Consider the following 230,686-nt stretch of genomic DNA (forward strand, 5'->3'; position numbering starts at 1 on the left):
AACGCCCGGTTACATTCCGAACCCGGAAGCTAAGCCTTTCAGCGCCGATGGTACTGCAGGGGGGACCCTGTGGGAGAGTAGGACGCCGCCGAACACCCGCCCTTTTAGCTCAGTCGGTAGAGCGTCTCCATGGTAAGGAGAAGGTCAACGGTTCGATTCCGTTAAAGGGCTCAGAGCAAGAAGGCCCCCGCCTTATGGCGGGGGCCTTCTTGCGTTTCCGGGGACGGATGGACGGACGGTCGGCGATCCCCGCAGGGGGATCGCCGGCATCGTCAGCGGTCGTCCGGTTCGCGGAGGCGCATGGCCAGGATGGCCATGTCGTCCGAGGCAGGGGCCTGGGCGAAGCGTTCCACCGCCCGCAGCACTCGGGAGGCGACCGCGCCGGCCGTCAGGCCCGTACACGTCTTGAGGACTTCGGCGAGGCCGTCGTCGCCCAGCATGCGGGTGCCCTCGCGGCGTTCCGTCACGCCGTCCGTGACGCAGAGGAGGACGTCGCCCGGGTCGAGCGTGATGGTCTCCTCGTACAGTTCGAGGTCTTCCATCACGCCCAGGAGGGGCTGGGGCTCGGCCGCGGAGGTCACCGTGCCGTCCGGGCGGAGGCGCAGGGGGAGCGGATGGCCGGCGCACACGACCTTGAGGATCGCGGAGCCGTCCTCCTGGGGGCGCATCTCGCCGTACAGGAGGGTGAGGAAGCGGCTGCGGGCGCCCTCGTCGAGGATCGCCGCGTTCAGTCGTTCCAGGACGGCCGGGCCGCCGAAGCCCTCGCGGGCCAGCAGGCGCAGCGCGTGGCGGGCCAGGCCGGTGACGGCGGCCGCCTCGGGGCCCGTACCGCAGACGTCGCCGATGGCGAAGCCGTAGGCGCCGTCGCGGATCGGGAAGAGGTCGTAGAAGTCGCCTCCGACCTCGTTGCCCTCGCCGGCCGCGCGGTAGATGACGTCGACCTCGACACCCGGGATGTGGGGGAGGCCGGGCGGGAGGAGGCTGCGCTGGAGGGACTGGCTGATCGCCACGCGCTCCGAGTACAGCCGTGCGTTGTCCAGGGCCAGGGCGGCCCGGCGTGAGAGGTCCTCGGCGAGCTCCAGGATCTCCTGGCGGAAGTGGTCCTCCGAGGGCCGGCCCAGTGTCAGCATGCCGATGACCCGGTTCCGGGCGACCAGCGGCAGGACGACCGTCTCTCCGGCGACCGCGCTCGCGGTGGCCAGGGTGGTGTCGATGCCGGAGGAGAGCGGGCTCGTGGGGTGGTCGAGGGCGCGGACCGAGGCGCTGAGGGCCGCGCGGTGGGCGGCGTCGCCCGGTGCGGTCCAGACACGGGCGCCGGGGGTCGGCACCGGGTCGGGCGGGGAGATGGAGGAGAGCAGTTCCTTGAGGCCGTCGATGCGGTCCTCGTCCTCGTGGAGCACGTACGAGAGGTACGGGTCGGAGGACTGGTCGGCGATCGTGTAGACCGCGCACCAGGTGGCGAGGGTCGGGACCGTCATCTGGGCCATCAGGGCCAGGGTCTGGTCGCGGTCGAGCGTGCCCGCGAGCAGGTCGGAGGCCTCGACCAGGAAGCTGAGAGAGCCGCGGCGGAGGCGTTCCAGCTCGCCGAGGCGGGCGGATTCGACGGCCAGGGCGATGCGGTCGGCGGCGAACTGGAGGCGGAGGGCCTCTTCGTTGGAGTAGCGGTTCGCGGACTCGGCGGCCACGCCGAGCGAGCCGGTGAGCCGGCCCTCGACCTTGAGGGGGACGGTGACCACCGAGCGCATGCCGGTGCCTTCGAGGAGGGGGACGGCGCCGGGGACGGCGGCCAGGTCCTCGTGCACGGCGGGCATGCGGGCGGAGCCGTAGCGGCTGGCGCCGGTCTCGACGGGGACGCGGGCGAAGCGCTGGCGGGCGGCCGGGAGGCCGGTGGTCGCCCGTACCTCCAGTTCCGTCTCGTCGTCGGTGGCGAGGAGCAGGAAGGCGGCGTCGCCGTCGAGCATGTCGCGGGCGCGTTCGACCGTGCGCTGGAGCAGGCCGTCGAGGTCGTCGGGGGCCGGGGAGCCGATGAAGACCTCGAAGGGGTCCGCGGCGCGGTTCTCGGAGCCCGGCTCGGAGGCGGGGCGCTGCGGGGTCTGGAGGATCGCCCGCTCGTGCTCGCGCACCAGGAGGCAGACGGTGGAGGGCTCGCCCTGGGCGTCGCGGACGCGGAGGTGGGCGGCGTAGACGGGGATGACGCGGCCGTCGGCGCAGCGGACGCCGTAGCTGCCCTCCCAGCGGGAGAGGCGGAGCGCCTCGGCGAGGCCGGTGCCGATGCCGGGGGTGTGGGGCCAGGCCGCGAGGTCGCCCAGGGGTTTGCCGGTGACCTGTTCGGAGGCGTAACCGAAGAGTTCCTCTGCGTCCTCGTTCCAGGCGGAGATGGCTCCGCCGCGGTCGATCTGGACGACGGCGACGCGGACGCGGCTGTCGGTGACCGGGAGGAGCGCGTCGGGGAGGACGGGGCCCGCGGAGCGGGTGCCGACCGGGCGCTGGGCGAGGTCGAGGTGGAACCAGACGTGCTTGCGGGTGGGGGTGTAGTCGACGCCCCAGCGGTGGGCGAGTGCGGCGCAGAGCAGCAGGCCGCGGCCGTTCTCACGGTCGGGGCTGCCGAGGGTGCGGCCGCCCTGGACGGGGATCTCGCGCTCGGGGTAGCGGTCGGCGACCTCGACGCGGATGCTGTCGTCGGAGCGGAGGCAGAGGACTTCGGCCGAGGTGCCGGCGTGGATGACGGCGTTGGTGACGAGCTCGCTGGTGAGGACGACGGCGTCGTCGACGAGTTCGGGGTGTCCCCAGCCCTGGAGGGTGTCCCGGACGAAGGCGCGGGCGGCCGCGACGGACCGCCCGACGGGCTCGAAGCTGGCAGTCGCCCGCGCGGTGATCACAGAACTCCTCGTACGCGTCTCGACGCCCGGCTCTGCCATGCTCGGTCTGTCCCTCCCGCTGCCCGGTGGTCGAATGCGCACCACACCGCCCCTGCCGGGCGGACCGGGGCGGTTGGACAGTCGGAAGCCAGGTTACTTACCTTCACTGTCCGAGCGGATGCCGGTCATCGCTGAATCCGTCCCCAGGGGGTAGGGACGCTGTGCGAAGCTGCCGAACTGTTATCGCCTGGTTCGGTGGCGGTGAAACACTGGGCAGGCTACCGGCGAAAGCCGGAGCGGTACGGTCGACCCCTTTCGGGAGGGACACGGTGGAACCTGGCACGGCGGCGCGGCGCGGCGGAGGCAGCGGTACGCGCGCGAGGGGCGGGCGTTCCCGTGGGGGGACGGTGCAGGTCGACGCGGCGGCGCTGGAGCGGCTGCTGGCCGCACTGGTGTCCATGCGGGACGGCAACCTCCGCAGGCGGCTCACGGTGTCCGGCGACGGGGTCATGGCGGAGATCTCCGCCGTGTTCAACGAGGTCGCGGACCGGCAGATGCATGTGACGGGAGAGCTTTCGCGGGTCCGCCGGGTGGTGGGCCGCGAGGGCAAGCTGTCCGAGCGTCTGGAGGCGGGGGCCGGTGAGGGGGCGTGGGCGGCGGCGATCGAGGCGGCGAACGCGCTCGTCGACGATCTGGCGCGGCCGGTGTCCGAGGTGGGACGGGTGCTCTCGGCGGTGGCCGAAGGTGATCTCGACCAGCGGATGGACCTGCGTTCGGAGGGTGCCGACGGGGCGGTCAGGCCGCTGCGCGGGGAGTTCCTGAAGGTCGCCCGTACCGCGAACAACCTCGTCGACCAGCTGTCGGTGTTCGCCTCCGAGGTGACGAGGGTCGCCGTCGAGGTGGGTACGGACGGCAAGCTGGGCGGTCAGGCGCAGGTGCGTGGGGTGTCCGGTTCGTGGAAGGACCTCACGGACTCGGTCAACACGATGGCGAACCGGCTGACGGCCCAGGTGCGGGACATCGCGCTGGTGACGACGGCGGTCGCGGACGGTGATCTGTCGCAGAAGGTCACGGCGAACGTGGCCGGCGAGATGCTGGAGCTGAAGAACACGGTCAACCGGATGGTGGACCAGCTGTCGTCGTTCTCCTCCGAGGTGACCCGGGTCGCCCGTGAGGTGGGTACGGAGGGCGAGCTCGGCGGTCAGGCCGAGGTGGCCGGGGTCGCCGGTGTGTGGAAGGACCTCACGGACTCCGTCAACACGATGGCGGGCAACCTGACCAACCAGGTGCGGGGCATCGCCGAGGTCACGACGGCGGTCGCCAACGGTGACCTGTCGCAGAAGGTGCGGGTGTCCGCGCGCGGTGAGATCGCGCAGCTGGCGGACACCATCAACCAGATGACGAAGACCCTGCGGATCTTCGCCGACGAGGTGACCCGGGTGTCGGGCGAGGTCGGCGCCGAGGGTCTGCTCGGTGGGCAGGCCCAGGTACCGGGGGCGGCGGGTACGTGGAAGGACCTCACGGACTCGGTCAACACCGTCTTCCGGAACATCACCACGCAGGTGCGTGACATCGCGCAGGTGACGACGGCGGTGGCGAACGGCGACCTGTCGCAGAAGGTCACCGTGGATGTGGCCGGCGAGATGCTGGAGCTGAAGAACACCGTCAACACGATGGTGGACCAGCTGTCGGCCTTCGGTTCCGAGGTGACCCGGGTGGCCCGGGAGGTCGGTGTCGAGGGTCTGCTCGGCGGCCAGGCCGAGGTGAAGGGCGCGGCGGGCACGTGGAAGGACCTCACCGACTCGGTGAACACGGCCTTCCGGAACCTGACCGGTCAGGTGCGTGACATCGCGCAGGTGACGACGGCGGTGGCGAACGGCGACCTGTCGCAGAAGGTCACCGTGGATGTGGCCGGCGAGATGCTGGAGCTGAAGAACACCGTCAACACGATGGTGTCGCAGCTGTCGTCGTTCGCGGACCAGGTGACGCGGATGGCGCGGGACGTGGGCACCGAGGGCCGGCTGGGCGGTCAGGCGCGGGTGGACGGCGTGTCGGGGCGCTGGCGTGAGCTCACCGACTCGGTGAACTTCATGGCCGGGAACCTGACGTCTCAGGTGCGGCAGATCGCGCAGGTGACGACGGCGGTGGCGCGTGGTGACCTGTCGCAGAAGATCGACGTGGACGCGCGCGGTGAGATCCTTGAGCTGAAGAACACCATCAACACGATGGTCGACCAGCTCTCCGCGTTCGCCGAGCAGGTGACCCGGGTGGCCCGTGAGGTGGGCACCGACGGGCGCCTCGGCGGGCAGGCGCAGGTGCCGGGTGTGGCAGGCGTGTGGCGCGACCTGACGGATTCGGTGAACGGCATGGCCGGGAACCTGACGACTCAGGTCCGCAACATCGCGCAGGTCGCCACGGCGGTGGCGCGTGGTGACCTGTCGCAGAAGATCGACGTGGACGCGCGCGGCGAGATCCTGGAGCTGAAGAACACCCTCAACACGATGGTGGACCAGCTGTCGAACTTCGCCGAGCAGGTGACGCGGGTGGCCCGCGAGGTGGGCACCGAGGGCATCCTGGGCGGCCAGGCCGAGGTGCAGGGGGTCTCCGGCACCTGGAAGGACCTCACCCAGTCCGTGAACTTCATGGCGAACAACCTCACCATCCAGGTGCGGAACATCGCCGAGGTCACGACGGCGGTCGCCAAGGGCGACCTGTCGAAGAAGATCACCGTCGACGCCCGGGGCGAGATCCTGGAGCTGGTGACGACCGTCAACACGATGGTCGACCAGCTGTCGAACTTCGCGGACGAGGTCACGCGGGTGGCCCGCGAGGTGGGTACGGAGGGCATCCTCGGCGGTCAGGCGCGGGTCCGGGGCGTCACCGGTACCTGGAAGGACCTGAGCGACAACGTCAACCTGATGGCCAACAACCTGACGAGTCAGGTGCGGAACATCTCGCGGGTCTCGGCGGCCGTCGCGAACGGCGATCTGACGAAGAAGGTGACGGTCGAGGCGCGCGGCGAGGTCGCCGAGCTCGCCGACACCGTCAACACCATGGTGACGACCCTGTCGTCGTTCGCCGACGAGGTCACGCGGGTGGCCCGTGAGGTGGGTACGGAGGGCGAGCTGGGCGGCCAGGCCCGGGTGCCGGGGGTCTCGGGCACCTGGAAGGACCTGACCGAGTCGGTGAACTCGATGGCCTCCAACCTGACCGGTCAGGTGCGTCAGATCGCGGCCGTCACCACGGCCATCGCCAAGGGCGATCTCACCAAGAAGATCGACATCGACGCGCGCGGCGAGATCCAGGAGCTGAAGAGCACCATCAACACGATGGTCGACCAGCTGTCGAACTTCGCCGAGGAGGTCACACGGGTGGCCCGCGAGGTGGGTACGGACGGGCAGCTGGGCGGTCAGGCCCGGGTGCGTGACGTGGACGGCACCTGGCGGGACCTGACGGAGTCCGTGAACGAGATGGCCGGGAACCTGACCCGGCAGGTGCGGGCGATCGCCGCCGTCGCCACGGCGGTGACCAGGGGCGATCTGAACCTGAAGATCGACGGTGTCGACGCGGCGGGCGAGATCCAGGCCCTCCAGGAGAACATCAACACCATGATCGCCAACCTGCGTGACACCACCCTCGCCAACGAGGAGCAGGACTGGCTGAAGGGCAACCTGGCCCGTATCTCCGGCCTCATGCAGGGCCGGCGGGACCTGGACGACGTGGCCTCGCTCATCATGAGCGAGCTGACGCCGGTGGTCTCGGCCCAGCACGGTGCCTTCTTCGTGGCGATGCCGACCGGCTCCGCCCACAGCGACGCCGAACTCGGCGGTGAGGGAGAGGGCTCGTACGAGCTGCGGATGCGCGGGAGTTACGGCTACTCCGCCGGGTCCATGCCGACCTCCTTCCGGCCCGGCGAGACACTCATCGGGACGGCGGCCGAGGAGAAGCGGACCATCCAGGTCAACGTTCCGCCCGGCTATCTGAAGATCTCCTCCGGGCTCGGGGAGGCCGCTCCGGCGCATGTGATCGTGCTTCCGGTGCTCTTCGAGGGCAAGGTCCTCGGGGTGATCGAGCTGGCCTCCTTCCAGCCGTTCACGCAGATCCAGCGGGACTTCCTCAACCAGCTCGCCGAGCTGATCGCCACCACGGTCAACACGATCAGCGTCAACACCAAGACGGAGGTGCTGCTCCAGCAGTCGCAGGAGCTCACCGAGCAGCTCAAGGAGCGTTCGGCGGAGCTGGAGCACCGGCAGAAGGAACTCCAGGGTTCCAACGCCGAACTGGAGGAGAAGGCCGAGCTGCTCGCCCGGCAGAACCGCGACATCGAGGTGAAGAACACCGAGATCGAGGAGGCCAGGCAGGTCCTGGAGGAGCGGGCCGAGCAGCTCGCCGTCTCCATGCGCTACAAGTCCGAGTTCCTGGCGAACATGTCGCACGAGCTGCGCACCCCGCTCAACTCGCTGCTGATCCTTGCCAAGTTGCTCGCGGACAACGCCGAGACCAATCTGACGCCGAAGCAGGTCGAGTTCGCGGAGACCATCCACGGCGCCGGCTCGGACCTGCTCCAGCTGATCAACGACATCCTCGACCTGTCGAAGGTCGAGGCGGGCAAGATGGACGTCTCGCCGACCCGGATCGCGCTCGTCCAGCTGGTCGACTACGTGGAGGCGACCTTCCGGCCGCTCACGGCGGAGAAGGGCCTCGACTTCTCGGTGCGTGTCTCGCCCGAGCTGCCGGCCACCCTCCACACCGACGAGCAGCGGCTGCTCCAGGTGCTCCGCAACCTCCTCTCCAACGCGGTGAAGTTCACCGACACGGGGGCGGTGGAGCTGGTGATCCGGCCGGCCGGGACCGATGTGCCGCAGTCGATCCGCGAGCAGCTCCTGGAGGCCGGTTCGCTGCGTGATCCGGAGGCCGACCTGATCGCCTTCTCGGTCACGGACACCGGGATCGGGATCGCCGCGAGCAAGATGCGGGTCATCTTCGAGGCGTTCAAGCAGGCCGACGGCACGACCAGCCGGAAGTACGGCGGTACGGGTCTGGGGCTCTCGATCAGCCGGGAGATCGCGCGGCTGCTCGGCGGCGAGATCTTCGCGGCGAGCGAGCCGGGCCGTGGTTCGACGTTCACGCTCTATCTGCCGCTGAGCCCGACTGAGCTGCCGGCCGGCCTGGGGCAGGGGGCGGCCGACGACCCGCAGCAGGGCGCCGAGGAGGGGGCTGCCGGGGCCGTCCACCCGTTCCCGCACTTCCCGCCGCCGCCCGTGCGGACGGAGGCGCGGTCCGGGGCCGGTGCGCTGTTCCGGCACCGGCGGAAGGCGGCCGCGGAGGCGACCGGGGCGCGGACGGCAGTGCCGGGGCAGTCCGGGCAGCAGATCGCCGCGGACCGGTCGGAGCAGGAGGTGGAGGCCGAGCCGCGCCGTACCTTCGGCTTCTCCGGCGAGAAGGTGCTCATCGTCGACGACGACATCCGCAACGTCTTCGCACTGACCAGCGTCCTCGAGCAGCACGGACTCGCGGTGCTGTACGCCGAGAACGGGCGGGAGGGCATCGAAGTCCTGGAGCAGCACGACGATGTGACGATCGTCCTGATGGACATCATGATGCCGGAGATGGACGGATACGCGACGACGACCGCGATCCGGCGCATGCCGCAGTTCGCGGGGCTGCCGATCATCGCGCTGACGGCGAAGGCGATGAAGGGCGACCGGGAGAAGGCGATCGAGTCCGGTGCCTCGGACTATGTGACCAAGCCGGTCGACCCCGATCACCTGCTGTCCGTGATGGAGCAGTGGATGCGGGGGAAGTGACTCCGGGCGGGGCCCGTGGTGCGGGGGAGCCCCTTCGCGCCACGGGTCCGGCGCCGGGCGCGGCCCGGCTTCCGGCCTTCGGCGACGGGCTGTCGCCAGGGGGTGTGAGACGCCCGGATACGGGGAACCTTCTGGTCTCCCACCGCGTTTCAGGTACGTGCACAGTGACATCGCGGTGACAGGGTGTGGCGACGGGCGGGGTGCGGCTACGATGACCGGCACAAGGACGGACGGCGTCAGGGAGTCGTCTTCTGGGGCGGCGCCCGGTGCTTCCCCCGGTTCGGGGAGCCGGGGAGAGACGTTGCCGGGGCGAGGAGGACGGGGCATGGTGCAGAAGGCCAAGATCCTCCTGGTCGATGACCGGCCGGAGAATCTGCTGGCGCTGGAGGCCATTCTCTCCGCGCTCGATCAGACGCTGGTGCGGGCATCGTCCGGGGAGGAAGCGCTCAAGGCGCTGTTGACGGACGACTTCGCGGTCATCCTGCTCGACGTCCAGATGCCGGGTATGGACGGCTTCGAGACCGCCGCGCACATCAAGCGGCGGGAGCGGACCCGGGACATCCCGATCATCTTCCTCACCGCCATCAACCACGGCCCCCACCACACGTTCCGTGGGTACGCCGCCGGGGCGGTCGACTACATCTCGAAGCCGTTCGACCCGTGGGTGCTGCGCGCCAAGGTCTCGGTCTTCGTCGAGCTGTACATGAAGAACTGCAAGCTGCGCGAGCAGGCCGCGCTGCTGCGGCTCCAGTTGGAGGGCGGCGGCGAGGGCGGTCACGGCAAGGAGGCCGCGGGGCTGCTCGCCGAGCTGTCGGCCCGTCTCGCGGCCGTCGAGGAGCAGGCGGAGGCGCTGTCCAAGCAGCTCGACGACGACTCCGCCGACGCGGCGGCCGTCGCCACGGCCGCGCATCTAGAGCGCAAGCTCACCGGGTTGCGCCGCGCCCTGGACGCGCTGGAGCCGGGCACCGGAGCCGCGCCGACGCTGCCGGCCCAGAGCTGACGCACCGTCACCAAGGTGTCGGGTGCCCGACGTCCCGCGTGAGTCGGCGTCAGCTTCGGGCCACCGCGGGAGCGACACGAACGGGTGAGGCGGACAGCAGGTCTTCACACCGGTAACCTCGGCATCATGGCTTCACGTACGTCCGGCAAGGGTTCCCAGGGCACGGCGGGCACCGCAAAGCCGCGCGCCGGCCGTACGACGGGCGCCGCGAAGAAAGCGGCACCCGCGAAGTCCCCCGCCAAACCGCCCGCGAAGAAGGCGGCGGCCAAGAAGGCCGCGCCCGCCAAGCGGGCGCCCGCGCGGAAGACCGCTGCGAAGAGGGCGGCCCCCCGGCCCGCTCCGTCCCCCACCGGGGGCGTCTACCGGCTCGCACGCGGCGCCTGGCTGGGCCTGGCGCACGCCGTGGGGGCGATGTTCCGGGGGATAGGGCGCGGTGCCAAGGGCCTCGACCCGGCCCACCGCAAGGACGGGCTCGCGCTGCTGCTGCTCGGCCTCGCCCTGATCGTCGCCGCGGGCACCTGGTCCAACCTCCGCGGCCCCGTCGGCGACCTCGTCGAGATGCTGGTCACCGGTTCCTTCGGCCGGCTCGACCTGCTCGTTCCGCTGCTGCTCGGCGCGATCGGCGTACGCCTCATCCTCTTCCCGGAGAGGCCCGAGGCCAACGGCCGGATCAGCATCGGCCTCTCCGCCCTCGTCATCGGCATCCTCGGCCAGGTCCACATCGCCTGCGGCTCACCCGGCCGCGGCGACGGCAGCGAGGCCATGCAGGACGCCGGCGGCCTCGTCGGCTGGGCCGCGTCCCAGCCGCTCGTCTTCATGATGGGCGAGGTCCTCGCCGTCCCCATGCTGGTCCTGCTCACGCTCTTCGGACTGCTCGTCGTCACCGCCACCCCGGTCAACGCGATCCCGCAGCGGCTGCGCGCCCTCGGCGCCAGGCTCGGCATCGTCGAGCCCGCCTACGACCCCGCGGAGGACCACCCCGAGGGCCGCGGAAGCCCCTCGGGGGATTACGACGAGTACGACGAGGAGTGGCGGGAGGCCCGGCCGCAGCCCCGCACCCGGCCCGCGCGGCGCCGCGGCCCGGCGGATCCCTACGACGTGGAGCGGGCCGAGGCCGAGATGCTCGACCGGCGCAGCCGGCCGGCCCGCCGCCCCTCCCCGGAGCCCGCCTTCGACCACGGGCTCGACCCGGTGGACGTCGCGGCGGCCGCGGCCGCGGCGCTCGACGGCGCGGTGCTCAACGGCATGCCGCCCTCCCCGATCGTCGCCGACCTCACCAGGGACGTCACCGCCGACCGCAAGGCCGCCGTGGACGCCGCCGCGAAGGCAGCGGCCGAGGCCGCGGAGACGGCGGCTCCGGCCGCTCCCGTACCGCCGGCCCGTGGCGGGGACCAGCGGCCCGGCGGAGGCGTACCGGATCTGACCAAGCCGGCGCCCGAGCCGACCGATCTGCCGCCCCGGGCCGAACAGCTCCAGCTGTCCGGCGACATCACGTACTCGCTGCCGTCGCTCGACCTCCTGGAGCGGGGCGGGCCCGGCAAGACGCGCAGCGCCGCCAACGACGCCGTCGTGGACTCGCTCTCCAACGTCTTCACCGAGTTCAAGGTCGACGCCGCCGTCACCGGCTTCACCCGGGGACCGACGGTCACGCGGTACGAGGTCGAGCTCGGGCCCGCCGTGAAGGTCGAGAAGATCACGGCCCTGACCAAGAACATCGCGTACGCCGTGGCCTCCCCGGACGTGCGGATCATCTCGCCGATCCCCGGCAAGTCCGCGGTCGGCATCGAGATCCCCAACAGCGACCGGGAGATGGTCAACCTCGGCGACGTCCTGCGGCTCGCCGCCGCGGCGGAGGACGACCACCCGATGCTGGTGGCGCTCGGCAAGAACGTCGAGGGCGGCTACGAGATGGCCAACCTGGCGAAGATGCCGCACGTCCTGGTCGCCGGTGCCACTGGCTCCGGAAAGTCCTCCTGCATCAACTGCCTGATCACTTCGATCATGATAAGGGCGACCCCCGAGGACGTCCGGATGGTCCTCGTCGACCCCAAGCGGGTCGAGCTCACCGCCTACGAGGGCATCCCGCACCTCATCACCCCGATCATCACCAACCCCAAGCGGGCCGCCGAGGCCCTCCAGTGGGTGGTGAAGGAGATGGACCTCCGGTACGACGACCTGGCGGCCTTCGGCTACCGGCACATCGACGACTTCAACCAGGCGATCCGGGACGGCAAGATCAAGCTGCCCGAGGGCAGCGAGCGGGAGCTCAACCCGTACCCGTACCTGCTCGTCATCGTCGACGAGCTCGCCGACCTGATGATGGTGGCGCCCCGGGACGTCGAGGACTCGATCGTCCGCATCACGCAGCTCGCGCGCGCCGCCGGCATCCACCTCGTCCTCGCCACCCAGCGGCCGTCCGTCGACGTGGTCACCGGCCTCATCAAGGCCAACGTGCCCTCCCGGCTCGCCTTCGCGACCTCCTCGCTCGCCGACAGCCGGGTCATCCTCGACCAGCCGGGCGCGGAGAAGCTCATCGGAAAGGGTGACGGACTGTTCCTGCCGATGGGTGCCAACAAGCCCGTCCGCATGCAGGGCGCCTTCGTCACCGAGCACGAGGTCGCGGCCGTCGTGCAGCACTGCAAGGACCAGATGACCCCGGTCTTCCGGGAGGACGTCACCGTCGGGACCCGGCAGAAGAAGGAGATCGACGAGGACATCGGCGATGACCTCGATCTGCTGTGCCAGGCCGCCGAACTGGTCGTCTCCACGCAGTTCGGCTCCACGTCGATGCTCCAGCGGAAGCTGCGCGTCGGCTTCGCGAAGGCCGGGCGGCTGATGGACCTCATGGAGTCGCGGAACATCGTCGGGCCGAGCGAGGGCTCCAAGGCGCGCGACGTGCTGGTCAAGCCCGACGAGTTGGACGCGGTACTGGACGTCATCCGCGGGCAGTCGGGGGAGTAGGCCGGAGCGCAGCGCCCGAACGGAGCAGCGCATGGGCCCGAACGGAGCAGGGCGGGGCCCGGCCGGAGTACGCGGGCGGGGAGCGGGTACGCGATCGAGACCGGGCCGAGACTCACTCGTAAGGGAATGGAGGGCAACCGTTTCCCCTGGCCGTACGTCAAGTTGAGCGGAGGGACAGAAGGATGTCCCAGCCTCATGGCGTACAAACAGCACCCGCCCGGTTGCCCCACCCTTTCGTACCACCCATAGACTGAACGTCCAGCAGGTGGCTACACGCTCGAAAGGCGCTCTCGTGTCCATCGGCAACTCCCCCGAAGACGACCGGATCTTCCCGGCAGACGACCGGGACTCGATCGGTCGCGCTCTCCAGCAGACCCGCATCGCCGCCGGTCTCACCGTCGAAGAGGTCAGTGCCTCCACCCGTGTCCGGATTCCGATCGTGCAGGCGATCGAGGAGGACGACTTCTCCCGCTGCGGCGGCGACGTCTACGCCCGCGGCCACATCCGCACGCTCGCGCGTGCCGTCGGCCTCGATCCGGCCCCGCTGATCGAGCAGTACGACGCCGAGCACGGCGGTCGCCCCGCGCCCACCCCCGCCGCCCCGCTGTTCGAGGCGGAACGCATCCGCCCCGAGCCGCGCCGGCCCAACTGGACCGCCGCGATGGTCGCGGCCATCGTCGCCGTCGTCGGTTTCGTCGGCTTCACGATGTTCAACGGCAACGAGGCGCCCCAGGGCACCACCGCCGCGGACGGCGGCCCGGCGCCCGCGCCGGAGAAGGCCACGTCCGCCGGGAAGCCGAAGCCGGTCAAGCCCACGCCGCCGAAGCCCACCGAGAGCGCGATCGCCGCGGTCCCGCAGGACAAGGTGACGGTGAAGATGACCGCCACCGACGGCAAGAGCTGGATCTCGGCCAAGGCCGCCGACGGCAAGCTCCTCTTCGACGGGCTGCTCCTCGACGGCGAGTCCAAGACCTTCCAGGACGACGAGCGCATCGACCTGGTCCTCGGCAACGCCGGAGCGATCGAGCTCTACGTGAACGGCAAGAAGATCGACGACAAGTTCGAATCCGGCCAGGTCGAGCGCCTGACGTACACCAAGGGCGACCCCGAGGCCGGCTGAGCCGCCCCTCCGGGCCCCTGATGTGACCCCTGTCGCGCAGGTGAACCCTGCGCGACAGGGGAACGGCCGGGACGAAGTAGTCTTGAGCCCATGCCCGAACGCCGTACCGTCGCCCTTGTCACTCTTGGCTGCGCCCGTAACGAGGTGGACTCGGAGGAGCTCGCAGGCCGCTTGGCAGCGGACGGCTGGGAGCTCGTCGAGAACGCCGAGGACGCGGATGTCGCCGTCGTCAACACCTGTGGATTCGTCGAGGCCGCCAAGAAGGACTCCGTCGACGCCCTCCTCGAAGCCAATGATCTGAAGGACCACGGCCGCACCCAGGCCGTGGTCGCCGTCGGCTGTATGGCCGAGCGGTACGGCAAGGAACTCGCCGAGGCCCTCCCGGAGGCCGACGGCGTCCTGGGCTTCGACGACTACTCCGACATCTCCAACCGTCTCCAGACCATCCTCAGCGGTGGCAGTGTCGAGGCCCACACCCCGCGTGACCGGCGCAAGCTGCTGCCGCTCTCGCCGGTGGAGCGCCAGGCGGCCGCCGCCGCGGTCGCCCTCCCCGGCCACGGCGTCGTGGACGCTCCCGCCGTCGCCCCCGCCTCCGCGCCCGAGGACGTGCCGAGCGACCTGCCGGACGGCCTCGCGCCCGCCTCCGGGCCGCGCGCGCCGCTCCGCCGGCGTCTGGACAGCAGCCCCGTCGCCTCCGTGAAGCTGGCCTCCGGCTGCGACCGCCGCTGCTCCTTCTGCGCCATCCCCTCCTTCCGCGGCTCCTTCGTCTCGCGCCGTCCCTCGGACGTGCTGAACGAGACGCGCTGGCTCGCCGAGCAGGGTGTGAAGGAGGTCATGCTGGTCTCCGAGAACAACACCTCGTACGGCAAGGACCTCGGCGACATCCGGCTCCTGGAGAGCCTGCTGCCCGAGCTCGCCGCGGTCGACGGCATCGAGCGCGTCCGCGTCAGCTACCTCCAGCCCGCCGAGATGCGCCCCGGGCTGATCGACGTCCTCACGTCGACCGACAAGGTCGTGCCGTACTTCGACCTTTCCTTCCAGCACAGCGCCCCCGACGTGCTGCGGGCCATGCGCCGCTTCGGCGACACCGACCGGTTCCTCGAGCTCCTGGAGACCATCCGGACCAAGGCCCCGACCGCCGGTGCCCGCTCCAACTTCATCGTCGGCTTCCCCGGCGAGACCGAGGCCGACTTCGCCGAGCTGGAACGCTTCGTCACCCACGCCCGGCTCGACGCCATCGGCGTCTTCGGCTACTCCGACGAGGACGGCACCGAGGCCGCCACGTACGAGCACAAGCTCGACCAGGACGTCGTGGACGCCCGCCTCGCGCACCTCTCCCGGCTTGCCGAGGAGCTCACCGCACAGCGCGCGGAGGAGCGGATCGGAGAGACCCTTGAAGTACTGGTCGAGTCCGTGGACGACGAGGACGGCGTGATCGGCCGCGCCGCTCACCAGGCGCCCGAGACCGACGGGCAGGTGGTCCTCACCACGGCCGGCGGCACGAGCCCCGACGTGGCCCCGGGCCGTATGGTCGTGGCGAAGGTCGTCGGCACGGAGGGCGTCGACCTGGTGGCCGAGTGTCTTTTCGAGGAGGCAGGCAGATGACCGGAGTCCCGGCATCCGCGACGGGCGGGACCGGTAGGCCGGCGCCCCGCGGCAAGCTGGGCACGGCGGCCGTCAACCAGGCCAGCCTGTGGAACATCGCCAACATCCTGACCATGATCCGGCTCGTGCTCGTGCCGGCCTTCGTGCTGCTGCTCTTCCAGGACGGCGGTCACGACCCCGCATGGCGGGCGTGGGCCTGGGCGGCGTTCGCCGTCGCCATGATCACGGACGTCTTCGACGGGCACCTCGCCCGTGCGTACAACCTGGTCACGGACTTCGGGAAGATCGCCGACCCGATCGCCGACAAGGCGATCATGGCGGCCGGACTCGTCTCGCTGTCCTCGCTCGGGGACCTGCCCTGGTGGGTGACCGGCGTCATCCTGGCCCGCGAACTGGGGATCACCCTCATGCGGTTCTGGGTGATCCGCCACGGGGTCATCCCGGCCAGCCGCGGCGGCAAGATGAAGACGCTCGCCCAGGGCACGGCGGTCGGCATGTACGTGCTGATGCTCACCGGGCCGCTCGCCACCCTGCGCTTCTGGGTGATGGCGGTGGCCGTCGTGCTGACGGTCGTCACCGGTCTCGACTACGTCCGTCAGGCGGTCGTGCTGCGCCGCAGGGGGCTCGCCGCCGAGCGGGCCGCCGCGCGGCCGGAGGCGGCGGCCCGATGACCGGGGCCGCCCGGGTGCTGGCGCTGCTCGCGGAGCGTGGTCACACGCTCGCCGCGGCGGAGTCGCTCACGGGCGGGCTGGTGGCCGCGGAGCTCACCGGGGTGCCCGGCGCCTCGGTCTCCTTCCGGGGGTCCGTCACGGCCTACGCCACGGACCTCAAGCAGGAGCTGCTCGGCGTCGACGCGGGCCTGCTCGCCGAGTGCGGAGCGGTGGATCCCGAGGTCGCACTGCAGATGGCGGCCGGTGTACGGGCCCGGCTCGGCGCCGACTGGGGAATCTCGACGACCGGGGTGGCCGGCCCCGATCCGCAGGACGGACAGCCGGTCGGAACCGTCTACGTGGCGGTGGCGGGACCCGCCGCGACAGGCGCCCGGGCCGGGAAAGTGGTCTCGTTGAGGTTGAACGGCGACCGCGCGGACATCCGTAGAGAGAGTGTGCGGAGCGTGCTGGAACTGCTCCACGAGGAACTCTCGGGAAATGCGCGGGCACAGGATACGGAACACAACGGGGGGAATTGATGTTTGCAGCCCTGAGTGAACACGACATCGCTCCCCGCACGGCCGCAGCGCGAGGCGGTACGGTGGGGCGTGAAGGATGCGGCTACGCGGTCCGAGGAGGGAGCCACCGATGATTCTGCTCCGTCGCCTGTTGGGTGACGTGCTGCGTCGGCAGCGCCAGCGCCAAGGCCGTACTCTGCGCGAAGTCTCCTCGTCCGCCCGAGTCTCGCTCGGCTATCTCTCCGAGGTGGAGCGGGGGCAGAAGGAGGCTTCCTCCGAGCTGCTCTCCGCGATCTGCGACGCGCTGGACGTACGGATGTCCGAGCTCATGCGTGAAGTGAGCGACGAGCTGTCACTGGCCGAACTGGCCGAGTCGGCAGCGGCGAGCGAACCGGTGCCGACGCCGGTACGCCCGATGCTCAATTCGGTGTCGGTGACGTCGGTGGGCCGTGTGCCCACCGAGCGGGTGACCATCAAGGCGCCCGCGGAAGCGGTGGACGTCGTCGCCGCCTAGTCATCGCCGTACGAAGCGATACGGGGTCGAGCCCTGGTCGGTGCCTTTGAGGGCGCCGGCCGGGGCTTTTCTCTTGCCTCCGCGACGTGGGGGCGAATTGTCTGAGATGCCGGGTTCCGGTGCCTCGTGCCATGGTGGGGGGAACGCAGGACTGGGCCGTGTGCGCCGGGTTTGCCTCCGGTGCGCCCTCCCGCAGGGTGATCCTGCCGGTCTAGCGTCGACGGCAGGAGGCGGCCATGGTACGGCGACGGGTGCCGCCGGCGACGCTCGCGCTGGTCGCGATCGGGCTGGTGGCCGGGGGGCTCTGGTGGTGGGCGGTGCTGCGCCTGCTCCTGGTGCCGGGGGAGGTCGGCACGGTCGAGGGCGCGGTGGCGGCGGGTGGCTGGGGGCTGAGTCTGTTGCCGGTGCACGTGGCCGCCTCGTCGGGACGGCCGGGGGTCCTCGTCCGGCGGATCACCAGGGCATCGCGACGCCGCCGTTGGGGCGCAGGATCTGGCCTGTCGTGAACGAGGATGCGTCGGAGGCGAGGTGCAGGACGGCGTGCGCGATGTCCTCGGCCTCCCCGACCCGGCCCAGCGGTGAATGACGGATCATCGCCGCCTCCGCCTGCTCCTGGGCGGCCGGCTCGTGCCGGTCCGTCATGGGGGTGCGGATCCAGCCCGGGGCGACCGCGTTGACCCGTATGCCGTGCCGGCCCGCCTCCGTCGCCAGTGTCTTCGTCAGCTGGACGACGGCCGCCTTGGTGACGCTGTAGCAGAGCAGTCCTGGGCTGGCGGTGTCCATCGCGCCCGAGGCCATCGTGACGATCGAGCCGGGGACGCCGGCCGCGATCATCGAGCGGGCCGCCTCCTGGCAGGCGTAGAGCACGCCTTTGAAATTGACGGCGAGGACGCGGTCCAGGTCCTCGTCGCGGGTCTCCAGGACCGAGCTCGTGTGCATGATCCCGGCGACGGCGGCCATGACGTGGAGGGGGCCCGCCGTGCGGACGGCGGCGGCGAGGGCGGCGCGGTCGGTGACGTCCAGGGCGTGCGCGTGCGCGGTGCCGCCCGCGCGTGCGATGAGGGCGACCGTCTCCTTGAGGCCGGGCTCGTCGAGGTCCGCGCAGTGCACGGTGGCTCCGGCCTGGGCGAGGAGGACGGCGGTGGCGCGGCCGATGCCGCCGGCTGCGCCGGTGACGAAGGCTGTGCGGTGGGTGAGGTCGTAGGCCGGGAGGGGTGACCTGTCCGGCGTGCGCGTCGTGCCCGCCGTGCTTGTCGTCGCGGGGGCGGTGGTCGCGGTGGTCGCGGTCGTCGTGTTCGCCTTGTCCGTCATGGTCGGACCGTACGACTGGATCTGACGGGTCGTCAATTATTGGGCCGCGGCTCGTTCCCGGGGCCGCGTTGGCAGCCGGGGCACCAGTAAGTGACCCGGTCGCCGAGTTCCGCCTTGCGGATCGGGGTGCCGCAGCGGAGGCAGGGGTGTCCGGCGCGGCCGTAGACGTGCAGCGGGGTGCCCGGGCGGCGTGTGGTCGTCGTACGGCGGTCGGGGCGGTCCTTGTTCGCGTCCAGCAGGCGGTGGGCGGTCGCGACCAGGCGGGCGGGGACGTCGGGGGCGAGGTCGCCGACCGGGAGCCATGGCGTCACACCGGCCAGGAAGGCCAGCTCCGACTTGTACACGTTGCCGATGCCGGCCAGGTTCCGCTGGTCGAGCAGGGCCTCGCCGAGGGTGCGGGTGGGGTCCGCCGTCAGCCGGCGGGTCGCCTCCTCGGAGGCCGTCGCGCCCCAGTCGGGGCCCAGCAGGTCCGGGCCCAGGTGGCCCACCACGTCCGGCTCGTCCGTGGTGCGGATGAGTTCCAGGACCGGGAGACGGTAGCCGTACGCGGTGCGGTCGACGTTTCCGAGGATCGCGCGGATCTGGTGCTCCGGGCCGCCGTGCGGACGCGCCCCGGTGGCGTACACGCGCCAGGAGCCGTCCATCCGCAGGTGGGAGTGGAGAGTGAGGCCGCCCTCGATGCGGGCGAGGAGGTGCTTGCCGCGGGGGGTGACGTCGAGGACTGTGCGGCCGGTCAGGTCGGCGGTGGCGAAGCGGGGGACCCGGAGGTCCGCACGGGTCAGGGACCGGCCTGCCAGGGCGGTGTGGAGGCGGTGGGCGGTCTGCCAGACGGTGTCTCCTTCGGGCACGGTTCCATGATGCCGGGTGGGCGGGGTCTTGTGGGCGTCCGGGATGGTCGCGCCTAGGCGCGGAGGCGGAGGCCTCTCGGGGTGGCGACGAAGCCGGCTTTCTCCAGGGGGCCTGCCAGGGGGGACGTCAGGGACGTCGCTCCGTTGATGCGTTCCACCGTGACCGTGCCCAGAGTGCCCGCCTTCGCGGAGGTCGCCAGGGCTTCCGCCGCGGCCTTGAGGGACGGGTCGTCCGGGTCCGTCGGCCAGGACAGCAGAGTCTTGCCGCCGCGCTCCATGTAGAGCGCGAGCTCGCCGTCGACCAGGACCACCAGGGCGCCCGCCTTGCGCCCCGGCTTGTGGCCGGCGCCCGTCGGGGGCTCGGGCCAGGACAGGGCCGCCCCGTAGGCGTTCGCCGGGTCGGCCGCCGCGAGGACCAGCGCGCGCGGGCCCGCCGCGGCCTCCGCGCCGCGGTCGCGGGCCGTCGACGCGGCCCGGAGGCGGTCCACCGCCCCGTCCATCGCGAACTGGGCCGCGCCGAGCCCTTCGACGACATAGCCGCGCCTGGCCTGCCCGCTGTCCTCGAAGGCCGCAAGGATCCGGTACGTGGCGGAGAATCCGCCCTCCACGCCCTCGGCCGCCACCGCGCCCCGGGTGACGACGCCGTGCCGGTCGAGGAGGGTGCGGGCGAGGGCGTGCGCCCGGTGGGTCGGCTCCGGCTCCGGAGGGGGGAGCAGGGACCAGCGGCCGGAGACCGTGGGCGGGCCGGTGCGGGACGCGGTGCGGGCGGCCGCGGTCAGCGTCCCGTAACGGCCCCGCGGGACCGTCCGGCGCGCGCGGTGGGCGGTGGAGCCGGCCGTACGGCCCGAGCCGAGGAGCGCGCGCAGCGGGGCCAGCGTGTCGTTGGTCAGACGGCCGGACCAGGCCAGGTCCCAGAGGGCGTCCGCCAGCTGCGGGTCGGTGGCGTCCGGGTGGGTGGTGGCCCGGATCTGGTCGGCGATCTGCCGGAAGAACAGTCCGTACCCGCCGGAGAGGGCCGTGAGCACCGACTCGTGCAGCGCGGACAGCTCCAGGGGGTGCGGCTGCGGGAGGAGCAGCGGTGCAGCGTCCGCCAGGTACAGCGAGACCCAGCCGTCCTTGCCGGGCAGCGCGCCGGCGCCCGCCCAGACGACCTCGCCCGTGGTCGTCAGCTCGTCGAGAAGTGCCGGGGAGTAGTCGCGGACCCGGGACGGCAGGATCAGCTTCTCCAGGGCCGAGGCGGGCACGGGCGCGCCCTGGAGCTGCTCGATCGCGCGCGCGAGGCCGTCGATGCCGCGCAGACTGTTGCTCCCCAGGTGCTGCCACTGCGGCAGGAAGGTGGCGAGCGCCGCCGGAGGCACCGGCTCCAGTTCGTGACGCAGGGCGGCGAGGGAGCGGCGGCGCAGCCGGCGCAGGACGGTGGCGTCGCACCATTCCTGGCCGATGCCGGAGGGGTGGAACTCGCCCTGGACGACGCGGCCCGAGGCGGCGAGCCGCTGGAGGGCGCCGTCGGTGACGGCCGCGCCGAGACCGAAGCGGGCGGCCGCCTGGGAGGAGGTGAACGGGCCGTGCGTCCGCGCGTACCGCGCGAGGAGGTCGCCCAGCGGGTCCTTCACCGGCTCCGTGAAGGCCTCCGGTACGCCGACGGGCAGGGCCGTTCCCAGAGCGTCCCGCAGCCTGCCGGCGTCCTCGACGGCCGCCCAGTGCTCCCGGCCCCCGATCCGCACCCGGATCGCCCGGCGCGCCGCCGCGAGCTCGGGTGCCCAGCCCGGCTCGGCGCCGCGCTCGGCCAGCTCGGCGTCGGTCAGCGGGCCCAGCACCCGCAGCAGGTCGGCGACCCCCTCCCCGTCCTTCACGCGGCGGTCGTCCGTCAGCCACTGGAGCTCCCGCTCCAGCTCCGTCAGGACGTCGGCGTCGAGCAGCTCGCGCAGCTCCGCCTGACCGAGCAGCTCGGCGAGCAGCCGGGAGTCCAGGGAGAGCGCGGCCGCCCGCCGCTCGGCGAGCGGGGAGTCGCCCTCGTACAGGAACTGCGCCACGTACCCGAAGAGCAGCGAGCGGGCGAACGGCGACGGTTCGGCGGTGGTGACCTCGACCAGGCGGACCCGGCGGGCCTCGATGTCCCCCATCAGCTCCGTCAGACCGGGTAGGTCGAAGACGTCCTGGAGGCACTCGCGGACGGCCTCCAGGACGATCGGGAACGAGCCGAACTCGCTCGCCACCTGGAGGAGCTGCGCGGCGCGCTGGCGCTGCTGCCAGAGCGGGGTGCGCTTGCCCGGGTTGCGCTTGGGCAGCAGCAGGGCGCGCGCGGCGCACTCGCGGAACCGGGACGCGAACAGCGCGGAGCCGCCCACCTGGTCGGTGACGATCTGACCGATCTCGCCCTTGTCGAAGAGGGCGTCGGCCGCGCCGACGGGCGCCTTGTCCGCGTCGAACGTCGTGTCGAGGTGCCGTCCGGGGTCGACCGGTTCGTGGTCGAGCAGGTCCAGGCCCATGTCCAGACCCATCAGGTCGGCGTCCGGGAGGCGCAGCACGATGCCGTCGTCCGCGTGCATCACCTGCGCGTCCATGCCGTACCGCTCGGCGAGCCGCGCGCCGAGCGCCAGCGCCCACGGGGCGTGCACCTGGGCGCCGAACGGCGAGTGGATGACGACCCGCCAGTCACCGAGCTCGTCCCGGAAGCGCTCGACCAGGATCGTGCGGTCGTCGGGCACGTGGCCGCAGGCCTCGCGCTGCTCCTTGAGGTACGCCAGGACGTTCTCCGCGGCCCAGGCGTCCAGGCCGGCGGCGAGCAGCCGCAGCCGCCCGTCCTCGTCCGAGAGGGCGCCGACCTCGCGGAGGAACGCGCCCACCGCCCGGCCCAGTTCGAGCGGCCGGCCCAGCTGGTCGCCCTTCCAGAACGGCAGCCTGCCCGGCACCCCGGGCGCCGGTGTGACGAGCACCCGGTCCCGGGTGATGTCCTGGATCCGCCACGAGGTGGTGCCGAGGGTGAACACATCGCCGACCCGGGACTCGTACACCATCTCCTCGTCGAGCTCGCCGACCCTGCCCCCGCCCTTCTTGGGGTCCGAGCCGACGAGGAACACGCCGAAGAGGCCCCGGTCGGGGATCGTGCCGCCCGAGGTGACGGCGAGCCGCTGCGCGCCCGGCCGTCCCGTGACCGTGCCGGCGACCCGGTCCCAGACCACGCGCGGGCGCAGCTCGGCGAAGGCGTCCGACGGGTAGCGGCCGGCGAGCATGTCGAGCACGCCCGTGAACGCCGATTCCGGCAGCGAGGCGAACGGCGCCGCCCGGCGCACCAGGGCGAGCAGGTCGTCCACCTGCCAGGTGTCGAGCGCGACGATGGCCACCAGCTGCTGGGCCAGGACGTCCAGCGGGTTGGCGGGGATCCGCATGGACTCGATCGCGCCCGTGCGCATCCGCTCGGTGACCACGGCCGCCTGCACGAGGTCGCCCCGGTACTTGGGGAAGACCACGCCCGTCGACACCGCGCCGACCTGGTGCCCGGCGCGGCCCACGCGCTGGAGCCCGGAGGCCACCGAGGGCGGCGACTCGACCTGCACGACCAGGTCGACCGCGCCCATGTCGATGCCCAGCTCCAGGCTGGAGGTGGCCACCACGGCGGGCAGCCGGCCCGCCTTCAGGTCCTCCTCCACCTGCGCCCGCTGCTCCTTCGACACCGAGCCGTGGTGGGCGCGGGCGAGCAGCGGCGGGGCGCCCTGGGCCGCGCCGGACTGGGCCATGATCTCCGCCGGGGGAGCCCCCTCGGGGAGGGGTTCGCCGGTCGCCCGCTCGTACGCGATCTCGTTGAGCCGGTTGCACAGGCGCTCGGCGAGCCGGCGGGAGTTGGCGAACACGATCGTGGACCGGTGGGCCTGGACGAGGTCGGCGATCCGCTCCTCGACATGCGGCCAGATCGACGGCTTGTCGCCGCCGTCCTTGCCCTCGGAGGCGGGCGAGCCCCCCAGCTCGCCCATGTCCTCGACGGGGACGACGACCGAGAGGTCGAACTCCTTTCCCGAAGGCGGCTGCACGATCTCCACGGCGCGCCCCGGCGACAGATACCGGGCCACCTCGTCCACCGGGCGGACCGTGGCCGACAGGCCGATCCTGCGCGCGGGGCGGGGCAGCAGCTCGTCGAGCCGCTCCAGGGAGAGGGCCAGGTGCGCGCCCCGCTTGGTGCCCGCGACCGCGTGGACCTCGTCCAGGATGACCGTCTCCACGCCCGCGAGGGCCTCGCGGGCGGCGGAGGTCAGCATCAGGAACAGCGACTCGGGCGTGGTGATCAGGATGTCCGGCGGGCGGGTCGCGAGCGACCGGCGCTCGGCCGGCGGGGTGTCGCCGGAGCGGATGCCGACCCGGATGTCCGGCTCGGGAAGCCCGAGCCGCACCGACTCCTGCCGGATTCCGGTCAGCGGCGAGCGCAGGTTCCGCTCGACGTCCACGGCGAGGGCCTTCAGCGGCGACACGTACAGCACGCGGCAGCGCTTCTTCGGCTCGGCGGGCGGCGGTGCGGAGGCGAGGCGGTCCAGGGAGGCGAGGAAGGCGGCCAGGGTCTTGCCCGAGCCGGTCGGAGCGACGACGAGCACGTCGGAGCCCGCCCCGATGGCGGTCCAGGCGCCCTCCTGCGCCGCCGTGGGCGCGGTGAAGGCCCCGGTGAACCAGCTGCGGGTCGCGGGGGAGAACGAGTCGAGCGCGGACCTGACCATGTCCTCCATCGTGCACCCCGGCACTGACAACCGCCCGGACCTGGGGATATCCGGGCCGGGATGTCCGCACGCACGGCGGCGGGCCCCTCGGCCCTGCCGCAGAATGGAGACATGGCGAGCGGGGAGCGGGCACGGTACTGGCAGTACTCCGAGCTGCCAGGGGTCGACCTGCTGCACGCCCACTACATCCACAAGGCCTTCGCCCGGCACACCCACGAGACCTTCGTCTTCGCCGCGATCACCGAGGGCGTCGAGGCCTTCCACTACCGCGACGACCTCGTCCACGCGGGCCCCGGACAGATCGCCCTGGTGAACCCCGACACCCCGCACACCGGGCACGCGGGCGTGCCCGAGGGCTGGACCTACCGGACGATCTACCCCGACGCGGAGATCGTGCGGGCCATCGCCGCCGACACCCTCGCCCTGCGCGGCTCCGTCGGCTTCACCTCACCCGTCGTGGACGACCCGTACGCCGCCCGGCTCGTCGTCGGCGTCCACCGGGCCGCCGAGGAGGGCAACGCGCTCGCGGCCGACAGCCTGCTCCGGCTGGTCACCGCCCGGATGCTGCGCAGCCACGGCGGGATCGTCACCCCGCTCCCGCCCCGCTCGGCGGGCGCCCGGAACGCCGCACGCGCGCGTGCCCTCCTGGAGGACCGCATGATCGAGCCGCCGACCCTGGAGCGGCTCGCCACGGACCTCGGCACCAGCCCCTTCGCCCTCCTGCGGGCCTTCCGGGACGCGTACGGGATGCCGCCGCACACCTGGCTGACGGACGCGCGCGTACGCCGGGCCAGGCAGCTGCTCGACACGGGGACGCCGCCGGCGGAGGCGGCCGCGGCCGTCGGCTTCACCGACCAGTCGCACCTCAACCGGCATTTCACCCGCAGCGTCGGGGTCCCGCCGGGGGCGTACCAGCGCGCAAGAACGTACAAGACCGGGCCGCCTGGGCTGCCGTAACGTCCCTGACGTGGCAGAACAGACAGCACCTCCCGTCATACGCGACGGCACACCGACCAAACCCGACGCGGCCGTCGTCCGCGACGCACTCGGGGTCGGCGTCGCCGTCGGGCTCTCCGGCTTCGCCTTCGGCGTGACCTCGGCCGGCTCCGGACTCAGCGTCCTGCAGACCTGTGTCCTCAGCCTGCTCGTCTTCACCGGCGCCTCGCAGTTCGCCCTGGTCGGAGCGCTCGCCGCCGGCGGCAACCCCTTCACGGCCGCCGCCGGGGCGTTCTTCCTCGGCACCAGGAACGCCTTCTACGGGCTGCGGCTCTCCCAGCTCCTCGCCGTGCCGAAGGCCGTCAGGCCGTTCGCCGCGCACTGGGTGATCGACGAGACCACGGCCGTCTCCCTCGCGCAGCCGACCCGCCGGGCCGCCCGCATCGGCTTCACCGTCACCGGGCTCACGCTGTACGTCCTGTGGAACGCCACCACCCTCCTCGGGGCGCTCGGCGCCGAGGCGATCGGCGACACCGCGGCCTGGGGGCTCGACGCGGCCGGACCCGCCGTCTTCCTGGCCCTGCTCGCCCCCATGCTGAAGTCCGCGACCGAACGGGCCACCGCCGGGATCGCCGTCCTGCTGGGCCTCGGGCTGCTGCCCGTGCTGCCCGCCGGCGTCCCGGTCCTCGCGGCGGCCCTCGCCGCGCCCCTGGTGCTCTGGTTCCAGGGCCGCCGGATGGGCCCCGCCGGACGAGAGAAGGACTCCCGATGAACGTCTGGATCGCGATCGCCCTGACCGCGGCCGGGTGCTACCTGGTCAAGCTGGCAGGCCTGCTCGTACCCGCCGGAGCCCTGGAGCGCCCGCTCGTCCAGCGGCTCGCCGCCCTGCTCCCCGTGGCGCTGCTCGCCGCGCTCACCGCGCAGCAGACCTTCAGCACGGGCGGAACCGTCGTCCTGGACGCCCGCGCCGCCGGCCTCGCCGCGGCGGCGGTCGCCCTCGTCCTGCGCGCACCGTTCCTGGTCGTGGTGGGCGCGGCCGTCGCCGTGACGGCGGGGGTACGGGCGCTGGGCTGGTGACCTCCGGCGGAGGGCGCTCCGATCGAGGGCCGTGCTTGCCCGGCGCCTCCGAGGCTCGTGCTTGCCCGGCCTCCGAGGTCCCTGCTCGCCCGGCCTCCGAGGCTGGTGCTTGCGGGCGGTCCGGAGGTCATTCGATCGGGCGGCCGTGGGCGCGGAGCGTGCGGAGGGCCTCGACCGTGATCATCGGGCGGCACTCCAGAGCCGTGCCGGGGGCCCAGGTGCGCCAGCGGATCGGCCAGCCCCCGTCCTCCTGCTGGTCGGCCGCGAGCCGGTCGAGCGAGCGGGTCATCTCCTCCTCGGTGAACCAGCGGGTCGCCAGGGAGTCCGGCACGCGCGCGTAGTCGTGCGGGAAGTGCAGCTCCCCCGGCGCGTACCCGTCCGACACCGGGTAGTCCTCCTCCTGGTCCGGGTCCAGTACGGCGAGCCGCTGCTCCCGGACCATGCGGCCGAGGCGATCGGCGGCGGCCTCCGCACGCGCGCGGTCAGGGGCCCCGTCGAGGAAGGCGACGGCCGCCTGCACCTCGTACGGATGGGACTTCTCCAGGGACTCCACCGCCGACCAGCAGAACTCGGTCGCCCGGAAGAGCCACGCGTGCCAGACCTGGTTGCGATGCAGCACCCCGACCACCGGCCCGGTCGTGAGCAGCGCGCTCGGCGGGGAGTCGACGACCGGGACGAACGGCGCGGACGGATAGGCGCGCTGCGACGGGTGGATCGCCGGCAGCGCGCCCTCGTGGGTGGACACGTCCGTGAGGTAGCGGCAGATCCGCTCCACGCGCAGCCCGCCGCAGCGGCCGATGGAGTCCAGCACCCGCAGCCCGTGCGCGGTGTGCAGGGGCTGGCTGACCGGCCCGCGGAGATCGGGTTCGAGTGCGTGGCCGTAGCCGCCGTCCTCGTTGAGGTACGCCGAGAGGGCCGTCTCCACCTGATCCGCGCCACCGCGCAGGAAGTGGTAGGCGAACCGGCGCTGTTCCAGGACGCGGGCCGTCAGCCAGATGAAGCGCTCGGCACGGGCCAGGGGGCTCGCTGACGGGGAGGAGAGTGGTTTTTCGGCCATGCTCCGACCGTAGGGCGGAAAGTCGCGGTGACAAGGGCTACGGAGCGGGCTGCACTCTTGGGAGCGTGATACTGGGGTCATGCGGTTGACGATTTTCTGGGAACGGATGGCGGACCACTTCGGTGCGTCGTACGCCGAGTCCTTCGCGCGTGACCACGTGATGGCCGAGCTCGGAGGCCGGACGGTGCACGAGGCGCTGGATTCCGGCTGGGAGACGAAGGACGTGTGGCGGGCCGTCTGCGCGGCCGTCGACGTACCCGCCGACAAACAGTGACCCCCTCGGTCGCGGCCGGTGACCGAAGGGGATGTGGGGGGTCCGGGGTGGAATGTCCGTGCGGTGCGCGAGACTGGCGGGGTGGCTCCTCCGACTGACGACATCGACGGCCCCTCCGACTCCGACGGCACCGACGGCTCCGACCTGACCGCATCGACGGATCCGACCGTCCCGAACGGGTCGGCCCGACCGGCTGGACCGGCCGGACCGGCTGGGTCGACTGGAGCGGCCGGGCCGGTCGCCTCGGCCGGATCGGCCGGGGCGACCGGATCGGCCGGCTCCGTCGTCCCCGCGACGGCGACCGGTGGCAGAGGCGACGACGGCGGCCGCGCGGCCGTGCCCGCCGCCGAGGCGGCCCGGATGCCGCGGTGGCTGCCGCGCGCGATCATCCTGGCCCTCGCGCTCTACTCCGTCTTCCTCCTCGGCAGCTGGGCCTTCCACCAGCTGGTCGGCCTCCTCGTCAACATCCTGCTCGCCTTCTTCCTCGCCCTCGCCATCGAACCGGCGGTCGGGCGCATGGCGGCGCGCGGGATGCGCCGGGGGCTCGCCACCTTCCTCGTCTCCCTCGCCGTCCTGATCTTCAGCGTCGGCTTCGTCGTCCTCCTGGGGTCGATGCTCGCCGGCCAGATCGTGGACATGGTCGAGAACTTCCCCAAGTACCTCGACTCGCTGATCAACTGGATCAACCAGACCTTCCACACGGACCTGTCGCGGGTCGAGGTCCAGGACAGCGTCCTGAGCTCCGACTGGCTGCAGAAGTACGTCCAGAACAGCGCGTCCGGCGTTCTCGACGTCTCCGCCACTGTCCTCGGCGGCCTGTTCCGGCTGCTGACGATCTTCCTGTTCGCGTTCTACTTCGCGGCCGACGGGCCCAGGCTGCGGCGCGCGCTCTGCTCCGTCCTGCCGCCCGCCCGGCAGACGGAGGTGCTGCGGGCCTGGGAGATCGCGGTCGACAAGACCGGCGGCTATCTGTACTCGCGCGGGCTGATGGCCCTCATCTCCGGTGTCGCGCACTTCGTGCTCTTCGAGATCCTCGGGGTGCCGTACGCGCCCGCGCTCGCGGTGTGGGTCGGTCTGGTCTCGCAGTTCATCCCGACCATCGGCACGTACCTGGCCGGCGCGCTGCCGATGCTGATCGCCTTCACCGTGAACCCCTGGTACGCGCTGTGGGTGCTCGGCTTCGTCGTGATCTACCAGCAGTTCGAGAACTACCTGCTCCAGCCGAAGCTCACCTCGAAGACGGTGGACATCCACCCGGCGGTGGCCTTCGGCTCGGTCATCGCGGGGACGGCGCTGCTCGGCGTCGTCGGCGCGCTGATCGCCATCCCGGCCGTCGCCACCCTCCAGGCCTTCCTGGGCGCCTATGTGAAGCGGTACGACGTGACGGACGACCCGCGCGTGCACGGTCACCGGCGGTACGGGGAGGCCGTGGTGGCGCGGCTGCAGAAGGCCCTTCACCACAAGAAGGAGAAGGAGAGGGAGGCCGCGCAGGACCGTCCGGCCGAGGAACCCGGGCCCGGGCGGTCCCGGCCCGAGGACTCCTGAGCCCACGCCTCGGGTGACTCCTGGGCCCGCGCCTCAGAGGTACGACGGTCCGGTGACCCGGTGCCGGAAGGTGTGCCAGATCCACGCCTGGACGGCCACGAGCAGCGGCGTGACGACCAGCAGGGTGGGGACGAGCAGGGCGAGCGTGGCGGCGGACGCCGCCCGTTCGGTCAGCGGCAGCGCGGTGCCCGCCCAGAGCGGCAGCCCTCCCATCAGGACCGCGGTGAGAGCGAAGGACTGCCAGGGGCGCCCGGCACGTCCGACCAGCCTGCGGGCGCGCTCGTACGGCAGTCCCGTGAGCCGGAGTGTGGCGAAACCGAGCCCGTGCGCGGCGAACAGCGCGGCCACGGCGAGCGCGGTGAGGAGGGCCGTCGCGCCGGTCGCGGGCGTGTACGGCCGTCCGGTCAGCAGGGCCGCGAGCAGCCACCCCCAGGACAGGGCGACGGTCCAGCTCCCGCAGGTCACCCCCGCGTCGCAGGCCGCGCGCCAGCGCGGACCCGGACCGCGGACGCGGGACCAGAGTCCGGCGTCGCGGGCGATCCAGCCGGCCAGCAGCGCCACGAGGACCGGGAACTGGCCGCTCAGGAGCTCGCCTTCGAGGGCGGGAAAACAGCCGACGAGGACGCCGACGGTGGCCACGAGCCAGACCTCGTTGCCCAGGAAGAACGGGGCGAACGAGGCGAGGACCAGCCGCCGCTCGTGGTCGTTCCGGCCGAGCCAGGGCGTGAGCATGCCGGTGCCGACGTCCGCGCCCGCGAGGACGAACCAGCCCGCCGCGAAGAAGGCGAGAAGGGCGATGGCCAGGGTCTCCACAGGGACTCCGAGGGCAGGGGGCAGGGGGGAGGGGGAGGAGGGGGCCGACGGTTCAGTAGCGGGGGGCCGGGAGGGCGTCGGCCGGGTCGGGGGTTCCGCCCTCGCCGTCGTGGCCGTCCCCGTCCCCGCCCCGGTCGCGATCACGGTCGCGGTCGCCGTCACGGTCCCCGCCCCCGCCCTCGGCGGGACGTTCGTCGTGGCCGAGTCCGGCGTCGACCGGGCCACGGCGGGCGTGGCGGGTGAGGAGCCAGGCGTTGAGGACGGCGAGCAGGGCGAAGACCGTGGTGAAGACGGTGAGGGAGAGGCGCATCGTGCCGGGGGAGAGATCCGAGACCGCGTCCTCCGTCTTGAGCAGTCCGTAGACCACCCAGGGCTGCCGTCCGGACTCCCGGAACACCCAGCCGCTGATCATCGCGATGTACGGCAGCGGGACGGCCGCCATCAGAACGATGTGCCACAGGCGGAACCGGAAGACGACCTTCCTGAAGGCGGCCAGGATCACCCCGGCGAAGCACAGGTACATCATCAGCGCGAAGCAGATCAGCATCACCAGGGCGCCGCCCCGGGTCCACGCCTCCGAAGGCACGTGGTCACCAGGCCCGAATCGTTCCGTCAGCTCTGCCTGGACCCGCGCGATCTCCGCGGTCTTCCCACTGAACACGGCCGACTTCATCGGCTGGAAGGCGTCGATGACGGCGAACTGCACCCCGCCGAAGACGGCGGTCACCATCAGCGCGGGCGCCGAGAGGAAAACCCCGATCCGCAGGCTGCGACCGAAGAACTCCCACTCCGGGCTGCGCCGGAACAGGTGGTACGCGCTCACCCCGGCCATGAAGAACCCCGCTGTGAGCAGCGCGCCCGCCACGATGTGACCGAAGGCGAGCAGCGCGGAGGGGTTGGTCAGCACCGCGACCGGGTCGTCGAGGACGAGCTCGCCGTTCTCGGAGCCGTACCCCACGGGGTGGTTGAGGAAGCCGTTGGAGACGAGGATCCAGTACGCCGAGACGTAGGCGGTCAGGACGACGATCCAGATCGCCGCCAGGTGGGCCCAGCGGTTGAGCCGGTTCCAGCCGAAGATCCACAGGCCGAGGAAGGTCGACTCGACGAAGAACGCCACGATCGTCTCGACGGCGAGCGAGGCCCCGAGGATGTTGCCCGCCTCGTGGGTGAGTCCGCTCCACGCCATGCCGAACTGGAACTCCATCACCAGACCGGTGACGATGCCGACCGCGTAGTTGATCACGTACAGCTGGCCCCAGAACCGCACCATGCGCGCGTGGAGCGGCTTCCGGCTGAACGTCGCCCGTGTCTGGAGCACGGCGACGACGGTCGCGAGCCCCAGGGTGAGGGCGACGAAGAGGAAGTGGCCGCCCGCAGTGAGAGCGAACTGCAGCCGCGCGAGATCGAGTACGTCCTGGTTCACCCGATCAGCGTCGGCGTACGGTCAGGCGGCAGGCGTCACCCCCGGGTGGACAGTGGCCGTACCCCGGCGGTTGTGCCCGCCCACGCGCGCGTACCCCGTGAGTTGTGCGGAGCGGTTCCCGCCCCCTAGGGGGCGGGGCGCCGCTGCCGAGCCGGCCGGCCCCGGGTCAGGCGAGCCAGCCCGGCGTGATCATCCCCGACTCGTACGCCAGGATCACCAGCTGCGCCCGGTCCCGGACGGCCAGCTTGGTCATGATCCTGCTGACATGGGTCTTCGCGGTCGCGGGGGACAGGACGAGGCGGCCGGCGATCTCGTCGTTCGAGAGCCCGGCGCCCACGAGGCCGAGGACCTCGCGCTCCCGCTCGGTGAGGGCGTTGAGCCGGGGGCTCGGGTCCGGCTGCCGGTCGGCCCGGCCCGCGAACTCGGCGATCAGGCGGCGCGTCACGGCCGGGGCGATCAGCGCGTCGCCGCGCGCCACGACCCGTACCGCGTGCAGCAGTTCCATCGGCTCGGTGTCCTTCACCAGGAAGCCCGACGCGCCCGCGCGGAGCGCCCCGTACACGTGGTCGTCCGCGTCGAAGGTGGTCAGGATGACCACCCGCACCCCTTCGAGCCGCTCGTCGGAGGTGATGCGGCGGGTGGCCTCAAGGCCGTCGAGGACCGGCATGCGGATGTCCATCAGGACCACGTCCGGGCGCAGTTCGCGGGCGAGCGCGATCGCCTGCTCCCCGTCCCCGGCCTCTCCGACGACCTGGAGGTCGTCCTCGCCGGAGAGGATCGACCGGAAGCCGGCCCGGACCAGGGTCTGGTCGTCGGCGAGCACGACACGGATCATCGCGGGTCCCTCTCGGACTTGGCGCTGTCGGAGGCAGTGGGTTCGGACGTGGTCGGTTCGGGCGTGGTCGGTTCGGACGTTGTCGGTCCGGGCGTGGTCGGTTCGGACGTGGTCGGTTCGGAAGCGGTGGGTTCGGGTGCGCCGGGTCGTGGGACCGGCAGTCGGGCGTCCACCAGGAAACCTCCGCCGTCCCCATTCCGGGCGGTCAGTTCGCCGCCGAACGCCCGGGCCCGCTCGGCCATGCCCCGGATACCGCTGCCGAGGGCACGACCCTCCGGCGCGCCCTCGCCGTCGTCCGCAATCCGCAACCGCACCGCGTCCGTGCCCCAGTCGAGGGTGATGCGGACGGTCCTCGCGCCCGCGTGGCGGGTGACGTTCGTCAGCGACTCCTGCACGATCCGGTACGCGGCAAGGTCGACGGGCGGCGGAAGGGGCACGGGCGTGCCCGTGACGTCCGTACGGACATCGAGGCCGGCACTACGCGCGCGTGACGCGAGATCGCCGAGGAGCGCGAGACCCGAGGACGACGGGGCCGTGGGCGTCGGCTCGTCGGTGCTGCGCAGGACCCCGAGGGTGGCCCGCAGCTCGCGCAGCGCGTCCTTGCTGGTGGCCTTCACCGCCTCCAGGGCCTCGGTGGCGGTGGCGAGCCCGGCCTCCGGCGCGGGCCCCTTGCCGAGGCGGTGGAGCGCGGCACCCGACTGGACGTTGATCAGCGAGATGCTGTGGCCGAGCACGTCGTGCACCTCCCGGGCGATCCGCAGCCGCTCCTCGGTGGCGCTCTGCCGCGCCCGGGCCTCCTGCTCCCGCTCGGCGGCCAGCGCCCGCTGCTCCGCCTCGTGCAGATAGGCGATCCGGGTGCGCTGGGCCCGGCCCACCGCGACGAGGCTGATCAGCCAGCCGGCCAGCATGACGAGCGAGGTGTCGTCGATCTGCCGGTGGCCCGGCCGCTGCCGGATCTCGCCGAGCCCGACCGCGAGGAGGGTGACGGCGGCCAGGGCGACGGCGGCGGCGAAGCGGCCCTCCGCGGCGGTCGTGTACAGCGCGAGCGCGAACGCGATCATCAGCGGGCCGTCCTGGGCGGACAGCGGGTAGTAGGCGACGCAGGCGAGCAGCGTGACGACGGAGACGGCGACCGGGTGCCGCCGCCGGAAGTACAGGGCTCCGCACCCGATCAGGATGAGCACCCACCCGAGCACCGTACGGATGGCGGGCTCGCTCGCGTACCGCGCGGAGACGAGCGTCCAGACGGCGACGACGAGGAGGACGACACCCGCCACGACCGCATCGGCGGCCTGTGGCGAAAGACGCCCGCCGCCCGGGGAACGGAGGGGGAGGAGCATGCGTCGAAGGATAGGCGGGCGATGGTTCGCGGGGGCGACAGCGTGCGGGCCGGGGGGCTTGGCGGGCTTGGGGGGCTTCGATGATGTTCGGGTACTCGGACGAGTGGTGGGCGTTGTTGTTCGTGCCCGTGGTGCTGTGGGTGCCGTTCGGGCCGTTCCTCATGGGGGGAATGGGGGTGTGGTGCGCCCGGCGGCCCGGGTGGTGGCCGCGGGTGTGGTCGGTGCTGCTGCCGCTGGTGCCGGTCGCGGTCTCGGCGGCCGTGATCATCCTGCCCATGGACGGGTGGGACGACCCCAAGCGCGGTGAGGACGTGCTCGGTTACGTCCTCGTGTACGTCCTGGGGATCACCGTGCTGCCCTGGCTGCTGGGGTACGGGATCACGCGGGTGGTGCGGGGGGTACGGGCGCGTCGGGAGCGGCGGCGGGGACGGGAGTCAAGGTCGGAGCCGGAATCGACTCCGGAGCCGGAGCCGATGATGGCCAAGGACCAGGACCAGGACCCGGACCAGGACTTTGGGTAGGAGCAGACCCAGGACCTGGACCTGGGGCAGGGCCGGGGCCGGGGCGGTACGGAGTCCTAGGCGGTCATCAGGGGGTTGGGCACCGGGAAAGGTAGTGCGGCGCGGTGCCTTCCGCGCGGAGCCGGCGGGAGAGCAGATTGGTCATGCCGCCGTACGGAGCGTCTCGGGAATCGGCTTGGCGGCCTCCGCGTCGCGGAAGACGGACTGGACGGGGTGCCGTGGGCGTCCACGGCGATCAGGGTGTTCTGCAGATGGCACTCCACGACGACGCCGAAGCGGGCGAACGCCTTCAGGACCGGTGCCACGACGCACCGGAGATACGCGGCCCACTAGGGCCGGGGACCGGCGATCCGGTCGAGGGGGCTCCCCGGGAAGCCCTCACGAGGACGGCGCAGGTCTCGAAGAGACTGTCCACCGCGCGGTAGCCCGTACTGATCCCGTGCACCGTGGCAGGGCCGTCAACTTGGTTCGCCGGGACTCCTCAGCCGACGCGCGAATCCCCGGCAGGCGCCGCCTCGATGTGCTCTGCGGCCTCGATGTGCTCTGTCGGTTCGGAGTGCTCTGCGGCCTCGGTGGCGCTGTAGGAGGAGGCGAAGGTGAACGCGCGCGGGGACGGGCCGTTCGTCCGTAGGTCCGCCAGCCGCTCCAGGGCCTCGGTGACGCTCGGGACGTGTCCGGCGGGGACCCACCACAGCACCAGGTGCGACTCGACGTGCCGTGCGAACCACTCGCGCCGCCGCCGCATCACCTCGAGGTGCCCGCTGCGGTAGGCGAAGTCCCACAGGGCCTCCTGGGTATCCCAGACAGACAGGTTGACGATGACGTCCTCGCCCGCCGGGCGCAGGGCGGTGGCGTCGGCCGCGCCGTCCTCCACCAGCCGCCACACGAAGCCGGGTGTGCCGTCGGCGGCGGCGTTGACCGGGTCGAGCAGCTCGACGAACGGCGCCAGGCGCGGGTCGTCGAGGGGGTGGAGGAGCGTGGCGACGTTGAGTTGGGCGAGGTGGGCGGCGGCGTGCGGGGATGCGGTCATGACCTCATCCCAGCACGGCGGCATTTTCTATGTCAATGATTGTTGTTTTTAGAATCCTCGACCACCACGCAGCACTCGCCCGGCCGGGCGTCCATGCGCGCGCGTACGGCGCCGTCCGCGCCCAGGAGGCCCTCCAGGAGGGCGAGGTTCATGCCGCAGACGAGCGGTGGGAAGCGTTCGGCGACGGCGTGGAAGGGGCAGTTGCGCATACGGAGGGTCGTGCCGGCGGTGTCCTCGGCGGACTCGGCGTCTGTGGGGTCCTCGGCGTGCTCGGCTGCTTCGAGGTGTGGTTCGTAGCCGCGTGCCGCCAGCGTCTTCATGGCCTCCTCCAGGCCGCCGCAGGGTGCCGCCGGGCCCCGCAGCTCCTCGCCCCGGCGGCGTGCGGCCGCGAAGAGTCCGGCGTCGAGCCCGGCCTGCTCGGCGGCCTCGGCGAGCAGCTCGGCGGCGGTGCGGTAGTCGCGGGCCGGCAGGGACACCGACCGCTCGGCCCGCGCCCGCGTGTAGACCTTGGCGGGGCGGCCGGCCCCGGGCCCCGAGCGGCCGGTCAGGCGGCGGCTGCCGCTCTCCAGGAGCCCGGCGCCGGCCAGCTTGTCCAGGTGGTGCGCGGCGAGCGTGCGCGCCACCCCGGTGGCCTCGGCGGCCTCGTTGCGCCCGACCTCGCGGCCCTGTGTCACCACGTACTCGTACAGGCGGCGCCGTACCGGGTCCTGCAGCATGGCGATCGCGTCGATGTCCTGCGTGTCCTCCATTCGGCCATTCTAGGAACAACGCCTGTTGGAGATAGAAGCCGGACAGGAGGCAGGAGGCAGGAGGCAGAAGACAGAAGGCGGTGGAAGTCGAGGGTCGAGGGGGAGGGCCGCGCCTTCCGTGACTGCCTGGCTGGCGTCGGTGCCCTGCTGCCGCGACCGGTACCGGCTTACGGCACCGAGGCCGGTGCCGGGGTCAGGGCATGGACCGGGACAGGGCTCAGGGTCCGCGCCAGATGTTGGCGAAGGCGGTGTTCTCGATGGTCCGCCTCTGGCGTACGGCTTCGAGTTCCATCACGGCGTCGTGGACGACGGCGACCACGGTCGTCACCGCCTCGTCGTCGAGGCCGGGTTCCTCGTCGGATCGTCCGCTGCCGATGCCCACGGCCGAGGCGAGGGCGGCCAGGACGGGTTCGTTCTCCTCCCAGCGGCCGGCGGCCCGGCGGCTCGCGGGCGTGTCGGCCGGCTCCACGCGCTCCGGCCCGAAGGGCAGCAGGCCGCTCCGCTTCCGCGTCAGCTCACCGGCGCCCTCCAGCGCGGTCCGGTACGCGGCCGAGAGGTCGCGGCCGCGGCGCCACAGCCAGTCCTCGACGAGCTCGTACGGCTCCTCGCGGGAGAGTGCCGCCGCGGCCTCGCCGAGGAGCCGGTCGTCCGGCGCCGACGGTTCGCCCGGCACGATGCGGTCCTCGTCCACGGCGACGGCCCCCGTGCCGAGGAGGTCGATCAGCTCGGCTCCCGCGAGGGCGAGCGACAGGTCGCCCTGGCCCACGGAACGGTCCGACCTCGGGTCCATGGCGATGATGAACAGGTCTTTCGCCGTGGTCATGAAGGCTCCCCTCGGAACATCGACAAAGGTGCGTTCCCACCTCGCCCGGCCCGCCCTGTCCAGGAGCGGTCGGGTGCGAGGCGACTGCCACGATCAGTATCGCCCCCGCCCGCGCGTCCGAAGCCCGGCCATGGGGAGGGGACTTCCGCCGACTGCCGCGCCCCTCCCGCCGGTCGTCGTGACCGCGGGTCGTCGACGGTGATCACGGGGTCGCCGGGCCGTCGCGACACGGCGGCGTGTCACCCGAGAGTGTGCTTGACACTGAAATCGAACATCCATTCTCATGGAAGTCCGGTCCTTGGAATCTCGGGATTCTCGCCGAGTTGTCCACAGGCTGGAGGGGACGTCGGTGCCCATTGTCAGTGGCAGGGGTTAGCGTCTTTCACATGAAGCGATCGACTCAAGCAAACCGGGTGGAACCCATGGCAGGAACCGACCGCGAGAAGGCGCTCGACGCCGCGCTCGCACAGATTGAACGCCAATTCGGCAAGGGCGCCGTGATGCGCATGGGCGACCGCACCCAGGAGCCGATCGAGGTGATCCCGACCGGATCGACCGCCCTCGACATCGCCCTCGGTGTCGGCGGCCTGCCGCGCGGCCGTGTCGTGGAGGTCTACGGCCCGGAGTCCTCCGGCAAGACGACCCTGACCCTGCACGCGGTGGCCAACGCCCAGAAGGCCGGCGGCCAGGTGGCGTTCGTGGACGCCGAGCACGCCCTCGACCCCGAGTACGCCAAGAAGCTCGGCGTCGACATCGACAACCTCATCCTGTCCCAGCCGGACAACGGCGAGCAGGCCCTCGAGATCGTCGACATGCTGGTCCGCTCCGGCGCCCTCGACCTGATCGTCATCGACTCCGTCGCCGCGCTCGTCCCGCGCGCGGAGATCGAGGGCGAGATGGGTGACTCCCACGTCGGTCTCCAGGCCCGACTGATGAGCCAGGCGCTCCGGAAGATCACCAGCGCGCTCAACCAGTCCAAGACCACCGCGATCTTCATCAACCAGCTCCGCGAGAAGATCGGCGTGATGTTCGGCTCGCCGGAGACCACGACCGGTGGCCGCGCCCTGAAGTTCTACGCCTCGGTGCGCCTCGACATCCGCCGTATCGAGACCCTCAAGGACGGCACGGACGCGGTCGGCAACCGCACCCGCGTCAAGGTCGTCAAGAACAAGGTCGCGCCTCCGTTCAAGCAGGCCGAGTTCGACATCCTCTACGGCCAGGGCATCAGCCGCGAGGGCGGTCTGATCGACATGGGCGTGGAGCACGGCTTCGTCCGCAAGGCCGGTGCCTGGTACACGTACGAGGGCGACCAGCTCGGCCAGGGCAAGGAGAACGCCCGCAACTTCCTGAAGGACAACCCCGACCTCGCCGACGAGATCGAGAAGAAGATCAAGGAGAAGCTGGGCGTCGGCGTCCGGCCCGAGGCCGCCAAGCCCGAGACGGCGACGGACGCGGCCGCCGCCGCGGACACCGCCGGCACGGACGACGCCGCCAAGAGCGTCCCGGCACCCGCGAGCAAGACCGCGAAGGCGACCAAGGCCACCGCGGTCAAGAGCTGAACCAGTGACCGGTCGCACCGAATGGCCGGGTGACAGTCCCGACTCGTCGAGGGCCGAGAAGGAGCTGTCACCCCAGGACCCGGCTGAGCGGGCGCGGGCGATCTGCCTGCGCCTGCTCACCGGGAACCCCCGCACGCGCAAGCAGCTCGCCGACGCACTGCGCAAGCGGGAGATCCCCGACGAGGTGGCCGACGAGGTCCTCTCCCGCTTCGAGGACGTCGGGCTGATCGACGACGCCGCCTTCGCGGGGGCCTGGGTGGAGTCCCGCCACCACGGCCGGGGCCTCGCCCGGCGGGCCCTCGCCCGCGAGCTGAGGACCAAGGGCGTCGAGCCGGCGCTCATCCAGGAGGCGGTGGAGCAGCTCGACTCCGACCAGGAGGAGGCCACCGCGCGGGAGCTCGTCGCCCGCAAGCTGCGCGCCACCCGCGGTCTCGACCGCGACCGGCGCCTGAGACGGCTCGCCGGGATGCTCGCCCGCAAGGGCTATCCCGAGGGCATGGCCCTTCGCGTCGTCCGCCAGGCGCTGGAGGCCGAGGGCGAGGACACGGACGGGCTCGACGAGTCCTTCTGATCCCCGGGGGAGATCAGAAGGACGCGTCCCGTCCCGTTCGGGCTCAGCCCGCGGTCGCCGGCAGCAGCACCGGAAGGCCCGCCGCCTTCCAGGCCTGGAAGCCGCCGACCAGGTCGGTCGCCCGGTGCAGGCCCAGCCGGCGCAGGGACTCGGCCGCGAGGGAGGAGGCATAGCCCTCGTTGCAGAGGACCACCACCAGCAGGTCGTGGCCGGTCGCCTCCGGCGCGCGGTGGCTGCCCTGCGGGTCCAGCCGCCATTCCAGTTCGTTGCGCTCCACCACCAGCGCGCCCGGGATCAGACCGTCCCGTTCGCGCAGGGCCGCGTAGCGGGTGTCCACCAGAAGCGCCTCACCCGCCTCGTACGCCTCGTAGGCAGTCCGCGGCTCGATCCGGTCGAGGCCGGACCTGACCTGCTCCAGGAGCTCGTCGATGCCGACGCGGTCGTTGTCGCTGTCGCTCACTGCCAGTCCTCCGGGCGTTCGACCTGCTCGAGACGGAGCACCGCGCCCGTCCGGCTGAAGCGCCGGATCAGCGGGAGCGGCGGGTAGTAGGCGTGCACCGAGACGGCGTGGGTGTCGGGGGACTCGTTGAGCACCTCGTGCACATGGTGACGGCCGAAGGCACGGCCGCCGCCCTCCCCGAGCCGGCGGGAGCGGTCGAGGCCGTCGGCCAGTTCCAGGGTCTTCCAGCCGCTGGCCGGCAGCCGGACCGCCAGCGCGTTCTCGGTCAGGGTGCCGTGCGCGGTGGCGAAGGCGCCCAGCGACTCGGCGTGGTCGTGCCAGCCCGTGCCCGTGCCGGGCGGCCAGCCGATGAGCCATGCCTCGCTGCCGCCGGGGCCTTCGAGGCGTACCCAGGTACGGCCCTCGGGGTCGAGCGGCAGGGAGTCGACCAGTTCCCGGTCCGCCGCCGTACGCCGGACGAAGTCGAGCAGATCGGTCGCTGTCGGAGCGCCGGAGGGCGGGGCGGCGGGAACGCCGCGGGAGTCGGTGGAAGCGCCCGCCGAGGCGTCCGGGGACGCGTCGGCGGAGGCGCTCAGCGGGCGGGCGGGGGCGGGTTGAGACACGGGTGACCGTCCTGGGTTCGCTGAGAGCGCGCGACGGCAGCACGGCACACGGACGTACCTGGACGTACGGCGATGGCGGGGCGCGCGCGGGGAAGGGGCGAGATCAGCAGGACGGGCGACACACGCAGCCCGCATAGCGGACGAGGTCCATATGGACCCTCCGCCACAGGCGCACATCGGTGTCGGTCACGCTCCGGAGTACACCATGCGCGCCGATGGGAATCAATGCATGTCCGCTGTGCGGTCACTCCCCGTGGACACTTCGGCGGCCCCCACCTTCGCCGCGTCCTTCGCTCCGGCCTTCGCTCCGGCCTTCGCTCCGGCCTTCGTCCCGGCCGTCGCGCCCGCCTCGGTCCCGGGCTTCGCTCCGGGGTCCGTCCCGGTCTCCGGCACGTCCTCCGGGTCGTCGGTCGGCGAGCCGCCGCGGGCCGCGTCCGCCGCCGCGTACAGCCCCTCCGGGTGGACCCCGGCGAAGGCCGCGACGAGATGCCCGTCGGGCCGTACCAGCAGGACGGCGTGGGCGGGCGCGCCCGGGTAGGCCTCCGTGACCAGGACCTCGGCCTTCGCCGGGAGGGCGGCGACCGCCTCTTCCAGCCGGGGCATCACCCCGGCGCCGCGCCAGTGCCGCCGGTCCCACACCCCGGTGCCGGGGGCGACCAGGAGGACCAGGAGACGGCCCTGACCCAGCCGGTCCCGGAGTCGTACGGTCGTGCCGTCCGGGGCGGTCACGCGGACGTCCTCGACCGGGGCGCCCTCCGGGGTGCCGACGGGGGTCCGGCCCTCGGTGTACGGAGGCGCGAGGGGGGAGTGGGGGTACGCCGGGGGCGCGCCGAGCGGGCCGCGCCCCACGTGGCCGTCGGTCAGGAGGGCGTCGTGGCCGCGTGCGGCCCCCGGGAGGTACGTCCGCAGGCCGCCGCCGCCCCGCAGGACCGGCAGTGACTGGTCGGCGCCGCGCAGTCGGTGGGCGACGGCCGCGCGCCGCTCGCTCTGGTAGCTGTCGAGCAGCCGCTCGGAGGCTCCGTGGTGCCAGGTGTGGGCGAGTTTCCAGGCGAGGTTGTCGACGTCCCTCAAGCCCTCGTCGAGGCCCTGGGTGCCGACCGCGCCGAGCAGGTGCGCCGCGTCCCCCGCGAGGAGGACACGGTCGACCCGCCAGCGCCGGGCGAGCCGGTGGTGGAGGGTGTGGACGCCGGTGTCGATGAGTTCGTACGGGGGAGTCACGCCGTCGCACCAGCCGGCCAGGGTCTCGCGGATCCGGGCGACCAGCGCGTCGGGGGTGACGAGGTCGCCCCGGGGCGGCAGCAGCCAGTCGATCCGCCACACCCCGTCGGGCAGTGGCCGGGCGGTGATCTCGTCGGCGGCGCCGCGCCACGGCGGCTGGCGGTGCAGCAGGGCCTCGCCGGGCCAGGGGAGTTCGGTGCGGAGCGCGGCGACGGCGTGCCGTTCCACGGCCGTACGGCCCGGGAAGCGGATGCCGAGCAGTTTGCGCACGGTCGAGCGGGCGCCGTCGCAGCCGACGAGGTGGCTGCCGCGCCACCAGGTGCCCGCCGGGCCCCGGGTGTGGGCGACGACGCCGTCGCGGTCCTGCTCGATGGTGTCGAGGCGTGCCTCGGTGACGACCTGGATCAGCTTCTGGTGGGTGATGGCGGCACGCAGCCCGCGGGCGAGGGCGTGCTGCGGGATGTGCAGCGGCGCGGCCGGGGCGGAGGGCGCGGCGGGGTCCTCGGACCACTCCTCCGTACCGCCGAGTCCCAGGTCGAGGGTGAGGTGGCGGACCACCTGGCGGCGGCGCATGCCGCGCCAGCCGACCCAGCGGACTCCCTCGTCACGGAGGGTGGTGCAGCCGAGCCGCTCGACCATCGCGGCCGTGTCGGCGCGCAGCACGACGCTGCGCGCGGGGCGTGGTTCGTCCTTGCCCGAGCCCTCGTCGAGGACGACGCTGGGCACGCCCTGCGCGGCGAGCGCGAGGGAGAGCGCGAGGCCGACCGGCCCCGCGCCCACGATGATCACCGGGTCCACGGCGCGGCTCCTGAAGGCCGGACGGTCATGGGGGCAGCACATCTGAGTGTGGCACGAGCCCGGTGCTTGATCACAGACCGTATGCAACCCACTGAGGGTGCTTGCGTCAAGCGACGGGGTGGGCGCGGTGCGGCTGACCTGAAGTCAGTACCGTTCCGGCCCACCCCTGTTGTCCCACGGACCCCGTCGGTCTCACCGTTCACCGCCGGTGGGACCTGTCCCGGAGTCAGGCGCCGCTGATGGCGTCGCTCTTCACCTCGGTCGCGCCGGGCTGGGCCGGGATCTTCGCCGTCGCGGACTTCTTGCCCTGGCGCAGACGCTGCTCCAGGCGGCCTGCGAAGGTGGTCAGGACGAAGTTCAGGGCGATGTAGATCAGTGCGATGACCACGAGCGTGGCGATCGTGTTGGAGCCGTAGTTGGCCGTGATCTGCCGGTTCTGGCTGAGCAGCTCGGCGAAGCCGAGCAGGGCTCCACCGAGCGCCGTGTCCTTGACGATCACGACGAGCTGGCTGACCAGTGCCGGGAGCATCATGGTCACGGCCTGCGGGAGCAGGACGTACAGCATGGTCTGGCCCTTGCGGAGACCGAGCGCCACGGCCGCGTCGCCCTGTCCCCGGGGCAGCGAGAGCACGCCGGCGCGGACGACTTCGGCGATCACCGAGGCGTTGTAGAGCACCAGGCCGGTGACGACCGCGTACAGCGGGCGGAAGTCGGAGCTCACGGTCGTGAACTCCCGGTAGGCCTGGTTGGCGAACATCATCAGGAGCAGCACCGGGATGGCGCGGAAGAACTCCACGACGGCGCCGACGGGCACCCGGACCCAGCGGTGGTCGGAGAGCCGGCCGATGCCGAGGAGCGCGCCGAGGGGCAGCGCGATCAGGATGGAGAGCGCGGCGGCCTTGAGGGTCTCGACGAGACCGGGCAGCAGATACGTCGTCCAGACCTCGGAGTCGGTGACGAACGGGCTCCACTTCTCCGCGTCCAGCTGGTTCTTGTCGGCCAGGGCGGCGAGCACCCACCAGGCCACCAGGGCGAGGACCGCCAGGAAGACGATCGTGTAGAGGACGTTGCGCCGCTTCGCGCGCGGGCCGGGGGTGTCGTACAGGACGGAGCTCATCGCTTCACCGCCAGTCGCTTGGCCGCCCAGCCCAGGATGAGGCCGGTGGGGAGTGTGAGGACGATGAAGCCGAAGGCGAAGATGGCGAAGACCGTGAAGAGTGCGTCCGCCTCGTTCTCGATCATCTCCTTCATCAGGAACGCCGCGTCCGCGGCGCCGATCGCGGCCGCCACAGTGGTGTTCTTGGTGAGGGCGATCAGGACGTTGGCGAGCGGGGTCACCGCCGCGCGGAAGGCCTGCGGGAGGACCACCAGGGTGAGCACCTGGGTGAAGCTCATCCCCAGTGCGCGGGCGGCCTCGGCCTGACCCGGCGGGACCGTGTTGATGCCCGAGCGCAGTGCCTCACAGACGAAGGTGCCGGTGTAGGCGACGAGTCCGAGGACGGCGAGCCGGAAGCCGATGCCCTCGGAGCGCTCCCCGCCGAGCGTGATGAGCAGGGTCTGGTTGAGGCCCAGCAGGCAGGCGACGAGGACGACCGTCAGCGGAGTGTTCCGGACGATGTTCACGTACGCGGTGCCGAAGGCGCGCATCAACGGGACCGGGCTGACCCGCATGGAGACCAGGGCGGTGCCCCAGATCAGCGAGCCGATGGCGGAGTAGAGGGCGAGCTGCGCCGTCACCCAGAAGGCGCCGAGCAGGTCGTACTGCCCGGAATCAAGAAAGTCGAACACGATGCCCGCGCTCTCCCCTGGTGGTCGGTCGGTGTGAAGGCCGGTGCGTGGGCAGCGGCCGGTGCCGGTGTGGCGGCCGCCCCGCGCGGGGGCGGCCGTCACGGCCGGTGCGGGTCAGGTCAGTTCTCGACCTTCGGGGCGGGCTCGTACTTGTAGCCGGACGGGCCGAAGTGCTCCTTGACGAGCTTCTCCCAGGTGCCGTCCGAGACCATCTTCTCCAGCGCCTTGTTGATCTTGCCGCGGAGGTCGTCGTCGCCCTTCTTGACGCCGATGCCGTACTTCTCGTCGCTCATCCGGAGCCCGGCGAGCTTGAACTTGCCCTGGTTGGCCTTCTGCGAGGCGTAGCCCGCGAGGATGGAGTCGTCGGTGGTCAGGGCGTCGACGGCCTTGTTCTCCAAGCCGGTGAGGCACTCGGAGTAGCCGCCGAGCTGCTGGAGGTCGGCCTTCGGGGCGAGCTTGTCCTTGACGTTCTGCGCGGAGGTCGAGCCGGTGACCGAGCAGAGCTTCTTGGCGTTGAGGTCCTCGACCTTGGTGATCGAGCTGTCGTCGGCGCGCACGAGCAGGTCCTGGTGGGCCAGGAAGTACGGACCGGCGAAGTCGACCTCCTTCTTGCGCTTGTCGTTGATCGAGTAGCTGGCGACGACGAACTTGACGTCGCCGTTCTTGATCAGGTTCTCGCGCTCGGCGCTGGGCGCCTGCTTGAAGTTGATCTTGTCCTCGGCGTAGCCGAGCTCCTTGGCGACGTAGCGGGCGACGTCGACGTCGAAACCGGCGTACGTGCCGTCCGGGGTCTTCAGGCCGAGGCCGGGCTGGTCGAACTTGATACCGACGTTGATCTTGTCACCGTTGCTGCCCGAGTCCGACCCGGAGCCACAGGCGGTGGCGGTCAGCGCGAGGACGACGGCGGCCGCGGCGGCGGCAGGGGTGCGACGAAGCTTCATCGAGGAATGTCCCTTGGTCTAGAAGTGAGTGGGGAAGAATAGGCCCGAACTCACTCAGTGGTGAAGGATCTTGGAGAGGAAGTCCTTGGCCCGGTCGCTGCGCGGGTTGCTGAAGAACTCCTCGGGCGTCGCCTGCTCGACGATGCGACCGTCCGCCATGAAGACGACCCGGTTGGCGGCGGAGCGCGCGAAGCCCATCTCGTGGGTCACGACGACCATCGTCATGCCGTCCCGCGCCAGCTGCTGCATGACCTCGAGGACCTCGTTGATCATCTCGGGGTCGAGCGCGGAGGTCGGCTCGTCGAACAGCATGACCTTCGGGCCCATCGCGAGCGCGCGGGCGATCGCCACGCGCTGCTGCTGGCCGCCGGAGAGCTGCGCCGGGTACTTGTCCGCCTGGGTACCGACCCCGACCCGGTCGAGCAGGGCGCGGGCCTTCTCCTCGGCGGCCTTCTTCTCCGTCTTCCGGACCTTGATCTGGCCCAGCATCACGTTCTCGAGCACCGTCTTGTGCGCGAAGAGGTTGAACGACTGGAAGACCATGCCGACGTCGGAACGCAGGCGCGCGAGCTCCCTGCCCTCCGCCGGCAGCGGCTTGCCGTCGATGGTGATGGTGCCGGAGTCGACGCTCTCCAGCCGGTTGATCGTGCGGCACAGCGTCGACTTGCCGGACCCGGAGGGTCCGATGACGACCACGACTTCGCCGCGGCTGATCGTCAGATCGATGTCCTGGAGGACATGCAGTGCGCCGAAGTGCTTGTTCACGCCGGACAGTACGACCAGGTCGTCCGTGGCGCGCGGGGTGTCCTCGAGTTCCTTGGACACTGACTCTCCGCTCATCGGGCTCTAGCTCCGTCCTCCTCGGTTGGGGAGGACACTAGAGACCCGACGTCATGACCGTCATCACATCTGAGCGGAAATTGAGGATAACGATCCGGCCGCAACCGGACACAGTGTGTGAACGGGACACCCGGGGCCGTACCGGCTGCATAACGGAAACGCCGCCGTCACAGGGGGACACTTGACTGTGACACCGAACATCGGTGTTCATGCCTTGGTACCACCTGGTACACAGAGAGCCGATATCAGGACCGCGACCACGGAGGAGGTACGTATGCGACTGCTGCTCGTCGAGGACGACGACCATGTCGCCGCCGCCCTCTCCGCGATCCTCGCCAAGCACGGCTTCACGGTGACCCACGCCCGCAACGGCGAGGAGGCGCTCCAGGCCGTACTGCCCACGGCCCAGGGCGAGCGCCCCTCGTACGGGGTGATCCTGCTCGACCTCGGCCTGCCCGACCAGGACGGCTACCAGGTCTGCGGCCGCATCCGGAAGCTCACCACCACCCCGGTGATCATGGTGACCGCGCGCGGCGACGTACGCTCCCGGATCCACGGGCTCAACCTCGGCGCCGACGACTACGTCGTCAAGCCCTACGACCCCGGCGAGCTCCTCGCCCGGATCCACGCCGTCAGCCGCCGCAACGCCGGCGCGGAGGAGACGGCGGGCGGCGGCGCGGCCGCCGACGGAACCCAGCTGCGGCTCGGCTCCGTCACCATCGAGCTGCCCACCCGCCGGGTCAGCGTCGACGGCGAGAGCGTGCCCCTCACCCGCAAGGAGTTCGACCTCCTCGCCCTCCTCGCGCAGCGCCCCGGGGTCGTCTTCCGCCGCGAACAGATCATCAGCGAGGTCTGGCGCACCAGTTGGGAGGGGACCGGCCGCACCCTGGAGGTGCACGTCGCCTCCCTGCGCTCCAAGCTCCGGATGCCCGCCCTGATCGAGACCGTGCGGGGCGTCGGCTACCGCCTGGTCGCCCCCGCCGCGTAACCGCCGGACGGCCCCTTCGTGCGCACCCGCCTCCTTCCGCTGCTCATCGTGCTGATGGCCGGCGTCCTGCTCGCCCTCGGCTTTCCGCTCGCCGCCAGCCTCGCCGCCTCCGAGCAGCAGCGCGTCGTCGTCGACCGGCTCGACGACGCCGCGCGGTTCGCCGCGCTCGCCCAGTTCGTCAGCGAGACCAGCCCCGGCACCGACGAGCGGCGCACCACCCTCGGCGGCGAACTCGCCAGCTACCACGACGTGTACGACATCCGGGCCGGGATCTTCTACCGCGACAACCGGTCCATGGCCGCCGCCCCCGAGGACTGGGTCGTCCCCTACGACGGGGAGGGCCGCCGCGCCTTCAACGAGGCGCTCCTCGGCCGCCGCAGCCACGACCCGCCCCAGGTGTGGCCCTGGCAGGCCGACGCCCGGCTCATCATCGCCTCACCGGTCGTCAGCGACGGCGACGTCATCGCGGTCGTCGTCACCGACTCGCCCACCGGACAGCTCCGCATGCGCATCCTGCGCGGCTGGCTGCTGATCTTCGCGGGCGAGTCCCTGGCCATGCTGGTCGCCGTCGGCGCCGCCTTCCGGCTCACCGGCTGGGTCCTGCGGCCCGTCCGCGTCCTCGACTCCGTCACCCACGACATCGCCACCGGCCGGATGAACTCCCGGGTCGCCGCGACCGGCGGACCGCCCGAACTCCGGCGCCTCGCGCTCTCGTTCAACGAGATGGCCGACAACGTCGAGGAGGCGCTCGAACAGCAGCGGGCCTTCGTCGCCGACGCCTCCCACCAGCTGCGCAACCCGCTGGCCGCGCTGCTCCTGCGGATCGAGCTCCTCGCCATGGAGCTCCCCGAGGGCAACGAGGAGATCGCCTCCGTACGGACCGAGGGCAAGCGCCTCTCCCAGGTCCTCGACGACCTCCTCGACCTGGCGCTCGCCGAACACGCGGCGGCCGAGCTGCGGCTCACCGACGTGGGCGCGCTCACCGCCGAGCGGGTCGCGTCCTGGCGGCCGGTCGCCGACGACAAGGGCGTCGTGCTCACCGGGGAGTGCGGGGCGGTCACGGCCTGGGCGGACCCGGTGGCGCTCTCCAGCGCGCTGGACGCGGTGATCGACAACGCGCTGAAGTTCACCCCGGCCGGGGAGGAGGTCACCGTGACGGCCAGGGCACAGCCCGGCGGGGAGAGCGTCGCCGTCGTCGTGGCCGACCACGGGCCGGGCCTCACGGACGAGGAGCTGGGCCGGGTCGGCGACCGCTTCTGGCGCTCGGGCCGGCACCAGAACGTCAAGGGATCGGGCCTCGGCCTCTCGATCACCCGCGTCCTGCTCACGGCGGGCGGCGGCGGCATCGCGTTCGCGCCGAACGAGCCCCACGGGCTGCGCGTGACGGTCACGGTGCCGCGGAACCAGCCGGCGGCTCGGCAGGGGGAGCGCTGGACGCCGGAGGAGCGGTAGGGCCACGCGGTGGTACGGGGCGGCCGGCGCCGGCCTCTGGCAGCGCGCTTGGGGCCGGGGCCTCCGGGAGTGCGGCTGGGGCTGCGGGGCCCTCCGGGAGCGGCGGTGAGGCCGGGGCTCTCCGGGAGCGCGGCCGGGACGGGCTCCCTCCCGGAGCGCGGTCAAGGGTGGGCCCCCTCAGGGAGCGCGGCTTACGCTTGGCCCACTCAGGGAGCGCTGCCCGGGCCGGGCCGCGCCCCCTCTGGGAGGCTCAGGGTTTCACCGAGCGGTAGTAGCGGCGGGCCCCGTCGTGGAGGGTCAGCGGCTCGGTGTAGACGGCGGTCCGCAGGTCCACCAGCTGGGCCGGGTGGACCTGGCGGCCGATCCGGTCCCGGCTTCCGATCACCGTACGGGTGAAGCCCTCGACCAGGTCGTCGTCGGCCTCCTCGGTCGTGACCAGCAGGTTCGCCACCGCGAGGGTCTCTATGGGCCGGCCGTCCTGCGCCTTGGCGTACGCGTCGGCCGGGATCACCGCGGACCGGTAGTGGCGTGTCGAGCCGCCGACGTCGTGGAGCCGGTCGACCAGGGCCGTGTCGAGCGGCAGCAGCCGGACCTGGAACCGTTCGGACAGCGCCTGCACCGGCTGGGTGGGCAGACCACCCGACCAGAAGAAGGCGTCCAGCTCGCCCCGCTCCAGGAGCCCCGGCATCGTGTCGATGCCCGCCGGGACCGGCACGATGTCCCGGTCCGGGGTGAGGCCCGCCGCCGCGAGGACCCGGTCGGCGATGAGCCGTACGCCGGACCTGTTCTGGCCGACGCCGACGCGGAGGCCGCGCAGGTCCTGCACCTTCTGCAGCGAGGAGCCCTTGCGCACCACGATCTGCACGTAGTCGTCGTAGAGCCGGGCGCAGCCGCGCAGCCGCTCCCAGCCGGGCCGGCGCTCCCGCTGGTACTGGGCGACCGCGTCCGCCGTCGCGACGGTGAAGTCGGCCTCGCCGGTGGCCACCCGCTGCACGTTCTGCTGGGAGCCCTCGCTCTCCTTCAGCGTTAACGACACCTCGGGCAGGTCCTCCGAGAGGTCCTGCTTGAGGAGGTCCCCGTACCGCTGGTAGACGCCGGTGGAGACGCCCGTACTGAAGGTGACCGAGCCGCTCGGAACGGGGGAACCGAAGGGCATCAGCCACCACACCAGCACTCCGCACACCGCGAGCAGCGCGGCCGCGCCCGCCAGGACACGACGGCGGGCGGCACGGGAGAGGGAGGCGAACATGCACGCGATCCTGCCAGGCCGCGGGCGTGTCTGGCCAGGTTCGATCGGGTGAGGGGGCGCACGGCCGTGGCCGGGGTGGCGCCCCTCACGAGGCCGGGGCGGCGCCCGTCACGTGCCCGTGCGGCGCCCGTCACGTGTCCGGTGGCCGCGCGGGCCCGACGAGCGGGTCCGCGCGGGCCCGACGAGGGGTCCGCGCGGAGCTGCGGGTCGGTGGGCCGCCCGGTTCAGTAGGCGAACGCCGACTTGCCCGTCACGGTCGTGGCGACGTGCGTGATGCCACTCCCGGGCGGCAGCGCCGTCACCGTCGAGGTCCCGGTCGTCGCGGTCGTCGTGCTGTCGCCGAGCTGGGCCGCCGCGTTGGCACCCCAGCCGATCACCGATCCGTCGTCCAGCGCGGCCACGGTGAAGTCCGCGCCGCCCGCGATGCTCTGGACGCCCTTGAGCGTGTCCAGGACGACGGGGGTGGTGCGGTTGGCGTTCGTGCCGTCGCCGAGCTGCCGGTCGGTGTTCTTGCCCCAGCCGGCCAGGCTGCCGTCGTCGAGGACGGCGAAGCCGGACGCGGAGGTGGCGAAGACCCTGGCCACGGCGTCGAGGTAGGCGACGTCCACCGGCTTGTTGCTGTCGGCGGTGGAGTCGTTGCCGAGCTGGCCCTCGGCGCCCTTGCCCCAGGCCTTGACCACGCCGTCGGCGGTGAGCGCGAGGACGTGGTCGCAGCCCACGGCGACGGACTCGACGTCGACCAGGTCGGGGACCTTCTGCGGGGTCTCGCGGGTGGTGTTGTTGCCGGTGCCCAGGCGCCCGTTGTCGCCCTTGCCCCAGGTCCAGACCGTGCCGTCCTGGCGGAGCGCCACGCTGAAGTCGCAGCCCGCGCCGACGTCCTTGACCTTGTCCAGGCTCTGCACGGGGATCGGGGCCTTGTACGGGTTGGTGGTGTCCTGGCCGGTGCCGAGCTGCTTGGAGGCGTTGCCGCCCCAGGCGAGGACCCGGCCGCCCTTGACGGCGAGAGCGTGGTTGAGGCCCGCGGAGACCTCGCTCACACCGGACAGCCCGGCGACGGTCGCGGGGAAGGACTGGGCGACGAGGGTGCCGTTGCCGAGCTGGCCGGTGGCGTTGGAGCCCCAGCTCTTCACGGTGCCGTCCTTGAGGAGGGCGACGGCGAAGGGGTTGGCGGTGGTGCCGGTGCCGCCACCGCCTCCGGAGAGTTCGCGGACGTCGTCACGGGTGATGCCGGTGACCGCGGCGGGGGTCTGCTGGGCGAGGACGCTGCCGTTGCCCAGCTGGCCCTGGGCGTTCTCGCCCCAGGAGCGGACCCAGGGGTCGGTGCCGGCGGAGGCGTGGGTGGAGAGGAAGGGGACCGCGAGGGCGGTGGCCGCCGTGACGGCGGCGAGCAGGGTGATGCGCTTGCTGTGGTGCATGGGGACCTTTCGAGTCAGTAGGCGAAGCTCGACCTGCCGGAACTGGGCGCCGAGACGCGGGTCGCGCCGCTGCCCGCGGGCAGCGCGACGACCGGGGTGGGGGAGTCGGTGGTGGTGGCGTCGCCGAGCTGGCCGGCCGTGTTCTCGCCCCAGGCGAGGACGGAGCCGTCGGAGCGGACGGCGACGCTGTGCGCGTAGCCGCCGGCGATGTCGGTGACCTCGTCCAGACCGGGTACCGGGACCGGGGTGGTGCGGGAGACGGTGGAGCCGTCGCCGAGCTGGCCGCGGCCGTTCCATCCCCAGGCGCGGACCGAGCCGTCGTCGAGCACGGCGAAGCTGTGGTAGCCGCAGCCGATGACCCGGCCGGCGCCGCTGAGATGGTGTACCTTGACCGGCGAGGACCGGGCCTCCGTGCTGTCGTTGCCGAGCTGGCCGTTGACGTTGTAGCCCCAGGCGCGCACGGTGCCGTCGGCGAGCCGGGCGAGCGTGTGGTGGCAGCCTGTCGAGATCTCGACGACGTCCGTGAGGCCGGGGACCTGTTGCGGGGTGTTCCGGTCGGTGGTGTCCCCGAGGCCGAGCTGACCGTACTGGGCGCGGCCCCAGGTCCACACGGTGCCGTCCTGCCGGAGGGCGACGGCGTGGAAGCAGCCGGCTGCGACCTCCTTCACCTTGTTCAGGCTCTGGACCCGCACGGCTCGGGTGGCCGACGCGGTGCCGCCGTCGCCGAGCTGGCCGTAGGTGTTGTCGCCCCAGGCGAGAAGGCGTTCGCCGCGGACGGCGTAGGAGGACTGGAACCCGGTGGCGACCTCGGTGACTCCGGACAGCCCGCCCACGGCGGCGGGGAACGGCCGGCTCACGAGGGTGCCGTCGCCGAGCTGGCCCGCGAGGTTCCCGCCCCAGGACTGGACCGTGCCGTCGGTGAGGAGCGCGACGGCGTAGGAGCTGGTGCCGGCGCCTCCGCCGCTCGACAGCTCGCGCACGGAGGCACGGGCGAGCCCCTGGACGCTTCCCGGGGTCTGCTGCTCGGCTGTGGTGCCGTTGCCGAGCTGGCCGCCCAGGTTGGCGCCCCAGGCCCGTACCCAGGGGTCCCGGGGTTCGGCTGCGACGGCGGTTCCGGTACGGGGCAGGGTGAGCGCCGCGAGGGCGAGGAGCGTGGCGGCGCCGCGCACGTACGCGTACGTCATGGGAGCACGCCCCCGATCAGTACGCGTACGTCGTGTTGCCGCCCAGCGACACCGCCACCGCCTTGATCGCCGAGCCCTCGTTGAGGATCTTCACCGACTCGTAGCGGGCGACGGTCGTGCCGTTGCCGAGCTGGCCCTCGCCGTTGTGGCCCCAGGTGAAGACCTCGTCCGCCGTGACGGCGACGCCGTGCCGGGCGCCGGCCGCGAGGTGCTGGACGCCTTCGAGGCGCGGGATCTCGACGGGGGCGGTGCGGTTGGTGCGGGAGACGTTGGAGTCGAAGGCCTCGTCGGACTCCAGGAGCTGGCCGTACTGGTTGTTGCCCCAGCCCCAGACGTGGCTGTCGCTCGTCTTGACGTAGTTGTGGAAGGCGCCCGCCTCGATGTCGGAGACGCCCTCGATCCAGTCCACGTCGACGGGGAGCGTGGCGGACTTGGTGGAGGAGTTGCCGAGCTGGCCGTAGAGGTTGTAGCCCCAGGACTTGACCGTGTCGTCGGAGGTCAGCGCGAGGGCGTGGTGGCAGCCCGCGTCGATCTCGACGATGTTCTCCAGACCCTGAACCTGCCGGGGTACGGAGCTGGTGGCGCGGTTGCCGGTGCCGAGCTGGCCGTGGATGCCGCGGCCCCACGCGTACACCTTGCCGTTCTCCAGGAGCGCGAGGCTGAAGTCGCAGCCTGCCGAGATCTGCTTGACCTTGGGCATGCCCTGGACGCGGTCGGGGACCGTACGGCTGTCGCCGGTGCGGTTGTTGCCGAGCTGGCCGTAGGCGTTGTCGCCCCAGGAGTAGACCTGGCCGCTCGTGTCGAGGGCGAGGCCGTGCTTCCCGCCCGCGGCGACGTCCTTGATGTGGGTGAGGCGGGGGACGGTCGTGGGCACGGCCTGGTTGGTGTTTCCGCCGTTGCCGAGCTGGCCCGAGGAGTTGTGACCCCAGGACTTCACGGTCTTGTCGGTACGGGCGAGGGCGAACGAGTCGGCGGACGAGGTGCCGCCGGTCGACATCTGGTCGACGTCGCCCCGGAAGAGGCTGGTGACCGAGGACGGGCTGAGGCTGTCGGCGAGGGTGCCGTTGCCGAGCTGGCCGGTGCGGCCGGCGCCCCAGCTCAGCACGGTCGGGTTGCCTTCGTTGGCGTGCGCCGCGGGGGCGAGGGCCGGTACGGCGGTGAGGGCTGCCGCGGCGAGGGCGGCGGCGGCGAGGCGCCGGGCGCGCGGTGTCGTGCCCGAGGTACTGCGTCGTGAACGGGACATGGCTCTGCTCTCCTTCGACGGGGACATACGGGAGCGCGGCGCCCGGACGGTGCCGTCCGCCGGGAGGCGGAGGCGTACACGGGCCGGGCGCGGGTCATGCGAACACGTCGTGCCGGGCCCTTGGGCATGGGGTGCCCACTGGCCCTGTGCGGCGGCCGGGACGGGCCGTCGGGCACACCAGCAGACTGACCGAAAACGATCACCGAGGCGCGCTGGAACCGCTGAAACACCCGTTTGTCGGACCTCCGTTCGGGGCGCCGTTCCGGGGGCGCATTCACCCCCGCCGTGAACCGGGAGACAGGCGCGGGCGGCGCCGGGGGCGGGCCGCCGAACGGCGGCGGCCGGGCGAGTGAGAGGCCCCACCGGACACGCTCGCCCGCTCTCCCGCCCCCACCCCCGAATCCCTACGAACGGGTGGACCGGCGGGCCGGGGCACGGGCACGCCGGGGCTCCGGCTCCGGCCCCTCGGGGCGGCTCCGTGTGCGCTCCGCCGAAGTGGTGAGCGGCCCCCGGGGTGCGCGCCGCGCCGTGTGTCCTGCCGGGGTGCCGAGGCGTCGACGGTTAGCGTCTGGAAGCGCTCGGTGATCTTGAGGACAGTCCCCTGTCCGCCCCTGGCGTCCCCTTCCGAGCTCACCAAATCACCCCTGTCCCAAGGGAGTTCCCATGCCCGAATGGAAGACGTCGGCACGCCGTGTGCTGACCGCGGCCTTCCTCGCCGCCGCTCTCGCCCTGCCCCTGGCCCCCACTGCGTACGCCGAGGAGTGCAAGCCCGACGACCAGGCCTGCCTGGACAAGGAGGCCAACGCCAAGGAGGCCGAGGAGATCGAGGAGCAGCAGAAGAAGACCCAGGAGGCCGCCGGTCAGGCCGACAAGGACATCAAGGACGCCGGCAAGAAGCTGGACGAATGCCCGCCCGGCTCCAGCTCCTGCATGGAGAAGCTGGCAGGCAAGGGAGGCCGCGAGGAGGGCGGCTTCAAGGACATGAGCACGACCCTCTCCACCTACCGGCCGGAGCCCGCCGACAACGCGTCCCAGGCCGTCGAGTCCACCTGTGCGGCCTTCCCCGCCTCCCTGCCGCAGGGGGCGAGCGTCCCGGGGCAGTCCCCCTTCCCGGCCACGCAGCTCTGCTCCCTGCTCGGCTCCTGAGTCCCCCTCTCCGCTCCTCCCCCGTCCCGAAGGGTTTCCTCGTCATGCCTTCGCGCCGTCCCCGCGCCGTCCTGCCCGTGCTCGCCCTGAGTCTCGGCCTCGCCGCCCCCCTCGCCCTGCTCGCCCCGCCCGCCGCCGCCGTCACCCCCGAGGAGGGGCCAGGCGAGGCGCCCGTGGCCCGCGCCGTGACCGCGTCCGGCCGGCCCGCGAAGATCGCCGACGTCCTGGAGTACTGCGGGACCAAGCGCTCCGCCTGCACCTTCCGGATCGACCCCAAGCAGGCCCGCGAGTACGCCACCGCCGTCAAGTCCCTCGGCAACGCCGTCGTCAACTGCACCACGAGCGACATGGGAGTCGACCGGACCGTCACCCTGCGGACCAGCAGCACCGACAACATCGGCGGTGAGATCTCCGGGAAGATCACCGCCGAGGGCACGGTCTCCGCCTCCGGCGAGGTCACCACCAACCTCTCCAACGACATCACGAGCGAGAACAAGACCCCCAACCTCAAGGACGGTCCGACCTCGACGAACGGGACGAAGACCTCGGTCGCCGGCGGCGCCAAGGCGGCCGGCTCGATGAGCGCCAAACTCGCCTTCGAGGCCGCCTTCAAGGCGACGTACTCCAAGTCCTGGACCATCGACAACACCGAGACCACCGTCTACAAGTCCACCGTCAAGCCGTACGACATGCTCGTCTTCGGCGCGAGCGCGGCCATGCGGCGCGTGGTCGGCGACCTCGTCACGGACACGGGCAAGAAGATCCTCAACGTGAGCGTGGACAGCCCCTCCATGGTCAACACCAGCAGCTTCGTCGCCCAGACGTACGCCGTCCCCGACCGGCTCTGCGGCCGCAAGCGCCCCGCCGGTGACACCGCGCCCGACGGCGACAACAACCCTCCCGGCGGTCTGCGGAGCGCCCCCGCGCGGGAGGTGCCCGCCGCGCGGGCCGTGCCGCCCGGCGCCGACCCGAAGCGTGAAGTCGTCCTGTCGTCCCACGCCCACTGACGCGGAGGAGTCCCCGCCATGAACCGCCCCCTCTCGGCGCTCACCGTCCTCGGGGCCGCCGGGCTGCTGCTGCCCGCCGCCCCCCTCTCCCCGCTCGCCTCGGCCGCCGCCGCCGAGCAGTCCGTCCCCGTCCTCAACGGCGACTTCGCCGACCCGGTCCTGAAGGGCGACGGCCCCACGACCGTCGGCATCGACTTCTGGACCGGCTCCAACCAGCGCTACTCGCCGACCGCTTCGGGCCGCACCGACGCCTCCCACGGTGTCGCCCTCCAGAAGGACGGCAACACCCTGCAGCAGCGACTGCGCGGAGTCCGCGCGGGCGCCAGGGTCACCGTGAGGTACGAGGACAGCCCCGCCGTCTCCAAGGAGTGCACCGGGGAACAGGTCGTCGCGGGTCAGCCCTATGCCGTCGTCGCCTCCGGCGGCCCGGTGCAGGAGCTCACCACCGCGAGCGATCCCGACCGGGTGAAGGGAACCCCGGGCAAGGGGCGTTGGACCGGTCGCGCCTACGTCTTCACCGCGAGCGAGAACGAGCCGCTGCTCACCTTCACCTCACGCGTCACCGACTCCCGCACCCACGTGACCTGTTCGCCGATGATCGCCCGCATCCGCGCGGTCGAGGTGCCGCCGGACGTCGACAAGACCGTGAGCAAGACCGCGCTCGGGACCTCGGAGGCGTACAAGGGCAACGACCGCGAGAGCACCCTCCACAACGCCGCCGCCGCCTGCAACGGCGAGAACGCCTGCGCCTTCCGGCCCGACACCCGCACTTCCTTCCGCTACTACGACCGGGCACGGGTGGTCGGCGAGGCCTTCGTCAACTGCACCCGCAACGCGCTGGAGCACTCCCGGCTCCTCTCGTACTCCGAGCGTGCGCACGACAGCATCTCCCAGACCTACGCCGACGCGGGCCTCGCGCTCAACGAGGTGGCCAGGCTGCCCACGTCGGGAGACCGGACGGAGGACGAGAAGCGGCTCAAGGAGCGGCCCACGGCCGCCCAGTTCGCCCTCGCCTACGAGAAGGTCTGGCAGCGGCCCTGGCAGTGGTTCAGCAGCGACCAGCGCACGGTCGTGGAGAAGATCCAGCCCGGCGAGGTGAGCTGGGTCGAGCTGCAGCCGAGCCGCGAGCGGGTCGAGGGCTGGTTCGTCAGCAAGAAGGACGACTACCGGCTGCACGCCGTCGTCGACGGGCCCTCGCGGGCCGTGCCCGACCGGCTGCTCCAGCGCACCGGACCCATGTCCGAGGCGGAGAAGCAGCGCTGTGCGGCCGCCCGGCCCATGACCACCACCCCGGTCGGCGCGGACGCGCCCGCGAGCTCCAGCGACAAGGGCCTCCTCAAGAGCCCGGCGTCGAGAGCCGCGGGCGTCCGGGCCGGGTTCCGGAGCGTGCCGCTGAACTGATCCCGGCCGGTACGCACGACCGGACCGACGCGGGCGTGCGCCGCCTCACCCCGCCACGGCGGTGAGGCGGCGCAGCACCTCGTCCCGGCCCAGCGCGCGGGCCACCGCGAACAGGTCGGGGCTGCGGGTGGCGCCCGTGAGCGCGACCCGGACCACGTTCGCGACTGCCCTCGGCGGGCCCGCCCAGCGCTCCGGGTCCCGGCGCCAGGAGGCCGTGTCGGGGGCGTGACCGTGCCGCTCCGCCAGCGCGCGGAGCGCGCCGTACCACTCGGCGCTGGAAGCGGTGCCGGAAGCGGTGCCGGAAGCGGTGCCGGAAGCGGCGTCTAAGCCGACGGCCGGATCGGCGGTGAGCTCGTCGGCGAACGTGGCCGCGAACTCGCCCGCGATCCGACGCACGAGATCCGGTTCCAGGCCGCCGTAGCGGTCGTCGTCGGCCGCCGGAGGCGAGCCGAAGAGCTCCGCGAAGAAGAAGCCGTAGCGATCGCGGAAGCAGGACCAGCGGTCCAGGTCCTTCCGGGCGGGCGCGCCCTCCGGCCGGCCCGCCGCCACCGCCGCGAGGGCGAGCCCCCGCTGCCGGGCGAGGACGGACCCGAGCTCCGGGTCGTACTCCTCCGCCCAGGCGAGGAGCTGGCCGTACAGCTCTTCCGGGCTGAGCGATGCGATGAACTCCCGGCTCAGGGAGTGCAGTTTGGGCAGATCGAGAAGCGGCCCCGACGGGCGCATTCCGTCGAGCCGGACGGGCGCGGCGAGCGCCTCGGCCGTGGGGACGTCCATGAGCCGGATGTTGGCGAGACCGCGCAGATAGTGCTGGACGGCGGCCGGCGGATATCCGGCGGCCAGGTAGTAGTCCACCGATGCCTCGGGGTCCTTGCGCTTGCTGAGCTTGCGCCGCGAGGGCCCCTCGGCCTTCATCAGCGGCGCCAGATGCGCGTACGCGGGCGGGTCGAAGCCGAGCGCCGCGTGGAGCTGCAGATGGACCGGCGTCGAGGACAGCCACTCCTCGCCGCGCACCACCAGCGACACCCGCATCAGGTGGTCGTCGACGACATGCGCGAAGTGGTAGGTAGGCAGCGGGAGTTCCTCCTGCGAGGACTTGAGCAGCACGATGTCGTTGCCGTTGTCCTGCATGGTGACGGCGGCGCGGATCCGGTCCGTGAACCGGACCCGGCCGGGGAACTCGTACGGGCAGCGGAACCGCACGACGTACGGTTCGCCGGACGCGATCCGACGGGCCGCCTCCTCCGGTGCCAGCGTCCGGCAGGGCGCCCACCGGCCGTAGTAGCCGATCGGCGAGCGGCCCGCGCGCTGCTCCTCCGCACTGCGGGCCAGCCGCTCCTTGTCGCAGAAGCAGGGGTACGCACGGTCCTGCCGCAGCAGTTCGCGCACATGGCTGAGGTAGACGTCCCGGCGCTCCGACTGGAGGTACGGGCCCCACTCCCCGGCACCGGTCACCCCGCCCTCGTCGGGGGCGAGCCCGAAGGCCGCGAGCAGCCGGGAGAACTCCTCCGCGGCACCGGCCACTTCGCGCGACCGGTCGGTGTCCTCGACGCGCAGCACGTGCACACCACCCGACTGGTGGGCCAGGGCGCGCGCCACGGCCGCCGTGTAGAGGCCGCCGATGTGCAGATGTCCGGTGGGGCTCGGGGCGAAACGCGTCACCTCGGCGCCCTCCGGCAGGGTGCGCGGCCGGAACCGGCGTTCCCAGTCGGCCGGTTCCGGGAGATCGGGCGGGAACATCGCGTTGATGACGGACAGGTCGAGCACGGTGGACTCCCTCCTGGGGTTCCTCGATCGATCCACCGTAGGCCGGTGACCGGCCGATTCGAGACGAGCGAGGGCGCGAGGCTGCGGGACTCCGAACCCTCTTCGGCGCTGCGGGCCCCGAGCGGCGCGCACGGTCAGTAGCGTCCTGAGGGCCGATCCGTACGACACGGGCGGACACGGAACAGAAAGGGGTGTGATGGGCGGCACGCGCGCGGTGGCCCTGCTCGCGCTCGGCTCCTTCGCCATGGGGACCGACGCCTACGCGATGGCGGGACTGCTTCCGGACATCGGCGCCGACCTGCGGGTCTCCGTCTCCCTCGCCGGGCAGTCCGTCACCGCCTTCACCCTCTGCTACGCCCTGGCCGCGCCGCTGTTCTCGGCCGTCCTCGCCCGCTGGGGGACCCGTACGGTCCTGGTGACCGCGCTCGTGGTCTTCGTCGTCGCCAACACCGGGACGGCACTGACCGGTTCGTACACCGGACTCCTCGGCACCCGGGCCCTGGCCGGTGCCGGAGCGGGCCTCTTCACCCCGGCGGCGGCCACCGCGGCCGTCGCGCTCGTACCGCCCGAGCGGCGCGGCCGGGCCCTCGGCCTGGTGCTCGGCGGAATGAGCGCGGGGACGGTCCTCGGCGTGCCGCTGGGACTGCTCGTGGCCGCCGAATCGGGCTGGCGTACCGCCCTGTGGCTGATCACCGGCCTCGGCGTGGTGGCCCTGGCCGGCGTGGGCACCGCCCTTCCGCCGGTACGCGGGGCCGCGGCGCCCTCGCTGCGGGCCCGGTTCGGCGCCCTGACCCGGCCCCGGGTCGCCGTGGTCGTCGCCGTCACCTTCACCCAGACCGTCGCCAGCCTCGGGCTCTACACCTATCTGGAACCGGTCCTTCACCGGGTCGCCGACGTCGGCAGCGCCGTGCCGTACCTCTGGGTCTGGGGCATCGGCGGGGTCTGCGGCAGCCTCCTCGCCGGAACCCTCGTCGACCGGACGGGGCGGCCCGCCCTGCTCGCGGTCGCCCTGCTCGGCACCCTCGGCGCCGCCCTGACGCTGCTGCCGTGGGCCGGAGCCGTACCCGGCCTCGTCCTGCTGCCCCTGATCCTGTGGGGCGCGGTCGGCTGGGCCTTCGTCGTACCCCAGCAGCATCGGCTGCTCGCCCGGGAGGGCGAGGGAGGAGCCGCCGCCGTCGGCCTCAACAGCTCCGCCACCTATCTGGGCGGCGCCGTCGGCTCCGCGCTCGGCGGCCTCGCCCTCGCCCACGGGCTCGACGCCCGCTGGCTTCCGCTCCCCGCCGCCGGGGTCGCGCTCGCGGGAGTCCTCTTCCACCTCATCGCGGTGCGCGCGCTCGCCGGGCGCGAGGCCGTGGCCGGACCCCGAGACACCGGAACGGAACCACGTGACACCGGCACCGACCGGCGTGACGCAGGGACGGAACCACGTGACACCGGCACCGCCCCGCGTGACGCAGGGACCGAGCCGTGTGATGCCGCGACCGACCATCGTGACAAAGACGGGACCGGAGCCGCGGGCGCGACCGCGGCCGGGGCCCTGGAAAGGAACACGCCATGAAGTTCGGCGTCAATCTGCCCAACTACGGCCCCGAGGCCACCCCCGACGCCCTCGCCGACTGGGCGCTGCGGGTCGAGTCGATGGGCTACCACTACGCGATGGTCTCCGACCACGTCGCGCTCACCCCGGACGTGCAGCACCTCTTCCCCGCCCCGTTCTACGACCCCTTCGCGACCCTCGCCTGGCTCGCGGGCGTCACCAGGACCGTCGGGCTCGGGACGACGGTGACGATCCTCCCGTACCGGCATCCCGTGCACACCGCCCGCGTCGCCGCCAACATCGACCGGTTCAGCAACGGCCGGCTCGTCTTCGGTGCCGCCGCCGGCTGGGCCGCCCGGGAGTTCGCCGTCCTCGACGTCCCGTACCGCAAGCGCGGGGCGATCAGCGACGAGTACCTCGCCGCGATCAAGGCCTGCTGGGCGACCGAGGTGGCCTCCTTCGACGGCGCCCACGTCTCCTTCCGCGAGGTGCACACCGGCCCGCTGCCGGTGCAACGGCCCGGCCCGCCCGTCTGGGTCGGCGGCCACAGCTACGGCGCGCTCCGCAGGGCCGTCCGGCTCGGCGACGCCTGGCACCCCACCTCCGTCTCCGGCGACTGGCTCCTCGGCGTCGGGCTGCCCGCGCTCCGCCAGGTCGCCGAGGAACACGAGCGGCCCGTCCCCGACCTCTGCCCCCGGATCAAACTGCGCGTCACCTCCCGGCCGCTCGGCCCCGGGCGGCTGCTCGGCGAGGGCACCCAGGCGCAGATCGCCGACGACCTCGGACTCCTCCAGGACCTGGGCGCGCGGGCCGTCGTCCTCGACCCCACCTATCCGGGCGACCGGCGCGAGGCCGGGCGCACCGCCCGTGACCTCGACGTCCTGGAGACACTGGTCAAGGAGATCATCGACGTGGACGCCGGCTGCGTACGATGATCGAACGGCGGCAGCGGGAGGGGGCGCGCGACATGACCGATCCGGACCTGCGGAAGCTGCGTGTGCTGAGGGAGCTCAGCGAGCGCGGCACCGTCAGCGCGGCCGCCCAGGCCCTCCACCTCACTCCCCAGGCCGTCTCGCAGCAGATCAGCGCCCTGGGGCGGGAGTTGGGCGTCCCGCTCACCGAGCCCTCCGGCCGCCGGCTGCGGCTCACCGGGGCCGCGCGGATCGTGCTCCGGCACGCCGAGGCCGTCTTCACCCAGGTCGAGCAGATGCGCGCGGAACTCGCCGCCCACCAGAGCGGCGAGCGGGGAGAGGTGGCCGTCGCCGGGTTCTCCACCACCCTCTCGGCGCTCATCCTGCCCGCCGTGGCCCGGCTGAGGGAGACCCGGCCGCTGCTGCGGACCTCGCTGGCCGAGGTCGATCCGCCGGAGAGCTTCTCCCTGCTCCAGCGCGGGGAGGCGGACGTCGTCATCTCCGCGGACACGACACGGCCGTCGGTGGACTCGGGGAGCTCGGGGGGCTCGGAGCGTCCCGGGGGTGAGGAGGGACGTCTCGAAGGACCGCGTGACGGCGGCCTGTCCGGCGGTCCTTCCGGAGGCCGCTCCGACAGCCGCTCCGAAGGGCGATCCGAGAGCCGCTCCGAGGGCCGCTTCGACGGGCGGTTCCACCGGGTCGTGCTCTGCGACGACCCCTTCGACATCGCTCTCCCCGCCGGTCACCGGCTCCTCGACAGCGAACGGCTGCTCCTCGCCGACCTCGCCGACGAGACCTGGATCTTCGCCACGACCGGCCTCTGTCACGACATCGGCGTCGCCGCGTGTACGGCGGCCGGGTTCACCCCGCAGGCCTCCCACGCCATCGGCGACTGGGACGCCACGCTCGCGGCGGTGCGACTCGGCCTCGGGGTCGCGCTCGTGCCGCGCCTCGCCAAGCCGGTCCCGCGACCCGAGGTGACGATCCGCCCGTTCAGCGAGCGGGCGCCCTCGCGCACGGTCTTCGCGGCCGTACGCGAGGGCAGCCAGACGTCCCCCGAGATCGCCGCCGTCCTCGACGCGCTGCGGACCGCGGCCAGGGCGGCCGTCGCCGGCTGAGCGCGCACCCCGGGCGACAGCCCGTGGGTTGCCGCTGACCTGCGGGAACGCGATTCGCCACGGCTCGTGGACGGTACCGTCCAGCAGACGTTGCTGGACCCGTCCGACCGCCGGTGCGAGGCTCGGTCCCGTACCGCGGAGAGCTCCGCGCGTCCTCTCACCTTTCCTTTCCAACTCCTTGCCGAGCCTCGTCTGCCATCGGAGAGCGGGAACACCCATGTCCAAAGCCACCTACACGCGGCTGGCCGCGCTGAGCCTCATCTGGGGCTCCGTCTTCCTGTGGATCAAGATCGCCGGGTACGGCTTCTCACCCGTGCAGATGGTGCTGATCCGGCTCGCCCTCGGGGCCGTCGTCATCCTCGCCATCGGTTACGCCAAGGGGCTGCGGCTCCCCAAGGAGGCCGCCACCTGGGGCCATCTGACCGTCGCCGCGCTGCTCGGCAACGCCATCCCCTGGACCCTCTACGCCGAGGGGGAGATCGACGGATCGAGCAGCGTCGCCGCGGTCGTCAACGGCAGCGCGCCGATCTGGACCCTGGCCGCCGCCCTGCTGCTCGGCCAGGAGAAGCGGGTCTCCGGCTTCAAGGCCGGCGGCGTGCTGCTCGGCCTCGGCGGCACCGCGCTCATCGCGTCACCGTGGAACTCGACCTCGGCCGGCACCGGGTGGAGCATCCTCTGCTTCGTCCTCGGCTCCATCAGCTTCGGCGCCAGCTTCGCCTACATGGGCAAGTACCTGGTGGGCAAGGGCATTCCGCCCCTGATGCTCGCGGGCGGACAGCTCAGCGCGGCCACCGTCCTCCTCCTGGTCGCCTTCCCCTTCCTGGGTCTCCAGACCATCACCTGGCGCACCGACTCGGTGATCTCCGTCCTCATCCTCGGCGTGGTCTGCACCGGCTTCGCCGCGCTGCTCAACTTCGAGCTGATCATCAAGGACGGGCCCACCGTGGCCTCCACGGTCACCTATCTGATGACCGCCGTGGCCGTCGTCCTGGGCGCCGTGGTCCTCGACGAGCCCCTCGGCTGGACCGTGTGGCTCGGTGCGGTCGCGGTGCTCGCGGCCACGGGTCTGCTCCGGCGCAAGCCGCGTCCGGCGCCCGAACCGGCGCCCGAGGCCGCCCCCGTACCGTCGACAGCGGCGGCCGATTAGCCGCCCCATTCCCTCAGGAAATGCCGGGCCGCCGCCCGCAACATTGTGTTCATTCATGGGGCGGGTGATGGGTGGTAGCGTCACGAGTGGAAACACCCGGCCTTTATGGGGGAGTCGCACGTGGCTTTTGTGGTCGAACTCGTTTTCCGTGGCAATGAGACGGACCGGTTGAGTTTCGGAGAGGCTCACCGGACCTATTGGAAAAGGATGGCCGCGCGCGGCATCCTGCTCGGCGGTGGGCCCTGGCGGGACGGTACCGGGGAACTCCTGGTCTGTGAGGCCAGGGACCGCGGCACCCTCTTACGGGTCCTGTACGCCGATCCCTACGCCCAGGCGCAGGTCATCGGAGAGTTACGGGTCCGTGAATGGAACGCGGTCATGGGGCACGTGGTGCTCGCCGGTCTGGAGCGTTCCACCGGTGGCGCCGGGACCCATGAGCGAATACGCGGGGGCGTCGCTGCGCCCGTCCCGCCGGCCGTCCGTGCGGTGCCCGCCGTACGCGAGGAGGTCGCCGTCCGTGAGGAACTGACCGCCCACGAGCGGCGCATCGCCACCATGATGCTCGACGGCCTGACCAACAAACAGATCGCCGAGTCGTTCACGGTCTCCACCCGGGCCGTGGAGCTGCACATCACGCGCATCTACCGCAAGCTCGACATCCGCCGGCGCGCCCAACTGGCCGCCGCCATCGACCGGTTCGAGGCGGCGCTGGCCTGCTGAACCTTCCGCTGCCCGCGCCCCGCGCTCGCCGCCCGTGCCTCGGGCCCGCGCCCGATCCCGGGTCCCTTCCGGGCACCCGTTCCTGTACCCGTACCCGTACGTATCCACTTGGGGGAGTTCGCCATGCCGCTTGTCGAGATAACCGTTCCCGAGGGCACCCTCTCCGAGGCCGCCGCGGAGGTCCTGCAGCAGCAGGTCGCCGACTCCGTGCTGACGGCCATGGAGCTGCCTCGCACCGACTTCTTCGCCGCCGCCACCTGGGTCTACGTCCGTGAGGCCGCCAAGGGGTTCGCGGCCACGGGGGCCGGCACCGCCCCGGGCATCCTCGTCGTGGTCACGCCCCTCGAGGGCTTCCTGACCCCCGAGCGCAACGAAGCGCTCTCGGCCGAGGTCACCCGGCACGTCCAGGAGGCGACCACGCCCGACACCGTCGTCTGGCTCGTGGTGAACGAGATCCCGGAGGGGAACTGGGCCGTGAACGGCGGACTGACCCGAAGGGCGAAGATCGACGAATTCGTCGCCGAGGCCGCCAGGGCCCGCTGAATTCCGTTTTCGTTTCCTCTTTCGGACGCCTCGGCGCCGCACCGTATTCACGGTGCGGCGCCGTTGTTCTGCCGGGGGTGTCGAATCCGGCCACGGGTGCGGAATCCCGTATCGATGTGCGGTCCGTTCCGCTCGTACGGTGATGTCAATGGCACCGACGGATGGGAGTGACTCGTTCATGGCTCTGCATTCGGCGCCGCGACTCGGTGTGGTGGTTCCTTCGGGAAACGCCGCAGCCGAACCCGAGATCGGCAGCCTCGTCAGCCCCGCATTCAATGTCCACACCTCACGCTTCCCTGTCCTTCCCGGAAAAGACCTCCGTGGCCGGCTCGAGAAGTACAACGACGTGCTCCCCGACGTGCTGGGGAATTTCGGTGGCCTGCGTCTCGACGCGGCCGTCGTCTCCTGCACCGGCTCGCACTACCTCCTCACGCCGGACGGCGACCGGGCCCTCTGCGCGGAGCTCTCCGAGCGCGTGGGAGCCCCCGTACGGTCGGCGGCGCTCGCCATCCTCGACACGGCGCGGGCGGTGGGCGCCGAACGGCTGGTCCTGATCTCGCCGTACGAGCCCTGGCTCACCGAACTGTCCCACGCCTACTGGCAGTCGGCCGGACTGGCCGTCGACCGGGTGGTCAAGATCCGGGCCGGCGCCCGCTTCTCCCCGTACGACGTGACCACCGAGGAGCTGGTCGCACAGGTGCGTGAGGCCGAACTGCCGCCGGACGCGGCGCTGTTGTTCACCGGTACCGGCATGTTCACCTTCGACGCGCTCGCCGAGCTCGGCCGGGACAGCGGGCACACCCTGCTCACCTCCAATCTTGCGAGCGCCTGGTGGGCCCGGGACACCCTCGGCCTGCCGGCCGAAGGCCCGGACGCGCACCCGCTGCTGCGCCGGCTCGCCGAGCGGACCGGCGCGAGGTCCGCCTTACCGGACACCGGTCACGCGGCCGTCCCGGGTGGCGCTGCCGTCCCGGATGGCGCGGCCGCCGAGCCCGGTCGTGACGCCGCCGTGGCCGTGTCGTGAGCGGCGACACCGCCTCCCACGGGCCGGTCGCCGTCGTCGGCGCCGGGCCCGTAGGTCTGACCGCCGCGCTCGTCCTCGCCCGGACCGGCGTCCGCGTCACGCTCCTGGAGTCCCGGGAGACGCTGGCCACCGAGTCCCGCGCGTCCACCTTCCACCCCTCCACCCTCGACCTCCTCGACGAGCTCGGCGTCGCCGCCGCGCTGCGCCGCCAGGGCCGTACCGTCGACCGCGTCCAGTGGCGCGACCTGGACGGCGTCGTCCATGCCGAGCTGGACTACTCCGTGCTCGCCGGGCACACCGGTCACCCGTACCGGCTGCACGTCGAACAGGCCCGGCTCACCCCGCTGCTGCTCGCCGAGCTGACGGCCACCGGTCTCGCCGACATCCGGTTCGGGACCACCGTCACCGGGGCCGAGCACGTCGGCGGCGGGGACGTCGGCGGCAGGTCAGGCGGAGGAACCGGCGGCGGAGTGCTGCTGCGCACCAAGGACGCGGCGGGGCGGGTCACCGTCACCCGTCACCCGTACGTCCTGGCGGCCGACGGCAGCCGCAGCCTGCTCCGCGAGCTCGCCGGGCTCCCCGGAACCGCCGAGGAGTACCCGGACTACGCGCTCCGCGTGGTCACCGGGACGCCGCTGGACGAACTGGTCCCCGGGCTCGCCCCGCTGTCCTACGTCCGCGACACCCGGGCCTCGTTCAGCGCCCTGGGCATGCCCGACCACTGGCGCCTGATCTTCCGGATCCCGCGCGGGACGGACCGCGACGCCGTCCTCTCGCCCGAAGCCGTACGCGCCAGGGTCGAGCACGCCCTGCCGGGCGCCGCGGGGAAGGCCGTCCGGATCGCCGACGCCCACACCTACCGGCTCGCGCGGTTCCTGCTGCCCCGCTACCGGGCCGGCCGGGTGCTGTTCGCCGGGGACGCGGCCCATCTGACGTCCACCGCCGGCGGCCTGAACATGAACTGCGGGATCCACGACGCCGTGGAGACGGGCCGGGCCCTCGCCTCCGTCCTGCGGGGCGACGCCCCCGGCGAGGCGGCGCTCGACGCGGCCCTCGATCGGCGCCGGTCGGTCGTCGAGACCGCGGTCATCCCGCGCAGCGAGGCCCGTACGGCCGGACTGGACAGCGCGGCCGAACTCCCGGCCCGGCTCGCCTCGTTGAGGCGCACCGCCGCCGACCCCGGCTCGGCCGTGGACTACCTGCTCAAAGCATCACTTCTCGACGTCGCACCACGACCACTGAAAGGTGACGCACATGCGGATCTGGTTTCACAAGCACACCGTTGAGGGACGTCTGCCGCTGCTCGACCAGTGGTACCGCGAGCACCTCGACGCGATCGCCGCACCCGGCACCACCATCGACATCAAGACCCTGCCGGCCGACACCTACCCCGACGCCACACCGTTCGGGCTGGTCGGCCACCACTCCGCCCAGGTGCTCTTCAGCCGGCACTTCTCCGAGTCCGCGCTCGTCGCGGAACGGGAGGGCTACGACGCCTGGGTGATCGCCGCCGGCCAGGACCCCGGCCTGCGCGACGCACGCCACCTCGCCTCCATCCCGACCCTCGGCTACGGCGAGACGGCCTTCTTCCTCTCGGCGCTCACCGGGCAGCGCTTCGGCGTCCTCGGCTTCATGCCGCCCCTGGAGGAGCCCATCCGGGCCAACATCCGCCAGTACCGCCTGGAGTCCTCGCTCAGCTCGTACGAGGTCGTCCCCGGCGGCTGGGACTCCGTACACCGCTCCCTGGAAGGGGACTTCGACCAGTTCGTCGAGGTGTACTCGGCGGCCGCCGAACGTGCCGCGCGGGCCGGTGCCGAGGTCATCATCCCCGCCGAGGGCATCCCCAACGAGATCCTCTGGCACCTCGGCATCCACGAACTGCACGGCCTGCCCGTCGTCGACCCGGCAGGACTCGCCGTCAAGCTCGCCGAAACCCTCGTCCAGCTCGGCGAGTTGAAGCTCTTCCAGCGCAGTGGGCACGGCTACTGGTTCAGCCGCCCGGACGAGCCCGTCGCCAAGCACCTGGAGCAGGTGTTCCTCGGCGAGGCCCTCTAGGAGATGCCGTGTCCGCCGCCTTGTGCGCCCTCCTCAGCCCGTCTCCGCCCCGCGCGCCGGCTCCGCACCACGTCCGGTCCGCGCACCGCGCCCCGTCCTCGCACGACGCTCCGTCTCCGCACGCCGCCACGCCCTCGAAGGAGTCACGCCCATGACGTACGACGCCTACGGCCGCAACACCGCGGCCACCGACCCCGCCGCCCCTTACTACCGCCCCCGCCGGCTGCGCCGCACGCCCGCGCTGCGCCGGTTCGCCGCCGAGACCCGCGTCGGCCCCGCCAACCTCGTCCAGCCCCTCTTCCTCCGCGAGGGCCTCACCGAGGCGCGGGAGATCCCCTCCATGCCCGGCGTGTTCCAGCACACCCGTGACACCCTCCGCAAGGCCGCCGCCGAAGCGGTCGCCAACGGGGTCGGCGGACTCATCCTCTTCGGCATCCCCGAGCACAAGGACCCCACCGGCACCGGCGCGGTCGACCCGGACGGCATCCTCCAGGTCGCCCTCCGCGACGTCGTCGCCGAGGTCGGCGACTCCACCGTGATCATCGGCGACATCAACCTCGACGAGTACACCGACCACGGCCACACCGGAGTCCTGGACGCGAACGGCGACGTCGACAACGACGCCAGCATCGAGCTGTACGCCCAGGCCGCCGTCGTCCAGGCCGACGCGGGCGCCCAGATCGTCGCCCCCAGCGGCATGATGGACGGCCAGGTCCGCCGCATCCGCGAGGCGCTCGACCGGGCTGGCCACCAGTCCGTGGCGATCCTCGGCTACTCCGCCAAGTACGCCTCGCACTTCTACGGCCCCTTCCGCGACGCCGTCGAGTCCACCCTGCGCGGCGACCGCAAGGGCTACCAGCAGTTCCCCGGCAACATCCGCGAGTCCCTCCTGGAGGTCTCGCTGGACGTGGCCGAGGGCGCCGACCTGGTGATGGTGAAGCCCGCGCTCGCCTACCTCGACATCGTCCGGCTCATCGCCGACCACGTGCAGGTGCCCGTCGCCGCCTACCAGGTCTCCGGCGAGTACTCCATGGTCGAGGCCGCCGCCGCCAAGGGCTGGATCGACCGCGACCAGGTCGTCCGCGAGAGCCTCGCCTCCATCCACCGCGCGGGCGCCACGCAGATCATCACCTACTGGGCCTCCGAGTTCGCCCAGACGCTGGACCGGTGACCCGGTGAGCCCGTCCTCCACCATGCTGGTCCTCGGCATCAGCCATGCCAGCGCCCCGCTCGACCTCCTGGAGAGACTCGCCGGCACCGACCGGCCCGCCGAGGACCTCGTCTCCGACGTCACCTCCGTCGACGGCATCGACGCCGCCGTCGTCGTCTCCACCTGCAACCGCCTGGAGATCTACGCCGAGACCCGGGGCGGCCCCACCGGCTTCGGGGACGCGGGCGAACCGGCAGGTGCCGGCGAACTGATCGGCCTCGGAAAGCTGTTCGCGGAGCACACCGGAGTCGACCACGACGAGATCGCCCCGCACCTCTACAGCCACCACGCCGACGGAGCCGTACGCCATCTCTTCGCCGTGGCCTCCGGACTCGAATCGGTTGTGGTCGGCGAGGACCAGATCCTCGGCCAGGTGAAGCTGGGCCTCGAACGGTCCCAGCGGCTCGACCGGACCGGCCGGGTCCTCGCCAAGGCCGTGCAGACCGCCCTGCGGGTCGGCAAGCGGGCCCGTAACGAGACCGGGCTCAACGAGGCCGGCCGCTCGCTCGCCACCGCCGGCCTCGGCTTCTTCGAGCGCCGGGTCGGCTCCCTGCACGGCAAGACCGCCCTGGTCATCGGCGCCGGCGCCTTCGCCGGGGTCGTCGTCGCCGCGCTGCGCCGCTCCGGCCTCGACCGCGTCCATGTCGCCAACCGCACCCCGGAGAAGGCGCAGCGGCTCGCCGAGACCACCGGGGGCGTCGGGTACGACCTGACGGACCTGCCCAAGCTGCTCACCGAGGTGGACGTGGTCGTCGGCGCCACCGCCGCCACCGGCCACCTCGTCTCCGCCCGGGACGTCGAGGAGGCGCTCGCCGCCCGGGACGGCCGCGAGCTGTTCCTGCTCGACCTGTCCCTGCCGCACAACATCGCGCCCGGCGCGGCCGAACTGCCCGGCGTCACCTTCGTCGACCTCCGCCGCATCGCGGAGGAGGGCCAGGAGGACGAGATCTCGGCGGCCAGCGTCCAGGCCGCGCACGAGCTGATCGACGCGGAGGTCGAGCAGTTCCGCACCGGGCTGCGGCTCGCCGGCGCCAAGCCGGTCCTCACCGCGCTCCGGACCGCCGCCACCCAGGCGGCAGAGTTCGAACTCAACCGTCTCACACGCCGGTTGGACGGCATCGACGGCATCGACGGCACGGTGCGGCGGGAGATCGACCGCAGCGTACGGCGCATCGTCGACAAGGCCCTGCACCAGCCCACCGTCCTGGTGCGGGAGCTGGCGGCCGACCCGGACGGCGCCCGGCACATCGCCGCCTTCACCCGCCTCTTCGCGGCGGCGGACGCCGAGGGCGGCGGCGCCGGAAGCACCACCCCGAACGACCCGCACGCACAGAACCCCCCGAACGCACAGAACGACCCGAACGCACAGAACGAGACGAAGATCGAGGCCATCGCATGAGTGACATCTCGGCTCTCTGGGAAGCCGAATCCATCGCCGTCATCGGCGCCAGCGAGCGCCCCGGCGCCCTGGGCCGCAAGCCGCTCGACTACCTCCTCCGGTACGGCTACAAGGGCCGCATCCTGCCGGTCAACCCGCGCTCCCCGGAGATCCTCGGAGTTCCCGCGTACCCCAGCGTGAAGGACGCCCCGGGCCCCGTCGACCTGGCCCTGATCATGGTCTCCGCCGAACGGGTCGCCGGCGCTGTCGACGACTGCGTGGCCGCCGGCGTCAAGCTCGCCGTCATCGCCTCCTCCGGCTTCGCCGAGACGGGCGAGGAGGGCGCCAGGCTCCAGGACGAGATCGTCGCCAAGGCCCGCGCCGGGGGCCTGCGGATCATCGGCCCGAACTGCATCGGCGCCGTCGGATACGAGAACCGGGTCCTCGCCACCTTCAGCCCCCTCTTCGGCGCCGAGTCCGTCCCCTTCGAGCCCGGCACCCTCGCCTTCGTCAGCCAGAGCGGCGCCCTCGGCTTCGGGGCCGCCAGCCTCGCCCTGGAGCGGGGCCTGCGCCCCGGCTGGGTCGTCAGCACCGGCAACGACGCCGACGTCACCGCCCTCGAAGTCCTCCGCGAACTCGCGGCCGTCCCCGAAGTCACCGGTCTCCTCGGCTACTTGGAGGACACCCCGGACATCGGGACCCTCCGTGAACTGGCCGGCTCCGGCAAGCCCGTGGCCCTGCTCAAGTCGGGCCGTACCGAGGCCGGCGGCCGAGCCGCCGCCTCGCACACCGGCGCCCTCGCCACCGACGACCGCGTCCTCGACGCGGCCCTGCGCGGCCTCGGCATCGTCCGTGTCGACGACATCGACGAACTCCTGGACGTGGCGCGGGTCTTCGAGTCCGAGCGGCGCCCCACCGGGAACCGCGTCGCCGTGGTCACCACCTCCGGCGGCTCCGGCATCCTCGCCGCCGACGCCGTCGAGGCCCACGGCCTGGAGCTCAGCGCCCTCGAGCCGCGCAGCAAGGAGGCGCTCGCCGAGATCGTCCCCGCCTTCGGGGCCATCGACAACCCCGTGGACATCACGGCCACGGTCCTCAGCGACCCGTCGCTCTTCGACCGCTCCCTCGACGTCCTGATCGCCGACGACACCGTCGACATCATCGTCGCCGCCTTCTGCGTGATGGCCGGACCCGATGTCGAGAAGGCCGTCAACGCCCTCTCCCGGGCAGCCGAGAAGGGCGGCAAGCCCATCCTCGTCGCCCGCACCGGCGCCGACTTCCTCGCCCCCGACGCCCCGCGCGACCTGCGCGAGGCCGGGCTCCCCGAGTACCCCACGCCGGCCCGCGCCCTGCGCGCCGCCGCCGCCCTCTGGGAGGTCAGCCGCCCCCGTACCCTGCCGGACGCCCCGCGCCCCGGGACCGTGCCCGGCCCCGGCGCCGAGGCCGGCGAGCCCGAGCTGAAGCGGCTCCTCGCCGAGGCCGGGATCGCGGTCCCGAAGGGCCGGATCGCCGAGAACGCCGAGGACGCGGTGCGCGCCGTGACCGAGGTGGGCGGTACGGCGGTGCTCAAGGCCGTCGTACCGGGCCTGCTCCACAAGACGGAGGCCGGGGGAGTGGAGATCGGCGTCACCGCCGACACCGCGCCCGAGGTCCACGCCCGCCTCGCCGCGCTCGGCGGACAGGTGCTCGTCGAGGAGCTGATCGACGAGGAGGGCGAGGGCGTCGAGCTGATCGTCGGCGTCCACACCACCGACCTGGGCCCGGTGCTCACCGCCGGCCTCGGCGGGATCTTCACCGAGGTCCTGGACGACGTCGGCCACCGGCTCCTGCCGCTCGCCCCCGGCGAGGGGGCCGAACTCCTCGCCGGGCTGCGCGGCGCGAGGATACTCGGCGGGACGCGCGGGCGGGCCGCGGTGGACATCGAGGCCGCCGCCGAACTCCTTCACAAGGTAGGTGAGTTGGTGCAGGACTGGCCCGCGGGCTTCGCCCTGGACCTCAACCCCGTCCGCGTCCTGCCGAAGGGCGCCGTCGTCCTCGACGCGGCCCTCGGCTTCGAGGCCCCCGGGGAGGCCGGGCGATGAGCGGCGCAGGGACCGCGAGCAGAGCGCTCTTCGAGCGGGCCCGCCGGGTCACCCCCGGCGGCGTCAACTCCCCGGTGCGCGCCTTCGGGGCCGTCGGCGGCACCCCGCCCTTCATGGCCTCGGCCCAGGGCCCGTACCTGACCGACGCCGACGGCAACGAGTACGTCGACCTGATCTGCTCCTGGGGTCCGATGATCCTGGGCCACCGGCACCCGGCCGTCGTCGAGGCGGTCACCCGGGCCCTGTCGCTCGGCACGTCCTTCGGCGCGCCGTCCACCGGGGAGGTCGAGCTCGCCGAGGAGATCGTCGAGCGGGTCGCCCCGGTCGAGCAGGTCCGCCTCGTCAGCTCCGGCACCGAGGCGACGATGTCGGCGATCCGCCTCGCCCGCGGCTTCACCGGGCGCGGCAAGATCGTGAAGTTCGCCGGCTGCTACCACGGCCACGTGGACGCGCTGCTCGCCTCGGCCGGCTCCGGTCTCGCGACCTTCGCGCTCCCCGACACACCGGGCGTCACCGGAGCCCAGGCGAGCGACACGATCGTCCTGCCGTACAACGACCTGGCCTCCGTCGAGAAGGTCTTCGCCGAGATCGGCGACGAGATCGCCGCCGTGATCACGGAGGCCGCCCCCGGCAACATGGGCGCCGTGCCGCCGCTGCCCGGCTTCAACGCGGGCCTGAAGGAGATCACTTCACGGCACGGGGCCCTCTTCATCTCCGACGAGGTGATGACCGGCTTCCGGGCCAGCCGCTCCGGCTGGTACGGGCGGGACGGCGTCGCCCCCGACCTGCTGACCTTCGGCAAGGTCATGGGCGGCGGCTTCCCGGCGGCGGCCTTCGGCGGCCGGGCCGACGTGATGGCCCACCTGGCCCCGGCCGGACCCGTCTACCAGGCGGGCACCCTCTCGGGGAACCCGGTCGCCACCGCCGCCGGCCTCGCCACCCTCCGGCACAGCACCTCCGAGGTGTACGAGCGGCTCGACGAGGTCTCGGCGACGCTCGGCCGCGAGGTCTCGGCGGCGCTGACCAAGGAGGGCGTGGCGCACCGCGTCCAGTACTCCGGCACGATGTTCTCGGTCTTCTTCACCGAGGACGAGGTCGTCGACTTCGACGGCGTCCGCGCCACGGAGTCGTACCGCTACACGCCGTTCTTCCACGAGCTCCTGCGCCGCGGCGTCTACCTGCCGCCCTCGCCCTTCGAGGCCTGGTTCATCTCGGCCTCGCACGACGACCGGGCGGTGAGCCGGGTGGTCGAGGCACTGCCGGCGGCGGCCGCGGCCGCCGCGGCGGCGACGCCCTGACGCCAGGGCCGCGGACGAGAGACGAGGAAGGCCCCCGTGGCAGGACCACGGGGGCCTTCCCCTTTCACCTCCGACCGTATTCCCATCGGCGCGGACTCACCTCCGCGTGGAAGGACACCGGCACGGATTCGCATCGGCACGGATTCATCTCCGTACCGTCGGGAGGCGGTTTACGAGGCGAGGTTCACCCGCACCTCGACATTCCCCCGGATCGCCTTCGAGTACGGGCACCGCCCATGCGCCGCGTCGGCCAGGCGACGGGCCTCGTCGGCGTCGAGACCGGGAAGTTCGACCGTGAGGACGACCGACAGATGGAAGCCGCTGTCCTCCTTGTGGAGCGCCACCTCGGCGACGACCGTGTCGTCCGTCAGCGTGACCTTGGACTCGCGCGCCGAGACGCGGAGCGCGCTGTGGAAGCAGGCGGCGTAGCCGGCGGCGAAGAGCTGCTCGGGGTTGCTCGCGGTGCCGGATCCTCCCACGGCCTTGGGGCTCGACAGCGGAAGGTCGAGCAGCCCGTCGGAGGAACGCACGGCGCCGTTGCGCCCGTCTCCGGTGGAGGTGACCTCTGCGGTGTAGACGACGGCCATTTCGTCATGCCTTTCGAAATCGGGAAAGGGGGAATTCCCCCAGTCTCGGGCGCCGCCGAATTCCGGACGCTACGGATCTCCGCAGTCCCTTCCCGCGTCCTGCCGAATACCGTGGAAAGCATCACAGACCTTTGGACACGAGGGAGTTGGCCATGGCGGGACCGCTGACCGGAGTGCGCGTACTGGAATTCGCGGGCTCGGCGCCGACGGCGTTCGTCGGAACCGTCCTGGCGGGGCTCGGTGCCGATGTCGTACGGGTCGACCGGGCGCCCGGAAAAGCCGCCGGCGCCGACGAGCCGCGCCCGGCGGAGAACCCGCTCTCCCGCGGGCGCCGTTCGGTCGCCCTGGACCTCAAGAGCCCCGAGGGCGTCGAGCAGGCCCTGTCGCTCGTCGAGCACGCGGACATCCTGGTCGAGGGCTTCCGCCCCGGCGTCGCCGACCGGCTCGGCATCGGGCCGGAGGCGGCCCACGCCCGCAACCCGCGCCTCGTGTACGGACGGGTCAGCGGCTGGGGCCAGCAGGGCGAGTGGGCCGGCCGCGCGGCCCACGACCTGGCGGTCCTGGCCCTGACCGGGGCCCTCGACGTCGACCCGGCCACCGGGGAGCCGGTGCTGCCGCCGACCGCGTACCTCTCCAGCTTCGCCGGCGGCGCCAACGCCCATGTGCAGGGACTGCTCGCCGCGCTCCACGAGCGGGAGCGCTCGGGCCGGGGCCAGGTCGTCGACACCGCGCTCGCGGACGGCGCCGCCCTGATCTCCACGCTGATCCACCAGTGGCGCGAGGTCCCGGGCAACCACACCGTCACCGACGCCCCGCACTACTCGCTCTACCGGGCCGCCGACGGCCACCACCTCGCGGTCGCCGCCATCGAACCCCGGCTCTACCAGAACCTCCTGGAGCAGCTGGGCCTCACCGACGCCGGCACCCTCCCCGAGGACAGCGGCCTCCCGGACCGCTCCGACCCGGCGGCCTGGCCCGCGCTGCGCGAGCTGATCGCGGCCCGTTTCGCGACCCGGGACCGCGAGCACTGGGTGAAGCTCTTCGACGCCGTCGACGCGGGGGTGGCCCCCGTGCTCACGGCGGCGGAGGCCGCCGCACACCACCAACTCGCCGCCCGCGGCGCCTTCGTGGCGGTCGGCGACAGCGCCACCCTCCAGCCCGCCCCGCCCTCCCGCTTCGACCGCACCCCCGCTGCGGCCCCGAGCCGCGCACCCCTCCCCGGCGAGCACACGGCGGAGGTCCTCGCCGAGTGGCGGGGGTGAGCGCGGCCGGGCGGTCCAGCGACGAGTCCGGATTCGCGACGAGTCCGTGCCCGCGACGAGTCCGAATTCGCGACGAGTCCGTGCCCGCGACGAATCCGTGCCCGCTACGAGTCCGGTTCCGCTAGGACTCCAGATAGCGGAGCACCGCGAGGATCCGCCGGCTGTAGCCGGTCGTACCGGTCAACTCCAGCTTGTCGAAGACGGAGTTGAGGTTCTTCTCCACCGAACTCAGCGAGATGTGAAGCTTCTGCGCGATGGCCGCGTTCGTGTGTCCCTCCGCCAGCGCCTCGAGGACCGTCCGCTCCCGCGGCGTCAGCCGCGCGAGCGGATCCCCGTGGGTGGTCCGGACGACCAGCTGCCGTACGACCTCCGGGTCGATGGCGGCCCCGCCGGCGTGGATCCGCTCCAGCGCGTCGAGGAACTCGTCGACCTGGGCCACCCGGTCCTTGAGGAGATAGCCGACCCGTTCGGCGTTGGACGCGAGGAGCTCGGCCGCGTAGTGGCGCTCGATGTGCTGCGAGAGCACGAGCACGCCCACCTCCGGCCGGCGCTCACGGATCTCGACGGCCGCCCGCAGCCCCTCGTCGGTGTGGGTCGGAGGCATCCGGATGTCGACGACGACGACGTCCGGCCGACGCTCCTCGACCTCCTTGAGCAGCGACACCGCGTCCCCGAGCGCCGCCAGGACCTCGTGGCCCTCCTCGGCGAGCAGCCTGACGAGGCCCTCACGCAGCAGGGTCGAGTCCTCGGCGAGGATTACGCGCACGGCAGCTCCGCGGTGATGGTGGTCGGTCCCCCGAGGGGGCTGTGGATGTGCAGCACGCCGTCGAGCGCGGCCACCCGGCTGCGCAGTCCGGTCAGCCCGCTGCCGGTCTCGCGCGCGCCGCCCGTGCCGTCGTCCTCGACCCGCACGGTGAGCCGCGTGCCGTCGAGGGCCACGGTCACCGCGATCGCCGAGGCCGAGGAGTGCTTGGCGGCGTTCGTCACGGACTCCGAGACCACGAAGTAGGCGGCCGTCTCGACCGGCCTGGGCAGCGGCGCCGCGACCTCGAAACGGGTCCTCAGCGGGATGCCGCTCCGCTCGGCGACTCCGCCGATCGCCTCTTCCAGCCCGAGGCTGTCGAGCGCCGACGGGTACACCCGCCAGGCCACCTCGCGCAGTTCGGTCAGCACACCCTGGGACTCCTGGTGCGCCTGGAGCAGCAGCGCCTCGGCCTGCTCGGGACGGCGGCCTCGGCGGGCCCGTCCGATCAGCACGGCGAGCGCCACCAGGCGCTGCTGCACCCCGTCGTGGAGGTCTCGCTCGATGCGCCGGCGCTCGGCGTCCACGGCCTCGACGACGGCGGCCCGGCTGGCGGCGAGTTCGTCGATACGGCGCCGGAGCAGCTCCCGCTCGGAGGGACCGAAGCACTCACGGGCGATACGGGCGTCGAGCGCGGCCAGCGAGCACAGGCCCTGGACGTCGAGGAAGAGCAGCACACCGCCGAGCAGGACCTGGGTGAGCAGTTCGTCCCAGTCGAGGGTGCCCCGTCCTACGCCGTACGCGAGGATTCCGGCCAGCACGGCGCCGAGGACGAGCAGCGCGATCACGACCGCGCAGAGCAGTCCCGTCCAGCAGCGGACCGCGAGGTAGCGCAGGACCTTCCGGTCCGAGGCCCTGTAGTGCTCGGGGAAGACATCGCCGAAGAAGGCGGAGCGGCGGACCCGTTCGACCGTGGCCAGGCGCCGTGCGCCGGCCATCAGCACCCCCCGGGCGCGGGCGCGGGTGCGCGGCCGGAGCAGGAACGGGCCCAGGGCCGTTCCTGCCACCAGGAAGGAAAGGGCGCCGAGCAGCGCGGTCGCGCAGCCGACGAGGGTCCCGAGGCCGCGGCGGGGCCAGGAGGGGACGGTCGTACGGATGGCGGGCCCGTCCCCACCCGCGGTGTTCCCGGTACTCGCCGACTCCCCGTCCCCGTGCACGGGGCCCGAGACTAGTGCGCCCGCACAACCCGGGCAAGATCGCCAGAGCTGTGCGGGAAGCGGTGCCGTACCAGTGGGGCGGCAGCAGTGGCTCACGACGCGCGCCGGTGCCGGGCGGCCCCCGAGCGGCCGCGCAGCCTGACCGCCGCATAGGCCGCCACGGCGGCGACGACCATGACGAGCACCGCCTTCGACAGGACGCCCACGTACGTCTCCACGACGTCCCAGCGGTCGCCCAGCCAGTAGCCGGCCACCACGAGGACGCTGTTCCAGACGAGGCTGCCGAGCGTGGTGAGCATGATGAAGAGCGGCATCGGCATCCGCTCGACCCCGGCGGGAACCGAGATCAGGCTCCGGAAGATCGGCACCATCCGCCCTAGCAGGACGGCCTTGGTGCCGTGCCGGGCGAACCACTCCTCGGTGCGGACCAGGTCCGAGGACTTCACCAGGGGCAGCTTCCGCCAGATCGCGTGCATCCGGTCCCGGCCGAAGAGCACCCCGATCCAGTAGAGCGCCACGGCTCCCACCACCGAGCCGAGCGTCGTCCAGAACAGCGCCGAGGCCAGGCTCAGCACCCCCTGGCCGGCGGCGAAACCGGTGAGCGGCAGGATCACCTCGCTGGGCAGCGGTGGGAAGAGGTTCTCCAGGGCGATGGCGAGGCCGGCGCCGGGGCCGCCCATCGTGTCGACGAGGCCGGCGGCCCAGCCGGCGACGCCGCCGGCGGGCTGCTGGGCGATCGCCAGGGTCGTGAGATCGAGGTGCATGACTGGACTCCAAGCCGGCCGGGAGGGTGCGGGGCGGGTGCCCGCTTTTCTCCCTCGAACCTAGGAAGCGCAGCTCAGCGCCGGTACGAGGGTTCCCTCCCACACCGGTGCGGTTTCCCGTAAGCCCCACCCTGCGGGAAACCGCAGAGTCACGGGCGCGCAGCCCGGATACCGACCAACACCCGGCGCCCTGGTCCGGCTCCCGTTCCTGCTCCGCCTCCGGCTCCGGGCCCGGAGCGTCCCCCGGCTCCCGGTCCGCCGCCGGCCTCCGCCGCCGCGTCCGCTCCCGGTCCGGCCGGAGGCTGTCCGGGGACCGCCTACCCTTGGACGCATGACGAGCAGCAGCGACCGGAGCACCGCAGTGAGCGTTGACGGCACCAAGACCTATGAGATCCGCACCTACGGGTGCCAGATGAACGTCCACGACTCCGAGCGGCTCTCCGGTCTGCTGGAAGAGGCGGGTTACGTCAAGGCCCCCAAGGGCTCCGACGGGGACGCCGACGTCGTCGTCTTCAACACCTGCGCGGTCCGCGAGAACGCCGACAACAAGCTGTACGGCAACCTCGGCCGGCTCGCCCCGATGAAGACCACGCGCCCCGGCATGCAGATCGCCGTCGGCGGCTGTCTCGCGCAGAAGGACCGCGAGACGATCGTCTCGAAGGCCCCCTGGGTCGACGTGGTCTTCGGCACGCACAACATCGGCAAGCTGCCCGTCCTCCTGGAGCGCGCCCGCGTGCAGGAGGAGGCGCAGATCGAGATCGCCGAGTCGCTCGAGGCCTTCCCCTCCACGCTGCCGACCCGCCGCGAGTCCGCGTACGCCGCCTGGGTCTCGATCTCCGTCGGCTGCAACAACACCTGCACCTTCTGCATCGTCCCGGCCCTGCGCGGCAAGGAGGAGGACCGCCGCCCCGGCGACATCCTCGCCGAGATCGAGGCGCTGGTCGCCGAGGGCGTCTGCGAGATCACCCTGCTCGGCCAGAACGTGAACGCGTACGGGTCCGACCTCGGCGACCGCGAGGCCTTCTCCAAGCTGCTGCGCGCCTGCGGCCAGATCGAGGGCCTTGAGCGGGTCCGCTTCACCTCCCCGCACCCCCGCGACTTCACCGACGACGTGATCGCGGCGATGGCCGAGACGCCGAACGTGATGCCGCAGCTCCACATGCCGATGCAGTCCGGCTCGGACTCGATCCTCCGGGCGATGCGCCGCTCGTACCGGCAGGAGCGCTTCCTCGGCATCATCGAGAAGGTCCGCGCGGCCATCCCGCACGCCGCCATCTCCACCGACATCATCGTGGGCTTCCCCGGCGAGACCGAGGAGGACTTCGAGCAGACCATGCACGCCGTGCGCGAGGCCCGTTTCGCGAACGCCTTCACCTTCCAGTACTCCAAGCGCCCCGGGACCCCGGCCGCCGACATGGAGGGCCAGATCCCCAAGGAGGTCGTGCAGGAGCGCTACATGCGTCTTGTCGCGCTCCAGGAGGAGATCTCCTGGGAGGAGAACAAGAAGCAGGTCGGCCGCACCCTGGAGGTCATGGTCGCCGAGGGCGAGGGCCGCAAGGACGGCGCCACCGACCGCCTCTCGGGCCGTGCCCCCGACAACCGGCTCGTCCACTTCACCAAGCCGGACGAGGATGTCCGCCCCGGCGACGTCGTGACCGTCGAGATCACGTACGCCGCCCCGCACCACCTGCTCGCCGAGGGCCCCGTCGCGGCGGTGCGCCGCACCCGCGCCGGCGACGCCTGGGAGAAGCGCACCACCGCGGCCGCCGCCAAGCCGGCGGGCGTGCTGCTCGGGCTGCCGAAGATCGGGGTCCCTGAGCCGCTCCCGGCGGCCGAGGTCCCGGCCTGTGGGAGCCACTGAAACCCGTCCGTACCTGTGGGGGGAACGCATGGAGAAGTGGATCGTCTACGCGCAGTACGGATCGGGTGACTCCTACTTCACCGAGGTGGTCGCCCGGGTGACCGGCACCCGGGACGACGCCCGGGAGGCGCTGCTCGCCGCCACCAGGGCGTACCGCGCGCCCATGCGGGAGAAGTGGCGCGAGGTCTACCGCATGCCGGGCGGCGACAGCTACCTGGTCATCGTCAAGGGCGCGGTGACGCTGACCGAGATCACGATGGGCATCGCCGAGCTGGTCCACGATTCGAAGGCCGGGGCGCCCGAGTAGCGGCGCGCCGGGACGGACGGCGTGTCGGGGGGCCCGGGGAACCCGGCCCCACGGGGCGGGGCGCAGTAGGCTGCCGATCATGCTTGTCGCCGCCGCCGTCTGCCCCTGCCCGCCGCTCCTCGTGCCCGAGGTCGCGACCGGCGCCGCCCCCGAGCTGGACGCCGCGCGGGCCGCCTGCACGGATGTCGTCGGGCTGCTCGCCGCGGCGCGCCCCGACCGGCTGTACGTCGTCGGGCCGGCCGCCGAGGGCGCCCACGGCGTCTTCCCGGCGGGTTCGACCGGCTCCTTCGCGGGCTTCGGCGTCGACCTCTCCGTACGGCTCGGCGACTCCGTACCTGCGGGTGGGGGATCGCCCGCCGAGGGCGGGGAGTCCGCCGCTCGGAGCGGGGGCCCTGCCGACGACGGCGGCCGGTCCGCCGCCGACCGTCCGCTGCCCGCCTCCCTCGCCGTCGGCGCCTGGCTCCTCGGCCGGGCCGCGTGGGCCGACGCGCCGATCGAGGGCGTGGGCGTCGAACCGACGGCGACGCCGGACGTCTGCGCCGGGATCGGCCGCGGCCTTGCCGACTCGGCCGAGCGGGTCGCCCTCCTGGTGATGGGCGACGGCAGTGCCTGCCGGACCGTGAAGGCCCCGGGCTACCTCGACGAGCGGGCCGCCGGCTTCGACGCCGAGGCCGCCCGCGCCCTCGGCACGGCCGACGCGGCCGCACTCCTGGCCCTGGAGCCGGAGCTCGCGTACGAGCTGAAGGCGGCCGGCCGCGCCCCCTGGCAGGTCCTCGCGGGCGCCGCGGAGGGTGCGGACCTCGACGGACGGCTGCTGTTCGAGGACGCCCCGTACGGCGTGGGGTACTTCGTGGCCGCCTGGTCCTGAGACCCCGGCACGCAGAACTGCGGAAACGGCGGACGGCCGCGGAGCGAGGTGCTCCGCGGCCGTCCGCCGTGCGGAGGGACTGCCGTGCGACGCCGGACGTCAGGCGCTCGGCGGCGGTGTCGTGCCGCCGCTGCCGGGCGTGGTCCCGCTGCCGGGCGAGGGTGCGGACCCAGGTGAGGGGGCGGTCCCGGGGAAGGGGCCGACGCCGGGCGTCGGGCCTGTCCCGGGGGTGCCGCCGCTCCCCGGCGTGCCGTCGTCCTTGTGACCGATCCGGTCCAGTGCGTCCTTGGCCTTGTCCGTACCGGAATGGATCTTGTCGCTGTACTTGCCCTTGGTCTTCTCGTCGACCAGCTTCGCGGCCTTGTCGATGCCGTGATCGATCTTGCCGCCGTGCTGCTGCGCGAGGTCGGCGACCTTGTCCTTGGCCGGGGCGAGCTTTGCCTTCAGCGAATCCAGGAGACCCATGGGGCACCTTCCCTCCGAGGACCCCCGAGGAGTCCGTCTTCCGTGTGCTGCCTACTTACGGGCGCCTTCGCCGGCCTCGTTGTCCGCGGCGGCCTCGGCGGACTGCTGCTTCGGGATCTCCACGACATCCACGACATCCACGACGTCCACGATCTCCACGACATCCACGAGCTCGGAGGCGACCGCTCCGGTCTCCACCTCGTCCGCGACGTCGCCGTCCGCCGTCGTGGCCTTCACCGCGTCCACCGCGGATACGGTCGCGGCCTCCGAGGTGTCCGCCCCGGCCTCCGTCCCGGGCTCCGTCTCCGTGTCGCCGTCCGCCGCCGGAACCACGGCCCCGGTCTCCGTCTCCTCCGACGAACCCGCGGCCGCATCCTTCTTCTTACGGCGAAACACTGCAAAAACGCCCATATTCACTCCATAGCGTACTCGGATGGGAGGGATTCCGTGATGATCGACGGCCGGAACCTCGCAACAGGCAACGAAGCCGGATGAGCCCCCGTCACGTAGCTCATTCGGGGACGGGCCGGGAGGTTTGCGAGACTGGTGCGGTGAGAAGCGCAGCTCCCGCCCCGCGGGTCATCGCCGTTGTCGGTCCCACAGCGGCCGGAAAGTCCGATCTGGGTGTATTCCTGGCCCAGCAGCTCGGGGGCGAGGTCGTCAACGCAGACTCCATGCAGCTCTACCGGGGGATGGACATCGGGACCGCCAAACTGACGCCGGAGGAACGCGGCGGCGTTCCGCACCACCTCCTCGACATCTGGGACGTGACCGAGGCCGCCAGCGTCGCCGAGTACCAGCGGCTCGCCCGCGCCGAGATCGACCGGCTGCTCGCCGCCGGCCGCACCCCCGTCCTCGTCGGCGGCTCCGGTCTGTACGTACGGGGTGCCGTCGACGCCCTCGAGTTCCCCGGCACCGACCCCGCCGTCAGGGCCCGGCTCGAGGCCGAGCTCGAGGAGCGCGGCCCCGGCGTCCTGCACGCCCGGCTCGCCGAAGCGGACCCCGAGGCGGCCCGCGCGATCCTGCCCAGCAACGGGCGCCGGATCGTCCGCGCCCTCGAGGTGATCGAGATCACCGGCAAGCCCTTCACGGCCAATCTGCCGGGTCCCGACTCCGTCTACGACACCGTCCAGATCGGTGTCGACGTGGGCCGCCCCGAGCTCGACGAGCGGATCACCACGCGCGTGGACCGGATGTGGGAGGCCGGTCTCGTCGACGAGGTGCGCACCCTGGAGGCCCAGGGCCTGCGCGAGGGGCGCACCGCGGCCCGCGCCCTCGGCTACCAGCAGGTCCTCGCCGCGCTCGCGGGCGAGTGCACCGAGGACGAGGCGCGCGCCGAGACCGTGCGCGCCACCAAGCGCTTCGCCCGCCGCCAGGACTCCTGGTTCCGCCGCGACCCGCGCGTCCACTGGCTCAGCGGAGCCGCCGATCACCGGGGGGAACTCCCGGGGCAGGCGCTCTCGTTGGTCGAACGAGCGGTTACAGCCTGATCACGTGATGGCATCGGGACGCCCTGCCCGTCATTTCGGCGGTCAGGAGCGTGCCATCATCGAGCATCGATCGACCAAGTGGAGTCCGAGTGGGGAGGGCGCGTGGCGATGGAGGCCGGCCCTCGCGACAGAGAACAGCACGAATCGGCGCTCGGTGACCCGACGGGTGATACACCGGGCCTTCCGACCGACGGCCTGCCGGTCGGTGCCCCGGGGCTGACCCCGGACGGCCCCGACGACGCGGTGGGAACCGCCGTCGAGGTGGACGCCGACGAGGTCGAGGTCGAACTGCGTCCGCAGCGCCGGCTGAGGATCTGGCAGCTCGCCCCGATCGTCGGTCTCGCGGCCGTCGGCTCGCTGATGTTCGCGTTCCCGCTCGCCTTCGGCTCGGGGGACGGCGGCGCCGTCCTCGCCATGCTGGGTCTGCTGATCAGCTTCTGCGCGGCGGGCTGGGGCATGATGGCCGCCCGCAAGGTCGGCTACACCTGGCCGGGCCTCCCGCAGCGCGGCTCGGGCGAGCGCCCGAACTGGCGTTACCTCGCGCTGTACGTGACAACGATCGCAGCGCTGGTCGCCCTCGCGGTCTGGCGCGTCGCCCGCCTGCGCTGACGGCACGACGGGACCGCCTCGTACGGAGCCGGCCGCGCGACGGGACGGCCTCGCACGGAGCCGACCACGGAACGGGACGGCCTCGTAGGGAGCCGACCACGCGACGGGACCGCCTCGTACGAAGCCGGCCACGCGACCGGCCCGCGACCTCGTGTCGACCGCCCTGTGGACGACCGGGCGGCCTGTCGGGGGCACCCCGTACAGTTGATCTCGTGACCAGCGCGCAGACCTCAGCACATCCGCCCCTCAGATTCCTCAAGGGCCACGGCACCGAGAACGACTTCGTGATCGTCCCCGACGCGGAGAACGCCGTGGACCTGCCCCCCGCCGCCGTCGCGCGCCTCTGCGACCGACGGGCCGGCATCGGTGGCGACGGACTGCTGCACGTCGTGCGCAGCGCCGCCCACCCCGAGGCCCGGCACATGGCGGACGAGGCCGAGTGGTTCATGGACTACCGGAACGCCGACGGCTCGGTCGCCGAGATGTGCGGGAACGGGGTCCGGGTCTTCGCCCGCTACCTGGAGCACGCCGGGCACGTCACCGCCGGCGAGGTCGCCGTCGCCACCCGCGGCGGGATCAAGCGCGTCCACCTCGACAAGGACGGCTCCGTCACCGTCGCCATGGGTCGCGCGGTCCTCCCCGAGGCCGGCGTCACCGTCACCGTCGACGGCCGCAGCTGGCCCGCGCGCAACGTGAACATGGGCAATCCGCACGCGGTCGCGTTCGTCGAGGACCTCGACCACGCGGGCACCCTGTTCACCGAGCCGCCGTACTCCCCGGCCGCGGTCTACCCGGACGGGGTGAACATCGAGTTCGTCGCCGACCGGGGCCCCCGCCACGTCGCCATGCGGGTCCACGAGCGCGGCGCCGCCGAGACCCGCTCCTGCGGCACGGGCGCGTGCGCCGTCGCCGTCGCCACCGCCCGCCGGGACGGCGCCGACCCCGCCGAGAGCGGCACCCCCGTCACGTACACCGTCGACGTGCTCGGCGGCACGCTGGTCATCACCGAGCACCCCGACGGGCAGATCGACATGACGGGCCCCGCCGTGATCGTCGCCGAGGGCACCGTCGACCCCGCCTGGCTCGGCTGAGGCCGGACGCCCGCAGCGGCGCGGGAACCGAAGGAAGCGACGGAATCGAAACAGTCAACGACTGATTTGTCGCTCGAATGGGTGATCCGTTTCACGCTGAGCGAGAGGGCGACTGCGCCACGTGGTGGGGTCGGTAGCATCAAGCACCGGCCCCCCGGGCACGCCTGGCCCGCCCACCGCCGGTCGACGTTGCCGGAGGTGCCCCATGAGCGCAGAGGCCACCAACCCTGTGAGCGCGGCGGAAGCCGCCGTCACAGACACGACCGCCCGCAGACGCGGACGCGCCCGAATCGACCTGCGCCGGATCGGCCGCGCCGCGCTGCTCGGCGCCACCGCAGGACCGGCCCCGCGCGACCGGCTGCCCGACGCGATCAGCCATGTCGCCGAGGCGCACCGCGCCCACCATCCCGAGGCCGACCTCTCGGTGCTGCGCCGGGCGTACGTCCTCGCGGAGTCCTCGCACCGGGGCCAGTTCCGCAAGAGCGGCGAGCCGTACATCACCCACCCGCTCGCGGTGACCCTGATCCTCGCCGAACTCGGCGCGGAGACCACCACCCTGACCGCGTCCCTCCTCCACGACACCGTCGAGGACACGGATGTGACGCTCGATCAGGTGCACCGGGAGTTCGGCGACGAGGTCGCCTACCTCGTCGACGGCGTCACCAAGGTGGAGAAGATCGACTACGGCGCCGCCGCCGAGCCGGAGACCTTCCGCAAGATGCTCGTCGCCACCGGCAACGACGTCCGGGTGATGTCGATCAAGCTCGCCGACCGGCTCCACAACATGCGCACGCTCGGGGTGATGCGGCCCGAGAAACAGGCGAGGATCGCCAAGGTCACCCGGGACGTCCTCATCCCGCTGGCCGAACGGCTCGGGGTCCAGGCCCTCAAGACCGAGCTTGAGGACCTCGTCTTCGCCATCCTCCACCCCGAGGAGTACGAGAACACCCGCGCGCTCATCGCCGGGAACCCCCACGCGGGCGACGCGCTCGGCGCCGTCGCCGAGCAGGTCTCCGCGGTCCTGCGCGAGGCGGGCATCGGCGCCGAAGTCCTCGTCCGCCCCCGGCACTTCGTCTCCGTGCACCGCGTCCGTCTGAAGCGCGGCGAACTGCGCGGCTGCGACTTCGGGCGGCTCCTCGTCCTGGTCTCCGAGGACGCCGACTGCTACGCGGTCCTGGGCGAACTCCACACCTGTTTCACCCCGGTGATCTCCGAGTTCAAGGACTTCATCGCGGCCCCCAAGTTCAACCTGTACCAGTCCCTGCACACCGCCGTCGCGGCCCCCGACGGCGCCGTGGCCGAGGTTCTCATCCGCACCCACCGGATGCACACGGTCGCCGAGGCGGGGGTCGTCGCCCTCGGCAACCCGCACGTGGGGCAGGAGACCACCGGGCAGCCGGGCGGCACCCCGGACGCAGACGGCCAGACCGCCGCGGCTCCCGCGGTGCCGCCGAACACCGGCCGCCACGGAACCGCCACCTCACGGGACACCGCCGCACACGCCACGCGCTCGGCGCAGGCCACCCACTCGGCACACGCCACACCCGCCGCGCGCACCACACCGGCCGCCGGCTCCGCGTCAGCCGCATCGGCCGTGTCCGACGCACCGGCCACCCTCGACCCCCGCGACACCCCCGACGCCCTCGACACCCCTTACGCCCCCGCAATCGCCGACAACCAGTCCGCCGAGGACGGTGAGCGCGTCGACCCCACCCGCCCCGGCTGGCTCTCCCGTCTCCTCGACTGGCAGCAGGCCGCCCCCGATCCGGACACCTTCTGGACCTCGCTCCGCGCCGACCTCGCCGAGGACGACGAGATCACCGTCTTCCGCGCCGACGGCAGCGCCCCCGGCACGATCAGCCTCCCCGCCGGAGCCAGCTGCGTCGACGCCGCCTACGCCCAGCACGGCGAAGCCGCCCACGCCTGTCTCGGCGCACGCGTCAACGGACGCCTCGCGCCCCTCAGCACCGTCCTCGGCGACGGCGACACCGTCCAGCTGCTGCTCGCCCAGGACACCGTCTCCGGGCCGTCCCCCGAGTGGCTCGACCACGCCCGTACTCCCGCGGCCAGGATCGCGATCACCCGCTGGCTCCAGGCCCATCCGGAGAGCGCCGCGCCGCCCGTCGCCACGACCGGCCCCAGGCCCCAGTCCGGCGTCACCGCCGACCACCGCTCCGGTGCGGAACTCCACGCCGACCTGGAGGGCGAGCCCCACGCCTCCGTCCGCCCGGCCGGCTGCTGCACCCCGGTACCGCCGGACAAGATCACCGGCTTCCGGGTCCGCGGCGGATCCGTCACCGTCCACCGGAACGGCTGCGCGGCCGTCGACACCATGCGCCGGCTCGGCCGCGAACCCGTCGCCGTCCGCTGGGGCGACACCACCCAGGGCCGGGTCACCCTCGTCGCGGAGTCGTTCGGACGGCCCGGTCTCCTCGCCGACCTCACCGAGGCCATCGCCGTCGCCGGGGCCGCCGTCGTCTCCGCGACCGTCGAGCCGCCCAGCGAGCAGCGGGTCCGCCACACGTACACCCTCCACCTGCCCGACGTGGCCCGGCTCGCCGCCCTCATGCGGGCCATGCGGGACGTGCCCGGGGTGTACGACGTGAGCCGCGCCCGCCACCGCTCCCCGGAGCCCCGCAGGGCCTGACCCGCCGACCCGGTGCGCCGGGGAAGTCACGGTGCGGGGACGTCACCATGCGCCGGGGACGTCACGGTGCCGCGAGGAGGGGGCCAGGCGTGGCGTGGGACCGGGTCGTGTCCCCCTTCGAGTGGCGGGCGAGCGCGCCGCCCGGGGGAGCGGGCGCGGCCCTGGTAGCCGTAGGGCCAGTCCTCCGGAAAGGCCTGGCCCATGCCGCTCGTCCGAACGCCCCTGCCCCGCGCGCGGTGGCTCCGCTCCGCCGTCCTGGTCGCCGCCTCGGCCGGACTCGTTGCCGCCGCGCTGCCCGCCCCGGCGCCGCTCGGCATCGGGGACCCGCTCTTCCCCCACCTCGGCAATCCGGGTTACGACGTCCTCTCGTACGCCGTCGACCTCACCTACCCCGGCGTCAACAGCGCGCCGCTGGCCGCCGTGACCCGGATCGACGCGCTCGCCACCGACGACCTGGAGCGGCTCAACCTCGACTTCACCCACGGCACGGTCTCCGCCGTCACCGTCGACGGTCTGGCCGCCACGTACGCCACCAGCGGCGAGGACCTGGTCGTCACCCCCGCCGTGCCGATCGACGAGGGCGAGTCGATCGAGATCACCGTCACCCACACCAGCGACCCGAGCGGTCCCGCCGACACCGGCGGCTGGGTGCGTACCAGCGACGGTCTCGCCATGGCCAACCAGGCCGACGCCGCCCACCGGGTCTTCCCTTCCAACGACCACCCGTCGGACAAGGCGTACTTCACCTTCCGCGTGACCGCCCCCAGCGAGCTCACCGCCGTCGCCAACGGCCTGCCCACCGGCCGGGTCACCCGGGGCGACGCGACGACGTGGACGTACCGCACCAGCCACCCCATGGCCACCGAGCTCGCCCAGGTGTCCATCGGCCGCTCCACCGTCGTGCACCGGGCCGGCCCCCACGGCCTGCCCGTACGGGACGTGGTGCGCACCGCCGACCGGGAGCTGATGGAGCCCTGGCTCCGCAGGACCCCCGGCCACCTGGAGTGGATGGAGCGGAAGGTCGGCCCGTACCCCTTCGAGACGTACGGGGTGCTCGTCGCGGACGCCACCACCGGCTTCGAGCTGGAGACCCAGACCCTGTCCCTCTTCGAGCGACGCCTCTTCACCGAGCCGGCCTACCCGGAGTGGTACGTCGACTCGGTCATGGTGCACGAGCTGGCCCACCAGTGGTTCGGCGACAGCGTCTCGCCGCGGACCTGGTCCGACCTCTGGCTCAACGAGGGGCACGCCAGCTGGTACGAGGCGCTGTACGCCGAGGAGACCGCGGGCAAGCCCCTGGAGCGGCGCATGAAGGCCGCCTACGCCGCCTCCGACGGGTGGCGGGCCGACGGCGGCCCGCCGGCCGCGCCCGAGCCGCCCTCGCCCGGCCACAAGATCAGCCTCTTCCGGCCCGTGGTCTACGACGGCAGCGCCCTCGTCCTGTACGCGCTCCGGCAGGAGATCGGCACCGGGGCCTTCGAGCGCCTGGAGCGGCGCTGGGTCGCCGACCACCGGGACGGCACCGCCACCACCGCCGACTTCGTCGCCCTGGCCGGCGAGATCGCCGGACGCGACCTCACCGCCTTCTTCCGGGGCTGGCTGTACGAGGCGAAGACCCCGGCCATGCCCGGCCACCCGGACTGGCGCAGCAGCCCGGCCGACGCGGCGCGGACCGCCCCGAAAGCCACCGGATGACCGCTTCGGAACCCGGGTGCCGGGCCCGCAGCGCAGGCTGGGACGACGGCCCCGAAACCCGGATGACGGGCCCGCAGCGCAGGCTGGGGCGACGCCCGAAATCCGGCGGGGAGAACGGGCCCGAAACCCGGATGACGGGCCCCACCGGGGCGTGTCACCATCTTCAGGTCGGCGACGCGGCCGACGGACCGGGAATCTTCCCGATCCCTCACGCGTTGTGACGACATAAGACTCATCGCTCCATGGCCCGCCGACACCGGTGACGCTGTGGAAGCACTCGACGTAAGGATCCAATGACCTCCTCTTCTTCCCCTTCCCAGGACGAGCAGAGCTTCGCGGAGACGAGCCGAACCGAGAGCCTTCGGGCCGATGCCCTGATGGAAGAGGACGTCGCCTGGAGCCACGAGATCGACGGAGAGCGGGACGGCGACCAGTTCGACCGCTCCGAGCGCGCGGCCCTGCGCCGTGTCGTAGGCCTCTCCACCGAGCTCGAGGACGTCACCGAGGTCGAGTACCGCCAGCTGCGCCTGGAGCGCGTCGTGCTGGTCGGTGTCTGGACCTCCGGGACCGTCCAGGACGCGGAGAACTCCCTCGCGGAACTCGCGGCCCTCGCCGAGACGGCGGGCGCCCTCGTGCTCGACGGCGTGATCCAGCGCCGTGACAAGCCGGACCCGGCGACCTTCATCGGCTCCGGCAAGGCGCGCGAACTGCGCGACATCGTGGTCGAGACCGGTGCCGACACCGTCGTCTGCGACGGCGAGCTCAGCCCCGGCCAGCTCATCGCCCTCGAAGACGTCGTCAAGGTCAAGGTGGTCGACCGGACCGCTCTGATCCTCGACATCTTCGCCCAGCACGCCAAGTCCCGAGAGGGCAAGGCGCAGGTCGCGCTCGCGCAGATGCAGTACATGCTGCCGCGCCTCCGCGGCTGGGGTCAGTCGCTCTCCCGTCAGATGGGTGGCGGCGGCGGTGGCGGCATGGCCACCCGTGGTCCCGGTGAGACCAAGATCGAGACCGACCGGCGTCGTATCCGCGAGAAGATGGCGAAGATGCGCCGGGAGATCGCGGAGATGAAGACCGGCCGTGACATCAAGCGGCAGGAGCGGCGCCGTAACAAGGTGCCGTCGGTCGCCATCGCCGGATACACGAACGCCGGAAAGTCCTCCCTGCTCAACCGCCTCACCGGCGCGGGCGTGCTCGTGGAGAACGCACTGTTCGCCACGCTGGACCCGACTGTCCGCAGGGCCGAGACGCCCACCGGCCGGGTCTACACCCTGGCCGACACCGTCGGCTTCGTCCGGCACCTGCCGCACCACCTGGTCGAGGCGTTCCGCTCCACCATGGAGGAGGTCGGCGACTCCGACCTCATCCTGCACGTGGTGGACGGCTCGCACCCGGCGCCGGAGGAGCAGCTGGCCGCCGTGCGCGAGGTCTTCCGGGACGTCGGCGCGGTGAACGTGCCGGAGATCGTCGTCATCAACAAGGCGGACGCGGCGGACCCGCTGGTGCTCCAGCGACTGCTGCGGATGGAGAAGCACTCCATCGTGGTCTCGGCCCGTTCGGGCCAGGGCATGCAGGAGTTGCTCGCGCTCATCGACTCCGAGCTGCCGCGCCCGCAGGTCGAGCTCGAAGCCCTCGTGCCGTACACGCAGGGCGGTCTCGTCTCGCGGGTGCACGCCGAGGGCGAGGTCGAGTCCGAGGAGCACACCCCGGAGGGCACCCTGCTCAAGGCCCGGGTGCACGAGGAACTGGCGGCGATGCTCGCGCCCTACGTTCCCGCGGCGCACTGACCCGACGTACGACGCAGGCGCCGGCCTGACGTACGACGGAGTGCTCGCCTGACGTACGACGAAGGCGCCGGCCCGCTCCCGCGAGGGAGGGGGCCGGCGCCTTCTGTCGTGACGGTGGTGTCGTGACCGGACGGGTCAGCGGGCGTACTTCTTGCTGACCATCTCGTGGGCCGCCTTCGCGCCCCGGCCCAGCTGCGGTCCGGCGAGCCAGCCGTTGCCGCCGGCCGGGCCGATCGAGGTGTTCGACACGAGCGCCGTCTTCCCGTTCGGCAGCACACGGAACCAGCCGCCGCCGGACGAACCCGCGGTCATCGTGCAGCCGATCCGGTACATCACCGGGGTGGCGGGCACCGTGGTCAGGCGCGTCGCCCGGTCCAGGCACTTGTGCATGATCACGCCGTTGTACGGGGCGGCCTGCGGGTATCCCCAGGCGCCGATCGTGCCGGACTGCGCGGGCGCGGGGGCGGAGAAGTCGACCGGCAGCGCGGCGCCGACGGTCTCCTCCAGGGACTTGCCGCCCCGCTGAGGCTGCACGTGCAGGACGGCGTAGTCGTACGGCCAGGCCTGGTTGGTGCCACCCGACTTGATCCACTCGCCCGAGGTCACGGCCCAGTCGGCCCAGTACTGGCCGTACGGGTAGATCTCGTGCGCCTGCGCGTTGTTGAGCGCGGAGGGGGACTTGCCCAGGTCGTTGAAGGCCGGGACGAAGGTGATGTTGCGGTACCAGCCGCCCTTCGTGCCCGCGTGGACGCAGTGGCCGGCCGTCCAGACCAGGTTGGACCTACCGGGCCGGCGCGGGTCCTTCACGATGGTGCCGGAGCAGACCATGTGGCCCTGCGGCGAGTCGAAGAAGATCTTCCCGACCGGGGCCGCGTTGCGGTGGTACGGGGTCTTCTCGCGCTGCGCCCTGACGGGGCGGGGCGTCGGGTCGGTGCCGCCGCCTCCGGCCTGCGCGGTGATCGTGGGGTCGGGGCTCTTGGCGGACTGCATCCGCGCCGGGTCCCAGAGCCCGTCGATGACGGGGTTGACGAAGTCCTCGGCCTCTCGCAGCCAGGTCTTCGTGTCCCAGTTCTTCCACTCGCCGTCCTTCCACTCGTCCAGGTCGACGCCGTGCTTCTTCAGCTTGTCGGCGAGGTCCTTGGTGAGGTCGGCGCCACCGTCTCCGGTGGCCTCGTCGTCGGTGCCCGGCGCGGAACTGCTCGCTCCGGCGGCCGGCTTGTCGGCCGCCGGGGTCTCGGTGGGGCCGCAGGCCGTGGCGGTCAGCGCGAGCGCGGCGACCAGGCCGAGAGCGGCGGGTAGGAGTCGTACGGAACGCATGTGGTGAATTCCCCCTGAGATGATTCCCGCGTCCGGGGAACGGCCGTGGTTCCGGCGCGTTCCCACTTTGACCTTGCCATGGACGCGTCACTTGCGGTGCACAGTATGCGGGTTGGGCGAACGGTCGAGCAGAGGGCGGGCCAGGGGACACCCGTGTACGGGTGCAGCCCTGGGGGCGGGCATGGAGAGAGGCGAGGCCCCGAGGGCCCCGCCTCACGCCCCGCGCCTACTGCCCGGCGTACTTCTTGCTGACCTCGTCGAACATGGCCTTGGCCTCGGGGCCGAAGCGCGGCCCCGCGAGCCAACCGGCCGTCGACGGGCCGATCGAGGTGTTCGAGACCAGCGCCGGCTTGCCGTCACTGCCCTGGGCGACCCAGCCGCCACCGGACGAACCACCGGTCATGCTGCAACCGATGCGGTACATCGTCGGCTGCTCCGCCTTCAGGGACAGCCGGCCCGGCTTGTCCTCGCACTGGAACATCCGCTGGCCGTCGAACGGCGGCGCCGCCGGGTAACCGGTCGCCTCCATGGCCGCGATCTTGGGCACCGCCGGCGCGTTGAAGTTCACGGGAAGCGCCGAACCGACGGTCTCCTCCAGGGACTTGGTCGTGCCGCCCTTCTCCGGGGTCACCTTGATGACCGCGAAGTCGTAGGGAGCCCCCGCACCGCCCGTGGACGCACCCTCGGCGATCCACTGGTCGGAGGTCTTGACCCAGTCGGCCCACCACACGCCGTACGGCGCGATCTGCTCCCGCGACGCCTTCTCGAGGTCGGCGGTCGACATCGCGGAGTCGTTGTACGAGGGCACGAAGGCGATGTTGCGGTACCAGCCGCCCTTCTTGCCCTTGTGGACGCAGTGGCCGGCCGTCCACACCATGTTGGACTTGCCGGGGTGCGCCGGGTCCTGCACGACCGTGGCCGAGCAGACCATCGAGCCCTCGGGGCCGTCGAAGAAGACCTTCCCGGACTCCGGGGCGTTGCCGTGGTACTTCGCCGCCACGGCCTTCGCCCGCACCGGGGCCGGCGTCGGGTCGGTCACGCCCTCGTCACCCGAGATGTCCTCCTCCTCGACCGGCTTGTCGGGCCGCTCGGCGTCCCGCATCCGGTCCGGGTCCCAGAGGTCCTCGATGATCGGGTTGACGAAGTCCTTGGCCTCACGCAGCCACTTGTCGCGGTCCCAGTTCCTCCACTCGCCGTCCCGCCACTTGTCGACGTCGATCCCGTGCTCCTTCAGGCGACCCTTCAGGTCCTCCGGAATCTTGATCTTGTCGACCGGGCTCTGGGCGGTAGCGGAAGCGCTGGGCTTGTCTCCCGCGTTCTCCTCGCTCGGACCGCAGGCCGTAACGGTGAGCGTCAGCGCCGCGACGGCGGAAGCCGCCGTCAGCAGCGGACGAATCGATCGCATCTCGTGATCCCCCTGGGACTACGTCAACTTGTGCATGGACAGCGGCCGCGCCCCTGCGGGCAGCGGCCGACGGCCCCCACTATGCCGGTGCCGGAGGGGACGGTACGCGGCCGGTCGGCGGTTCCGGCCATCGTTCCGTCGTTGCCGTGCCGTGATCCGGGACACGCCAAGTTCTTGCCTCCGGCCCGTGATCCTGGGCAGTTCGCGTCGTTGGTACGTACGGGGGACACAACGGTGGCGCTCAGGGCGACCCTTGCGGCGGCTCCACGACGTCCCGATGTGCAACGCAACCGTTACAGCGGGAGGACACCGAGCCGTGGCCGTGACCGAATCAGCTCCGGCCGTCCCACCGGCCGCGCGGACGCAGACCCGGACGCCCGACGGGCCCGTCGCCGGACCGCCCGACGAAGCCGGCACAGGGACGCACACCCCGACGATCCGGGACACTCCGACGGCCCGGGACACCCCGACGATCCGGGAAACCCCGGACCGAGGACTGTCGGACCGGGGACCGTCGGACCGGGCGGCTCCGGCGCAGGGGGGCTCGGACCGAGCGGCTTCCGCCCAGGGACCCGCGGAGCAGGGCGGGGCCGGCGGCTACGAAGGCATCCTGCGCCGCCAGTCCCTGCGGGAGTCCGCCGCCCGCACCTACGCCCGCTCCCTGCCGATCGTCCCCGTGCGGGCACGAGGGCTGACCATCGAGGGCGCCGACGGCCGCCGCTACCTGGACTGCCTGTCGGGCGCCGGGACGCTCGCCCTCGGCCACAACCACCCCGTGGTCCTGGAAGCCGTCAAGAAGGTCCTCGACTCCGGGGCCCCGCTCCATGTCCTCGACCTCGCCACCCCCGTCAAGGACGCCTTCACCTCCGAGCTGTTCGCCACCCTGCCGGGCGAACTCGCCGACAACGCCCGCATCCAGTTCTGCGGACCGGCCGGAACGGACGCCGTGGAAGCGGCCCTCAAACTGGTCCGCACCGCCACCGGCCGCAGCGGACTCCTCGCCTTCACCGGCGCCTACCACGGCATGACGTCCGGCGCCCTCGACGCCTCGGGCGGAGCGACCGACGTCCGCGTCACCCGGCTGCCGTACCCCCACCCGTACCGCTGCCCCTACGGCGTCGGCGGCGCCCGCGGCGCCCAACTCGCCGCCCGCTGGACCGAGAGCCTCCTCGACGACCCCAAGAGCGGTGTCACCACCCCCGCCGGAATGATCCTCGAAGCCGTCCAGGGCGAGGGCGGGGTCATTCCCGCGCCCGACGACTGGATGCGCCGGATGCGCCGCATCACCGCCGATCGCTCCATTCCGCTCGTCGTCGACGAGGTCCAGACCGGCGTCGGCCGCACCGGCGCCTTCTGGGCCGTCGAGCACAGCGGTGTCGTGCCCGACGTGATGGTCCTCTCCAAGGCCATCGGCGGCTCCCTCCCTCTCGCCGTCATCGTCTACAGGTCCGAGCTCGACGCCTGGGAACCCGGCGCCCACGCGGGCACCTTCCGCGGCAACCAGCTCGCCATGGCCGCCGGCACGGCCACCCTCGCGTACGTCCGCGAGAACAGACTCGCCGAGCGGGCCGGCATCCTCGGTACCCGCATCCTCGGCCGACTCCGGGGCCTCGCCGCCGCCCACCCCTGCGTCGGCGACGTCCGCGGCCGGGGACTCATGATCGGCGTCGAACTCGTCGACCCCGACGCGGCGGGACCGGACGACCCCGTACCGCCCGCCGCCCCCGCCCTGGCCCTCGCCGTCCAACAGGAGTGTCTCGCCCGCGGCCTCATCGTCGAACTCGGAGGCCGGCACTCCGCCGTGGTGAGGCTCCTGCCCCCGCTCACGATCACCGACGAGCAGGTCACCGCCGTCCTGGACCGCTTCGCCGACGCCCTCGCCGCGGCCGAACGGGCCCACATCCCCCAGCTGCCCGCCGCCCGCAGGCCCACGGCCCCCCGGACCGCCCCCGGGCCGTCCCACTGACCCGGGCCGCCCCCGGCCCCGCCCCCCAAGGAAGCCCCCGTGAACGCCACGCCCCCCTCCCCGGCGCCCGAGACCGAGGCCCCCCTCGCCGCCGAGCAACTCACCTCCCAGGTCCTCGCCTCCACGGCCCTCGACGCCTCCCTCCTGGCAACGAAGTCCCTCGCCACCGAGGGACTCACCCCCAGGGAACCCTCCTCCCACCTCCTCGCCACCGATCCCCACCCCGCCACGGAACCGAGCACGACGAACCTCGGCCCCACGGCCCCCGGCTCCGCTGCCCTTGGGCCCACGGCCCCCGGCCCCACGGCCCCTGGCTCTGCTGCCCTCGGCCCCACGGCCTCCTGCTCCGCTGCCCCCGGCCCCACGGCCCCCGGCACCTCTGGCCGTGGCGCCACGGAGCCCGCTGCCAGGGAACCCGCCGCCTCAGCAGCAGCCCGACCCGCCGATGCCACGGTCCCGCGCCAGCACATCGGCCCGTACGACCCCCGACCGCACCGCACGGCCGCGGGAACCGACGCGCTGAGCGACCAGGACCCCCACCCTCACCGCCCGGCCAACGCCACCACCCCGCTGCACGACCCGGTCACGAACCCGCACCACCCGGCCGGCGCCGACCCCTTGGACGACCCGGATCCGCAGCGTGCCGCCGACGCGGCCGCCGTCGAGAACCTCCTCCGTTGCTGGGTCCGCGAGAAGAACCTCCCGACCCCTGGCTCCACCACCCTGCGCATCCCCCTCGAAGCCAGCGGCACCGCCCTCCTCGTCCCCGTCCGCTACTGGTCGCCCACCGGCTGGCACCGCTTCGGCATCCCCGCCCTCGAAGGCCTCCCGGCCACCGCCCCCACCGTCGACGCCGTGACCGTGGCCGCCCTGCTCAGCCGGGAGAGCGGCCGCCCCGAGGGCACCGAACTCGTCGGCAGGGTCGCCGACTCGGCCCGCCGCACCGCCGACTTCCTCACCGAGCGCCGCCGCTCCCCCCAACCGCACCCGGACGCCGACCTCTTCCTCGCCGCCGAGCAGTCCCTGCTGCTCGGCCACCCCCTCCACCCCACACCCAAGAGTCGCGAAGGCCTCTCCGAGGCCGAGGCCCGGCTCTACTCACCCGAACTGCACGGCTCCTTCCCCCTCCACTGGCTCGCCGTCGACTCCTCCCTCCTGGCCTCCGACTCCGGCTGGACCGAACAGGGCCGCCCCGTCAGCGCCGAGCAACTCGCCATCGGCCTCGCCGAAGGGCTCGCCCTCCCCGCAGGAACCGCGCCCCTGCCCGTCCACCCCTGGCAGGCCCGAGAGCTGCTGCACCGCCCCGACATCCGCGCCCTCATCGACGCCGGCCTCCTCCACGACCTCGGTCTCCACGGCAGCCCGTGGCACCCCACCTCCTCCGTCCGTACCGTGCACCGCCCCGGCGCCCGGGCCATGCTCAAGCTCTCCCTCGGCCTGCGCATCACCAACTCGCGACGCGAGAACCTCCGCAAGGAGCTCCACCGCGGCGTCGAGGTCCACCGGCTGCTCCGTACCGGCCTCGTCGACGAATGGCAGGCCGCCCACCCGGGCTTCGACATCGTGCGCGACCCCGCGTGGCTGGCCGTCGACACCCCGGACGGCGTCCCCGTCCCCGGCCTCGACCTCATGATTCGCCACAACCCCTTCGGGCCCGGCGACGACGCCGTCTGCATCGCCTCCCTCACCGCCCCCCGGCCCTGGCCGGGAACCAGCGCCATGCGCTCCCGCCTCGCCGACGTCATCGGCCGCCTCGCCGCCCGCACCGGCCGTCCCACCACCGCCGTCGCCGCCGAGTGGTTCCTCCGCTACCTCGACCAGGTCGTCCGCCCCGTCCTCTGGCTCGACGGACACGCCGGCATCGCCCTGGAGGCCCACCAGCAGAACACCCTGGTGCTCCTCGACCCCGACGGCTGGCCGGTCGGCGGGCGCTACCGCGACAACCAGGGCTACTACTTCCGAGAGTCCCACCGGAGCGAGCTGGAGAGCCGCCTCCCCGGCATCGGGGCGGCAAGCGACACCTTCGTCTCCGACCAGGTCACCGACGAGCGCTTCGCCTACTACCTCGGCATCAACAACGTCCTCGGCCTGATCGGCGCCTTCGGCGCCCAGCACCTCGCCGACGAGCGCGTCCTGCTCGCGGCCTTCCGCAGCTTCCTCACCTCCGCGACCAGCCTCGGCTCACCCCTGCCGCACCGCCTCCTGGAAGCCGCGACCCTCCGCAGCAAGGCCAACCTCCTCACCCGCCTGCACGGCCTGGACGAACTCGTCGGCCCCGTCGACACCCAGTCCGTCTACGTCACCGTCACCAACCCCCTCCGCGCCTGAGCCCGCCTTCGGAGAACCCACGCCCCCACCGCACCGCCGAGAGGAGAGCGACACCGTGTCACCCACCCGCCCACCGGCCGACCCGCCCGGTGACGACACCCTCGACCTGAGGCTCGACGAACTCGTCACCCTCCTCGAAGGCGGTCACATCGACGCCGAACTCCTCGACGGCGATCTGCTGGACTCCGTCGCCTCCTGGAACCCGGTCCCCACCGCCGCCGGTGTCTTCCAGCTCGTCCCCGTACGCCTCGAACGAGACCTGCGGCTCGTCGCCCGATGGATGAACGACCCGGCCGTCGCCGCCTTCTGGGAACTGGCCGGACCCGAGACCGTGACCGCCGAGCACATCCGTACCCAGCTCGAAGGCGACGGCCGCAGCGTCCCCTGCCTCGGAGTGCTCGACGCCACGCCCATGAGCTACTTCGAGCTCTACCGCGCCGACCTCGACCCCCTCGCCCGGCACTACCCGGCGCGCCCCCACGACACCGGTATCCATCTGCTGATCGGAGGCGTCACCGACCGGGGCCGCGGCCTCGGCAGCACACTGCTGCGCGCCGTCGCCGATCTCGTCCTCGACCACCGTCCCCGCTGTACCCGCGTCGTCGCCGAACCCGACATCCGTAACACCCCCTCCGTCTCTGCCTTCCTCAGCGGCGGCTTCCGCTTTGCGGCGGAAGTCGACCTCCCTGACAAGCGAGCGGCGCTCATGATGCGTGACCGCGCCCTCCGTCACGCTCTGTGAACAACCCTCTGTCTTCTATACACCGCTCGACCCACAGCGGTTCCCACTCCGAGGAGTCCTCGTGTCGATGTCCCCTGCACCCCACGACTCCGCACGGCCCACCCCTTCCGCCACAGCCCCCGCCTCCGGGGCCGGACCGGCGGCGGCACCCGCGCTGCCCGCTCCCCCTGAGCTCCTAGCACCGCCCGAGCTGAACGCCGCCGCCTGGACCAGGGCCTCCTCCCGGCTCCTCGCCAAGGCCCTCGCCGAGTTCGCCTACGAGGAGATCGTCGAACCCGCACCCGCGGCGGACGAACCGGACCTCCACACCCTGCGGCTCGACGACGGCGCCACCCTCACCTTCCGTGCCCGCCGAGGCGCCTACGGCAGCTGGTACGTCGCGGCCGACTCGATCACCCACGAGGGCCGGCCCATGACCGACGCCCTCGACTTCCTGGTCCGCGCCCGCCGCCTCCTCCAGCTCGACGGCGCCACCCTCGGCCACCTCATCCGCGAGCTGTCCGCCACCCTCGCGGCCGACGCCCGCCTCGACCGCACCGCCCTCTCCGCCGCCCGGCTCGCCGACCTCTCCTACGCCGAGCTCGAAGGGCACCAGACCGGGCACCCCTGGCTCGTCCTCAACAAGGGCCGCGTCGGTTTCTCCGCCACCGACGCCGCCCGTTGGGCGCCCGAGGCCCGCCGCGCCACCCGGCTGCCGTGGATCGCCGTCAGCAACCGCCTCGCCGCCTACCGGGGCGTGTCCGGGCTCCGCACCCCCGACCGCCTCTACGCCCAGGAACTCGACCCCGAGGTCCACGCCGCGTTCCGCGCCGAACTGACCGCCCGCGGCCACGAACCCGACGGCTACCTCCTGCTGCCCGTCCACCCCTGGCAGTGGGACGAGATCCTGCTTCCGCTCTACGCCCCGGCCATCGCCGCCGGGACCGTCGTCCCGCTCTCCGCGGACGGCGACCTCCGGCTGCCGCAGCAGTCGGTCCGTACCTTCCTCAACACCAGCCGTCCCGACCGGCACACGGTCAAACTCCCGCTGTCCGTGCTCAACACCCTCGTCTGGCGGGGCCTGCCCACGGAGCGCACCCTCGCCGCCCCGGCCGTCACCGCCTGGGTCCACGGTCTCCGGGACGTCGACCCGTTCCTGCGGGACGAATGCGGGGTGATCCTCCTCGGCGAGGTCGCCTCCGTCACCGTCGAGCATCCCCTGTACGACCGGCTGCCCGAAGTCCCGTACCAGTACAAGGAACTCCTGGGCGCGATCTGGCGCGAACCGCTGCGGCTGCCCCCGGGCGAGCGGGCCCGCACTCTCGCCTCCCTGCTGCACACCGACCCCCAGGGGCGGGCCTTCGTCGCCGAACTCGTCGAGCGCTCCGGGCTGGCTCCGGCCGTCTGGCTCCAGCACCTGTTCGCCGCGCTGCTGCCCCCGCTGCTGCACTTCCTCTACCGCTACGGCACGGTCTTCTCCCCGCACGGCGAGAACGCCATCGTCGTCTACGACGGAGAGGACGTCCCCGTACGGCTGGCGATCAAGGACTTCGTCGACGACGTGAACATCAGCGCCCGGCCGCTTCCCGAGCACGACACCCTGCCGGAGGACGTGCGCGCCGTCCTGCTGACCGAGGAGCCCGACTTCCTCGTCCAGTTCATCCATTCGGGGCTCTTCGTCGGTGTCTTCCGTTATCTGGCACCGCTCTGCGAGGAGCAACTCGACGTGCCGGAGGCGGACTTCTGGTCCCTCGTCCGCGCGGAGATCCTGCGTCACCAGGCGCGCTTCCCCGAGCTGAAGGAACGGTTCGAGCTCTTCGACCTTCTCACCCCCCGGATCGAGCGGCTCTGCCTCAACCGCAACCGTCTGCACCTGGACGGCTACCGGGACCGCCCCGAGCGGCCCCACGCGGCCGTCCACGGAACCGTGCCCAACCCGCTCGCGTGACGCGCGCGCGTGCCTTCGCTGTCAGTGGCGCCCCGTAGGCTGGAAGGGCTATGACGAAGCCATCCCTCCCCGACCTCCTCCACGCCGCCGTCACCGCCGTCGGCGGTACGGAGCGGCCCGGCCAGGTCACCATGGCCGAGGCCGTGGCCGAGGCCATCGACGACAATTCCCACCTCCTCGTCCAGGCCGGCACCGGCACGGGCAAGTCGCTCGGCTACCTGGTGCCGGCGCTGGCCCAGGGCGAGCGGGTGGTGGTGGCCACGGCCACCCTGGCGCTCCAGCGCCAGCTCGTCGAGCGTGACCTTCCGCGCACGGTCGACGCGCTGCATCCGCAGCTGCGCCGCCGTCCCCAGTTCGCCATGCTCAAGGGCCGGTCGAACTACCTCTGTCTGCACCGGCTCCACGAAGGGGTCCCGCAGGACGAGGAGGAAGGCCTCTTCGACCCCTTCGAAGCGGCCGCGCCCAGCAGCAAGCTGGGCCAGGACCTGATGCGGCTCCGGGACTGGTCGGACGAGACGGAGACGGGCGACCGGGACGACCTGACGCCCGGTGTCTCCGACAAGGCCTGGGCCCAGGTCTCGGTCTCCTCCCGGGAATGCCTCGGCGCGAGCAAGTGCGCTTACGGCCCTGAGTGCTTCGCCGAGTCGGCCCGCGAGCGGGCCAAGCTCGCCGACGTCGTCGTCACCAACCACGCCCTCCTCGCCATCGACGCCATCGAGGGTGCCCCGGTGCTCCCGCAGCACGAGGTGCTGATCGTCGACGAGGCCCACGAGCTGGTCTCCCGGGTCACCGGGGTCGCCACCGGCGAGCTCACCCCCGGCCAGGTCAACCGTGCCGTGCGCCGGTCCTCGAAGCTGGTCGACGAGAAGGTCGCCGACCAGCTGCAGACCGCGGCGGAGGGCTTCGAGCGGGTCATGGAGCTGGCCCTGCCGGGTCGCCTGGAGGAGATCCCGGAGGACCTCGCGTACGCCCTGATGGCGCTGCGTGACGCCGCCCGCGCGGTGATCACGGCCCTGGGTTCCACCCGCGACCGGTCCGTGCAGGACGAGGACGCGGTGCGCAAGCAGGCCATGGCCTCCGTGGAGACCGTCCACGGTGTGGCGGAGCGGATCACCCAGGGCTCGGAGTACGACGTCGTCTGGTACGAGCGGCACGACCGTTTCGGAGCCTCGGTGCGGGTCGCGCCGCTCACCGTCTCGGGCCTGCTGCGGGAGAAGCTGTTCACGGAGCGGTCCGTGGTCCTGGCCTCGGCGACGCTCAAGCTGGGCGGCGACTTCAACGGCGTCGGTGCCTCGCTGGGGCTCGCTCCCGAGGGCACCACGGGTGACGACCTGCCCGTCTGGAAGGGGATCGACGTCGGTTCCCCGTTCGACTACCCCAGGCAGGGGATTCTCTACGTCGCCAAGCACCTCTCCCGTCCTGCGCGGGACGGGGACCGGGGCGACATGCTCGACGAGCTGACCGAGCTGATGCAGGCGGCCGGCGGACGGACCCTCGGTCTGTTCTCCTCGATGCGTGCGGCGCAGCAGGCGGCGGAGGAGCTGCGGATCCGGGTCCCGGAGCTGCCGATCCTGCTCCAGGGTGAGGACACCCTCGGTGAGCTGATCAAGAACTTCGCGGCAGACCCGAAGACCTGTCTCTTCGGCACGCTGTCGCTCTGGCAGGGCGTGGACGTCCCGGGGGCCAGCTGTCAGCTGGTGGTCATGGACAAGATTCCGTTCCCGCGCCCGGACGACCCGCTGATGAGCGCCCGGCAGAAGGCCGTCGAGGAGGCCGGGGGCAATGGCTTCATGGCGGTCGCGGCGACCCATGCCGCCCTGCTCATGGCACAGGGCGCGGGTCGGCTCGTGCGGGCCACGGGCGATCGGGGTGTGGTGGCGGTTCTCGACCCCCGGCTGGCGACGGCACGGTACGGCAGCTATCTGAAGGCCTCGCTGCCCGACTTCTGGTACACGACCGACCGCAACCAGGTACGGAAGTCGCTGGCGGCCATCGATGCCGCCTCGAAGGCGGCGAATGTCTGAGGGTCCACTCTGCCGAGCCCCGGCGCACCGGGGCTCGGCAGGACACGGCAGGGCCCCGGGACCGGCGCAGTGGGTCCCGGGGCCCGGTCAGAGCCGGCGCGGTGAGTCAGACGCGCCGAAGCACCGCCACGACCTTTCCGAGGATGGTCGCCTCGTCGCCGGGGATGGGCTGGTACGCCGCGTTGTGCGGGAGCAGCCAGACGTGGCCGTCCTCGCGCTTGAAGCGCTTGACCGTGGCCTCGCCGTCCAGCATCGCCGCGACGATGTCGCCGTTCTCCGCGACGGGCTGGCGGCGGACGGTGACCCAGTCGCCGTCACAGATGGCGGCCTCGATCATCGAGTCGCCGACGACCTTGAGGACGAACAGCTCGCCGTCACCGACCAGCTGCCGGGGGAGAGGAAAGACGTCCTCGACGGACTCCTCGGCGAGGATCGGGCCACCGGCCGCGATCCGGCCGACCAGGGGCACGTACGACGCGGCGGGCTTGCCCGTGGTGTCCGTCGGCTGGGTGCTCGGCTGGTCGGAGCCGCGCACCTCGTACGCACGGGGGCGGTGCGGGTCCCGGCGCAGGAAGCCCTTACGCTCCAGCGCCATGAGCTGGTGCGCCACCGAGGACGTGCTGGACAGGCCGACGGCCTGACCGATCTCGCGCATCGACGGCGGGTAGCCGCGCCGCTGAACCGAGTCGCGGATGACTTCGATGACCCTGCGCTGCCGGTCGGTGAGACCGGAGCTGTCGGCTCGGATGCCTGGAGGTCGCCCGGGGAGGGCGCGGGCGGGTCGCCCGGGCTCCTCACCGTTCATGCTGGTGTCATTCATGGCGTGCACCGGCTCGAGTCGGCCCTGGGAGCGGTCCTGGGCGGTGATGGTGGCACTGTCTGCGGTGGTGGTCACGTCGTCGGCCCCTCTCGAATGGTCTCCCTGGCTGGCACAACGGTAGTGGCTTTCGAAAGGTTGCGCCAAACACACGTTCGAGTGAAAATTCGCAGATTGCCTTACGCGTGTACGCATGCGGGTGTATGAGCACTCTCGCGCCGCCGTCCTGACGCGGACGTCACGGTAGCCTTCGCCGCTGGGTCGCGCGCGGTGCACCCTCTCAGTGTCGCACCCTGAGGGGCCGAATCGCGGGAGCGGACCCGTCGCGACACGCGGAACGCCCGGAATCGTCGCCAACCCAAGATCTAGTGGTTGGATGGCATCGGCCACCCAGGGGTAGTGGTCCCCGGTCTGCCGGGGGTGCCCGCATCGCCTATGCTGGGGGTCGCTTCGCAGGGCCTTGACGGTCGGGCGAGGTTCACCAGTCGTGCCGTGAGGGAGGGTCGGAACCAATGCACTGCCCCTTCTGCAGGCACCCCGACAGCCGTGTCGTCGACAGTCGCACCACCGACGACGGGACGTCGATCCGGCGTCGTCGCCAGTGCCCTGACTGCTCCCGTCGTTTCACGACGGTGGAGACGTGCTCGCTCATGGTGGTGAAGCGGTCCGGTGTCACCGAGCCCTTCAGCCGTACCAAGGTCATCTCCGGCGTACGCAAGGCGTGCCAGGGACGACCGGTCACCGAGGACGCCCTCGCCAAGCTCGGCCAGCGGGTCGAGGAGGCGGTGCGTGCCACCGGGAGCGCCGAGCTGACCACCCACGACGTGGGGCTGGCCATTCTCGGCCCGTTGCAGGAGCTCGACCTCGTCGCGTACCTGCGCTTCGCGTCCGTGTACAAGGCTTTCGACAGCCTCGAAGACTTCGAGGCCGCCATCGCGGAACTCCGCGTGCGGCCTCCCGCTGAGAACCGCGGGACCGGCGCGACCCCCGAGGTCCCCGTTCCCGCCACCGCCGCCGACTGACCGGCGGTCCGGGCCCCGTGCCCGGCGACCGGCCGCCGAGCGGCCGGCAGACGTGCCCCGAGCGACCCCCGCGGCGCTCGTGGCAGCAGTACAGAACGACGTACAGAAGACGGTGCCCTGGGACTATCTGGGCGCCAAAGTGTGTTTTGCCCGTATATGGGAGGCGGCATGACAGAGACGGCGAGCGGTCCGGCACGTGGTTCTCGTTCCAAGGGAGCGAAGGCGACGAGCAAGGGCCTGCGTATCGAGCGCATCCACACCACCCCCGGCGTGCATCCGTACGACGAGGTGGCGTGGGAGCGCCGTGACGTCGTCATGACCAATTGGCGCGACGGCTCGATCAACTTCGAGCAGCGTGGCGTCGAGTTCCCCGACTTCTGGTCGGTGAACGCGGTCAACATCGTCACCAGCAAGTACTTCCGCGGGGCCGTCGGCACCCCGCAGCGCGAGACCGGTCTCAAGCAGCTCATCGACCGGATCGTGAAGACGTACACGAAGGCCGGCGAGGAGTACGGCTACTTCTCCTCGCCCGCCGACGCCGAGATCTTCGAGCACGAGCTGGCCTACGCCCTCCTGCACCAGATCTTCAGCTTCAACTCGCCGGTCTGGTTCAATGTCGGCACGCCCCAGCCCCAGCAGGTCTCCGCCTGCTTCATCCTGTCCGTCGACGACTCCATGGAGTCCATCCTCGACTGGTACAAGGAAGAGGGCATGATCTTCAAGGGCGGCTCCGGCGCCGGCCTGAACCTCTCCCGCATCCGCTCCTCCAAGGAGCTGCTCTCCTCCGGTGGCAACGCCTCCGGCCCGGTCTCGTTCATGCGGGGCGCCGACGCCTCCGCCGGAACGATCAAGTCGGGCGGCGCGACCCGCCGCGCGGCCAAGATGGTCATCCTCGACGTCGACCACCCCGACATCGAGGACTTCATCGAGACCAAGGTCAAGGAGGAGGAGAAGATCCGCGCCCTCCGTGACGCGGGCTTCGACATGGACCTGGGCGGCGACGACATCACGTCCGTCCAGTACCAGAACGCCAACAACTCCGTCCGCGTGAACGACACGTTCATGAAGGCCGTCGAGTCCGGCGGGAAGTTCGGCCTCACCTCCCGGATGACCGGTGAGGTCATCGAGGAGGTCGACGCCAAGTCGCTCTTCCGCAAGATGGCCGAGGCCGCCTGGGCCTGCGCCGACCCGGGCATCCAGTACGACGACACGATCAACCACTGGCACACCTGCCCCGAGTCCGGCCGTATCAACGGCTCGAACCCGTGCAGCGAGTACATGCACCTGGACAACACGTCCTGCAACCTCGCCTCGCTGAACCTGATGAAGTTCCTCAAGGACGACGGCAAGGGCAACCAGGCCTTCGAGGTCGAGCGCTTCGCCAAGGTCGTCGAGCTCGTCATCACCGCGATGGACATCTCCATCTGCTTCGCCGACTTCCCCACCGAGAAGATCGGCGAGAACACCCGCGCTTATCGCCAGCTCGGCATCGGCTACGCCAACCTCGGCGCCCTGCTGATGGCGACCGGCCACGCGTACGACTCCGACGGCGGCCGCGCCCTCGCCGGTGCCATCACCTCCCTGATGACCGGCACCTCGTACAAGCGCTCCGCCGAGCTCGCCGCGGTCGTCGGCGCGTACGACGGCTACGCCCGCAACGCCGCGCCGCACCAGCGCGTCATGCAGCAGCACGCCGACGAGAACACCAAGGCCGTCCGCGTGGACGACCTGGACTCGCCGATCTGGGCCGCCGCCACGGAGGCCTGGCAGGACGTGATCCGCCTCGGCGCCAAGAACGGCTTCCGCAACGCCCAGGCCTCGGTCATCGCCCCGACCGGCACCATCGGTCTCGCGATGTCCTGCGACACCACCGGCCTCGAGCCCGACCTCGCCCTGGTCAAGTTCAAGAAGCTCGTCGGCGGCGGCTCGATGCAGATCGTCAACGGCACCGTCCCGCAGGCCCTGCGCCGCCTGGGCTACCAGGAGGAGCAGATCGAGGCGATCGTCGCCCACATCGCCGAGAACGGCAATGTGATCGACGCCCCCGGCCTGAAGACCGAGCACTACGAGGTCTTCGACTGCGCCATGGGTGAGCGCTCCATCTCCGCGATGGGCCACGTCCGCATGATGGCCGCCATCCAGCCGTGGATCTCGGGCGCCCTCTCCAAGACCGTGAACCTGCCGGAGACGGCCACGGTCGAGGACGTCGAGGAGGTCTACTTCGAGGCCTGGAAGATGGGCGTCAAGGCGCTCGCCATCTACCGCGACAACTGCAAGGTCGGCCAGCCCCTCTCCGCCAAGAAGAAGGAGGAGGAGAAGGTCGAGGTCACCGCGAAGACCGAGGCGACGATCCGCGAGGCCGTCGAGAAGGTCGTCGAGTACCGCCCGGTCCGCAAGCGTCTGCCCAAGGGCCGCCCGGGGATCACCACCTCCTTCACCGTCGGCGGCGCCGAGGGTTACATGACCGCCAACTCCTACCCGGACGACGGTCTCGGCGAGGTCTTCCTCAAGATGTCCAAGCAGGGTTCGACGCTCGCCGGCATGATGGACGCCTTCTCCATCGCCGTCTCCGTCGGTCTGCAGTACGGCGTCCCGCTGGAGACGTACGTCTCGAAGTTCACCAACATGCGCTTCGAGCCGGCCGGCATGACGGACGACCCGGACGTGCGGATGGCGCAGTCGATCGTCGACTACATCTTCCGCCGCCTGGCGCTGGACTTCCTGCCCTTCGAGACCCGCTCCGCGCTCGGCATCCACTCGGCCGAGGAGCGTCAGCGTCACCTGGACACCGGCTCGTACGAGCAGTCCGAGGAGGACGAGGTCGACGTCGAGGCGCTCGCCCAGTCCGCGCCCCGCGCCCAGGAGCTGAAGGCCGTCGCGGCCCCGGCCCCGGCCCCGAAGATCGAGGTCCCGGCCCCGAAGCAGGCGCACACCTCGGCTGAGCTCGTCGAGATGCAGCTCGGCATCAGCGCCGACGCCCCGCTCTGCTTCTCCTGCGGGACGAAGATGCAGCGCGCCGGCTCCTGCTACATCTGCGAGGGCTGCGGCTCGACCAGCGGCTGCAGCTGACATCGAGTAGGTGCTTCAGGAAGGGGACCGGCCTCGTGCCGGTCCCCTTCGCCGTGTCCGGGAGCGAGCGTCGGTTCTGGCGAGTACGGAACCTTCAGGCGCGTATGGAACCCAGCACGGTGCCGAACACCTGGGGGTCGGCGTCGAACCCGTGGCTGATCGGGCGGTACGTCCAGCCGTCGGCGCCGTCCCGGGTGAACTCCACGACCGTCGCCGCGAGAGCGTCCGGCACGTCGGCGAAGTCATGGACCAGCAGGTCCGTGTAGCCCTCGCGGACCCGTACGCCCGTGTTCGCCACGTCGCCGAAGGACCGCCGCCCGCCGCCCTGCTGTATGGCGACGCCGACCACCACGCGCGCGTACCGCGGTGCCAGGCGGTCGAGCTCCAGGGTCATGGCCTCGTCGTAGCCGAATCCCTGGCCCGTACGGCTGTCCCGGTGGAGCGTGATCGTGCCGTCGGGGGACCGACTGCCGAAGTGCACCAGCTGGACCGGAGCCCCGTGCGGATCGTCGGCGTCGAAGACACCGGCGACGATGTCCAGATCGTGGGCCGGCGCGCCGGTCGGGGCAGGGTCCCACTTGAGCGTCACCTCGACCCGGCCCACCCCTTTGTTGAGTCCGCTCATGGTGCTTCCCCTCTCCGCGTACGCCCCCGCGCACGCCTCTCGTCGAACCGCTCACCCGCTCAAAAGCCCTTGGTCGTGGGCCGATTGCTCATGGTGTCATGGGGCTACGACAGTGGACCCGGGGGTTGAGGGGGAGAACGGTTTGTGGAGTGGTGAGGAGCTGGATCTCGATGCATATCTGGCTCGAATCGGATACGAGACCGAACGGGACGGGGAGCTCGCCCCCGATCTGCGGACACTGACCGCCCTTCACCGGGCGCACGTCCGGGCGGTGCCCTTCGAGAACCTCGACGTCGCCCTGGGGCGACCTGTTCCGCTGGACCTGAAGAGCCTTCAGGCCAAGCTCGTCGAACGGCGGCGTGGGGGCTACTGCTACGAGCAGAACTCCCTGTTCGCCGCCGTGCTCGAACGGATCGGCTTCACGGTGAAGGGGCGCGGGGCGCGGAACCGCTCGCGGGGCGCGGCGCTGCCGCCCGTCACGCACGCGCTTCTCGTCGTCGCGCTCGAGGGCGAACAGTGGCTCGCCGACGTGGGGTTCGGCTGGCAGGGGCCGCTGGAGCCGGTGCCCCTGCGGGACGGCGCGCGCGTGGAGCAGAGCGGCTGGACGTTCGGTTTGGTCGAGGAGGACGAGGGAATCCATGTGCTGCGGTCCCTGCGCCCTCAGGGGTGGGCCGATCTGTACGCCTTCTCCCCGCAGACGCTCTACCCGGGCGACTTCGCCGTCATGAACCACTACAGCTCCAGCCATCCGCAGTCGCGCTTCCTCGGCCAGGTCGTGGCCCAGCGGCCCGGGGAGGACGAGCGCAGGGCGCTGGTGCGCGACACGCTGTCGACGGTACGGACGGACGGTGTCGTCGAGGAACGTGCCGTACCCGTGAGCGAGTTGATCGCGACGCTGGAGAGCCGGTTCGGGATCGAACTGGACGACGAGGAGCGCACGGGACTCGAGCGCCTGCACCCGGCGGGACCCTGACGGGGTCTGCCGGGGCGGTCTCCGGGCCCGTACGATGGCGCGGTGCTGGTCAAGTGGATTCGCTGCACCGTGATGGACCGTCGAGGGTTCGAGCGGGGACAGCGGAAATGGGCGGGGCTTCTCGGTGAGCCGGGATTCCGGGGACAGGGCGGCGGGTGGAGCCGGGCTCGGCCGGACGTCGCCCATGTCTTCGGCTTCTGGGAGAGCCGGGCCTTCTACGACTCGTTCATGGCGCGATCGCATGATCGCCTGGCGTCCGCGCAGCTGGGCACGTACAAAGACATCCAGGTCAAGCTGTTCGACCACCGCTTCGACGTGAAGACCGGATTCGAGCCGAAGTTCTCCGACGCCGACGTGGCGAGGGTGGCGCACTGCCGTGTCCACGAGGACCGTGCCGAACACTTCGCACTGATGCAGGAGAAGGTCTGGAACCCGGCGATGGCCGGGTCCCCCGGCATGCTGCGCGGACTGTTCGGCGAGGCGCCGGGCAGTGAGTTCCTGGTGCTGTCGATGTGGCAGTCCGCCGCCGAGCACGGGAAGTACCGGGTGGAGCGGATCGAGCGGCTCGGACTGCGGGCCAGGACCGCGGCCGATGTGGCGGCACTGACCGGGGACGTGGTGCAGCTCGAGCCGGCCTGGACGGTCTGAGCCGAGCGCGGGCCGGCCGTTCGAACGGTGTTGCCGGAGATTCGGGTCGGCTGTCCGCATGGCCTGAGACGGCCTGAGAGACGGCCTGAGACGGCCTGGCTGAGGACGGCCTGAGGGGGCCTGAGACGCCTGCCGCGTCGAGGCTGGAAAAGCTACGCCGGGACGTACGCGCCCGCCTCGACCCCCGCCAGAACCGCGCGTGCCGCCTGGTCGGCGAGCGCGCCGTCGATCGGTTCGCGGGTGATGAAGAGCCGCAGGAACAGGGGAGCGGAGACCGCCTGGACGACCGCGCCCGCGTCGGTGCCCCGCGGTGCCTCGCCGCGGGCGACGGCCCGGGTGACGACGACCTCGCAGCGCCGGAAGCGCTCGGTGTAGAAGGCGTGCAGGGCCTCCGCTGCCCGCGGGGACTGGAACGCGGCGCCGATGAAGGCGGTGGGGGCCGCGCCGGTGGCGGGATCGCCGAAGGCGTCGACGACCTCGTGCGCGAGTGCGCGCAGATCTCCGAAGAGGCTCCCGGTGTCCGGCGGCGTCCAGGCGTCGTCGTTCGCCAGGTCGAGCGCGTCGGCGAGGAGACCCTCGACGCTGCCCCAGCGGCGGTAAAGCGTCGTCTTGTGGACGCCCGAGTGCTCCGCAACGTACTCCACGGTCAGGGCGGGGTAGCCGTGCTCGGACAGGCCGGTGAGGACGGCGTCCCGGACGGCGGCCCGGGTGCGGGCGGTGCGGCCGCCGGGGCGCGTGCTGCCGGGCGCCGGCGCCGAGGGCTTCTCGATCGACTCATTCAATTGCCACTCCCGTTGCGTTAGTGGTTCAAGTCTGCCACACTCGGCTTAACGCAATCGAAGTTGTGTTTGACGGTCCACTCCTGGAGGCGCCCTTGCCTACTCAGATCTCACTGCACGGCGTCGCCGTGTCCCGCGGCGAACGGCTGCTCCTCGACCAGGCCTCGCTCTCCGTGCGCCCCGGGGAGCGGGTCGGGATCGTGGGGGAGAACGGCGCGGGGAAGTCGACTCTGCTGCGCCTCCTCGCCGGGGCGGAGCAGCCCGACGAGGGCAGCGTCGTCACCCTCGCCGAGGGCGGTCTGCGGATGCTCGCCCAGACGCCCGACCTCCCTCCCGGCGCCACCGTCGGTGACGCGATCGACGCCGCGCTCGCCGAGCTCCGCGCCATGGAGCGGCGGCTGCGCACACTCGAAACCCGACTCGACACGGCGGACGAGGCGCAGCTCGACGCGTACGGCGAGCTCCTCACCACCTACGAACTGCGCGGCGGATACGAGGCGGACGCCAGGGTCGACAAGGCTCTTTACGGACTCGGCCTCGCCGGTACCGGTCGCGAGCGGATACTCGGCAGCCTCTCCGGTGGGCAACTCGCCCGGCTCGGCATCGCCTGCGCGGTCGCGGCCGGCCCGGAGGTGCTCCTGCTCGACGAACCGACCAACCACCTCGACGCGCAGGCGCTCGACTGGCTGGAGGGCGCCCTCCTCGCGCACCGCGGGACCGTCGTGGCCGTCTCCCACGACCGGACCTTCCTGGAGCGCGTCGCCACCGCGATCGTCGAGGTGGACGCCGACCGGCGTGCGCTCGTGCGGTACGGAGACGGATACGCCGGCTACCGCGCGGCGCGAGCGGCCTTGCGGCAGCGCTGGGAGGAGGCCTACCAGGAGTGGCGCGAGGAGACGGCGCGGCTGGAGGCGTATGCCGCGACCACGGCGCACGGGGTCGCACCCGGGAGGGAGATGAAGGACAACAACAAGATGGCCTTCGACCGGGCGGCCGGTCGTGTCCAGGCCTCGGTCTCGGGTCGCGTCCGCAACGCCCGGGAGCGCCTGAGACGACTCCGCGACGAGCCTGTCTCTCAGCCGCCTCCGCCCCTTTCCTTCTCCGCCCGGCCCCTGGCGGGCGGAGCCGAGGGAGCGCTTGTCACCCTGACCGGGGTGCGCGTCGCGGACCGTCTCTCCGTGGACACGCTCACCGTGCGTGCGGGGGAGCGGTTGCTCGTCCACGGTGGCAACGGTGCGGGGAAGTCCACGCTGCTGCGGGTCATGGCAGGGGCGGTCGACCCGGATGCCGGGGACGTCCGGCGCGCCGGGCGGATCGGGTACCTGCCCCAGGACGTCACGGTCCGGCGCCCGGAGGAGCGGCTGCTGGCCTGTTTCGGACGCGGGCTCGCCCTCGCCGAGGACGAGCGGGCCGAACTGCTCCTGTCGTACGGACTGTTCCGCCCGGCCGACCTCACGGTGCCGGTCGGCGGTCTCTCCGCGGGCCAGCTCCGCCGGCTGGCGCTCGCCCGGCTGCTGGCCAGGCCCGCCGACCTCCTCCTGCTCGACGAGCCGGGCAACCACCTGGCCCTCGGGCTCGTGGAAGAGCTGGAAGCGGCGCTGGAGCAGTGGACCGGAGCCCTCGTGGTGGTCTCGCACGACCGTGCGCTGCGCCATCGCTTCACCGGACACATACGCCGGATGGACTCCGGACGCCTCCTCGGTTGAGCCCGCCCGGGAACGGCGATCTAGGGTCGAGGTATGGCACGACCGCGGCGCATCGTCCTCGTACGGCACGGAGAGTCCGAGGGCAATGTCGATGACACGGTGTACGAACGGGAGCCCGACCACGCCCTGCGGCTCACGGAGACCGGGTGGCGACAGGCGGAGGAGACGGGGGAGAGGCTGCGGGAACTCTTCGGGGACGAGGCGGTGAGCGTCTACGTCTCGCCGTACCGCCGCACCCACGAGACCCTGCGTGCCTTCCGGCTGCCTCGGGAGCAGGTCAGGGTGCGGGAGGAGCCCCGGCTGCGGGAGCAGGACTGGGGCAACTGGCAGGAGCGCGAGGACGTACGACTGCAGAAGGCCTATCGGGACGCGTACGGGCACTTCTTCTACCGCTTCGCGCAGGGCGAGTCGGGGGCGGACGTGTACGACAGGGTCGGGGCGTTCCTGGAGAGCCTCTACCGCAGTTTCGAGGCGCCCGACCATCCGCCCAACGTCCTGATCGTCACCCACGGGCTGACCATGCGGCTGTTCTGCATGCGCTGGTTCCACTGGACGGTCGCGGACTTCGAGTCGCTGTCGAACCCCGGCAACGCCGAGACCCGCATGCTCCTGCTCGATGCGGACGGGCGGTACCGACTGGACAGGCCGTTCGAGCGCTGGCGTACCCCGGAACCGTACGGCCCCACCGGATAGAGTGGCGGACCGATGACCGCTGACTCCTCATTCGACCGGCGCTTCGACCGCGCCCTGGCCAGCCTGCGCGGGCTGTCCGTGGGAGACGCCCTGGGCTCCCAGTTCTTCGTACCCGCCAACTATCCCCTGCTGAAGCGGCGCGAGCTGCCCGACGGCCCCTGGCAGTGGACCGACGACACCGAGATGGCCTGCTCCGTCCTGGCCGTCCTCGCCCGCCACGAACGCATCGACCAGGACGCCCTGGCGATGTCCTTCGCCCAGCACCACGACTTCGACCGGGGCTACGGCCCCGCGGTCAACCGCATGCTCCGGCTCATCCGGGAGGGCGGCGACTGGCGGGAGCTGGCCGCCGCGCTCTTCCAGGGGCAGGGCTCCTGGGGAAACGGTGCCGCGATGCGGATCGCGCCGCTCGGGGCCTGGTACGCGGACGACCCGGAGCAGGCGACGCACCAGGCCGAGATCTCCGCCTACCCGACCCACCAGCACCGTGAGGCCGTGGTGGGTGCCATGGCCGTCGCCGCCGCGGCAGCCCTGGCCGCCGACCCGGCCGGCCCGCCCACTCCGGAGGCGCTGCTCGACGGAGTCATCGCCCTGGTGCCGCGCAGTGCGGTCGGGGCGGGGCTGCGCCGGGCGCGCGACATGCTCGACTACGGCGACGCGGGCACGGTCGCCGCGGTCCTCGGCAGCGGCCGGCGGACGAGCGCACACGACACCGTTCCGTTCGCCCTCTGGTCGGCGGCCCGCGGCCTCGGTGACTTCGAGCGGGTGTTCTGGACGACCGCCCAGGTCGGAGGTGACGTCGACACGACCTGCGCCATCGCCGGAGGCGTGGTGGCCGCGGCGGCGACCGGTACGCCGCCGGCGGAGTGGCTGCGGCAGACCGAGGACCTGCCCGACTGGGTTCCTGTCGAGACGGCCTGAAACGACACGGCGGCCCCTGAACCCCGGAAGGGGTTCAGGGGCCACCGGCGCCTTCTCAGGCCACCGGCCCGGCGGCCTCCGCCCGGCCGCTGAGCGCTTCCAGGTCGCTCTTGCGGACCCGGATCACCAGGACGGCCGTCACCAGCGCGATCAGCACCATCGCGACTGCGGCCGTGAAGGCCGAGGAGATGCCCGAGGTCAGCACCTCGTGGCCCCAGGGCGGGGGCAGCTCCTTCGTCTTCATCGCCTCGGCCTGCTGCTCGGGCGTCGAGTTCGCGAGGAAGGCGGGCATCTGCTTCTCGCCCTCCTCGCGGCTCGCCGTGCCGAAGATCGTGACCAGGATGGAAAGGCCCAGCGAACCACCGACCTGCTGGGTGGCGTTGAGCAGGCCCGACGCGGCTCCCGCCTCGTGCTGGGCCACCCCGGAGACGGCCGTGAGCGTCAGCGTCACGAAGTTGAGGCCCATGCCGAAGCCGAAAAGGATCATCGGGCCGAGGACTCCGCTCGCGTAGCTGCTGTCCGAGCTGATGAACGTCAGCCAGAACAGGCCCGCACCCGTGATCGCCGCACCGCTCACCATGAACGGCTTGGGGCCGAGCACCGGCAGCAGCCGCTGGGCCAGTCCCGCGCCGGCGCCGATCGCGAAGGTCACGGGAAGGAAGGCGAGTCCCGACTGGATCGGGGAGTAGCCCAGGACGTCCTGGACCCAGAGCACGATGAAGAAGAACATGCCGAACATGGCGGCCGCCAGGCTGAGCATGATGACGTACGTGCCCGACCGGTTGCGGTCCGCGAACATCCGGAGCGGGGTGATCGGTTCCTTCGCACGGGACTCCACGACCGCGAAGGCGACGAGAAGGATGACCGCCGAGACGAAGGAACCGATGGTCAGCGCGTCCTCCCAGCCCTTCTCGGACGCGCGGATGAACCCGTAGACCAGCGCCGCCATGCCGAGGGTCGAAGTCGCGGCACCCGCGATGTCGAACCGGCCGGGGTGGCGCTCGGACTCCGCGATGTAGCGCGGGGCCAGGAAGGCGATCAGCAGGCCGATCGGCACGTTCACGAAGAGGACCCAGCGCCAGTCCAGCCACTCCGTGAGGACGCCGCCGGCGAGCAGGCCGATGGCCCCGCCACCGGCTGAGACGGCGGCGAACACGCCGAACGCCCGGTTGCGTTCCGGCCCTTCGGGGAACGTCGTGGTGATCAGTGCGAGCGAGGTGGGCGAGGCGATGGCGCCGCCGACACCCTGCAGGGCCCGGGCGGCGAGCAGCTGCCAGGGTTCCTGGGCGAAGCCGCCGAGCAGCGAGGCGAAGGTGAAGAGCAGGATGCCGGCCATGAACACCCTGCGGCGCCCCAGGATGTCCCCGGCCCGTCCGCCGAGGAGCAGCAGACCACCGAAGGTGAGCGTGTAGGCGCTGAGCACCCACGACAGATCGGTGGTCGAGAAGGAGAGCGCGTCCTGGATGTGCGGCAGGGCGATGTTCACGATGGTGGCGTCGAGGACGACCATCAGCTGGCAGGCGGCGATGACCGTCAAGGCGATACCCGGCCGTCCTCCGGCGCGAGCTGGTCCGTCCTTGGTCTGTGTGTCGACCGGAGAAGTTGTCACTATGGATCCCCCACGGAAGAATTAGTGAACGCACCCGTTCACTGTTCATCACGGTAGTGAGTCCCCCGCAGTGAACGCAACCGTTCACTGCGCACTGCCGACAACATGACACCGCCTCAACGGAGAGATCCTGATGGTTACTTCACGCTCCACGGCCGCCGCCCGGCCGGCAGGGGTGGTACTCCGGCGCCGCGGCCCCGTCCTCGAACGGGCCATCCTGGAGGCCGCGCTCGAGCAGCTGAGCAGCGTCGGCTGGAACGGTCTGACGATGGAAGGTGTCGCGGTAGGCGCGCAGACCGGCAAAGCGGCGGTGTACCGGCGATGGCCTTCGAAGGAAGACCTCGTCGCCGACGCGCTCCAGGCCGGACTTCCGGCCCTCGACGAGGCCCCGGATCTGGGAAGTGTGCGCGAGGAGCTGTACGAGCTGTGCCGCCGCGTCCGGGACGTCATGTACTCCAAGCCAGGTTTCGCCCTGCGTGCCGTTCTTCACGAATGCGACGCTGAGGCCGCCGAGAGGTTCCACAGCCTGATCGTCACCGGAGTGGTCGAGCCTTCGGCCCGACTCTTCCGGGATGTGCTGCGCCGCGGAATCGCAAGGGGCGAAGTGCGGGCCGACGCGAACAACGACCTGGTGGTCGACGTCGTACCCGCGATGATGATGTATCGCTCGAAGGTGTGCGCAAGCGAATGGCCGGACCGTGAGATCGCTGATCTGATCGACCGGATCATGGTGCCGCTCCTGCGCGCCTGACCCGGGCCGGGCGGCCTCCGAGGGGTGATGCGCACGGGTCGGGAGGTGCCCCGCGACGGCCCGTCGGGCGCCCGACGGGAAACCGGGTATCGCACCCGGCACCAAGCGGCGTAACCTGTCAGGCGCCATGCCGTACGAACCACCCACCCACACCGTCGAGCGATCGCTCCGAGCCACCACCGGCGCCAAGATCGTTGCCGGAGTCGACGAGGTCGGACGCGGGGCGTGGGCCGGACCCGTGACCGTGTGCGCCGCCGTCACCGGACTGCGCCGGGCGCCCGAAGGTCTCACCGACTCCAAACTTCTCACCCCCAAGCGCCGTACCGCGCTCGCCGCGGAGCTGGAGCGATGGGTCACGGCGTACGCGCTGGGCGACGCCTCTCCGCAGGAGATAGACGAGCTCGGCATGACCGCCGCGCTGCGGCTCGCGGCCGTCCGGGCCCTGGAAGGTCTCCCCGTGCGCCCCGACGTGGTGATCCTCGACGGCAAGCACGACTACCTCGGCAGTCCCTGGCAGGTCCGTACGGTGATCAAGGGCGACCAGTCCTGCATCGCCGTGGCGGCCGCCTCCGTGATCGCCAAGGTCCGGCGGGATGCCGCCATGGCGGAGCTGGGCATCGACGGCGAGGACTGTGCCGCGTACGCCTTCGGTGCCAACGCGGGCTACCCTTCGCCCGTCCACAAGGCGGCGCTCGAAGAGCTGGGGCCCACCCCGTACCACCGTCTCTCCTGGTCGTACCTGGACGCGATGCCCAGGTGGCGCCACCTCAAGAAGGTCCGCCTCTCCGCCGAGGCGGTCGCGCTGGAGAGCGGGGGCCAACTCGGCTTCGACTTCTGAACTTCCGGTTGCGGGACCCTGCTCAAGGGCCTCCCACGCGGCCGGGGCGCACCTGTGTGCCCACCCGCCGGTGCCTCGCGCAGCGGCGTTTGATAGACATCCACTCATGCCTCTCATCCCCGAGGAGCCTCAGATTCACGAGAGCGCCCAGGGTCCCCGCGCCACCGCGGCCGCCGGCCGCCCCGCGTCGACCCCCCGTCCCGTACCCGGCCCGCGTACCGCGGCCTCACCGCGTCCCGGACGCCCCGTTCCCGGCCCTGCCAGGCCCGCGGCGCCGCGCCCGCACCCCGTTCCCGGGCCGTCTTCGGCGACTGCCCCGGAGAATCGTTCCGATCAGCGGTCCACGCCCCAGCTTCAGCTGATCCCGGCCCCCGTCGACGGCGCACTCGACGCCGCCGAAGAGGCCCTGGACCTGCTCCTGGAGAGCGGCCGCGCGCCGGGCGAGGTCCTGGTGCTCACCACCGGCGACCCTCACCCGTGGGCCACGCACGAGCTGTCCTTCGGCGAGGCCGCCTACTGGGCCCAGCAGGACACCGGTGACGACGTGTTCTTCGCGCACGCCGCCGCCGTGGAGCGGGCGACCGCTCGCCCCGTGGTGATCGTGGCCGTCAACGGCGGTGACGAGGCGACGGCCGCCGAGGCCCTGCCGTCGGCCATGGCCCGTGCCGGCGCCCTCCTCGTCGTCTGCGGTGATCCGCAGCGCGTCACGGCGCTCCTCGGAGCGGGCGCCGGAGTCTGACCGACTGCCCTCCGCCGGACCGCGAAGGTCCGGCGGGGCCGACGTCGTCCGCGATCAGCGCGCGGCGGCCCGGCGCAGAGGCTCGGTCGCGCCGCTCGCGGTTCTCGGCGTCAGCCGGCCGAGCTCGGCCGACCCCTCGCCGAGCGGCAGAGGAAGCGAGTCGGAGCTCGGACGACGGCCGCCCCGGCCTTCACCGAGCACCTGCCAGCCCGCTCGGGTCAGCGTGATGTACGCGCCGCAGCGCAGTCCGTGCAGGGTGCAGGCGTCCCGGAGCCCCCACATCCAGGCTCCGTCCTCCTCGGTCCAGCGCTCGTCGCCCTCACGGCAGTACATGAGCACCGCGGTCCGCACGGGGGTGCGCCTGCGGAGGTCGTGCGGAATGACCCGCCGCAGATGTGCCAGCAGCGCGTTGCGGAACTCCCAGCCGTCCGCCGGGGTGGGACGACGGACGAACGAGGCGCTGGCGGCTATCCGTTCCTCGTGGTCCAGGATCGCGAGGACCGCCATCGAGGGCGTGGGCGTGTGGCGCGAGTGCAGTCCGCCGACGACCTCACGCGGACTGCGCAACAGGGGGATCCCCGCAGCGGCCCACTCGGCCGGTTCGAGTATCCGAGCGAGGCGGTTGGTGGACTCGGACGGCGATCTGAGCGAGGCGGCTGTGGGCGGAGCGAATCCGAGGGTCACGGTCCTCCCTTCGGATACGCGCCCGCTGGGCGGGCAAGGTCGGGTGAGGGCGCACCACAGCACAGCCCGTCCGGACCGCTGCCGGGGCGTGCGAGGCGGTTTCCCAATTCTTGCTGGCCCGTGGGCGAGCGGCAATGAGCAATTGAGGCCGCTGACGGGATTGCGGCGGTATGCCTTTCATATCCCTGCCCAGTTGCCCATTGTTCACTCCCTGTTCGCCCTCCCGTTTCACCCCTGGACGGCAAGTACCAGCGGATACACCCCTTCCGCTCCGGCACGTCGTAGCAGCCGGGCCGCCACCGCCAAGGTCCAACCGCTGTCGGACAGATCGTCGACGAGGAGCACCGGCCCACCCGCGGCGGCCAGCCGCTCGCCCAGTTCGGCGGAGACCGTCAGGGTGCGCTGCAAACCCACCACCCGCTGGGCGCTGTTGGTCCGGGACAGCCGGACGTCCTCCGCCTCGGGCGCGTACTCCACCGCTCCGAGCAGGGGCATTCTGCCGATCTCGGCGATCCGCTGTCCGAGTGAACCCACCAGTCGCGGCCTCCGGTGGGAGGCGACCGTGACCACACCGGCCGGCCGGGCAGGCGCGTCGGGCGCCCCGGAGGCCCAACCGCCGGGCCCCTTCGCCCAGTCGGCCAGCACATGCACCACCGCCTGCACGACATCGTCCGGAACCGTGCCGTCGGCGGCGCTGTCGGCGAGCAGCGGACGCAGCCGGTTGCCCCAGCCGATGTCCGAGAGCCGCCCCAGGGCGCGGCCGCCGAAAGCCTGCTCGCCCGCCGGGATACGACCCTTCAGATCGACCCCGACGGCCGCGAGCCCGGTCGGCCACATCTTCCGGGGCTCGACCTCCACCCCAGGGCGGCCCAGCTCGCCCTTTGCCGCGTCGAGTGCCGCGTCGGAGACCTTCGGATCGAACCGGCTCCCCGCGCAGTTGTCGCAACGACCGCACGGCGCGGCCTCCTCGTCGTCCAACTGGCGGCGCAGGAACTCCATCCGGCACCCCGACGAGGCGGCGTAGTCGCGCATCGCCTGCTGCTCGGCACACCGCTGCCGCGCCACCCAGGCGTACCGCTCGGTGTCGTACACCCAGGGACGGCCCGTGCTCTCCCACCCGCCCTTCACACGTCGCACCGCGCCGTCCACGTCGAGGACCTTGAGCATCGTCTCCAGACGGGTCCTGCGCAGCTCCACCAGCGGCTCCAGCGCGGGCAGGGACAAGGGCCTGCCCGCCTGGGCGAGCACGTCGATCGTGCGGCGCACCTGCTCCTCCGGCGGGAAGGCGACCGAGGCGAAGTAGCGCCAGATCGCCTCGTCCTCCTGGCCGGGCAGCAGCAGCACCTCGGCGTGCTCCACACCTCGCCCGGCTCGGCCGACCTGCTGGTAGTACGCGATCGGGGAGGACGGCGACCCGAGGTGCACCACGAAACCCAGGTCGGGCTTGTCGAAGCCCATGCCGAGGGCGGAGGTCGCCACGAGGGCCTTGACCCGGTTGGCCTGGAGATCGTCCTCCGCCTGCTGCCGGTCGGCGTTCTCCGTGCGGCCCGTGTACGAGGAGACCGTGTGCCCGCACTGGCGCAGATAGGCCGTGACCTCGTCCGCCGCGGCGACCGTCAGCGTGTAGATGATCCCGGAACCGGGCAGCTCGTCGAGGTGGTCGGCCAGCCAGGCCAGCCGGTGGGCCGCGTCCGGCAGCCGGACCACGCCCAGGCTCAGGCTCTCCCGGTCCAGCGCGCCGCGCAGGACCAGGGCGTCCGTGCCGGCGCCCGTACCGAGCTGCTCGGCCACGTCCGCCGTCACCCGGGCGTTCGCCGTGGCCGTGGTGGCGAGCACCGGAACCCCCGACGGCAGATCCGCCAGCATCGTCCGCAGCCGGCGGTAGTCGGGCCGGAAGTCGTGCCCCCAGTCCGAGATGCAGTGCGCCTCGTCGACCACGAGCAGCCCGGTGGCGGCAGCGAGCCGGGGGAGCACCTGGTCACGAAAGTCCGGATTGTTGAGCCGCTCGGGGCTCACCAGGAGCACGTCCACCTCACCGGCGGCCACCTCCTCCTGGACCGTGTCCCACTCCTCCGTGTTCGACGAGTTGATCGTCCGGGCGCGGATGCCCGCCCGAGCGGCCGCCTCCACCTGGTTGCGCATCAGCGCGAGCAGCGGGGAGACGATGACGGTCGGGCCGCTGCCGCGCTCACGGAGCAGCGAGGTCGCCACGAAGTACACGGCCGACTTGCCCCAGCCCGTCCGCTGCACCACCAGGGCCCGGCGCCGGTCGGCGACCAGGGCCTCGATGGCCCGCCACTGGTCCTCGCGCAGTCTCGCCGTGCCGGTCGGGTCCGAGACGAGACGGGCGAGCACGGCATCGGCGGCGGTCCGGAGCGCGGCGCGGTCTTCCAGGGGGTCTGCGTGGGTCATGACTCCATGCAACCCGATGCCTCGGACATCGCGCGAATGAGCGGCGAACCTGTGGACAACTCGACAGGTCGACGGAAGCCCCGTTCCGGGAGTTATCCACAGGGGTTTCGGATTTCGGGAGATCACGAGACCGTCCTGACCATGAACGCGAATCACCACGAATCCAGCGACCTGTCCCGTACCCGGATCACCCTGCGCGGCCCGGCGGAACTGGCCGACGCCCTGCCGTTCGTGCTGGGCTTCCACCCCACCGACTCCGTCGTCCTGGTCGCCCTCCACGGCGAGCACGGCCGCTTCGGAGGGCGCGTCAGGCTGGGCATTCCCCGCTCGCCCCGCGAATGGGCGTCCACCGCCGATCACCTCGCCGAATGCCTCGTCGAGGGAGGCGAAAGGAGCGGCACCCGACCCGACGGCATCGTCGTCTTCCTCTGCCAGGACCCCGCGGCGGGCGAGACGGGCCGCCGGGTCATGGAGCGGCTGCGCCCGTTCGCCCAGCGGCTGCGTACGGCGTGCGGCGCCCTCGACATCCCGGTCTACGAAGCCCTCTGCATCTCCGACGGTCTCTACTTCTCCTACTGCTGCCCCGACACCCGCTGCTGCCCGCCGGACGGCACCCCGCTCGCCCTCAGCGGTACGACGGTGATGGCGGCGACCGCGGCGTACGCCGGAGTCCAGGTGCGGGGGTCCCTGCGGGACATGGAGCGGCGATTCCAGCCCCCTGGCGGCCCCCAGGAGGAGGAGCAGCGCACGGCGCTCGACGCGAGCGCCGCCGAGATCGTCCCCCGGATCATCGAGGACCCCGAGGGTGAGGGGCGGGCGGAGGTGCGCGAGACGACGCTGAGCCTCGCACGGGCGGTCCTCCGCCGGTTCGTCAATCCGGCGGGGGGAGCCGGGCCGGCCGGCCGGACCGGCGGCTCGACCCCCCCGAGGGCTGCCGGCGGGGGCGTCGTGAGCACCGCCGAGAGCGACGCGGCCGACGACGCCCTGGTCGAGACCGGCGAAGCGGCCGCGCTGATCCTCGGTCTCCAGGACCGGGTCACCCGGGACCGCGCCGCCGAATGGATGGAGGGCTGGGAGGGTGCCGCCGCCCTGCGCCTCTGGCGCGTACTCGCCCGGCGCTGCGTCGCCCCCTATCAGGAGCACGCCGCCGCACCGCTCACCCTCGCGGGCTGGACGGCCTGGTCCACCGGCGACGAGCCGACCGCCCGGGTCGCCCTCGGGCTCGCCCTCGACATCGACCCCGAGTACGTCTTCGCCCGGCTGCTGCACCAGGCGTGCAACGAAGGGCTCGACCCCGAGTCGCTCCGCTCCTGTCTGCGGGCCGAGCGGGACAGCCGGATCGCCTCGGACCAGGCTGCTTCGGGCGCGTCCCCGCGGGTCCGGACGCGTGTCGCGCGCCCGCAGAGCAGCCGGCAGACCCTGAGGAAGCCGGTACGCCGGACCGGTGGAGCGGAGCGCCGTACCTCGGCCGGTGTCCGCCCGGGCGGGCCCGCCGCGGGCAAGCCGGGGAGCGGAAGTCCGAGGCGCGGCGGGCAGCGCGGCACCAGGAGCGGCCGATGACGACCGTGACCCGGCCGCCCGTCGGCGCGTTCAGCTCTCTGGCGGAGTCGTCCGAACCGTCCCGCCGACACTTCGCCGGCCGCCCGGTCCGCACAGAGAGCACCCCGTACCCGCCATGGCCCTCAGTCCTGTCCCGGCCTCCGGCCGCCCCACCGGACCCCCGATCGGCCACGTGCCCGGACGCCCCGCCGGGCGCCCCACCGGGTCCGGCGTCGGTACCGGCGCCGCGCCACCGCGTGCGGCCCGGCCGGCGGAGCTTCCCTCGGTGCACGACGCGCTTCTCTGCGTGGCCCTGCCCGCCCTCGCGGTCTGCGCCGAGCACGGCCAGCTCACCGGCGAGGGACCCGAGGGCGTGTACGCGGCGGGGCGACGGCTCCTCTCCCGCTGCGTCCTCCGTGTGGCGGGGCGCGAGCCGGTCGCTCTCCAGGGCCGTATGGCGGCCGCGGACCGGGCGTGGTTCCTCGGGGTCCTCCGCGTCCCCGGGGACATGGGGCCCGATCCCGGACTCAGCGTCGAGCGCACACGGAGCGCCGACGGCAGCGAGCGGATCACCCTGCGCAGCGCCGTCGCCCGCCCCCTCCGGCTCCCCGTGGAAATCGCTCTGGGGTCGGATCTCGCGGACCTGGGCGCGGTGGCGTCCGGCCGGCCCGGGCCCGAGCTCACCGCGAGCGTCCACGGCACCGGCCTGCGCTGGACCGGCGACGGCGGACGATCCGTCACCGTCACGGCGGACCCGCCGCCGATGGACGCCCTGGCGGCGGCGGCCGTCCTCCGCTGGGAGGCCGAGCTGGCGCCCGGGGGCACGTTCTCGGTCCGGTTGCGGGTACGCGACGGCTCGTCAGGCCGCCCCACCGGTTCCCCCGGCGGTGGCCGGCCCGGAGGCCACGTCCTCGCCGAAGCCCTCGCCGAGGGCGACGACCCGCGTCCTGGGGAGCTGCTGCGCGCCTCCGTCGAGGACCTGCGGGCCCTGCTCCAGCGAGACCCGGCGCACCCGGCGGACGTCCACCTCGCCGCAGGCGTCCCATGGCGCTGCGGACCCGTCACCGCCGAGGCGCTTTGGGCGGCCCGGATGGCCCTTCCCCTGGGCACCCGGCTCGCCGTCACCACCCTGCGCGCCCTCGGGCGCACCCAACTCTCCGGCGACGGAACCGAGTCCGGCCGCATCCCGGGACCCTTCAGGGACGCCGGCCCGCACCTGCCGCCCCGCTGCACCGGCATCGAGGCCACCCTCGCCTACCCGGTCGTGCTCGCCGAGGCCCGCCGCTGGGGGCTGCCGGCGGCGGACCTGGAAGAGCTGCTGCCCGTGGCGGAGCGCTGCCTGGACTGGCTGCGCAGGACGGCCGGCGCGAGCGGATTCGTCCCGGACCCGGGGCCCGCCGGGCCGTGGCGCGCCGAGACACAGGCACACGCGCATCGCGCGGCACTGCTCGGAGCGGACCTGCTCGACGCCTGCGGCAGGCCCGGGGGAGACGCACTGCGCGAGGCGGCGGGGAAGCTGCGCGAGCGCTTCCGGCGGGAGTTCTGGCTCGACGACCGGGCCGGCGGCCGACCCGCCGTCGCCCGTGGACCGGACGGCCGGACCTGGCCCCAGCTGGGTGGCTGGGCGGCGCATCTGCTCGACACCGGGCTGCTGGGGGGAGGCCGCCTCGCCCACGGCCTGCTGGACAGGACGGAGACCGAACAGGTGGCGAGGCTGCTCGGCACCCCTGCGCTGGACTCCGGCTGGGGGCTGCGCAGCCTGGGCGCCAAGGAGCCGGGACACAACCCCTTCGGTCACCGTGCGGGTGCGGTGCGGGTGCACGAGACGGCGGTCGCCGTGGCAGGGCTCGCCGCCCTCGGCCACGAGAAGGAGGCCGCCTCTCTGCTCCGTGGGCTGCTCGACGCGGCGGAGGCCTTCACGTACCGGCTGCCCGAGATGTACGCGGGGGAGCAGCGCACGGCGGGCGGGCGGCCGGTGCCGCACCCCGCCGCGTGCCGACCGGCGGCCGTCGCGGCCGCCGGTGCGGTCCACGCGCTGCTCGCTCTCGCCGGAATCCGGCCGGACGCGCCGGGCCGGTCCGTGTCGACGCATCCCCTGAGGTCGGCACCGCTGGGAGCGATCCGGTTCTCGGGGATCGTGGTCGCTGGTGAACCGTTCGCCGTGCGGGTCGGCAGACTCGGTCTCGGTATGGTCGAGGAGGCCGCAGAGGGCCTTCAACTGGGGGTGTGACGGGATGCCGGGCACAGACACGACGGAAGCTTCGCGACAGGGCGTGGAAGTCGGCGCGGATGCTCCCGAGGGGCGTGCTTATCGTCAGGAAGACGACTATGATCGCGGCATGCCTCCCTACGACCCGTCGGCCTTTCCTCCCTTCGCCGTGACCGTCGACCTGGTCGTGCTCACCGTGCGCCGCCATGCGCTCTGCACCCTGGTCGTACGACGGGGAGAGGAGCCGTACCGGGGGCGTTGGGCGCTGCCCGGCGGGTTCGTACGCGAGGACGAGGACCTGAGCGGTGCCGCCGCGCGTGAGTTGGTCGAGGAGACGGGCCTCTGCGCCCACGACCCGGCCGCCCCGCCGCCCGTGCCGAGTAACGGCGCACACCTGGAGCAGCTGGCGACGTACGGGGCGCCCGACCGCGACCCCCGCATGCGGGTGGTCAGCGTCGCTCATCTGGCGCTCGCCCCGGACCTTCCCGCACCGCGGGCCGGCGGCGACGCGAAGAGTGCCCGCTGGGCACCCGTCGAGGAGCTGCTCGGCGAGGACGTGCTCGCCGGGACCGCGGAGGCCGGAGCGGCCCATGGCGCAGGCCTCGCCGAGGGCTCGGGTGGCGACGGTGAGGAGAGTGGTGACGGGAAGGAGGGCGGCCCGGCGGCGCTTGCCTTCGACCACGCCCGGATCCTCGCCGACGGGGTGGAGCGCGCCCGCTCCAAGATCGAGTACTCCTCCCTGGCCACGGCCTTCTGTCCGCCGGAGTTCACGGTCGGAGAGTTGCGGCGCGTCTACGAGGCCGTGTGGGGCGTGGCCCTGGATCCGCGCAACTTCCACCGCAAGGTGACCGGCACGCCCGGCTTCCTCGTTCCGGCCGGTGGCACCACGACCCGTCAGGGCGGGCGCCCGGCCCAGCTCTTCAGGGCAGGTGGGGCCACCCTCCTCAACCCGCCCATGTTGCGCCCCGAGGTCTGACACACCGGGGTTTCCGGCACTCCTGCGTGCCAACCCTGCATCGAAAGTCCGAAATGTAGCGTTATCTTGCTGCGGTAGCGCCGCCCTGCCGCGGAGCGGTGTCACCTACCGCGAGAGAAGCGATGCTCCAGGCAATCGGACTGACCAGCACTCCCCGCCGCGATCGCCCGCCCGCCGTGGACGATCTGACCTTCGAGGCCCGGCCGGGTGCCGTGACCGCTCTCCTCGGTGCCGCGGGCTCCGGCAAGACCACCGCGCTCCGGCTCATGCTCGAACTCGAGCCGGGCCGCGGGATCACCTACTTCCGGGGCAGGCCGCTGCATCGCATCGCCCACCCCCCGCGCGAGGTCGGCGTCCTTCTCGGAGACATCCCCGGACACCCCTCCCGCACACTCCGGGGGCAGCTGCGGATGCTCTGCGCCGCCACGGGGGTTCCCGCATCGCGGGCCGGGGAACTCACCCGGGCCGTCGGTCTCGACGGCCTGGAGCGCCGGCGGATCGGCACCCTGCCGATCGGGGCAGACCGCCGACTCGGCCTCGCGTCCGCCCTGTTGGGAGACCCCCACACCCTGCTGCTCGACGAGCCGGGCGCCGGCCTCTCCGTACCCGAGAGCGCCTGGCTGTACGAGCTGCTCCGGGCGCACGCGGACGACGGGGGAACCGTGCTGTACACCACGAGGGACCCCAAGGACGCGGTCCGCAACGCCGACCGGGTCGTCACGCTCGACGGTGGGCGGCTCGTCGGCGACCAGGACGTCACCGAGTTCGCCCGGACCCGGCTGCGCCCCCGCGTCGCCGTCCGCACCCCGCAGGCCGCACGGCTCGCCGCGGTCGTGACCCAGGAGGCCAGGGCCGCCCGCCGACCGGTCGAGGTCGTCGCCGAGGACGGCAACCGGCTGTCCGTCTACGGGAGCGACTGCGCGGCCGTCGGCGACACGGCGTTCCGCCATGGCGTACCGATCCACCGGCTCGCCGCCGAGATCGGCGACACCGCCGACACCTCGCCCGTTCGGCGCCCCCCGGCGGAGGAAGGGCCTGCGGAGCCCGGCTCCGGGCGTCGGGCCGGACCCATGGGCCTCGGGCCCGGTGCCACCGTGCCTGGTGCCCCCGCGCCCGGCACTCCCGTGTCGGGCGACCCCTCCGCCAGGGAGCAGGGCGGGGCCAGGAGGCCCGCCCGCTCGCCCCTGCGGCCGTTGCGGTACGAGATCCACCGCCTCCTGGGGGTCCCGTCCACCCCGCTCGTCGTGGCGGCCGTCCTGCTCGGCTCCGTGACCCTCGCCCTGCTCCTCGGAAGGGGCGGGAGCGCCGCGCTGCCCGCGGTCCTGGCCGGCTGGCCCGCGCTCTCGCCGCTGCCGCCCGCGGCACTCGGGGCCGGGCTGCTCGGCGCGTTCTCCTTCGGTGAGGAGTACCGCTATCCCGCGCTCATCACGGGCCGGGGAGCCGTGCCGCGCAGGCCGGGCCTACTGCTGGCGAAACTGGCAGTGGCGGCGGCCGTCGGCCTGGTGCTCGGGGCGGCCGTCGCCGTGGTGGACCTTGAGGTTCTGCAATTCGTCTACGGCGGAGAGTTGATCTCCGTGCCGAGGAACTGGCCGACCCTCAGCGCGAGTTGGCTGGGGCTGATCGTCGGCTGCGCCTGGGCCGGAGTCCTCGGCGCCGGGGTGTTCCGGGCGGCGGCGGCCGGTGTGGCGGCGGTCCTCGCGGTACCGGTCGCCCTTGTCCCGCTGCTCCAGAAGGTGCTGACCGGACCCTCGGTGCGATCGGCCGCCGGACTCCCCTCGCGCCTCCGGGAGTTCGCCGGTCCGCAGTGGTCCCCGGCGGTGGAACGCTGGCTGGCGGGAGGACTGAGGGTGCTCGGGCAGCCCGCGGGGGTGGCTCTCTCGCTGACGTTGACCGGGTTGCTCTGCGCCTATGTGTTCACCGGCCTTCGCCGTAAGGCGCGTTGGTGATCACTTTCGGACAGAAAGGTTCCGGTTCACAGTCAACTCCCTTGAAAACTGCCTGTTATGTCCGATTAATCGTCAATTGTGTAGGTGGTGCCGATCACCCTTTCGTGTGCTTTTCACCAAAGACCTCAAGGGTCACGGAAGCAGCGCCGACAAAGGATGCGTGAGTACCCTTGCGCACACCATGATGACCGCCGCCCGCTCCGTCGACTCCGGCCTCGGCGCCCCGGGCGATCTCGACCGCTACCCCTACGCGGAGGCGCCCGCCGCCGGCCGTGTGGGCCCGCCCTCCTGGGAGGGGGTGGACACCGACCTGGGCCGCGTCGGCCGCCGGAGCTCCGGCAACCGGGGGCGCGGGCTGCACGGCCAGCTCGTCCAGCAGCTCGGGCAGATGATCGTCTCCGGCGATCTCGGGGCCGACCGCCCGCTCGTCCCCGAGGAGATCGGCCAGCGGTTCGAGGTCTCGCGCACCGTCGTCCGCGAGTCGCTGCGCGTACTCGAGGCCAAGGGGCTCGTCAGCGCCCGCCCGAACGTCGGCACCCGCGTCAGGCCCGTCAGCGACTGGAACCTCCTCGACCCCGACATCATCGAGTGGCGCGCCTTCGGCCCGCAGCGCGACGACCAGCGCCGTGAGCTGAACGAGCTGCGCTGGACGATCGAGCCCCTGGCCGCCCGGCTCGCCGCCGGGCACGGTCGCGAGGACGTGCAGCAGCGACTCGCCGACATGGTCGAGATCATGGGCCACGCGTTCGCCCAGGGGGACGGCATCACGTTCTCCCGCGCCGACACCGAGTTCCACTCGCTCCTCATCCAGCTCGCCGCCAACCGCATGCTGGAGCACCTCTCCGGCATCGTCGGCGCGGCGCTCCAGGTGTCCGGTGGCCCCGCCACAGGCTGCGACCGCCCGAGCGAGGCCTGCCTCGCGCACCACGCGCGGATCGTGGACGCGCTGGCCACGGGCGACGCCCTCGGCGCGGAGACGGCCATGCGGGCGCTGCTCACGGTCCACCCCGAGGTGGAGCGGGTCGTCCCCGCCCCCCGCGAACACTGACCCGCGGGCCGTGGCCGGGAGCGCGCAGGCGCGGACATCGCGCGCCGCCGGGTCCGAGCGGCGCCCGGGGAGCCCGGAAGGGCCTCCCCGGTCGGCGCCAGGATTCCGGCGGTGTGAATGTACGCTGATATATCCCTCTGCGTTGATTTGTCGCACATGAGGTGTGACTCGGGCCACGAAGATTGGGCGTAACACTCCTCCGAGCCGTGCGATGACCTAAGAGGTGACAGCCGAGGAAGGAATACAGCAGCCGATGGAGGCGCTGTGCAGTTCCCCGGTCCAGCCCGCGCCGTCGGCACATTCCCCGTCGACGGTCGTCGGCTCCAGCCCGATCCAGGGCGGGGCCGGAAGCCGTTTCCATCGTTCCGAGAGGTTGTTCGTGTCGGCCAGCACATCCCGTACGCTCCCGCCGGAGATCGCCGAGTCCGAGTCTGTGATGGCGCTCATCGAGCGGGGAAAGGCTGATGGGCAGATCGCCGGCGATGACGTGCGTCGGGCCTTCGAGGCTGACCAGATTCCGCCAACCCAGTGGAAGAATGTTCTGCGCAGCCTCAATCAGATCCTCGAGGAAGAGGGTGTGACGCTGATGGTCAGTGCAGCGGAGTCGCCGAAGCGCGCCCGCAAGAGCGTCGCCGCGAAGAGCCCGGCCAAGCGCACCGCCACCAAGACCGTCACCGCCAGGACGACCGTGACGAAGACGACCGTCACGGCCGCCACGGCCTCCGCGGCCGAGGGCGACGACCCGGCCGACGAGGCCGGATCCGCCGCCAAGAAGGCGGCCGCGAAGAAGACCGTCGCCAAGAAGACGGTGGCCAAGAAGACCGTCGCCAAGAAGACGGCGGCCAAGAAGACCACGTCCAAGAAGGACGCCGACGAAGCCGTCGAGGGCGAAGAGCTGCTCGAGGACGTCGCGCCCGGCAAGGGCGAGGAAGAAGAGACCGAGGGCGAGAGCAAGGGCTTCGTCCTGTCCGACGAGGACGAGGACGACGCTCCGGCGCAGCAGGTCGCCGTCGCCGGTGCCACCGCCGACCCGGTCAAGGACTACCTGAAGCAGATCGGCAAGGTCCCGCTCCTCAACGCCGAGCAGGAGGTCGAGCTCGCCAAGCGCATCGAGGCCGGCCTGTTCGCCGAGGACAAGCTCGCGAACTCGGACAAGCTCGCGCCGAAGCTCAAGCGCGAGCTGGAGATCATCGCCGAGGACGGCCGCCGGGCCAAGAACCACCTCCTGGAGGCCAACCTCCGTCTGGTGGTCTCGCTGGCCAAGCGCTACACCGGCCGCGGCATGCTCTTCCTGGACCTGATCCAGGAGGGCAACCTGGGTCTGATCCGCGCGGTCGAGAAGTTCGACTACACCAAGGGCTACAAGTTCTCCACGTACGCCACCTGGTGGATCCGTCAGGCGATCACCCGCGCCATGGCCGACCAGGCCCGCACCATCCGTATCCCGGTGCACATGGTCGAGGTCATCAACAAGCTCGCGCGTGTGCAGCGTCAGATGCTCCAGGACCTGGGCCGTGAGCCCACCCCGGAGGAGCTGGCCAAGGAGCTCGACATGACCCCTGAGAAGGTCATCGAGGTCCAGAAGTACGGCCGTGAGCCGATCTCCCTCCACACCCCGCTGGGTGAGGACGGCGACAGCGAGTTCGGCGACCTGATCGAGGACTCCGAGGCGGTCGTTCCGGCCGACGCGGTGAGCTTCACGCTCCTCCAGGAGCAGCTGCACTCCGTGCTCGACACGCTCTCCGAGCGTGAGGCCGGCGTCGTCTCGATGCGCTTCGGCCTCACCGACGGCCAGCCGAAGACGCTGGACGAGATCGGCAAGGTCTACGGCGTGACCCGCGAGCGGATCCGTCAGATCGAGTCGAAGACCATGTCGAAGCTGCGCCACCCGTCGCGCTCGCAGGTGCTGCGCGACTACCTCGACTGATCCGTACCTCGCCGGTCCGTGAGAGTGACGGACGCGAGGCAGGAGCGGTACGCGGAAGGGCCCGGTTCCCCGAGGGGGAGCCGGGCCCTCCGGCTGTGCGCGGGGTGCACCGCGCGGTCGTGTGCTGGACTCTGGGTGAAGCGACATCACCGGAGAGTCAGGAGGCTCCATGCGTGGTTCCCTCACCCGAGCATTGACCGGTGCTCTGGGCCTGATCGCGGCGGCGGCGGGACAGCTGGCCACCGCCGCACCCGCGGCCGCCGACAGCGTCGTGGTGGGCGGCCGGCAGGCCCAGATCACGGACGCGCCCTGGGTCGTGGCGCTGTCCAGCCGTGACCGGTTCGGGGGTACGCGCGCGGGGCAGTTCTGCGGGGGCGTGCTCGTGGCGCCGACCAAGGTGCTCACGGCGGCCCACTGCCTGGGGCGCGAGGTCCTCGGCGGCGAACCGTGGGAGGTGCGCGACTTCGTGGTCATCGCGGGCCGCGCCGCTCTGCGCGGGCAGGGAGGGCAGGAGGTGCGGATCTCGGACACCTGGATCAACCCCGACTACGACCCGACGACGAACTCGGGCGACCTCGCGGTACTGACGCTCGTGAGCGCGCTGCCGCAGTCGTACGTGATCGGCGTCGCCCGCACGGGAGACGCGGCGTACACGCCCGGCACGGAGGCGGACGTCTACGGCTGGGGCGACACGACCGGCAGCGGGACCTATGCCTCCACGCTGCGGACGGCGCCGGTCCAGGTGCTGCCGGACAGCGCGTGCGAGCGGGCGTACCCGGGGGGCTTCGGCGTCCCCTACCGCCGCGAGACGATGCTGTGCGCGGGCGACCCGGGCGGCGGCAAGGACGCGTGCCAGGGCGACAGCGGAGGCCCGCTCGTGGCGAAGGGGCTTCTCGTCGGCCTGGTGTCCTGGGGCAGCGGCTGCGGGCAGGCGGAGAATCCGGGGGTCTACACCCGGATCTCGGCGGTGCTGCCGGAGAGCTTCTGAGCCACGGCGGACAGTGGCGGTACGAGAACGGGCGGCCACCCCCCTCGGAATGCGGGGGTGGCCGCCCGTTGTCCGGTCATTGGCCGGATCTGGGCTCGTCGTGGACGCGAGGCGTCAGTGGTCGTCGCCCTGCGTGCGGGCCGGCACGTCCGTCAGGCGGTCCGTCTCGTCCTGTATCTCAACGGCGATCTTCTTGAGTTCCGGCTCGAACTTACGTCCGTGGTGGGCGCAGAAGAGCAAGTCACCTCCGCTGGTCAGGACGACACGCAGGTAAGCCTGGGCGCCGCAGCGGTCGCAACGGTCAGCGGCCGTCAGGGGGCTCGCGGGGGTCAGAACAGTAGTCACGTCGCCTCTTCTCTAGCTCGACGAGCTGTCGTACCAGGGTCAACATCCAACCAGGCCGAAAACGTTCCCGCTCGCGGCTTTTCCTTCAAACTTCTTCGCAGGTGGCTGTCTGCTGCCGGTTGGCGGCGAATGAGCCGTATTGCGTCGCTCTACGGATTTCGCGTTGCTTGTGTCGGTCGGTCCTCCCGGCGTGGTTGCCGGTTGTTCATGAGGACGTGCCCGGAGCCTAAATGGTTCATGCGCGGAAGGGAACGTGATGTTCGCGTCACCCCATCGAGGGATCGAACATCCATGCGACGCTGGACTAGCATGAGGAATCGGGGAGGGTGGCGTAACAACGGCTCTACCAGGCATCGGTACCCTCTGACGGGTGACCGACGCCGGGCCTTACCCCACTGGGCCAGATTTCAAATTCAGCGAGGAGCGAACCGCGTGACCGCCGAAACGTCCGTGCCGTCCAGTGCGCTGCTGACCGCAGACCGTGACGCTTCCAACTACACCGCGCGGCACCTGCTCGTACTCGAAGGGCTCGAAGCGGTCCGCAAGCGCCCCGGTATGTACATCGGGTCCACCGACAGCCGCGGCCTGATGCACTGCATCTGGGAGATCATCGACAACTCCGTCGACGAGGCCCTCGGGGGCTACTGCGACCACATCGAGGTCGTCCTCCACGACGACGGCTCCGTCGAGGTCCGGGACAACGGCCGGGGCATCCCGGTCGACGTGGAGCCGAAGACCGGACTCTCCGGAGTCGAGGTCGTCATGACCAAGCTGCACGCCGGCGGAAAGTTCGGCGGCGGATCGTACGCCGCCTCCGGCGGTCTGCACGGCGTCGGCGCCTCCGTGGTCAACGCCCTGTCGGCCCGCCTCGACGTCGAGGTCGACCGGAACAGCGCCACCCACACGATCAGCTTCCGCCGGGGCGTGCCGGGCATCTTCACGGAGCAGGGCCCCGACAGCCCCTTCGACCCGGGCAACGGCCTGCGCAAGGGCAAGCGGGTCCCCAAGAACCGCACCGGCACGCGCGTGCGCTACTGGGCGGACCGGCAGATCTTCCTCAAGGACGCCAAGCTCTCCCTGGAGACGCTGCACCAGCGCGCCCGGCAGACCGCCTTCCTCGTGCCCGGCCTCACCATCGTCGTCCGCGACGAGCGGGACCTGGCGGGCATCGGCAAGAGCGAGGAGACCTTCCGCTTCGACGGGGGCATCAGCGAGTTCTGCGAGTACCTCGCGCAGGACAAGGCCGTCTGCGACATCCAGCGCCTCACCGGCCAGGGCACCTTCAAGGAGACCGTCCCGGTCCTCGACGACCGTGGCCACATGACCCCGACCGAGGTCACCCGTGAACTCGCCGTCGACGTCGCCCTGCGCTGGGGCACCGGCTACGACAGCACGGTCAAGTCCTTCGTCAACATCATCGCCACGCCCAAGGGCGGCACCCACGTCTCGGGCTTCGAGCAGGCCGTCACCAAGACGGTGAACGAGGTGCTGCGCTCCTCGAAGATGCTGCGCGTCGCCGAGGACGACATCGTCAAGGACGACGCCCTGGAGGGGCTCACGGCCGTCGTGACGGTCCGCCTCGCCGAGCCGCAGTTCGAGGGGCAGACCAAGGAGGTCCTCGGTACGTCCGCGGCCCGCCGGATCGTGGCGAACGTGGTCGCCAAGGAACTCAAGGCCTTCCTCACCTCGACCAAGCGGGACGCCAAGGCGCAGGCCCGTGCCGTCCTGGACAAGGCCGTCGCCGCCGCCCGGACGCGCATCGCCGCCCGCCAGCACAAGGAGGCGCAGCGCAGGAAGACCGCGCTGGAGTCCTCCTCGCTGCCGGCGAAGCTGGCCGACTGCCGCAGCGACGACGTGGAGCGCAGCGAGCTCTTCATCGTCGAGGGGGACTCGGCCCTCGGTACGGCCAAGCTCGCCCGCAACAGTGAGTTCCAGGCCCTGCTGCCGATCCGCGGCAAGATTCTCAACGTTCAGAAGTCGTCCGTCTCGGACATGCTGAAGAACGCCGAGTGCGGGGCGATCATCCAGGTCATAGGAGCGGGCTCGGGCCGCACCTTCGACATCGACGCGGCCCGCTACGGGAAGATCGTCCTCCTGGTCGACGCCGACGTCGACGGCGCCCACATCCGCTGCCTGCTGCTCACGCTCTTCCAGCGCTACATGCGGCCGATGGTGGAGGCGGGACGGGTCTTCGCCGCCGTGCCCCCGCTGCACCGGATCGAGCTCGTCCAGCCCAAGAAGGGCCAGGACAAGTACGTCTACACGTACTCGGACAACGAGCTGCGCCAGACCCTGCTGGAGTACCAGCGCAAGGGCGTCCGCTACAAGGACTCCATCCAGCGCTACAAGGGTCTGGGCGAGATGGACGCCGACCAGCTCGCGGAGACCACGATGGACCCGCGTCACCGCACCCTGCGCCGGATCAACATCGGCGACCTGGACGCGGCGGAGCAGGTCTTCGACCTCCTCATGGGCAACGACGTGGCGCCTCGCAAGGAGTTCATCACCGGCTCCGCGGCGACCCTCGACCGCTCGCGCATCGACGCCTGAGGCGCTCCACCCGTGGGTGGAGCCACACGCTCCACCCACGGGCCGATCACACGGCCTTCGACTCTCCGTAGCATCGATGTGACGGAGGGGGACGGGCATGAACGAGAAGCGCGAGCGGGCGGACACGAGGACCGGCACGACCCAGGAAGGGTCCTGGAAGTCCTGGCCCTCGCGGGAGGCACTCACCCGGCTGGGAGTGCCCCGGGGCCGGATCGTCCTGGACTACAGCACGATCACGGCCCTCAGTGTCTGGGTGCTCGCCGGCTGCTACACCTCGGGAGGGTTCGACGGCTGGCTCGCGCCGCTGCCGCCGCTCGGTTACGGGCTCTGTGTGGCGGCGGCGCTCGGTTACCACCACACGACCCTCGACCATCGGCCTGCGGCCTCGCTGGGGCTGCTCGGGGTGATAGCCCTGGGCGGTCTCGGGGCCTACGGGGCCGGGGCGTCGACGCCTGCGACCGTCCTGTGGATAGTCGTCTGCATCATGGCGATGGAACGTCTGCCGCTGCCCCTGGGCCTGGCCACCGTGGCCGCGCTCGTCCCCGGCTTCGTGGAGGCGGACGAGACCGGGATCCTGGGAGCCGGCCTCACGACCGGGGCCGTGCTGCTCGCTGGCTACTCGCTGCGGCTGGACGCCCACGCCCGCGGGGCCGGCTTCCAGCTGCTCGCCCAAGAGCGGCTCGCCCGGGAGGCCGAGGCCGCGTCGGCCGCGCTGGCCGAGAGAGCCAGGATCGCCCGCGAGATACACGACGTGCTCGCCCACAGCCTCTCTGCGCAGATGGTGCACCTGGAGGTCGCGCGGCTCAAGATCGAGGCGGGAGCGGACCGGAGCGAGGTCCTCAAGCTCGTCACCTCGGCTCGTTCCATGGCCAGAGAGGGGCTCGCGGAGACCCGGCACGCGCTGTCGGCACTGCGCGGTGACATGGTGCCCGTCGAGGAGTACCTGCGGGAGCTGGCCCGGGAGGACCGCGCCGAGGTCGATGTCAGCGGCGAGCGTCGCAACCTGCCGGCCGAGGCCTCCCAGGCGGTGCGACGGGTCGCGCAGGAGGCTCTGACGAACGTGCGCAAGCACGCCCCCGGCGCCCGGACCAGGATCCGGCTCGCCTACGAGGCCGATGAGATCTCCCTGGAGATACGTGACTCCGGGCCACCTCATACGGCCGGAGGCGGGGGAGAGGGGTACGGGCTCGGCTCGTCCGGCTCCGGGTACGGACTGCTCGGGATGAGGGAGCGGGCCGAACTGCTCGGCGGCAGTCTGGACGCGGGGCCGGACGGGCCCGGGTTCACCGTGCGGCTGCGGGTGCCGGCATGAGCGCCGACAAGAGGGCCGTGGGTCTGCCCCGGCCGGAGGACGTCGATTCCTGGGAGGAGGCCGGGGAGGTGCGGGTGGTGGTCGCCGACGATCAGGCCGTGGTGCGTGAGGGGATCGTGATGCTGCTCGGGCTGCTTGCCGGGGTTGAGGTCGTCGGGTCCGCCCGGGACGGGGAGGAGGCGGTCGCGCTGACCGCCGAACTCGCGCCCGACGTGGTCCTCATGGACCTGCGCATGCCGCGCTGCGACGGTGTCGAGGCCACCCGCCGGATCCGGGAGCGACACCCCGGGACGGAGATCGTGGTGCTCACCACCTATGCCGACGACGACTCGCTGTTCCCGGCGCTGCGAGCCGGGGCGCGCGGGTACCTGACCAAGGATGCGAGCGGGGAGGAGATCGTGCGGGCCCTGCGGGACGTGACCGACGGGCGGGCGGGACTCTCCCCCACCGTGCAGCGGCGGTTGCTGGAGCAGCTGTTGGAGCGGGCGGAGGGGGCCGAGCGGGCGGGGTTGTCGGGTGGGACCGGACCGGGGACGGCGGACTCCGCGGATTCCGCGGCGACCGAGGCGACCGCCGGGCCCGTGGTTCCGGGGGCCGACGGCCTCACCGAGCGGGAGACGGAGGTGCTCGTGCTCGTCGCCGACGGGCTCTCCAACCAGGAGATCGCCGGGCGGCTGCGGATCTCCACGGCCACCGTGAAGACCCATATCAACAATCTCTTCGCGAAGACGGGGGTGCGTGACCGGGCGCAGGCCGTGCGGTACGCATATCAGCACGGTCTGGTCAGGGCACCCGGGCGGAGAGTCACCTGATGGGGTGAACAGCGGGGGGAGAAGAGTCCGGGATCTTCCCGCTCTGTCCATCCTTGGGCACGCGGCCGAAACGGTTCGCTTGACAAGGAGAGTTGGCCGGTGGAGCAGGTGGACAAGCAGGAGGGGCTCGACGCCTCGGCGGTGCCCTTCGACGACCCCTGGTACGACGCGACGGCCTCCGGCCGGGACGAGCGCGCGGGGGCCGGGGCTCCCGGTGACGGCCGCCCCGACGCGGTGCCGCGACAGCGGGTCCACAGCGCGGCGGAGATCTATCTGGAAGTGCAGCGGAGCCCCGCGTTCCAGGAGGTGCGCAGCCGCTACCGCCGGTTCGTCTTCCCGGCCGCCCTCGCGTTCCTCCTCTGGTACCTCGCCTACGTCGTGGCGGCGACCGCCGCTCCCGGGCTCATGGCGCGACCGGTCGCCGGGGTGGTGAACGTGGCGATGGTGGCGGGGCTCGGGCAGTTCCTCACCACCTTCCTGCTGACCTGGGCGTACGCGCGCCATGCGCGGCTGCGCAGGGACCGGGCCGCGCTCGACCTGCGCTGGGACACCCAGGAGATGACCCGAGGAGTGGCGCAGCCGTGACCGCGAACCACCAGACCCTGGCGCTCGTGCTGTTCAGCGTCTTCATCGCCGTCACCCTGGGAATCACCACCTGGGTGAGCCGCAACCGGCGTGGTTCGACCGAGGAGTTCTACGCCGGGGGCAGGCTGTTCTCGCCCTTGGAGAACGGCTTCGCCATCGCCGGCGACTACATGTCCGCCGCCTCGTTCCTCGGCATCTCCGGGCTGATCGCCCTCTACGGCTACGACGGCATGCTGTACTCCGTCGGATTCCTGGTCGCCTGGCTGGTCGTGCTGCTGCTCGTGGCCGAACTGGTCCGCAACTGCGGGCGGTTCACCCTCGCCGACGTCGTCGCCGCGCGGATGGCCGAGCGACCGGTGCGGATCGCCGCGGGCACGTCCTCGGTGGCCGTCTCCGTGCTGTACCTCGTGGCACAGATGGTGGGAGCCGGAAGCCTGGTCGCGCTGCTGCTCGGCGGCACCAGCGAGGCGGCCCGCTCCTGGACGGTGATCGGCGTCGGCGCGCTGATGGTGATCTACGTGTCGCTCGGCGGTATGCGGGCCACCACCTGGATCCAGATCGTCAAGGCGGTCCTGCTCATGGCAGGCACGATCGCGCTCACCGTCCTGGTCCTGCTGCGGTTCCACGGCGACGTGAACAGCCTGCTGTCCACTGCGGCCGAACGCAGTGGCCACGGCCTGGACTTCCTCGCTCCCGGGCTCCGCTACGGCGGCGACTGGACGGCCCGCCTCGACTTCATCAGCCTCGGCCTCGCCCTGGTGCTCGGCACGGCGGGACTGCCCCACATCCTGTCGCGCTTCTACACCGTGCCGACGGCCCGGGCCGCCCGCCGCTCGGTCGTCTGGTCCATCGGGCTCATCGGCAGCTTCTACCTGATGACCATCGTGCTGGGCTTCGGCGCGGCCGCCCTGATCGGCCCCGACGAGGTCCGCGCGTCCAACGCGTCAGGGAACACGGCCGTACCGCTGCTCGCCCTTGACCTCGGGGGTGGCGCGGGCTCGACGGGCGGCACCGTGCTCTTCGCGATCGTCGCCGCCGTCGCCTTCGCGACCATCCTCGCCGTCGTCGCGGGGATCACCCTCGCGTCCTCCGCCTCGGTCGCCCACGACCTGTACGCCTCGCTGCGCCGCCGGCACGCGAAGCAGTACAGCGAGGTGACCGTGGCCCGGATCGCCGCCGCGGGGATCGGCGCGGCCGCGATCGGCCTGGGCCTGCTCGCCCGCGACCTCAACGTGGCCTTCCTCGTCGGGCTGGCCTTCGCGGTCGCGGCCTCCGCCAACCTGCCGGTGCTGCTCTACTCGCTGTTCTGGAGGAGGTTCACCACGCGGGGTGCGGTCTGGTCGGTGTACGGCGGTCTGATCCCGGCGGTGCTGCTCGTCCTGGTCTCGCCCGTGGTCTCCGGCAGCCCCGAATCGCTGTTCCCCGGCGTCGACTTCCACCTCTTCCCGCTGCAGAACCCGGGAGCGGTCTCCATTCCGCTGGGCTTCCTGGCCGGGTGGATCGGGACCGTGACGTCGACCGAGCCGCCCGACGAGGCGCGGCACGCCGAGGCCGAGGTCCGGTCCCTGACCGGGGCCGGAGCCGCCTGACGAACCCCGGGGACCAGGTCGGTGGTCCCCAGCGGCGAGGCGATCTCAGCCGTGGGACGGCGAGGTCGCCCAGGCGTAGCGGTGCTCCGGGCGGCCCGTCTCGCCGTAACGGAGCGAGAGGCGGACCCTGCCGGTGCGTTCGAGGAGCTTGAGGTAGCGCTGTGCGGTCTGGCGACTGACGCCGGCCCGCTCGGCGATCTCCTGGGCGGACAGCGGCCCACCGGAGGCGAGCAGCACCTGGCGGACCAGTTCGGCCGTCGTGGGGGAGTGGCCCTTCGGCAGGTCCGGGGCCACGGAGCCCGCCGAGAGGACCCCGAAGATCCGGTCCACCTCGGCCTGCTCCGCCTCGCCGCCGCTCTCCAGGGTGCGGCGGAGCGTCGCGTACGCCTCCAGTTTGGCGCGCAGGCCGGCGAAGTTGAACGGCTTGACCAGGTACTGGAGGGCGCCGTGCCGCATCGCCGCCTGCACGGTGGCCACGTCACGGGCCGCCGTGACCATGATCACGTCGCACTGGTGGCCCCGTGCGCGGAGCTCCCGTACGGCAGCCAGTCCGTTCTCGTCGGGCAGGTAGTGGTCCAGGAGGATCAGGTCCACCGGCCGCTCGTCCAGGGCGGCGAGCGCCTCGGCGGTGGAGTGGGCGGTGGCGGCGACGCGGAAGCCGGGCACCTTGGCGACGTAGGCGGCGTTGATCCGGGCGACCAGCACGTCGTCGTCGACGATCAGGACGTCGATCATCGGGCCTCCTCGACGGGCCCCGGAACCGGCCTGCGGACCGCCGAGCCCGGTTCGGGCCCCGGCTTTCGGACCGCCCCGTCCCGTGCGGGCTCCGGACCCCGTACAGCGGCGTCCGGCGCGGACTCCGGCCCGCGGGCAGCCAGGTCCGGATCCGGCTCCGGCTCCGGCTCGGTCAGGGCGTCCGGGAGGACGACCGTGAACTCCGCGCCGCCGCCGAGCCCGTCGGCGACCCGCGCGGTGCCGCCCCGCCGCTCGGCGAGCCGGCGTACCAGGGCGAGGCCGAGGCCGCGCTTTCCGTGCGAAGGCAGCGCCTTCGTCGACCAGCCCTCGGTGAAGATCAGCTCGCGGCGCTCCTCGGGAACCCCCGGGCCGCTGTCCGTGACCCGCAGCACGACCGTACGTCCCTCGGTGCGGAACGAGACGTCGATGCGGGCGCCCGGGGTGCCCGCGACGGCGTCCAGGGCGTTGTCGACCAGGTTGCCGACGACGGTGACCAGCTCGCGCGGGTCGACGAGCAGGTCCGGCAGCAGGGAGTCGGGGGTGAGCCGCAGCGAGGCTCCCCGCTCGGCGGAGACGGTCGCCTTCCCGACCAGGAGCGCCGCGAGGAGCGGGTCGTGGACCTTCTCCGTGACCTGCTCGGCGGTGGCCCGGTGCACGCCGACCACCTCCGTGACGAACTCGACCGCCTCCTCGTGCATCTCCAGCTCCAGGAGCCCGAGGAGGGTGTGCATCCGGTTGGCGTGCTCGTGGTCCTGGGCACGCAGGGCGTCGATCAGCCCCCGGGTGGAGTCCAGCTCGCGCCCGAGCCGCTCCAGCTCGGTCCGGTCGCGGAGGGTCGCCACGGCGCCGCCGTCGTCCGTCGGCATCCGGTTGGCGATGAGCACCCGGTGCCCGCGGACGGTGAGCAGGTCCTCGCCCGTCACCCTGCCTGCCAGGACGTCGGCGGTGCGGCCCCGGCCGAGCACCTCGTCGAGCGGCCGGCCCGCCGCCTCGGGGCCGAGGCCCAGGAGCCGCTGCGCCTCGTCGTTCATGAGCCGGACGGAGCCGGTGCGGTCCAGGGCCACGACCCCCTCGCGGATGCCGTGCAGCATGGCCTCGCGTTCGGCGAGCAGCGCCGAGATGTCGGAGAAGGCCAGGTCGTGGGTCTGCCGCTGAAGTCGCCGGGAGATCAGGTACGCGGCCAGGGCGCCGGCCGCGAGCGCCCCGCCCGCGTAGGCGAGGAGGCCCGGGATCGCGGCGAGGAGCCGGTCGCGGACGCTGTCGTACTCGATGCCGACCGAGACCGCTCCGACGATGCGGCCGTCCGCGTCCCGCAGCGGTACCTTGCCGCGCGCCGAGCGGCCCAGAGTGCCGCTGTCGATCTCCATCACCTCGCGCCCGGCGAGGACGTCGGCCGGATCGGTGGAGACGCGCCTGCCGATCGCGGCGGGATCGGTGTGCGACCAGCGCACCCCGCGCGTGTCCATGACGACGACGTACTCGGCGCCGGTGGAGGTCCGGATCCGTTCGGCCTCCGTCTGCACCGGCCCGCGCGCCGACGGCTGCGTACGGGTGAGGTCGGCGGCCAGCCGGGGCGACGCCGTGGTCCCCGCGATGGCCAGGGCGCGCCGCATCGCCTGGTCGTCAAGCTGGGCGCTGAGCGGGGCCAGGAAGAGCCCGGTGGCGAGGACCGTGACACCGGTCGCGATGGCCAGCTGCATCAGCAGGACCTGCGAGAACACCCGCTGCGGCCAGCCGAACCGCCGACGGCGCGCACGCGGGCGCGGGGGGCTGGTCTGTGCGGGGTTCATGCCGGAAACGGTAAGGGGCCACGCCCCGGGACCGGAAATGCCGTCGGCACGGATGTCCGTGCGGAAACCTATTCTGGGGATCCCACAGCCGTGGGACCGAAGGAACCGGAGGCACGTCTTGACCACGCAGCAGATCCCCGTCGTCGTCCTGGCCGGGTTTCTCGGCGCGGGGAAGACCACGCTCCTCAACCATCTGCTGCGCAGCTCCCGGGGGACCCGTATCGGCGTCATGGTCAACGACTTCGGCGACATCGGCATCGACGCGATGAGAATCGCCGGGCAGGTCGGCTCCACCGTCTCCCTCGGCAACGGCTGCCTGTGCTGCGCCGTCGACGCGAGCGAGCTCGACGAGTACCTGGAGGTCCTCACCCGCCCCGAGTCGCGGCTCGATGTGATCGTGATCGAGGCGAGCGGTCTCGCCGAGCCGCAGGAACTGGTCCGGATGGTCCTCGCCAGCGAGAACGAGCGGATCGTGTACGGCGGGCTCGTCCAGGTCGTCGACGCGGCCGAGTTCTCCGCGACCCGGGAGCGGCACCCCGAGACCGACCGGCACCTGCCGATCGCCGATCTCGTGGTCGTGAACAAGACCGACCGGGTCTCCGGGGCCGAGCTGCTCGCCGTCCACGAGGCGGTGGGGGGTCTCGCCGGGAAGGCCGTGGTCGTCGACGCCACGCACGGGCGGATCGACCCGGAGCTGCTCTTCGACCGGGTGGTCCCCGAGGGGGAGATCGAGGGGCAGATGTCGATCGAGGACATCCTGTACGGGGCGGAGGACGGTGACGGCGACCCGCGGGCCCACACCCACACGTCGTACGAGACCGTCTCCCTGACCGCTGCCGCCCCGCTCCACCCGCGTCGGCTGATGGCCTTCCTCGACGCACGGCCCGAGGGGCTCTACCGGATCAAGGGCTTCGTCGACTTCGGCGCCGCCGATCCGGACAACCGCTACGTCGTGCACGCGGTCGGGCGTTTCCTGCGCTTCTATCCCGAGCGGTGGCCCGAGGGCGAGGAGCGGCTCACCCAGCTCGTCCTGATCGGCTCCGGCGTCGACGCGGCCGGCCTGCGCAAGGAGCTGGCCGAGTGCGAGCAGAACGGGCCGCAGGACACCCCCGACGAGACGAGCATGTGGGGTGTCCTGCGGTACGTGCAGCGGACGGAGGAGGAACCCGCCTGACCGGACCGCCGCGTGCGGCGCGCGAGGATCAGAAGACCTCCGTGAGTTCTCCTGAGTCCGCCTCGTCGTGGACGGGGCTGTCCGCGCCGTCGTCCACGATGACCTTGCCCATCTCGGAGGCCACCCGCGCGAGCAGAGCGGCCTTCCGGGCGGCGAAGAAACCGTGGAAGTCGTCGAGCGCCATGAGCTCCGGTGCGACGAGATGGGACCGGATGTGCCCGTGGACCACCTCGGGCGTCGACTCCGCGCTCTTGGCGAGCTTCACCAGGTAGTCGGAGGGTGCGTTGCCGCCGATGATCCGGTTCGTACGGGCGGTCAGGGGAGTCTTGTTGATGATGGAGTTGTAGCGGCCCGGGTCCTCCCCCGTCTCCTCGCACCACACCTTCGGGAAGATGTGATGGATGTCGATGGACTCGTCGAAGTAGCCGGTGATCTCCGCCTTCTCGCCGGTGCGCCAGTCCATGGCGCCGGCCTTGAGCAGCAGCGCGTAGATGCCCTTGTACGCGGCGCTGTTACGGGTCCGCAGCGTCAGGAGTCGGCTGGGCGCGAACTCCGCGGCCTCGATCGTGCGGGGTTCGCCTGACGTTCCCCGGATCCAGCCGACGACGTCCGGGAGGTCGTGACTGAACCGGGTCTCGGTCGAGCCGCCGTACAGCTCTCCGAAGACCCCGCACCAGTACCAGCGGGCGAGCTTGTGCTGGGCCCCGGCGCTCTGAGCGTCCTCACCCGCGAGTGCCAGGATCGCGGCGAGCGGGATGAGCTGGGTGCCGTACGGCAGGAACCGGGTGTCGAAGACGAACTGCTGGTGCAGGAACTTCGCCGCGCGCTTGAAGCCCTGGACGACCAGGGGCGCGAACCGCTCGTACTCGTCGAGCCGCAGCTCCAGCATGTCCTTTCGCTTGCAGCCGATGCGGGGAAGACGCTCCTCCGCCACCCCGCGTGCCACGGCGTCGTCACGCCGGGCGGCCGTGGCGAGCAGTCGCGGTCCCACCAGTACTCCTCGAAACCCGTCCTCCAGTCGTACGGGTCGAGGACGGCGTTCAGCGGGAAGAGCTGGGCTTCGTACTCCTTCTCGCGGGTCGAGTAGTCCTGCAGCACCTCGCTGCGGAAGTTCTTGACGATCTTGTCCTCCGGCAGGAAGCGGATCGCGTCCTCGCGGTCGATCTGCCCGTCCAGGACCGCGCGCATGTCGACGTAGAACCAGCCGGACACCCGGTGCTTGCGCAGGTCCTGGGTCACCACCGGCTTACCGAGCTTGATCGACTGGAAGAGCGAGGTGAGACGCTGCTGGCCGTCGAGGACGAGGGTCTCCGGCTGGGTGTCCGGGGGCGGAGCCGCCCCCTCGATCGGCCGGTGCTTGAACCGGACGTCCCCGCCGGACTGCAGCGTCATGACCGTGCCCACCGGGAATCCCTGCGACACGGACGCGAGCAACGCGGTGATGTTCGGATGGGGCCACACCCAGCCCCGCTGGAACTCGGGGAGCTGCGCCCTGCCGGAGCAGCCCCCCGGCCGGTCACCGGGCCGAGGCTACCCGGCAGCCGGGAAGCACGTCCGGCGGTCCCGTGAGACGAGAGGACCGAGCGAGGAGGTCCGGGGGGCAGGGCCCGCGCGGCCGGACCGTCCATGGGGGGCGGGGTTCCCGGGGCCGGACACGACGGAACCCCGTGCGACGGGCGAGCCGTCTGTCGCACGGGGTCTCCATCGTCGGTTTCAGGAGGCCGGGCCGGCCACCACGTCCACCGGGTGGGCGAGGGGGGTGCCCGAGCCGTCGCGGCGGGGGTCGGCGGCCGGGAGTTCCACCGGGGTGCCGGTCTTCTGGGCGGCGCGGGCCGGGGTGGTGCCCGCCCAGGCCAGGATCAGGACGTCCTCGCCCTTCAGGAAGCGCTGGCAGCGGACGCCGCCGGTCGCGCGGCCCTTGCGCGGGTACTGGTCGAAGGGTGTCAGCTTCGCCGACGTACCCGCCGAGGAGTCGAGCGTGCCCGTGGAACCCGCGACGGTGAAGACGACGGCGTCCGCCGCCGGGTCGACGGCCGTGAACGAGATCACGTCCGCGCCGTCCGTCAGCTTGACGCCCGCCATGCCGCCGGCCGGCCGGCCCTGGGGCCGCACCTGCGCGGCCGGGTAGCGCAGGAGCTGGGCGTCGGAGGTGATGAAGACCAGGTCCTCCTCGCCCGTGCGGAGCTCGGTCGCGCCCACGATCCGGTCGCCCTCCCTGAGGGTGATGACCTCCAGCTCGTCCTTGTTCGCCGGGTAGTCGGGGACCACGCGCTTCACCACGCCCTGCAGCGTGCCCAGGGCGAGCCCCGGCGAGGCCTCGTCGAGCGTGGTCAGGCAGACCACGGTCTCGTCCGCCTCCAGGGACAGGAACTCGGACAGCGGCGCGCCGCCCGCCAGGTTCGGCGCGGACGCGGTGTCCGGGAGCTGCGGCAGGTCGATCACCGCGATCCGGAGCAGTCGGCCGGCCGAGGTCACCGCGCCGATGTCACCGCGCTGGGTGGCGGCCACCGACGACAGGATCACGTCGTGCTTGACGCGGGTGGCGTCCGGGTCGAGCGGGGGAAGCTCCGCCGTCGCCGTACGGGCGAGCAGCCCGGTCGAGGAGAGCAGCACGCGGCACGGGTCGTCCGCGACCTCAAGGGAGACGGCCGCGACGGGCGCTCCCGCCGACTCCAGCAGGACCGTGCGCCGGTCCGTGGCGAACTTCTTCGCGACCGCGGCCAGTTCGGCCGAGACCAGCTTCCGGAGCTCCGCGTCGGAGTCGAGGATCCCGGTCAGCTCGTCGATCTCGCCGTTGAGCCGGTCCTGCTCGGTCTCCAGCTCGATCCGGTCGAACTTGGTGAGACGGCGCAGCGGGGTGTCCAGGATGTACTGCGTCTGGATCTCGCTGAGCGAGAAGCGCTCGATCAGGCGCTCCTTGGCCTGCGCCGAGTTCTCGCTCTCGCGGATCAGCCGGATGACCTCGTCGATGTCGAGCAGGGCGACGAGCAGGCCCTCCACCAGGTGGAGCCGGTCGCGCTTCTTGGTGCGACGGAACTCGGACCGGCGCCGGACGACCTCGAAGCGGTGGTCGAGGTAGACCTCCAGGAGCTCCTTGAGGCCGAGCGTCAGCGGCTGGCCGTCCACCAGCGCCACGTTGTTGATGCCGAAGGACTCCTCCATCGGCGTCAGCTTGTAGAGCTGCTCCAGGACGGCCTCGGGCACGAAGCCGTTCTTGATCTCGATGACCAGGCGCAGACCGTGGTTGCGGTCGGTCAGGTCCTTGACGTCCGCGATGCCCTGGAGCTTCTTGGAGCCGACCAGGTCCTTGATCTTGGAGATGACCTTCTCGGGGCCGACCGTGAACGGCAGCTCGGTCACGACGATGCCCTTGCGGCGCGCCGTCACCGTCTCCACGCTCGTCGTGGCGCGGATCTTGAACGAGCCGCGACCCGACTCGTACGCGTCCTTGATGCCGGAGAGGCCGACGATCCGGCCGCCGGTCGGCAGGTCGGGGCCGGGCACGAAACGCATCAGCGTCTCGAGGTCGGCGCCCGGGTGGCGGATCAGGTGGCGGGCGGCCGCGATCACCTCGCCGAGGTTGTGCGGGGGCATGTTGGTCGCCATGCCGACCGCGATGCCCGACGCGCCGTTGACCAGCAGGTTCGGGTAGGCGGCGGGCAGCGCCACCGGCTCCTGCTCCTGGCCGTCGTAGTTCGGCGAGAAGTCGACCGTGTCCTCGTCGATGGACTCGGTCATGAGCAGGGCGGCCGGTGCCATCCGGGACTCGGTGTACCGCATGGCGGCCGGCGGGTCGTCGTTGCCCAGGGAACCGAAGTTGCCGTGGCCGTCGACCAGGGGGAGGCGCATGGAGAAGGGCTGTGCCATGCGGACCATGGCGTCGTAGATCGACGCGTCGCCGTGCGGGTGGAGCTTGCCCATCACCTCGCCGACGACACGGGCGCACTTGACGAAGCCCCGGTCGGGCCGGAGCCCCATCTCGTTCATCTGGAAGACGATGCGTCGCTGGACGGGCTTCATGCCGTCACGGGCGTCCGGGAGGGCACGCGAGTAGATCACCGAGTACGCGTACTCGAGGAAGGAGCCCTGCATCTCGTCGACGACGTCGATGTCGAGGATTCGCTCCTCGAACGCGTCGTCCGGCGGCGGTGTCTTCGTGCTGCGGCGGGCCATCGCGGCTGCGGCTCCTTCACCAACATGGTTGATCTGACGCGGACCATTGTGGACCGTGCCACCGACAACGCCGACCGCGACCCGGAAGAGGGACATCTCCCGGGGGCGGGAACTTCGCCAGGTGTCGGCGCGCTTGCATACAGTGGCAGGACCTTTTCACATCGCGATCGAAGGGACGTACATGCCCATGGGTCACACGGCCACGGCCGAGGCCGGCTCCGGCGGCCTGACAGCGACCGAGCACCGGTTGGCGAACGGCCTGCGTGTGGTGCTCTCGGAGGACCACCTGACCCCGGTCGCCGCGGTCTGCCTCTGGTACGACGTCGGCTCGCGGCACGAGGTCCCGGGCCGCACGGGCCTCGCCCACCTCTTCGAGCACCTGATGTTCCAGGGCTCGAAGCAGGTCCACGGCAACGGGCACTTCGAGCTCGTGCAGGGCGCGGGCGGCTCGCTCAACGGCACGACGAGCTTCGAGCGCACCAACTACTTCGAGACCATGCCCACGCACCAGTTGGAGCTCGCGCTCTGGCTGGAGGCCGACCGCATGGGCTCGCTGCTCGCCGCCCTGGACGACGAGTCCATGGAGAACCAGCGGGACGTCGTCAAGAACGAGCGCCGCCAGCGCTACGACAACGTGCCGTACGGCACGGCCTTCGAGAAGCTGACCGCCCTTGCCTACCCGGAGGGGCACCCGTACCACCACACGCCGATCGGGTCGATGGCCGACCTGGACGCGGCCACCCTGGAGGACGCGCGGAACTTCTTCCGCACGTACTACGCCCCGAACAACGCCGTGCTGTCGGTCGTCGGCGACATCGACCCGGAGCAGACCCTCGCCTGGGTCGAGAAGTACTTCGGCTCCATCCCCGGCCACGACGGCAAGCCCGCACCGCGCTCCGGCGAGCTGCCCGAGGTCATCGGCGAGCAGCTGCGCGAGGTCGTCGAGGAGGAGGTCCCGGCCCGCGCGCTGATGGCCGCCTACCGGCTGCCGCACGACGGCACGCGCGCGTGCGACGCCGCCGACCTGGCCCTGACGGTCCTCGGCGGCGGGGAGTCCTCCCGGCTGCACAACCGCCTGGTCCGCCGCGACCGTACGGCCGTCGCCGCCGGCTTCGGCATGCTGCGGCTCGCCGGCGCGCCCTCGCTCGGCTGGCTGGACGTCAAGACCTCCGGCGGGGTCGAGGTCCCGCAGATCGAGGCGGCCGTCGACGAGGAGCTCGCCCGGTTCGCCGCCGAGGGCCCCACGCCCGAGGAGATGGAGCGCGCGCAGGCCCAGTTGGAGCGCGAGTGGCTCGACCGGCTCGGCACCGTGGCGGGCCGCGCCGACGAACTGTGCCGGTTCGCCGTGCTGTTCGGCGACCCGCAGCTCGCGCTGACCGCCGTCGACCGGGTCCTGGCGATCACCGCCGACGAGGTGCGGGACGTCGCCGCGGCCACGCTGCGCCCCGACAACCGCGCGGTGCTGGTCTACGAGCCGCTGGCGGCCGACCAGAGCGAGAACGCCGACGGCGACGACGAGGAAGAGGGAGCGGACCAGTGACCGACGCCGCCACGTCTTTGACGAGCATGGACTTCCACCCGCAGCCGACGCCCGGCACCGCCCGGCCCTGGGCCTTCCCGGCCCCGGACCGCGGCGCCCTGGACAACGGCCTGACGGTGCTCACCAGCCACCGCCCCGGCCAGCAGGTCGTGGCCGTGGAGATCTTCCTGCCGGCCCCGCTGGACGCCGAGCCCGCCGGTCTCGACGGGGTCGCCACCATCATGGCCCGCGCCCTCTTCGAGGGCACGGACCAGCAGAGCGCCGAGGAGTTCGCGGCCGAGCTGGAGCGCTGTGGCGCCACGCTCGACGCGCACGCCGACCACCCGGGCGTACGGGTCTCCCTCGAGGTTCCCGTCTCCCGGCTGCCCAAGGCGCTCGGCCTCGTCTCCGAGGCCCTGATCGCGCCGGCGTTCCTCGAGACCGAGGTCGAGCGCCTGGTGCGCAACCGCCTCGACGAGATCCCGCACGAGACGGCCAACCCGGCCCGCCGCGCCGCCAAGCAGCTCTCCAAGGAGCTGTTCCCGGCCGAGGCCCGGATGTCCCGGCCGCGCCAGGGCACCGAGGAGACCGTGGAGGCGATCGACGCCGCCGCGGTCCGCGCCTTCTACGAGGCGTACGTCCGGCCGGCCACGGCCACCGCCGTGGTCGTCGGCGACCTCACCGGTGTCGACCTGGACAAGGTCCTCGCCGAGACCCTGGGCGCCTGGACCGGCGAGCCGGCCGAGCCGCTTCCGATGCCGCCGATCACCGCCGACGACACCGGACGGGTCGTCATCGTGGACCGTCCCGGCGCCGTCCAGACCCAGTTGCTGATCGGCCGGGTCGGACCCGACCGCCACGACAGCGTCTGGCCGGCCCAGGTCCTGGGCACGTACTGCCTCGGTGGCACCCTCACCTCGCGACTCGACCGGGTCCTGCGGGAGGAGAAGGGCTACACGTACGGCGTGCGCGCCTTCGGGCAGGTGCTCCGCTCGGACGGCCGGGGGAACGGCGCCTCGATGCTCGCCATCAGCGGCTCCGTCGACACGCCCAACACCGGCCCGGCTCTTGACGACCTGTGGAAGGTGCTGCGGACGCTGGCCGCGGAGGGTCTCACCGACGCCGAGCGGGAGACGGCCGTGCAGAACCTGGTGGGGGTCGCGCCGCTCAAGTACGAGACCGCCGCCTCCGTCGCGGGGACGCTCGCCGACCAGGTCGAGCAGCACCTCCCGGACGACTACCAGGCCCAGTTGTACGCCCGGCTGGCCGAGACCGGCACGGTCGAGGCGACCGCCGCCGTGGTCAGCGCCTTCCCCGTGGACCGGCTCGTCACCGTGCTCGTGGGCGACGCGGCGCAGATCGCGGAGCCGGTGCGTGCGCTCGGGATCGGCGAAGTGACCGTCGTGACCGGCTGATTCACGCCGCCGACACGACAAAGGGGGGCCCCGACGGCATAGTTCGTCGGGGTCCTCCCCTTTGTCCGTATTCGGGGCTTGGGTGGTCGTATGCCTTGTGGCATGTCTTACAAAATGCGTGTCCGGTTGGTGATTGAAAGACGATCCGCATAGCGTCGGTCCGTCTGTTCGCCAGTTGCATGTGCCGCACCCGCGGCATCGGACAGACATCGCCGAGTCCCCGTCAGGCGCGAGCCTGGGGAGCCGGGGACCCACACGTAGTCCCTGGGGTGAATCGGGCGCCTTCGTCTCGTACGGAGGGGCTCGTAGGAGACCTTCCTGCTCCGAACCCGTCAGCTAACCCGGTAGGCGAGAGGGAAGGAAAGGATCAGCCCCTACATGGCGTTCACCCGTGCCACCGGGAAGCATCGTGCTCCGAGCCGGATGGCGCGCCGCGGCGTGGGCATCGCCGGCGCGGCGACGCTCGCCACCACCGGCGTCATCGGAACCCTCGCTTCCCCGGCGCTCGCCGCCGACACGGACACCCGCTCGGTCGAGGACACCGGTCTCATCAAGGTGATCACCGAGGACTCGCTCTCCGAGCGGATCGACGCCCAGGCCGCCGCCCAGGAGCAGGAGGCCTTCGAGGTCGCCGCCAAGGCGAAGGCCAAGGCCGAGGCGAAGCGCAAGGCCGAGGCCCGTGCCAAGGAGATCCGCGAGGCCGAGCAGCGTGCGGCCCGTGAGGCCGAGCGCCGCCGCCTGGCCTCCTTCCAGCTGCCCGTCGAGGGCACGTACGTGTCCACCGGCTACAAGACCGGCGGCTCGCTCTGGTCCTCCGGCAGCCACTCCGGCATCGACTTCCACGCCGCCTACGGCAGCAACGTCGTCTCCGTCGGCTCGGGCACCGTCGTTGAGGCCGGCTGGGGCGGCGCGTACGGCAACAACATCGTCATCCGGATGAACGACGGCACGTACACCCAGTACGGTCACCTCTCCTCCATCGGGGTCTACGTCGGCCAGACCGTCGAGCCGGGTGAGCGGATAGGCATCTCGGGCTCGACCGGGAACTCGACCGGCCCGCACCTCCACTTCGAGGCGCGGACGACGTCCGAGTACGGCTCCGACATCAACCCGGTCGCGTACCTGCGCGCCCGCGGCGTCGGCGTCTGATCCGGGACGGATCCAGGACACCCCTCGCGCAGGACCGGCGTTCCGCCCCCCTCGCATCGCAAAAGCCCCGGCTCGTACAGAGCCGGGGCTTTTCGTCGGTCGCGTGAGACCGATATTCCGTCGGGGCATCGGAAATTCCGGCGTGCTGCAATAGAGTCGCAGATCGGGCGCAGAACAGGCGCCGTCGGAATTGACTCGCGCAGACCAAAGGCGGAGGTCGGACATGCGCATTCCCGCGCACTCGGTATGCACGGCGATCCGGGACGACATCGTCTCCGGAGTCTTCGAGCGGGGCAGCCGGCTGACCGAGGACCAGCTGGCCCGCCGGTACGGGGTGTCCCGCGTCCCGGTCCGCGAGGCCCTGCGCACCCTGGAGTCCGAGGGCTTCGTCGTCTCCCGCCGCCATGCCGGGGCGCATGTCGCCGAGCCCACCGAGCAGGAGGCCGCCGATCTGCTCGACATGCGGGTGCTGCTCGAACCGCTGGGGGCGTCCCGCGCCGCCCAGCGGCGCACGGAGGCGCATCTCAAGGTCCTGCGCGGCCTGGTGAGGCTGGGGCAGGAGCGGGCCAGGCGCGGGCAGGGCGAGGATCTGCGCTCACTCGGCGGCTGGTTCCACGAGACGCTCGCACAGGCCTCCGGGAGCCCGGCCCTGACGGCGCTGCTGACCCAGCTGCGGCACAAGATCGCCTGGATGTACACCGTCGAACTGCCCGAGCGGCCGGTGGACGCCTGGGCGGAGCACGGCGCGATCGTGGACGCCGTGGCGCGCGGCGACGCCGAGCGGGCGCGGACGCTGACCGCGCTGCACGCGGAGCGCTCGCAGTCGCTGCACCGCCTCAAGAGGCCGGACCGCGGCCGTGTGAGGGTTTCGCAACATGCAGTCAACACGGCGAGTTCCCGGAATTAACGCGCGCATCGTATACATGGAATAGGAATTCGATGCCGCTGCTCCGTGCTGCCCTGAAAGGGCAGCGGCGGAAAAGCGAAAGGCCGTGACCGCCCGGAATTCCGGCGGTCACGGCCTTTCGTCGTGCAGTGGGGGTCGACCCGGATCAGACGGTCTCGGGAAGCTCGTCCAGACCCTCGGCGACCAGCTTCGCCAGACGGTCCAGAGCGGCCTCGGCGCCGTCGGCCTCGGAGGCGAGGACGATCTCCTCGCCGCCCTGCGCGCCCAGGCCGAGCACCGCGAGCATGGAGGCGGCGTTCACCGGGGTGCCGTCGGACTTGGCGATCGTCACCGGAACGCCGGAAGCCGTGGCGGCACGGACGAAGATGGACGCGGGGCGGGCGTGGAGGCCCTCGGCCCAGCCGACGTTGACGCGGCGCTCAGCCATGGTGTTGCCCTTCAAGTCTCAAGCGGGTTGTCTAGACCAGTCTCTCACGGGATGCTGCGTGCTCGCGCCGACCTTCGGCCCGGATCGGACCGCCGTTCGGCCCTCCGTCGCCGTGCGCGGCGTGCTCCCTACCTTGCACGGCGGACCCCCGCCGCGCGAGCGGTGTCGCCGCCGTGTCGCGGCCCGGGTCGTCGCCGTGTCGCGACCCGTGCCACCCCCGTGTCGCACCCCGAGCCGTCCCCGTGTCGCGGCCCGGGTCGTCGCCGTGTCGCGACCGGTGCCACCGCCGTGCGGCGGCCGTAGGCTGACCCCATGCAGAGCGCGTCGGACCAGCTGCCGGAGCACGACTACCCCGACCACTGGGAAGCGGACGTGGTGCTCCGCGACGGCGGCACCGCGCGCATCCGGCCCATCACGGCCGACGACGCCGACCGCCTCGTCAGCTTCTACGAGCAGGTCTCGGACGAGTCGAAGTACTACCGCTTCTTCGCCCCCTACCCGCGGCTGTCCGCCAAGGACGTGCACCGCTTCACCCACCACGACTTCGTGGACCGGGTCGGCCTCGCGGCGACCGTGGGCGGCGAGTTCATCGCCACCGTGCGCTACGACCGCATCAACGACCGGGGGCTGCCCGCCTCCGCCCCGGCCGACGAGGCCGAGGTCGCCTTCCTCGTCCAGGACGCCCACCAGGGACGCGGTGTCGCCTCCGCCCTGCTCGAACACATCGCGGCCGTCGCCCGCGAGCGGGACATCCGGCGCTTCGCCGCCGAGGTGCTCCCCGCCAACAACAAGATGATCAAGGTGTTCACGGACGCGGGCTACACCCAGAAGCGCAGCTTCGAGGACGGGTCCGTACGGCTCCACCTCGACCTCGAACCCACCGACCGCTCCCTCGCCGTGCAGCGCGCGCGGGAGCAGCGCGCCGAGGCCCGCTCCGTGCAGCGCCTCCTCACCCCGCGGTCCGTCGCCGTCGTCGGCGCCGGCCGCGCACCGGGCGGCGTCGGCCGGACGGTCCTGCGCAACCTCCTCGGGGCCGGGTACACCGGACGCGTGTACGCGGTCAACGCCGCGCTCGCCGGGGACGGCGGGCCCGTCGAGTTCGACGGCGTCCCCGCCCACCCCTCCGTCGCGGCCATCGGCGAGCCCGTCGACCTGGCGATCGTCGCCGTCCCCGCCGAACGGGTGCCGGAAGTCGTCGCCGACTGCGGCGAGCACGGTGTCCAGGGTCTGGTCGTCCTCTCCGCCGGATACGCCGAGAGCGGGGCCGACGGGCGCGAGCGGCAGCGCCAGCTGGTCCGGCAGGCCCGCTCGTACGGCATGAGGATCATCGGCCCGAACGCCTTCGGGATCATCAACACCGCCGCCGACACCCGGCTCAACGCCTCCCTCGCCCCGCAGATGCCGGCCGCCGGGCGGATCGGCCTCTTCACCCAGTCCGGCGCCATCGGCATCGCCCTCCTCGCCGGACTGCACCGGCGGGGCGCCGGGCTCTCCTCCTTCATCTCGGCCGGCAACCGCGCCGACGTCTCCGGCAACGACTTCCTCCAGCACTGGTACGACGACCCCGGCACCGACGTCGTCCTGCTCTACCTGGAGTCGATCGGCAACCCCCGGAAGTTCACCCGGCTGGCGCGCCGCACCGCCGCCGTCAAGCCGGTCGTCGTCGTCAAGGGCGCCCGGCACAGCGGCAGCGCGCCGCCCGGACACCGCGTGCCGGTCACCCGCATCCCGCACGCGACGGTCTCCGCGCTGCTCCGCCAGGCCGGCGTCATCCGCGTCGACACCGTCACCGAGCTGGTGGACGCCGGAGTGCTGCTCGCCGCCCAGCCGCTGCCCGCCGGGCCCCGGGTCGCGATCCTCGGCAACTCCGAGTCCCTCGGCCTCCTCACGTACGACGCCTGCCTGACGGAGGGGCTGCGCCCGCTGCGGCCGCTCGACCTCACCACGGCGGCGGAACCGGCGGACTTCCGGGACGCCCTCGTGGCGGCGCTCGCGGACGAGACCTCCGACGCGGTCGTCGTGAACGCGATCCCGTGGGTCGGGGAGAACGGCGCCACCGAGTTCGGCGACGGAGAGGTGCTCGCCGCCTCCCTCCGCGAGGCCGTCGCCTCCGCCGAGGCCCCCACGAAGCCGGTCGTCGTCGTCCATGTCGAGATGGGCGGCCTCGCGGAGGCCCTCGCCGTCGCCACGAGCACGCGCCCGACGGCACCGGGCCGGGGCGCGACCGCCGCCCCGGGACCCCGGCCGACCGGACTCCCGGCGGCACCGGGGGTCGCACCGGGGGCCGGGACCGCCGGGTCCGGGACCGTCCCCGGGGCGGGGCCCACAGGCTCCGGGCCCGAGCGCGAGTCCGGGCCCACCGGCCTCCGGCCCGAGCCCGGTGAAGCCGGTCCCGGGACGGCCGGCCCGGGGACGAGCGGCTCCGCGGTGACCGCCCCCGCCGTGTCCGCCCCCGGCGTCCCGGGAGCGACCCCGGCCGAGGCGGCACCGGCTCCCGCGTCCGGCGCCGGCTCCAGCGCCGTCTCCGCCTCCGTCTCCGCCTCCGCCTCCGCCTCCGGCGCCGGAGACCCGGCGTCCGCGCCCGTACGAGTCCCGCCCGCCACCATCCCCTCCTACCCCGCCGCCGAGCGGGCCGTGCGGGCGCTGGCCGAGGCCGTGCGGTACGGGCAGTGGCGGCGGCAGGCCGCCGAGCCCGGACGGGTGCCCGAGTACGAGGACATCGACGAGGCAGGGGCCGCCGCGCTCATCGAGCGGGTGCTCGGCGGCGACGAAGCCGACCCACGCGGTGTGACCCTCGACACCGCGCAGGCGGGGGAGCTGCTCGCCCGCTACGGCATCGCCGTGCTGCCCACGCTGCCCGCGCCCACCCCCGACGCCGCCGTCGCGGCCGCCGGCCGGCTCGGCTACCCGGTCGCCCTCAAGACGACCGCGCCCCACCTCCGCCACCGCCCCGACCTCGGGGGCGTACGGCTCGATCTGGCGTCCGAGGAACAGCTCCGTACGGCCTACGCCGAGCTGACCGAGGTCCTCGGCAAGCCCGAGGAGCTCCAGCCGGTCGTCCAGGCGATGGTGCCCCGGGGCGTCGACACCGTCGTCCGCTCCGCCATCGACCCGGCCGTCGGCGCGGTCCTCTCCTTCGGCCTCGCGGGCGCCGCGTCCGAGCTGCTCGGCGACACGGCCCACCGGCTGGTGCCGGCCACCGACCGGGACGTCGCCGAACTGGTCCGGTCCCTCCGCACCGCCCCGCTGCTGTTCGGCTGGCGCGGCTCCGCCCCCGTCGACACCCCGGCGCTGGAAGAGGTACTGCTCCGGGTCTCCCGGCTGGTCGACGACCACCCCGAGGTGGTCGCCGTCTCCCTGGAGCCGGTGGTCGTGGCACCGCGCGGACTGTCCGTCCTCGGCGCCACCGTCCGGCTGGCCCCGCCGCCGCCCCGCACCGACCTGGGCCCGCGCAGCCTGCCGAGCTACTGAAGGGCCGGAGAGGGGCCCACCGCCCCGTAGGATGGAGTCCATGGCGAAGACCGGTACGACGACCCAGGGGCTGCGCGCGGCGATCGAGCGCAGCGGCTACTACCCGGCCCTCGTGGCCGAGGCGGTGGAGGCCGCTGTCGGCGGCGAGGCCGTCGCGTCGTACGTCGTGCACCAGGAGACCACGTTCGACGCCAACGAGGTCCGGCGCCATGTCACCGTCCTCGTCCTGACGCCGCACCGCTTCATCGTCAGCCACACCGACGAGCAGGCCGCCGACACCAGCTCCCCGACGCCGTACGCCACGACGTCCACCGAGTCCGTGAAGCTCGACCGGATCTCGTCGGTCGTCGTCAGCCGTGTCGTCGCCAACCCGGAGTCGTACACTCCCGGCACGCTGCCCCGCGAGGTGGTCCTCACCATCGGCTGGGGTGCCGTCTCCCGCATCGACCTGGAGCCCGCCGCCTGCGGCGACGCCAACTGCGACGCCGACCACGGCTACACGGGCAACGCCACCGCCGACGACCTCAGCCTCCGGGTGAGCGAGGCCGGGGACGGCCCGGACACCGTCCGGCAGACCCTCGTCTTCGCCCAGGCCCTGTCCGAAGCCATCGCGGCCACCGCCGCCCCCACGCGCTGATGGTGCAGCCGACCGCCGTGACCCACGGCTGGCCCGACGACCCGGTTCCGCTCGCCCCGGACACCGCGCCGGTCCCCGAGTACACCTTCGGCTCCCTCGGCGACGTGCTGCCGACGCTCGTCGCCGGTCAGGGCGTGCCCGGGTGCGAGGCCCGGATCGCCGAGCTCTCCCCGGCCGACCGGAACTGCGTCTTCCTGATCGACGGGCTCGGCTGGGAGCAGATCAGGGCCCACCCGGACGAGGCCCCCTATCTGACCTCGCTCCTCGGCTCCTCGCGCGGCGGCACCGGCCGCCCGATCACCGCCGGCTTCCCCGCCACCACGGCGACCTCGCTCGCCTCCGTCGGCACCGGCCGCTACCCCGGTACGCACGGGCTGCCCGGCTACACCGTGCGCAATCCGGACACCGGCGAGCTGATGAACCAGCTCCGCTGGAAGCCGTGGACCTCGCCGCGCGTCTGGCAGCCGTACCCCACCGTCTTCCGGCTCGCCCACGAGGCCGGGGTCCACACCGCCCAGGTTTCCTCCCCGATCTTCGAGCAGACCCCGCTCACCAAGGTCGCGCTCAGCGGCGGCACGTTCCACGGCCGGCTCTCCGGCGAGGAGCGGATGGACTTCGCCGCCGAGCAGCTCGCCGCCGGCGACCGCTCGCTGGTCTACACGTACTACAGCGAACTCGACGGCGCGGGACACCGCTTCGGCATCGACTCCGACGCCTGGCGAGGCCAGCTGATGTTCGTCGACCGGCTCGTGCAGCGGCTCGCCGAGCAGCTCCCGCCCCGGTCGGCCCTGTACGTCACGGCCGACCACGGCATGGTCGACATCCCCTTCGACGAGCAGCACCGCATCGACTTCGACGAGGACTGGGAGCTCCGCGCGGGCGTCGCCCTCCTCGGCGGCGAGGGACGTGCCCGGCACGTCTACGCCGTGCCCGGTGCCGAGGCGGACGTGCTCACCTGCTGGCGCGAGGTGATCGGCGAGCAGTTCTGGGTCGCGAGCCGCGACGAGGCGATCTCGCTCGGCTGGTTCGGGGACGAGATCGACGAGCGCGTGTACGGGCGGATCGGCGACGTCGTCGCCGCCGCCCACGACGACGTGGCGATCACCGCCTCCGTGAACGAGCCCCACGAGTCCGCGATGGTCGGCATGCACGGGTCCATGACCCCTGCGGAGCAGCTCGTCCCGCTGCTCGAAGTCCGCTCCTGAACCCTCCGGACTCCGGCCCCCCGGACGCCCCGGACCCCCTTCCCCTCCACGACCTGAAAGGTCCCCGTCCCGTCATGCCCGAGCTGGTCTTCTTCTCCGGAACCATGGACTGCGGGAAGAGCACCCTGGCCCTCCAGATCGCCCACAACCGTGACGCGCGAGGGCTCCAGGGCGTGATCTTCACCCGTGACGACCGGGCGGGCGAGGGCAAGCTCTCCTCCCGGCTCGGCCTGGTGACGGAGGCGGTCGAGGCGCCGCAGGGCATGGACCTGTACGCGTACCTCGTCGCCCAGCTCTCCCAGGGCGGCAAGGCCGACTACGTGATCGTCGACGAGGCCCAGTTCCTCGCCCCGGAGCAGATCGACCAGCTCGCCCGGGTCGTCGACGACCTCGGTCTCGACGTGTTCGCCTTCGGCATCACCACCGACTTCAGGACGAAGCTCTTCCCCGGCTCGCAGCGGCTCATCGAGCTGGCGGACCGCATCGAGCAGCTCCAGGTCGAGGCCCTGTGCTGGTGTGGCGCCCGCGCCACGCACAACGCCCGCACCGTGGGCGGCGAGATGGTCGTCGAGGGCGCGCAGGTCGTCGTCGGCGACGTGAACCGCCCGGCCGAGGAGATCGGTTACGAGGTGCTGTGCCGGCGCCATCACCGGCGCCGGATGACCTCCGCCTCGGCCCGGGCGGGGGCCCTCTCCCCGGACGTGCTGCCGGTCAACGGCTGAGCCCTCGCGGGGCCGGGCCCGTACGGCGGGACCGGAGCGGGAGAGAAACGGTATCGGGGCGCTCGACTCTGGCGGAGTAGTTCTCTGCAGGAGGAGTCTTTCGATGAAACATCCCCCGGACCGGATCGACGTGGCCGAGGGCCTGCGCCACATCCTTCAGGAGCTGTCCGCCATCGAGCGGTCGGTCGAGGGTGAACGCGCGGGCCTGCCGGATGCCCGTACGGACGGAGAGGGGTCCTGGGACGGGCCCGAGTTCACCGTCGAGACCGTCAGCGACAACAGCATGCACACCGTGGTGGACATCAGGGCGCTGCGCGGCCCCGGCCAGCCCCCGCCCGACCGTGCCGGGCCCGACGAGGAAGAGGTCGCGGCGCTGCGCGCGACCGTGCGCGCGCTGCTCGATCTCGCGGACATCGGATCCGGGCGGGTGTGTACCACCGTGGTCCTCACCGAGCGGGGGCCGCGGGTGGTCAGTTGCCGGCTGGGCGGCGGCGCGACCGTGTTCGCGCGCGAGCCGGGGGCGGGGGCGGGGGCGCCGGGCTGAGAGGGGCCGCCGGGGGCGCCCTCGGCGGGCCGAGCGGGATTTCACAGGAGGGTTGTACCCGGGCTGACCTGGCGTTCCCGGGTGCGTTCCCGTGCCGTACCGGAAGGCGGTATCGGCTCGGGAACGGTCCGGGAACGGGTCACCGGAGAGTACGTGGTGTCGGGAAGCAGAACCGGAGAAAACCACGTAAAGGGGATATGACCATGGGACGCAAGTCGACTGGATTCGCCGGGATCGTCGTCGCCGCCGCTCTCGCCCTCGGGCTCGGGGTCACGGTGGAGGCGGGTCCCGAGCAGAGCCGGCCGGCGGGCGTCCAGGTCCAGGCCGACGACCAGGGCCCGACGGTGATCGGTAAGGGTGGAGTCGTGCAGGCCGGTGCGACGGACGACCAGGGCCCGACCGTCATCGGGTCCCGCGTCGTCCAGGCCGGTGCGACGGACGACCAGGGCCCCACCGTGATCGGCAAGGGTGGCGTCGTCCAGGCCGGTGCGACGGACGACCAGGGCCCCACCGTGATCGGCAAGGGGGGCGTCGTCCAGGCCGGTGCCACCGACGACCAGGGACCCACCGTGATCGGCAAGGGCGCGCCCGCCGCCGGCGGTCAGAGCGTCTTCGCCGCCTGAGTCCCGCCCCGTACGCCGGCTGTGTCGCCTACGGAGCCACATCAGCCGCATCGGTTTCGGCAGCCATGTCAGTCACGTCAGCCGCGTCGGATGCGTCGAGCTACATGGGCTGTGCCGGCTATGCCGGCCACGTCAGCTGCGACGGCGTTCCGCGGGGACGCCCATCTCGCCGAACAGTTCCTCCGCCGAGCGCTCGTTGCGCGCCGCCTCCTCCGAGAGGCCGAGGGCGGCCTGGGCGCGGGCCATGCCGGACAGGGCGTAGGCCATCTCGATGCGGAAGTCGAGGGAGTGCGCCACCTCGTGGGCGCTCTCGTGCAGGCCGAGCGCCGCCACGTACTCCTTGCGCTTGTAGAGATAGCGGCCGACGGTGTTCTCGACCTTGGCCCGGCGCAGAGGAGAAACGTTTGGCCCGATGGTCTCGATGGCCCGGTCCGCGTACCGGACGGCCTGCTCGTCCCGGCCGAGACGCTGGGCGACCTCCGCGAGCAGCGCGAGGGCCAGGGCCACCTGTCCCGGGTCGCTGTTCTCGGTGCACAGCGCCCGCGCCCGCGCGAGGCACGTGTCGGCGGCCTCGTTGTCACCGAGGCAGGCATGCGCGAACGCCAGGTCCGTGAAGGCCACCAACTTGTTCTCGTGCTGGCCCAGTTCGTCGCAGAGCGCGATCGCCCGACGGGCCGCCGACGCCGCCTCCTCGTGCCGCCCCCACTGCTCGTACAGGGTGCTGAGCAGGGTGAGGCTCTCCGCCTCCGCACGACTGGCGCCCAGCTCCCGCTGGTGCGCGATCGACTTCTCCAGATGGGACAGCGCCTGCGGGAACCGGCCGAGCAGACTGTTCAGCTGGCCGAGGGCGCCCTCGCTGTGGGCCAACGTCTGGACGTCACCCAGTCGTTCGGCGACGTCCCGGCCCTCCGTGGCCACCTCGATGCCCTCGGCGAACCGGCCCAGCTTCCAGCAGGCCACGCCCAGATTGGACAGGCTCACCCCCAGCAGCGGCAGCTCACCCAGCCGGCGCGCGGCGGCCACCGCCAGGAGCCCCATCGAGCGGAACTCCTCCAACTGGCCCCGCGCACTGAGCTGGAAGGCCAGATTGCGGCTCAGGAACACGGTGTGGCGATCGTGTCCGAGCCGGTCGGCCAGGCCCACCGCCCCGAGGAGCGACCCCTGCTCCCGCGCGAACCACTGCTCGGCCTGCTCGCTCTCCGGGAACCGCGGAAGCCGGGCGCGCCACTCGTCCGCGTCCTCCACCTCCGCCACCTCGGTGGGAATGCGGCGCCGGCCGGGGAACATCACCCGGCAGGCCGACTCCGTCGCCGCCAGGTAGTAGTCGAGCAGCCGGCGCGTCGACGCGGAGTCGTCCTCCTCCGTCGCCGTCGACCTGAGGCTCTGCGCGAAGCTGCGCACCAGGTCGTGGAAGGTGTACAGACCGATCTCGGGCTGCTGCAGCAGATGGACGTCCAGGAGGAGTTCGAGGATGTCCTCGGCGTCGGCCGGACCGGTCTCCAGAAGAGCGGCCGCCGCGTACACGTCGAGCTCGCCGCCGGGATGCAGCGCCAGGCTGCGGAACGCGGTCCGGCAGTCCTGCTCCAGGGCCTGGTACGACAGACGCAGGGTGGCGGCGACGCTCCGCTGCCCCGAACTCAGCTCGTCCAGCCGGCGCGTCTCGTCCCGCAGCCGGTCGGCCAGATAACGCAGCGTCCAGCGCGGCCTGTTGCGCAGCCGGGCCGTCGCGATCCGCAGTGCCAGGGGAAGATGACCGCACAGCCGGGCCAGCTCGGCCGCCGCCTCCGGTTCCGCCGCGTACCGCTGCTCGCCCAGCGTCTCCGCCATCAGCGCCGCGCACTCCGCAGGCGACATCACGTCGATCGAGATCCACTGCGCCGAGTCGAGGTCCACCAGCCGGGCCCGGCTGGTGACGAGGACCAGGCAGCCGGGCGTGGTGGGCAGCAGAGGTCGTACGCCGTCGGCGTCGGCGGCGTTGTCGAGGAGGAGCAGCAGCCGCTTCCCGGTGACGGTCGACCGCCACAGCGCGGTACGGCCCGAAAGGTCCTCCGGGATGCGCGAGCCCGGCACACCCAGCGCGCGTAACAGGATGTCGAGCGCTCCGCCCGCGGTCACCGGCTGCTCGCCGGGGGTATAGCCGCGCAGGTCGATGTAGAGCTGGCCGTCGGGGAACTCGGCGGCGAGCGAGTGCGCCGCGTGCACGGCGAGGGAGGTCTTGCCGCTGCCGCCCATGCCGTCCAGGGCCACGATCCGGGAATGCCGCGCGCAGTCCCGGCCGGCCGAGTCGAGCAGCTCCCGCAGTTCGTCGCCGCGGCCGGTGAAGTCCGCCAGGTCGTACGGCAGGGTGCACGGCGCCTCGGTGGGCGCGGCCTCCGGCACGGCGACCGGGGCCGCGACGGGCGGGGGAGCGGGGGCGGCCAGCTCCGGGCTGTCGCGCAGGATCCCCTCGTACACCTTGGTCAACCGGGGACCCGGGTCGACGCCCAGCTCCTCCACAAGCAGCTCGCGGACCCGGCTGTACTCCTCGAGCGCCTCGGCCTGCCGGCCCGCGCGGTACAGGGCGAGCATCAACTGGGCGCGCAGCGACTCGTGCAGGGGATGCGCCTGCACCAGATCCCGCAGATCGACGACGAGTTCCGCCGTCTCGCCGAGACCGAGGCGGAGATCGAAGAGCTGCTCCGCCGCGGCGAGTCTGCGCTCCTCGAGCGCGGTGGCCGCCGCCTCGATCACCGGGCCGCCCGCCCCCGACAGGATCGGTCCCCGCCAGAGGCCGAGGGCACGGCGCAGCGACTCCACCGCGTCGACCGCCCGGCCTTCGCCCGGGGCGTCCCGGGCCGATCTCACAAGACTGCCGAACTCCGTCAGGTCGAGCTGCTCCGGAGCGAGGACCGCCCGGTATCCGGGGCCGTCGGTGACGATGACCTCGCTGCCCGCGGGGATGCGCCGACGCAGATCCGCGACCGCCTTGCGGACCTGGTGCGAGGCGGTCGCCGGCGGGTCCTCGGCCCAGGCCGACTCCACGAGCCGGCCGATCGGCAGCACCCGTCCCGGCTCCAGGAGCAGCGTACCGAGCACGCGTTCCTGGATGAGGCCCCCCAGCCTCAGCCGGGAGCCGTCGGCCCAGCCCTCCAGGGGGCCCAGCACGTTGAATCTCAGCGATTGCTCCTCGGCAGCGGTCATTGCCGCGAGCACCCCCCCAGGTCTCCCGCCCACGCCCTCGGCGCCGGTGTTTGCGGATCCTAGCCCGTTCCCGTGACCCCCGGGAACGAGGCGGTACGGGATCGGTAAGCGGTTCCGCCACCGTATGACCCACGAGGCCGACTCCTTCACGGCCCTCGCCACTGAGGACCCCCATGCAGCAAGGAGACTGGTCATGACCGAACAGGCATCGCCGGACGGGCTCGCCGAGCAGCTGCGGGCGGCACGGCAGTGGGCAGGGATCACCCAGGAGCAGCTGGCCGGGCTGTCGACCGTCAGCGTGCGGGCCATCCGCGATCTGGAGCAGGGGCGGGTGCGGCACCCGCGCCGGGAGACGCTCCGGCTGCTCGCCGGCGCCATGCGGCTGAGCGACGCCCGCCGCGCCGCCCTGGAGCTGGCCGTCGAGGGGGCGGAGGCCGGCACGGTGATGCGCGAGGCGTACGGCGCCGAACTGGCACCGCCGCCCAAGCCGTTGCGCAGACTCGTCGGCCGCACCGAGGAACTCCGCGTCCTGACCGGCCTGCTGGCCACCGAGCACGAGCGACTCCTCAGCGTGGTGGGCCTGGCCGGCGTGGGCAAGACGCGACTGGCCCAGGAGGCAGCCCTGTTGCTCCACGGCCGCGACCGGACCCCCGTCGTCTGGGTCGACATGACCGAGACGGCGCCGCCGGCGGCCGGGCCCGCCGGGACCCGCAGTCCGCGGTCCGCGCTGACGGGCTGGGCCCGTTCCCTCGCCCTCGGCGGCCGTGGCCTGGACGAACTCGCCTCCGTGATACGCGGCCGGGCCACCCTGCTCGTCCTCGACGGCCACGACGCCGGCCCCCGCCTCACGCCCCCGCTCCTCGAACTGCTGCACGTCTGCGAGGGGCTCAAGGTGCTGATCACCACGCGCGAGCCGCACCGCACCCCGGGCAACCGGATGCTGCCGCTCGGCCCGCTGCCGGTACCCGACCCGGAGCCGGCGGACGCCCCGAGCGGGGCCGAGGCGCCCGGCGCCTCCCTGACCGCCGGGCAGCCCGCCGTCGAGCTCATGCTGTCGTACGTCGGTCACATGCGCCCCGACCTGATGCCCGGCGACTCGCTGGTGCGCACGGTGGCCCGGATCAGCCGGGCCCTCGACGGTGTGCCGCGGGCGATGGAGGCCGCCGCCTCCTGGCTGCTGCTGCGCTCTCCCGCGGAGCTGCTGCGGATCGCGCGGACCACGCCGCTCGACGTCGTCGACGACGTGACCGCCGGGGACGCCGGTGGCGACGCGGGCGGCGAGGGGCTCGCCGCGCTGCTCGCGGCGGCCGTGGCGCGGCTCGACGACGGACCCGCTGCGCTGCTCGGCGACCTGAGCCTCCTTCCCGACGGCTGGAGCGCCGACCAGGCCGCCGCAGGCCTGTCGGCGACACCGGCCGCCGTGGTGCGCGACGTCCACGCACTGATGCTGCGCGGCCTCGTGCGGCGCCTTCCCGGCGACGAGGACGGAGCCCCCCGGTTCGGGGTGCTCAACCTGGTGCGGCAGCTCGCCGCCGAACGCGCCGCCTCGCTCGTACCGGCGGCGGCGCTCGTCTCCACCTGAGCGGGCCCCGACTCTCCCTCCGCTCGTCTTCCCCTCCCTTCCCCTCCCTTCCTCTTCCCCTCCCCTTCCTCCTCCGAAGAAAGGCCCGTCCGCCATGCGCAACCTGATCTCGCTCGCCGACCTGAAGCCCGAGCAGCTCGCCCGTATCGTCGCCCGCGCCGTCGAGTTCGGCACCGGCGGCGTCGACGACAAGCCGCTGGCCGGACGCCAGGTCGGGGTCTACTTCCGCAAGTCGTCCACCCGGACCCGGACCTCGTTCTGGAGCGGCGCCACCCGGCTGGGCGCCGACGTCATCACCTTCGGCCCCGACGAACTCCAGCTGACCACCGGTGAGACCGTGGAGGACACCAGCCGCGTCCTCGGCCAGTACCTCGACGCGCTAGTCGTCCGCACCAACGGCGACGTGGCGGAGATGCGCCGCCTCGGCGGCAGCCCGGACCTCGCTGTGGTGAACGCCCTCAGCCTCGACGAGCACCCGACCCAGGCGATCGCCGACCTGACGACGCTCGCCGAACACTTCGGGAAGCTCGCCGGACTCCATGTGCTCGTCGTCGGCGAGGGCAACAGCTCCGGCGCGGCGCTCGCACTGGCCGGCGCGCTCACCCCCGGGCTGCGGATCACCCTGCTCAGCCCCGAGGGGTACGAGGTGCCCAAGAGCACCATGGACCTCGTCGACGAACTGAGCGGCGGCGACCACCAGGTGCGCCGGATCACCGACCCGGCCGAGGTCGAGGGCCCCGTCGACGCGGTCTACACGAGCCGCTGGCAGACCATGGGCGTACCGAAGGCGGACCCCGACTGGCTCGCGGCGTTCGAGGGCTTCGCCATCGACCGCGCGTTCTTCGAGCGGTACAGCGGCCCGGACACCGTCTTCCTGCACGACCTGCCCGCCGTGCGCGGCCAGGAGGTCACCGACGAGGTCCTCGACGGTGAGCGCAGCCTCGCGTGGCGGCAGGCCCACCACAAGATGACCGCGGCGATGGCCGTACTGGAGTGGTGCGTGGTCGGCGAGAACTGAGCGGCAGGTCCGAAACGGACGGGGGCGGCGTCGGTACGGGTTCGTGGAACCCGGTACCGACGCCGCCCCCGCGTGTGGGCGACCGTCGTCAGCCGCCCATCGCGGCGACCACCGAACGGGGCCGCAGATCCGTCCAGTTGGCCTCGATGTACTCGGCGCACTCCTGCTTGCTGCCCTCCTCGCGGACCAGCTGCCAGCCCTCCGGGCGGCGGATCCGGGCGGGCCACAGCGAGTGCTGGCCCTCGTCGTTGGCCAGGACGACGAAACGGCCGTCGGCGTCGTCGAACGGATTGGTTGCCATGGCTTCACCTCTGTGGGTTCCGTGGAACGGGGATGCGGTGCCGCACCGGTGCCCCGACGCTACGAGACGGTGCCCGCCGGTTCGGGCAGCCGGGGCGGCAGTTGGGCGGCAGACCGCCCGAGCCTCCCGCGCGACGGCCGGCCCTCACCCGGGGACCTATACGAGGACGCGGGACACCTCGTTGGCGCGTGTGACGGCGATGCCGGTGGCGACCGCGGCGGCCCGCACCGAACCGAGCGCCTCGCGCAGCAGCTCCGTGCGCAGCTGCGGCTGGTCCGCCAGCTCCGGCCGGTCGGCGTCGATCAGCTGCACCGCCGCCTCCAGCACGGCGAACGTGGCCTCGCCCAGGGGCTCGTGGCGGTCGGCATCGGTCATGACGTCGCGCAGGGCCGCGGCCAGTTCCGCGGCGGGGGCGATCTGGGACATGGGTCCACTCCTCAGGGTTCTCGGACGCGCGTGCTCCCGCGTTCCGCTCCGGCCGACAGGGCTGCGGAGCGGCGGATCTCGACTGTAGGGCGGGCCGGGAGGGCGGCGGCGACAGGCACCGGCAACTGCCGCCCGGCTGCCGCCCGGGGCGCCGGTCGGCGGGGTTCCGCGTTCCTACGATCGATGCCGAAGGGATGTTCCGAGCGATCCAGGACCTCCTTCTCCCACTTGTCATCCCACGATGTGGACGAAGAAGTGATGATGCAGACTGCGGAATGGGCGTCCCGAGAGCGATCCGGGCCGCTGGACGTCGTTGTCACCGGACTGCCGTCCGATGCACACACCTGGAACCTCGTATTCATCCAGCTGTTGATCGAGGACCTGGGACACCACGTCATCAACCTGGGCCCGTGCGTCCCCCAGGACGAGATCGTCGAATCCTGCGGCAAGTACCAGCCCGACCTGCTCGTGGTCAGCACCGTCAACGGCCACGGCTTCCAGGACGCCGACCAGCTCATCCGGGCGATCCGCTCACGCTGGGAACTGGCCGGCCTGCCCGCCGTCATCGGCGGCAAGCTGGGCGTCCTCGGCGCCGAGCAGCGGGCCGGGCACGGCCGCCGGCTCCGCGAGGCGGGCTTCGACGCGGTGTTCCAGGACGGCCCGGAGCAGGGTCAGGACGCGGGCCTCGGCGCCTTCGAGGCGTTCATCGCCCGACTGGACGCCGAGCGCGGCCCGGCAGCCCCGCTCCCGGGCGACGGCGCGCCAGCCGGCCCGCTGTCGGGCGGCGGAGCCACGCCCGCCCCGCTGTCGGGCGGCGGCTCTCCGGCTGCCGGCCGCATCCCCGCCGCCGCCCTCGCCCCGGTGGCCTCCGCCGCCTCCCTCGAAGGGGTGGCAGGGTGACGTCCTTCGGCCGGTTCGTGGCCGCGGCCCACGCGAGGGGCGCCCTCGTGGTCCAGCCCCGCATGGGCTTCTCCGAGCCCGCCCGGATGAGGACCGGGCTCGCGGCCACCAAGGCCGCCACGGACGCCGTCGCCGGCACCCTCACCATCGACAGCTACACCCGGGTCTGCGACGAGCCCTCGGCCGTCCGCGCCCTGGGCGACGGCATCCCGCTCAACGGCTACCCGATCACCTCCTACAGCCCGAGCACCTCGCACTGGGTCCTGGACGGACTCGCGGACGACACCTTCCCCGTCCAGGTCCGGCACGGCTCGGCACGGCCCCAGCGGATCGTCGCCGCGCTCGCCAGGCTCGGCCTCACCGCGACCGAGGGCGGCCCCGTCTCGTACTGCCTGCCCTACGGCCGTACCCCGCTGGAGGACTCCGTCCGCAACTGGGACGAGACCTGCCGGCAGTTGGCCGCCCTCCGCGCCGACGGCGCGGAACCCCACCTGGAGAGCTTCGGCGGCTGCATGCTCGGCCAGCTCTGCCCGCCGGGACTGCTCGTGGCCATCAGCGCCCTGGAGGGGGTCTTCTTCCACCGGGCCGGACTGCGGTCCGTCTCGCTCAGCTACGCCCAGCAGACCAACCCCGAGCAGGACCGGCAGGCGGTCCGCGCGCTGCGCCGGCTCGCGGCCGAACTCCTGCCGGACACCGACTGGCACGTCGTCGTCTACACCTACATGGGCGTCTACCCGAGGACCACCCGCGGAGCCCACGCCCTCCTGGCGGACTCCGCCGAGCTCGCGGTCCGGGCCGGCGGGCGGCGGCTCATCGTGAAGACCGCCGCCGAGGCCCACCGCATCCCGACCGTCGCCGAGAACGTCCGGGCTCTGCGCATCGCGACGGAGGCGGCCCGCCGGGCCGCCGCGACCGCGGGCGCCGAGGACACGGACGACGAGGCCGGCAACCCCGTCTACGCGGAGGCACGCGCCCTCGTGGACGCCGTACTCGACCTGCACACCGACCTCGGCAGCGCGCTCCTGAAGGCCTTCGAGCGCGGATACCTGGACGTCCCCTACTGCCTGCACCCCGACAACGCCGGCCGCTCCCGCAGCCACATCGACGCGGCGGGCCGCCTGACCTGGTCGAACATCGGGGCCATGCCCATCGGGCGGGTCGCCGGACGCAGCGGCGCCCGGCTCACCGCGACCGGACTCCACGACGCGCTGACCTTCGTACAGCGCCGATACGACCACCTCGACACCCGCACCGAGGACGTCGACCCCACCCCCGTCGACGCCCCTCTCCTCCAGGAGGTATGACCATGACCGTCACCATCGCCGAGGCCGTGGACGAGGCGCTCCTGCCGTTCCCGGCGTCGCCCGACGCACATCTGACCGATCCGCTGACCCGGGCCACCCTGCGCGTGCAGAGCCGCATGCTCGCCGCCACGCGTGCCTTCCTGACCGGCCGCGGCTTCCAGGAGCTGCTGCCGCCCATCATCGGCCCGGTCACCGACCCCGGCATCCGCGGCTCCAAGCAGGTGGACGTCGACTTCTACGGCCACAAGTACAAGATGATGACGAGCGCGATCCTCTACAAGCAGGCCTCACTCCTCGCCTTCGACAAGATCTTCTACATCGCGCCCAACGTCCGGCTGGAGCCCCTCGAGACGGCCGTCACGCACCGCCACCTCGCCGAGTTCCACCAGATCGACGTCGAGATACGCGACGCCCGCCGCGAGGACGCGATGGACCTCGCCGAGCAGCTCGTCACCCATGTCGTCGCCGAGGTCGTGTCCCACATGCCGGCCGAACTCGACGTGCTTGGCCGGGACACCGACGCCCTGCGCGAGATCTTCGCGGGTGCGTTCGGCCGCGTCGGCCACCAGCGGGCCACCGCCGAGCTGATCGGCCTCGGCCACCCCCAGGACCCGGCCGCCGAGATCGACTGGCAGGGGGAGGAGATCGTCTCGGCCCGCGCCGACCGCCCCTTCTTCATCACCGACTACCCCAAGGGCTCCCGCGGGTTCTACGACAAGGAGGACGCCGAACAGCCCGGGGTGCTGCGGAACTTCGACCTCATCGCCCCCGAGGGGTACGGCGAGCTCGCCAGCGGCAGCGAGCGGGAGCACGACTACGCCACCCTCGTCACCCGCATGCGGGAGACCGGCGAGAACCCCGCCAAGTACGGCTGGTACCTGGACCTGGCCCGCCGCGGCATCCCCGCCAGCTCCGGCTTCGGCATCGGTCTCGAGCGCTTCACCCGCTACGTCACCGGACGGCAGGCCGCCTGGCAGGCCAGCGCCTACCCGAAGCTCCCCGGGGTGGTGTCGGCGTGAGCAGCGCACTCGTCGCGGACGGCTTCCCCGAGGAGCAGGTCCGGCAGCGCGCCCGGCACGGCGCCGGGGCCGTCTTCCCCGCCGAGGCGGGCTACGGCACCGGACTGCTCGGCGCCGTTCCCGCCCCGTCCGCTGGGCGGCCCGGGTACGACCCGGACGACGTGCTGGAGCGGATCCGGATCGTGCCGCCCGTCTTCATGCCCGAGCGGCTGAAGAAGCTCATCGACCTCGCCCGCGAGCCGCTGTACAGCGATGTCGAACTCGACACCGTCATCGGCGGGTTCACCAGCCGGCTGCCGCTGTACGTGTCGGCCTTCGGGTCCACCCGGGTCGCCAGCCACGACCTCGGCGAGGCCGCCGGACGGCAGGCCGGAGCGCTCGGCATCCCGCTGGTCATCGGCGAGAACGTCGTCCCCGTCAACGGCTACCGCAGCGCGGGCGAGGCCGGCGCCTCCCCGCTGCTCGGCCGGATCGCCGCCTACGCCGAGGCGGCCGACGACGAGCACGGCGGCGTCGTCGTCCAGCAGTCCACCGAGGACGCCGACGCCGAGGTGTGGAACCTCGTCTACAGCGACCCGGTCACGGAACCCCTGCTCGCCACCGGCCGGCTCGCCTTCGAGCTCAAGGTCGGCCAGGGCGCCAAGCCCGGCCTCGGCGGGCTCACCCTCCTCGACCGGGAGACCGCGGGGCAGGTCGCCGAGCAGTACTCCCTCGACGAGGTGTTCGGCGCCGGCAGCGACCAGGTGCTCCGGGTCGCCAGCCCCGGCACCTTCACCGAGGAGATCCTGCGCCAGCAGATCCGCCTCATGCGCAACAACTTCCCCCGCGCCCGGGTGTGGGTGAAGCTGCACCCCGGCCGGGACGTGGCCCACGCCGCGGCCACCGCCTGGGCGGCCGGCGCGGACTCCGTCACCGTCGACGGCGCGGAGGGCGGCACCGCCTGGGCCCCCACCGGCTTCCTCACCCACGTCGGCCTGCCGCTCGCCGACTGCCTGCGCCGGGTCGGACCCACCGACCACTGCCTCCTCGCCAGCGGACGCATGTGGGAGGGCACCCGTGCCGTCAAGGCCCTCGCCCTCGGCGCCCGCGCCGTCGGTCTCGGCCGCGCCGCGCTGCTCGCCGTCGACGAGGACCGCGAGGCGGGCCTGATCCGGCTCGTCGAAGCCCTCGCCCTCGAACTGCGGATGCTGACCAGCGCGGTCGGCAAGTACCACGTGAACGGCCTGGACCCGGAGGACCTGCACCTGCCGGACCGGTGGGAGCGGCCCCCGGCCGCCCCCGGCGCCGCCTAGCCCGCCTCAGCACCACCTACGCGATTCCCAGTCGTGGCCGTACGGGATGTCCGGCACGCCGCGAGACCCGTACCCGCCCGAACCTTCGAGAATGGTGTCGAGAAGATGTCTCACCAGCACTCCGTCCAGGCTCCCGCCGTCGACATCGACGCGTACAACAGCACCGCCGTGCGGCTCCCCGAGGGCGCCCTGCACGAGTTGTTCGCCGCCCAGGCCGCACGGACGCCGGACGCCGTGGCGCTGGTGTGCGGGGAACGCGAACTCACCTACCGCGAACTGGACTCGGCCGCCACGGCCCTGGCCCACCGCCTGCGGGACCGGGGCGTCCGGCCCGGCGACGGCGTCGGCCTCTTCCAGGACCGCTCCCTCGCCTACGTCGTCGCGATGCTCGCCGTCCTCAAGGCGGGTGGCGCCTATGTGCCGCTGGACCCGCGTCAGCCGGAGGAGCGGCGGGCGTTCATCCTCGCCGACACTGGGGCCGTCCTCCTCCTCACCGACCGCGACGGGCCGGACGTGGCCTTCGCCGGCGACCTGCCGGTGCTGCGGCTGGCGGAGGACGTGACGGTTCCGGAGCGGGACGACGTGGCCGCCCTCGACGTGAGCGTGCGTCCGGACGAGTTGGCGTACGTGATGTACACGTCGGGTTCGAGTGGTGTGCCGAAGGGGGTGGCGAACACTCACCGGAACGTGGTGGAGCTGGCGCTCGATCCGTGGTGGGCGTCGGGTTCGGGGGAGCGGCACCGGCGGGTGCTCGCGTATTCGCCGCTTGCCTTCGACTCCTCCACGTACGAGCTGTGGGTGCCGCTCCTGAGCGGTGGGACGGCGGTGGTGTTGAGCGTGCCGAAGGTGGACATCGGTGAGCTGGCCCGGGCGATCGTGGAGCAGCGGATCTCGGCGGTGTACTTCACGACGGCGCTTTTCGACGCGATGGCGTCGGAGGCGGTGGAGTCGCTCGCCGGGCTCGCGGAGATCTGGACGGGCGGTGATGTGCTGTCGGCCCCGGCCCTTCGGCGGGTCCTGGACGCCTGCCCGGACACGTCGGTGGTGCACGCGTACGGTCCGACGGAGTCGACGGTGTTCTGCAGTTATCAGGCTTTCGAGCCGGGTGAGCGGGTGGTGGAGCGGCTGCACCTGGGGGTGCCGATGGCGAACACCCGGATGTACGTGCTCGACGAGGAGCTGCGGCATGTCCTCCCCGGGTCCGTGGGAGAGCTGTATGTCGCCGGCAGTCACCTGGCCCGGGGTTATGTGGGCCGGTCGGCGCTGAGTGCCGAGCGGTTCGTGGCGGATCCGTTCGGTCCGGCCGGTGAGCGGATGTACCGGACGGGTGACCTGGCGCGGTGGAACGAGTTCGGTGAGGTGGTCTTCGAGGGGCGTGCGGATCAGCAGGTGAAGCTGCGTGGTTTCCGCATCGAGCTCGGTGAGATCGAGACCGCGCTTCTCGCCCATGACTCGGTGGCGCAGGCCGCGGTGATCGTGCGGGAGGACCGGCCCGGCGACAAGCGCCTCGTCGCCTACGTCGTCCCCGCCCTCGACACCCGCATCGACACCGAGGCCCTCCACGGTCACAGCACCGACCGCCTCGCCGAGTACATGGTCCCCTCCGCGTTCGTCGAGCTCGCCGAACTGCCCCTGACCGCGAACGGCAAGCTCGACCGCCGCGCCCTGCCGCAGCCCGTGCTGAGCGGCGAGGGCGACGGACGGGCCCCGCGCAACCCCGTCGAGGAGGTGCTGTGCGGCCTGTTCGCCGACGCCCTCGGCGAGCCCGCCGTCTCCATCGACGACGACTTCTTCCGCCTCGGCGGACACTCCCTCCTCGCCACCCGCCTGGTCGGCCGCGTCCGCACCGCCCTCGCCACCGAACTCTCCCTCCGCGACTTTTTCCTGTACCCGACCGTCGCCGGACTCGCCCGGCTGATCACCGCCGGTGCCGGACATGCCCCGCGCCCCGCGCTCACCGCCGCCGGCCGGTCCGACGACGACCTCCCGCTCTCCGCGGCCCAGCGCCGCCTCTGGTTCCTCGACCAGATGGAGGGCCCCTCCGCCACATACAACATCCCCCTCGCCGTACACCTCACCGGCGCCCTCGACCACGAGGTGCTGCGGCAGGCCCTCGGGGACGTGATCGCCCGCCACGAGGTCCTGCGGACCAGCTACCCGGTGCACGAGGGCGAACCGCGCCAGCACATCGCCGACCCCGAGCAGGTCACCGTGCCGCTCACCGTCGCCACCGTCACCGACGACGAGCTGCCCGCCCGGCTCGCGGAGGAGACCGCGCACCTCTTCGACCTCGCCACCGAACTCCCCCTGCACGCCGCGCTCCTCGACCTGGCACCGACCCGGAGCGTGCTCGTCCTGGTCGTGCACCACATCGCCTCCGACGGCTGGTCCCACACGCCCCTCATGCGGGACCTCGGCGCCGCCTACACGGCTCGCGCCCAGGGCGCGGTGCCCGAGTGGGAGCCGCTGCCGGCCCAGTACGCCGACTACGCCCTCTGGCAGCGCGACCTGCTCGCCGACCACGAGGAGAGCCAGCTCGCCCACTGGCGGGAGGCGCTCGCCCAGCTGCCCACCGAGGTCACCCTGCCCACCAGCCGGCCCCGCCCGGTCGTGGCCTCCTACCGCGGCGCCACCCACACCGTGCACTGCCCGGCGGAGACCCACCAGGCCCTCAGCACCCTCGCAAGGGAGCACGGCGTCACCCTGTTCATGGTGGCGCAGGCGGCCACCGTGGCCCTGCTGTCCCGTTCCGGGGCGGGCACCGACATCCCCCTCGGCTCGCTCGTCGCCGGGCGGACCGACGAGGCCCTGGAGGACCTGGTCGGGTTCTTCGTCAACACCCTCGTCCTGCGCACCGACGCCTCCGGCGACCCGACCTTCCGTGAACTCCTCGACCGGGTCCGGGAGACCGACCTCGGCGCCTGGGCGCACCAGGACCTGCCCTTCGACCGGCTCGTGGAGACCCTCAACCCCGAGCGCTCCGCCGCCCGCCACCCCCTCTTCCAGGTCATGCTCACCCTCGCCGAGGCCGCCGAGGCCACGCCCGGGCTGCCGGGCGTCCGCGCCGAGACCCGGCAACTGAGCGCGGGCATCGCCAAGTTCGACCTCACCGTCAACTTCTACGAGCACCGCGACCGTGTCGGCCACCCCAACGGCCTCGACATCGTCCTCGAGTACGCCACCGACCTGTACGACCCCGACACCGTGGAGGCGGCCGGCGAACGGCTGGCCCGTGTCCTGGACGCCGTCATCGCCGACCCGGACGTCAGGGTCGCCGACATCGAACTGCTCTCCTCCGCCCAGCGCCACGCCCTGCTCGCCGACTACAACGACACCGCCGTGGCGCTTCCCGAGGGCGCGCTGCACGAGCTGTTCGCCGCCCAGGCCGCGCGGACGCCGGACGCCGTGGCGCTCGTGTGCGGAGAGCGCGAGACGACCTACCGCGACCTCGACCGTGCGTCGGACGCGTTCGCCGCCCGGCTCGCCGCGCACGGAGTCCGGCCGGGCGGCGCCGTGGGCCTCTTCCTCGACCGGTCGGCCGAGTTCGTCGTCGCGGCCCTCGCCGTGCTCAAGGCGGGTGGTGCCTTCGTGCCGCTGGACCCGCGTCAGCCGGAGGAGCGGCTCGCGTTCATCCTCGCCGACACGGGCGCGCCGCTCCTCGTCACCGATCGCCCCGCCCGGGACGTCGGGTTCGCCCGAGACGTGGACACGCTGCCGGCTCCCGACGTGCGGGCCCTTCTCGCCGAGACCGGCGTCGCCGCACCTGAACCGGCCGTCCACCCGGACCAGTCGGCGTACGTGATGTACACGTCGGGTTCGAGTGGTGTGCCGAAGGGGGTGGCGAACACTCACCGGAACGTGGTGGAGCTGGCGCTCGATCCGTGGTGGGCGTCGGGTTCGGGGGAGCGGCACCGGCGGGTGCTCGCGTATTCGCCGCTTGCCTTCGACTCCTCCACGTACGAGCTGTGGGTGCCGCTCCTGAGCGGGGGGACGGCGGTGGTGCTGAGCGCGCCGAAGGTGGACATCGGTGAGCTGGCCCGGGCGATCGTGGAGCAGCGGATCTCGGCTGTGTACTTCACGACGGCCCTCTTCGACGCGATGGCGTCGGAGGCGGTGGAGTCGCTCGCCGGGCTCGCGGAGATCTGGACGGGCGGCGACGTGCTGTCGGCCCCGGCCCTTCGGCGGGTCCTGGACGCCTGCCCGGACACGTCGGTGGTGCACGCGTACGGTCCGACGGAGTCGACGGTGTTCTGCAGTTATCAGGCTTTCGAGCCGGGTGAGCGGGTGGTGGAGCGGCTGCACCTGGGGGTGCCGATGGCGAACACCCGGATGTACGTGCTCGACGAGGGGCTGCGGCCCGTCGTGCCCGGGGTGGTCGGGGAGCTGTACGTCGCCGGCAGCCATCTGGCCCGGGGTTATGTGGGCCGGTCGGCGCTGAGTGCCGAGCGGTTCGTGGCGGATCCGTTCGGTCCGGCCGGTGAGCGGATGTACCGGACGGGTGACCTGGCGCGGTGGAACGAGTTCGGTGAGGTGGTGTTCGAGGGGCGTGCGGATCAGCAGGTGAAGCTGCGTGGTTTCCGCATCGAGCTCGGTGAGATCGAGACCGCGCTTCTCGCCCATGACTCGGTGGCGCAGGCCGCGGTGATCGTGCGGGAGGACCGGCCCGGCGACAAGCGCCTCGTCGCCTACGTCGTCCCCGCGCCGGGAATCCGTATCGACACCGACGGCCTGCGACGCCACTGCGCGCAGCGGCTCGCCGAGTACATGGTCCCCTCCGCGCTGGTCGAGCTCGACGTCCTTCCCCTGACCGCCAACGGCAAGCTCGACCGCCGTGCCCTGCCCGCGCCCAGGCTCGGCACCGGACCCGGCGGCCGGCAGGGCCGCACCCCCGTCGAGGAGGTGCTGTGCGGGCTCTTCGCCGACGCGCTCGGACTGCCCGCCGTCTCCATCGACGACGACTTCTTCCGCCTCGGCGGACACTCCCTGCTCGGGACACGGCTGGTCAGCCGCATCCGGCACACGCTGGGGGCGCAGGTGTCCGTCCGCGACCTCTTCCGCTGCCCCTCCGTCGCCGGATTCGCCGAGTTCCTCGCCGACCCCGGTGCCGACGGGCAGGGGCGGCGGCCGGCCCTCGTGGCGGGCGAGCGGCCCGAGCGGGTGCCGCTGTCCGCCGCCCAGCGGAGGCTCTGGTTCCTGACCCAGATGGAGGGCGCGTCGGCCACGTACAACATCCCCCTCGCCGTACGCCTCACCGGCGTCCTCGACGCCGACGCGCTGCGGCTCGCCCTGTCCGACGTCGTCGGGCGGCACGAGGCGCTGCGCACGGTCTTCCCCGCCGAGCAGGGCACGCCCCACCAGGTGGTCGTGCCGGCCGCGGGGGCGCAGCTCGACCTGCCGGTCATCCCGGCGACGCGCGACGCACTGCCCGCGGTCCTGCGCGACCTGTCCGCCACGACCTTCGACCTGGCCCGCGAACTGCCCGTCCGCGCCGACCTGGTGCGGATCGCGGACGACGAGCACGTGCTGCTCCTCGTGACCCACCACATCGCCTCCGACGGCTGGTCCAACACGCCCCTCATGCGGGACCTCGGCGCCGCCTACACCGCCCGCATCGGGGGCTCGGCGCCCGAGTGGGAGCCGCTGCCCGTCCAGTACGCGGACTACGCCCTCTGGCAGCAGGCCCTGCTCGCCGCCGACGAGGAGCGGCAGCTCGACCACTGGCGCAAGGCGCTCGACCGGCTCCCGGAGGAGGTGACGCTGCCCGCCGACCGGGCCCGGCCGGCCACCGCCTCGTACCGGGGCGCCTCCCTCACCGTCCAGTGCCCCGCGGACCTGCACACGGCGCTCACCCGGCTGGCCCGCGAGAACGGCACGACGCTCTTCATGGTGGCGCAGGCGGCCACCGCGGTCCTCCTGTCGCGTTCCGGCGCCGGCGCGGACATCCCGCTCGGCTCGCCGGTCGCCGGACGGACCGACGAGGCCCTCGAAGACCTGGTCGGCTTCTTCGTGAACACGCTGGTGCTGCGCACCGACGTGAGCGGCAACCCGACCTTCCGCGAGCTCCTGGAGCGGGTCCGGGCCACCGACCTGGCCGCCTGGGCGCACCAGGACGTGCCCTTCGACCGGCTCGTGGAGACCCTCAACCCCGAGCGCTCCGCCGCCCGCCACCCGCTCTTCCAGGTCATGCTCTCGGTCACCGACGCGGCCGGCCCCGTGCCCGAACTCCGCGGCCTGCGGGCCGAGTCGGAGTTCACGGCGCTCGACATCGCCAAGTTCGACCTCACGTTCACCTTCCACGAGCACCGGGCGGCCGACGGCGGCCCGGCCGGCCTGGGCATCACCGTCGAGTACGCCACCGACCTCTACGAGGCGGCCAGTGTCTCGGCCGTCACCGGGCGGCTGGTCCGGCTCCTCGAAGCGGCGGCCGGCGCCCCCGACGTCCCGATCGGAGACCTCGATGTCCTGGCGGCCGACGAACGCACCCAGCTCCTCGACACCTGGCACGGAGCCGCGCAGTCCCGCCCCGCCGCCTCGCTGCCGCAGCTGTTCGCCGCGCAGGTCGCCCGTACACCGGACGCCGTCGCCGTCACGCTCGGCGCAGAGCGGCTGACGTACGCGGACCTCGACCGGCGCGCCAACCGGCTGGCCCACCGGCTGATCGCCGAGGGCGTCCGGCCCGGATCGCGCGTGGTCCTCTTCCTGGAACGCTCCCTGGAAGCCGTCGTGGCGATCCTCGCGGTGGTGAAGGCGGGCGCGGTGTACGTACCGCTGGACACCCGCTACCCGGCGGACCGCATCGAGCTGATCGTGCGGATGTCCGGCGGGAGCCTGTTCCTCACGGACCGTGACGTCGTGGACCTCGAACTGCCCTCGGACGCACGCATGATGACGCTCGCTCAGGCGGACGCGGGAGACCTGCCCGACACCGCCCCCGAGGTCGACGTCCACCCCGAGCAGCTCGCCTACGCGATGTTCACCTCCGGCTCGACCGGCGTGCCGAAGGGCGTCGCCGTCACCCACCGCAACATCACCGAGCTGGCCGCCGACACCCGGTTCACGGGCGACGCCCACCGCCGTGTGCTGCTGCACTCGCCGCTCGCCTTCGACGCCACGACGTACGAGCTGTGGGCGCCCCTGCTGTCCGGCGGCACCCTCGTGGTGGCCCCGCCCGGCCTGCTCGACACGGCGGCGCTCGCCTCGGTCCTCGCCGCGGAGTCGATCACCGGTCTGTGGCTGACGGTGGGTCTGTTCCGGCTGGTCGCGGAGGAGGACCCGAGCGCGTTCGCGGGGCTCGGGGAGGTGTGGACGGGCGGCGACGTGGTACCGCCCGAGGCGGTGCGCCGGGTGATGGACGCCTGCCCGAACCTGACCGTGGTCAACGCGTACGGCCCGACGGAGACGACGACGTTCGCGACCTCCCACGAGATCCACCGGCCCTTCGACTACCAGGGCGCGCTGCCCATCGGCCGCCCCATCGACAACACCCGGCTCTACGTCCTCGACGAGCACCTCGGCCTGCTGCCCGCCGGCGTCCAGGGCGAGCTGTACATCGCGGGCACGGGACTCGCCCAGGGCTACCTCGACCGGCCGGCGCTCACCGCCGAACGGTTCGTCGCCGACCCGTACGGGCCGCCGGGCTCACGGATGTACCGGACCGGCGACCTGGTGCGCTGGTCGCGGCAGGGGGAGATCGAGTACCTGGGGCGGGCGGACCAGCAGGTGAAGCTGCGCGGGTTCCGCATCGAGCCGGGCGAGATCGAGTCGGCCCTCGTCAGCCACGACTCCGTGGCCCAGGCCGCCGTGATCGTCCGCGAGGACCGGCCGGGGGACAAGCGGCTCGTCGCCTACCTCGTCGGCCACGGCGGCACCGCCCCGGACCCCGACCTGCTCCGCGCCCACGCCGACGGCCTCCTGCCCGACTACATGGTCCCGTCCGCGTTCGTGGTCCTGGACGCCCTGCCGCTGACCTCGAACGGCAAGCTGGACCGCCGCGCCCTGCCCGCACCCGCCGCCACGACCGCCGGCAGCGGTCGGCAGCCGCGCAACCCGCGCGAGGAAGTCCTGTGCGGCCTCTTCGCCGACGTCCTCGGCGTCCCCGCCGTCACCATCGACGACGACTTCTTCCGCCTCGGCGGCCACTCCCTGCTCGCCACCCGGCTGATCAGCCGGATCCGCACCGCCCTCGGGGCCGAACTCCCGGTCCCCACCCTCTTCGAGAACCCGAACGTGGCCGCCCTGGCCGAGCGACTCGACCGCGCCGAGACCGCGCGACCCAAGCTGCGGCCGATGCGCCGGATGGGAGCCTCCCAGTGATTCCCCTGTCATACGCCCAGCAGCGCCTGTGGTTCCTCGCCCAGCTCGAGGGCCCGTCGGCGACCTACAACATCCCGCTGGCCCTCCGCCTCACCGGCACCCTCGACACCGAGGCGCTGACCCTGGCCCTCGGCGACGTGATCGCCCGGCACGAGAGCCTGCGCACCGTCTACCCGGAGCGCGACGGCACGCCGTACCAGGAGATACGCGAGGCCGGGGACGTACGGCTCGGCCTGCCCGTCCTCACGGCGAGCGAGGAGACCCTCGCGGACGTCCTCGCCGCCGAGTCGGCCCATGTCTTCGACCTGGCCGTCGACCTGCCGGTGGAGGCACGGCTGATCCGCCTCGCGAAGGAGGCCGGGCAGGGCGGCGCGGTCGACGAGCGCGTCCCGCCGGCCGACGCCGACACGGACGAGCACGTCCTGCTCGTCGTCATGCACCACATCGCCTCCGACGGCTGGTCCATCGCCCCGCTGCTCCGCGACCTCGCCCACGCCTACCGGGCCCGCGTCGCAGGCCGTGCCCCCGAGCAGGAACCGCTGGAGATCCAGTACGCCGACTACACCCTCTGGCAGCACGAACTGCTCGGCGAGGCCGACGCCGAGGACAGCGTCATGGCGCGGCAGATCGCCTACTGGCGCGAGCGACTGGCCGGACTCCCCGCCGAGGCCACCCTCCCGGCGGACCGGCCGCGCCCCGCCGTCGCCTCCTACCGCGGCGACACCCGCACCCTCCACTGCCCGCCGGCGACCCACGCGGCGCTCGTCGAGCTGGCCAGGGGGAGCGGCGCCACCCTCTTCATGGCGGCGCAGGCGGCGCTCGCGACCGTGCTCGCCGCCTCCGGCGCCGGGACCGACGTCCCCGTCGGCTCCCCGGTCGCGGGCCGCACCGACGAGGCGCTCGACGACCTCGTGGGCTTCTTCGTGAACACCCTGGTGCTGCGCACCGACGTCAGCGGCGACCCGACCTTCCGCGAGCTCCTGGAGCGGGTCCGGGCCACCGACCTGGCCGCCTGGGCGCACCAGGACCTGCCCTTCGACCGGCTCGTCGAGGCCCTCAACCCCGAGCGCACCGGCGACCGGCACCCCCTCTTCCAGGTGATGCTGACGCTGGTGCAGGCGGGAGCGAGCGCATCGGGGACCTCGTCCGCGGACGCCGACTTCCCCGGCCTCAGGACGCGAGCCGAGTACTCGCCCACCAGCACCGCCAAGTTCGACCTCACCGTCGGATTCGACGAGCACCTCACCGAGGACGGCCGCCCGGGCGGTCTCGACATCACCGCCGAGTACGCCACCGACCTGTACGACCCCGAGACCGTCGAGGCGCTGCTCGCCCGGCTCGGCCGACTGCTCGCCGAGGCCGTCGCCCACCCCGACACACCGCTCTCCGGACTCGACCTGCTCGACGCGGCCGAGCGCACCCTGCTCCTGGACACCTGGACGGGCCGCGCCACCCCCGTGCCGGACGCCTCCCTCGCCGCCCTCTTCACCGAGCAGGCCGTACGCACTCCGGAGGCGGTGGCCCTGACCCAGGCCGGCCGCAGCTACACGTACGCCGAGGTGGACGCCCTCACCAACCGGTTCGCGCACCGTCTCGGCTCGCTCGGCGTGGGACCCGAGACCGTCGTCGCCGTCCTCATGGAACGCTCGGTCGACCTGGTCCTGTCCCTGCTCGCCATCACCAAGGCCGGCGGCGTGTACGCCCCGCTCAACGCCGTCGACCCGGCCTCCCGGCTCTCCCGCATCCTCGCCGACACCGCCGCGCCCGTCCTGCTCGTCGACCCGGCGCTCGCCGGCCACGAGATCCTCACCGAGGCGACCGGCGTTCGGATCGTCCCGGTCGACGGGCTCGACCGGGACCAGGAGCTCGACGCCCACCCGGAGACCGCCCCCCAGGTCGCCACGCACCCCGACCAGTGGCTGTACGTGATGTTCACCTCGGGCTCGACGGGCCTGCCCAAGGGCGTCGCCATCACCCACCGCAACGTCGCCGAACTCGCCCTCGACCACCGCTGGACCCGGCCCTCCCACGGGCGGGTGCTCTTCCACTCCCCGCACACCTTCGACGCCACGACGTACGAACTGTGGGCGCCCTGGCTGACGGGCGGCACCGTGGCGGTCGCCCCGCCCGGCGTCCTCGACACGGCGGCGATGGCGGCGGTCCTCGCCCAGGAGTCCATCACCGGCCTGTGGCTGACCGCCGGTCTGTTCCGGCTGGTCGCGGAGGAGGACCCGGGCGCGTTCGCCGGGCTCGGGGAGGTGTGGACGGGCGGCGACGTGGTGCCGCCGGAGGCGGTGCGCCGGGTGATGGAGGCCTGCCCGGACCTGACCGTGGTCAACGGCTACGGCCCGACCGAGACGACGACGTTCGCGACCTCCCACCCGGTGCGCAGGCCCTTCGACTACGACGGCGCGCTGCCCATCGGCCGGCCCCTCGACAACACCCGCCTGTACGTCCTCGACGACCACCTCGGCCTGGTCGCCCCCGGAGTCCCCGGCGAGCTGTACATCGCGGGCGCCGGACTCGCCCGCGGCTACCTGGGCCGCCCGGCCCAGACCGCCGAGCGGTTCGTCGCGGACCCGTACGGCTCCGACGCCGGCTCGCGGATGTACCGGACCGGCGACCTGGTGCGCTGGTCGCGGGAGGGCGAGATCGAGTACCTGGGGCGGGCGGACCAGCAGGTGAAGCTGCGCGGCTTCCGCATCGAGCCCGGGGAGATCGAGTCGGCGCTCGTCGCCCACGACTCCGTGGCCCAGGCCGCCGTGATCGTCCGCGAGGACCGGCCGGGGGACAAGCGGCTCGTCGCCTACGTCGTCGGCAACGGCGGTAACGGCGCCGACGGCGGTGACTCCGGAACCGCGAGCGGCGAGGTCGACACCGCCGCCCTGCGCCGGCACGCCGTCGACGCCCTGCCCGAGTACATGGTGCCGTCCGCCTTCGTCGTCCTGGACGCCCTCCCGCTGACCGGCAACGGCAAGCTCGACCGCCGCGCCCTGCCGCAGCCCGTGCTGACCGGTGAGAGCGACGGACGGGCCCCGCGCAACCCCGTCGAGGAGGTGCTGTGCGGACTCTTCGCCGACGTCCTCGGCCGGACCTCCGTCACCGTCGACGACCACTTCCTGCGGCTCGGCGGGCACTCCCTGCTCGCCACCCGGCTGGTCAGCCGGATCCGCGCAGCCCTCGGCGCGCGGATCACCGTCCGCGACATCTTCCAGCACCCGACCGTGGCCCAGCTCGCCGAGCTCGTCGCGGCGGGAAGCGGCGAGCCGGCCCGCCCCGCGCTGACGGTCCAGGACCGTCCCGAACGGGTGCCGCTGTCGTCGGCGCAGCAACGCCTCTGGTTCCTCGACCAGTTGGAAGGCCCGTCGGCCACCTACAACATCCCGCTGGCCGTACGGCTCACCGGCAGCCTCGACACCGACGCCCTGCGTCTCGCGCTCCACGACGCCGTCGTGCGCCACGAGTCCCTGCGAACCGTCTTCAGGACCGCCGACGGCGAGGCCCACCAGCACATCCTCGCCGCCGACGGGATCGACGTACCCCTGGTGACGGCGAAGGCGACGGAGGAGCAACTCCCGGGACTGCTCGCCGACGAGAGCGCCGGGGTCTTCGACCTCACCGCCGAACTGCCCATCCGCGCGGCCCTGTTCGAGCTGGCCACCGAGGAGCACGTCCTGATGGTCGTCACCCACCACATCGCCTCCGACGGCTGGTCGAACGCCCCCTTCTTCGCCGATCTCGACCGCGCCTACGAGGCCCGCGGCGCGGGCGTCGCGCCCGACTGGGCGCCGCTCCCGGTCCAGTACGCCGACTACACCCTGTGGCAGCGTGATCTCCTCGGCGCCGAGCAGCTTCCCCAACTCAACCACTGGCGGGCGGCGTTGGCCGACCTCCCGGAGGAGGCCACGCTGCCGGCGGACCGGCCCCGGCCCGCCGTCGCCTCCTACCAGGGCGCCACCCTCACCGTGTCCTGCCCCGCCCCGGTCCACCGGGCGCTGACCGGGCTCGCACGGGAGACCGGCACCACCGCCTTCATGGTGGCCCAGGCCGCCGTGGCCACCGTGCTCTCGCGGTGTGGCGCCGGCACAGATGTCCCGATCGGTTCGCCGGTCGCGGGGCGGACGGATCAGGCTCTCGATGATCTCGTGGGCTTCTTCGTCAATACGTTGGTTCTGCGTACGGATGTGGGTGGTGATCCCACCTTCCGTGAGGTGTTGGGCCGGGTGCGGGAAACGGATCTTTCCGCGTGGGCTCATCAGGACCTTCCGTTCGACCGGCTCGTCGAGGTGCTCAATCCGGAGCGTTCGGCGTCTCGGCATCCGTTGTTCCAGGTGATGCTCACCGTGGGTGACACGGCGGTGGGCGCACCTGGACTCGGGGATCTGCGGGCGGAGTTCGTGGATCCGGAGTTGCGGATCGCCAAGTTCGACCTGACCTTCGCGTTCGGTGAGCGGCGTGCGGCCGACGGGAGCCCGGACGGGCTCGACATCACCGTCGAGTACGCCACCGACCTCTACGAGCGCTCCACGGCCGAGGCCGTCGCGCACCGCCTCACCCGCCTCCTGACGGACGCGGCGACCGACCCCGACCGGCCGGTCTCCCGGCTGGCACTGCTCAGCGACGAGGAGGACCGGCGTCTGACCGAGTGGTCGGGACCGGCCACCGACGCGCCCCGACTGGGCCTGGACGGTCTGTTCGTGGGGCAGGCGGCGCGGTCGCCGGAGGCGACGGCGCTGGTCTTCGAGGATCAGGTGGTCTCGTACGGGGAGTTGGACGTCTGGTCGAACCGGCTGGCTCGTCATCTGACGGGTCGGGGTGTGCGCCCGGGTGATCTGGTGGGTGTGCATGTGGAGCGTTCGCCGCAGATGGTGGCGGCGCTGCTCGCCGTGCTGAAGACAGGTGCCGGGTACACGATGCTGGACCCGCTGTTCCCGGTCGAGCGGTTGAACGGCGTCCTTGAGCAGGTTACGCCGGCTGCCCTGATCACCCAGTCGCATCTGTCGACGCTGTCCACGAGCGCGGTGGTCGTCGATCTGACGGCCGAGATCGCCGAGGTGAGCGGGCTGTCGGGCGCGGCGGTGGAGACGGGCGGGTCGCCGGAGTCGGTGGCGTGTGTGATGTTCACGTCGGGCTCGACGGGTCTGCCGAAGGGTGTGATGGCCTCGCATCGTGCGCTGGCGGCGACGTTCGTCGGTCCGGACTATCTGGCCTTCGGTCCGGAGCAGACGTTCCTGCAGTGCTCGCCGGTCTCGTGGGACGCGTTCGCCCTGGAGGTCTTCGGCCCGCTGCTGCACGGCGGCGTGTGCGTCCTCCAGCCCGGCCAGCACACCGACCCGTACCTGATCGCGGAGCTGGTGGAACAGCACCAGGTCACCACGCTCCAGATGTCCGCGAGCCTCTTCAACCACATGCTCGACGAGTACCCGTCGGTCTTCAGGGGGATCCGCGAGGCCATGACGGCGGGGGAGGCCGCCTCACCCGCGCACGTCACCCGCGCCCTCACCGACCACCCGCAGCTGCATCTGCTCAACGGCTACGGTCCGGCGGAGAGCATGGGGTTCACGACGGTGTTCGTGATCGAGCCGGGGGTGGCCGCGGGTGCGGCGAGCATTCCGGTGGGTGGTCCGCTGGCCGGCAAGCACGCGTACGTCCTGGACGCGAACCTGGAGCTGGTGGCCCCGGGCGTTCCCGGGGAGCTGTACGTGGCCGGGCACGGTCTCGCCCACGGCTACATCGGCCAGTCGGCACTCACGGCGGACCGTTTCGTCGCGAACCCCTACGGTCCTGCCGGGGCTCGCATGTATCGCACAGGCGACCTGGCCCGCTGGAACAAGCAGGGTGCCCTGGAGTACCTAGGCCGTGGTGACGAGCAGATCAAGCTCCGTGGCTTCCGTATCGAGCCCGGTGAGATCGAAGCCGCTCTGATGGCGCATGCCTCGGTGGTCCAGGCCGCCGCGGTCGTACGGGAGGACCGGCCCGGCGACAAACGTCTGGTCGCCTACGTGGTCGGTGAAGCGGCCCCGGAGGATCTGCGCCGGCACGTGGCCGCCCGCCTGCCCGAACACCTCGTGCCCTCGGCCTTCGTGGTCCTCGACGCCCTGCCTCGTACCGTCAACGGCAAACTGGACCGCCGGGCGCTCCCCGCCCCCGACGACACCACGGCCTCCGAGGGCGGACGGGCTCCCCGCAACCCGGCCGAGGAGATCCTCTGCGGACTCTTCGCCGACAACCTCGGACTCGAATCCGTCAGCATCGACGACAACTTCTTCCACCGCGGCGGACACTCCCTCCGCGCCACCAAGCTCACCTCCAGGATCCGCGACGCCTTCGGCGTGCGGCTCGGCGTGCGGGAGATCTTCCAGCACCCGACCGTCGCGCGGCTCGCCGAGCTGATCGCGGTGAGCGGCGCCGGTGACGAAGAGCGCCCCGCGCTGGTGGCGGGGGAGCGGCCCGAGCGGCTCCCGCTGTCCTCCGCCCAGCAACGCCTCTGGTTCCTCGACCAGCTGGAAGGGCCCTCACCCACGTACAACATTCCCCTGGCCGTGCGGCTCACCGGCGCCATCGACGTCGAGTCCCTGCGCCTCGCGCTCGTCGACGTCGTCGCGCGCCACGAATCCCTTCGGACCTCCTTCCCCTCAGAGGGGGGCTCGCCGCACCAGGCGATCCGCTCCCTCGCGGCGACCGACCTCGCGCTCCCGGTGATCCCGGTGACGGAGGAGTCGCTGCCCCAGGTGCTGGCCGGACTGTCCGGCACCACGTTCGACCTCTCCACGGATCTGCCCATCCGCGCGGACCTGCTGGAGCTGTCCCCCGGGAAGCACGTGCTTCTGGTGGTGATGCACCACATCGCCTCCGACGGCTGGTCGAACGGCCCGCTTCTGCGGGACCTCGCCACGGCGTACACGGCCCGCGGCGCGGGCGCCGCGCCCGACTGGGCGCCGCTCCCGGTCCAGTACGCCGACTACACCCTGTGGCAGCGGAGTCTCCTCGCCATCGATGAGGAGCGCCAAGTCGCCTTCTGGCGACAGCAGCTGGCCGAACTGCCCGAGGAGGCGACACTGCCCGCGGACCGGCCTCGGCCGGCCGTCGCCTCCTATCGCGGGGCCACCCACAAGGTGACCGCCCCCGCGCACACGCACGCTGCCCTGACCGGGCTGGCGCGTGAGACCGGAACCACCCTGTTCATGGTCGCTCAGGCCGCTGTCGCCACCCTCCTGTCACGGTGTGGTGCCGGCAGTGACGTCCCGATCGGTTCGCCGGTCGCGGGGCGGACGGATCAGGCTCTCGACGATCTCGTGGGCTTCTTCGTCAATACGTTGGTTCTGCGTACGGATGTGGGTGGTGATCCCACCTTCCGTGAGGTGTTGGGCCGGGTGCGGGAAACGGATCTTTCCGCGTGGGCTCATCAGGACCTTCCGTTCGACCGGCTCGTCGAGGTGCTCAATCCGGAGCGTTCGGCGTCTCGGCATCCGTTGTTCCAGGTGATGCTCACCGTGGGTGACACGGCGGTGGGCGCACCTGGACTCGGGGATCTGCGGGCGGAGTTCGTGGCTCCGGAGTTGCGGATCGCCAAGTTCGACCTGACCTTCGCGTTCGGTGAGCGGCGTGCGGCCGACGGGAGCCCGGACGGGCTCGACATCACCGTCGAGTACGCCACCGACCTGTACGACCCCGAAACGATCACTCGTCTGCTGGACCGCATGCTGCTGCTCCTGCAGTCCGCCGCGACCGAACCCGACGCCCGCGTCGGCGCGATGGCGCTCCTCCAGGAGGACGAGCGGGAACAGCTCGCCGCGTGGGCCGGCGCACGGACCGACGGTCCGGAACTCGGCCTGGACGGTCTGTTCGTGGGGCAGGCGGCGCGGTCGCCGGAGGCGACGGCGCTGGTCTTCGAGGATCAGGTGGTCTCGTACGGGGAGTTGGACGTCTGGTCGAACCGGTTGGCTCGTCATCTGACAGGTCGGGGTGTGCGCCCGGGTGATCTGGTGGGTGTGCATGTGGAGCGATCGCCGCAGATGGTGGCGGCGCTGCTCGCCGTGCTGAAGGCGGGTGCCGGGTACACGATGCTGGACCCGCTGTTCCCGGTCGAGCGGTTGAACGGGGTGTTGGAGCAGGTCACGCCGGCCGCTCTCGTCACCCAGTCGCATCTGTCGCGGCTCGCCACGGAGGCGGTGGTCGTCGATCTGACGGCCGAGATCGCCGAGGTGAGCGGACTGTCGGGCGCGGCGGTGGAGACGGGCGGGTCGCCGGAGTCGGTGGCGTGTGTGATGTTCACGTCGGGCTCGACGGGTCTCCCGAAGGGCGTGATGGCCTCGCATCGTGCGCTGGCGGCGACGTTCGTCGGTCCGGACTATCTGGCCTTCGGTCCGGAGCAGACGTTCCTGCAGTGCTCGCCGGTCTCGTGGGACGCGTTCGCCCTGGAGGTCTTCGGCCCGCTGCTGCACGGCGGCGTGTGCGTCCTCCAGCCCGGTCAGCACACCGACCCTCATCTGATCGCGGAGCTGGTCGAGCGGCACCAGGTCACCTCCCTGCAGATGTCGGCGAGCCTCTTCAACCACATGCTCGACGACCACCCCCAGACCTTCGCCCACGTCAAGGAGGCCATGACCGCCGGTGAAGCGGCGTCCCCGACCCACACGGCCAGGGCTCTGGCCGACCACCCGCAGCTGCATCTGCTCAACGGTTACGGGCCGGCGGAGAGCATGGGGTTCACGACGGTGTTCGTGATCGAGCCGGGGGTGGCCGCGGGTGCGGCGAGCATTCCGGTGGGTGGTCCGCTGGCCGGCAAGCACGCGTATGTGCTGGACGCGAACCTGGAGCTGGTGGCTCCGGGTGTGCCGGGGGAGCTGTACGTGGCCGGGCACGGTCTCGCGCACGGCTACATCGGCCAGTCGGCACTCACGGCGGACCGTTTCGTCGCCAACCCCTACGGCCCCGCCGGGGCTCGCATGTATCGCACAGGCGACCTGGCCCGCTGGAACAAGCAGGGTGCCCTGGAGTACCTGGGGCGTGGTGACGAGCAGATCAAGCTCCGTGGCTTCCGTATCGAGCCCGGTGAGATCGAAGCCGCTCTGATGGCGCACGATGCGGTGGTCCAGGCCGCCGCGGTCGTACGGGAGGACCGGCCCGGCGACAAGCGCCTTGTCGCCTACGTGGTCGGCGACACGGCCCCTGAAGACCTGCGCCGGCACGTCGCCGGCCGCCTGCCCGAACACCTCGTGCCCTCGGCCTTCGTGGTCCTCGACGCCCTGCCTCGTACCGTCAACGGCAAGCTCGACCGCCGTGCGCTCCCCGCCCCCGACGACACCACCGCCTCCGAGGGCGGCCGAGCACCCCGCAACCCGGCCGAGGAGATCCTCTGCGGACTCTTCGCCGACAACCTCGGACTCGAATCCGTCAGCATCGACGACAACTTCTTCCACCGCGGCGGACACTCCCTCCGCGCCACCCGCCTCATCAGCCGCATCCGTGCCGTCTGGGACACCCGCATCACCATCAGCGACCTGTTCCGCAGTCCCACGCCGGCCCTTCTCGCCGAGCAGATCGCGGCGGGCAGCGGCGACGACCCCCTCGGCACCGTGCTGCCCATCCGGGCCGTCGCCGAGACGAACGCCGGTGAACCGCCCCTGTTCTGCGTCCACGCCGTGTCCGGGGTGAGCTGGGGGTACGCCGGTCTGCTGCCCCACCTCGACCAGGACCGGCCGGTCGTCGCGCTCCAGGCCCGCAGGCTCGGCGGCCCGCACGACGCGCCGTCCTCCATCGAGGAGATGGCCGACGACTACCTCGCCGAGATCCGCAGGATCCAGCCGCACGGCCCGTACCACCTGCTCGGCTGGTCCTTCGGCGGTCTGGTCGCGCACGCCGTGGCGGCCAGGCTGGAGGCGGCGGGGGAGGACGTGGCCCTGCTGGCCCTGCTCGACTCCTATCCGCTGCCCGACGGGTTCCGTGCGCCGGAGATCGACGGCCGGCACGTGCTGACCGCCCTGCTCGGCTCCGCCGGCGAGACGGTGGAGGTGCGCTGCGCGGACACCACGCCGGACTTCGGCGAACTCGCCGACGCGCTGCGCCGGTCGGACCCGGTGCTCGGCGCCCTCGAACACGCGCAGGCGGCGGCCGTCGTGGCGGCCACCCTCGACAACCTGCGGATGCGGTACCGGTACGTGCCGGACGTCCGGTTCGGCGGCGACGCGGTGTTCTTCGACGCCACCGGCACTCCGGCTCCCTCGTCGGGTTCCGAGGCGTGGGCGCCGTATGTGACCGGACGGGTCGAGGAGTTCGCCGTCGACTGCGAGCACGCCCGGATGACCGAGGCGGAGCCGCTGCGGGAGATCGGACGGGTCCTGGCCAGGCGCCTGAGGCCCGCCCGTACCGCCCGGATCTGAACACCTGGACGGCCAGGGGCCCGTACGGCAGCACCACCGCCGTACGGGCCCCGGCGCGTCCCCCCGTCGGCCGGCCGCGCGCCGAACTGCCCGCATACTGCCGCCCGACCAGCCGGATCCGGGGCTCCGCGCTGCCTAGCGTGTGGGTGTCCGCACGATCGGCCAGGCCCTGTGAGTGGTGCGGTCCGGCCCCCAGAGGAAGTCAAGGACATGGTGGATCATTCCGGTTGGCGGGTCGGCGTCGCCTCGGCCCCCATACATCACGGCGAAATTCTCCAGGGCGTCTTTCCGCACCAGGGCCAGCTCACCCGGGGACTGGTCACCCTGCCGTGCACCGTTTACACCACCCGGGCCTCGTTCATCCCCGCGCGGGGCGAGGAGCTGACCGTCTACCCGACGTGGAAGACCAAGGCGCGACGGGCCGCCCAGCTCACCGCCGAGGCCTGCCTCCCGTCCGGGGAGGGACCGGTCGGCGGGCACCTCGAACTCACCGGCGACGTGCCGCTCTGCCGCGGCTTCGGCTCCTCCACGAGCGACGTCCTGGCCGCGGTCTGGGCCGTACAGGACGCCCTGGTGTCCCCGCTGCCCCCCGAGGAGATCGCCAGGATCGCGGTACGGGCCGAGACCGCGTCCGACTCCCTGATGTTCAACGAGAGTTCGGTGCTGTTCGCGCAGCGCGAGGGCAAGGTCATCGAGGACTTCGGGTACCGCATGCCGGCCGTGCGGGTCCTCGGCTTCGGCTCGCGGCCCGAGAACGAGGGCAAGGGCGTCGACACGCTGGCCTTCCCGCCCGCCGATTACGGCAGCGCCGAACTCGAACTCTTCGCCGAACTCCAGGTGATGCTGCGCGAGGCCATCCACACCAAGGACGTCGCCCTCGTCGGCGCCGTCGCCACCGCAAGCACCGACATCAACCAGCGGCACCTGCCCATCCCCCGCCTCGACGGCCTGCGCTCCATCGTGCGCGAGACCGGCGCCCTCGGCATCCAGGCCGCGCACAGCGGGGACATCGCCGGGCTCCTCTACGACCGCGACGACCCCGAGGTCGAGGCCCGCACCGAGCACGCCCAGCGACTGCTGCACAACATCGGCATCCACGAGCAGTGGATCTTCACGACGGGTGACTGACATGACTACGACCACGATCGCGGGCGTCGGCAGGCTGCACGACTCGGTGGTGGACGCCACCGAACTGCCCCGCATCATCCAGGTGACCGACAACCTCTACGCGGCGGCCTTCAGCCTGATGAAGCTGCTGCCCGCGCGCTTCATCATCGACCGGGCCGAGGCCGCGGGCCTGCTGCGCCCCGGCAGCCGGGTCATCGAGACCTCCTCCGGCACCTTCGCGCTCGGCCTGGCGATGGTGTGCCGGCTGCGCGGCTACGACCTGACCATCGTCGGCGACTCCGCCATCGACCGCGACCTGCGCAACCGGCTGGAGATGCTGGGCGCCACCGTCGAGATCGTCGAGTACGCCGGGCAGAGCGGCGGCATCCAGGGTGCCCGCCTCGCCCGTGTCGAGGAGCTGCGCAGGCTCCACCCCGACAGCTTCGTGCCCGGCCAGTACGACAACCCCGACAACCCCGGCGCGTACGCCGTGGTCGCCGACCTCATCGGGGAGACCGTAGGCTCCGTGGACTGCCTGGTGGGCCCGGTCGGTTCCGGCGGCTCCACCGGCGGCCTCGCCGCCGCCCTGCGCCCCGCCGACCCGGCGCTGCACCTCGTCGGGGTGGACACCCACGGCTCGATCATCTTCGGCTCGCCCGACGGACCGCGCACCCTGCGCGGCCTCGGCAGCAGCATCCACCCGGGCAACGTGCGCCACAGCGCCTACGACGAGGTGCACTGGGTCACCGCCCCCGAGGCCTTCCACGCCACCCACGAACTCTTCCGCAACCACGGCCTGTTCATGGGCCCCACCAGCGGCGCCTCCTTCCAGGTCGCCTCCTGGTGGGCCGCGCGCAACCCGGACAGCAAGGTCGTCATGGTGCTGCCCGACGAGGGCTACCGCTACCAGTCCACCGTCTACCACGCCGAATGGCTGCGCGAGCAGGGCATCGAGCCGGCGCCGGCCCCCGGCGGCCCGGTCACCGTCGACCACCCGCTGGACGCCCCGTCCTCGTGGACCCGTCTCGTGTGGGCCCGCCGGGGCTTCGACGACGTGATGGCTCCGGAGGTCCCCGACCTCGTTGACGTGATGCCCCGCGAGGTCCACGACCTCGGCGACCTGACGACGCCGGAGGTCCGGTCGTGACCACCCCGCTGCTGCTCCTCGTCGAGTCCAACACCACGGGCACGGGACGCCAGTTCGCGGCTCGGGCCCGCGACCTCGGAGTCGTGCCCGTCCTGCTGAGCGCCGATCCGGCGCGCTACCCGTACGCCGCCGAGGACGGGCTGCGCACCGTCGTCGTGGACACCGCGGACGACGACGCCCTGTGGTTCGCCGTGACCGGCCTCGCCGCCGCCGCGCCGGTCGCAGGGGTGCTCTCCAGCTCCGAGTACTACGTCGCCACCGCCGCCGGACTCGCCGCGCGACTCGGACTTCCCGGCCCGTCCGCCGACGCCGTCCGCGCCTGCCGCGACAAGGTCGCGCAGCGCCGCACCCTGGCCGAGGCCGGGGTGCCCGTGCCCCGCTTCTCGGCCGTCGGCGACGTCGCCGAGGCGATCGCCGCCGCCCAGTGGCTCGGCGGCCCGGTCGTCGTCAAGCCGGTGCAGGGGTCGGGGAGCCTGGGCGTACGCCTGTGCCGCGACCGTGACGAGGTGGCCGACCACGCGAAGGGCCTGCTGGCCGCCACCGTCAACGAACGCGGTCTCCGCACCCCGGGCGTGGTCCTCGTCGAGCAGTACCTGACCGGGCGCGAGTTCTCGGTGGAGGTCTTCGGCGAGGAGGCCGTCGTCACGGTCGCCAAACACGTCGGCGCGCCCCCGGTGTTCGTCGAGACGGGACACGACGTGCCCGCCGTCCTGCCTGCCGCGCAGGCCGATGCGCTCGTCGACACGGCCGTACGCGCCGTCGAGGCGCTCGGCCTGGGCTGGGGCGCGGCACACGTCGAGCTGCGGCTCGACGGGGACGTCGCCCGCGTCATCGAGGTCAACCCCCGGCTGGCCGGCGGCATGATCCCCGAGCTCGTGCGCCGGGCGCGCGGCGTCGACCTGGTCGGCGCCCAGGTGCGGGCGGCGCTCGGCGAGAGCGTCGACCTCACCGGTACGCCGGACGCCGCGGGCGCGGCCTCGATCCGCTTCCTGACGGCCGGCACCGACAGCGTCCTCGTGGATGTCCCCGCAGCCGAGGCGGCGGCCCGCGCCGTGCCCGGTGTCGTCGACACCGCCCTCTACCGCCCGGCCGGAACCACGGTCGTACCGGCCGAGGACTTCCGGGGACGGGTGGGCCATGTGATCGCGGCCGGTGGCGCTCCGGAGGAGTCGGCCGAGGCCGCCGAGACCGCGCTCACGCTGGGACTGGCCAGAGCGCTGACGCCGGTGACTCCCGCGACGACGGTGACTCCCGCGCCGCCGGTCACCCCTGCGCCGCCGGTGGCTCCGGTGACGGCAGAGACTCCGGTGACGGCGGGCGTGCCCGTGAGGGAGGCGGTGCCGGCATGAGCGCCGCACAGGAGGCGGGCGTCCACACCGGGCGGCTCCGCACCGGGCTCGACCCACGGGCCCACCGCATCGTCTACGACCAGTACCGCACCGACGAAGGCGACCCGGTCGGCGACGAACTGCGGCTGATCAGCGAGGTCGACCGGGCCCATCTGGTGATGCTCGCCGAACGCGGCATCGTCGACGCGAGCCGCGCCGCCGCCCTCCTCGACACCGTCGACGCCCTGCGCGCCGAGGACTTCGCCCCCGTACGGGCCCGCCCCATGCCGCGCGGTCTGTACCTGGCATACGAGGGCTGGCTCGTAGGCCGGCTCGGCCAGGAGACCGGCGGGGTGCTGCACACCGGGCGCTCCCGCAACGACCTCAACGCCACCACCGTACGACTGAAGGTGCGCGGTCCCTACGGCCGGCTCCTGGACGAGGTGGCCGAGCTGGCACGGGTCCTGCTCGACAAGGGGGAGGAGTACCGGGACGTCACCATGCCCGCGTACACCCACGGCCAGCCGGCCGTGCCCATCAGCTACGGCCACTATCTGACCGGGGTCGCGGGCGGCGTGCTGCGCTCGCTCGCCGGACTGCTCGACGCCGGGCGGGAGATCGACGTCAATCCGCTGGGCGCGGGAGCCGTCGGCGGCACCTCCGTCCCGGTGGACCCGGCCCGTACCGCGGACCTCCTCGGCTTCACCGCCGCCGTGCCCAACTCGGTCGACGCGGTCGCGTCGCGCGACTTCGCGCTGCGCATGCTCTCCGCCGCCGCCGTCCTCGGCGTCCTCATGGCCCGGGTGGCCCGCGACCTGACCTGGTGGACGACCGAGGAGTTCGGGCTGCTCCGGATGGCCGACGACCTGGTCGGCTCCAGCTCGATGATGCCGCAGAAGCGCAACCCCTTCCTGCTCGAACACATCCAGGGCCGCTCGACCGCCGCCCTCGCCGGCTTCACCGGCGCCGCGGCGGCCATGTCCACCGCCGGCTACACCAACGCCATCGCCGTCGGCACCGAGGCCGCCCGCCATCTGTGGCCCGGTCTCGCCGACACCACCCAGGCGGTGACGCTGCTCCGGCTCGTCGTCGACGGGGCGGAACCCGACCGCGACCGGATGCGCGACCGCGCCCGGGAGGGCTTCACCTCGGCGACCTACCTCGCCGAACGCCTCGTCGTCGACGGCATCCCCTTCCGCACCGCCCACCACCTGGTCGGCGAGACCGTCCTCGGCGCCCTCGACAGCGGTACACCGCTGTCCGAGGCGGCCCGCGCCCAACCCGACGTGGCCGCGGCCGCCGCCGGATACCCCGCCGACTGGCTCGACCCGGAGACCGTGGCCGCCGCCTGCGCCCACGGCGGTGGGCCCGGCGGCACCGGACCCGCCGAGGCCCTGGCCCGGGCGCGGACCGAACTCGCCGCCCTCACCGCCGAGTCGGATGCCCGCCGTGCCCGCTGGGCCGACGCCGCCGAGCGCCTGTCGGCCGAAGCCGCCAAGGTGGTGGCCGTCTCGTCCGACGGCGTGCCGCCCGACGCGGCCTCAGCCAGGGCGGTGGTCGCCCGATGAACGCGGGGCGCCGGGGCGGGCTGCTGCGGCAGCGCGACTTCCGGCTCCTGTGGGCGGGGGAGACCACCAGTCGCTTCGGAAGCAACATCACCGGTGTCGCCATGCCGCTGGTGGCCGTGGTCACCCTCGACGCGAGCACCTTCTGGGTGAGCGCCCTGGCCGCGGCCGCCTGGCTGCCCTGGCTCTTCCTCGGGCTGCCCGCGGGCGCCTGGGTGGACCGGCTGCCGCGCCGTCCGCTGATGGTGGCCTGCAACGTGGGCTCCCTGCTGCTCCTGCTCAGCGTGCCGGCCGCCGCCTGGCTCGACGTGCTGACCATGACCCAGCTGCTCGCGGTCGCCCTGCTCACCGGGGTCGCGAACGTCTTCTTCTCCATCGCCTACCGGGTGTACGTGCCGTTCGTCGTCCCCCGCGAGCACCTCACCGAGGCCAACGCCAAGCTCCAGGGCAGCGAATCGGCCGCGCAGCTCGCCGGGCTCGGCGGCGGGGGTGCCCTGGCGGGCGCGTTCGGAGCGGTCGCCGGACTCGTCGCCAACGCCGCGACCTTCCTGGTCGCCACCCTGTGCCTGCTCGGCATCCGTGCCGAGGAGCCGGTGCCGGAGCGACCCGAGCGGCCCCAGGCCCTGCGCAAGGACGTCACCGAGGGGCTGCGGCACACCGTGCGCGACCCCTATCTGCGCGTCCTGACCACGTACGGCACCGTCACCAACCTGCTGCTCACCGGCTACCAGGCCATCCTCACCGTCTTCCTCGTGCGGGAACTCCACGTCGGCGAGGCCATGGTGGGCTGGCTCCTGGCCGGCAGCAGCGTGGGCGGACTGCTCGGCGCCGTCGTCGCCACCCCCATGGCGCGCCGCTTCGGCACCGCCCGCGGCATGCTGCTCTGCAAGTTCGCCACGGCCCCGTTCGGGCTGCTCATCCCGCTGGCCGAACCGGGCTGGCGGGTCGTGCTGTTGCCCGTCGGCGGTGCCATGCTCGCCCTGGGCGTCGTGTCCGCCAACGTCATCCAGGGCGCGTTCCGCCAGCAGTACTGCCCGCCGCAGCTGCTCGGCCGGGTCACGGCGAGCGTCTCCGTGGCCAACTTCGGCGCCATTCCGATCGGTTCGCTGCTCGGCGGAGTGCTCGGCGGGGTGCTCGGACTGCGCCCCGCGCTGTGGCTGCTCACCGCCGGCCTCGCGGTCAGCTCCGCACTGCTGCTCGCCGGCCCCCTGCGGGCCCGCAGGGACCTGCCCACCGAACCGCCGACAGAGCCCGCCCCACCATCCGTCCCACGCCCCGCCCGACCGTCCGCCGAGTCCGCCGAGCCGGGAGATGCACCCGATCCGGGGGATGCACCCGAGCCGGGGGACCCGCCCGAGGCGGGCGATCGGCCGGCCCTCCGGTACGCCGTTCCCGAACAAGGCTGATCCGTCCCGACGGCCACCCGCGTCCGCGCATCCGTCATCGAACAGGAGGGGTCCCGTGAGTGATCCCAGAAGCGGTCCCTGGAGTTCCGCGAGCGGCACCCTGCTGCTCGCCCCCCTGCCACCGCCGCGTGCCCTGCCGCGACCAGGTTCCCTCGACCTGTGGCTGCTCAGGGTCTCCGACGCCCGGGGCACCGGCCTCGACGCCGGTGTCCTGGACGCCACCGAGCGGCAGCGCGCCGCGGGCCTGGCGCACGCGGAGGACCGGGTCCGCTTCACCGCCGCCCATCTGGCACTGCGCCGGCTGCTCGGCACGTACCTCGACACGCTTCCGCAGGACATCCGCTACGGCAGGGAGACCTGCCCCTGCTGCTGCGGCCCGCACGGGCGGCCGACCGTCCTGGGCGCCTCGCGCGGGCTGCACTTCTCGCTCTCCCACCGCGGGGACCTCGTCCTCGTCGGGACGGCGGTGGCGCCCATCGGGGTGGACGTCGACCTGGTCGCCGACCCGGGCGGCGCCGCGGAACTCGCCGCCATGCTGCACCCCGCCGAACAGCGCGAGATCGAGGCGCTGCCACCCCCGCGCCGCCCCAGGGCGCTGGCCCGGCTGTGGACCCGCAAGGAGGCCTACCTCAAGGGGCTCGGCACCGGTCTCGGCCGTGACCCCGCGGCCGACTACGTGGGCTCGGGCAGCCCCGACGGAACGCTGCCGCCCGCGGGCTGGACCCTGCTCGACATCCCCGTCGACCGCGGCTACGCGGCGGCGGTGGCCGTCCACGGCGAACTGACCACGCCGTCGCCCCGGGTGAACCGCCTGTCGGAGCGGGACATCAGGGGAGACCCGCCGAGCCGCGCGTGAGCGGCCGCGGCCCCGACACACGCGGAAGGTCCCCGGACAGATCGTCCGGGGACCTTCCGCGTATCGCCCGACAGCCGATGACCGGTCGACCTGAGGTCAGCCGGCCACCGCGATCCACTCGTCGAGCTGCTCCTGCGTGGTGGCCGGATCGGCCACCAGCTCGGCCAGCCCGTCGCCGGCGTGATGGCGGGTCGAGACCGCGGGGCAGCGCGCGCACGCGGCCACCCCGGTCTGCTTCCACCACTGGCACCGCGCCCTGAGGTGACACCGCGGGACGGGACCGTCCTCCTGCGCCGCGGGCCGGGAGAGCACCCGCTCGACGAGCGTGCAGTCGCCGCCCCTGCGGTTGACGCAGTCGCTGACACAGTGCGACGCGAACCGCAGGACGCGTCGCGGCTCGACGCCCTCCGGCACCTCGCCGAGCACCTCGGCCGCCGGTACGGGATCGGCCAGGTACACCACACGCCCGTCCTGCCCGGACCGCACGCCCAGGACGACGGACTCCGGCGCGTGCGCCTCTCCGCTGGGGCACCAGGTCTGCGAGGAGCCGTCCTCGCCCACGGTGGTCACCTCGGCCTCAGCAGGTGCCGGACCGGGTGCCGGCGACCATCGTCACCCGGCCGCCGACGCTCTGGCTCAGCCCCTGCTCCCCGGCCTGCTCCTCCTGGGCGACCGCGAGCCGGATGCTGTCCTTGAGCTGGGCGGCCGAGGTGATGCGCTCGGCCGGGCCGGTCTCCGACGCGCTCGCCGCACCGGCACCGGCGACGACGAGCCCCGCGGCCAGCAACGCGGCGGCACCGGCCGCGGCCACCTTACGAGTGGGGTTCTCCATGGCGTACTCCTCCTCCTGGTATGGGAGTTGCGAGCGTAGGCCGGTGGAGAGCCATGGCCGGAACTTTGCGGCGGCAGTCGACCGGCGGTTACGTCTCCGAGGGCGGGACCTGCGGGAGGAGCGCGTCGGCCAGCTGGTCGAGGGCGGCCGCACTCGGCGTGGCCGTTCCCGTGAGGGTGCCGACGAGAGCCTGGGCGAGGACGGTCGCCGTGCCGATCCGGCCGTCCTCGCGCTCGTCGCCCGTGACCTTCCCGATCACCGCGTCCCGTACCGCCGGAGAGGTGTCGGAGTCCCCGAACAGGTCCGGGAACGACAGCGCCATCATGCACACGCCCACGTTGGCGGAGAGGATCGAGCGCCCCGCGAGCTCCGGGGCCGTCCGGAGCCGCCCGGCGTCACGGCAGCGTTCCACCGCCTTCAGGAGGATCGCCTGCGCCTCCTTGACGGCCCCCGGCTTGGCGTCGCCGGTCGGCGTGAACATCAGCCGGTAGAGGTGCGGGTTGCGCAGCGCGAAGGCGACATGGCTGTCCCAGGCCGTCCGCAGGTCCGCCACCGGATCGTCGGTGAGCGGGTTCTTGCGCTTCTCGGCCAGGAAGCGCTCGAAGCCGACGTCGGCGACCGCCGTGAGCAGGCCCTGCTTGTCGCCGAACTGCCGGTAGATCTCGGGCATGCCGACCTTCGCCCGGTCGCAGATGGCGCGGGTCGAGATCGCGAGGGCGTCCTTGGTGGCCAGGAGTTCCTCGGTGGCTTCCAGGATGCGCGCGCGTGCGGTCGACATGCCTCCCACGATAACAGCGCTAACACCGAGCTGTAACCGTTGATTACGAGCTGTGTTAGCGTTGAAAACAGTTCGGGGGGTCGGCGCCGCCTCCGTGCCGTCCGACCGTTCGCAACGAGAGAGCTGGTGTTCCCCATGAACCGTTCGACGTTCCGCCGCGCCGCCGCAGGGGCCGTGGCGGCCACCGCGGGCGTGAGCCTCCTCGCCGCCTGCGGCGGCGGGAACGAGGACGCGGCCGACGCCGCACGGCCGTTCACCGCCACGCACGTCGGAGGGCCGACGACGATCCTGGAGATCGGCGGCCTGCGCATCCTGCTCGACCCGACCTTCGACGCGCCGAAGAAGTACAGGAGCGGCCTGGAGAAGCTCCGGGCACCCGCCTTCGGCGTCGACGAGCTCGGCACGATCGACGCCGTCCTGCTCTCGCACGACCAGCACGACGACAACCTCGACGACGCGGGCCGCGCCCTGCTCGACGACGTGCCCGTCGTGCTCTCCACGCCCGGGGCGCGAAAGCGTCTCGGCGACCACGTCACCGCCCTGAAGAGATGGGAGTCCCAGGAGCTGAAGACCGCCGGCGGCACCGTCGAGGTCACCGCCGTGCCCGCCCTGCACGGTCCCGACGGTGTCGACCGCGGCGCGGACGGCGAGGTCACCGGCTTCGTCCTCAGCGGCAAGGACGTCCCCACCACCTACGTCTCCGGAGACAACGCCTCGGTCGAGGTCGCCCAGGAGGTCGGCGACCGGGTCGAGAAGGACATCGGCCCCATCGACACCGTCGTCCTCTTCGCCGGAGCCGCCCGCACCCCCGCGATCCTCGACAACGCGCCCCTCACCCTGACCTCCGCGAACGCCGCCCTCGTGGCGAAGACCCTCGCCCCGCGCAAGGTCGTGCCGGTGCACACCGACAGCTGGAACATCTACTCCGAGGACATGCGGTCCCTCGTGACGGCCTTCGAGGACCAGGGGATCGAGGACACCCTCGTCGACCTCGCGCCGGACGGCACCCCGAAGAACCTCTCCTAGAACGCGATCACCCCTCCGCACCCCTGACGAAAGGAACCGCCATGACCGCCTCCACCACCCTCCGTGATGTGATCGGCCTTCCCCAGGACCTGCCCCGCCTGGGCGAGTCGGCGCTGATCATGATCGACTTCCAGAACACCTACCGCACCGGCGTCATGCGGCTCGACGAGGCCGAGCAGGCCGTGGCCGCCGGCGCGCGTCTGCTCGCCGCCGCCCGCGCCGCGGGGGCGCCCGTCGTGCACGTCGTCAACGACGGCGGCGAGGGCACTCCTTACGACATCCGGACCGAGATCGGTGCGATCAGCGACGAGGTCGCCCCGATCGAGGGCGAGAAGGTCGTCGTCAAGCAGTTCCCCGACGCCTTCCACGCCACCGACCTCGAAGCGACCCTGAAGGACCTCGGCGTCACCGGCGACCTGGTCATCGCCGGGTTCATGACGCACATGTGCGTCCTCTTCACCGCGCAGGGCGCCTTCAACCGCGGCTACCGCCCGACCGTGGTCGCCGAGGCCACCGCGACGCGCTCCCTCGACGCCCCCGACGGCACCGTCACGGCGGCGGAGGCGCTCCAGGCCGCGAGCCTGACGACGGTCACCGACCTCTTCGGCACGGTCGCCCGCACGGTCGACGAGCTCGTCGCGTAACGGGTTCTCCCGGTCGGCGGTGGCGCCGCCGTCCGGCCCCCGTCCGGCGGCCCCGTCCTGCGCCCCCCGTCCGGCGACGGCTGCCGCCCCGGGCCTGCCCGTGACACCGGGAGTTCACCCGAGGTGTGCCGGAACACCGCCTGATGATCGGTCACGGGTCGCCCGGCTCGGCGGTAATGGCGGTCGGCCCGTGACGGATCATCCGGGCGCTCCTGTTCCGTACGCCCCCTGGAGGACGTGTGCCCCCCGTCGCCGAGACCGTGCTCGACGAGGTCGACGGCGAGGAGGGGACGGGCGGCCCGAAGCTCACCTCCGGCTCCCCACGGCGCCGGCTGCGCTCCCCGGCCGTCGCCGGGCCGCTCTCGGCCGCCCTGCTCACCGCCGTCCTGCTCGCCCTCGCCACGCGGCTCTCGCGCGGCTACCCCTTCGGCCCGGTGACCAGGAACATCGTCGACCTGGGTCAGCAGTACCTGCCGTTCCACGCGTACTGGCGCTCGTTCCTCCGCGGCGAGACCCACGGAGACGCCTTCCTCAACTGGAACTCGGGCTTCGGCGCCAACTTCCTCGGTGACATCGGCACCTATCTGAGCAGCCCCTTCGACCTGCTCGTCGTCCTCTTCCCGGCGGACCGCATCGAACTCGCCCTGTACGTCGTCACCGCCGTCAAGATCACCGCGGCCGGGGCGGCGATGGCGCTGCTGCTCCTGCGGACGCGCCCCGGTCCCTGGCCGGTCGCCGCCGTGCTCGGCAGCGCGTACGCCCTCTCGGGCTGGACCTTCGAATTCGGTGCCACCGTCCCGATGTGGCTCGACGGCCTCGTCGCCTTCCCGCTGCTCTGCCTGGTCGGCGAGTGGGCCCGCACCGGGCGCCGCCCCGTCCTCGGCCCCGTCGTGGTCGCCCTGGCCTGGACCGCCAACTTCTACACGGCGTACATGGCCACCCTCGGCGCCGCCGTCGTCCTGCTCGTACGGCTCCTCACCGCCGAGGAGACGGCCGGCGCACGGCAGCGCCTCGCGGCCGCGCTGCGAGCCGCACGGGGCGTCCTCATCGGCATCGGCCTCGCCGCACCGCTCGTCGTGGTCGTCTTCCTCGGCACCAAGGTCGCCGACCCCACTCCCGAGGCCACCTTCGCCCCCGCCGCCTGGGTGGAGGTCCTCGCCAGGTTCCTGCCGGCCACCGCGAGCCTCGCGAGCCCCGCCCTCTTCATCGGTACGCCTGCGCTCGCGCTCGCCCTCACCCTGCCCTTCAACGGGGCCGTCGCCCCGCGCGTCAGGGCCGGCTGGTCGGCCGCGGTCGTCCTGGTGACGCTCTCCCTCCAGTGGGAGCCGACCCATCTGCTCTGGCACGCGGGCGCCTCGCCCAACGGCGGCCCGTACCGGCAGACCTTCGTCCTGTGCGGGCTGCTGATCGTCGCCGGCTGGTTCTCGGCCGCCCGTGGCGTGCCGCGCCCGACCGCGCTCCTCGCGGCCGGCGCTCTGGTCGGGCTCCTTGCGTGGGCGGCCCACGGCAGCATCGACATCGACCGCTGGACCTACCCGGCCTTCGGCGTGGCCGCCGCCCTCGTGCTCGCCGCGGCCCTGGTGGCCCTCCTGCACAGCCGCAGGACGCCGGCGGGCGAACCACCGGCACCCGCCTCTCCCGCACCCGCCGCACCCGCCGCAGCCTCTCCCGCGCGCGCCCTGGCCACCGCGCGCCTCCTGCCCGTCCTCGCCGTCGTGCTCCTCGTCGCCGCGCAGGCCGGCGAGGCGGCCGTCACCGGGAAGCGGATCGCGGAGCAGCAGCGCGACGAGGTCGCCTGGTCGCCCCGGATCGGCCCCTGGCACACCGCCGTGGCCGACGAGGTGGCCCGCGCGGACGCCTGGCCGAAGCACCGGACGGAACCCGGAGAGGTCCCCGGCGGCAACGACGTCCTGATCGTCGGCGGCCAGGGTGCCGACTACTACAGCAGCCTCACCGCCGAGGTGACCTCCCGCACCCTCGCCTCCCTGGGCTTCGGCCACTACGCCAAGGGCCGCCACCCCGTCACCCTCGACAACCCGGTCACCGACGCCCTGTTCTCCATCGGCACCCGGGTCCGCTCGGTGCCCACCGAACCGGTACGCCAGGACGCGCTGCCCCGGGCGACGGTGACCGTCGCCACCACGCCCGTCCCGCCGCTGGTCACCGTCCGCCCGGCGAAGCGGCCGGCCACCCACCCCGGGGACTCCGCGTTCGCCGAGCAGGAACGGCTCCTCGGCGCCGACGTGTACGAGCTGCCGGAGGTCGACCGTGCCGGACGGACCGTCAGCACGCGCTGCCCGGCGGGCTCCCAGGCCTGGTTCTGGGCCCCCGAGTACCGCGGCGGCGCGACCCTCGCGGGGGAGCCGCGCGTGGACTTCGAGGGCAGGCCGCCCGCCGTCCGGGCCCCCATGCGGGCCCTCGGCACGGTGCCCGGGTCCGGCGAGGTACGGATCGAGCTGAGCCCCGAGCGCACGATCCGGCTGCCCCGTCAGCCGGTCGGCTGCCTGGTCCAGGCCCGGCTCGACTCCGCCGTGCGGCAGCTGACCGCCACCGGGGCCACCGAGGTGCGCGCCACCGGACACACCGTCACGGCCGAACTGCCCCCGGGCAGCACCGGGACCGCGGTGCTCGCCGCGCCCCGGATCTCCGGCTGGCGCTGTGCCGCCGGTGACGCGGAGCCGCGCCCCGCGCGCGCGTACCGGGGTCTCGTCGCGATCCCGCTCGACGGCCGGGCGAACACGGTCACCTGCTCCTTCCGCCCGCCGGGGCTCAAGCTCGGCGGCGCCGTCGGCCTGACCGCCCTCCTCGCCCTGGTCGCGACGGGGTTCCTGCACCGATGGTCCGGGCGGCGAGCGGAACGGCCGGCCGACGGACCGGCCGTCGCGTGAGACAGCTCTGGCGCGGTTTCCACGGGGGATGCCAAGAGTTCACCCGGAGTGCACGCGCGGATCGTTCGCCCGGAAAAGTGGAGCGTTACCGTACCCGCCGTAGCGGCGTTTAACTGTTCGATTCAGTATGGGGTTTCCGAGTGCCGAAACTGTCCGTCGTCGTACCGTTCCACAATGTCGGGGCCTATGCGCCCGACACCCTGCGCAGTCTCGCGAACAACGCGGATCCGGAATTCGAGTTCCTGCTGATCGACGACTGCTCGACGGACGACACCCCGGAAATCCTCGACCGGTGGCGCGACCGGCTGCCGAACGCGAAGGTCATCCGGCACGAGACGAACAGCGGTGTCGCCCAGGCGCGGAACACGGGAATCGACGCCGCGCGCGGGGACCACATCACCTTCCTCGACGGCGACGACTGGTACGCGCCCGGCCACCTGAAGGCCATGGTGGCCGGGATCGAGCGCCTGGGCTGCGACTTCGCCCGTACCGACCACGTCCTCTCGGAAGGCCGCAAGCGGAACATCCGCTATGCCCCCGCCAAACGCCGCGACACCGTGATGGACCCCCGTGACGGAATCTCGCCCGCCAGCATGGTGACGATGGTGGACTATCCCTTCGTCCCCTTCGGAATCTACAGCTCCCGTCTCTTCCAGAACGGCGGATCCCGTTTCGAGACGTCCCTGAGAACGGCCGAGGACCGCCTCTGGGTCTGGCGCCTCCACCTCAAAGCGCGCACCTTCGCCGCGCTTTCCCTGCACGGTGTCTTCTACCGCCGGGGCGTCACGACCTCGCTCACCCAGATCACCGACAACCGACAGCTGGACTTCATTCCGTCGTACGACACCCTGCTCGCCGACGTCTCCCGGGACGCGGAGGCGGACCGGTTCCTCCCGAAGGCGGTCCGCACCTACTGCGCGATGATCGCCTTCCACATGGGAAAGGTCGGCACGTACGAGCCCGCCGTCGCGGAGCGGCTCCGCGTCGACGTGCGCGACGCGCTGCAGCGGATGCCGCAGCAGGTTCTCGAAGAGACGCTCTCCACCATGGACACCCCCCGCAGCACCCTTCTCCGGAGCCTGCGCGACACCGTAAGGACCGCCTGACCCATGGCCCCCGCCCCCGCCGCCGACCAGGCACCGGCGCTCGACCCGGCCTCCGACGGCCGCCCGGTCCAGATCTTCCAGGTGTCCACCCTGTACGGCGCCGCCACCCTCGCGGCCTCGCTGGACGCAGGCCAGTTCGGCACCCGCGCGGACCACCGCCGGCTCCTGCTGGTCTCGCGCAACGCCGAGATCCCGGAGACCGCGCCGCGCATGGAGACGATGACCGGCTACGAGCGGATCGCCGCCCGTTTCGACGGCGTCCTCGACTGGAACGAGACGATCCACCCGTACCACCCGGCCGCCTGGGCCCCCCGGCCCGAGGACGCCCCGCTCTGGCAGCGCGTGATGCGCACCGCGTGGGACCTCGGCACCGCCCCGGTGGAGCTGATCGTCGAATCCATCCAGGTCAACCCCGCCAAGGCACTGGCCGGCTGCTTCCCCGAGAGCGCCCTCCACGTCTACGCGGACGGCCTGATGAGCTACGGCCCGACCCGCAACGACCTCGCGCAGTCGATCGCCTGCCGCATCCGGCGGGTCCTCCACCTCGACCTGGTGCCGGGCCTGCGCCCCCTCCTCCTGAGCGAGTACGGCGTGGAGCCGGAGCTCGTCCCCGACGACGCGTTCCGCGCGGTCCTCGCCGAGATCGCCGAAGAGGCGGCCGACGACCCCGAGATCGTCCGGGCGGCCGCCGCCGAGCCCACGGCACTGATGCTCGGCCAGTACCTCGCCGCGCTCAACCTCCTCACCGCCGAGGAGGAGGAAGAGCTGCACGTACGGATGCTCCGCGGCGTCACGGCCGCCGGCCACCGCTCGGTGGTCTTCAAGCCGCACCCGTCCGCGCCCGCCGGTTACTCCACGGCGCTCCGGGAGGAGGCGGAGCGGTCCGGCGTACGGCTCACCGTCCTCGACGGACCGCTGCTCGCCGAGACCTTCTACGAGCGGTGCAGGCCCCGGCTCGTCGTCGGCTGCTTCTCGACCGCGATGTTCACCGCCGCCGTCTACTACGGCGTCCCCCTCGCGCGCGTGGGCACGGCCGAGGTCCTCGAACGACTCACGCCCTTCGAGAACAGCAACCGGATCCCGCTCACCGTCGTCGACCACCTGGTCCCGGACCTGGAGCAGGGCGAGGAGCCCGCTGTGCCCGGAGCGGCGCCGGACTCGCTCACTCCGCTCGTCCGCGCCGTCGGCTACTGCATGCGGCACAAGAGTCACCCCGGGATGCGCGAGGAGGCCGCCCGCTTCCTGGCCGAGCACCACGCCGACCCCGGGATCGCACACCACTTCGACGGGGAGCGGCTGACCCGGCTCGGTCTCCCGGGCGGCACGGAGACGCCGGCGCAGAGCGGCGGCATGCCGTCACGGCTCCGCCGGAGTCTCGTACGGTCCCGACGGGGCTGATCTCCGGCCGACCCGGTCCCGTCCGACAGGGCTGATCCGGCCGGTCCACCGGTGCGGGGCCGCCGCGTCATCTGTGCGGGCGGCGGCCTCCGCGGCTCATGCCCCGGGGGACCTGACGAGGGTGAAGACCGCGCCCTCCGGGTCCGTCACCAGGGCCGACCGCCCCGCCGTGGCATCGCGCGGCGGGCGCAGCACATGACCGCCGAGCCGCAGGACGAGCCGGGCGGCGGCATCGGTGTCGGCGACCTCGAAGTACGTCATCCAGTGCGGGCCCCGGTCCCGGGGCAGCGCGTTGCCGACGCCGTGCAGCGACGCCACCGGGCGTCCGTCCACCAGGAGCGTGGCGTAGTCGTGGTCGGCGGAGACGACCGGCTCCACCTCGAAGCCGAAGACCGTCCGGTAGAACTTGCCGACCGAGGACGTCTCGAAGGTGAGGAGCTCGTTCCACACGGGGGTCCCGGGCGGTCCCGCCGTCGCCGTGCCGTGGTGCGCCTCCGCCTGCCAGACACCGAAGACCGCACCCACCGGGTCGGAGCAGACCGCCATCCGGCCGGCCTCGCCCGCGTCCAGCGGGCCGACGGCCACGGTGCCCCCGCAGCAGCGGATGCTCTCGGCGGTCTCGTCGGCGTCGGCGGTGGCCAGATAGGGGGTCCAGGCGATCGGAAGGTGGCGGTCGGGCGGCAGCTGGCCGATGCCCGCCACCTCCTTGCCGTCGAGCAGCGCGCGCACGTACGGGCCGAGATGCTGCGGACCGGGTTCGAACTCCCAGTCGAAGAGTGCGTGGTAGAACTCCTGCGTGGCGTCTAGCCCGTGCACCATCAGGCTCACCCAGCAGGGTGTGCCGGGTGAGCGCCGAGTCGCCTCGGTCATCGTGACTCTCTCCTCGGACCATCGTCGTGCCCGTGTCCCCGTCCGATGGTGTCACCGACGGGGCCGTGACGCGCCCCGGTCGCACCAAAGAGTGGCTCGAACCCGCCGCGACGACGCGGGGAGGACGCCGGGTTCGCCCCCCGCGGCCGTGCGGCTGCGCGAGGATGGCACCCATGAACCCCATCATCGTCGTAAGCGAACTGCTGAGCGAGTCGGCCGGGGCCCGGCCGCCGGTTCTCCTGGACGTCCGCTGGACGCTGGGCGGCCCGCCCGGACGCCCGGCGTACGAGGCCGGACACCTCCCCGGCGCGGTCTACGTCGACCTGGACACGGAACTGGCGGGCGCGCCCGGCACCGGCGGACGCCACCCGCTGCCCGACCCGGAGGCCTTCGGGGCCGCGATGCGCCGGGCGGGTGTCTCCACGGACACCCCGGTCGTCGTCTACGACGGCGGCCTCGGCTGGGCCGCGGCCCGCGCCTGGTGGCTGCTCCGCTGGGCCGGCCACCCGGACGTCCGGGTCCTGGACGGCGGTCTCGCGGCCTGGACGGGGGAGCTCACGGAGAAGGTGCCCACCCCGGAGCCGGGCGACTTCCGGCCACGGCCGGGCGGGCTCGGGCTGCTCGACGCCGACGGGGCGGCGGCGCTCGCCCGCGAGGGGCTGCTCCTGGACGCGCGGGCCGCCGAGCGGTACCGCGGGGACGTGGAGCCGATCGACCGGGTCGGCGGGCACATCCCGGGCGCGGTCTCGGCCCCGACGACGGAGAACGTGGACGCGGAGGGGCGTTTCCTGGGCGCCGACACCCTGCGGGACCGTTTCACCTCGCTCGGCGCCGCCGAGGGGACTCCGGTCGCGGTCTACTGCGGCTCGGGCGTCTCCGGCGCGCACGAGGTCCTCGCCCTGGAGATCGCGGGCATCCCGGCCGCGCTCTACGCGGGCTCGTGGTCCGAGTGGTCCGCCGATCCCGCCCGTCCGGTGGCCACGGGCCCGGACCCGCGGTAGCCCTCGGCCCACGGAACCGCCCGTCAGCACACGGGACCCGCGACAGGCCTCCGCACCCGGAACCGGCGGGTCCTCCCCGCCCGGGCCCTCCGGCCACGGGGGCGTCCGGCCACGGGGGTCCCCGCCCACGGAAGAGGGCCCGCGCCGGTCCGGCGCGGGCCCTCTCCTCGTACGGCGGAGGCCGTCAGTCCTGCTTCTTCCTGCGGGTGCCGAAGACGATCTCGTCCCAGCTCGGCACCGCCGCGCGGCGGCCCGGGCGGACGCCGTCCGCCTCGGCCTGCCGGTCGGTGGTGCCGGTGAGCCGGTCCCGGTGGCCCGAGACCGCGCGGGGCATGAGGACGTCGGCGTACGCGGAACCGGCACCCGCCGAAGCGGCCGGGGCCGGCGGCTCCTCCGCCTCGACCTCTTCCGAGGGCTCCGACGAGTCGGGCTGCTCGGGTACGACCATGTCGCCGCGGAAACTCGGCACGGCCTCCAGGAGGCTCGTCAGGGAGTCCCGCTCGTCCTCCGGCTCGGCGGACGCGGACGCCCGCTCCAGCTGGCGGTGGTCGAGCTGACGGTCCAGGGCGCGGTCGAGCGGCCTGTCCCGGGGCAGCCGGGCGATCCGGGGCACGAACGGGAAGCTCGGCTCCGGCGCGGCGGCGATCGTGTCGTCCGTCTCGCCGATCAGGGCACGGGCCTCGTCGTCCACGGCCTGGACGAGCCGCCGGGGCGGGTCGTACGTCCAGCTGGCCGTGTGGACCTCGCCGGCGACGCGGTAGACGAGCAGCACCTCCCAGGTGCCGTCGTCACGGCGCCAGGAGTCCCACTGCACGGTGTCCTTCTCGGCGCCGCGCAGCAGCAGCCGCTCCTGCACCGCCTCGCCGAGCTGGGGGCCGCTGTTCTCGCCGGGCCTGCGCACCGGGGTCTTGCGGGCCCGCTCCGCCATGAAGGCGCGCTCGGCGAGCACGGGGCCCTCGAAGCGGCGCACGCGGTCGACGGGGATCCCGGCCATCTGGGCGACCTCCTCCGCGGAGGCACCGGCTCGTATCCGTGCCTGGATGTCGCGGGGGCGGAGGTGGCTCTCCACCTCGATCTCGATCTGGCCGAGGCGCGCGCGGTCGTTGCGCACGGCGGCGCGAAGCCGCTCGTCGATCGGAAGTGTGTACTCCGTGCTGTCAGCAGCCTTCAGCACCAGTCGTGTGCCGTCGTTGGAGACGGCCACGACACGCAGTTCGGGCATGGGGACCTCCCGGGTGGTGCCTGCCGACGTCACGTGCGTCGCTGCTTCCGCTAGTCGAGTGTGGCCTGCCCGGGTGCAGCCTGCCACTACCTTGCCGAGTTGCCCGGCGTGTCGGGCGTGGACCCTGGGACGCCGTTATGACACGGTTACCTGTTGGCTACCCGGAGTGACAGACGGTCACTCTGTGCAGTCGGTTTCCGTGCGATGCCGCCGTGCCGCCGGTCGAGCGCCGTGTCCGGCCCCCTCCCCTTGATCCCGGGCACCCGTGAAGGCGTCCGGACCCAGGGTTCGCCAATGTACTCCATTCGGGCCACCTGGGTGGACCGGCGCGCCGCCCAACTTCTCGGGCGGTACGGGAGTTGAGTCTCCGCGATCTTCCCCCTCACGTGTCGCTCTTCACAGAAAGAGCAGAAACGGAACTATTCGCTTCGCCCATATGTCCCTTCTGGGTGCAAGGCGAACGGATGAGCCGTCAGGGGCTGGATCAGGGGTTGGAGATGCGTCACAGGCCGGACACCGACACGGACGAGCGGGAGGAGACGGACAGCGCGAGGAGAAGGATCGACCTGAGTGTGGCTCAGGTCTCGGGCAGTGCCCTGGCCGCGGTCATCGCCGCCAAACTCGCCTCCACCCTCGGCGTGTACGGCACGATCCTCGGCGCCGGTGTGATCAGTGTCATCGCCACCTGCGGCGGTCCGCTCTTCCAGCACCTCTTCCGGCGCACCGGCGAGCAGGTCCGCGACGTGACGGTCGCCGCCAAGCCGAAGGCCCGTCAGGTGCCGCTCGCCCCGGGGCCGCGGGACGACCGCACCCTGATGCTGGGCACGGTCCGGGCACCCGCCCCGTACGCCGACGGGCCCGACGGGGAGTTCGGCACGGCGACCACCCACGGCACCCGGGTCCGCGGCTGGAAGCGCCCGGCGATCGCCGCCGCGCTCGTCTTCGGCGTCACCATGGGCGGCATCACCACCTACGAACTCGTCTCGGGGCAGGACTTCAGCGGCAAGCAGGGCACCACCACGTTCGGATCCGTCGTCCGGGGCGGTGGCGGTTCGGGCCAGGAGGCGCCGCCGGCAGGAGACGAGGACCCCTCGACCGCGCCCTCGGGATCCGCCGACGACACCGGCCGGCCGGGCGACGGCGCCGGCAGCCCCTCGACGGGTGCCACCCCGACCCCGGGCGACCGGGGCGAGGGGCAGAGCGGTACGGCCACCCCCTCGCCCGAGCCGACGCCCTCCGGGTCGACCGGCGGCGAGCCGACGCCCACCCCCACACCCACGGCTCCGACGACGGAACCGACCACCCCGACCCAGGAACCGACCACCGGGACGGCCACGCCGGAGACCCCGTCGGCCCCGCCCCCGGCGGGAGCCGGAGACGGAGCCGGCACGGGAGCCGAGTGACCGTCAGTCGCCCAGGACCCGGCGCAGATAGTCGTTGGCGAAGAGCCGGTCCGGGTCGAGCCGGTCCCGCAGCGCCGTGAACTCGCCGAAGCGCGGGTAGACCTCGGAGAGATAGGCGGCCTCACGGGTGTGGACCTTGCCCCAGTGGGGGCGGCCCCCGTGCGCCGTCATGATGCGCTCCACCGCCGTGAAGTACGCGCGGTGGGGCGTTCCCCTGTAGAGGTGGACGGCGATGTACGCGGTCTCCCGGCCCGAGGCCGTGGACAGCGCGATGTCGTCCGCCGGGGCCGTCCGCACCTCCACCGGGAAGCTCACCTTGAGCGGCGAGCGCTCGACCATCGCCTTGAGCTCACGCAGCGCGGCGACCGCCGCCTCACGCGGAAGCGCGTACTCCATCTCCAGGAAGCGCACCCGGCGCGGCGAGGTGAAGACCTTGTACGGGATGTCGGTGTACGTACGGGCCGACAGCGCCCGGCTGGAGAGCTTGGCGATCGAGGGGATGACCGGCGGCACCGCCTTGCCCAGCGAGCACGCCACCTGGAAGAGCCCGTTGGAGAGCAGCTCGTCCTCGACCCAGCCGCTGACCCGGCCGGGGGGAGCGGCGGGGCCCGCGCTGCGGTTGTTGCGCTTGGTGTTGCAGTTGTCCGTGTGGGGGAACCAGTAGAACTCGAAGTGCTCGTTCTCCGCGTGCAGCGCGTCGAACTCCGCGGTGACCCGGTCGAAGGTCATCGGCTCCTCGCGCGCGGTGAGCAGGAACACCGGCTCGACCGCGAAGGTGATCGCCGTGACCACGCCGAGGGCGCCGAGTCCGATCCGGGCGGCCGCGAAGACCTCCGGATTCTCCTTCTCCGAACAGGTCAGCAGCTCGCCCGAGGCCGTCACCAGCTCCAGTTCGCGGATCTGCGCGGCTATCGAGGCCGAGTCGCGGCCCGTGCCGTGCGTCCCGGTGGAGGTGGCGCCGGCGACGGTCTGCTCCATGATGTCGCCCATGTTCGTGAGCGACAGGCCCTCCCGGGCCAGCGCCACGTTGAGCCGCTTGAGCGGGGTTCCCGACTCGACCGTCACGGTCATCGACGCGCGGTCGATCCGCCGGATCCCGGTCAGCAGACCCGGCCGAATGAGGACTCCGTCGGTGGCCGCGATCGAGGTGAAGGAGTGGCCGGTGCCGACCGTCTTCACCCGCAGCCCGTCCTCGGCCGCCCGGCGCACCGCCTCGGCGAGCTCCTCGGCCGAGGCCGGGCTCACCTCCCGCACGGGGCGGGAGGTGACGTTCCCCGCCCAGTTACGCCACGGGCTGTCCGCCGTCCTGGTGCTCCTGGACCCCGCTGTTGTCGTCCCGCTCACGCTGCCCCTCCCGGTTCGGCGCCGGCCTGCGCAGCCGGCGGTGTCCGAGGAGACCCACCGCGACCGCGAGCGCGCCCGAGACGACGGGCACCACGTACCCCGCCTCGGCCCCCGACGCGTCGACCACCCAGCCGGCGGCCGAGGAGCCGAGCGCCACGCCGATCGCGAGGCCGGTACCCGTCCAGGTCATGCCCTCGGTCAGCTTGGTGCGCGGTACGTGCGCTTCGACGAGGGCCATGGTGGTCACCATCGTCGGTGCGATGGACAGGCCCGCGACAAAGAGCGCCACGGCCAGCAACGGCAGGTTCCCGGCCAGTAGGAGGGGGATCATACTCACGGCCATCGCGCAGATGCCCAGGAGCCAGCGACGGGAAGGGTCGCTCTTGAGGTGGAGCAGCCCGAAGACGGCGCCGGCCAGACCGGAGCCCAGGGCGTAGACGGCCAGGACGAGACTGGCGGCGGCCTTGTGGCCCTGCTCCTCGGCGAAGGCCACGGTCACCACGTCGACCGAGCCGAAGATGGCGCCGGTGGCGACGAACGCGAGGGCCAGCACCTGGAGGCCGGGGGAGCGGAGCGCGGAACGGGACCTGCCGCCCTGATGAGGGTGCGGGACCGGCTCGGTGGCGCGCTGCGAGGTCAGCCAGAAGACGCCGACGGTGAGGAACACCCCGGCGAAGAGCGGACCGGCCTCGGGGAACCAGGTCGTCGACAGACCGATCGAGAGGATCGGGCCGAAGATGAAGCACACCTCGTCGACGATCGACTCCCAGGAGTACGCCGTGTGCAGGCGCCGCTCGTCGCCCCGGTAGATCTCCGCCCAGCGGGCCCGGGTCATCGCGCCGACGCTCGGCACACAGCCGATCACGGCCGTGAACACGAAGAGCGTCCAGTCGGGGGCCTGCTGCTGCACGCAGAGGAGGAGGCCGGCGGCGGCCGCGAGCGAGACCAGGGTGACCGGGCGGAGCACCCGGCGCTGACCGTGCCGGTCGACGAGCCGGGAGACCAGGGGGCCGAGGACGGCGGCGGACATCGCGAGCGCCGCCGAGAGGGCGCCGGCGAGCCCGTACCGGCCGGTGACCTGGGAGATCATGGTCACGATGCCGATGCCCATCATCGACAGCGGCATCCGGCCGAGGAAGCCGGCGACGGAGAACGACGCGGTGCCGGGCGCCGTGAAGAGCGCGCGGTAGGGACTGGCCAAGAGGTTCTCCGGATCTCCGTGCTTCGGAGCGGGCTCCGCACGACGACTCAACACGTGTAATTAATAGCTAAAGCCTACGGTGTTGAAGTCGATGGGTCATCCCCCTTTTTCGGACGAGCGCAGGACGGGGCCCGCCGGACGAGCGCAGGACGAGGCCCACCGGGCGGGCCCACCAGGCGGGCCGCGGACGAGCGCGCCGGGCGGGAGCGCCGGCCCTCGGGCGGAACCGCCGCACGAGACCGCCGGTCGGGGCCCGTCGGACGGGCCGCGCCATCCCGTGCCGCGGGCGGGTGGGAGGATCGGTGCCATGTCCGATCAGCACGATCCCGCCCCGTACGACGCCCTGCTGCTGCTCTCGTTCGGCGGCCCCGAGGGCCCGGACGACGTGGTCCCGTTCCTGGAGAACGTGACGCGCGGCCGAGGCATCCCGAAGGAACGGCTCAAGGAAGTGGGGCAGCACTACTTCCTCTTCGGCGGCGTCTCCCCGATCAACGACCAGAACCGCGCGCTCCTCGACGCGCTGCGGACGGACTTCGCCGCCGCCGGCCTGGAGATTCCCGTCCACTGGGGAAACCGGAACTGGGCCCCGTACCTCACCGACACCCTCCGCGAGATGATCACCGACGGCCGACGTCATATCGCCGTCCTCACCACCAGCGCGTACGCCTCCTACTCAGGCTGCCGCCAGTACCGCGAGAACCTCGCCGACGCGCTCGCCACCCTCGAAGCGGAGGGGCTCCCGCTGCCCCGGGTCGACAAGCTCCGGCACTACTTCAACCACCCCGGTTTCGTCGAGCCCATGGTCGAGGGCGTCCTCGCCTCCCTCGCCGAACTCGACCCGTCCGTCCGCGCCGGCGCCCACCTCGCCTTCACCACCCACTCCATCCCCGACTCCGCCGCCGACTCCTCGGGACCGGTCACCGAGCACGGCGACGGCGGCGCCTACGTCCGCCAGCACCTCGACGTCGCCCGGTTGATCGCCGACGCCGTCCGCGAGCGGACCGGGAACGACCACCCCTGGGAGCTCGTCTACCAGTCCCGCAGCGGAGCCCCCCACATCCCGTGGCTCGAACCCGACATCTGCGACCACCTGGAGGCGCTGCACGGCGCCGGGGCGCCCGCGGCGGTCATGGTCCCCATCGGCTTCGTCTCCGACCACATGGAGGTCCTCTACGACCTCGACACCGAGGCCACGGCCAAGGCCGCCGAGCTCGGGCTGCCCGTCCGGCGCTCGGCCACCGTCGGCGCCGACCCGCGGTTCGCCGCCGCCGTCCGAGAACTCCTCCTGGAGCGGGCCGCGCACGAGCGGGGTGCCCGCGTCGAGCGGTGCGCGCTGGGCGCCCTCGGCCCCTCCCACGACCTGTGCCCGATCGGTTGCTGCCCGGCCAGGGCGGAGCGCCCTGCGGCGGCCGGCGCCGACAGCCCGTACGCGTAAGGAAGCCCCGTGACCGAGATGGCCGACGACGTGACCGAAGGGACCGACGTGCCCGACCCGCTGCTCACCGAACTGCTCGACCTCGCCCTGGAGGCCGCACGGCGGGCCGGAGCGCTGCTGCGCGACGGCAGGCCGGACGACCTGGCCGTGGCGAAGACCAAGACGAGCCCCATCGACGTCGTCACCGAGATGGACATCGCCGCCGAGAAGCTGATCACCGGCTTCCTCGCCGACCACCGCCCGCAGGACGGCTTCCTCGGCGAGGAGGGCGCGTCGAGCCCCGGCACCAGCGGGGTCCGCTGGGTGATCGACCCGCTCGACGGCACCGTGAACTACCTCTACGGACTGCCCACCTGGGCGGTCTCGATCGCCGCCGAACGGGACGGCGAGACCGTGGTCGGCGTCGTCGGGGCCCCGATGCGCGGCGAGACCTACCGGGCGGTCCTCGGCGGCGGCGCCCACGCGGAGGGCGGCGCGTACGCGGACGGGCGGCGCCTCGAGGTCCGCCCCTCGCCCCCGCTCGACCAGGCGCTCCTGGGCACCGGCTTCGGATACGTCCAGGCCCGGCGGGCCCACCAGGCCGACGTCGCCCAGCGGGTGATCCCGCGCGTCCGCGACATCCGGCGCGGCGGCTCCGCCGCCATCGACCTCTGCGACGTCGCCGCGGGCCGCCTGGACGCCTACTACGAGCGGGGACTCAACCCCTGGGACTTCGCCGCGGGCGCCCTGATCGCCCGCGAGGCGGGCGCGCGGACCGGCGGCCGTCCGGGGGAGCCGGAGTCCGGCGAACTGGCCCTGGCGGCCCCTCCGGGCCTCTTCGGGCCCCTCCAGGAGATGCTGGAGGAGCTGGGCGCCTGGCACGACTGACGGACGCGTGAGGGCCCCGGTGCCGGGAACGGCGCCGGGGCCCTCACGCGTGTACGGGTCGAACGGTCGGATGGGTCGAACGGCCGGTCTGCGGTCGGTCGGGTCTGAACGGGCAGCGGGTCGGGCGGGGTCTGAACGGTCTGCGGGTCGGCCGGGTCAGACGCCCTGCGCGGCTACCTCCACGCCGTGCTCGGCGGCCAGCCGGTGCAGGTCCTCGAGCTCCGCCTGCTCCACCTCCGCCAGGTAGTCGTCGCCCGTCTCACGGGCCCGCGTGAGGTCCGTCTGCGTGGTCCTGATGCGGTGCAGCAGGCCTGCGGTGAAAGCGTCCATCGTGCGCCCCCTCGTCATGGGTCCGGTGGCACGGGGGTGTGCCGAGGGTGGGTGGATCACACACTGCGGTCTCTGGGGGACAGAGAGCGGTAGGTGGCGCGCCACATACAGGGCGTGATCACGGGGTGTGCAGTCGTCCTCCCCAACCCCTTCCTCAGAGAAACCTCAACTGGCCCGTGAATCCGGTGAATTCTTCGATCAAGGCCGCGCTCCCCGCCGCGCGCCCCCGTTCACCACCCGCCCGCTCAGGGCCCCGCACCGCCGTCTTACAGCCGGTTTACGCGCGTACGGGGCAGGATGGACACGCACAGTCAGTGCTCAGGTCTTCAGCACCGGTCCGCCTCAGGACCCCAGCTCAACGGGAAGGAAGTACGACGTGCGCGTACTCGTCGTCGAGGACGAGCAGCTGCTCGCCGATGCGGTGGCCACCGGACTGCGCCGGGAGGCCATGGCCGTCGACGTCGTGTACGACGGCGCCGCGGCCCTGGAGCGCGTCGGGGTGAACGACTACGACGTCGTCGTCCTCGACCGCGACCTTCCCCTCGTCCACGGTGACGACGTCTGCCGCAAGATCGTGGAGCTGGGCATGCCCACCCGCGTCCTGATGCTCACCGCCTCCGGCGACGTCAGCGACCGGGTCGAGGGCCTGGAGCTCGGGGCGGACGACTACCTCCCCAAGCCCTTCGCCTTCACCGAGCTCACCGCGCGCGTGCGCGCGCTCGGCCGGCGGACCAGCGTGCCGCTCCCGCCGGTCCTCGAGCGCGCCGGCATCAAGCTCGACCCGAACCGCCGCGAGGTCTTCCGCGAGGGCAAGGAGGTCCAGCTCGCGCCGAAGGAGTTCGCCGTCCTGGAGGTCCTCATGCGCAGTGAGGGCGCCGTCGTCTCGGCCGAGCAGCTCCTGGAGAAGGCCTGGGACGAGAACACCGACCCGTTCACCAACGTCGTCCGCGTCACCGTCATGACCCTGCGCCGCAAGCTCGGCGAGCCGCCCGTCATCGTGACGGTCCCCGGCTCCGGGTACCGGATCTGAACCCGATGCCCACCACCTCCGTACCCCACACCCACGCGCCCCCGAAGCCGGCCTGGGACCCCAGGGACCCCGTCAGGCCCCTGCTGCGCCCCACCATCCGGATACGTCTCACGCTGCTGTACGGCGGGATGTTCCTGATCGCGGGCATCCTGCTGCTCTCGATCATCTACCTCTTCACCGCGCAGGCGCTCACCCACAGCGTCTCCGAACTGCCCTTCAAGGTCGTCCAGGGCCAGGTCCAGCCGACCACCTCCTGGTGCGAGCTGCCCGCGCAGGGCACCGGGGAGCAGCTCAACCAGGCGGTCTCCGTCTGTCTCCGGTACCAGAGCGACCAGGCCCTCGACGACCTCCTGCGCCGCTCGCTCTTCGCCCTGCTCGGACTGAGCATCATCGCCTTCGCCTTCGGCTACGCCATGGCGGGGCGGGTGCTCTCGCCGCTCGGCCGGATCACCCGGACCGCCCGCCAGGTGGCCGGCTCCGACCTGTCCCGGCGGATCGAGCTGGACGGCCCCGACGACGAGCTCAAGGAGCTCGCCGACACCTTCGACGAGATGCTGGAGCGCCTGGAGCGGGCCTTCACCGCCCAGCAGCGCTTCGTCGCGAACGCCTCGCACGAGCTGCGGACGCCTCTCGCGATCAACCGCACCCTCCTGGAGGTGCACCTCTCGGACCCGGGCGCGCCGGTGGAACTCCAGCAGCTCGGCAAGACGCTGCTCGCCACCAACGAACGCAGCGAACAGCTCGTCGAGGGTCTGCTGCTGCTCGCCCGGAGCGACAACCAGATCATCGAGCGCAAACCCGTCGACCTCGCCGAGGTCGCCGAGCGGGGCGTCGACCAGGTCCACGCCGAGGCGGCGGCCAAGGGCGTCGAGATCCGGGGCGAGCGCGCGCCCGCGGTCGTCCAGGGCAACGGCGTCCTGCTGGAGCGGATCACGCTGAACCTGCTCCAGAACGCCGTCCGGTACAACGTGGCGGAGGGAGGCTGGGTGGAGGTGACGACCGCGACCGAGCACGGCCAGGCGGTCCTGACCGTCTCGAACACGGGTCCCGTGGTCCCCGCGTACGAGATCGACAACATCTTCGAGCCGTTCCGGCGGCTCCGGCAGGAGCGGACCGGCAGCGACAAGGGTGTCGGCCTGGGCCTGTCGATCGCGCGCTCCGTGGCCCGCGCGCACGGCGGCCGGATCATCGCGGAGCCCCGCGAGGGCGGTGGTCTCGTGATGCGCGTCACTCTGCCGATCTGACACACTGCACGAGCCGACCCGGTTCCGTTCGCTTTGCGCGGAATTCCGTGGGCCCGATTCTGAGACGCTCATGTGTGATCGATCACAGGAGAAGGTGTCCGGACATCCACTCTCCGTAACGGAGAAATCCCCGTGAAAACCCGGAAAAGTCCGGGTTTCCCGGGCCCGGGTTGACGGGAAGTACACGGGGTGGCGCCTGCAAGGGGCACCCGTAGGACCGTGTACGGTCCGGTTCGCCACCCGAAGCCGATCACTCGCGAGAGGACGGAACGGGTGTCGATTGAGTAACAGACCTTGATGTGAGGCAAAATCTCCGCCTCAGGTCGGGCACAAGTCCGACCTCTCACGCGTTACGTGCGCTGGAGACACCGCAACCACCCAGAGGGGGAGAGCGACATGGCAACGGATTACGACACCCCACGCAAGACCGACGACGACGTCGATTCGGACAGCCTTGAGGAACTGAAGGCCCGCCGGAACGACAAGTCGACCTCGACCGTCGACGTCGACGAGTTCGAGGCCGCCGAAGGCCTGGAGCTTCCCGGCGCCGACCTCTCGAACGAGGAGCTGGCCGTCCGGGTCCTGCCCAAGCAGGCCGATGAGTTCACCTGCATGAGCTGCTTCCTCGTGCACCACCGCAGCCAGCTGGCCAGGGAGAAGAACGGCCAGCCCATCTGCCGCGACTGCGACTGAGACCCTCGGTCGTGGCAGGCGACACACCGTCCCGGAAGCGGCGTCTGAGGCTCCCTGGGAGCCCGAAGACGTACAAGGGCGGCTCAGGCCCGGTAGAGGGCGCCCAGGAGGCCCCTGAAGCCGAGCACGCCCCCTCCCCGCCCCCCCTCGGCGTACGTGACGACGAGCGAGGCCTCCCGGCCTCGCTCGAGGCCGCCACCGAGCCGGACCCGGCGCGGCTGCCGGCGGAGCGGGAAGCGGGACGGAGCGACGCGCTGGACGAAGCGGGGAACGACGAGACACGGCGGGACGGGCGCTTCGGCGCCGTCAAGCGGCTCGCCAATCCCGCGCGCGCCCAGCTCGACAGGATAAAGATCGACTCCGACCGGATCGACGCCGTCCGGCGCGGCGTCGCGCAGGGCGTCCGCCAGGGCGTGAAGCGCGGCGGAGACAGCGCCAAGGCCGGCATCGGCCATCTGGCCGACCGGTTGATCGACCTCGCCCCGCGGATCCCCGTCCGCGATCTGGCGACCCTGCGCAAGCAGTTTCCCGGGCTCGGCCCCGAGGAGCTCGCCGACAAGCTCGTCGCGGGTGCGGCGAACGCGAGCTCGACCGTGGGCGCCAGCATCGGTGCCGCCGCCATGCTCCCCGTACCCCCGGCCATGCCGGCGGAGCTCGCGGCGGAGATCACCGGCGTCGCCGCCGTGGAACTCAAACTCATCGCCGAACTGCACGAGGTCTACGGGCTGCGGCCCCCCGGCCGGCTCACCCAGCGTTCGGCGGCCTATCTGACCTCCTGGGCCGAGGAGCGGGGCATCGACCCCACCAAGCCCACCACGGTCAACGCGGCGCTCGGCGGACAGCTCAAGCGCGAGCTGCGCCAGCAGATCATGAAGCGCATGGTGCGCAACCTGCCGAACCTCACGCCCTTCATGGTCGGCGCGGCGGTCGGCGCGGTCATGAACCGCCGCGACACCAAGAAGCTCGCGGGCCACATCCGCAAGGACCTGCGGAACCGCCAGGTTCCCTGGGACTCCCTCCGGGAGCTGCCCCCGCTGGAGCAGCCGGAGAACCCGAAGGAGCTCGGGTTCTAGCCGGCCCCGCTCCCCGGCCCGCTCAGTCCTGGGCGCCCGCACGGACGGCGTCCAGGGCCGCCACCAACGCCTCCGGCTCACGGCTGGAGAGATACACGTACGGCGTCGGGTCCGCCGGGTCCGCCACCTCGATCCGCACCGCCCGGGCTACATAGCCCCGCATCAGCATGTACGCGCGCGGGTCGGCCTTGTACGTGCGCCACGCGCGCGCCTCCTCCGCGTCCAGCGCCTCGGCCTCGCCCAGCGCCGAGACCGGGATCCGCGCGTCGCCCGCCACGAGCGAACCGGCCACCACCCGGATCCGGGCGGAGCCGTACGAGGAGACCGCCGCGCCGGCGAGCACCGCCACCACGATCAGACCGCCCAGCATCGGGACCGTGCCCAGCGGGACCATGATCAGGCCGCCGGAGAGACCGAGCAGACCCGCGATGAACCACCAGGAGCGGGGCGCCGTCAGCCGCTCGTCGAAGAGCGGTGCGGCGGAGGGGGCGGGGGAGGGGGCGGGGGACGATGCGGAAGGCTGCATGCGTCCAAGCTTGGCACGGCGCGACCTGCGCCCATCCGCGCGGGTAAGGTCTGCGGCTGTGACTGGAACATCTGCCGCCCTCACCCCGCCGGCCGACGCCATACCGCCGGTACGCCACCCCGACGCGCCGGCCCCCGGCGAGCTGCTCGGTTCGCACTACGAGTACTGCTTCGGGTGCGGCGGCGGGCAGCCCCACGGCCTCCACCTGGAGGCGCGCGCGGGCGAGGGCGTGACCGTCACCGCCGAGTTCACGGTGACCCCCGACCACCAGGGCGCCCCCGGTCTCGCGCACGGCGGCGTGCTCGCCACCGCGCTCGACGAGACCCTCGGCTCCCTCAACTGGCTGCTGCGGGTCATCGCCGTGACCGGACGGCTGGAGACCGACTTCGTCCGGCCCGTCCCGGTGGGCACCGTGCTCCACCTGGAGGCCGCGGTCACCGCCGTGCGCGGCCGCAAGATCTTCTCGACCGCCGTCGGCCGGATCGGCGGGCCCGAGGGCCCCGTCGCCGTCCGCGCCGAGGCACTCTTCATAGAGGTCAAGGTCGAGCACTTCATCGACAACGGCCGCCCGGAGGAGATCCAGGCCGCCATGTCCGACCCCGACCAGGTCCGGCGCGCCCGCGCCTTCGAGGTGAACCCCTGATGAGCAACCCTGTCGACGTACTGATCCGGCGTGTGGACCCGGACGTGCCGATCCCGGCCTACGGCCACCCCGGTGACGCCGGGGCGGACCTGGTCACCACCGAGGCCGCCGTGCTGGCCCCCGGGGAGCGCGCCGTGCTCCCCACCGGGATCTCCATCGCGCTCCCGGACGGGTACGCGGCCTTCGTGCACCCGCGCTCCGGACTGGCCGCCCGCTGCGGAGTGGCACTCGTGAATGCCCCGGGGACGGTGGATGCCGGGTACCGTGGAGAGATCAAGGTGATCGTGGTCAATCTCGACCCGCGCGAGAGCGTGCGGTTCGAACGATTCGATCGGATTGCCCAACTTGTCGTCCAACAGGTCGAGAAGGTGCGCTTCCACGAGGTGGCGGAGCTTCCCGGCTCTGCGCGGGCCGAGGGGGGCTTCGGGTCCACCGGCGGTCATGCCGCCGTGGACGGCACAACGGGTGGGAATCGATACGCTTCGGTCGTATCCGACCGGGAAGGACAGTGACGTGTTCGGACGTCGCAAGAAGAGCGGTGCCGCAGAGGACGCGGCGGGCGAGGCCGAGCAGGTCGTCGACGCGGTGGACGGCGAGGACGCGGACGACGCGGCCCCGCGCCGTGTGAACCTTCCGCCGGCGCCCAGGCCCGACGGACCCTGGGACATCTCCGAGGTCAGCAAGCCCGAGGACGGCCGTGTCGACCTGGGCGGCGTCTTCGTCCCCGGGGTCGAGGGCATGGAGCTGCGGGTGGAGGTGGCGGGCGACGCGATCGTCGCGGCCACCGTCGTCCTGCGTGACAGCGCCGTGCAGCTGCAGGCCTTCGCCGCCCCCAAGAACGAGGGCATCTGGGGCGAGGTCCGCGACGAGATCGCCACGGGCATCGTCCAGCAGGGCGGCGTCATCGACGAGGTCGAGGGCCCGCTCGGCTGGGAGCTGCGCGCGCAGGTCCCCGTACAGCTGCCGGACGGCAACCGCGGTGTGCAGCTGGTCCGCTTCGTGGGTGTCGACGGACCCCGCTGGTTCCTGCGCGGAGTGATCTCCGGGCAGGGCGCCGTCCAGCCCGAGGCCGCCGGCCTCCTGGAGCAGATCGTCCGGGACACCGTGGTCGTCCGCGGCGACGGACCGATGGCCCCGCGCGACCCGATCGTCCTCAAGCTGCCGAACGACGCGCAGATGGTGCCGGACGGCGTGCAGCAGGAGGAGCAGGAGAACTCCCGCTTCTCCGGCGGCATGGGCCAGCTCCAGCGCGGTCCGGAGATCTCCGAGATCCGCTAGTCCGCGCTCGGACCGGTGACCGGTCACCGGTGGGCCTCCGGGCCCGCCGCGTATCCGCCTGTGCCGATGGGCCGCTTTCCGTACGACACGTACGGAAAGCGGCCCATCGGCCGTTATCCACAGGTTCCGCCCGTGGGCTCTGGCCCTGGCACCCGGCCGCGGACCATACTGGCGGGCACATGTTCGAGGAGGGGGAGCACAGGGTGAGTGAGAGCAGCACGCGGTCCGCGACGGCCGTCGCCGAGGACCCGGCCGGCCTGCCGATGGTCCGCGTGGAGAACCTGCGCCGTTCGTACGGCACCGGGGAAGCAGCCGTCCACGCCCTGCGCGGGGTCTCCTTCGACATCCCGCGCGGCGAGCTCGTCGCGCTCAAGGGCCGCTCCGGCTCCGGCAAGACGACGCTGCTCAACCTGGTCGGCGGCCTCGACAGCGCGGACGGCGGCTCGATGGTCATCGACGGCGTCGACCTGGCCACCCTCGGTGAGAACGGGCTCCTGGAGCTGCGCCGCGACCGGATCGGCTTCATCTTCCAGTCCTTCGGACTGCTCCCCATCCTCTCCGCCGCCGAGAACGTGGGCGTACCCATGCGGCTGCGCAAGGCCGACCCGAAGGAGCGCGAGGAGCGGGTGGCCCTGCTCCTCGGCCTCGTGGGCCTGGCCGACCACGCGAACCAGCGGCCCGGCGAGCTCTCCGGCGGACAGCAGCAGCGCGTCGCCATCGCCCGCGCCCTCGCCAACAAGCCGGCCCTCCTCATAGCCGACGAGCCGACGGGCCAGCTGGACCAGGAGACCGGCCTCGCCGTCATGCAGCTGCTGCGCGCGGTGGTGCGCAGCGAGGGCTGTACGGCCCTGGTCGCCACCCACGACCCGCAGCTCCTGGGCCTGGCCGACCGGGTCCTCGAACTCAGCGACGGCGAGATCATCGAGCACTGACGCGGCACGGCCGGTCGCCACCACGGAGGCCGGCGCGGTCCCGACATCAGAAACACGTCAAGACCGCGCCGGCCCGCTCTCCGCATACGGAATGTCCGATTGGCTGGACGTATGGTCGTGCCATGGGACGCGGCAAGCTTCGGATATACCTCGGCGCTGCGCCGGGCGTCGGCAAGACCTACGCGATGCTCTCCGAGGGCCACCGGCGGGTGGAGCGCGGCACGGACTGCGTCGTGGCGTTCGTTGAGCACCACGGACGGCCGCGCACCGAGGTCATGCTGCACGGCCTGGAGCAGGTGCCGCGCCGCACCCTGGAGTACCGGGGGAGCACCTTCACCGAGATGGACATCGACGCCGTCCTGGAGCGGCGTCCCGCCGTCGCACTCGTCGACGAGCTCGCCCACACCAACGTGCCCGGATCCCGCAACCCCAAGCGGTGGCAGGACGTCGCCGAGCTGCTCGCCGCCGGCATCGACGTCATATCGACCGTCAACATCCAGCACCTGGAGTCCCTGGGCGACGTGGTCGAGGCGATCACCGGCGTGCGGCAGCGGGAGACCGTCCCCGACGAGGTGGTGCGCCGGGCCGACCAGATCGAGCTGGTCGACATGTCCCCCGAGGCCCTGCGCCGCCGGATGGCCCACGGCAACGTCTACACCTCGGACAAGGTCGACGCCGCCCTCTCCAACTACTTCCGCCCCGGCAACCTCACCGCCCTGCGCGAGCTGGCCCTGCTGTGGACCGCCGACCGGGTCGACGAGTACCTCCAGCAGTACCGAGGCGAGCACAACATCCGCTCCACCTGGCAGGCCCGCGAGCGCATCGTCGTCGGCCTGACCGGCGGACCCGAGGGCCGCACCCTCATACGGCGCGCCACCCGGCTGGCCGAGAAGGGCGCGGGAGGCGAGGTCCTCGCCGTCTACATCGCCCGCAGCGACGGCCTCACCGCCGCCTCGCCCAAGGAGCTGGCCGTCCAGCGCACCCTCGTCGAGGACCTGGGCGGAACGTTCCACCATGTCATCGGCGACGACATCCCCTCCGCGCTCCTGGAGTTCGCCCGCGGGGTCAACGCCACCCAGATCGTCCTCGGCTCAAGCCGCCGCCGCACCTGGCAGTACGTGCTCGGCCCCGGCGTCGGCCAGACCGTGGCCCGTGAATCCGGGCCCGACCTCGACGTCCACATCGTCACCCACGGCGAGGTCGCCAAGGGCCGCGGCCTCCCGGTCGCCCGGGGCGCCCGCCTCGGCCGCTCCCGGATCATCGGCGGCTGGGCCGTCGGCGTCGCCGGCCCCCTCCTCCTCGCCCTGCTCCTCACCCATGTCGACGCCGACCTCGGTCTCGCCAACGACATGCTGCTCTTCCTGGCCCTCACCGTCGCGGCGGCCCTGCTCGGCGGATTCCTGCCGGCGCTCGCCTCCGCCGCGGCCGGCTCCCTCCTCCTCAACTGGTTCTTCACCCCGCCCGTCCACCGGCTCACCGTCGCCGACCCCAAGAACATCGTGGCGATCGCCGTCTTCCTCGGCGTCGCCATGTCGGTCGCCTCCGTGGTCGACCTGGCCGCCCGACGCACCCACCAGGCCGCCCGGCTGCGCGCCGAGTCCGAGGTGCTCTCCTACCTCGCCGGCAGCGTGCTGCGGGGCGAGACCAGCCTCGACGCCCTCCTCGAACGGGTCCGCGAGACCTTCTCCATGGAGTCCGTCGCCCTCCTGGAGCGGGCGGACGACATCGAGCCCTGGACCCGGGCCGCGAGCGTCGGCCCCCACCCGGCGGCCCGGCCCGAGGACGCGGACGTGGACATGCCGGTCGGCGACCATCTGGCCCTCGCCCTGTCCGGCCGGGTGCTGCCCGCGGAGGACCGGCGCGTCCTCGGCGCCTTCGCCGCCCAGGCCGCGGTCGTCCTCGACCGCCAGCGGCTCGTGGGCGAGGCCGAGGAGGCCCGCAAGCAGGCCGAGGGCAACAAGATCCGCACCTCCCTGCTCGCGGCCGTCAGCCACGACCTGCGGACCCCGCTCGCCGGCATCAAGGCCTCCGTCTCCTCCCTCCGCTCCGACGACGTCGAATGGTCCGAGCAGGACCGCGCCGAATTCCTGGAGGGCATCGAGGCGGGCGCCGACCGCCTCGACCACCTCGTCGGCAACCTCCTCGACATGTCCCGCCTCCAGACCGGCACCGTCACCCCGCTGATCCGCACCGTCGACCTCGACGAGGTCGTCCCGATGGCCCTCGGGGGAGTGCCCGACGGCAGCGCCGAGCTCGACATCCCCGAGACTCTGCCCATGGTCGAGGTCGACAAGGGCCTCCTGGAGCGGGCCGTCGCCAACATCGTCGAGAACGCCGTCAAGTACAGCCCCGAGGGCGTGCCCGTGGCCGTCGCCGCCAGCACTCTCGGCGACCGCGTCGAGCTGCGGGTCGTGGACCGCGGCCCCGGCGTCCCCGACGAGGCCAAGGACCGCATCTTCGAGCCCTTCCAGCGCTTCGGCGACGCCCCGCGCGGCTCCGGCGTCGGCCTGGGACTCGCGGTCGCCCGCGGGTTCGTCGAGGCCATGGGCGGGACGCTCGGCGCCGAGGACACCCCCGGCGGCGGCCTGACGATGGTGCTGACCCTCAAGGCCGCGCGGGGCGGACCGCCGACGCAGGTCCCCGACCTCCCGGCGCACGCCGTGACCTGACCGGCCGCCCGAAGCACGACGCGCCTCCGTCCCGAAGCGCAGGAGCGCACGACGCGCCTCCGTCCCGAAGCGCAGGAGCGCACGACGCGCCTCCGTCGCGAAGCCCGGACGCACGACGCGCCTCCGTCCGTCCTGAAGCGCACCACCGACACCACCGCCTCCGCCCGCCCCGCAGCACCACCCGCCTCCGCCCCGAAGCGCGCGCACCGTCCGTTCCCGTACCCCGCGCGCCGCCCCCTCCGCTCCCGTACTGTCTTGCTCCCGCCCGCACGGGCGACCGAAGAAGGAAGGCCCACCTCCATGACCCGGGTTCTCGTGGTCGACGACGAGCCTCAGATCGTCCGCGCCCTGGTGATCAACCTCAAGGCGCGGAAGTACGAGGTCGACGCCGCGCCCGACGGTGCCACCGCCCTCCGGCTCGCCGCCGAACGCCATCCCGACGTCGTCGTCCTCGACCTCGGCCTGCCCGACATGGACGGCGTCGAGGTCATCAGGGGCCTGCGCGGCTGGACCCGGGTGCCGATCCTGGTCCTCTCCGCCCGCCAGACCTCGGACGAGAAGGTCGAGGCGCTCGACGCCGGCGCCGACGACTACGTCACCAAGCCCTTCGGCATGGACGAGCTGCTCGCCCGGCTGCGCGCCGCCGTGCGCCGCGCCGAGCCCGTCGGCGGCGCCGAGGACGGGGTCGTGGTCGTCGAGACCGAGGGCTTCACCGTCGACCTCGCGGCCAAGAAGGTCCACCGCGACGGCCGGGACGTCCGGCTCACCCCCACCGAGTGGCACCTGCTCGAAGTCCTCGTCCGCAACAGCGGCCGCCTGGTCAGCCAGAAGCAGCTGCTCCAGGAGGTCTGGGGACCCTCGTACGGCACCGAGACCAACTACCTCCGGGTGTACATGGCGCAGCTCCGCCGCAAGCTGGAGAGCGACCCCTCGCACCCGCGGCACTTCGTCACCGAACCGGGCATGGGCTACCGCTTCGAACGCTGAACCAGCACCCGTTCGTGGGCAGGTCCCGGTGACGGCGGTGGCCGGTACGCTTTCTGTATGAGTGCTGCACCACGTACAGAGAAGCCGGCCGGTAGGTTCCGCCGGATGCTCGACCGGCTCTCCTCCTCGCCCGAGGACCTGGAGTCGGAGGAGCTCCAGGAGGACGCCGAGGCGTCGGGGTGCACGCGTATCTGCGACTGCTCCGACCGCCAGATAGTCAAGGTGACTGGTACCTTGCGCACGGTCACGCTGCGTCCCCGGGCCGGTGTGCCCGCGCTGGAGGCCGAGCTCTTCGACGGCACGGCACCGCTCGACGTCGTGTGGCTCGGCCGGCGCTCCATCGTGGGCATCGAGCCGGGCCGCAAGCTGATCGCCTCCGGCCGGATCTCCATGAGCCACGGCCGGCGGGTCCTCTTCAACCCCAAATACGAGCTCCGACCGCTCGGACAGGAGTAGCCGGTGACGTCCCTCGACAAGCCGACCACCACGGACCAGGACGCCCAGGCATCGAAGGAGGTCACCGAGGCCGCGCTGTTCGAGGCCTTCGGCGGCCTGCGGGGCATGGTCGAGACGGTCGTGCCGGGCCTGTTGTTCGTCACGATCTTCACGATCAACAAGAACCTGCAGATCTCGGCGATCGCCGCCCTCGCGGTGTCGCTGGTCCTGGTCGCCGTCCGGCTCATCCGGCGGGACACCGTCAAGCACGCGTTCAGCGGCGTCTTCGGCGTCGCCTTCGGCGTCGTCTTCGCGATGATGACGGGCAACGCCAAGGACTTCTACCTGCCGGGCATGCTGTACACCCTGGGCCTCGCCCTCGCGTACATCGTCACCGCGATCGCCGGAGTCCCGCTGATCGGCCTGATCCTGGGGCCGGTCTTCAAGGAGAACCTCTCCTGGCGGACCCGCAACCCGGGCCGGAAGAAGGCGTACACGAAGGCGAGCTGGGCCTGGGGCCTGATCCTGCTCGGCAAGTGCGCGATCCTCTTCCCGATGTACTGGTGGGCCGACACGACCAAGTTCGGCTGGGTGCTCGTCGCGCTGAAGATCCCGCCGTTCCTGCTCGCGGTCTACCTCACCTGGGTGTTCCTCGCGAAGGCTCCGCCGCCGATCGACGTCTTCGCCGAGATGGAGGCCGAGGAGCTCGCCGAGAAGGAGCGCAAGGCGTCCGCGGCCGCGACGCGGACCCACCCGGAGGCCTGAGACGGCACGCGGAAGGGCCCGGACCTGACGAACAGGTCCGGGCCCTTCCTCGTACACCCGGTGCTCAAGCCCTCGTACGACCGGTGCTCGGGCCCGGGTACGGTGCCTCAGCCCTCGGCGACCGGCGCTCGGGCCCGGGTATAAGCAGCCCTCAGGCCCTCGTACAACCGGTGCTCAGGACTCCGTCGGCTCGCGGCGGACCTGCAGCAGGTCCTCCAGCTGCTCCTCGCGGGCCTGCGCGGCCACGAACAGCAGCTCGTCACCGGCCTCCAGGGTCTCCTCGGCGCTCGGCGTGAGCACCCGCGAACCGCGGATGATCGTCACGAGCGAGGTGTCCTGCGGCCAGGCCACATCCCCGACCGCGGTGCCGGCCACCGCCGACTCCGGCGGGAGCGTCAGCTCCACCAGGTTCGCGTCGCCGTGGCTGAAGCGCAGCAGCCGGACGAGGTCGCCGACGCTCACCGCCTCCTCCACCAGGGCCGACATGAGGCGCGGGGTCGAGACGGCCACGTCCACGCCCCAGGCCTCGTTGAACAGCCACTCGTTCTTCGGGTTGTTCACCCGGGCGACGACCCTCGGCACGCCGTACTCGGTCTTGGCGAGCAGCGAGACGACCAGGTTCACCTTGTCGTCGCCGGTCGCCGCGATCACCACGTTGCAGCGCTGGAGCGCCGCCTCGTCGAGCGAGGTGATCTCACAGGCGTCGGCGAGCAGCCACTCCGCCTGCGGCACCCGCTCCACCGAGATGGCGGTCGGCGCCTTGTCGATCAGCAGGACCTCGTGACCGTTCTCCAGGAGCTCGCCCGCGATGGAACGGCCCACCGCACCCGCGCCCGCAATAGCGACACGCATCAGTGACCGCCCTCCTCGGGACCCTCGGCGAAGGCCTCCTCGACCTTCGCGATCTCGTCCGTACGCATCATCACGTGCACCAGATCACCTTCCTGGAGCACCGTCTGCGAGGTGGGCAGAATCGCTTCGCCCAGCCGGGTGAGGAAGGCGACACGCACGCCGGTCTCCTCCTGGAGCCGGCTCACCTTGTGGCCGATCCAGGCCGGGGAGGTGTGCACCTCCGCGAGCTGCACGCCGCCGCTCGGGTCCCGCCACAGCGGCTCCGCGCCCGAGGGCAGCAGCCGCCGGAGCATCTGGTCGGCGGTCCACCGGACCGTCGCGACCGTCGGGATGCCGAGGCGCTGGTAGACCTCGGCGCGGCGCGGGTCGTAGATCCGCGCCGCCACGTTCTCGATGCCGAACATCTCGCGGGCGACCCGCGCCGCGATGATGTTCGAGTTGTCGCCGCTGCTCACCGCGGCGAAGGCCCCCGCGTCCTCGATGCCGGCCTCACGCAGCGTGTCCTGGTCGAAGCCCACGCCCGTGACGCGCCGACCGCCGAAACCCGACCCCAGACGACGGAAGGCCGTCGGGTCCTGATCCACGACCGCGACGGTGTGCCCCTGCTGCTCCAGGGTCTGCGCGAGAGCGGCTCCCACTCGCCCGCAGCCCATGATGACGATGTGCACGTCCCCTTACCCCGCACTCCTGATCGCCTTACTGACCTGCGAAAACACCCTGCTCACAACTTTCCTCACCCGATGCGCCCGGGTCGCGGCGGGCAACACCCTGCCGGGTCACCCGGTCCGAGCTTAAGCGGCAACGCTGGCCGGGACCGCATCCGAGGTGGTACTGAGGGAGATTCCGTGCCGATCGGGGGTGCCGGTGCGCGTGGCTGTTTTCGAACGCTTACGATCCTCTCCGTGTCCAAACTGACCGACCTTCCCAAACGGATCCTGATCGGGCGGGCCCTGCGCAGCGACAAGCTCGGAGAGACTCTGCTCTCCAAGCGGATCGCGCTCCCCGTCTTCGCCTCCGACCCGCTGTCCTCGGTGGCGTACGCACCGGGCGAGGTACTGCTCGTTCTGTCCGTGGCCGGTCTGTCGGCCTACCACTTCAGTCCGTGGATCGCCCTCGCGGTCGTCGTCCTGATGTTCACGGTCGTCGCCTCGTACCGGCAGAACGTCCACGCCTACCCGAGCGGCGGCGGCGACTACGAGGTCGCCAACACCAACCTCGGGCCGAAGGCCGGACTGACCGTCGCGAGCGCCCTGCTCGTCGACTACGTCCTGACCGTCGCCGTGTCGATCTCCTCGGGCATCGAGAACCTCGGCTCGGCGATCCCCTTCGTCGTCGAGCACAAGGTGGCCTGCGCGGTCGGCGTGATCGTGCTGCTCACCGTGATGAACCTGCGCGGCGTGAAGGAGTCGGGCTCGCTCTTCGCGATCCCGACGTACGTCTTCGTCGCCGGCGTCTTCATCATGATCGCCTGGGGCGCGTACCGGGGGATCGTCCTCGACGAGACCATGAAGGCGCCCACCGCCGACTTCGAGATCAAGCCGGAGCACCAGGGACTGGCCGGCTTCGCGCTCGTCTTCCTGCTGCTGCGCGCGTTCTCGTCCGGCTGTGCCGCGCTCACCGGCGTCGAGGCCATCTCCAACGGCGTCCCCGCCTTCCGCAAGCCGAAGTCGAAGAACGCCGCCACCACGCTCGCCCTCATGGGCGGCCTGGCCGTCACCATGTTCTGCGGCATCATCTTCCTGGCCATGGCCACCGACGTCCGGATGGCGGAGAAGCCCGCCGACGACCTCCTGGTCAACGGCGTCCCGGTCGGCGCCGGCTACGTCCAGGACCCGGTGATCTCCCAGGTCGCGGCCGCCGTCTTCGGGGACGGAACGTTCTTCTTCGTGCTCCTCGCCGCGGCCACCGCACTCGTCCTCTTCCTCGCCGCCAACACCGCGTACAACGGCTTCCCGCTCCTCGGCTCGATCCTCGCCCAGGACCGCTACCTGCCGCGCCAGCTGCACACCCGCGGCGACCGCCTCACCTTCTCCAACGGCATCGTGCTCCTCGCCGGCGCCGCCGCCCTCCTCGTCTGGGTCTACGGAGCCGACTCGACCCGGCTGATCCAGCTGTACATCGTCGGCGTCTTCGTCTCCTTCACCCTCAGCCAGATCGGCATGGTCCGGCACTGGAACCGGCACCTGACGACCGAGCGCGACCCGGCCAAGCGCCGCCACATGATCCGCTCCCGCGCGATCAACGCCTTCGGCGCCTTCTTCACCGGCCTCGTCCTCGTCGTCGTCCTCGCCACCAAGTTCACCCACGGCGCCTGGGTCGCCCTGCTCGGCATGGTGATCTTCTACGGGACGATGTCCGCGATCCGCCGGCACTACGACTCGGTCGCGGCCGAGATCGCCGCCGCCGAGGAACGCCCCGACGAGTACGTACGCCCCTCCCGGGTCCGCTCCATCGTCCTCGTCTCCAAGCTCCACAAGCCCACCCTCCGCGCCCTGGCCTACGCCAAGCTCATGCACGCGAACGAGCTGGAGGCGCTGACCGTCAACGTCGACCCGGTCGAGACGAAGGCGCTCAGGGAGGAGTGGGAGCGGCGCGGCATCAACGTCCCGCTCAAGATCCTCGACTCGCCGTACCGCGAGATCACCCGCCCGGTGATCGAGTACGTCAAGAGCATCCGCCGCGAGAGCCCCCGCGACGCCGTGTCCGTCTACATCCCGGAGTACGTCGTCGGCCACTGGTACGAGCACCTGCTCCACAACCAGTCCGCACTCCGCCTCAAGGGCAGGCTGCTCTTCACCCCCGGCGTCATGGTGACCTCGGTCCCGTACCAGCTCCAGTCCTCCGAGGTCGCGAAGAAGCGGGCCAGGAAGCGCCAGGAGTGGAACGCGCCGGGCTCGGTCCGCCGCGGCCCGGTCGAGAAGGGCCACAAGGAACCGGCGGCGAAGAACAACTAGAGCCGCCGGGCCCGCGCCCCGCCCGCCGGCAACCCCTGGCGCAGAGAACATCGCAAAAAGAACAACTAGACTGGTGGGCTGCCGTCCAAACGGCAGCCCACCATCGCGTCCCCTTGGAGCTTCCCCGCCATGCAGAACACCCCTGTTTCGTCGTTGGTCGGGGAAGAGTACGAGGTCGAGGTCGGTCCGGTCGCGCACGGCGGCCACTGCATCGCCCGCACCGAGGCGGGCCGCGTCCTCTTCGTCCGCCACGCGCTGCCCGGCGAGCGGGTCGTCGCCCGCGTCACCGAGGGCGAGGAGACCTCCCGCTTCCTGCGCGCGGACGCGGTCACGATCCTCGACCCGTCCAAGGACCGCGTCGAGGCCCCCTGCCCCTTCGCCGGCCCGGGCAAGTGCGGCGGCTGCGACTGGCAGCACGCCAAGCCGGGCGCCCAGCGCCGCCTCAAGGGCGAGGTCATCGCCGA

179 protein-coding genes, 1 tRNA gene, 1 rRNA gene, 1 pseudogene and 1 riboswitch (1 of these 183 cut by a window edge) are annotated in these 230,686 nt (G+C 72.4%); of the genes and pseudogenes, 122 read left to right on the forward strand and 60 right to left on the reverse strand.

What is annotated here, in order from left to right; genetic code table 11:
• Window positions 1-94 (forward strand): 5S ribosomal RNA (rrf, locus tag ACIP84_RS30825); the annotation flags it as partial.
• A 4-nt stretch (window positions 95-98) separates the two neighbouring features.
• A tRNA-Thr gene (locus ACIP84_RS30830) sits at window positions 99-171 on the forward strand.
• A gap of 101 nt (window positions 172-272) precedes the next feature.
• Here the strand turns inward: ACIP84_RS30830 and ACIP84_RS30835 are convergent.
• Window positions 273-2,918 carry a SpoIIE family protein phosphatase gene (locus ACIP84_RS30835; protein WP_355959756.1) on the reverse strand — a complete coding sequence of 882 codons (2,646 nt, stop codon included), beginning with the start codon at window positions 2,916-2,918 and terminating at the stop codon, window positions 273-275.
• A gap of 269 nt (window positions 2,919-3,187) precedes the next feature.
• On the opposite strand from ACIP84_RS30835, the gene ACIP84_RS30840 reads away from it, so the two are divergent.
• From ACIP84_RS30840 to ACIP84_RS30880, 9 genes are all read left to right on the forward strand, one after another.
• Window positions 3,188-8,665 (forward strand): HAMP domain-containing protein, encoded by a 5,478-nt coding sequence (locus ACIP84_RS30840; RefSeq protein ID WP_355959753.1) that lies wholly within the window; start codon window positions 3,188-3,190, stop codon window positions 8,663-8,665.
• A gap of 325 nt (window positions 8,666-8,990) precedes the next feature.
• Window positions 8,991-9,665 (forward strand): two-component system response regulator, encoded by a 675-nt coding sequence (locus tag ACIP84_RS30845; protein ID WP_015036579.1) that lies wholly within the window; start codon window positions 8,991-8,993, stop codon window positions 9,663-9,665.
• 126 nt (window positions 9,666-9,791) lie between these two features.
• Window positions 9,792-12,626 (forward strand): DNA translocase FtsK, encoded by a 2,835-nt coding sequence (locus ACIP84_RS30850; RefSeq protein ID WP_401802261.1) that lies wholly within the window; start codon window positions 9,792-9,794, stop codon window positions 12,624-12,626.
• Window positions 12,627-12,918: 292 nt separating this feature from the next.
• Window positions 12,919-13,746 carry a helix-turn-helix domain-containing protein gene (locus tag ACIP84_RS30855; protein WP_355959750.1) on the forward strand — a complete coding sequence of 276 codons (828 nt, stop codon included), beginning with the start codon at window positions 12,919-12,921 and terminating at the stop codon, window positions 13,744-13,746.
• A 90-nt stretch (window positions 13,747-13,836) separates the two neighbouring features.
• Window positions 13,837-15,351: a 30S ribosomal protein S12 methylthiotransferase RimO gene (gene rimO / locus ACIP84_RS30860; protein ID WP_401802264.1), complete on the forward strand. Its 1,515-nt coding sequence runs from the start codon at window positions 13,837-13,839 to the stop codon at window positions 15,349-15,351.
• Entirely contained in the window at window positions 15,348-16,022 is a 675-nt protein-coding gene (gene pgsA, locus ACIP84_RS30865; protein WP_355959747.1) for a CDP-diacylglycerol--glycerol-3-phosphate 3-phosphatidyltransferase, read from the forward strand. Before rimO ends, pgsA begins: the two co-directional genes overlap by 4 nt.
• Window positions 16,019-16,540, forward strand: a complete 522-nt coding sequence (locus ACIP84_RS30870; RefSeq protein ID WP_355959745.1) for a CinA family protein — start codon at window positions 16,019-16,021, stop codon at window positions 16,538-16,540. The genes pgsA and ACIP84_RS30870 overlap by 4 nt, the downstream gene beginning before the upstream one ends.
• Window positions 16,541-16,649: 109 nt before the next feature.
• A complete protein-coding gene (locus ACIP84_RS30875; protein ID WP_030326330.1) occupies window positions 16,650-17,033 on the forward strand; it encodes a helix-turn-helix domain-containing protein in 384 nt (127 codons plus the stop codon).
• A gap of 236 nt (window positions 17,034-17,269) precedes the next feature.
• The gene (locus tag ACIP84_RS30880) at window positions 17,270-17,539 is read left to right on the forward strand and encodes a hypothetical protein (RefSeq protein WP_401802267.1); all 270 of its coding nucleotides are present in this window, start codon (window positions 17,270-17,272) and stop codon (window positions 17,537-17,539) included.
• Here the strand turns inward: ACIP84_RS30880 and ACIP84_RS30885 are convergent.
• The 3 genes from ACIP84_RS30885 to ACIP84_RS30895 are packed head-to-tail and all read right to left on the reverse strand — an operon-like array spanning window position 17,487 to window position 23,895.
• Window positions 17,487-18,380 carry an SDR family NAD(P)-dependent oxidoreductase gene (locus ACIP84_RS30885; RefSeq protein ID WP_401802270.1) on the reverse strand — a complete coding sequence of 298 codons (894 nt, stop codon included), beginning with the start codon at window positions 18,378-18,380 and terminating at the stop codon, window positions 17,487-17,489. The two genes, ACIP84_RS30880 and ACIP84_RS30885, sit on opposite strands and share 53 nt — an antisense overlap.
• Window positions 18,377-19,192 (reverse strand): DNA-formamidopyrimidine glycosylase family protein, encoded by an 816-nt coding sequence (locus tag ACIP84_RS30890; protein WP_401802271.1) that lies wholly within the window; start codon window positions 19,190-19,192, stop codon window positions 18,377-18,379. The genes ACIP84_RS30885 and ACIP84_RS30890 overlap by 4 nt, the downstream gene beginning before the upstream one ends.
• Before the next feature lie 53 nt (window positions 19,193-19,245).
• The gene (locus tag ACIP84_RS30895; protein ID WP_401802274.1) at window positions 19,246-23,895 is read right to left on the reverse strand and encodes a DEAD/DEAH box helicase; all 4,650 of its coding nucleotides are present in this window, start codon (window positions 23,893-23,895) and stop codon (window positions 19,246-19,248) included.
• Between the two features lie 111 nt (window positions 23,896-24,006).
• Between ACIP84_RS30895 and ACIP84_RS30900 the strand changes: the two genes are divergently transcribed.
• The 3 genes from ACIP84_RS30900 to ACIP84_RS30910 are packed head-to-tail and all read left to right on the forward strand — an operon-like array spanning window position 24,007 to window position 25,908.
• Window positions 24,007-24,852, forward strand: a complete 846-nt coding sequence (locus ACIP84_RS30900; protein ID WP_355959772.1) for an AraC family transcriptional regulator — start codon at window positions 24,007-24,009, stop codon at window positions 24,850-24,852.
• Between the two features lie 10 nt (window positions 24,853-24,862).
• Window positions 24,863-25,603, forward strand: a complete 741-nt coding sequence (locus ACIP84_RS30905; protein ID WP_266969859.1) for an AzlC family ABC transporter permease — start codon at window positions 24,863-24,865, stop codon at window positions 25,601-25,603.
• The gene (locus ACIP84_RS30910) at window positions 25,600-25,908 is read left to right on the forward strand and encodes an AzlD domain-containing protein (protein ID WP_055601382.1); all 309 of its coding nucleotides are present in this window, start codon (window positions 25,600-25,602) and stop codon (window positions 25,906-25,908) included. Before ACIP84_RS30905 ends, ACIP84_RS30910 begins: the two co-directional genes overlap by 4 nt.
• 127 nt (window positions 25,909-26,035) lie before the next feature.
• Here ACIP84_RS30910 and ACIP84_RS30915 read toward each other — a convergent pair whose 3' ends face one another.
• Window positions 26,036-26,965 carry a hypothetical protein gene (locus ACIP84_RS30915; RefSeq protein WP_401802276.1) on the reverse strand — a complete coding sequence of 310 codons (930 nt, stop codon included), beginning with the start codon at window positions 26,963-26,965 and terminating at the stop codon, window positions 26,036-26,038.
• A 79-nt stretch (window positions 26,966-27,044) separates the two neighbouring features.
• Here ACIP84_RS30915 and ACIP84_RS30920 point away from each other — a divergent pair, with 79 nt between their 5' ends.
• Window positions 27,045-27,239 (forward strand): DUF3046 domain-containing protein, encoded by a 195-nt coding sequence (locus tag ACIP84_RS30920; RefSeq protein ID WP_055601380.1) that lies wholly within the window; start codon window positions 27,045-27,047, stop codon window positions 27,237-27,239.
• Between the two features lie 360 nt (window positions 27,240-27,599).
• Complete coding sequence (locus ACIP84_RS30925; protein WP_355959769.1) at window positions 27,600-28,784, forward strand: AI-2E family transporter; 1,185 nt, start codon at window positions 27,600-27,602, stop codon at window positions 28,782-28,784.
• Window positions 28,785-28,817: 33 nt separating this feature from the next.
• On the opposite strand, the gene ACIP84_RS30930 is transcribed toward ACIP84_RS30925, so the two are convergent.
• The 4 genes from ACIP84_RS30930 to ACIP84_RS30945 all read right to left on the reverse strand — a co-directional run bounded on the left by ACIP84_RS30930 (window position 28,818) and on the right by ACIP84_RS30945 (window position 33,195).
• Window positions 28,818-29,597: a cytochrome d ubiquinol oxidase subunit II gene (locus tag ACIP84_RS30930; RefSeq protein WP_401802279.1), complete on the reverse strand. Its 780-nt coding sequence runs from the start codon at window positions 29,595-29,597 to the stop codon at window positions 28,818-28,820.
• Between the two features lie 52 nt (window positions 29,598-29,649).
• The gene (locus ACIP84_RS30935) at window positions 29,650-31,020 is read right to left on the reverse strand and encodes a cytochrome ubiquinol oxidase subunit I (RefSeq protein ID WP_401802282.1); all 1,371 of its coding nucleotides are present in this window, start codon (window positions 31,018-31,020) and stop codon (window positions 29,650-29,652) included.
• Window positions 31,021-31,186: 166 nt separating this feature from the next.
• Complete coding sequence (locus ACIP84_RS30940; protein WP_355959717.1) at window positions 31,187-31,855, reverse strand: response regulator transcription factor; 669 nt, start codon at window positions 31,853-31,855, stop codon at window positions 31,187-31,189.
• Window positions 31,852-33,195 (reverse strand): sensor histidine kinase, encoded by a 1,344-nt coding sequence (locus tag ACIP84_RS30945; RefSeq protein ID WP_401802284.1) that lies wholly within the window; start codon window positions 33,193-33,195, stop codon window positions 31,852-31,854. Before ACIP84_RS30945 ends, ACIP84_RS30940 begins: the two co-directional genes overlap by 4 nt.
• Window positions 33,196-33,275: 80 nt before the next feature.
• Between ACIP84_RS30945 and ACIP84_RS30950 the strand changes: the two genes are divergently transcribed.
• Window positions 33,276-33,716 carry a hypothetical protein gene (locus ACIP84_RS30950; protein ID WP_401802287.1) on the forward strand — a complete coding sequence of 147 codons (441 nt, stop codon included), beginning with the start codon at window positions 33,276-33,278 and terminating at the stop codon, window positions 33,714-33,716.
• Window positions 33,717-33,772: 56 nt separating this feature from the next.
• Here ACIP84_RS30950 and ACIP84_RS30955 read toward each other — a convergent pair whose 3' ends face one another.
• The 4 genes from ACIP84_RS30955 to ACIP84_RS30970 all read right to left on the reverse strand — a co-directional run bounded on the left by ACIP84_RS30955 (window position 33,773) and on the right by ACIP84_RS30970 (window position 36,318).
• Window positions 33,773-34,021 (reverse strand): hypothetical protein, encoded by a 249-nt coding sequence (locus ACIP84_RS30955; RefSeq protein WP_401802290.1) that lies wholly within the window; start codon window positions 34,019-34,021, stop codon window positions 33,773-33,775.
• A 176-nt stretch (window positions 34,022-34,197) separates the two neighbouring features.
• A complete protein-coding gene (locus ACIP84_RS30960; protein ID WP_401802293.1) occupies window positions 34,198-34,746 on the reverse strand; it encodes a DUF3291 domain-containing protein in 549 nt (182 codons plus the stop codon).
• Between the two features lie 32 nt (window positions 34,747-34,778).
• Window positions 34,779-35,495 carry a helix-turn-helix transcriptional regulator gene (locus tag ACIP84_RS30965; protein WP_401802296.1) on the reverse strand — a complete coding sequence of 239 codons (717 nt, stop codon included), beginning with the start codon at window positions 35,493-35,495 and terminating at the stop codon, window positions 34,779-34,781.
• A 217-nt stretch (window positions 35,496-35,712) separates the two neighbouring features.
• Complete coding sequence (locus ACIP84_RS30970) at window positions 35,713-36,318, reverse strand: GPP34 family phosphoprotein (RefSeq protein ID WP_355959704.1); 606 nt, start codon at window positions 36,316-36,318, stop codon at window positions 35,713-35,715.
• A gap of 422 nt (window positions 36,319-36,740) precedes the next feature.
• Here ACIP84_RS30970 and recA point away from each other — a divergent pair, with 422 nt between their 5' ends.
• Window positions 36,741-37,877: a recombinase RecA gene (recA, locus tag ACIP84_RS30975; RefSeq protein WP_355959701.1), complete on the forward strand. Its 1,137-nt coding sequence runs from the start codon at window positions 36,741-36,743 to the stop codon at window positions 37,875-37,877.
• Between the two features lie 4 nt (window positions 37,878-37,881).
• Window positions 37,882-38,448 (forward strand): recombination regulator RecX, encoded by a 567-nt coding sequence (gene recX, locus ACIP84_RS30980; protein ID WP_355959699.1) that lies wholly within the window; start codon window positions 37,882-37,884, stop codon window positions 38,446-38,448.
• A 43-nt stretch (window positions 38,449-38,491) separates the two neighbouring features.
• On the opposite strand, the gene ACIP84_RS30985 is transcribed toward recX, so the two are convergent.
• From ACIP84_RS30985 to ACIP84_RS31020, 8 genes are all read right to left on the reverse strand, one after another.
• The gene (locus ACIP84_RS30985) at window positions 38,492-38,908 is read right to left on the reverse strand and encodes a rhodanese-like domain-containing protein (protein WP_401802299.1); all 417 of its coding nucleotides are present in this window, start codon (window positions 38,906-38,908) and stop codon (window positions 38,492-38,494) included.
• Window positions 38,905-39,483 (reverse strand): cysteine dioxygenase, encoded by a 579-nt coding sequence (locus ACIP84_RS30990; protein ID WP_401802605.1) that lies wholly within the window; start codon window positions 39,481-39,483, stop codon window positions 38,905-38,907. Before ACIP84_RS30990 ends, ACIP84_RS30985 begins: the two co-directional genes overlap by 4 nt.
• A gap of 130 nt (window positions 39,484-39,613) precedes the next feature.
• Window positions 39,614-39,700 carry a putative leader peptide gene (locus ACIP84_RS30995; protein WP_311605579.1) on the reverse strand — a complete coding sequence of 29 codons (87 nt, stop codon included), beginning with the start codon at window positions 39,698-39,700 and terminating at the stop codon, window positions 39,614-39,616.
• 32 nt (window positions 39,701-39,732) lie between these two features.
• Window positions 39,733-41,526, reverse strand: a complete 1,794-nt coding sequence (locus ACIP84_RS31000; protein WP_401802302.1) for an FAD-dependent monooxygenase — start codon at window positions 41,524-41,526, stop codon at window positions 39,733-39,735.
• Window positions 41,527-41,752: 226 nt separating this feature from the next.
• Window positions 41,753-42,643 (reverse strand): amino acid ABC transporter permease, encoded by an 891-nt coding sequence (locus ACIP84_RS31005; protein WP_355959688.1) that lies wholly within the window; start codon window positions 42,641-42,643, stop codon window positions 41,753-41,755.
• Window positions 42,640-43,314, reverse strand: coding sequence for an amino acid ABC transporter permease (locus ACIP84_RS31010; RefSeq protein ID WP_319320383.1), 675 nt, complete (start codon window positions 43,312-43,314; stop codon window positions 42,640-42,642). Before ACIP84_RS31010 ends, ACIP84_RS31005 begins: the two co-directional genes overlap by 4 nt.
• Before the next feature lie 119 nt (window positions 43,315-43,433).
• Window positions 43,434-44,255 (reverse strand): glutamate ABC transporter substrate-binding protein, encoded by an 822-nt coding sequence (locus ACIP84_RS31015; RefSeq protein ID WP_401802305.1) that lies wholly within the window; start codon window positions 44,253-44,255, stop codon window positions 43,434-43,436.
• Between the two features lie 54 nt (window positions 44,256-44,309).
• Window positions 44,310-45,095: an amino acid ABC transporter ATP-binding protein gene (locus tag ACIP84_RS31020; RefSeq protein ID WP_323185813.1), complete on the reverse strand. Its 786-nt coding sequence runs from the start codon at window positions 45,093-45,095 to the stop codon at window positions 44,310-44,312.
• A 274-nt stretch (window positions 45,096-45,369) separates the two neighbouring features.
• On the opposite strand from ACIP84_RS31020, the gene ACIP84_RS31025 reads away from it, so the two are divergent.
• A complete protein-coding gene (locus tag ACIP84_RS31025; protein WP_030325684.1) occupies window positions 45,370-46,083 on the forward strand; it encodes a response regulator transcription factor in 714 nt (237 codons plus the stop codon).
• 18 nt (window positions 46,084-46,101) lie between these two features.
• Window positions 46,102-47,535 carry an ATP-binding protein gene (locus ACIP84_RS31030; RefSeq protein WP_401802309.1) on the forward strand — a complete coding sequence of 478 codons (1,434 nt, stop codon included), beginning with the start codon at window positions 46,102-46,104 and terminating at the stop codon, window positions 47,533-47,535.
• Between the two features lie 250 nt (window positions 47,536-47,785).
• Here ACIP84_RS31030 and ACIP84_RS31035 read toward each other — a convergent pair whose 3' ends face one another.
• The 4 genes from ACIP84_RS31035 to ACIP84_RS31050 form a co-directional block, all read right to left on the reverse strand.
• Window positions 47,786-48,784, reverse strand: coding sequence for a TAXI family TRAP transporter solute-binding subunit (locus ACIP84_RS31035; RefSeq protein ID WP_401802312.1), 999 nt, complete (start codon window positions 48,782-48,784; stop codon window positions 47,786-47,788).
• Window positions 48,785-49,008: 224 nt separating this feature from the next.
• Complete coding sequence (locus ACIP84_RS31040; RefSeq protein ID WP_401802314.1) at window positions 49,009-50,199, reverse strand: RCC1 domain-containing protein; 1,191 nt, start codon at window positions 50,197-50,199, stop codon at window positions 49,009-49,011.
• Between the two features lie 14 nt (window positions 50,200-50,213).
• The gene (locus ACIP84_RS31045) at window positions 50,214-51,383 is read right to left on the reverse strand and encodes an RCC1 domain-containing protein (protein WP_401802317.1); all 1,170 of its coding nucleotides are present in this window, start codon (window positions 51,381-51,383) and stop codon (window positions 50,214-50,216) included.
• A 16-nt stretch (window positions 51,384-51,399) separates the two neighbouring features.
• Window positions 51,400-52,626, reverse strand: a complete 1,227-nt coding sequence (locus tag ACIP84_RS31050) for an RCC1-like domain-containing protein (RefSeq protein ID WP_401802319.1) — start codon at window positions 52,624-52,626, stop codon at window positions 51,400-51,402.
• A 663-nt stretch (window positions 52,627-53,289) separates the two neighbouring features.
• On the opposite strand from ACIP84_RS31050, the gene ACIP84_RS31055 reads away from it, so the two are divergent.
• The 3 genes from ACIP84_RS31055 to ACIP84_RS31065 are packed head-to-tail and all read left to right on the forward strand — an operon-like array spanning window position 53,290 to window position 56,180.
• Window positions 53,290-53,772: a hypothetical protein gene (locus ACIP84_RS31055; RefSeq protein ID WP_401802321.1), complete on the forward strand. Its 483-nt coding sequence runs from the start codon at window positions 53,290-53,292 to the stop codon at window positions 53,770-53,772.
• Between the two features lie 44 nt (window positions 53,773-53,816).
• A complete protein-coding gene (locus ACIP84_RS31060; RefSeq protein WP_401802324.1) occupies window positions 53,817-54,779 on the forward strand; it encodes a hypothetical protein in 963 nt (320 codons plus the stop codon).
• An 18-nt stretch (window positions 54,780-54,797) separates the two neighbouring features.
• Window positions 54,798-56,180: a hypothetical protein gene (locus ACIP84_RS31065; RefSeq protein WP_401802327.1), complete on the forward strand. Its 1,383-nt coding sequence runs from the start codon at window positions 54,798-54,800 to the stop codon at window positions 56,178-56,180.
• A 45-nt stretch (window positions 56,181-56,225) separates the two neighbouring features.
• Here the strand turns inward: ACIP84_RS31065 and ACIP84_RS31070 are convergent, their stop codons facing one another.
• Window positions 56,226-57,944 (reverse strand): glutamate--tRNA ligase, encoded by a 1,719-nt coding sequence (locus ACIP84_RS31070; RefSeq protein WP_401802330.1) that lies wholly within the window; start codon window positions 57,942-57,944, stop codon window positions 56,226-56,228.
• 196 nt (window positions 57,945-58,140) lie between these two features.
• Between ACIP84_RS31070 and ACIP84_RS31075 the strand changes: the two genes are divergently transcribed.
• The 13 genes from ACIP84_RS31075 (at window position 58,141) to hemL (ending at window position 72,966) form a co-directional block, all read left to right on the forward strand.
• Window positions 58,141-59,502, forward strand: a complete 1,362-nt coding sequence (locus ACIP84_RS31075; RefSeq protein WP_401802332.1) for an MFS transporter — start codon at window positions 58,141-58,143, stop codon at window positions 59,500-59,502.
• On the forward strand, window positions 59,499-60,416 hold the full coding sequence (locus tag ACIP84_RS31080; protein ID WP_355959657.1) for a TIGR03619 family F420-dependent LLM class oxidoreductase: 918 nt from the start codon (window positions 59,499-59,501) through the stop codon (window positions 60,414-60,416). The genes ACIP84_RS31075 and ACIP84_RS31080 overlap by 4 nt, the downstream gene beginning before the upstream one ends.
• A 32-nt stretch (window positions 60,417-60,448) precedes the next feature.
• Complete coding sequence (locus ACIP84_RS31085) at window positions 60,449-61,510, forward strand: LysR family transcriptional regulator (protein WP_401802335.1); 1,062 nt, start codon at window positions 60,449-60,451, stop codon at window positions 61,508-61,510.
• 217 nt (window positions 61,511-61,727) lie between these two features.
• Window positions 61,728-62,657 carry a DMT family transporter gene (locus ACIP84_RS31090; RefSeq protein WP_355959652.1) on the forward strand — a complete coding sequence of 310 codons (930 nt, stop codon included), beginning with the start codon at window positions 61,728-61,730 and terminating at the stop codon, window positions 62,655-62,657.
• Between the two features lie 105 nt (window positions 62,658-62,762).
• Complete coding sequence (locus ACIP84_RS31095) at window positions 62,763-63,377, forward strand: LuxR C-terminal-related transcriptional regulator (protein ID WP_355959650.1); 615 nt, start codon at window positions 62,763-62,765, stop codon at window positions 63,375-63,377.
• 123 nt (window positions 63,378-63,500) lie between these two features.
• A complete protein-coding gene (locus tag ACIP84_RS31100; RefSeq protein WP_401802338.1) occupies window positions 63,501-63,920 on the forward strand; it encodes a 4-oxalocrotonate tautomerase family protein in 420 nt (139 codons plus the stop codon).
• A gap of 346 nt (window positions 63,921-64,266) precedes the next feature.
• A complete protein-coding gene (locus ACIP84_RS31105; RefSeq protein WP_401802341.1) occupies window positions 64,267-64,944 on the forward strand; it encodes an arylmalonate decarboxylase in 678 nt (225 codons plus the stop codon).
• Window positions 64,941-66,230, forward strand: coding sequence for an FAD-dependent oxidoreductase (locus ACIP84_RS31110; RefSeq protein ID WP_401802344.1), 1,290 nt, complete (start codon window positions 64,941-64,943; stop codon window positions 66,228-66,230). The genes ACIP84_RS31105 and ACIP84_RS31110 overlap by 4 nt, the downstream gene beginning before the upstream one ends.
• Window positions 66,199-66,999 carry an aspartate/glutamate racemase family protein gene (locus tag ACIP84_RS31115; protein ID WP_055599433.1) on the forward strand — a complete coding sequence of 267 codons (801 nt, stop codon included), beginning with the start codon at window positions 66,199-66,201 and terminating at the stop codon, window positions 66,997-66,999. The genes ACIP84_RS31110 and ACIP84_RS31115 overlap by 32 nt, the downstream gene beginning before the upstream one ends.
• Window positions 67,000-67,150: 151 nt before the next feature.
• A complete protein-coding gene (hemB, locus tag ACIP84_RS31120; RefSeq protein WP_229314555.1) occupies window positions 67,151-68,170 on the forward strand; it encodes a porphobilinogen synthase in 1,020 nt (339 codons plus the stop codon).
• Between the two features lie 4 nt (window positions 68,171-68,174).
• Window positions 68,175-69,608, forward strand: a complete 1,434-nt coding sequence (hemA, locus tag ACIP84_RS31125) for a glutamyl-tRNA reductase (protein WP_401802348.1) — start codon at window positions 68,175-68,177, stop codon at window positions 69,606-69,608.
• A complete protein-coding gene (locus tag ACIP84_RS31130; RefSeq protein ID WP_401802350.1) occupies window positions 69,605-71,668 on the forward strand; it encodes an acetate--CoA ligase family protein in 2,064 nt (687 codons plus the stop codon). Before hemA ends, ACIP84_RS31130 begins: the two co-directional genes overlap by 4 nt.
• Complete coding sequence (gene hemL, locus ACIP84_RS31135) at window positions 71,665-72,966, forward strand: glutamate-1-semialdehyde 2,1-aminomutase (RefSeq protein WP_355959635.1); 1,302 nt, start codon at window positions 71,665-71,667, stop codon at window positions 72,964-72,966. Before ACIP84_RS31130 ends, hemL begins: the two co-directional genes overlap by 4 nt.
• A 170-nt stretch (window positions 72,967-73,136) precedes the next feature.
• Here the strand turns inward: hemL and ACIP84_RS31140 are convergent, their stop codons facing one another.
• Complete coding sequence (locus tag ACIP84_RS31140; protein WP_355959632.1) at window positions 73,137-73,553, reverse strand: organic hydroperoxide resistance protein; 417 nt, start codon at window positions 73,551-73,553, stop codon at window positions 73,137-73,139.
• Between the two features lie 152 nt (window positions 73,554-73,705).
• On the opposite strand from ACIP84_RS31140, the gene ACIP84_RS31145 reads away from it, so the two are divergent.
• Entirely contained in the window at window positions 73,706-74,815 is a 1,110-nt protein-coding gene (locus ACIP84_RS31145; protein WP_355959630.1) for a CaiB/BaiF CoA-transferase family protein, read from the forward strand.
• Between the two features lie 121 nt (window positions 74,816-74,936).
• On the opposite strand, the gene ACIP84_RS31150 is transcribed toward ACIP84_RS31145, so the two are convergent.
• The 3 genes from ACIP84_RS31150 to ACIP84_RS31160 form a co-directional block, all read right to left on the reverse strand.
• Entirely contained in the window at window positions 74,937-75,581 is a 645-nt protein-coding gene (locus ACIP84_RS31150; protein WP_355959628.1) for a response regulator transcription factor, read from the reverse strand.
• On the reverse strand, window positions 75,572-76,714 hold the full coding sequence (locus ACIP84_RS31155; protein WP_401802608.1) for a sensor histidine kinase: 1,143 nt from the start codon (window positions 76,712-76,714) through the stop codon (window positions 75,572-75,574). The genes ACIP84_RS31150 and ACIP84_RS31155 overlap by 10 nt, the downstream gene beginning before the upstream one ends.
• A gap of 152 nt (window positions 76,715-76,866) precedes the next feature.
• On the reverse strand, window positions 76,867-77,538 hold the full coding sequence (locus ACIP84_RS31160; protein WP_355959626.1) for a DedA family protein: 672 nt from the start codon (window positions 77,536-77,538) through the stop codon (window positions 76,867-76,869).
• A 331-nt stretch (window positions 77,539-77,869) separates the two neighbouring features.
• Here ACIP84_RS31160 and miaB point away from each other — a divergent pair, with 331 nt between their 5' ends.
• From miaB to ACIP84_RS31175, 3 genes are all read left to right on the forward strand, one after another.
• The gene (gene miaB / locus ACIP84_RS31165; RefSeq protein WP_401802355.1) at window positions 77,870-79,399 is read left to right on the forward strand and encodes a tRNA (N6-isopentenyl adenosine(37)-C2)-methylthiotransferase MiaB; all 1,530 of its coding nucleotides are present in this window, start codon (window positions 77,870-77,872) and stop codon (window positions 79,397-79,399) included.
• A gap of 28 nt (window positions 79,400-79,427) precedes the next feature.
• Window positions 79,428-79,706, forward strand: a complete 279-nt coding sequence (locus tag ACIP84_RS31170) for a hypothetical protein (protein WP_401802357.1) — start codon at window positions 79,428-79,430, stop codon at window positions 79,704-79,706.
• Between the two features lie 79 nt (window positions 79,707-79,785).
• A complete protein-coding gene (locus ACIP84_RS31175) occupies window positions 79,786-80,574 on the forward strand; it encodes a class III extradiol dioxygenase subunit B-like domain-containing protein (protein WP_401802360.1) in 789 nt (262 codons plus the stop codon).
• A 99-nt stretch (window positions 80,575-80,673) separates the two neighbouring features.
• Here ACIP84_RS31175 and ACIP84_RS31180 read toward each other — a convergent pair whose 3' ends face one another.
• Together ACIP84_RS31180 and ACIP84_RS31185 are read right to left on the reverse strand one after the other, a co-directional pair.
• The gene (locus ACIP84_RS31180) at window positions 80,674-81,039 is read right to left on the reverse strand and encodes an antitoxin (RefSeq protein WP_401802363.1); all 366 of its coding nucleotides are present in this window, start codon (window positions 81,037-81,039) and stop codon (window positions 80,674-80,676) included.
• Window positions 81,040-81,090: 51 nt separating this feature from the next.
• Window positions 81,091-81,450 carry a hypothetical protein gene (locus tag ACIP84_RS31185; protein WP_401802365.1) on the reverse strand — a complete coding sequence of 120 codons (360 nt, stop codon included), beginning with the start codon at window positions 81,448-81,450 and terminating at the stop codon, window positions 81,091-81,093.
• Window positions 81,451-81,590: 140 nt separating this feature from the next.
• Here ACIP84_RS31185 and miaA point away from each other — a divergent pair, with 140 nt between their 5' ends.
• The 6 genes from miaA to hflX all read left to right on the forward strand — a co-directional run bounded on the left by miaA (window position 81,591) and on the right by hflX (window position 90,358).
• Window positions 81,591-82,529, forward strand: coding sequence for a tRNA (adenosine(37)-N6)-dimethylallyltransferase MiaA (gene miaA, locus ACIP84_RS31190; protein WP_209497154.1), 939 nt, complete (start codon window positions 81,591-81,593; stop codon window positions 82,527-82,529).
• A 108-nt stretch (window positions 82,530-82,637) separates the two neighbouring features.
• Window positions 82,638-83,138 (forward strand): hypothetical protein, encoded by a 501-nt coding sequence (locus ACIP84_RS31195; protein ID WP_401802611.1) that lies wholly within the window; start codon window positions 82,638-82,640, stop codon window positions 83,136-83,138.
• 212 nt (window positions 83,139-83,350) lie between these two features.
• Complete coding sequence (dapF, locus tag ACIP84_RS31200; RefSeq protein WP_401802368.1) at window positions 83,351-84,229, forward strand: diaminopimelate epimerase; 879 nt, start codon at window positions 83,351-83,353, stop codon at window positions 84,227-84,229.
• A 205-nt stretch (window positions 84,230-84,434) separates the two neighbouring features.
• Window positions 84,435-86,876: a RelA/SpoT family protein gene (locus tag ACIP84_RS31205; protein WP_401802371.1), complete on the forward strand. Its 2,442-nt coding sequence runs from the start codon at window positions 84,435-84,437 to the stop codon at window positions 86,874-86,876.
• A gap of 201 nt (window positions 86,877-87,077) precedes the next feature.
• The gene (locus ACIP84_RS31210) at window positions 87,078-88,571 is read left to right on the forward strand and encodes a M1 family metallopeptidase (RefSeq protein WP_401802373.1); all 1,494 of its coding nucleotides are present in this window, start codon (window positions 87,078-87,080) and stop codon (window positions 88,569-88,571) included.
• 293 nt (window positions 88,572-88,864) lie between these two features.
• On the forward strand, window positions 88,865-90,358 hold the full coding sequence (gene hflX, locus ACIP84_RS31215; protein WP_073906265.1) for a GTPase HflX: 1,494 nt from the start codon (window positions 88,865-88,867) through the stop codon (window positions 90,356-90,358).
• A 135-nt stretch (window positions 90,359-90,493) separates the two neighbouring features.
• Here hflX and ACIP84_RS31220 read toward each other — a convergent pair whose 3' ends face one another.
• Window positions 90,494-91,675, reverse strand: a complete 1,182-nt coding sequence (locus ACIP84_RS31220) for a trypsin-like serine peptidase (protein WP_401802376.1) — start codon at window positions 91,673-91,675, stop codon at window positions 90,494-90,496.
• 226 nt (window positions 91,676-91,901) lie between these two features.
• Window positions 91,902-93,080, reverse strand: coding sequence for a trypsin-like serine peptidase (locus ACIP84_RS31225; protein WP_401802379.1), 1,179 nt, complete (start codon window positions 93,078-93,080; stop codon window positions 91,902-91,904).
• Between the two features lie 316 nt (window positions 93,081-93,396).
• Between ACIP84_RS31225 and ACIP84_RS31230 the strand changes: the two genes are divergently transcribed.
• From ACIP84_RS31230 to ACIP84_RS31250, 5 genes are all read left to right on the forward strand, one after another.
• Window positions 93,397-95,046 (forward strand): diaminobutyrate--2-oxoglutarate transaminase family protein, encoded by a 1,650-nt coding sequence (locus tag ACIP84_RS31230; protein ID WP_401802382.1) that lies wholly within the window; start codon window positions 93,397-93,399, stop codon window positions 95,044-95,046.
• Window positions 95,047-95,085: 39 nt separating this feature from the next.
• The gene (locus ACIP84_RS31235) at window positions 95,086-97,374 is read left to right on the forward strand and encodes an IucA/IucC family protein (protein WP_401802385.1); all 2,289 of its coding nucleotides are present in this window, start codon (window positions 95,086-95,088) and stop codon (window positions 97,372-97,374) included.
• 55 nt (window positions 97,375-97,429) lie between these two features.
• Window positions 97,430-98,116: a GNAT family N-acetyltransferase gene (locus ACIP84_RS31240; RefSeq protein WP_355959595.1), complete on the forward strand. Its 687-nt coding sequence runs from the start codon at window positions 97,430-97,432 to the stop codon at window positions 98,114-98,116.
• 67 nt (window positions 98,117-98,183) lie between these two features.
• The gene (locus tag ACIP84_RS31245) at window positions 98,184-100,043 is read left to right on the forward strand and encodes an IucA/IucC family protein (protein ID WP_401802388.1); all 1,860 of its coding nucleotides are present in this window, start codon (window positions 98,184-98,186) and stop codon (window positions 100,041-100,043) included.
• 50 nt (window positions 100,044-100,093) lie between these two features.
• Window positions 100,094-102,067, forward strand: a complete 1,974-nt coding sequence (locus ACIP84_RS31250) for an ATP-dependent DNA helicase (protein ID WP_355959589.1) — start codon at window positions 100,094-100,096, stop codon at window positions 102,065-102,067.
• Window positions 102,068-102,173: 106 nt separating this feature from the next.
• Here ACIP84_RS31250 and lexA read toward each other — a convergent pair whose 3' ends face one another.
• Window positions 102,174-102,962 (reverse strand): transcriptional repressor LexA, encoded by a 789-nt coding sequence (lexA, locus tag ACIP84_RS31255; protein ID WP_209497163.1) that lies wholly within the window; start codon window positions 102,960-102,962, stop codon window positions 102,174-102,176.
• A gap of 434 nt (window positions 102,963-103,396) precedes the next feature.
• On the opposite strand from lexA, the gene nrdR reads away from it, so the two are divergent.
• Together nrdR and ACIP84_RS31265 are read left to right on the forward strand one after the other, a co-directional pair.
• Window positions 103,397-103,906, forward strand: a complete 510-nt coding sequence (gene nrdR / locus ACIP84_RS31260; RefSeq protein ID WP_030325324.1) for a transcriptional regulator NrdR — start codon at window positions 103,397-103,399, stop codon at window positions 103,904-103,906.
• A 168-nt stretch (window positions 103,907-104,074) separates the two neighbouring features.
• The gene (locus ACIP84_RS31265; RefSeq protein ID WP_401802392.1) at window positions 104,075-106,975 is read left to right on the forward strand and encodes a vitamin B12-dependent ribonucleotide reductase; all 2,901 of its coding nucleotides are present in this window, start codon (window positions 104,075-104,077) and stop codon (window positions 106,973-106,975) included.
• A 94-nt stretch (window positions 106,976-107,069) separates the two neighbouring features.
• Here the strand turns inward: ACIP84_RS31265 and ACIP84_RS31270 are convergent, their stop codons facing one another.
• Window positions 107,070-107,600 carry a TerD family protein gene (locus ACIP84_RS31270; RefSeq protein ID WP_055601688.1) on the reverse strand — a complete coding sequence of 177 codons (531 nt, stop codon included), beginning with the start codon at window positions 107,598-107,600 and terminating at the stop codon, window positions 107,070-107,072.
• Between the two features lie 142 nt (window positions 107,601-107,742).
• On the opposite strand from ACIP84_RS31270, the gene ACIP84_RS31275 reads away from it, so the two are divergent.
• Both ACIP84_RS31275 and ACIP84_RS31280 read left to right on the forward strand, forming a co-directional pair.
• Window positions 107,743-108,573: an arylamine N-acetyltransferase gene (locus tag ACIP84_RS31275; protein ID WP_401802395.1), complete on the forward strand. Its 831-nt coding sequence runs from the start codon at window positions 107,743-107,745 to the stop codon at window positions 108,571-108,573.
• Window positions 108,574-108,615: 42 nt separating this feature from the next.
• Window positions 108,616-109,221 (forward strand): YdbC family protein, encoded by a 606-nt coding sequence (locus ACIP84_RS31280; protein WP_355959578.1) that lies wholly within the window; start codon window positions 108,616-108,618, stop codon window positions 109,219-109,221.
• A 152-nt stretch (window positions 109,222-109,373) separates the two neighbouring features.
• Here the strand turns inward: ACIP84_RS31280 and ACIP84_RS31285 are convergent, their stop codons facing one another.
• Window positions 109,374-110,003, reverse strand: coding sequence for a TetR/AcrR family transcriptional regulator (locus ACIP84_RS31285; RefSeq protein ID WP_401802398.1), 630 nt, complete (start codon window positions 110,001-110,003; stop codon window positions 109,374-109,376).
• A 92-nt stretch (window positions 110,004-110,095) separates the two neighbouring features.
• Between ACIP84_RS31285 and ACIP84_RS31290 the strand changes: the two genes are divergently transcribed.
• The 3 genes from ACIP84_RS31290 to ACIP84_RS31300 are packed head-to-tail and all read left to right on the forward strand — an operon-like array spanning window position 110,096 to window position 113,320.
• Window positions 110,096-111,706 carry an ABC-F family ATP-binding cassette domain-containing protein gene (locus ACIP84_RS31290; RefSeq protein WP_401802401.1) on the forward strand — a complete coding sequence of 537 codons (1,611 nt, stop codon included), beginning with the start codon at window positions 110,096-110,098 and terminating at the stop codon, window positions 111,704-111,706.
• Window positions 111,707-111,739: 33 nt separating this feature from the next.
• Complete coding sequence (locus tag ACIP84_RS31295) at window positions 111,740-112,399, forward strand: histidine phosphatase family protein (protein ID WP_401802404.1); 660 nt, start codon at window positions 111,740-111,742, stop codon at window positions 112,397-112,399.
• Between the two features lie 12 nt (window positions 112,400-112,411).
• Window positions 112,412-113,320 carry an ADP-ribosylglycohydrolase family protein gene (locus ACIP84_RS31300; protein WP_355959569.1) on the forward strand — a complete coding sequence of 303 codons (909 nt, stop codon included), beginning with the start codon at window positions 112,412-112,414 and terminating at the stop codon, window positions 113,318-113,320.
• A gap of 55 nt (window positions 113,321-113,375) precedes the next feature.
• Here ACIP84_RS31300 and ACIP84_RS31305 read toward each other — a convergent pair whose 3' ends face one another.
• Complete coding sequence (locus ACIP84_RS31305; protein WP_401802406.1) at window positions 113,376-114,929, reverse strand: MFS transporter; 1,554 nt, start codon at window positions 114,927-114,929, stop codon at window positions 113,376-113,378.
• Between the two features lie 133 nt (window positions 114,930-115,062).
• Here ACIP84_RS31305 and ACIP84_RS31310 point away from each other — a divergent pair, with 133 nt between their 5' ends.
• From ACIP84_RS31310 to ACIP84_RS31320, 3 genes are all read left to right on the forward strand, one after another.
• A complete protein-coding gene (locus ACIP84_RS31310) occupies window positions 115,063-115,680 on the forward strand; it encodes a TetR/AcrR family transcriptional regulator (protein WP_355959564.1) in 618 nt (205 codons plus the stop codon).
• A gap of 127 nt (window positions 115,681-115,807) precedes the next feature.
• On the forward strand, window positions 115,808-116,518 hold the full coding sequence (locus tag ACIP84_RS31315) for a ribonuclease HII (protein WP_355959561.1): 711 nt from the start codon (window positions 115,808-115,810) through the stop codon (window positions 116,516-116,518).
• Window positions 116,519-116,624: 106 nt separating this feature from the next.
• Window positions 116,625-117,257, forward strand: a complete 633-nt coding sequence (locus ACIP84_RS31320; RefSeq protein ID WP_401802409.1) for a hypothetical protein — start codon at window positions 116,625-116,627, stop codon at window positions 117,255-117,257.
• Window positions 117,258-117,311: 54 nt separating this feature from the next.
• Here ACIP84_RS31320 and ACIP84_RS31325 read toward each other — a convergent pair whose 3' ends face one another.
• Window positions 117,312-117,941 (reverse strand): hypothetical protein, encoded by a 630-nt coding sequence (locus tag ACIP84_RS31325; RefSeq protein ID WP_355959557.1) that lies wholly within the window; start codon window positions 117,939-117,941, stop codon window positions 117,312-117,314.
• Between the two features lie 228 nt (window positions 117,942-118,169).
• Window positions 118,170-120,353 carry a RecQ family ATP-dependent DNA helicase gene (locus ACIP84_RS31330; protein ID WP_401802412.1) on the reverse strand — a complete coding sequence of 728 codons (2,184 nt, stop codon included), beginning with the start codon at window positions 120,351-120,353 and terminating at the stop codon, window positions 118,170-118,172.
• Between the two features lie 141 nt (window positions 120,354-120,494).
• On the opposite strand from ACIP84_RS31330, the gene ACIP84_RS31335 reads away from it, so the two are divergent.
• From ACIP84_RS31335 to ACIP84_RS31365, 7 genes are all read left to right on the forward strand, one after another.
• A complete protein-coding gene (locus ACIP84_RS31335) occupies window positions 120,495-121,913 on the forward strand; it encodes a DUF4192 family protein (RefSeq protein WP_401802414.1) in 1,419 nt (472 codons plus the stop codon).
• 115 nt (window positions 121,914-122,028) lie between these two features.
• Window positions 122,029-124,122 (forward strand): glycogen debranching N-terminal domain-containing protein, encoded by a 2,094-nt coding sequence (locus tag ACIP84_RS31340; RefSeq protein ID WP_401802416.1) that lies wholly within the window; start codon window positions 122,029-122,031, stop codon window positions 124,120-124,122.
• Window positions 124,123-124,231: 109 nt separating this feature from the next.
• A complete protein-coding gene (locus ACIP84_RS31345) occupies window positions 124,232-125,077 on the forward strand; it encodes an NUDIX domain-containing protein (protein WP_401802419.1) in 846 nt (281 codons plus the stop codon).
• A 122-nt stretch (window positions 125,078-125,199) separates the two neighbouring features.
• On the forward strand, window positions 125,200-127,023 hold the full coding sequence (locus ACIP84_RS31350; RefSeq protein WP_401802421.1) for an ATP-binding cassette domain-containing protein: 1,824 nt from the start codon (window positions 125,200-125,202) through the stop codon (window positions 127,021-127,023).
• Window positions 127,024-127,183: 160 nt separating this feature from the next.
• The gene (locus ACIP84_RS31355) at window positions 127,184-128,071 is read left to right on the forward strand and encodes a FadR/GntR family transcriptional regulator (RefSeq protein WP_401802423.1); all 888 of its coding nucleotides are present in this window, start codon (window positions 127,184-127,186) and stop codon (window positions 128,069-128,071) included.
• Between the two features lie 379 nt (window positions 128,072-128,450).
• The gene (locus tag ACIP84_RS31360) at window positions 128,451-129,998 is read left to right on the forward strand and encodes an RNA polymerase sigma factor (RefSeq protein ID WP_073907476.1); all 1,548 of its coding nucleotides are present in this window, start codon (window positions 128,451-128,453) and stop codon (window positions 129,996-129,998) included.
• Window positions 129,999-130,167: 169 nt separating this feature from the next.
• Complete coding sequence (locus ACIP84_RS31365) at window positions 130,168-130,986, forward strand: serine protease (RefSeq protein ID WP_355959541.1); 819 nt, start codon at window positions 130,168-130,170, stop codon at window positions 130,984-130,986.
• Window positions 130,987-131,100: 114 nt separating this feature from the next.
• Here the strand turns inward: ACIP84_RS31365 and ACIP84_RS31370 are convergent, their stop codons facing one another.
• Complete coding sequence (locus ACIP84_RS31370; RefSeq protein WP_015036683.1) at window positions 131,101-131,331, reverse strand: hypothetical protein; 231 nt, start codon at window positions 131,329-131,331, stop codon at window positions 131,101-131,103.
• Window positions 131,332-131,763: 432 nt separating this feature from the next.
• Here ACIP84_RS31370 and ACIP84_RS31375 point away from each other — a divergent pair, with 432 nt between their 5' ends.
• The 5 genes from ACIP84_RS31375 to ACIP84_RS31395 all read left to right on the forward strand — a co-directional run bounded on the left by ACIP84_RS31375 (window position 131,764) and on the right by ACIP84_RS31395 (window position 138,179).
• Window positions 131,764-133,881 carry a DNA topoisomerase IV subunit B gene (locus ACIP84_RS31375; protein WP_355959537.1) on the forward strand — a complete coding sequence of 706 codons (2,118 nt, stop codon included), beginning with the start codon at window positions 131,764-131,766 and terminating at the stop codon, window positions 133,879-133,881.
• Window positions 133,882-133,978: 97 nt separating this feature from the next.
• Complete coding sequence (locus tag ACIP84_RS31380; RefSeq protein ID WP_401802427.1) at window positions 133,979-135,193, forward strand: sensor histidine kinase; 1,215 nt, start codon at window positions 133,979-133,981, stop codon at window positions 135,191-135,193.
• A 119-nt stretch (window positions 135,194-135,312) separates the two neighbouring features.
• A complete protein-coding gene (locus tag ACIP84_RS31385) occupies window positions 135,313-136,005 on the forward strand; it encodes a response regulator (protein WP_401802614.1) in 693 nt (230 codons plus the stop codon).
• A 99-nt stretch (window positions 136,006-136,104) separates the two neighbouring features.
• Entirely contained in the window at window positions 136,105-136,590 is a 486-nt protein-coding gene (locus ACIP84_RS31390; RefSeq protein ID WP_055601221.1) for a DUF485 domain-containing protein, read from the forward strand.
• Complete coding sequence (locus ACIP84_RS31395; RefSeq protein ID WP_401802430.1) at window positions 136,587-138,179, forward strand: cation acetate symporter; 1,593 nt, start codon at window positions 136,587-136,589, stop codon at window positions 138,177-138,179. Before ACIP84_RS31390 ends, ACIP84_RS31395 begins: the two co-directional genes overlap by 4 nt.
• A gap of 45 nt (window positions 138,180-138,224) precedes the next feature.
• Here the strand turns inward: ACIP84_RS31395 and ACIP84_RS31400 are convergent, their stop codons facing one another.
• Together ACIP84_RS31400 and ACIP84_RS31405 are read right to left on the reverse strand one after the other, a co-directional pair.
• Complete coding sequence (locus tag ACIP84_RS31400; RefSeq protein ID WP_401802433.1) at window positions 138,225-138,914, reverse strand: response regulator; 690 nt, start codon at window positions 138,912-138,914, stop codon at window positions 138,225-138,227.
• Entirely contained in the window at window positions 138,911-140,704 is a 1,794-nt protein-coding gene (locus ACIP84_RS31405) for an ATP-binding protein (protein ID WP_401802436.1), read from the reverse strand. Before ACIP84_RS31405 ends, ACIP84_RS31400 begins: the two co-directional genes overlap by 4 nt.
• 118 nt (window positions 140,705-140,822) lie before the next feature.
• On the opposite strand from ACIP84_RS31405, the gene ACIP84_RS31410 reads away from it, so the two are divergent.
• Window positions 140,823-141,878: a CobW family GTP-binding protein gene (locus tag ACIP84_RS31410; protein ID WP_401802439.1), complete on the forward strand. Its 1,056-nt coding sequence runs from the start codon at window positions 140,823-140,825 to the stop codon at window positions 141,876-141,878.
• A 28-nt stretch (window positions 141,879-141,906) separates the two neighbouring features.
• On the opposite strand, the pseudogene ACIP84_RS31415 reads toward ACIP84_RS31410, so the two are convergent.
• Both ACIP84_RS31415 and ACIP84_RS31420 read right to left on the reverse strand, forming a co-directional pair.
• A pseudogene (locus ACIP84_RS31415) lies at window positions 141,907-143,357 on the reverse strand (DUF262 domain-containing protein); the annotation flags it as partial.
• Between the two features lie 234 nt (window positions 143,358-143,591).
• On the reverse strand, window positions 143,592-146,051 hold the full coding sequence (locus ACIP84_RS31420; protein ID WP_355959523.1) for a DNA topoisomerase IV subunit A: 2,460 nt from the start codon (window positions 146,049-146,051) through the stop codon (window positions 143,592-143,594).
• 181 nt (window positions 146,052-146,232) lie between these two features.
• Here ACIP84_RS31420 and ACIP84_RS31425 point away from each other — a divergent pair, with 181 nt between their 5' ends.
• The 4 genes from ACIP84_RS31425 (at window position 146,233) to ACIP84_RS31440 (ending at window position 151,041) form a co-directional block, all read left to right on the forward strand.
• Window positions 146,233-147,591: a pitrilysin family protein gene (locus ACIP84_RS31425; protein WP_355959521.1), complete on the forward strand. Its 1,359-nt coding sequence runs from the start codon at window positions 146,233-146,235 to the stop codon at window positions 147,589-147,591.
• A gap of 26 nt (window positions 147,592-147,617) precedes the next feature.
• The gene (locus tag ACIP84_RS31430; protein ID WP_355959759.1) at window positions 147,618-148,985 is read left to right on the forward strand and encodes a pitrilysin family protein; all 1,368 of its coding nucleotides are present in this window, start codon (window positions 147,618-147,620) and stop codon (window positions 148,983-148,985) included.
• Window positions 148,986-149,185: 200 nt separating this feature from the next.
• Window positions 149,186-149,351, forward strand: a riboswitch (cyclic di-AMP (ydaO/yuaA leader).
• Window positions 149,352-149,363: 12 nt separating this feature from the next.
• On the forward strand, window positions 149,364-150,134 hold the full coding sequence (locus ACIP84_RS31435) for a M23 family metallopeptidase (protein WP_355959520.1): 771 nt from the start codon (window positions 149,364-149,366) through the stop codon (window positions 150,132-150,134).
• A 223-nt stretch (window positions 150,135-150,357) separates the two neighbouring features.
• The gene (locus tag ACIP84_RS31440) at window positions 150,358-151,041 is read left to right on the forward strand and encodes a GntR family transcriptional regulator (protein WP_401802443.1); all 684 of its coding nucleotides are present in this window, start codon (window positions 150,358-150,360) and stop codon (window positions 151,039-151,041) included.
• 145 nt (window positions 151,042-151,186) lie between these two features.
• On the opposite strand, the gene ACIP84_RS31445 is transcribed toward ACIP84_RS31440, so the two are convergent.
• On the reverse strand, window positions 151,187-151,468 hold the full coding sequence (locus ACIP84_RS31445) for an HPr family phosphocarrier protein (RefSeq protein ID WP_015036698.1): 282 nt from the start codon (window positions 151,466-151,468) through the stop codon (window positions 151,187-151,189).
• Between the two features lie 312 nt (window positions 151,469-151,780).
• On the opposite strand from ACIP84_RS31445, the gene ACIP84_RS31450 reads away from it, so the two are divergent.
• From ACIP84_RS31450 to ACIP84_RS31475, 6 genes are all read left to right on the forward strand, one after another.
• Window positions 151,781-154,939, forward strand: a complete 3,159-nt coding sequence (locus tag ACIP84_RS31450; RefSeq protein ID WP_401802446.1) for a GNAT family N-acetyltransferase — start codon at window positions 151,781-151,783, stop codon at window positions 154,937-154,939.
• Window positions 154,940-154,979: 40 nt separating this feature from the next.
• Complete coding sequence (locus ACIP84_RS31455; RefSeq protein ID WP_030325407.1) at window positions 154,980-155,576, forward strand: DUF5998 family protein; 597 nt, start codon at window positions 154,980-154,982, stop codon at window positions 155,574-155,576.
• On the forward strand, window positions 155,576-156,781 hold the full coding sequence (locus ACIP84_RS31460; protein ID WP_355959517.1) for a nucleotide pyrophosphatase/phosphodiesterase family protein: 1,206 nt from the start codon (window positions 155,576-155,578) through the stop codon (window positions 156,779-156,781). Before ACIP84_RS31455 ends, ACIP84_RS31460 begins: the two co-directional genes overlap by 1 nt.
• Window positions 156,782-156,855: 74 nt before the next feature.
• Window positions 156,856-157,503 carry a thymidine kinase gene (locus ACIP84_RS31465; RefSeq protein WP_401802451.1) on the forward strand — a complete coding sequence of 216 codons (648 nt, stop codon included), beginning with the start codon at window positions 156,856-156,858 and terminating at the stop codon, window positions 157,501-157,503.
• A gap of 103 nt (window positions 157,504-157,606) precedes the next feature.
• Entirely contained in the window at window positions 157,607-158,047 is a 441-nt protein-coding gene (locus ACIP84_RS31470) for a hypothetical protein (RefSeq protein ID WP_401802454.1), read from the forward strand.
• Between the two features lie 203 nt (window positions 158,048-158,250).
• Window positions 158,251-158,670: a hypothetical protein gene (locus ACIP84_RS31475; protein WP_401802457.1), complete on the forward strand. Its 420-nt coding sequence runs from the start codon at window positions 158,251-158,253 to the stop codon at window positions 158,668-158,670.
• A 132-nt stretch (window positions 158,671-158,802) separates the two neighbouring features.
• Here ACIP84_RS31475 and ACIP84_RS31480 read toward each other — a convergent pair whose 3' ends face one another.
• Window positions 158,803-161,850: a BTAD domain-containing putative transcriptional regulator gene (locus ACIP84_RS31480; protein WP_401802460.1), complete on the reverse strand. Its 3,048-nt coding sequence runs from the start codon at window positions 161,848-161,850 to the stop codon at window positions 158,803-158,805.
• A gap of 193 nt (window positions 161,851-162,043) precedes the next feature.
• Here ACIP84_RS31480 and ACIP84_RS31485 point away from each other — a divergent pair, with 193 nt between their 5' ends.
• On the forward strand, window positions 162,044-163,432 hold the full coding sequence (locus tag ACIP84_RS31485) for a helix-turn-helix domain-containing protein (RefSeq protein WP_355959509.1): 1,389 nt from the start codon (window positions 162,044-162,046) through the stop codon (window positions 163,430-163,432).
• A 94-nt stretch (window positions 163,433-163,526) separates the two neighbouring features.
• Window positions 163,527-164,450 carry an ornithine carbamoyltransferase gene (locus ACIP84_RS31490; protein ID WP_266970029.1) on the forward strand — a complete coding sequence of 308 codons (924 nt, stop codon included), beginning with the start codon at window positions 163,527-163,529 and terminating at the stop codon, window positions 164,448-164,450.
• 88 nt (window positions 164,451-164,538) lie between these two features.
• On the opposite strand, the gene ACIP84_RS31495 is transcribed toward ACIP84_RS31490, so the two are convergent.
• The gene (locus ACIP84_RS31495; RefSeq protein ID WP_055602877.1) at window positions 164,539-164,751 is read right to left on the reverse strand and encodes an MbtH family NRPS accessory protein; all 213 of its coding nucleotides are present in this window, start codon (window positions 164,749-164,751) and stop codon (window positions 164,539-164,541) included.
• Between the two features lie 156 nt (window positions 164,752-164,907).
• Entirely contained in the window at window positions 164,908-165,177 is a 270-nt protein-coding gene (locus ACIP84_RS31500; protein WP_209497201.1) for a hypothetical protein, read from the reverse strand.
• A gap of 258 nt (window positions 165,178-165,435) precedes the next feature.
• On the opposite strand from ACIP84_RS31500, the gene ACIP84_RS31505 reads away from it, so the two are divergent.
• From ACIP84_RS31505 to ACIP84_RS31560, 12 genes are all read left to right on the forward strand, one after another.
• Complete coding sequence (locus tag ACIP84_RS31505; protein WP_401802465.1) at window positions 165,436-166,077, forward strand: cobalamin B12-binding domain-containing protein; 642 nt, start codon at window positions 165,436-165,438, stop codon at window positions 166,075-166,077.
• Window positions 166,074-167,381: a methylaspartate mutase gene (locus ACIP84_RS31510; RefSeq protein ID WP_401802468.1), complete on the forward strand. Its 1,308-nt coding sequence runs from the start codon at window positions 166,074-166,076 to the stop codon at window positions 167,379-167,381. Before ACIP84_RS31505 ends, ACIP84_RS31510 begins: the two co-directional genes overlap by 4 nt.
• Window positions 167,378-168,400 (forward strand): asparagine synthetase A, encoded by a 1,023-nt coding sequence (locus ACIP84_RS31515; protein ID WP_401802471.1) that lies wholly within the window; start codon window positions 167,378-167,380, stop codon window positions 168,398-168,400. Before ACIP84_RS31510 ends, ACIP84_RS31515 begins: the two co-directional genes overlap by 4 nt.
• A complete protein-coding gene (locus ACIP84_RS31520; protein ID WP_401802474.1) occupies window positions 168,397-169,692 on the forward strand; it encodes a glutamate synthase-related protein in 1,296 nt (431 codons plus the stop codon). The genes ACIP84_RS31515 and ACIP84_RS31520 overlap by 4 nt, the downstream gene beginning before the upstream one ends.
• 105 nt (window positions 169,693-169,797) lie before the next feature.
• On the forward strand, window positions 169,798-178,005 hold the full coding sequence (locus tag ACIP84_RS31525; protein WP_401802475.1) for an amino acid adenylation domain-containing protein: 8,208 nt from the start codon (window positions 169,798-169,800) through the stop codon (window positions 178,003-178,005).
• On the forward strand, window positions 178,002-188,387 hold the full coding sequence (locus tag ACIP84_RS31530) for an amino acid adenylation domain-containing protein (RefSeq protein WP_401802476.1): 10,386 nt from the start codon (window positions 178,002-178,004) through the stop codon (window positions 188,385-188,387). The genes ACIP84_RS31525 and ACIP84_RS31530 overlap by 4 nt, the downstream gene beginning before the upstream one ends.
• A 210-nt stretch (window positions 188,388-188,597) precedes the next feature.
• Window positions 188,598-189,515: a kinase gene (locus tag ACIP84_RS31535; protein WP_401802478.1), complete on the forward strand. Its 918-nt coding sequence runs from the start codon at window positions 188,598-188,600 to the stop codon at window positions 189,513-189,515.
• A gap of 1 nt (window position 189,516) precedes the next feature.
• The gene (locus tag ACIP84_RS31540; RefSeq protein WP_401802481.1) at window positions 189,517-190,641 is read left to right on the forward strand and encodes a PLP-dependent cysteine synthase family protein; all 1,125 of its coding nucleotides are present in this window, start codon (window positions 189,517-189,519) and stop codon (window positions 190,639-190,641) included.
• Window positions 190,638-191,990 (forward strand): ATP-grasp domain-containing protein, encoded by a 1,353-nt coding sequence (locus ACIP84_RS31545; RefSeq protein ID WP_401802483.1) that lies wholly within the window; start codon window positions 190,638-190,640, stop codon window positions 191,988-191,990. Before ACIP84_RS31540 ends, ACIP84_RS31545 begins: the two co-directional genes overlap by 4 nt.
• A complete protein-coding gene (locus ACIP84_RS31550; RefSeq protein WP_401802485.1) occupies window positions 191,987-193,537 on the forward strand; it encodes an argininosuccinate lyase in 1,551 nt (516 codons plus the stop codon). The genes ACIP84_RS31545 and ACIP84_RS31550 overlap by 4 nt, the downstream gene beginning before the upstream one ends.
• Entirely contained in the window at window positions 193,534-194,940 is a 1,407-nt protein-coding gene (locus ACIP84_RS31555; protein ID WP_401802488.1) for an MFS transporter, read from the forward strand. The genes ACIP84_RS31550 and ACIP84_RS31555 overlap by 4 nt, the downstream gene beginning before the upstream one ends.
• A 55-nt stretch (window positions 194,941-194,995) precedes the next feature.
• A complete protein-coding gene (locus ACIP84_RS31560; protein WP_401802490.1) occupies window positions 194,996-195,796 on the forward strand; it encodes a 4'-phosphopantetheinyl transferase family protein in 801 nt (266 codons plus the stop codon).
• Window positions 195,797-195,892: 96 nt separating this feature from the next.
• Here ACIP84_RS31560 and ACIP84_RS31565 read toward each other — a convergent pair whose 3' ends face one another.
• The 3 genes from ACIP84_RS31565 to ACIP84_RS31575 all read right to left on the reverse strand — a co-directional run bounded on the left by ACIP84_RS31565 (window position 195,893) and on the right by ACIP84_RS31575 (window position 197,406).
• Window positions 195,893-196,366 carry a hypothetical protein gene (locus ACIP84_RS31565; RefSeq protein WP_401802493.1) on the reverse strand — a complete coding sequence of 158 codons (474 nt, stop codon included), beginning with the start codon at window positions 196,364-196,366 and terminating at the stop codon, window positions 195,893-195,895.
• 7 nt (window positions 196,367-196,373) lie between these two features.
• Window positions 196,374-196,628 (reverse strand): hypothetical protein, encoded by a 255-nt coding sequence (locus ACIP84_RS31570; protein WP_355965044.1) that lies wholly within the window; start codon window positions 196,626-196,628, stop codon window positions 196,374-196,376.
• Window positions 196,629-196,716: 88 nt separating this feature from the next.
• Window positions 196,717-197,406 (reverse strand): TetR/AcrR family transcriptional regulator, encoded by a 690-nt coding sequence (locus ACIP84_RS31575; RefSeq protein ID WP_401802496.1) that lies wholly within the window; start codon window positions 197,404-197,406, stop codon window positions 196,717-196,719.
• Window positions 197,407-197,541: 135 nt separating this feature from the next.
• On the opposite strand from ACIP84_RS31575, the gene ACIP84_RS31580 reads away from it, so the two are divergent.
• The 5 genes from ACIP84_RS31580 to ACIP84_RS31600 all read left to right on the forward strand — a co-directional run bounded on the left by ACIP84_RS31580 (window position 197,542) and on the right by ACIP84_RS31600 (window position 204,468).
• Window positions 197,542-198,432: an MBL fold metallo-hydrolase gene (locus ACIP84_RS31580; protein WP_401802498.1), complete on the forward strand. Its 891-nt coding sequence runs from the start codon at window positions 197,542-197,544 to the stop codon at window positions 198,430-198,432.
• 41 nt (window positions 198,433-198,473) lie between these two features.
• Window positions 198,474-199,076, forward strand: a complete 603-nt coding sequence (locus ACIP84_RS31585) for an isochorismatase family protein (RefSeq protein ID WP_401802501.1) — start codon at window positions 198,474-198,476, stop codon at window positions 199,074-199,076.
• Between the two features lie 239 nt (window positions 199,077-199,315).
• Complete coding sequence (locus ACIP84_RS31590; RefSeq protein WP_401802503.1) at window positions 199,316-201,964, forward strand: YfhO family protein; 2,649 nt, start codon at window positions 199,316-199,318, stop codon at window positions 201,962-201,964.
• A 140-nt stretch (window positions 201,965-202,104) separates the two neighbouring features.
• Entirely contained in the window at window positions 202,105-203,070 is a 966-nt protein-coding gene (locus ACIP84_RS31595) for a glycosyltransferase family 2 protein (RefSeq protein ID WP_355965036.1), read from the forward strand.
• A 3-nt stretch (window positions 203,071-203,073) separates the two neighbouring features.
• Window positions 203,074-204,468 (forward strand): polysialyltransferase family glycosyltransferase, encoded by a 1,395-nt coding sequence (locus ACIP84_RS31600; RefSeq protein WP_401802506.1) that lies wholly within the window; start codon window positions 203,074-203,076, stop codon window positions 204,466-204,468.
• Window positions 204,469-204,564: 96 nt separating this feature from the next.
• On the opposite strand, the gene ACIP84_RS31605 is transcribed toward ACIP84_RS31600, so the two are convergent.
• Window positions 204,565-205,338 (reverse strand): VOC family protein, encoded by a 774-nt coding sequence (locus ACIP84_RS31605; RefSeq protein ID WP_355965032.1) that lies wholly within the window; start codon window positions 205,336-205,338, stop codon window positions 204,565-204,567.
• Between the two features lie 173 nt (window positions 205,339-205,511).
• Here ACIP84_RS31605 and ACIP84_RS31610 point away from each other — a divergent pair, with 173 nt between their 5' ends.
• Window positions 205,512-206,339 carry a sulfurtransferase gene (locus ACIP84_RS31610; protein ID WP_401802509.1) on the forward strand — a complete coding sequence of 276 codons (828 nt, stop codon included), beginning with the start codon at window positions 205,512-205,514 and terminating at the stop codon, window positions 206,337-206,339.
• Between the two features lie 184 nt (window positions 206,340-206,523).
• Here the strand turns inward: ACIP84_RS31610 and sepH are convergent, their stop codons facing one another.
• Window positions 206,524-207,561 carry a septation protein SepH gene (sepH, locus tag ACIP84_RS31615; RefSeq protein WP_355965029.1) on the reverse strand — a complete coding sequence of 346 codons (1,038 nt, stop codon included), beginning with the start codon at window positions 207,559-207,561 and terminating at the stop codon, window positions 206,524-206,526.
• A 497-nt stretch (window positions 207,562-208,058) separates the two neighbouring features.
• Between sepH and ACIP84_RS31620 the strand changes: the two genes are divergently transcribed.
• Window positions 208,059-208,964, forward strand: a complete 906-nt coding sequence (locus ACIP84_RS31620) for a hypothetical protein (protein ID WP_401802511.1) — start codon at window positions 208,059-208,061, stop codon at window positions 208,962-208,964.
• A gap of 3 nt (window positions 208,965-208,967) precedes the next feature.
• On the opposite strand, the gene ACIP84_RS31625 is transcribed toward ACIP84_RS31620, so the two are convergent.
• Entirely contained in the window at window positions 208,968-210,308 is a 1,341-nt protein-coding gene (locus tag ACIP84_RS31625) for a D-arabinono-1,4-lactone oxidase (protein WP_355965028.1), read from the reverse strand.
• The gene (locus ACIP84_RS31630) at window positions 210,247-211,509 is read right to left on the reverse strand and encodes an MFS transporter (protein ID WP_355965027.1); all 1,263 of its coding nucleotides are present in this window, start codon (window positions 211,507-211,509) and stop codon (window positions 210,247-210,249) included. The genes ACIP84_RS31625 and ACIP84_RS31630 overlap by 62 nt, the downstream gene beginning before the upstream one ends.
• A gap of 307 nt (window positions 211,510-211,816) precedes the next feature.
• Here ACIP84_RS31630 and ACIP84_RS31635 point away from each other — a divergent pair, with 307 nt between their 5' ends.
• Window positions 211,817-212,944 carry a ferrochelatase gene (locus tag ACIP84_RS31635; RefSeq protein ID WP_355965026.1) on the forward strand — a complete coding sequence of 376 codons (1,128 nt, stop codon included), beginning with the start codon at window positions 211,817-211,819 and terminating at the stop codon, window positions 212,942-212,944.
• A 48-nt stretch (window positions 212,945-212,992) separates the two neighbouring features.
• Window positions 212,993-213,811 (forward strand): inositol monophosphatase family protein, encoded by an 819-nt coding sequence (locus tag ACIP84_RS31640; protein ID WP_401802617.1) that lies wholly within the window; start codon window positions 212,993-212,995, stop codon window positions 213,809-213,811.
• Window positions 213,812-213,967: 156 nt separating this feature from the next.
• Here ACIP84_RS31640 and ACIP84_RS31645 read toward each other — a convergent pair whose 3' ends face one another.
• Window positions 213,968-214,141, reverse strand: a complete 174-nt coding sequence (locus ACIP84_RS31645; RefSeq protein ID WP_169749507.1) for a hypothetical protein — start codon at window positions 214,139-214,141, stop codon at window positions 213,968-213,970.
• Between the two features lie 376 nt (window positions 214,142-214,517).
• Here ACIP84_RS31645 and ACIP84_RS31650 point away from each other — a divergent pair, with 376 nt between their 5' ends.
• The 4 genes from ACIP84_RS31650 (at window position 214,518) to ACIP84_RS31665 (ending at window position 218,181) form a co-directional block, all read left to right on the forward strand.
• Window positions 214,518-215,171, forward strand: a complete 654-nt coding sequence (locus ACIP84_RS31650; protein ID WP_030146958.1) for a response regulator transcription factor — start codon at window positions 214,518-214,520, stop codon at window positions 215,169-215,171.
• A gap of 5 nt (window positions 215,172-215,176) precedes the next feature.
• Window positions 215,177-216,415: a HAMP domain-containing sensor histidine kinase gene (locus ACIP84_RS31655; RefSeq protein WP_355965025.1), complete on the forward strand. Its 1,239-nt coding sequence runs from the start codon at window positions 215,177-215,179 to the stop codon at window positions 216,413-216,415.
• 396 nt (window positions 216,416-216,811) lie between these two features.
• Window positions 216,812-217,108 carry a DUF4193 domain-containing protein gene (locus tag ACIP84_RS31660; RefSeq protein WP_003955561.1) on the forward strand — a complete coding sequence of 99 codons (297 nt, stop codon included), beginning with the start codon at window positions 216,812-216,814 and terminating at the stop codon, window positions 217,106-217,108.
• An 11-nt stretch (window positions 217,109-217,119) separates the two neighbouring features.
• On the forward strand, window positions 217,120-218,181 hold the full coding sequence (locus ACIP84_RS31665; protein ID WP_401802515.1) for a hypothetical protein: 1,062 nt from the start codon (window positions 217,120-217,122) through the stop codon (window positions 218,179-218,181).
• A gap of 22 nt (window positions 218,182-218,203) precedes the next feature.
• On the opposite strand, the gene ACIP84_RS31670 is transcribed toward ACIP84_RS31665, so the two are convergent.
• Window positions 218,204-218,707, reverse strand: coding sequence for a DUF3093 domain-containing protein (locus ACIP84_RS31670; RefSeq protein WP_401802517.1), 504 nt, complete (start codon window positions 218,705-218,707; stop codon window positions 218,204-218,206).
• Window positions 218,708-218,765: 58 nt separating this feature from the next.
• On the opposite strand from ACIP84_RS31670, the gene ACIP84_RS31675 reads away from it, so the two are divergent.
• The 8 genes from ACIP84_RS31675 (at window position 218,766) to ACIP84_RS31710 (ending at window position 226,416) form a co-directional block, all read left to right on the forward strand.
• Window positions 218,766-219,350 carry a PaaI family thioesterase gene (locus ACIP84_RS31675; RefSeq protein ID WP_383588958.1) on the forward strand — a complete coding sequence of 195 codons (585 nt, stop codon included), beginning with the start codon at window positions 218,766-218,768 and terminating at the stop codon, window positions 219,348-219,350.
• Window positions 219,350-219,862, forward strand: coding sequence for a dUTP diphosphatase (gene dut, locus ACIP84_RS31680; RefSeq protein WP_055601374.1), 513 nt, complete (start codon window positions 219,350-219,352; stop codon window positions 219,860-219,862). The genes ACIP84_RS31675 and dut overlap by 1 nt, the downstream gene beginning before the upstream one ends.
• Before the next feature lies 1 nt (window position 219,863).
• Complete coding sequence (locus ACIP84_RS31685) at window positions 219,864-220,628, forward strand: DUF3710 domain-containing protein (protein WP_015036724.1); 765 nt, start codon at window positions 219,864-219,866, stop codon at window positions 220,626-220,628.
• Window positions 220,629-220,807: 179 nt separating this feature from the next.
• Window positions 220,808-221,560 (forward strand): ABC transporter ATP-binding protein, encoded by a 753-nt coding sequence (locus ACIP84_RS31690; protein WP_401802521.1) that lies wholly within the window; start codon window positions 220,808-220,810, stop codon window positions 221,558-221,560.
• A gap of 122 nt (window positions 221,561-221,682) precedes the next feature.
• Window positions 221,683-224,229: an ATP-binding protein gene (locus ACIP84_RS31695; protein ID WP_401802524.1), complete on the forward strand. Its 2,547-nt coding sequence runs from the start codon at window positions 221,683-221,685 to the stop codon at window positions 224,227-224,229.
• A gap of 300 nt (window positions 224,230-224,529) precedes the next feature.
• Complete coding sequence (locus ACIP84_RS31700; protein ID WP_355965020.1) at window positions 224,530-225,216, forward strand: response regulator; 687 nt, start codon at window positions 224,530-224,532, stop codon at window positions 225,214-225,216.
• Window positions 225,217-225,273: 57 nt separating this feature from the next.
• Window positions 225,274-225,672, forward strand: coding sequence for an OB-fold nucleic acid binding domain-containing protein (locus tag ACIP84_RS31705; RefSeq protein WP_073906407.1), 399 nt, complete (start codon window positions 225,274-225,276; stop codon window positions 225,670-225,672).
• Window positions 225,673-225,675: 3 nt separating this feature from the next.
• On the forward strand, window positions 225,676-226,416 hold the full coding sequence (locus ACIP84_RS31710) for a DUF3159 domain-containing protein (RefSeq protein WP_401802527.1): 741 nt from the start codon (window positions 225,676-225,678) through the stop codon (window positions 226,414-226,416).
• 174 nt (window positions 226,417-226,590) lie between these two features.
• Here ACIP84_RS31710 and ACIP84_RS31715 read toward each other — a convergent pair whose 3' ends face one another.
• The gene (locus ACIP84_RS31715) at window positions 226,591-227,268 is read right to left on the reverse strand and encodes a TrkA family potassium uptake protein (protein ID WP_030321521.1); all 678 of its coding nucleotides are present in this window, start codon (window positions 227,266-227,268) and stop codon (window positions 226,591-226,593) included.
• Window positions 227,268-227,936, reverse strand: coding sequence for a TrkA family potassium uptake protein (locus ACIP84_RS31720; protein ID WP_030321520.1), 669 nt, complete (start codon window positions 227,934-227,936; stop codon window positions 227,268-227,270). The genes ACIP84_RS31715 and ACIP84_RS31720 overlap by 1 nt, the downstream gene beginning before the upstream one ends.
• Window positions 227,937-228,170: 234 nt before the next feature.
• On the opposite strand from ACIP84_RS31720, the gene ACIP84_RS31725 reads away from it, so the two are divergent.
• Together ACIP84_RS31725 and ACIP84_RS31730 are read left to right on the forward strand one after the other, a co-directional pair.
• On the forward strand, window positions 228,171-230,222 hold the full coding sequence (locus ACIP84_RS31725; protein ID WP_355965018.1) for an APC family permease: 2,052 nt from the start codon (window positions 228,171-228,173) through the stop codon (window positions 230,220-230,222).
• A gap of 129 nt (window positions 230,223-230,351) precedes the next feature.
• Window positions 230,352-230,686: the beginning of a class I SAM-dependent RNA methyltransferase gene (locus tag ACIP84_RS31730; protein ID WP_401802530.1), read on the forward strand. Its footprint extends 994 nt past the window's final position; the window shows 335 of its 1,329 coding nt (coding positions 1-335); its start codon is at window positions 230,352-230,354; its stop codon lies beyond the right edge, outside the window.

It is taken from the genome of Streptomyces sp. NPDC088707, from assembly GCF_044752725.1.
In the GTDB taxonomy this organism is placed as follows: domain Bacteria; phylum Actinomycetota; class Actinomycetes; order Streptomycetales; family Streptomycetaceae; genus Streptomyces.

Coding starts and splice junctions, on each gene's coding strand:
- ACIP84_RS31170 (WP_401802357.1), top strand. CDS start 79,428: ATGGAGAAGTGGATCGTCTACGCGCAGTACGGATCGGGTGACTCCTAC.
- ACIP84_RS31505 (WP_401802465.1), top strand. CDS start 165,436: ATGATGCAGACTGCGGAATGGGCGTCCCGAGAGCGATCCGGGCCGCTG.
- ACIP84_RS30925 (WP_355959769.1), top strand. CDS start 27,600: ATGCCGCGGTGGCTGCCGCGCGCGATCATCCTGGCCCTCGCGCTCTAC.
- ACIP84_RS31005 (WP_355959688.1), bottom strand. CDS start 42,643: ATGAGCTCCGTCCTGTACGACACCCCCGGCCCGCGCGCGAAGCGGCGC.
- ACIP84_RS31500 (WP_209497201.1), bottom strand. CDS start 165,177: ATGTCCCAGATCGCCCCCGCCGCGGAACTGGCCGCGGCCCTGCGCGAC.
- ACIP84_RS30960 (WP_401802293.1), bottom strand. CDS start 34,746: ATGACCGCATCCCCGCACGCCGCCGCCCACCTCGCCCAACTCAACGTC.
- ACIP84_RS31205 (WP_401802371.1), top strand. CDS start 84,435: ATGAGCGCAGAGGCCACCAACCCTGTGAGCGCGGCGGAAGCCGCCGTC.
- ACIP84_RS31250 (WP_355959589.1), top strand. CDS start 100,094: ATGACGAAGCCATCCCTCCCCGACCTCCTCCACGCCGCCGTCACCGCC.
- ACIP84_RS30880 (WP_401802267.1), top strand. CDS start 17,270: ATGGTACGGCGACGGGTGCCGCCGGCGACGCTCGCGCTGGTCGCGATC.
- ACIP84_RS31490 (WP_266970029.1), top strand. CDS start 163,527: ATGCGCAACCTGATCTCGCTCGCCGACCTGAAGCCCGAGCAGCTCGCC.
- ACIP84_RS31185 (WP_401802365.1), bottom strand. CDS start 81,450: ATGGGCGTTTTTGCAGTGTTTCGCCGTAAGAAGAAGGATGCGGCCGCG.
- ACIP84_RS31705 (WP_073906407.1), top strand. CDS start 225,274: ATGAGTGCTGCACCACGTACAGAGAAGCCGGCCGGTAGGTTCCGCCGG.
- ACIP84_RS31660 (WP_003955561.1), top strand. CDS start 216,812: ATGGCAACGGATTACGACACCCCACGCAAGACCGACGACGACGTCGAT.
- ACIP84_RS31430 (WP_355959759.1), top strand. CDS start 147,618: ATGGACTTCCACCCGCAGCCGACGCCCGGCACCGCCCGGCCCTGGGCC.
- ACIP84_RS31315 (WP_355959561.1), top strand. CDS start 115,808: ATGCCGTACGAACCACCCACCCACACCGTCGAGCGATCGCTCCGAGCC.
- rimO (WP_401802264.1), top strand. CDS start 13,837: ATGCCCGAACGCCGTACCGTCGCCCTTGTCACTCTTGGCTGCGCCCGT.
- ACIP84_RS31580 (WP_401802498.1), top strand. CDS start 197,542: ATGAACCGTTCGACGTTCCGCCGCGCCGCCGCAGGGGCCGTGGCGGCC.
- ACIP84_RS31050 (WP_401802319.1), bottom strand. CDS start 52,626: ATGTCCCGTTCACGACGCAGTACCTCGGGCACGACACCGCGCGCCCGG.
- ACIP84_RS30845 (WP_015036579.1), top strand. CDS start 8,991: ATGGTGCAGAAGGCCAAGATCCTCCTGGTCGATGACCGGCCGGAGAAT.
- ACIP84_RS31195 (WP_401802611.1), top strand. CDS start 82,638: ATGGAGGCCGGCCCTCGCGACAGAGAACAGCACGAATCGGCGCTCGGT.
- ACIP84_RS31420 (WP_355959523.1), bottom strand. CDS start 146,051: ATGGCCCGCCGCAGCACGAAGACACCGCCGCCGGACGACGCGTTCGAG.
- ACIP84_RS31025 (WP_030325684.1), top strand. CDS start 45,370: ATGCGACTGCTGCTCGTCGAGGACGACGACCATGTCGCCGCCGCCCTC.
- ACIP84_RS31340 (WP_401802416.1), top strand. CDS start 122,029: ATGGCCCTCAGTCCTGTCCCGGCCTCCGGCCGCCCCACCGGACCCCCG.
- ACIP84_RS31620 (WP_401802511.1), top strand. CDS start 208,059: ATGCGTCACAGGCCGGACACCGACACGGACGAGCGGGAGGAGACGGAC.
- ACIP84_RS31335 (WP_401802414.1), top strand. CDS start 120,495: ATGAACGCGAATCACCACGAATCCAGCGACCTGTCCCGTACCCGGATC.
- ACIP84_RS31550 (WP_401802485.1), top strand. CDS start 191,987: ATGAGCGCCGCACAGGAGGCGGGCGTCCACACCGGGCGGCTCCGCACC.
- ACIP84_RS31480 (WP_401802460.1), bottom strand. CDS start 161,850: ATGACCGCTGCCGAGGAGCAATCGCTGAGATTCAACGTGCTGGGCCCC.
- sepH (WP_355965029.1), bottom strand. CDS start 207,561: ATGCCCGAACTGCGTGTCGTGGCCGTCTCCAACGACGGCACACGACTG.
- ACIP84_RS31670 (WP_401802517.1), bottom strand. CDS start 218,707: ATGCAGCCTTCCGCATCGTCCCCCGCCCCCTCCCCCGCCCCCTCCGCC.
- ACIP84_RS30945 (WP_401802284.1), bottom strand. CDS start 33,195: ATGCTCCTCCCCCTCCGTTCCCCGGGCGGCGGGCGTCTTTCGCCACAG.
- ACIP84_RS31400 (WP_401802433.1), bottom strand. CDS start 138,914: ATGATCGACGTCCTGATCGTCGACGACGACGTGCTGGTCGCCCGGATC.
- ACIP84_RS31265 (WP_401802392.1), top strand. CDS start 104,075: ATGACAGAGACGGCGAGCGGTCCGGCACGTGGTTCTCGTTCCAAGGGA.
- ACIP84_RS30835 (WP_355959756.1), bottom strand. CDS start 2,918: ATGGCAGAGCCGGGCGTCGAGACGCGTACGAGGAGTTCTGTGATCACC.
- ACIP84_RS31045 (WP_401802317.1), bottom strand. CDS start 51,383: ATGACGTACGCGTACGTGCGCGGCGCCGCCACGCTCCTCGCCCTCGCG.
- miaB (WP_401802355.1), top strand. CDS start 77,870: ATGACGAGCAGCAGCGACCGGAGCACCGCAGTGAGCGTTGACGGCACC.
- dut (WP_055601374.1), top strand. CDS start 219,350: ATGAGCAACCCTGTCGACGTACTGATCCGGCGTGTGGACCCGGACGTG.
- ACIP84_RS31100 (WP_401802338.1), top strand. CDS start 63,501: ATGCCGCTTGTCGAGATAACCGTTCCCGAGGGCACCCTCTCCGAGGCC.
- ACIP84_RS31055 (WP_401802321.1), top strand. CDS start 53,290: ATGCCCGAATGGAAGACGTCGGCACGCCGTGTGCTGACCGCGGCCTTC.
- ACIP84_RS31345 (WP_401802419.1), top strand. CDS start 124,232: ATGCCTCCCTACGACCCGTCGGCCTTTCCTCCCTTCGCCGTGACCGTC.
- ACIP84_RS31610 (WP_401802509.1), top strand. CDS start 205,512: ATGAACCCCATCATCGTCGTAAGCGAACTGCTGAGCGAGTCGGCCGGG.
- ACIP84_RS31145 (WP_355959630.1), top strand. CDS start 73,706: ATGGCGGGACCGCTGACCGGAGTGCGCGTACTGGAATTCGCGGGCTCG.
- ACIP84_RS31525 (WP_401802475.1), top strand. CDS start 169,798: ATGTCTCACCAGCACTCCGTCCAGGCTCCCGCCGTCGACATCGACGCG.
- pgsA (WP_355959747.1), top strand. CDS start 15,348: ATGACCGGAGTCCCGGCATCCGCGACGGGCGGGACCGGTAGGCCGGCG.
- ACIP84_RS31350 (WP_401802421.1), top strand. CDS start 125,200: ATGCTCCAGGCAATCGGACTGACCAGCACTCCCCGCCGCGATCGCCCG.
- ACIP84_RS30895 (WP_401802274.1), bottom strand. CDS start 23,895: ATGGTCAGGTCCGCGCTCGACTCGTTCTCCCCCGCGACCCGCAGCTGG.
- ACIP84_RS31715 (WP_030321521.1), bottom strand. CDS start 227,268: ATGCGTGTCGCTATTGCGGGCGCGGGTGCGGTGGGCCGTTCCATCGCG.
- ACIP84_RS31060 (WP_401802324.1), top strand. CDS start 53,817: ATGCCTTCGCGCCGTCCCCGCGCCGTCCTGCCCGTGCTCGCCCTGAGT.
- nrdR (WP_030325324.1), top strand. CDS start 103,397: ATGCACTGCCCCTTCTGCAGGCACCCCGACAGCCGTGTCGTCGACAGT.
- ACIP84_RS31220 (WP_401802376.1), bottom strand. CDS start 91,675: ATGCGTTCCGTACGACTCCTACCCGCCGCTCTCGGCCTGGTCGCCGCG.
- ACIP84_RS31515 (WP_401802471.1), top strand. CDS start 167,378: ATGACCATGACCGTCACCATCGCCGAGGCCGTGGACGAGGCGCTCCTG.
- hflX (WP_073906265.1), top strand. CDS start 88,865: ATGACCTCCTCTTCTTCCCCTTCCCAGGACGAGCAGAGCTTCGCGGAG.
- ACIP84_RS31605 (WP_355965032.1), bottom strand. CDS start 205,338: ATGACCGAGGCGACTCGGCGCTCACCCGGCACACCCTGCTGGGTGAGC.
- ACIP84_RS30870 (WP_355959745.1), top strand. CDS start 16,019: ATGACCGGGGCCGCCCGGGTGCTGGCGCTGCTCGCGGAGCGTGGTCAC.
- ACIP84_RS31440 (WP_401802443.1), top strand. CDS start 150,358: ATGCGCATTCCCGCGCACTCGGTATGCACGGCGATCCGGGACGACATC.
- ACIP84_RS31495 (WP_055602877.1), bottom strand. CDS start 164,751: ATGGCAACCAATCCGTTCGACGACGCCGACGGCCGTTTCGTCGTCCTG.
- ACIP84_RS30850 (WP_401802261.1), top strand. CDS start 9,792: ATGGCTTCACGTACGTCCGGCAAGGGTTCCCAGGGCACGGCGGGCACC.
- ACIP84_RS31300 (WP_355959569.1), top strand. CDS start 112,412: ATGACCGCTGACTCCTCATTCGACCGGCGCTTCGACCGCGCCCTGGCC.
- ACIP84_RS30910 (WP_055601382.1), top strand. CDS start 25,600: ATGAACGTCTGGATCGCGATCGCCCTGACCGCGGCCGGGTGCTACCTG.
- ACIP84_RS31470 (WP_401802454.1), top strand. CDS start 157,607: ATGAAACATCCCCCGGACCGGATCGACGTGGCCGAGGGCCTGCGCCAC.
- ACIP84_RS30940 (WP_355959717.1), bottom strand. CDS start 31,855: ATGATCCGTGTCGTGCTCGCCGACGACCAGACCCTGGTCCGGGCCGGC.
- ACIP84_RS30875 (WP_030326330.1), top strand. CDS start 16,650: ATGATTCTGCTCCGTCGCCTGTTGGGTGACGTGCTGCGTCGGCAGCGC.
- ACIP84_RS31635 (WP_355965026.1), top strand. CDS start 211,817: ATGTCCGATCAGCACGATCCCGCCCCGTACGACGCCCTGCTGCTGCTC.
- ACIP84_RS31460 (WP_355959517.1), top strand. CDS start 155,576: ATGGTGCAGCCGACCGCCGTGACCCACGGCTGGCCCGACGACCCGGTT.
- ACIP84_RS31450 (WP_401802446.1), top strand. CDS start 151,781: ATGCAGAGCGCGTCGGACCAGCTGCCGGAGCACGACTACCCCGACCAC.
- ACIP84_RS31645 (WP_169749507.1), bottom strand. CDS start 214,141: ATGGACGCTTTCACCGCAGGCCTGCTGCACCGCATCAGGACCACGCAG.
- ACIP84_RS31655 (WP_355965025.1), top strand. CDS start 215,177: ATGCCCACCACCTCCGTACCCCACACCCACGCGCCCCCGAAGCCGGCC.
- ACIP84_RS31140 (WP_355959632.1), bottom strand. CDS start 73,553: ATGGCCGTCGTCTACACCGCAGAGGTCACCTCCACCGGAGACGGGCGC.
- ACIP84_RS31130 (WP_401802350.1), top strand. CDS start 69,605: ATGAGTGACATCTCGGCTCTCTGGGAAGCCGAATCCATCGCCGTCATC.
- hemB (WP_229314555.1), top strand. CDS start 67,151: ATGACGTACGACGCCTACGGCCGCAACACCGCGGCCACCGACCCCGCC.
- ACIP84_RS30915 (WP_401802276.1), bottom strand. CDS start 26,965: ATGGCCGAAAAACCACTCTCCTCCCCGTCAGCGAGCCCCCTGGCCCGT.
- ACIP84_RS31020 (WP_323185813.1), bottom strand. CDS start 45,095: ATGAGCGGAGAGTCAGTGTCCAAGGAACTCGAGGACACCCCGCGCGCC.
- ACIP84_RS31555 (WP_401802488.1), top strand. CDS start 193,534: ATGAACGCGGGGCGCCGGGGCGGGCTGCTGCGGCAGCGCGACTTCCGG.
- ACIP84_RS31585 (WP_401802501.1), top strand. CDS start 198,474: ATGACCGCCTCCACCACCCTCCGTGATGTGATCGGCCTTCCCCAGGAC.
- ACIP84_RS31365 (WP_355959541.1), top strand. CDS start 130,168: ATGCGTGGTTCCCTCACCCGAGCATTGACCGGTGCTCTGGGCCTGATC.
- ACIP84_RS31330 (WP_401802412.1), bottom strand. CDS start 120,353: ATGACCCACGCAGACCCCCTGGAAGACCGCGCCGCGCTCCGGACCGCC.
- ACIP84_RS31090 (WP_355959652.1), top strand. CDS start 61,728: ATGTCCAAAGCCACCTACACGCGGCTGGCCGCGCTGAGCCTCATCTGG.
- ACIP84_RS31065 (WP_401802327.1), top strand. CDS start 54,798: ATGAACCGCCCCCTCTCGGCGCTCACCGTCCTCGGGGCCGCCGGGCTG.
- ACIP84_RS31180 (WP_401802363.1), bottom strand. CDS start 81,039: ATGGGTCTCCTGGATTCGCTGAAGGCAAAGCTCGCCCCGGCCAAGGAC.
- ACIP84_RS31210 (WP_401802373.1), top strand. CDS start 87,078: ATGCCGCTCGTCCGAACGCCCCTGCCCCGCGCGCGGTGGCTCCGCTCC.
- ACIP84_RS31245 (WP_401802388.1), top strand. CDS start 98,184: ATGTCCCCTGCACCCCACGACTCCGCACGGCCCACCCCTTCCGCCACA.
- ACIP84_RS30970 (WP_355959704.1), bottom strand. CDS start 36,318: ATGACCACGGCGAAAGACCTGTTCATCATCGCCATGGACCCGAGGTCG.
- ACIP84_RS30965 (WP_401802296.1), bottom strand. CDS start 35,495: ATGGAGGACACGCAGGACATCGACGCGATCGCCATGCTGCAGGACCCG.
- ACIP84_RS31475 (WP_401802457.1), top strand. CDS start 158,251: ATGGGACGCAAGTCGACTGGATTCGCCGGGATCGTCGTCGCCGCCGCT.
- hemL (WP_355959635.1), top strand. CDS start 71,665: ATGAGCGGCGCAGGGACCGCGAGCAGAGCGCTCTTCGAGCGGGCCCGC.
- ACIP84_RS31270 (WP_055601688.1), bottom strand. CDS start 107,600: ATGAGCGGACTCAACAAAGGGGTGGGCCGGGTCGAGGTGACGCTCAAG.
- ACIP84_RS31455 (WP_030325407.1), top strand. CDS start 154,980: ATGGCGAAGACCGGTACGACGACCCAGGGGCTGCGCGCGGCGATCGAG.
- ACIP84_RS31035 (WP_401802312.1), bottom strand. CDS start 48,784: ATGTTCGCCTCCCTCTCCCGTGCCGCCCGCCGTCGTGTCCTGGCGGGC.
- ACIP84_RS31295 (WP_401802404.1), top strand. CDS start 111,740: ATGGCACGACCGCGGCGCATCGTCCTCGTACGGCACGGAGAGTCCGAG.
- ACIP84_RS31445 (WP_015036698.1), bottom strand. CDS start 151,468: ATGGCTGAGCGCCGCGTCAACGTCGGCTGGGCCGAGGGCCTCCACGCC.
- ACIP84_RS31485 (WP_355959509.1), top strand. CDS start 162,044: ATGACCGAACAGGCATCGCCGGACGGGCTCGCCGAGCAGCTGCGGGCG.
- ACIP84_RS31695 (WP_401802524.1), top strand. CDS start 221,683: ATGGGACGCGGCAAGCTTCGGATATACCTCGGCGCTGCGCCGGGCGTC.
- ACIP84_RS31225 (WP_401802379.1), bottom strand. CDS start 93,080: ATGCGATCGATTCGTCCGCTGCTGACGGCGGCTTCCGCCGTCGCGGCG.
- ACIP84_RS31175 (WP_401802360.1), top strand. CDS start 79,786: ATGCTTGTCGCCGCCGCCGTCTGCCCCTGCCCGCCGCTCCTCGTGCCC.
- ACIP84_RS31385 (WP_401802614.1), top strand. CDS start 135,313: ATGCTGCTCGGGCTGCTTGCCGGGGTTGAGGTCGTCGGGTCCGCCCGG.
- ACIP84_RS31310 (WP_355959564.1), top strand. CDS start 115,063: ATGGTTACTTCACGCTCCACGGCCGCCGCCCGGCCGGCAGGGGTGGTA.
- recA (WP_355959701.1), top strand. CDS start 36,741: ATGGCAGGAACCGACCGCGAGAAGGCGCTCGACGCCGCGCTCGCACAG.
- ACIP84_RS31600 (WP_401802506.1), top strand. CDS start 203,074: ATGGCCCCCGCCCCCGCCGCCGACCAGGCACCGGCGCTCGACCCGGCC.
- ACIP84_RS31690 (WP_401802521.1), top strand. CDS start 220,808: ATGTTCGAGGAGGGGGAGCACAGGGTGAGTGAGAGCAGCACGCGGTCC.
- ACIP84_RS31080 (WP_355959657.1), top strand. CDS start 59,499: ATGAAGTTCGGCGTCAATCTGCCCAACTACGGCCCCGAGGCCACCCCC.
- ACIP84_RS31015 (WP_401802305.1), bottom strand. CDS start 44,255: ATGAAGCTTCGTCGCACCCCTGCCGCCGCCGCGGCCGCCGTCGTCCTC.
- ACIP84_RS31040 (WP_401802314.1), bottom strand. CDS start 50,199: ATGCACCACAGCAAGCGCATCACCCTGCTCGCCGCCGTCACGGCGGCC.
- ACIP84_RS31435 (WP_355959520.1), top strand. CDS start 149,364: ATGGCGTTCACCCGTGCCACCGGGAAGCATCGTGCTCCGAGCCGGATG.
- ACIP84_RS31160 (WP_355959626.1), bottom strand. CDS start 77,538: ATGCACCTCGATCTCACGACCCTGGCGATCGCCCAGCAGCCCGCCGGC.
- ACIP84_RS31575 (WP_401802496.1), bottom strand. CDS start 197,406: ATGTCGACCGCACGCGCGCGCATCCTGGAAGCCACCGAGGAACTCCTG.
- ACIP84_RS30920 (WP_055601380.1), top strand. CDS start 27,045: ATGCGGTTGACGATTTTCTGGGAACGGATGGCGGACCACTTCGGTGCG.
- ACIP84_RS31425 (WP_355959521.1), top strand. CDS start 146,233: ATGCCCATGGGTCACACGGCCACGGCCGAGGCCGGCTCCGGCGGCCTG.
- ACIP84_RS31320 (WP_401802409.1), top strand. CDS start 116,625: ATGCCTCTCATCCCCGAGGAGCCTCAGATTCACGAGAGCGCCCAGGGT.
- ACIP84_RS31465 (WP_401802451.1), top strand. CDS start 156,856: ATGCCCGAGCTGGTCTTCTTCTCCGGAACCATGGACTGCGGGAAGAGC.
- ACIP84_RS31700 (WP_355965020.1), top strand. CDS start 224,530: ATGACCCGGGTTCTCGTGGTCGACGACGAGCCTCAGATCGTCCGCGCC.
- ACIP84_RS31095 (WP_355959650.1), top strand. CDS start 62,763: ATGGGGGAGTCGCACGTGGCTTTTGTGGTCGAACTCGTTTTCCGTGGC.
- ACIP84_RS31115 (WP_055599433.1), top strand. CDS start 66,199: ATGCGGATCTGGTTTCACAAGCACACCGTTGAGGGACGTCTGCCGCTG.
- ACIP84_RS30950 (WP_401802287.1), top strand. CDS start 33,276: ATGATGTTCGGGTACTCGGACGAGTGGTGGGCGTTGTTGTTCGTGCCC.
- ACIP84_RS31535 (WP_401802478.1), top strand. CDS start 188,598: ATGGTGGATCATTCCGGTTGGCGGGTCGGCGTCGCCTCGGCCCCCATA.
- ACIP84_RS31075 (WP_401802332.1), top strand. CDS start 58,141: ATGGGCGGCACGCGCGCGGTGGCCCTGCTCGCGCTCGGCTCCTTCGCC.
- ACIP84_RS31540 (WP_401802481.1), top strand. CDS start 189,517: ATGACTACGACCACGATCGCGGGCGTCGGCAGGCTGCACGACTCGGTG.
- ACIP84_RS31570 (WP_355965044.1), bottom strand. CDS start 196,628: ATGGAGAACCCCACTCGTAAGGTGGCCGCGGCCGGTGCCGCCGCGTTG.
- ACIP84_RS30900 (WP_355959772.1), top strand. CDS start 24,007: ATGGCGAGCGGGGAGCGGGCACGGTACTGGCAGTACTCCGAGCTGCCA.
- ACIP84_RS31405 (WP_401802436.1), bottom strand. CDS start 140,704: ATGAACCCCGCACAGACCAGCCCCCCGCGCCCGCGTGCGCGCCGTCGG.
- ACIP84_RS31380 (WP_401802427.1), top strand. CDS start 133,979: ATGAACGAGAAGCGCGAGCGGGCGGACACGAGGACCGGCACGACCCAG.
- ACIP84_RS31085 (WP_401802335.1), top strand. CDS start 60,449: ATGACCGATCCGGACCTGCGGAAGCTGCGTGTGCTGAGGGAGCTCAGC.